This window comes from Weissella tructae, from assembly GCF_000732905.1.
Classification (GTDB): Bacteria; Bacillota; Bacilli; order Lactobacillales; family Lactobacillaceae; genus Weissella; species Weissella tructae.
Genome location: NZ_CP007588.1, coordinates 115,343 through 346,028 on the forward strand (window position 1 = coordinate 115,343; position 230,686 = coordinate 346,028).

Consider the following 230,686-nt stretch of genomic DNA (forward strand, 5'->3'; position numbering starts at 1 on the left):
ACGTCAGGACAAGCGTCCGATGCTTTCTGATATTCGTGAATCTGGATCAATTGAACAAGACGCCGACATTGTGGCATTCTTATATCGTGAAGACTATTATGAAAATGCCAATGATGACGACGATAATCAATCTGACCCGCGTGATGATGAACAAGCGGATGTCGGTGAAATTGAAGTTATTTTAGAAAAGAACCGTTCTGGTGCGCGTGGAACAGCTCGCTTGTTGTTTGTTAAGTCATACAATAAGTTTTCAAATATTGAATACCGCGCAGATGAAATGGGCAATAATTTTGGATAGATGAGTCAGTTAAAAGGAAATCCTTTTAGCTGATTCTTTAGTTAGGAGGTTCTGTATGCAAAAACAAGGAATGAATATTAAGTGGTTATTGATTGCCAGTTTTATTAATAATTTTGCCTTTGGTTTTATTTGGCCAGTTGCCACAGTTTATTTACATAATGAATTGAAACAAAGTTTGGTTATTGTTGGTTGGGTAATGCTAGCCAATGCTGTTGGGCAAGCAATTGGGTCATTAGTTAGTGGTCAATTGTTTGATCGTTTCCATCCGTACCGTTTGATTCAGGGTGGTGTGATTGCGATGATTGCCCTACAAGTGTTTTTCATGTTCCAACATGGTTGGCCATTCTATGCGCTTAATTTGACGCTAGCTGGTTTCTTAGGTGGTTGGAATATGGCGTTGATTAATGCATACGGAACACGTGTGATTAATCATGATGGACGTTTCGTGTTTAACATGTTGTATTTCACTAATAACTTTGGAATGGTGTTTGCCACTGCCTTAGTTGGTGTGATTTTCCCACTAGGGATTACATGGTTGTTCCTGTTAGCCTTGGTGCTATATATTGCCTTGCTGTTTGTCATCAAGACGAAATTCAACTTGCCGTTTGAGAAGCATGAAACACAGCAAGATGAAAAACCAGCAACGTTACCACGGTGGAATCTACGATTGATTTATACGGCGGTCTTTGCCTTGGTTGTACTGTGGATTGCCTATTCACAATGGCTAGGTAATCTATCGGTGTACATGACAAATGATTTGAATTTGCCGTTGTGGCAATATTCATTGTTGTGGACAATTAATGGTGTGTTGATTGTGGTTGTTCAATTATTGATGAACATCTTCAATGTATCAGCTAGTCGTACAGCGATGTGGGTACAAATTTTTGGTGGACTAATTATGTTTGGATTGGCATTCTTGATTTTGCCGTTCGTACAAACATTTAATGGGTTTGCCATTGCAATGATTATTACGACATTAGGTGAAGTAACCGCGTTTCCAATGATTCCAGCGTTGATTAATGAGTTGACGCCGGCGTCACTAAAAGGACGTTATCAAGGATTGGCCGCTGCTGCACCATCAATTGGGCGTGCAATTGGACCTTTGCTAGGTGGATTGGTGATTGAAAAGCAAGGATATTACTTGTTATTCTTTGGTGGATCAGGACTAGTATTCATCGCCTTTTTGATTATCTTAGCGACAATGATTATTGGTTACCCAAAGGTCACTAATTACGGAACCGGAACGGAATAGGAGAATTTCTCATGACAGTAGGGCGTTTTCGCTTTGGTATGCGAACATTAAAGACAGGATTATCAGTGATGGTAATCGTGATTTTCTTTTTAGTGTTTCAACGTGGTAATCCTATGATTGCCTGTTTATCAGCTGTCTTTTCGTTGCGTCAAGATTTTGAATCAACCCTTACTTTTGGAGTGTCTCGTGTTATTGCCAATATTATAGGTGGGGCATGCTCGATTGCTTATCTAGTGATTTGGCAGGCCACTAATCAAGCTGATTGGGCGGAAATTGTTTTCATTCCATTGCTATTGATGATTGTGATTATTATTAATGATGGCATCAACAATAAAACAGGGATTATTGGTGCCTCCGCTGCCTTTTTGATGATTGCGTTTACGTTACCACCAGATGGTGATTTTATGTATGCGGTTGCCCGTGTTGTGGACACTTTTATCGGACTGGCTGCAGCAATTGTGATGAATATCGGGGTACACCCACATAAGTCAGCTGAAACTCACGCGCAGTTAAGTGAAACGGTTCGTGCAGCAGAAGCTGAATTGAAAGCCGATATGGCGTCGTTTAAACAACAAGAAGATGGCGAATAATGGAGTATGTCAAACAGACGGTTTCATGGTGATGATTGGAAATTGAATCAATAAAAAAGCCTTAAGTGAAAACTTAAGGGCTTTTTTATTAGTGATTACGGAACCAGTTGTTCATGAACCAACCACGATAGAAACCTTCCATACTAATGATTTGGGATAGTGAACATCCGATTAGGACAACACGTAGCCAAAGTTTCGGAACTAGGAAGAATGGGATGGCCATAAAGGCGGCAGAAAATATGTAAATCATGATTCGCTTATTTTGTGATAATTCTCGGTGATAAACCCCTTGAACTACATACTCTTGATAGTATTTATTGGCTTTTAACCAAGCTAGTAAACGTGGTGATGAGCGAGTCCAACAAAAGGCTGCTAGGACATAGAATCCGGTTGTGGGGATACCAGGAATCCAAATAGCAGCTGTTCCAATTCCGAATGCAATGCATCCGAATAGGATATAAAGATAGCGCATTGATGAGTCTCCTTACTGAAAATACGTCGTAGCGTCTATCATATCCTACTTAGAATGTGGTTGTAAAGTTTTTCACATTGTGAATGCCGGAGAACTGAACGCAGGCGATAGTTCGTATTGATGGACTAGCTATTTCGCTTCGCTCCGACAATTGCTATAATTAGCGTAAGTAGATATTTAACAAGAAAGGGATAGCGGGATGGAAGTGTTGGAGCGAGCATACGCTAAATTGAATATTAGTTTAGATACACCGTTTATTCATAATGATGGTCAACATGAATGGGATATGTTGATGGTGTCAATTGATTTAGCTGACACCGTTATAATCAAAACAACGGATGAGCATCAACAAATCCGTGTAGAGTCAACGAGTGGTTTGTTGCCTTTGAATGAAAAGAATCTCGCTTATCAAGCTGCGATGTTAATGCGTGAATACGCACAAGAAGCAGCTGGTGTGGAGATTCATATCGATAAGCGTATTCCAGTAGCAGCTGGTATGGGTGGTGGTTCATCAGATGCGGCTGCCGTATTACGTGGTTTGAATAAAATTTGGGAGCTGGGTCTAAGTAATGCTGAGTTAGCAGAAATTGGACTGAAAGTTGATGCGGATGTCCCATACTGTGTTTATAGTCGACCTGCGTTGGTTACAGGGCGTGGAGAAATTGTGACACCGTTAGAAACTAAATTTCCGTCACTTTGGTGTGTTGTATCAAAGCCAAACATCAGTGTGTCGACACCTAAGATTCTGAAGATGATTGATTATGACAATCTAGATCATGGGGACATGACCGCTTTGATGGATAATGTTTTGACGGGTCAATTATCAGGTATTTATGAGACAATGTTCAATGTCTTAGAACCAATTACGACAGCCAAATACCCTGAAATTAAGACGCTTAAGGATAAGATGGTTAAATTTGGGGCACCTGTTGTCCAGATGTCCGGAACAGGGCCAACAGTCTTCGCTTTGACTGACAAAGAATCCAAAGCGAAGCGTATTTATAATGGTGTTCGTGGTTTTGTACAAGAAACGTACGTTACACACATCATTCAATAAGAAAAACGGAGAATTATCATGGCAGAAGAAATGCAAACAATCAACAATGCGCCTCTATTGGCAGCGTTGGAAGCACTACGAGTAAATCAAAATGAACAAACTGACCAAGCCTACACACAAGCATTGTTGGAAGCGCAATTTATTGCACCAGTAAACTATAAGCAAGCACCTAAGCAAAACGATGCGGGTGAATTAGAAATGCCTGAAGGGGCAGAAATTGCATTAGTAACGCTAGTCGCTGGTGAAGGTGAAGAAGTATTCCCTATTTTTACAGATATGGATGCTTTTAATGCCCAACCAGAAACAGATGGGGCACAAAAGATTCACCCATGGGTGATGTCAATTTCTGATTACTTCCCGTTGATTCTAAACGAAGCTAATCCTAAGATTGTGGGAATGGCGTTAAATCCATTTAGCGATGGTATGCCTATTTCTCGTGACAACGTTGAATACTTAGCAGCAATGAGCGAAGCCCTACAAGGTGGTCAAGTTGAAGTGAAGTCAGGTGATGATGTTGCGTCTAACGAATTACGTTATGAATTGATTGGATTTGGGGATGATCATCCTGAAGCAATTAATAAGATGACGCTTTTGCGTTTGGTGACAGAAACAGAAGGGCAATACTTGTTGGTTGTCGGTGGTGAAGATGAAGCCGCTGTTTCAATGTTGTATCCAGAATTGGAAGCCATTTTTGAAGAATATGCAGGCGAAGAAGGGCCAGCATTTAGTTTGATGATGGAACAAAATTTTGATGCTGATTTGTCAGAATTTACAGCATTGTACAACCGTGAAGGTTAATTTTGAAAGGACATTTGCATGCGTGATGTGACAATTGTAGGTGCAGGACCTGTAGGTCTATTTACAGCGTTTTATGCAGGTTTACGTGAACTAGACGTTGTATTGTTAGATAGTTTGGAGATGGTCGGGGGGCAAGTAGCGAGCTTGTATCCACATAAGCAAATCCTAGATATTGCAGGATTTCCAGCAATAACGGGACTTGCCTTAATTGAACAACTCACACAACAAATGACGCAATTACCTGTAGATGTACAGTTGAATACAACCGTGGAAGATATTGTGCCAAATTCTGATGGATTTATGATTAAGACGAATCAAGGCGAATTTGAAACAAAGAAGGTCATTATGGCGACGGGTGGTGGTGCTTTTGAACCAAGAACGTTACCCATTGAGATACCGGATTCAGAGGCAGTGCACTACTATGTCAGTGACCCTGCTCGTTTTACCAATCGCCATGTGCTAGTTGCGGGCGGTGGGGATGCTGCGTTGGATACCGCGTTGGCTTTAACTGAGGTTACGAAGCAGGTTACTTTGACACATCGTCGGGCTAATTTCCGAGCGTTAGAACACACCGTAAGTCAAGTTGCTGCATCAGCAATTGACGTGCAAACGCCGTTCAATATTTTGTCTGTCGAAGAATTGAGCGATGGTAAGTTGTCAGTAATCTTAGAAGAATTCCGTGGTGATGTGAAGCAAGAGTTGATTGTTGATGATTTAATCATTAATTACGGTTTTCAATCCGACCATCGTGAATTAACGGAATGGGCCATTCATCCTGAACAAGACCGTCAGCAATTTATTGTTGATCGTCAGATGATGACGAGTGTCTCTGGTGTGTATGCAGTAGGAGATATTGCAGGATATGCTGGTAAAGCGGCTCTTATGGCCACTGGCTTTGGTGAAGGACCGTTGGCGATTAATGCGATTATGCAACAACTAAAACCGGAAGATGCCGTGCCGATGCACTCATCTAGCGTACGTCTTGAAAATGGTCATGTTGCAAAGTGATGAAATTGGCTAGCTTGTGACTGGTTGAACAGACGGTAATCTGTTATAATTAAAAAGATAAAATTTATATAAAAGAGGTAGCGATAATGGCTAAGTTAGTTATGATCCGTCACGGACAAAGTGAATGGAACGCAAAGAACCTATTTAACGGATGGGTAGACACAAAGTTGAGCCCTGTTGGAATCGAACAAGCAAAGACTGCTGGTAAGATGTTGGCAGAAGCTGGTATTGATTTTGATCAAGCGTACACATCAGTTTTGACACGTGCGATTGAAACATTGGATTTGACATTGTTCGAAGCTGGACAAATGTTTATTCCAGAAGAAAAGTCATGGCGCTTGAACGAACGTAACTACGGTGCGTTGCAAGGATTGAACAAGGCAGATGCTGCTGAAAAGTTCGGTGCTGACCAAGTTTTGCAATGGCGTCGTTCATACGATGTTTTGCCACCACTTCTAGAATCAGCTGAAGAAACAGTTGAAGTTGAAGGGCAAACTTACGCATCATACGACCGTCGTTACGCTGAAGTAGCTGCTGAAGAATTGCCATTGGGTGAAAACTTGAAGGTTACTTTGGAACGTGTTATGCCATTCTGGAACGAAAAGATTTCTGCAGACTTGAAGGCTGGTAAGAACGTTGTGATTGCTGCCCACGGAAACTCACTTCGTGCATTGGCAAAGCATATCGAACAAATTTCAGACGAAGACATTCTAGGTCTTGAAATTGCGAACGCACAACCAATCATCTACGACTTCGATGGTGACTTGAACGTGCTTTCAAAGGATATTTTGACAGCCGAATAATTTTTTAAAAAGCATACCCATTTTGGGTATGCTTTTTTGTTTATATAAGGTTTCAATGGTAGAATAATAAGGATAGTGTTGGCTATGCATAAGCAACAGCCAAACAAATTGACATGAATGGTGGAGTAGGATGTTGGAAAATAAAGTAAAAGTAAATGGTGAATTTCTGACAAAGCGCTATGAAATGGCTCCAACACGCGCTGATAAAGTGAAGGCACTTTTGCTGGGGAAAACATACCCTAATTTTTGGGCTTTACGTGGGATTGATTTCCAAGCGATGGCAGGGGAGAGTGTTGCCGTTATTGGAACGAACGGATCTGGAAAATCTACGCTGATGAACATTATTTCAGGGGCAACCGATGCAACAACGGGTGGTTTCTCTGTTGATGGTGTCGTGTCTTTGATTGCGGTACAGACTGGGCTAAAAGGTGACTTATCTGGTCGTGTAAATATTCGCATGAAAGGTTTGATGATGGGGATGTCTGAGGCAGAGATTGATGCAAAGACAGACGACATTATTGCGTTTTCAGAATTAGGTGTTTTTATTGATCAACCGGTTAAAACGTACTCAAGTGGGATGCGTTCAAAATTGGGATTTTCTATCTCAGTTCATTCTAATCCAGATGTTTTGATTGTGGATGAAGCGTTATCTGTTGGAGATGCAACTTTTACACGAAAGTCATTGGACAAAATGAAAGACTTTCAAAAGCAAGGAAAAACGATTTTCTTTGTTAGTCATTCATTGGGACAAGTACGTGAGATGGCCGACAAAGTACTGTGGATTGAACGTGGTGAAGTAAAGCAATTTGGCCCCACTGCAGATGTGTTACGTGCATATGGCGAATTTGTGGATGCCAATAAAAAAATGTCAAATGTAGAGCGTAAATTATTGCAAACGACAGAACGCTACGAACAAACCAACTTTACTTTGGATAATTTAATGACCAAAGAAATGTTAATGAATGGTGCCAAAACGCGTGCTGAAAAGAAAGAAATTGAACAACGCTCAAAGTTAATCAATGAACCTGATGGAATGTCTTGGCAGGGATGGTTAGGTCTAGGATTAGGAATCGGAATATTAGTTCTGATGGCATTTATGCTTATCTTGCAGTTGTCAATTTCAGATGTATTAACAAATCCAAGTCGGTTGATAACTGATTGGGGAAATATTCGAACATTAAGCGCACGTTAATTGTGCCAGAGAAGTAGGAGATAGATTAGTGCAAAATGTGAAGAAATTTATACAAGAAATCATGGCTAATCGGGTAGTAAGTCACCGTTTAGCCCGATTTAATGTAGATAATAAATGGGCGAATAGTTATTTAGGCGATTTTTGGGACTACCTGGAGCCGATGTTGTTTATCGCGACTTATTTTTTGGTTTTTGGTTTAGGGTTCTATCAAGGAAGTGTTTCAGGGCAACCATATTTATTGTGGTTAATCACCGCTATTATCCCCTGGTTTTACATCCAAGGTGTATTTAATCGTGGATTAACAAGTGTTAAAGATCAGGTCAAAACTTTATCTAAAACACGTTTTCCGTTTAGTATCGCTGTGATTATCCCAATGATTGAAGAATTTCGTCGATATGTTGTCATGACAATTGGATTTGTAGGGATTCTGTTAATCTATGGATACCATCCATCTATTTATTGGTTACAATTTCTTTATGCCGTTTTTGCAATGGTTATGATGTTAATAGCGATGAATTTAATTAATTCAACTTTAACTATCCTGATCCCGGATTATAAAGCGGCCATGAGTGCCTTGTTCCGGTTGATTTTTTACTCATCAGGGGTGATTGTAAATTTGAATTCAGATTCTATGCCGTATATCGTTACAGCTGTTTTGAAATTGTCACCATTTAATTATGTTGTTAATACATTTCGAGATACATTTTTGTATCACCAATGGTTTTGGGAAACACCAGGATATACCCTGTTTTTCTGGGGCCTAGTTGCATTGATGATGTTTGTGGGTGCATTTATGCATATCCGCTTCCGAGGGTCATTTACAGAACTTGTCTAAAGACATGGTGTTTTCATAGAAAGGAACAATGATGAAAGCTGATTTACGTGTTGAAATGGGGACTCACGTACTTACTTTAAAGAGCTCACGCATGCTGGAAAACTTACGTATCAGCATGAAAAAGCGAGAGCTTGATTGGTTATGTGAAACGTCAGGCAACGAATTTATCTATACGTTAAGTTATGACCAAATTGGTGCCTTCTTTGAAGGACAAAAAATGGAAATGGCAACGATTAGTTATCAAGATGATGGTCAATGGACCATGTTATCTGTGAATGATTTCAATATGACATTCGGTGAGACGCTAACGCACGTTTTTGAAAATAATAAAATTTCAATGTACGTCAGTATGTTAGCAACTCTCCGAGTAGGCTGGAATTGGTTTGGTGCTACGGCAGCATTGACTGACCAACGAAAAATCCAACATTACGAAATGACATCAGAAGGTCTTTTGATTGATTTTATGATTGAGACACGCTATTTCAAACCAGTGTGTGTGGATGTCGTGGCGGTGGGAGAGTTACTGGATGCACCCATACGTTATGCTGTTAAGGATATTCAAAGTAGTAAAGTGTCTGCAGAAAAATATGTGAATACGTTGAAAGTACTTGTTCCTGAACGCGATTTAGATATGATGCGCCAAAAAGTATCACAATTTGAATTAGTACAAAAAAAACTTCAGTTCAAATTTAATATTGTCCTTTCCGAGTATCCTCTTAGCAAAGAAACGCAGGCTTGGACCATTGATGAGAATGTAATCTTGGAAAATCCATTAATTGGAACATCTATTGATGACAAGAAGGTACTAAGTTTTGCGAGTTCCTTGTCTAACGATGGCAATCTTGTGTTTATGCCAAGTGTGGTAGCCCATGATGAATTTGAAAAGCAACGTCAGTGGTTGTTGAATAATCATGGAAAAATTGAGACGAATAAAATTGTGTTAGTTGACCAAGGGTCGGAAAACGGCCGCACAGAGATTAGAGAATTATTTAAGTCATTGATTGCGCTGGGACATCAGAATGTTTATTTGATTACGGATGATCAATTTAAGGTAATATGGACGCAATCGGAATTACCATATGTCGTTTACAGTCACACCATGGCACACTTGGAGTTATATCCAGAGATTAAAACCGTCATTTGGTCTGATACCCCCCGTAGTTTAGTACCTTTAGGTGCGCAAAAAATGAAGAAGTTACCAGAAATAAAGCAACATATGTACCTTGTTTTTGATTTGGAATCACAAATCAAAGATGAAGGGTTCAATCCGGTAATGACAGATGGTGTCCATTTTATCGTTGGAAACAAGCAGACTAAGCATTTAGTTAAACAAGTATATCCTAATGCGAAGAAAATTCATCTGACAGGCCTACCATCATATTCAAAACTAGAAAAAAACAATCCAATGATTCAATCTAGCGGGATTGGGCTGTCTGTGACGACTGAAATGGCGGAACTACTTCGAAATGTTAATTCTGAAATAATCTTTAGCACAGTCAAAGAGCGTGATAATTTGAGGCAATATCATGTTATTTTAACGGATAACTATGTAGTGGCTAAAAAAGCTAGTGTTTTGGGTGTTCCAGTAGTTTATATTGATAGTGCCTTAACAGCTGAAACTGTGGATCATTTTTATCGTTTATCAGGTCCTGTTATTCGTGATATTCAAACTGGATGGCCAATTCTACGTGAAGTATTTTCGGAGGCCTTTGATTTTAAGCCGTATATTACACATGCGCAAAATAATTTGAATGAATTCCATGATGATAACGCATCACAACGTATCTCAGAAATTTTGTGAATCAATTGAAAAAATAATTTTTTTCAGGCTCATTTAATACTTGCCCCGTATATTAATTATTCTGTATAGCCCATAAAACGGTTTGACGCTATGAGCGTAGAAATGAGGAATATAATGGAGCAGTTTATTGAGACCGCAATCAGCCAATATGGTTACTTGGCCATTGCCCTTTTGATTACCCTAGAGAATGTGTTTCCACCGATTCCATCTGAATTAATTTTAACTTTTGCTGGATTTGTGACCTATTCAACTGACTTGTCAATTGTAGGGGCGGTGCTAGCAGCAACAGTTGGTGCTGTTTTAGGTGCGACGATTCTGTATTGGATTGGAACGTATCTAGACATGGAACGTTTAGAACAATTGGTTAATAGCCGCTTAGGACGTATTTTACGATTGCGTTTGGCTGATTTCCAAAAAGCAGAAGAACATTTCATGAAGCATGGACGTGCGGCGGTGTTCTTTGGTCGTTTCGTACCGATTGTGCGTAGCATGATTTCTGTTCCAGCAGGAATGACAGGGATGCCATTTGGTCGTTTCTTGATGTACACAACATTAGGAACGTTGATTTGGAATACTGTGTTAGTTTCATTAGGACACTTTGCTGGTCGTGCTTGGACACAAGTGTTGGCGGCGGTTGATAATGTAACGTCAATTATGACGGTTGTTTTGATTATCGTCTTTATTATTGGTGGAATTATCTACCTAGTACGTCGTAATAAAGAAAGTGCCTCATAAAAATAAAATAAAAAAAGCAGTAAACGGGATTTGGTTCCGTTTACTGCTTTTTTTGATTAAAACCGAAAGATAAACAGATTGATAGGTATAAAAAAACGATTCCAATAAATTGAAGTCGTTGTATCACTTATTTCTTAGTGTGGAAAAGTGCGATTAGTAGGTAGTAAATACCTAGTAGGTCTGCGAAAACACCTAAGATAATTGATTGAGTGCTGCTAGATACTTGTGGGAAGATGGTTAGGTACATCCCCATCAAAATACCAAGAACTCCGATTGCGATACTGACAAGCGTTGCCAATTGCTTAGTAATTCAGGTGCCCATGTTTGGGCCAAGATGCTAATGGCGTTAAATAGTACCCAGAAGCCAAAGACAAGCCCTAGGAACTCGCTCGTAACGTCTTGACGGAATAACATAATCAAACCAATGACAAGGCTTAGCAAGGCGCTTACTAGGAAGCTACCACGTAATGCTTGGCTCTTAGTGAATAACATGACGTCGAGCACGGCGATAAAGAGTGCGTAAATCGCAAATAGGGCACTCATTGTTGCTAATCCCTTAGTTGAGAAGGTGAAAGCAAAGATTCCCAAAACAATGGCGATCATTCCCGCTGCAAAGAATAGCTTACGTGTTAAATCATTTAGTGTTAAGTGTTGTGGTTGATTGACATACGTTGTGTTTGTCGTTGGTGTTTGATCCATAGTAATAGTCCATCCCATATCTTGTTATAGTACTTTAAATTTATCAGTCTTGTGAATAAAGGTCAAATGTATAAAAAAAAGACGCCGAAGCGTCTTTAATGGCTTAGAACCAAGCAGAGATTAATTCAGGTAGACCGTATAGATCTAGTCCAATCAAAATCACAACAGATGTCCAAGCGATAAACTTAATAATTGGGCCGTTTGCGTATTCACCCATGTACTTCTTACTTGATGTGAAGTATACAAGTGGCACCATTGAGAATGGTAGGGCAATTGATAGGAAGACTTGTGAGTTAACCATCAATGTATCCAAGGCATGTTCGTTACCACCGTACATAACAGTACAGATCATAACTGGGATAATCGCTACCAAACGTGTTAGCAAACGACGAGCCCAAACAGGCATCTTCAAGTGAATGAACCCTTCCATAACAATTTGTCCAGTCAATGTTCCAGTAATTGTAGAGTTTTGACCAGATGCTAGCAAAGCAACCGCAAACAATGTTGATAGCAATGGTGAGGCAATCGCACCAGCTAATGTTGGGTCTTGCAAGGCATCATATAGCGCACGGAAAGTTTCTAGACCTTCACCGCGACCAAAGAACATCGCAGCCCCGACCAACAATAGCAACATGTTAATGATGAAGGCAATCGTCAATTGAATGTTTGAGTCAATTGCTGAGAACTTCAATGCTTGCTTCACTTCACCATCATCTTGACGGTTAATCTTACGTGTTTGTGACAATGATGAGTGTAGGTACAAGTTGTGTGGCATAACTGTCGCACCAATGATACCAAGTGCCAATGTCATCGCACCCTTGTCCATGAAGATTTCTTGGTGTGGTACCAAGTTTTCAACCATTTGTTCCAAATCAGGGTTAGCCAACCAGACTTCGTATGTGAAGACTCCTAGGATAACGATGATTAGCGTAATAACAATGGCTTCAATCTTACGGAATCCAAGTTTTGTCAGGAACAATAGAAGGAAGACGTCTAAGATTGTTAGCGCAACACCCCAAACTAGTGGAATGTTGAACAACAAGTTTAGGGCGATGGCCGCCCCGATAACTTCGGCGATATCGGTAGCCATGATGGCTAATTCAGCGATAATCCAAAGCATAATCCCAACAGGCTTGTTTGTTAACGAACGTGTCGCTTGCGCCAAGTCTTGTTGAGTTACGATTCCTAGCTTAGCTGACATGTATTGTAGCAACATGGCAATTAAACTTGAAAGTAGGATAACAGAACCTAGTAGGTATCCGTATTGTGCTCCACCGACGATTGATGTAACCCAGTTACCTGGATCCATGTATCCAACGGCAACCAATGCTCCGGGTCCTGAGAAGGCGAACAAAGTACGCCAGAATCCAGCATTTTTGGGAATTGAAACTGAACCATTCACGTCACCAAGGCTGGCATCATCTGATGTTGCAGCAGTGAAAAAACGGCTCGTTTTTGCTTGTGTTTTGGCTTCTTCAGCCGGGTTATTCTCGAGCATTGAGAATCCCTCCTCATATAACTTAATTCATTTTCAAACTTAAGTTACTCTTATGTTTGTCCTAGGTCAATACTTTTTCTTGATTCCACCAATGGTGAAATTTATTCGCTGAAAAATTTTCACGGATACGAATAATTAAATATATGACTAACAAAAAATCGTACAGCGTAACTAATGGTATAGTCGCGTGTACGATTTTTTATAGGGGGTAAACTAATTAAATTAGGGTTGTAACAACTTCTTCCAAATGAATTCCATGAGATCCCTTCAATAAGATGATATCTTGGTCTGTCAAAGTGGCTTTCAAATCGTTAGCTAGTGTGGCTTTGTCCGTCTTTTCGTAACGGTGTAGGTGACCAGCGTATCGGTCAGCTAATGCTGTTTCTAAATTGGCCATTAATTCACCAACTAGATACACATCCGTGATTGTTTGTGGGTCCAATGAAGACGCTAATTGGGCATGTAGATCTGGACCCGCTTCACCTAGCTCCAACATGTCACCCAATACAACAATACGACGTCCGTTTGTAGGTGCTGTGCTGAATAGGTTTAAGACCTCATGTGTGGCCGTTGGGTTAGAGTTGTAGACATCAGATAGGATTTGACCACCAAAGCTTCCAGATAGCCATTGTGTACGATTAGCGGTCATTGTAGCTGTTGCTAAACCTAAGGCCATCTTATCTGCAGGAATATCAAGTAGTGTTCCTACTGTGATAGCGGCTAATGCGTTGGCAACATTATAGTTACCACTCATTGGAATTGTGTAATTGTCACCAGCTGAAGTTGTGAACTTAGCTGATTGAGGTGTTGTTTCAATGTTTTCGGCAGACAAATCATTGCTTGCGTCTAATCCGAATGAACGCGCGTTTAAGTTTGGTAGGGCGTTAACACGCTCTGTTAGAAGCGGTTCATCCCCATTGTATACCAAGGTACCATCTGCTGGGATACCAGCCACGATTTCCATCTTACCGTCCGCGATGCGGTCACGAGTCTTAAAGAATTCGATGTGGGCTTCACCAATCATTGTCAAAACCGCAATATCGGGGTTAACCATTTCTGATAGCTTTGTCAAATCACCAGGGTGATCCATTCCCATTTCAACTATCAACAATTCTGTATCAGCAGGCATGGCTAGGATGGTTGTTGGGACACCAATTTCGTTGTTGAAGTTGTTGGGTGTCTTGGTTGTCTTGTAGATCGTTGCACCGATGGCAGCGATGAAGTCCTTAGTCGTCGTTTTTCCGTTTGAACCAGAAACAGCGACAATCTTTGGTGCGACTTGCTTCAAATAAGCAGCAGCTAGCGCTTGGAAAGCCGCTAGTGTGTCGTCAACTAAGATTGTCGGAATGTTCGTTGGGTAGGGTGTGTGATCACGTTGCCAAAGGGTTGCACTGGTACCATTATCGATGGCGCTTGTTAAATAAGCATGCCCATCGTTATCTGCAATTAAGGGGATGAATAGGCTACCTTGTCCAGCTGTACGTGAATCAAAAGTAGTTGATGTGACAGTGATGTCTGCTGGGTTAATGAATTCAGCATTTAGTAGGTCCGCGATGTTTTGAGCAGAAAGTTTCATGGCTTTAAGTTCCTTTTATTGATTTTACTTTAATTTTACACTGCTAAGGAATACAAGAGCAAATTTATCTCAAATTGTTGTATACTTATAAGGATACATAACTGATAAAACAAACAGTGGGGAAGCCCATTTAAAAACAAGAGGTGGAAACATGGCTAAAGGAATCGGAATCGATTTAGGAACGGCAAACGTTCTGATTTACGTAGAGGGCGAAGGAATTGTTTTGAACGAACCTTCTGTCGTTGCGGTAGATACGAAAACAGATAAGGTATTGGCAGTCGGATCAGACGCTTACCGCATGGTTGGTCGTACACCCGGAAATATCCGTGCTGTGCGTCCATTGCAAGATGGTGTTATCTCAGACTTTGATATGACAGAAGCAATGTTGTCATACTTCATGTCTAAGTTGAATGCACGTGGTTTGCTATCACGTCCAAACATCATGGTGTGTGCACCAACTAACATTACAGAAATTGAACGCAAGGCGATTATCGAAGCTGCTGCTAAGTCAGGTGGCGGAAAGGTATTCTTGGAATACGAACCAAAGGTTGCGGCTGTTGGAGCTGGTTTGAACATCTTCTCACCAATTGCCTCAATGGTTATCGACATGGGTGGTGGAACATCAGACATCGCTGTTTTGTCTTTGGGAGACATTGTTGAAAGTGCCTCAATCCGTATGGCCGGAGACAAGTTGAACGCTGATATCTCTAACTACATCAAGCGTGTTCACAATTTGCAAATTGGGGAACGTACAGCTGAAACAGTTAAGATGACAATTGGAACAGCTTTGCAAAAGGCTGAACCAAAGGTGATGGAAGTCCGTGGACGTGATATGTTCTCAGGAATGCCAAGCACAATTGAAATTAACGAAAACGAAATTGAAATCGCGATTCATGATACATTGGCCCGCGTTGTAGAAGCTGCACACGAAGTGTTGGCACGTTTGCAACCAGAACTAGCCGCTGACATCATTGATCGTGGAATTGTTCTAACTGGTGGTGGTGCTTTGCTATCAGACATGGATCAATTGCTAACAGAACGTTTGAACGTACCTGTTGTAATTGCTGACCAACCATTGAACAACGTTGCACGTGGAGCAGGTCAATTGCTTGACCACATGACAGACAAGTAAGGAGACATTATGGCACGTAATAACAAGCCAGTTGCTGTAGAAATGATTGATGCAGCCGATGGACGTACAGAAGTAAAGATTAACAAGGTATCACTTGGTTTCGTGGATGACACAAACAAGATTACTTTCTCTGATGGTCGTACAAATTCAGCCAGTGATTTTGATGAAGCAGTTGCAATGCTGATTGCTGACTTCAATCTACATCATTAAGCTGTAAGGGGGACAACATGTTAAAAAGATTTTTTAACACCGATGGAGAAATTGATTGGTCTATCATCTTTGTTGTCTTGATGTTAGCGTTGATTGGATTGGCTGCATTGTATGTAGCCGGATCACACGACACGAGTGCGACGATTAATGTGCAACGTATGGTCATGATGCAGGGAGCTTACTATGTCGTAGGTATCGGTGTTGTGGCACTTATCATGCAATTTGACTCGGAACAATTATGGCGCGTGGCCCCATATCTATTTATCATTGGTGTCATTTTGATGATTGGTGTTTTGTTCTTGTATAACAAAACGTATTACGATAATACAGGTGGGAAATGGTACGCGATTGGACCAGTTACCTTCCAGCCTGCCGAAGTGATGAAGCCGGCATTCATTATTATGTTTGCGCGCGTGATTGCGAACCATAATAGTGAATATCCAGAGCATACAATGCGTTCTGACAAAATTTTGTTTAAGCACATTATGATTTGGAGCTCAGGGATGATTTTCTTGATGCTCTTACAAAAAGACTTTGGAACAATGTTGGTGTTCTTGGCCATTATTTTTGGGATGACCATTGTATCAGGGATTACCTGGCGCATATTAGGTCCCATTATTGGTGTCGCTGCTGTATTAGGTGGGACAGCAATTTTGTTTGTTACGCAAACATGGGGTCGTCGTATTCTAGAAAGAATCGGTTTTAAAGCCTATCAATTTGATCGTGTCGATTCATGGTTGAATCCACAAGGTGATACAACCAATGCGGGATTCCAATTGTGGCAATCTATTAAAGCTGTTGGGTCTGGTGGATTGACTGGAACTGGGTTTGGTGTTTCTAATGTCCAAGTGCCCGTTCGTGAATCAGATATGATTTTCTCAGTTATTGGTGAAAATTTTGGTTTTGTAGGTAGTATGTTGGTGTTGATTCTATACTTCTTGTTGATTTATCAAATCTTCCAAGTTGTGTACGATACAGCGAACCAATTCTATGCCTACATTGCTTCAGGGGTGGTGATGATGTTAATCTTCCACATCTTTGAAAATATCGGGATGACAATTGGTTTGGTACCTTTGACAGGTATTCCATTGCCGTTCATCTCACAAGGTGGATCAGCTTTGATTGGTAATATGATTGGAATTGGGCTGGTGATGTCGATGCGTTACCACAACAAATCATTTACGTTATCAAATCAACGTGGATTCCACTAAACGTGATAAAATAGAAACGACCCTGATTATAAAGGGTCGTTTTTATTATGGTTAAAGGTCATAGAAAATTAAAATCGTTATTATAAGGGAGAACAAAGATGCTAACAATTGGATTTATTGGCGCTGGTAACATGGGGCAAGCAATGATGCAGGGTTGGGCTCCAAATCAAGAAATTAAGCAATTGGTGTACAGCACAACGATTGAAAAGTCCGAAGCTGTCGCTAAAAAAATTGGTGGTGAAGCGCGCGGTTCAATTATGGAATTGTGGCTGGAATCAGATATGGTGGTTGTTGCAGTACCACCAGTCGCATTAGATAAGATTGCTGTTGAAATTAAGCAAGCAGCGATGTTGAAGCCAAGTGTTATTTTGACATCCGTTGTGGGTGGGGTTGATCTAGCAAACTTACACCAAACATTTGGGGAACAATTGATGATTGTTCGTGCCCTACCAAATATCAATGTGGCGTTGCGTTATGGTTACACAGCATTGGCTTTTGATGCAACTGTGGACGCTGATACACGTGGTGCGATTGCAATGTTGTTCCTAGACTTTGGTCGTGCAGATGAATACCCTGAAGAACAATTCGGGGCAGTAAGTGCTTTGGCCGGATCTGGGCCAGCCTTTGTCGCAGCATTTACTGAAGCTATGATGAAGTCAGGTGTTGCGGCTGGGATTGATGCGGAAAAGGCAGAAAGTCTAGCTGTTCAAACTGTGGCTGGAACTGGTAAGAACATGATTGATTTGAAAAAGACACCAACTGACTTGGCTAATGAAGTGATGACACCTGGTGGTTCAACAGCAGCGGGATATGATGTCTTGTCAGTTGATTTGGATGCATTAGTGCGTGCAACTATCGATGCAACGATGATTAAAAACGCTGAAGCGAACGAAAATTAAATAAAAAACCAAAAAAATTAAAATAAATACCAAAAAAGGGTTGCACACCCTGTAAATACTTGGTATTATAGATTTTGTTGTTAAGGCAACGAAGTTTATGGCTCATTGGTCAAGTGGTTAAGACTCCGGTTTTTCACACCGGCATCCAGGGTTCAATTCCCTGATGAGCTATCAGATAAAAAGGCATCTACATTCGTGTAGGTGTCTTTTTTTGTTACAATTAAAGGGTATCAACTAAATGACTGAGAACATGAACAAAAGATCGGAGTAAGCGATGTTATTTTTAACAACAGATTTAGATGGGACTTTTTTACATGATGATCATGACTTTGATCGTGCGCGCTTTGAAAAGGTATTAGCAGCTTGGCGTGAACAAGGGAATCGTTTTGTCGTTGCGACTGGGCGTGAATACAAATGGGTTGCGTCTGTGTTTGCGGATTACCTAGCTGACATTGATGTGATTTCAAGTAATGGAACGGTTGTGACGTTGGCTGGTGAAGAACCACATATGGCAGCGATTGCGCCAGAAAGCCTAGCGGCGCTACAAAATATTATTGCGGAGATGCCGGTTAAGCCAAGTGGGTCAGTGCGTGCTTATACACAAAATGTCGTCCATCTATTAAAGACGGATGCATATGGTGAAATGGAAGCGGCGGATGTGGCTTTTATGACGCCGCTATATGATGACATTATTGGTATTGACGATTTGTTGGCGATTAAAGACGCCGTCTCAACTGTAACCGGTGTTTGGGCTGATCGAGATAGTAGTGAAGCGGTCTCTAAGGCAGTGAACGAGGCTAATATTGGTATCCACGCGACAACATCAGGCTATGGGGCGGTGGACTTCTTACCAAGTGGTGTAAATAAAGCGGAAGCGATTAAGCGTCTGTTGGCACATTATAAGGCGACGACCGATGATGTATTAGCCTTTGGTGATGGAATGAATGATCTGGAGATGTTGCAACTGGCTGGTCAAGCGCATGTCATGGCAAACGGGGATGATAAGTTACGTGTGTTTGATTTTGAAGAATTACCACACACGCATATGGAAGATGGTGTCTTGGTAAAGTGGGAATCAGTCATCTAAAAAACATCAGGTTTATGTTTGATTTATTTCAAAAGCGGTATGTTATTACTTAATTTTTATAATTAACGATATCGACAGCATACAGGGAGAGTAGTTATGGCATTTTTAGAATTAAGAGATATTTTTAAGTCATACTATATTGGGAAAGATGAATTTCCAGTTTTAAAAGGGATTGATTTGAATTTTGAATTGGGTGAATTTGTCTCAATTTTAGGTGAATCAGGTGGTGGAAAGTCTACCTTGATGAACATCATTGGTGGTTTGGACCGTAATTTTGATGGGCAAGTAACATTGGCTGGTCAAACATTGGACCACAAACAAGAGAAGCAATTAGATGAATACCGACGTTCAACGATTGGTTATATTTACCAAGCGTATAATTTAATTAATCACCTATCTGTCTTGGATAATGTCTTACTATCATTAGATATGACGACACTGTCACATAGTCAAAAGGTTGAGCGTGCTAAGGCATTGTTGGCGGATGTTGGTTTGTCTGATCAAATCAAAAAATATCCGAATCAATTATCTGGTGGTCAAAAGCAACGTGTCGCCATTGCGCGTGCCTTAGCGAAGGACCCTGATGTGATTATTGCGGACGAACCTACAGGTGCGTTGGACGCAGTTAACACACAGGAAGTCTTAGAAATCTTAAACAATATTGCGAAACAAGGTAAGTTAGTGATTACCGTGACGCACTCACAAGATGTTGCGGATAATGGAACCCGTATTGTTCGTTTGGTCGATGGTAAGATTGCGAGTGATGATATTGTTCGCCCTTATGAAGTACCAGCTGAACCAACGGAAAAAGCCTTTACGTCTAAGCCACTACGTTATATGGATAGCTTGCGTAGTTCATGGAAGCATCTATGGCGTACATTTGGTAAAAACTCATTGATTATTATTGGAACGGCGATTGGGTTGTTCGCGGTAATTCTATTTGGTGGATTGGGTAACGGGGTGAAGTCATATATTAATGATCAAGTGAATTCACTCGTTAATCCACAAGCGATTACAGTTATGAAAGCAGTCGATGATCAAAATATTGATCCGGCCAACTTTGATATGAGCAGTATGGGGATGTCAGACAAGCAAGTTGATGATTTGAAGAAAATCAAAAATGTAAATAGTGTTGAAGCGGGATATGAATTCCAAGGCGCGCAAATGTCTGGCTTGACTGAGAAGGCAGTAAATATGTCTAGCATTCGTAGCTGGACGTCACAATACAATGAAGACATGATTGTGGCGGGAAAGCCGGCACAAGCAAATGAAATGGTCGTTGATAAGAAGACTGTTGCTGAACGTGTTGATAAGAAGGATTGGAAGTCTGTTATCGGTAAGACGGTTAAGGTAACGTTTACGACCGCAGATAAGGATGGACTACCAGTCATTGTTGAGCATGATGTGAAAATCTCAGGGATTACTGAGAATGAACAAGGTGCTGTGAATGCGATGCAAGCAGATACAATGGCAAAGATTTTGAAGGATGCTGGCGCAGCATCTGAACCAGCATTCGTGGGTATGCAAGCCAACTCACGTGATGATGTTGAAACAATCCAAAAGGACATTGAAAACATCAAGGTTGATGGTAAGGCCGTGTACACTGTTATTACAGTGGGAACACTATTATCAACAGTTAACGTCTTTGTTGACCTAGCAACGAATGTTTTGGCGATGATTGCCGGTATTTCACTAATTGTTTCAGCGTTGATGATTATCGTCACGATGTACATGTCAGTGGCGGAACGTACTAAGGAAATTGGTATCTTGCGTGCACTTGGTGAATCAAAGCGCGATATTCGTCGCTTGTTTACAAGTGAATCAATCATGATGGGACTAATGGCCGCGACTTTGGCGACTGGATTAGCCTTTGGATTAGGTTCAGTGATGAATAAGGTGCTATATAATATTGCGCAATTCAATATGATTCAAATTGGTGTGGGAAATGTGGTTTCAACCTTTATTCTGGCACTAATCATTGCGTTCTTGGCAGCGTTGTTGCCAGCACGTCGTGCGGCAAAGTTGAATCCAATCGATGCATTGTCAGCTGATTAATTTAATAAAAGGAAGATCTACTGTTCAAAAGTAGGTCTTTTTTTACGTCTGGGGTCTTTGTACTGGAAAAATTGGACTATACCATATATAATAAAAGTATAAGTTACAGTTACTAACCAATTATGCGGAGGTAGAGGAAATGAGTAAGGTCTTAACACATGTAGCCATCTATACAGGTGATGAAGAAAATCCAGTTATCAAGGATGGGTTTATTCGTTTTGATACAACAATTGAAGCTATGGGAAGTATGAAGGCGTTCGTACCGCTTGCATCTGATGATGTAACACGTGGTGATCGTCAAGTGGTTGTGCCAGGATTCGTTGATGTGCATGCACACGGTGCATACGGTTTCGATACAATGGATGGGAAAGCATCTGACATCGTGAATATGGCACATGGGCAAATTACTGAAGGAATCACGTCAGTATTTCCAACAACAATGACACAAGCTGTTGAAAACATTGATCAAGCAATGTTGGCGATTAATGAAGCAGCGCAAGAAGAACCATCAATCGTTGGGGTTCATTTGGAAGGGCCATTTATCAACCCACACTACAAGGGTGCACAACCAGAACAATACATTATTGCCCCTTCAGTTGAATTGGTTGAAAAGTGGCACCACATGTCTGGGGACCGTGTGCGTTTGATTACGTACGCACCAGAACAAGCGGATGATCTAGCGGCCTTTGAAAGCTACTTGTTGGAAAACAACATTATTGGTTCAGTGGGACATTCAAATGCAACTCGCGAATTCTTGCAAAATGAATCAAAGGCAAGTCACATTACACACTTGTACAATGCGCAACGTCCAATGAGTCACCGTGAACCAGGTGTGGCCGGACATGCGATGTTGGAAAACAGTGTGCGTGCCGAAATGATCGTCGATGGATTCCACATCAAGCCTGACATGGTGAAGCTAGCTTACCAAATGAAGTCTGCTGACCGTATTGATTTGATTACAGATTCAATGCGCGCCAAGGGACTTGGGGATGGTGAATCTGAATTAGGTGGACAAAAGGTTTGGGTTGCTGACAAGCAAGCACGTCTTGAAGACGGAACTTTAGCTGGTTCAGTACTTGAATTTGACGATGCTTTCCGTAACATTATGGCCTTCACAGGGGCTAGTGTGCATGAAGCAGTTAAGATGTCATCAGTTAACCAAGCTGAAGAATTCGGTTTGACACAAAAGGGTGCCTTGCAAGTCGGTAAGGATGCTGACTTTAACGTGTTCAATGCTGATTTCTCTAACTTGGATGCAACTTACAGTCTAGGGCGTCGCTTTACTAAGGCTGATGCACCTAAAGGAGAAATGATTTAATGAAAGCTCCAGTTTATGTTCAAATTCACGATGATATTCGTGAAGCTATTGATGCTGGCCGTTGGCAAGCAGGAGATAAAATTCCGTCAGAACGTGAATTGGCTGATCAATTTGATGTGTCACGTATGACATTACGTCAAGCAGTGATGTTATTAGTAGATGAAGGAGTACTTGAACGCCGTGTGGGTTCAGGAACTTATGTTGCCGAACAAAAAGTGCAAGAAACTTTGAATGGACTAACATCATTTACTGATTTAATGGCAGCTATTGGTAAGGTCGCCACGACAAAGACAATCAGTTATCACATTGGTCAAGCAACTGCGTCAGAACAAAAGCGTTTAAATATGAATGAAGGCGATAATGTCCTTCGTATGGAACGTGTTCGTTATGGTAATGACGAACCCATCGCTTTTGAAGTCGCAGCTATTCCAGCTCGTTTGGTACGCGGACTATCTCGTGAATCACTTTCAAATTCTTTGTATCACACACTAGAAGTTGAACGTGATTTACATGTCAATTATGCCCGTCAAACAGTGACTGCCGCCGCTGTTACTGAACGTGTTGCAGACTTGTTGGATATTAAGCGTAGTGATCCAGTTTTGGTACTACGTCAGACAACATTTGCACAAAATGATGAACCATTTGAATATGTGCGTACCCAATATGTTGGGTCGCGTTTCGAGTTTTATTTGGAGCGTTAATTCTTGCTTGCATGATTTACGCTATTTTGCTATGATAATGAAAGTGTTGAAAACTGCAGCGGATTACCCGCAAGCTCGTCAACAATTTATCGACCTGTTTCAAATTTATGGCAGTGAAAAAGCTAGTACCCGCGCTGCAGCGGTGAAAGTTAGGATAAATTGCACGAATGTGAGGTAATTCTCCTAGAATTCAACAAAAATATAAATTCTGGAGGACATTTACATGTCACGTTATACTGGACCAAAGTACCGTTTGTCACGTCGTCTTGGCGTATCATTGTCAGGTACAGGTAAGGAACTTGCACGTCGCCCATACGCACCTGGAGATCAAGGAAATGGACGCCGTAGCAAGCTATCTGATTACGGAATTCAATTGGCTGAAAAGCAAAAGGTACGTTTCACGTACGGTTTGACTGAACGTCAATTCCACAACTTGTTCAACAAGGCCGGTCGTGTTCGTCAAGGAACACACGGTGAAAACTTCATGATCTTGTTGGAACGTCGTTTGGACAACATGGTTTACCGTTTGGGATTGGCATCTACTCGCCAACAAGCGCGTCAACTTGTTAACCACGGTCACATCTTGGTAGATGGAAAGCGTGTTGACATTGCTTCATACGAAGTTGCTGTAGGTCAAGAAATCTCAGTTCGCGAAAAGTCACGTAACAACGTTCACTTGGTTGCATCATTGGATGCCCAAGCTGGAACTTTGCCATTCGTTGAATTTAACCGCGACACAATGACTGGTTCATTGGTACGTTTGCCAGAACGTTCAGAACTAGACAACGATTACAATGAATCATTGATCGTTGAATACTACAACAAGTTGGGATAATTTTTATTATCACGATGCGTCGTACAAAAAGTCTCAAGTCTCGTACTTGGGGCTTTTTTGTTTGTCCAAAAACATAGAAAAAAGATTAATGAACGGATTTGTCTATCTTTATTGGTATACACATTTATATCAAATATATGTCTATTACTTTTAGTATGTAATATTTCTTGTTTACGGGTCTTTCTGTATGGAAATGTTTAAAAATGTGTGAGAGATGAGACTATTTTAAAAACCAATCCATTAAAAAAAAGTAAAGAAAGACAAGTAAACCTAAAAGAAACGGTAAAAACAAGCATGAAATTGATAGGCGTGATAATCTAGAGTTAATAAAGTCTGGACAAAGGGAGTTAGGTGGTTTTGAGACCATCAGAATGTGACTGAGTATGACACAAATTGGACATATCGTAATCGGCCTAATTGTTGTATCTGCAGCAATTTATTTAATCATTTTTTTGGCGCAATACGTGACGAAGCGTAAAGTTGCGGATTTAATTGTGCGTAAAGAAAAATTGATGACCATTCCCATGCGTGATCGCTTGGTAAAAGGACGTCAGATGAGTTTGACTGGACAATCATTACGCCAATTTGAAATTTTGGAACGTAAATATGTCACGTTAGAGACAGAAGGTTTCGCAGAAATCGATGATTTAGGGAATGCTGTCGTGTATGAATCACGTGGTTTAAATTTTGTGAAGTCAGCGCAAAGTTTGCGTCGTTTGCAAAATACAATCCGTGAAGCAGAAGCAACAATCGATATCGTGAATCAAGGATTGAGTGACTTAGAACAATTAGATATTGCACATAAGAAAGCTGTAGCTGACTTGGAAGGTAAGTATCAAGCTGTTCGTACGCAATTGTTGTCTGAACGTGAACAATATGGACCAGCCTTACCTGAATTGGAAAATGTGTTGGACTCATTGGAAGAAGATTTTAATGAATTTGCGCGTTTAACTGAAGAAGGTGATCATGCTGCTGCGGCACAAGTATACGAAACGCTAGGTATGGAGACGACGCAACTAGAACAACGTATGCAACAATTACCAGCATTAGTCCATACGCTAGAAGAGGTTATGCCTGATCAATTAACTGAATTACATGAAGGGTACCAACACATGTTGGGAACTGGATTTAAGTTCAACATTGACGTTGATACAGAATTGAGTGATATCGAAAAGTCACGCCAAGTTGGTGTAACTGCATTAAGCAATCTCCAACAACGTGCAACTTCAGAAGCGATTGACCAAACAGCTGAAAAGATTGATACGCTATATGCCTTGTTTGAAGCAGAATTTGATGCCTCACAACAAGTCGTATCAGATGATCAACAATTGGGCGAATACGCTCGTCATGATCACAAGTTGAACCATGAATTAGAAATCGAAATTGACCGTCTATCACAAGACTTCATTTTCACTAAGAGTGAAGCTGCACAAGTGCGTGGCTGGAAGTCTGAACTATTGAATGTGGATACAGCATTGCGCGCGATGCGTAAAGCGATCAAGGCAAAAGATGTTGTGTATTCAAGCTTATTAGGACCACAAGCAGCGATGCATGCTGACCTTGAAAAGATTGAAGAAGCGCAAGTCGCTATGCTCCATGAATTTAAGGAACTACCATTACTTTTGAAGCAAGAACGTGATCGCTTGGTACGTTTACAAGAAAAGATGCGCCAAATCCAACGTTCTGTTGAGCGTCAAGCGTTGGCGGGTGTACCTAAGAGTTACATGGATCAATTCTATGTGGTGACTGATGAATTAAGCCGTGTGGAAAAGCAATTGCAACTGAACCGCGTTGATTTAGATGATATTCAACGTCAATTAAGTGTTGTAGCAGCGGATCTAGATACGCTTGATGAAGCAACAAATGATTTGATTGAAGCGGCAACAGTGACTGAACGATTAGTTCGTAAGGCTTCTACATTCCCAGAGAATGAAACGCTAGAACAAGCAACTGGGATGGCAAAGCATTACTACGAAAGTGAATTTGATTATCCTAAGGCGATGCAAGTCTTAGCGGATGCATTGGAACCATTGGTGCCAGGTATTCTAAAACAAACGATTAACACATACCGTCAAGAACAAGCTACCCTAAAGGCTGAATTTGCGGAAAAAGAATCAACACGTTCTTTGAACTAAAAAAATAGACTGTTACACGATGAAGATGGTGTAACAGTCTATTTTTCTTTAGTCATGAATATGCTTCAGATTGTGTTTTAGTGTTTGCCAGCCCTTTAGCAGTAGGTGTAGTAATGCCGTGAGTTTAAGTATGGCAATAGTAAAAGCGGGGATTAATATAGCATACGGATTTTTTGCTTGTAGTAGTATAGCGCCAAATAGCGCGATATATCCAGCTACTTGTATCCGTTTGAAATAGGGGTGAGTAATTATTTTTGCTAAGTGTGTCAAATATATAACTCCTGTAGGAATAGATAATATGTCTTTAGTATAAACATAATCAGATGTAAAGGACATAGAAAAAAGGCTAGTCAGTTGACTAGCCTTTTTTCATTGCTTAGTGATTAATCAAGAAAATAAATGCGAAGAAGATAATCGCTAAGATATACATCAATGGATGAACTTGCTTAGCGCGCTTTGTCGCAATCATCATGATTGGGTAAAGCATGAATCCTAATGCAATTCCATCACAAATTGAGTACGTTAGAGGCATTCCAACGATAATAACAAATGCTGGTGCAGCAATGGCGAAATCATCCCATTCGATATCACGTAAGCTACCAGCCATTAGAATTCCAACCACGATCAATGCCGCAGCAGTTACTTGTGTTGTAATGACGGCTAGCAATGGTGAGAAGAATAGGGCGAACAAGAATAGAATTCCTGTTACAACAGACGTAAATCCTGAACGGCCACCAACAGCGATTCCAGCAGATGATTCAACATATGTTGAAGTTGGTGATGTTCCTAAGACAGCACCAGCAGTCATTCCAAGGGCATCAGAGAACAATGCCTTGCCGGCGCGTGGCATCTTACCATCCTTCATGAAGCCAGCTTGTGTTGCCAACCCAATCATTGTTCCGGCTGTGTCAAAGAATGTTACGATCAAAAATGTCAAAACAACTGTTAGAAGTTGCAAGCTATTAATATCACCCAAATGTTGGATAGCAACTCCAAATGTTGGTGCAAGTGATGGTACACCGGCAACAACTGAATGAGGTACGCTGATCAAACCAGTGAACATTCCTAGGATAGCTGTTGCTAGCATTCCGATGAAGATCGCAGCAGGAACATTACGTGACATCAAAACGAATGTTAGAATCACACCGAAGATAGCCAATAGTGTGGTTGGTTCAGTTAAATTTCCCAAACCAACCAATGTGGCATCATTGTTAACAACAATACCGGCATTAACTAATCCGATGAATGTAATGAACAATCCGATTCCGGCAGCAATCGCTGCTTTTAGATTTTCGGGAATGGCATTGATGATTGTTTCACGAATCTTGAAACACGTTAGAATCAAGAAGATAATCGCTGCGACTAGCACACCTGCTAGGGCAGTTTCCCAAGGGATTCCCATTCCAAGCACAACTGAGTAGGCGAAAAATGCATTTACACCCAATCCAGGAGCAATCGCGATAGGATATTTAGCAACAACTCCCATGAAGATGGTTGCTACAGCCGCAGTAATACCAGTAGCGGTAAACACGGCACCTTGGTCCATACCAGCGGCCCCAAGCACGCTGGGGTTCACGAAAAGTATGTATAACATTGACACGAATGTGGTTAATCCAGCAATAGATTCTCTCGTAAAGTTCGTGTTTAGTTCATCAAAATTAAAAAAAGTACGTATAGCCTGCATGGTTTCCTCCAGGTGAACCTATTCTAAAATGCGGTAACACCCACAGTGTAGGTAAATGGAAACCATAAGTCAACTTTAAAACACGAACATTGAATATTAAGAAAAATACAATTTAGCTATTTATGCGAACTTTAAACGTTTTACTGCTTGAAAAATATTTTCTTTATTGTTAGAATGAAATTAACGATTTAAGAGTTAATGTTCGTGTTTTAGTGATTTATAATCAATTTTGATGAGAAACAGAGGAGAGAATCATGGCAGGTATTGTAGTTGTTGGTAGTCAATGGGGTGACGAAGGTAAGGGTAAGATTACGAACTTTATCGCGAAGGACGCTGATATGGTCGTTCGTTACCAAGGTGGTAACAATGCTGGACACACAATTTATGTGGACGGTAAGAAGTTCGAACTTTCAGCGGTACCATCAGGTATCTTTAACCCAGAACGTCTAGCGGTTATTGGAAACGGATCAGTTGTTAACCCTAAGGCGTTGCTTGAAGAATTGGCAAGCATCCAAGTTGAAGGAATTACAACTGAAAACCTACGTATTTCAGACCGTGCGCATGTTATTTTCCCATACCACATGTTGATTGATCGCCTTGCTGACGCCAAGAAGGGTGACGGTAAGATTGGAACAACTGGTCGTGGAATTGGACCTGCCTACATGGACAAGGCTGCCCGTACAGGAATTCGTGTTGTTGACTTGCTAGATGAAGAAGTTTTGCGTGAACGTTTGACAACTGTATTGGCTGAAAAGAACGAAATTCTAGAAAAGATCTACGGTGAAGCACCACTAGATTTGGAAGAATTGGTAACAGAGTTTGCACAATACGGACAAACATTGAAGCCTTACATTACTGATACAACAGTTATCGTGAACGACTACTTGGACGCTGACAAGCAAGTTTTGCTTGAAGGAGCACAAGGGGCTATGTTGGACATCGATCACGGAACATACCCATATGTCACATCATCATCACCAGTTGGTGGTGGAGCGACAATCGGAGCCGGAATCGGACCTACTAAGATTGATTCAGTTGTTGGTGTGGCCAAGGCCTACACATCACGTGTTGGTGATGGACCATTCCCAACAGAATTGTTTGATGAAACAGGTGAACGTATCCGTGAAATCGGACATGAATATGGTGTTGTGACAAAGCGTCCACGTCGTATCGGTTGGTTGGACACAGTTGTATTGCGCCATGCATCACGTATTGGTGGCTTCACACACTTGTCATTGAACTCATTGGACGTATTGTCTGGATTGCCAACATTGAAGATTGCGGTTGGTTACGAACTTGATGGAAAGCGCATTGACCACTACCCAGCAAGTTTGGCTGAAGTGCGTCGTGCTAAGCCAGTTTACGAAGAACTACCTGGATGGGATGAAGATATCACTGACATCAAGTCACGTGATGCTTTGCCAGAAAACGCACAAAAGTACTTGAAGCGTGTTGAAGAATTGATTGGTGTGCCTTTGTACACATTCGCAGTTGGTCCTTCAAACGAACAAACAATTGTTTTGTTCGACATCTGGAACGAAGGTTAATCAGATGGAAAAGATGACATTAGAACGTGTTGTTCTAACGCCGGAAGAAATTGCGACGATGGTTGACCGTGTTGCAGCTGAAATGAACACGGAATTGGCAGACGTTGAACGTCCTGTCTTTGTCGGAGTGATGAAGGGTGCGTATGTATTCATGGCCGATGTTCTTCGTGCCATGGACCGGGATGTTGATATGGACTACATCGATGTTTCTAGCTATGTCGGTGATTCGTCAACGGGACACATTACCATTCAACGCGATATTAAGACGAACTTAGCTGGGAAAACGGTTGTGATTTTAGATGAAGTTGTGGATACGGGACTAACATTGAAGTATCTAAAAGCCGATTTTGAACGCCGTGGTGCTAAGAAAGTCTATGTTGCGGTTGCGGTAGATAAGCGTGATGATATTAGTGATGGTGGCGTTACCCCCGACTTCGTTGGGGCGAAGGTACCAAATGAATTCTTAGTTGGATATGGAATGGATTACAAGAATCATTTCCGTAACTTGGGTTCAGTTTATGTTTTGTCATTACAACCATAAAATACAAAATCAGAAAAGACTCGTCATCATGGCGAGTCTTTTTTTGTAAGCTGGTATAATGGCGGAAGGGTAATCAATTTATGAAAATGTATTTTTGAGGGATAGCTGTTTTGAGTGAGAGGTAATAATTATGGACTATATAGATCGATTCACCAGATATGATAGTGTTACTTGGAAAGATAGTGACATCATTGGACGTTTGCAAGGGCTTTTGAAAAAAGAGAAAACGTCAGTAGATATACTAGAATTAATTACATTTATCATGGAAACATCTCTTCTAAAGCAGAAAAATAACTCTGAATTAAATGAAATGGTGTCATCCATAAAATCAAGCATCTATATATGGATTAATCAGGTTGATACTGATGTCATGAACGAAACATTTGGATGTGTCTTTGAAGATAATGATAAATCATATCAATATGTAGATGAGCTTGTATATTTGGTTAATCAATTCAGTGATCAGTTAAAAGTTAGTGATGCGGAGATGCTACATCTGTTTGAGAAGTATAAGGTACGTTCTTTATTACCGTGGATAAAATATAAAAACGTTGTGACAAAATATCCGGAAACAATAAAAACGATCATGTTGTCTGATAACGGTAATATTGAATACTTGATTAATAATTTTACAGATTCTAAGAGTGTGAATTATTTTCCAGATAATATTACTAAAGAAGAGTATTCTAGTATGTTAGATCTGTATATAGACTCGGATCATCCCAATGGTAGTTTGTTAGAAGTAGTCCAATATATACCTGAAGGTATTACAGGATATCTTAATTTGACGTCAAAACGAAGATTGAAATTAAAAAAACGAATAGAAAATTTGAATTCTGAATTAATGGCACACGGGCATATCACAAAGATCGGGTTTAATGTGTATACTGATTGGGTTGAATATAGGCAAGCGGACGAAATAAAATTCTTTTTAGATAAAGATGCGATAAGTACAAATCAAAATGATAATCCAACAATCTTGAACGTTTTATACTATCTTGAGGGATTATGGACTCCGAATCGAATTTTGAATTTATCATCATTTCCTAACATCGAAAGTAGTCCACTAATAGAAATACTGACAACTAAATCGAAGAGATATTACAATGACACTGGTGCTTTTAAAATGAAATTGGAACTGGTGTTGCTTCAACTAGAAATTATTCAGTCTACGCTGATAGAGAAAGACAGCTCGCTTGAAAATGTTTTAGAGTATTTTTTTAGTGAATATACAGAAGCCGAAGGGATGAAGTGGCTTCCGTTAGATATTCCGACAGAAGGTACGTATAAAAACAGAAATAAAGCACTATTTCCTATTGAAGAAAATATTAGAAAACAGTGGTGTTTATGGGTTCGAAATAAGGAGATAGACCTGGAAATGTTGGAATTTGAAAATACACCCAATTTTTCAGAAATCTCTAGCGTAGTTGAAGATAAGTATATATATGCAAGTGATAAATTGAAGCCTATATTACGAATGTTATTTTCGGATCAATCTCCTTTACATTATATTAATAAGAAGATTAATGCGCCTTCTTTTGTGGAGTTAATAGATAATCACAATCTCGCAATAGCGGATTTTCATGCACATCAACAAACCGGAATCAGTGACTTATTGGATCTGGATGTAGTAACATTAGACGCGCAGAACAAAATAAGCATGACTGACCGACAGAAATTACAAATATATCTTTTCGAACAACTATGGATGTATGAAGTCATAAATAAACGAGCATTAGAAGAAAAAATAAATTTACCAAATTATTATCAAGATATGTACCATACAATGTGTGATGAAAATCTAATCTTTATGGAAAGTGCTCTGTATTCAAAGCCTGAACAAAACTTTTTGAATTACATGTTAAATAACAAAATGTTTGATAACTCTTTAGCGATTCGTAATGGGTATGGACATGATAAAATAGCCGAGGATGGCGTGTACCATAGGGATTATTTGGTAGCCTTATTAGTAATATTAGTTCATGTTATGAAGATAAATGAAGAGTTACATTACATGAATGAAGATTCTGATAATGACGGATTTTGGTCGAAATTAGATCCGAATATATCTTGGCGAACAATTTTTATTAAATAACTTTTTAATTACTTGGGAATATACTATACGAGTTATAGGAGGAATAATGATGGCGAAAGTGAAGTTTCATATTCAATCACAAAATGAATTGGTGTTAGATCAAGACGCTAAAATTGGGGATGTGATTGATTTAACTGAAGAACAAAATATTGATACATCAGTTATTTCAGCTAATATTCAAACGATGGTCGAAGAACAAAGTAAAAAAGATCAAGATGCTTGGCAAAAGCAACAAGAGATCGTTGCGGAAGAACGTATGAAGGCTGCATTGGCGAAAGCGCAAATTGAATTTGAAGCCGACTTAAATAAACGTGCGCAAGAAGTTGAATCATTGCATATGAAGTTAGATGGACTAACAGAATCTAATGAAGCTGCCTTGAAGACGAAGTTGTTGGAACAAGAAGCTGCGCAACAAAAGGCGATGAATGAACAACAACAAGAAATTACAACGCTGAAGGCACAATTAAAAGAACAAGCGTTAGAAAAAGATGCGGAGAAGCAACAAGCGATTGCGGCGTCTACGCAAGAAGTGACGGAACTAAAAGGTCAATTGCAAATTAAAGACCAAGAAAAAGAATTAGTGAAAAAAGAAGTTGAAGGTAAGTTTGCGCTAGAGTTAGAAAAAGCCAATGAACAAGTAGAGTTCTATCGTGACTTTAAAGCACGCCAATCAACTAAAGATATTGGTGAAAGTCTAGAACAATATGCGATGGATGAATTTAACAAGATTCGTATGACAGCCTTCCCAAATGCTTATTTTGAAAAGGATAATGAAGTTTCTAAAGCATCTGGATCAAAGGGAGACTTCATCTTCCGTGATTCAATTGACGGGACGGAATTTATTAGTATTATGTTCGACATGAAGAATGAAGCGGACGCAACAGTAGCGAAAAAGCCTAACTCAGCGTTCTTTAAAGAGCTAGATAAGGACCGCCGCGAAAAGGGGACGGAATATGCCGTGCTAGTTTCAATGTTGGAAGCAGATAGTGACTACTACAATACTGGAATCGTCCAAGTGTACGAATACGAGAAGATGTACGTCATCCGTCCACAGTTCTTCTTGCAAGTGATTGGTATTCTACGTAATGCAGCCTTAAATAGTGTCGGTTACAAAAAAGACCTAGAAATGATGCAAGAACAAAACATTGATATCTCTAACTTCGAAGCTGAATTGATGGCCTTTAAGGATAACTTTGGTGTAACAGCTAAGAACTTTAATGGGAATCTAGAAAAGCTAGATAAAAACTTAGATGATAGCATCAAGAAGTTGACGACTGCACGTGATGAATTGCGTAAAGCGATGAAGAACCTAGGGGTCGCTGAAACGAAGATTGATAAGGTTGATATTAAGAAGTTAACTAAGAACAATCCAACGATGGCACAAAAATTTGAAGCATTAAAAGCGGAACGTGAAGATTTGTAGTCCATCTGCGTGAACAAAAATAATGCCATAAATAAAAAACGACTGATATTCAATATCAGTCGTTTTTTGATGATGTTAGGCTTATTTCTGTTGTAAGAAAATCGCTAAAATTGTAATGGCTTGTAGCGCAGATAAAATGCCAAACATGTATTCAGTTTTGATGGTTAGATTGATTAAGATTAGCCAAGTAAAGACAATCAAGATAACCGCTAACAATGTCCAAATGTTCCAAGGCAATGTTAGAACAATAATCATCAAAATAACACCGAAGATTAACGATGCAATACGCTTATGGCGGGTATTGGTGATGAAGATACTAGCCGTGTAGTACAAATATGAAAAGAACAAAGGTAGTAAACTGTAGATAAACGGAATCGTCAGAAAAGTGTTTTGTTGATAAAAGATGGCAACTGGAACAGATAAAGTCGCAATTGCGGCATATAAGTTCAAACCAACGATATTTTTTAGGTTGAAATAATGAATATTGATTAGAATTAAGGTAACGGGTAATAAACTTAGTAAGGCGACTTGTTGTCCCGTCATTTGTTGATATAGGAAATATAAAAACGCGACGGGTATTAATACAATGGCAAAAGTGCTGATTTTATAGCGGCTTTGACCAATTGTAAAATAGACCGCAATGGCTAATAAAATCGTATAGATGACGAATAGTGGATTTTGTTGCCATTGACCACCGGCGAGATTACGTGAATAAATTAGTGGGTACACCCACCAAATCGCTAATTGCGAGATGATAGAAATCACCAAAGTAATTGCAGCGGCTTTAGTAAATTTAGTAGCGCGTTTTTTTGTTGGTTTTTGTGGTTGTTTTGGATGTGATGGTGTTGGCTCCGCGGTGATGTCGTTTAGACGATTCAAACGGGAAAGCCGTTCTTCATATTCTTGATCCATGTTAAGTCCCCTGCTTAAAATGTTTAATTAGCACGTGTTTTATAAGTTGCTGTTAATATTGTATCAAATTTCGCGTAAACCGGTTGGTTTTGATATAATTCTAATCAACGAATCGTTTGAATTGGGAATTATTCAACAAATACATAATTTTAAAATTAGGAAAGTAGGGATAGGATAAATGACTATTAAATTAATTGCCACAGATATGGATGGGACATTTTTGCCAGATGACCGTAACTACGATGTTGCACGTTTCGATGCTGTTTTGACAGAAATGGAAGCACGCGGCATGAAGTTTGTTACTGCCAGTGGTAACCAATACGAACAATTGCGTAATTACTTTGCACCAGTTGGTGCTGATCGTATTACGTATGTCAGTGACAATGGGGCATTTGTAATTCATGACAACAAGGTCTTGTACGAAGGCGTTTTGTCACCTGAAAAAATTGCTGATGTCATTGATTGGAACAAGAGTGTATACGGTGTTTCAGGTAACATTATTGTGTTGTCAGGTGTTAAAGGTGCCTATGTATCAAACCATGCAACACCAGAAATGATTGCACATGCGAAGATGTTCTATCCAAATGTCTACCAAGTAGAAAAGTTCAAGGATATTGATGACGATATCTACCGTGTATCATTTAACTGGGATGAAGGGGCTGACGTGTATGAATACATTGTGAAACTTCGTGAAGCCTTTGGGGATACAGCCCACATCACTGGTTCTGGATTTGGATCAGTTGACGTGTTGGCAGGAAATGTTAATAAAGCACAAGGATTGGCTGAATTGGCGAAGGCTTGGGATATCAAGCCTGAAGAGATGGCTGCCTTTGGTGACAATGGTAATGACTTAGAAATGCTAAATTACGTTGGGCTTGGATTTGTGATGCCAAACGCTGAAGAATTTATGTTAAACAAGATTCCTGAAAAGGCTTTGAATGATAACAATAACAACGGTGTTATTGAAACAATGGAAGCTATTTTGGCAGGAAAGTACGATAAATAAACTGCATAGTTGAGTAGAGAGGCGTTGGGTCAAAGGACCTAGCGCCTTTCTAAGTTATATAACCTGTTGAATTCTTAGGGATTTTTAAGAGTGAACTGAGAATATGTAGTATAATTAAAAGATTGAAAACGAATCCAGCGGGTTCAGTGTGAAGGAGCAAATATCGTGCTATTTAAATGGACACAGAAGAAACAAGCCCCGGTAGCGGTTGAGTTAGATATGGAACGTATTCCAAATCACGTCGCGATTATCATGGATGGGAATGGTCGCTGGGCCAAGCAACGTAGTATGCCGCGTATTGCAGGACATCAACGCGGGATGGAAGTTGTAAAAGAAATTACGAAGTCTGCAAGTCAATTAGGCGTTAAAGTTTTGACACTGTACGCTTTTTCAACAGAAAATTGGAAGCGTCCAGAAAAAGAAGTTGGCTTTTTGATGCAATTACCAGGTAAGTTTTTCGACACTTTTGTACCAGAGTTGATTGCGCAAAATGTTCGTGTGCAAGTGATGGGATATATTGATCAATTACCTGAAGACACACAACGTGCTGTTAATGATGCTGTCGCACAAACGGCTAATAACACGGGGATGGTATTGAACTTTGCGTTGAATTACGGTGGTCGCGCAGAAATCACAACTGGTGTACAAGAATTGGCACAACGTGTGGTAACTGGTGAAATGACTGTTGATGAAATTACAGAAGAAACAGTTTCAGCATCAATGATGACTGCACCTTTGGGTGAATATGCTGATCCAGAATTGTTGATTCGTACTAGTGGTGAACAACGTTTGTCTAATTTCTTAATCTGGCAATTGGCCTATGCGGAATTTGTGTTCATGGACCAACATTGGCCAGAATTTACACCAGCGGTGTTTGAAGAGGCGATGATGATTTACCAAGGGCGTGATCGTCGTTTTGGTGGACTAGCTGAAAATAAGAGTGATAAAAAATAATTTGAGGTAGGATTAAACATGAAAACACGTGTTATTACAGCAACAGTGGCGTTAGCAATTTTTGTGCCGCTTGTATTGCTTGGGGGATGGTGGATTCAAGGGTTAGCAGCAGTGTTAGCTTTGGTAGCCACAAGTGAAATTGTACGTATGCGTCGTACGCTTTTGGTAGACTTTGGTGCAATTCTTGCGATGGTGGGAGCTGTCGTTTTGACTTTACCAACAACAGTATGGCAAGACTGGCATTTGCCAGTTGCGCTACAAGGAACAACGTTGATGTATGTCTTTGTTGTCCTAATGCTATTCCATACAGTAATTGCTAAGAATAAGTTCAGCTTTGAAGATGCTGGAGTATTCACACTAGCAATGATGTATGTGGGAATGGGATTCCATGCATTTGCCCAAGCGCGTTTGGCAGGGATTTCAACAATCTTCTTCGTTTTGATGATTGTATGGATTACTGACTCAGGTGCATACATGGTTGGACGTAAGATTGGGAAGAACAAGTTAGCACCAAACATCAGTCCTAATAAGACATGGGAAGGGTCAATTGGAGGAACAGTTGCAGCGGTATTGTTTGCGGCTGTTTATCTAATTTTCTTCCCACAACAATATGGTTGGTTAACAATGGTCGGTATTGCGTTAATTGTATCTGTTGCAGGACAATTCGGTGATTTAATTGAATCAGCTTTGAAGCGTTTCTACAAAGTGAAAGATTCAGGAGATATTTTGCCAGGTCATGGTGGAATTCTAGATCGCTTTGATTCAATGTTGATCGCATTCCCTGTATTCTACTTGTTGGGTGGATTTTAAGCAGGTTTAGACATCGACATTTAGTCGGTGTCTTTTTTTATAATTTGAGATAAACAATGATGGGGGAAAGTATGCAAGCATTTATTGCGTTTATTTTTGTATTTGGACTGATTGTGGTCGTACACGAATTTGGTCACTTTTATGTTGCGAAGAAAGCGGGCGTTCGTGTTCGTGAATTCGCTGTGGGGATGGGACCAAAGCTATTTCAAAAGCAACGAAACGGGACAACATACACCGTTCGCGTTTTACCCTTGGGTGGTTATGTTCGTTTAGCTAGCCAATTGGATGATCAAGACAGTTTACAAGCAGGTATGACAGTCACGTTAGCTTTAGAAGATGGCATTGTTAAGAAAATTAATGCATCTCGCGAAGCAGATTTATTTGTTGGACAACCGTTAGTTGTTAATCGTTTTGATTTAGTTGATGAGATGTATATCGAAGGATATCGTGACATGGAATCAGAAGAATTAACACGCTATACAGTTGACCATGACGCAACAATTATTGAAACAGATGGAACTGCAGTCTTGGTTGCACCACGAGATACATTGGTGGAATCTGCGAAGCTATGGCAACGTGCTTTAATTAACATCGCGGGATCATTCAATAATTTGATGTTAACAATCATTTTGTTCTTAGGATTATCATTTGCGCTTCCGGGTGTCACAACAAGTACCGTTGATACGATTGCGCCTAATACACCGGCGGCAACGGCCGGTTTGAAATCAGGTGATAAATTAACTTCCGTTGATGGTAAGTACATGACGAAGTGGGGCGATATCCAAGGAGCTATTCAAGCGGCGCCGGATAAGGAAATTACCTTAGGATTAGTACGTGATGATAAGGCGGAAACTGTTAAAATCACACCAAAGGGAACTGAAATCCAAGGCATGACAATTGGACAAATTGGTGTAACGCCAGCGATGGATACATCTGTATCTGCACGCGTCAATTATGCCATTAATGCAACAGTCACATCTGTGACACAAATCTGGCATGCGATTTTGAACATGACCAAAGATTTTTCACTAGATAAGTTGGGTGGTCCTGTTGCGATTTATAAGACGACAGAAACTGTTAGTGGATTTGGTTTGTTAGGATTATTGGGATTTGTCGCAATGTTGTCTGTTAACTTAGGGATGATGAACTTGTTGCCAATTCCAGGATTAGATGGTGGTAAGTTGTTATTGAATTTGGTGGAGGCGATTATTCGCCGTCCGGTTCCAGAAAAAATTGAAACAGTGATTACGTTAATCGGTGTCGCTATCTTAGTGCTATTGATGTTAGCTGTGACGGGAAATGATATTCTACGCTATTTTGTACGCTAGGATATGGTAATATATATAACTATATAGCGCTAAATTGTTTGGTGAATTTGGAAAAAGAGGATATGAGGATATGAAGCAATCAAAGGTATTTATTCCTACGCTGCGTGAAGTACCAGCTGATGCAGAAGTAATTTCGCATCAATTACTTGTTCGTGCTGGATACATTCGTCCAGTTTCAGCGGGAGTTTTTGCATACTTGCCATTGGCACAACGTGTCTTGAACAAGATTACAGCCATTATTCGTGAGGAAATGGAAGAAATTGATGCAGTTGAAATGGCTGCGCCAGTTTTGTTGCCGGCTGAAATGTGGCAAGAATCAGGTCGTTACGACACGTACGGTCCTAACTTGTTTAAGTTGAAGAACCGTCACGAACGTGACATGATCTTAGGCCCAACACACGAAGAAACACTAACAACATTGATTCGTGATGACATCAAGTCATACAAGCGTTTGCCTTTGACAATGTACCAAATTCAAACGAAGTTCCGTGATGAAAGTCGTCCACGTTTTGGTTTGTTGCGTGGTCGTGAATTTATTATGAAGGATGCCTACTCATTCTCAGTGGATGAAGAAGGTTTGAACCAAGCGTACAATGAAATGGAATCTGCATACATCAAGATTTTTGATCGTGTAGGATTAGACTACCGTGTTATTGTTGGGGATGCTGGAGCCATGGGTGGATCAGATTCTAAGGAATTCTCTGCCCCAGCTGCTGCTGGTGAAGATATCATTGCTTACTCAGATGCCTCTGACTACGCAGCGAACTTGGAAATGGCCAAGGATCTTTACACACCTAACAAGTCACATGCACCTGCGGTGGCTTTGGAAAAGATTGCTACACCAGAAGTGAAGTCAATTGATGAATTGTCAGAATACCTAAAGACAACGCCTGACCAATTGGTTAAGACATTGGTGATGTATGCTGACGAACAACCTGTTTTGATTTTGATTCGTGGTGACTTTGAAGTTAACGAAGTTAAGGTACAAAACCTATTGAACGCTGACGAACTACGCATGGCAACTGATGAAGAAGTTGTGACTTTGCTAGGAGCGCCAGCTGGTTCCCTTGGTCCTGTTGGTGTTGGTGAAGATGTAAAAATCATCGCTGACGAATGGGTAATGGACATGGTCAACTTGACTGTTGGGGCGAATGACGCTGGGTTCCATTACTTGAACGCTAACTTGAACCGTGATTTCCGTGTTGATGAAGTTGCTGATGTGCGTACAGCACGTGAAGGTGATTTGGCTGTAGACGGTAAGGGTCACTTGAAGTTCACTCGTGGAATTGAAATTGGACACATCTTTAAGTTGGGAACACGTTACTCAGAATCAATGGGTGCACAAGTTCTTGATGCGAATGGACGTCAAGCAGATGTTATCATGGGTTCTTACGGAATCGGTGTTTCACGTCTATTGTCAGCTATTGCGGAACAAAATGCAGATGAATCTGGATTTGCTTGGCCACAAAGTGTTGCACCGTGGGATGTTCACTTGGTACCAATCAAGTACTCTGATGAACTACAAGGTGCTTTGACAAATGATTTGAACACAGCGCTAGAAGCAGCTGGTTACGAAGTTTTGGTCGATGACCGTAACGAACGTCCAGGGGTTAAGTTTGCTGATTCAGACCTAATCGGATTGCCAGTCCGTGTGACAGTTGGTAAGAAGGCCGGTGAAGGTATTGTTGAAGTGAAGTTGCGTAATGCTGAAGAAGGTATCGAAGTTCGTGCCGATGAATTAGTTGATACATTACGTATTTTGCTAGGACAAAACGCCGACTAAGATTATGAAATAGAATAAAACCAGTGCTGTTAGAAGCGCTGGTTTTTCTTTTTCTTAAATTACGCCAACGAACACGGTAATTTAGGTGTGAGGTTGGTATAATAATGGGATAGAAATTTTTAGTAGGAGATAAATTTATGGCTTTGAATGCGCAAGAACAATTTCAAGTTTTACTACAACAATTGAATATTGAGTCAGTGCCTGCATGTTTTGAAAATGCAGCATTGGATAAAGTTGTTGTCCATAAGAAGTCAAACACGTGGCAATTCTTTATGTCATGGATGAATTTGCCTGACGTAACAGAAACAGCTGAATTTGTGAATCGTATGCAGACGTCGTTTACAGCGATTGCAGGTACTGATTTTCAAGTGACGATTGCCAACCAACCCGACAATGCGACAATTATTAATTACTGGCGTTGGGTATTACAACAAAATCAAGCTGAACCAGGTGCCTTTCGACAAGCCTTTGGGCAAATTATGCCACAAGAAATTGATGGCAAGTTAACGCTAGTCTTTAGTAATGCGGTTTGGGCGAAGTATGCGGCATCAACGGGATTGCCTATTATTTTGAAGACCTACGCAAAGTTAGGGGTTAATTTAACGAACGCGTTTGATATTCGCGTAGATGAAGCTTTAGAAGCTGAAAACTTAGCGGAGCACAAACAAAAAGTGGCCGAACAAGATCAACAATTAGCTGAAACCGCAAAAGTGCAAATTGAACAAGAACATAAGCAACGTAAGAAGGCGCCTAGCAAGAGTGCTGGTGGTAACGCGAATGCTGTGGGACGTAAGATTGGTGCTGACGCTGAACGTATGGCAATGGCGGATGTTGATTCAGAAGAACGCTCAGTTATTTTTGAAGGATATGTGTTTGATGCCGAAGTTCGAGAACTAAAATCAGAACGTAAGCTACTGAACTTGAAGATGACTGACTATACGAGTTCATTTATTGTGAAGAAGTTTTCTCGTGATGAATCTGATGAAGCGTTCTTTGATAACATTAAGCCTGGTGTTTGGCTACGTGTACGTGGACCGATTCAACAAGACGATTTTGCCCGTGATTTGACGATGACTGCTTTTGACATGGAAATTGTTAAGCACCCAAGTCGTCAAGAAGAATACGCTGGTGAAGAAAAGCGTGTTGAATTGGGGACACATACATTGATGTCAACGATGGATGCAACCAACAGTATTAGTGATTATGTGAAGCAAGCTGCTAAGTGGGGCATGGATGCAATCGCGATTACAGATACAGCTGGTGCGCAAGGTTTCCCTGAAGCGGCGTCTGCGGCAAAAAAGAATGGCATCAAGATGATTTACGGAATTGAAGTCAATTTAGTTGAAGATGGAGAACCAATTGTCTTTAATCCAAATAATACGAACCTAGAAGATGCTGAATATGTTGTTTTTGACATTGAAACAACTGGACTATCAGCGGCTTACGATAAGATTATTGAATTGTCAGCGGTTCGCATGCAAAAAGGAAATGTCATTGCTGAATTTTCAGAATTCATTGATCCAGGTTTCCCGTTAAGTGAAACAACGGTTAATTTGACATCGATTACGGATGCTGATGTCCAAGGGTCAAAGTCAGAAGAGCAAGTACTTCGTGAATTCCATGAATTCTATGGGGATGCTATTTTGGTTGGGCACAATGTGACGTTTGACATGGGCTTTGTAAATGAAGGGTTTATGCGTCATGGGATGCCATTGATTGAAAATCCGGTTATTGACACTTTGACGTTAGCGCGTTTCTTATATCCAACAATGCGTTCATACCGATTGAACACGCTGGCAAAACATTTTGGTGTTCTTTTGGAGCAACATCACCGTGCCATCTTTGACGCGGAAACAACTGGACATTTGAATCGTATCTTCTTAGCTGAAGCTAAGGAGAAATATGGGATTACTTCAGCTGATCAATTAAACGATCATATGACTGAAAATGACGCATGGCGTCATGGTCGTCCAAATAAAGCAACGGTTTTGGTACAAAACCAAACAGGTGTAAAAAATCTGTATAAGTTGTTATCAGAATCAAATACACAATATTTCTTCCGTGTACCTCGAGTACCGCGTTCATTATTGAATAAGTATCGCGAAGGATTGTTAATTGGAACGGGTGATACGTCCGGTGAATTCTGGGAAGCGTTAGTTCAAAAAGGACCGGCGCAAGCACTAGAAAAAGCCAAGTATTATGACTACTTAGAAATTCATCCGTCACCTAACTATGTACCAGCAATTGAAGCGGAGTTGATTCAAGATGAAGCGCGTTTACGTCAATTGATGACACAAGCGGTTGAGATTGGTGACCAATTGGATAAGCCTGTTGTTGTAACAGGGGATGTCCATTATCTAAATCCAGAAGACTATATTTATCGTAAGGTATTAATTAGCTCACAAGGTGGGGCGAATCCGTTGAATCGTTATTCATTACCAGAATTGCATATGCGTACAACGCAAGAAGTCTTGGATGACTTCGCGTGGATGGGTGAAGACTTAGCAAAGCAAGTTGTTATCGACAATACTCGTAAAGTTGCGGACATGATTGAGGATGTAGAGGCGATTAAAGGTGGGAACTATCCGCCAAATATGCCAACTGCTGAAGAAGAAATTAAGCAATTAACGTATGACACTGCACGTGAAATGTACGGAAATCCTTTGCCTGAAATTATCGAAGCGCGTATTGAACAAGAATTACAATCAATTATTAATAATGGTTTCTCTGTTATTTATCTTGTGGCACAACGTTTGGTGGCGAAGTCAAATAAAGACGGGTACCTGGTTGGATCTCGTGGATCCGTTGGATCTTCATTAGTTGCCTTGTTGATTGGGGTGACGGAAGTGAATGCCTTGCCGCCACATTATCGTAGTTTAGGTGGAGATTATGTGGAGTTTGTTGACCCACGTATTTACGACTCTGGATATGATTTGCCGGATAAGTACAGTCCAATTGATGGTAGTTTGTTGATTGGGGATGGGCACAACATTCCGTTTGAAACTTTCCTTGGATTCTTAGGAAACAAGGTTCCCGATATTGATTTGAACTTCTCGGGAGACTACCAACCATATGCGCACAACTATATGAAGTCATTGTTTGGTGAAAACAATGTATTCCGTGCTGGAACAATTGCGACAGTTGCGGATAAAACAGCATATGGGTATGCAAAGGCATATGAACGTGAAAATGAATTACAATTACGTGGCGCTGAAATCGACCGATTAGCATCTGGTGCCACTGGGGTAAAGCGTACAACTGGGCAACACCCGGCGGGGATTTTGATTGTGCCGGATGATATGGAAATCTTTGATTTCACACCAATTCAATTCCCGGCGGATGATGTTAATGCTACTTGGAAGACGACTCACTTTGATTTCCATTCAATTCACGATAATATCTTGAAAATGGATATTCTGGGGCATGATGACCCAACTATGATTCGTGCGCTACAAGACATGTCTGGTATTGATCCACAAACAATTCCAATGGATGATCCAGGTGTCATGAGTCTGTTTACAACAACTGAAGGATTAGGTGTTACAGAAAATCAGATTTTCTCAAAAACGGGAACACTAGGAGTGCCTGAATTTGGAACGGCCTTTGTTCGTGGTATGTTGGAAGAAACACAACCTAAGAACTATGGAGAACTATTACAGATTTCTGGTTTATCACACGGTACTGACGTGTGGCGTGGTAATGCGGATGAACTGATTCAAAAGGGGACTGCTGACATTCGTACCGTTATCGGAACCCGTGACAAAATCATGACCGACTTGATTAACTACGGAATGCAACCTGAATCCGCCTTTCAAATTATGGAAAAGGTGCGTAAAGGAAAAGGGATTTCGGATGAATACCAAGTTGAAATGCGTGCTGCCAAGGTGCCGGAATGGTATATTGAATCTTGTTTGAAGATTAAGTATATGTTCCCGCGTGCCCACGCGGCTGCCTATGTTTTGATGGCCCTTCGTATTGCTTACTTTAAGGTGTACTTCCCAACGTTGTATTACGCCGCTTATTTCTCAGTGCGTGCAACGAACTTTGATATTGTGTCAATGTCCCGTGGAATGAATTCTACGAAGGCGAAGATTCAAGAGATTAAGAGCATGGGTAATGAAGCTTCAGCGAAAGATAAAGATTTGCTGACTGTTTTAGAGTTAGCTAACGAAGCATTAGAACGTGGTATTACATTTAATATGGTTGATTTGTACAAGTCTGACGCGGAACAATGGGTTCTAGATGGTAAAACATTAATTGCGCCATTTAACGCGGTACCTGGGTTAGGTGATAACGTTGCCAAGCGTATTATGGCTGCACGTGCTGAAGGTGAATTCCTATCTAAGGAAGATTTAGCGCAACGTGGAGGTGTATCGAAGACTTTGATGGACTTCTTTGACCAAAATGGTGTCTTGGAAGGTATGTCAGACCAAAATCAATTAGATTTGTTTTAATTTCTACTATAGGTAAGAAGTTCTTTACATCGCATAATAAATAAAAAGCACTGATGTCTCATACATCAGTGCTTTTTATTTGAAAAAATAGGAGACCCTGCCTATAATGAGATATTGATTATTTAAGAGATGAGGAAGAGACATGAGTGATATTGATATTAACAATGCAATTGATTACCGTAATTTAGGGGATGACTTTAAAGGGCTTAGTAATGAAGATATTATGCAAGCACTTGACCAACGTCGCGGTGAGATGATTACTGTTTTACAAAATATTAGCCATGACTTCAATAAAGCGACGGCCGTACGTAACCATAATGCTTTTTCAGGTAAGGAAATTGTCTTCTTGAATCCAGATAATCCCATGGATACTGAAAATGAAGAAGGTGCCAAGCGTTGGAATAAAAAAGGGGCCGTTGGTGCCCAACATTATGAACACATTAAGCATGCCCGTATTAAAGATTACGAAAAGTTGTTTTCTGATTGGCGCGCTGATGGCTACACGATTTATGCAGTAGACAATACACCTGGATACGAATTAACAAGTATCTTTGATGTTCAACTGCCTGCGAAAAGTGTCTTCTTGTTTGGAGAAGAACAAATCGGTTTAGCTGATGCCTTGATTGAAGCTGCGGATGGTATGATCTATATTCCGCAAACAGGATCTGTTCGTTCGGTGAATGTTTCTGTTGCGCACGGCATTATTAGTGCCTTATATTCTGCCCAACATCCAATTCAACTGTAAAACGAATGGCATAACGTTCTATATAGATAATAGATAAAAAAGGAGCCCTAACAGAAATGTCTGTTAGGGCTCCTTTTCATATTGACGCTTAAACTAATAATTCAAATTCCAAATTATTGTAGTTATCACGTTCGCGAATTTGGCGGTAACCGAATACTTGTTCTTCACGAGTTAGTAGATCCGTGTGCCAATTAATTGTTTGTTCGTCGCGAGCAAACATATCTTCTTTCAACTTATTGATAAGTGATAGGACCTTTGTGGCGTTGTCAGCAGTCACTGACATGTACGCACGTTCGTCGTTTCCATACTTTTTTGAGATACGCTTTAGCGTTACAATCATAACTTGGCGTGTGTAAGCAGGGTTACGGTTTAATCGAACGCTAACGTTAATATGGTTGAAATTGTTATCACGACTATATTGTAATAATGTCGCTAGGAATAATTCTGGATTGATTTTATCTTCTTTTTTTGACATGATGACCTTCCTCGTTTTTTGCTAGTATAGCATGATTTGGCGCGTTAAATATTGATTATAAAAAAACTTTCGAAAAAGTGTTGACATTACATAGGGTGGTCTGTAATATTATACGAGTTGTTAAGGGCAAGCCGCTAAGGCAAGCACGAGACAGCAAATCGTTTAAAAAACTTTCTTAAAAAAGTTGTTGACATTCAGTTAACTACTTGATAAGATAATTAAGTTGTCTCAGGGAGACGTTAGTCAAACGAAACAACGAAGTAGATCATTGAAAACTGAATATCGTTTCGATGTAACAAATGTGTAGGTCGACCAACTATTAGTTGGTCCAAACATTTGCGAAGTCAATTCGCTAGTAAATTCGTTTAACATCTGTTAAACAACAAAAAAAATTGAGTTATACTCAAACTTCAAATTGAGAGTTTGATCCTGGCTCAGGATGAACGCTGGCGGCGTGCCTAATACATGCAAGTCGAACGCACTGTGGTTCAACTGATTTGAAGAGCTTGCTCTGATATGACGATGAACATTGCAGTGAGTGGCGAACGGGTGAGTAACACGTGGGAACCTACCTCTTAGCGGGGATAACATCTGGAAACAGATGCTAATACCGCATAACACTAGCAACCGCATGGTTGCTACTTGAAAGATGGTTCTGCTATCACTAAGAGATGGTCCCGCGGCGCATTAGTTAGTTGGTGAGTAATGGCTCACCAAGACGATGATGCGTAGCCGAGTTGAGAGACTGATCGGCCACAATGGGACTGAGACACGGCCCATACTCCTACGGGAGGCAGCAGTAGGGAATCTTCCACAATGGACGAAAGTCTGATGGAGCAACGCCGCGTGTGTGATGAAGGGTTTCGGCTCGTAAAACACTGTTGTAAGAGAAGAATAGCATCAAGAGTAACTGCTTGGTGTGTGACGGTATCTTACCAGAAAGGAACGGCTAAATACGTGCCAGCAGCCGCGGTAATACGTATGTTCCAAGCGTTATCCGGATTTATTGGGCGTAAAGCGAGCGCAGACGGTTTTTTAAGTCCGAAGTGAAAGCCACAGCTTAACTGTGGAAGTGCTTTGGAAACTGGATGACTTGAGTGCAGTAGAGGAGAGTGGAATTCCATGTGTAGCGGTGAAATGCGTAGATATATGGAGGAACACCAGTGGCGAAGGCGGCTCTCTGGACTGTAACTGACGTTGAGGCTCGAAAGTGTGGGTAGCAAACAGGATTAGATACCCTGGTAGTCCACACCGTAAACGATGAGTGCTAGATGTTTGGGGGTTTCCGCCCTAAGTGTCGCAGCTAACGCATTAAGCACTCCGCCTGGGGAGTACGACCGCAAGGTTGAAACTCAAAGGAATTGACGGGGACCCGCACAAGCGGTGGAGCATGTGGTTTAATTCGAAGCAACGCGAAGAACCTTACCAGGTCTTGACATCCTTTGACCACGCCAGAAATGGCGCTTTCCTTCGGGGACAAAGTGACAGGTGGTGCATGGTTGTCGTCAGCTCGTGTCGTGAGATGTTGGGTTAAGTCCCGCAACGAGCGCAACCCTTATTACTAGTTGCCAGCATTCAGTTGGGCACTCTAGTGAGACTGCCGGTGACAAACCGGAGGAAGGTGGGGATGACGTCAAATCATCATGCCCCTTATGACCTGGGCTACACACGTGCTACAATGGCAAGTACAACGAGTCGCTAACCCGCGAGTACGCAAATCTCTTAAAGCTTGTCTCAGTTCGGATTGTAGGCTGCAACTCGCTACATGAAGTCGGAATCGCTAGTAATCGCGGATCAGCACGCCGCGGTGAATACGTTCCCGGGTCTTGTACACACCGCCCGTCACACCATGAGAGTTTGTAACACCCAAAGCCGGTGAGGTAACCTTTTAGGAGCCAGCCGTCTAAGGTGGGATAGATGATTAGGGTGAAGTCGTAACAAGGTAGCCGTAGGAGAACCTGCGGCTGGATCACCTCCTTTCTAAGGAAAATCGGAAACCTACACATTCGCATTGAAACGATATTTAGTTTTGAGTGGTTTACACTCAATGTAATAGACGAGAGAGAACCTCGGGACTGTAGCTCAGCTGGTTAGAGCGCACCCCTGATAAGGGTGAGGTCGGAGGTTCGAGTCCTCTCAGTCCCATTCTACGGGGAATTAGCTCAGCTGGGAGAGCACCTGCTTTGCAAGCAGGGGGTCATCGGTTCGATCCCGATATTCTCCATTGCCACTCACGTGGCAGTGACTTAGATCTTTGAAAACTGAATAATATTGTAAATTTTAAATTCATTTCAAATTAATTATTTAATTAAATTGAGCCGAAAAAAAATACACCGCGTAATTTTTTTGAGTTTTTTTAAATTTAGTTTAAATCGCATGTGGCCTTGAGCCACATACTCAAACTTGAATCATCAACGTAAGTTGATAGGTTAAGTTATTAAGGGCGCATGGTGGATGCTTGGCACTAGGAGCCGATGAAGGACGGGACTAACACCGATATTCCCCGGGGAGCTGTAAGTGAGCTTTGATCCGGGGGTTTCCGAATGGGGGAACCCAGCTTGTGTATGCAAGTTATCACCTGATGAATACATAGTCAGGTTGAAGGTAGACGTTGTGAACTGAAACATCTCATTAGCAACAGGAAGAGAAAGAAATATCGATTCCGTCAGTAGCGGCGAGCGAAAAACGGAAGAGCCCAAACCAATGTGCTTGCACATTGGGGTTGTAGGACTGTCGTTGTGGAGTTACAAAGTTGTTTGTTAGCAGAATCAGCTGGGAAGCTGAGCAGGATAGGGTGATAGCCCCGTATGCGAAAACAAATAACCTCCCGTACAGGATCCTGAGTACGGCCGGACACGTGAAATCCGGTCGGAATCCGCGAGGACCATCTCGCAAGGCTAAATACTCCCTAGTGACCGATAGTGAACCAGTACCGTGAGGGAAAGGTGAAAAGCACCCCGGAAGGGGAGTGAAAAAGTTCCTGAAACCATGTGCCTACAAGAAGTCAGAGCCCGTTAATGGGTGATGGCGTGCCTTTTGTAGAATGAACCGGCGAGTTACGATAACGTGCAAGGTTAAGGTGGAAAGACCGGAGCCGTAGCGAAAGCGAGTCTGAAATGGGCGCTTGAGTACGTTGTTGTAGACCCGAAACCAGGTGACCTACCCATGTCCAGGGTGAAGGTGCGGTAAAACGCACTGGAGGCCCGAACCGTGCATGTTGAAAAAATGCTGGGATGAGGTGTGGGTAGCGGTGAAATTCCAATCGAACTTGGAGATAGCTGGTTCTCTCCGAAATAGCTTTAGGGCTAGCCTCGGAATGAAGCGTGTTGGAGGTAGAGCACTGTTTTGGTGCGGGGCCCATCTCGGGTTACCAAATTAAGATAAACTCCGAATGCCAATCACGTATGTCCGGGAGTCAGACAGTGAGTGATAAGATCCATTGTCGAAAGGGGAACAGCCCAGATCGTCAGTTAAGGTCCCTAAGTGTGTGTTAAGTGGAAAAGGATGTGGAGTTGCATAGACAACTAGGATGTTGGCTTAGAAGCAGCCACCATTTAAAGAGTGCGTAATAGCTCACTAGTCGAGTGATTCTGCGCCGAAAATGTACCGGGGCTAAACACACCACCGAAACTACGGGTGCCACGTAAGTGGCGCGATAGGAGAGCGTTCTATGGGCGATGAAGTCAGACCGTGAGGACTGGTGGAGCGCATAGAAGTGAGAATGCCGGTATGAGTAGCGAAAGACAGGTGAGAATCCTGTCCACCGTATGACTAAGGTTTCCTGGGGAAGGCTCGTCCTCCCAGGGTTAGTCGGGACCTAAGGCGAGGCCAAGAGGCGTAGTCGATGGACAACAGGTTGAGATTCCTGTACCAGGTGAACATGTTTGAACGATGGAGGGACGCAGAAGGCTAACAGATCCCAGCTGATGGATATGCTGGGTTAAATCATAAGTCTTAGAGTGAGTTAAATGCTTGCTCTTCCAAGGACAAGTGATGATGAGGACCGAAATAAAGTAGGGAAGTCTGTGATGTCACGCTGCCAAGAAAAGCTTCTAGTTAGTGTTTACCTGCCCGTACCGCAAACCGACACAGGTAGTCGAGGAGAGCATCCTAAGGTGAGCGAGTGAACTCTCGTTAAGGAACTCGGCAAAATGACCCCGTAACTTCGGGAGAAGGGGTGCTCAGCGAAAGCTGAGCCGCAGTGAATAGGCCCAGGCGACTGTTTATCAAAAACACAGGTTTCTGCAAAATCGTAAGATGACGTATAGGGGCTGACGCCTGCCCGGTGCTGGAAGGTTAAAAGGAGTGCTTAGCGCAAGCGAAGGTACGAATTGAAGCCCCAGTAAACGGCGGCCGTAACTATAACGGTCCTAAGGTAGCGAAATTCCTTGTCGGGTAAGTTCCGACCCGCACGAAAGGCGTAACGATCTGGGCACTGTCTCAACGAGAGACTCGGTGAAATTTAAAGACCCGTGAAGATGCGGGTTACCCGCGACAGGACGGAAAGACCCCATGGAGCTTTACTGTAGCTTGATATTGAGTGTTTGTGCAGCTTGTACAGAATAGGTAGGAGCCGTTGAAATCGGAACGCTAGTTCGATGGAGGCATCAGTGGGATACTACCCTCGTTGTATGACCACTCTAACTCACATCGCTTATCGCGATGGAAGACAGTGTCTGGCAGGCAGTTTGACTGGGGCGGTCGCCTCCTAAAAAGGTAACGGAGGCGCTCAAAGGTTCTCTCAGAATGGTTGGAAATCATTCGTAGAGTGTAAAGGCACAAGAGAGCTTGACTGTGAGACTTACAAGTCGAGCAGGTACGAAAGTAGGACTTAGTGATCCGGTGGTTCCGCATGGAAGGGCCATCGCTCAACGGACAAAAGCTACCCTGGGGATAACAGGCTTATCTCCCCCAAGAGTCCACATCGACGGGAGGTTTGGCACCTCGATGTCGGCTCATCGCATCCTGGGGCTGTAGTCGGTCCCAAGGGTTGGGCTGTTCGCCCATTAAAGCGGTACGCGAGCTGGGTTCAGAACGTCGTGAGACAGTTCGGTCCCTATCCGTCGCGGGCGTAGGAAATTTGAGAGGAGCTGCCCTTAGTACGAGAGGACCGGGGTGGACGTACCTCTGGTGTATCAGTTGTTCCGCCAGGAGCATCGCTGAGTAGCTATGTACGGATGAGATAAACGCTGAAAGCATCTAAGTGTGAAACTCGCCTCGAGATGAGATTTCCCATTCTTTATGAAGTAAGACCCCTCAAAGATGATGAGGTAGATAGGCTAGAAGTGGAAGTGCGGTGACGCATGGAGCGGACTAGTACTAATGGTTCGAGGACTTAACCAAGTTGAACAAAACGTGGTGTTAAGGCTCAATTAAAGAGTGAAGTAAAATTTACATATTATTCAGTTTTGAGAGACGTAAGTCTTGAAAATATCGTGTTGTGATGATGGCATTGAGGCCACACCTGTTCCCATACCGAACACAGAAGTTAAGCTCAATAGCGCCAAAAGTAGTTGGGGGATCGCCCCCTGCGAGGATAGGACGTCGCAATGCAAACGAGAAACACCATCAGAAATGATGGTGTTTTTTTTGCGTTCTTTTATTTTTAAGACGCTCTATTCATATGAAAAGAGAAAACAATGATGTAGGGCGTGAATATGTTGTAGCATTTAATGGTATGAGTGCAATAAGTAAGCAAAGATGTAATCGATGTCAGGCAAAGGTATTAAGGTGGATGGTCGGTCCACAAGGGAAATACTGTTGGACTTGTTCATCTATGGGAACGGTCACTGATCATAAGTCGTTAGAAGTTATAGCAACAAATAAAAGAATTGATGTACCCAAATCTTTGATGCGTTGGGAGGGAACATTAACCAGTCAGCAAGCCAAGCTTGCGGAGTACTTATGTAGAGAGACAAAAGAAAATCAACTGGTACACGCAGTTACTGGGGCGGGCAAGACAGAAATGTTGTATCCTGTGTTAGAAAAATACCTGAGTGCCTATGCGAGGGTAGCCTTTGTGGCACCACGAGTTGATGTGGTCCATGAAATTGCAGCACGTTTAAAACCAATCTTTAATGTGACACAAACAACGATGACCGGGGAACAAAAAGATACGCATCAGTATGGTCAGCTAGTATTTGCGACTATTCATCAGTTATTTAAATTTAAAGACGCATTCGACTTAGTCATTGTGGATGAATGTGATGCATTTCCTGTCTATAGGAATAGCTGGTTACAAGGTGCGATTACAAAGGCATTAAAACGAAATGGTCGCTTAATCTGTTTAACGGCAACATTGCCAAATGATTTACATCAACAATATGGAATTACAAAGGAGCATACGTTACAGTTATATTGTAGGTTTCATGGGTATCCATTACCGAATCTGATAATTAGATATTGTCGAAATTGGCGGCGGAAATTTCCAAAAGATGCTTTACAGGTTCTGAAAAATCAAAAGAGCCCAATCTTAATTTTTGTGCCAGAAATTAAAGACTGTGTATACGTCAAAAATATCCTTGAATCAGTGTTAGGCCAATCGGTAGGCATAGTGTATGCGGGTATTGAAAATCGATCAGAGACAATCAAACATTTTAAGCGTGGGCAGACACACTATCTGGTTACCACGATTTTGCTAGAACGTGGGGTCACATTTCCGGGAATTGATGTCATGATTATTGGCGCAGAATCAGCGATTTTTAGTACAGCATCGTTAATTCAAATCGCGGGACGTTGTGGTCGATCTATCGATAGGCCGACGGGATATGTCTATGTGTACAGTGAATGGAAAATGCGTAAAATAACGCGAGCATATTCAGAAATTAAGAGGATGAACAAATGAATTGTTGTTTATGTGAGAAAGTAATAACGAGTAATCTGAGTTATTTACTTAGAAATGTGTACCTTTAAACAGACAATTGTCAGGGTATGCGTTCTTTGTCGGCAAGCATTTCAACCAGTGAAAGCAAATCGCTGTTATTGGTGTGGAAATGCAGTTAATAAAGATAAGTGTAGGCAATGTAAGGCACGAGGTAAAACAGAGCGACATGTTGCGTTGTACGCTTATAATGATGCTATGCGAGCTTATATCGATCTGTTTAAATTTTCGGGGGGATATCATTTAAGAGAAGTATTTTCTAAAGAGCTGCAAAGGGAGATTCGAAAGCTGGGGCATCGTATAATTGTGCCAATTCCAAGCAGTCGTGAGACGCTTGACCAGCGGGGATTTAATCAAGTTGAAGCATTATTAGATGGATTAGTCATTCATAGCATGTTGAAGTGTATTGCATATGAGAAAACATCGCAACGAACATTAAGTCGCATTGATCGATTACAAAGTACACAACCATTTATGATGAATTTTGATATGAAGTTACCGGATAAAAGTGAGAAAATTTGTCTAGTAGATGATATTTATACCACTGGGCAAACAATTTCTCATGCGACGTCCTGCTTACGTAGGTATGGGTTTGTTGACATTGTGAGTGTGTCGTTAGCACGTTAAAAGGTTGATAACGCTTTCAAACTTAATTGAACTACGTTATAATATTAATACTAAGAGATTAGTAAAAAAAACATCATGAAAATGATGGGATGTAGATAGGAGAATTATTATGTTAAACTATCAAGTTCGTGGAATTAATTTTGAAGTAACTGAGGCTATCCAAGAATACGTTGAAAAGCGTGTTTCAAAGTTGGAGCGTTATTTTAAGGATGACGCCGACTATACAGCCCATGTAAAGTTGACAGCAAATAAGAACAAGCAATTTACAGTAGAAGTCTTGATTCAAACACCATACGTACTAGTACGTGCGGAAGATACACAAGAAGATTTGTATCAAGCAATCGATTTCGTTGTCGAAAAGTTGGAACGTCAAGTACGTAAGTACAAGACAAAGGTTAACCGTAAGTCACGTGAAAAGGGCTATAAGGGACTAGAGTTCGATGTTGAAGACATTGATATTGAAGAACCAGAAGACAGCTTGAACATTGTGCGTAAGAAGAGTGTTGAACTAAAGCCAATGGATCCAGAAGAAGCAGTGCTACAAATGGAATTGTTGCAACACGACTTCTACATTTTCATTAACGCTGAAACGGACCAACCAGGGGTTGTCTATAAGCGTAAGGATAACAAGTATGCTTTGTTGGACGGTGAACAATAAAGTGCTAAAATTAAAATAGACTTTCTAAGATGACTTAGAAATAAAAATCAAATCCACGTCTGATGACTATCAGCGTGGGTTTTCTTTTAGGGAGGATATATGGGTATGGGAATGTCTAATAAGAATCTTTATCAAGCAACACCAGATGAGGTTGCTCATGAATTAGACTCAGATTTACAAAAAGGATTAAGTCAAACAGAGGCAAAAGCCCGTCTGACAACCTATGGGGAAAACGCCTTAGAAGGGGCTAAAAAAACAACGCTGCTTGAGAAGTTTTTGAATCAGTTTAAGGACTTGATGATTGGTGTACTGTTGGCTGCGGCACTGATTTCAGTATTTGTGGGTGAAGGGGCAGACGCATTAATTATCTTAGCCGTGGTATTCTTGAATGCGATTTTTGGTGTCTTTCAAGAGTCTAAGGCAGAAGATGCAATTAACGCATTGCAAAAAATGTCTGCGCCAAATGCGAATGTATTACGTGATGGACAAGTTGTTACAGTTCCTGCAGCTAACTTAGTACCAGGTGATATTGTTATGCTTGAAGCTGGTGACGTTGTGCCAGCTGACTTGCGCTTAATTGAAACAGCCAATTTGCAAATTGAAGAATCCGCGTTAACTGGAGAATCAGTTCCTGTAAATAAGGATGCGCAAACATTAGATGATGTAGATCTACCATTAGGTGATCGCATTAATTTGGCATTTATGAGTTCTAATGTGACCCACGGTCGTGGAACTGGAATTGTTACGGCAACTGGAATGCAAACAGAAGTCGGAAAGATTGCGGGTATGTTAGACAAGACGCAAGCAACCAAGACACCATTGCAAGAAAGTCTAACGCAATTAGGTAAGGTATTGACGGTTATGATTTTAGTCATTGCCGTTGTTGTATTCATTGTTGGGATTCTACGTGCCCCAGGTGGCGCAACAAGTCAAACCGTGATGGAGATGTTACTAACAGCCATTGCTTTAGCCGTTGCGGCCATTCCAGAAGGATTGCCGGCCATTGTGACGATTACATTGGCGCTTGGAACAACACGTTTAGCAAAGCGTCATGCATTGATGCGTAAGCTACCCGCCGTTGAAACATTAGGGGCAACACAAATCATTGGTTCCGACAAAACGGGAACATTGACGCAAAATAAGATGACCGTGGAAAAGTACTATGTTGATGGTGTCTTATTTAATGCAGATACACCGTTGGCTAGTGATGGACAAATGTTAGCGGACATCATGGCTTTGAACAATGATACGAAAATTAATTCAGATGGTGAGAAGTTGGGTGACCCAACGGAAACGGCTTTGATTACATTTAATGAAGTCCAAGGGCGTCATGTACCTGATTTGTTGGCGGAATATCCACGTGTTAATGAATTATCTTTTGATTCAGAACGTAAACTAATGTCTACGTTCCATGAAATGAATGGGAAGATTATTATTACTGTTAAGGGAGCACCTGATGAATTATTAAAGCGTGCTAAGCGACAGTTGGTTGATGGTAAGGTTCACACATTGACAGATGATGAAAAGACAACGTTGCTTAATGTGAACGATGATATGGCACGACAAGCATTGCGTGTTTTGGCTTTTGCATACCGTGAAGTGGAAACATTGCCCACAGACGTTACAAGTGAAACAATTGAAGATGATTTAGTCTTTGTTGGATTTGTTGGGATGATTGATCCTGAACGTCCAGGTGTTCAAGAAGCCGTGTTAGAAGCAAAATCTGCGGGTATCCGTACGTTGATGATTACCGGAGACCATAAAGTAACGGCTGCGGCCATTGCACGTCGTTTGGGTATCTTAGAAGAGACACAGGGTGATGAGGCCATCATTACTGGAGCTGAATTGGATCAATTGTCAGACACTGAATTTGATAAGCAAGTTGTGAACTATTCAGTTTATGCACGTGTGGCGCCTGAACATAAAGTGCGAATTGTTAAGGCCTGGCAAAAGCAAAATAAAGTGGTTGCGATGACTGGAGATGGTGTCAATGATGCCCCAGCGTTGAAGACTGCGGATATTGGAATTGCGATGGGAATTACAGGAACAGAAGTTTCAAAGGGAGCTTCTGATATGATTCTTGCAGATGATAATTTCGCTACGATTGTCCATGCGGTTGATGAAGGGCGTAAGGTGTTCTCTAACATTCAAAAGGCCATTCAATATCTATTGTCAGCAAACTTGGGTGAAGTGTTGACTTTGTTTGTGATGACAATGATGGGATGGAGTATTTTGGCGCCAGTTCATATTTTGTGGATTAATTTGGTAACAGATACTTTGCCAGCGATTGCGTTGGGAGTTGAACCTGGTGAGCCAGGAATCATGAAACAAAAACCACGAGGACGAACGACAAACTTTATGTCTGGTGGACTAGGTAGTGCGATTATTTATCAAGGTATCCTAGAAGGAGCCATTACACTGTTTGTCTACTGGTTTGCATTAACATATCCAGTACATGCAACGGATACGGCAATTCACGCTGATGCGTTGACAATGGCCTTCATTACTCTGGGATTAATTCAATTGTTCCATGCCTTTAATGCTAAGAGTATTTATCAATCATTATTTACGATTAAGCCATTTAGTAATAAGGCATTCAATTGGAGTATTGCGATTGCAGCGACATTGATGGCGGTAACTGTATTAGTTCCTGGATTAAATGGGATTTTCCATGTGACAGAATTAGATTGGCATCAATGGTTATTGGTTCTAGGTAGTTCATTTGCAATTATTCCGATTGTTGAATTGGTAAAACTATTCCAACGTCGTGTCTTGCATAAAGGATAAATATGGCTTGAATCAAGTTATATGAATTAAAATAAGGTATAAAAAGACGAATTCAAAATGTTGAATTTGTCTTTTTTTATGGTCGTTGATCTATACTGTTAGAACCAGTCAGCTACAAGGTCTGTGGTATAATAGATACCAAAATCTAATATAGAAATGAGTAATAATCATGGTTAAGAACAAGTTTGGAAACCCACAACAATACGCAATGCAATTGAGTGAAATTGTACAAAAGACAGAAGAAATCGGAACAAATGTTGCACCTTTCTTTGCTAAGCTAGAAGAAGCAATGCAAGCTGACAAGTTGGCCGAAATGCCTAAAAATGAATTCCAAGAAATCGCGGCTGAATTTGATGAAACAGTTGAAGCATACGAAGAAACAATTACACGTATGAAGCAATTGAAGGCACCTGTTCGTGTTATGGGTACACACCAAAGCATGATGACAACATACCGTGAATATGTTGACGCCACACGTCAAATGGCAGAATCATTGGATGTAACAAAGCAAGAAATTGCACAACCTGCTTTTGGTGAATCAGAAGTGGCACAAGAAGATTTGATGGATAAGTTTACGGCACAAATTAACCGTATTTTGACATCAGTTTTGTAATTTAAAGAGGTTAAAAATATGAGTGGGGATGCATTAATTAAGCAAACTGCTGCAGAGTTAGATTTGCCGGTACATAAAGTATCTGCAGTCAGTGCTCTGTTAGCAGAAGGAAATACAGTCCCTTTTATTGCGCGTTATCGTAAAGAGGCGACTGGTGACTTGGACGAAGTCCAAATTCGTGATGTTCAATCTGTTACTAAGCGTTTAGAAGACTTAGCAGCACGTAAGCAAACCGTGCAAAAGGCGATTACTGAGCAAGGTGCTTGGAATGATGCTTTGGCTAAGACGCTACAAAATGCTGAAACGATGCAGATGGTTGAAGATATCTACTTACCGTACAAGCAAAAGCGTCGTACGAAAGCAACAATTGCTAAAGAAGCTGGCTTGATGCCTTTTGCGCAAGAAGTACAAAAGTTCTCAGCGGTTAATTTAGATGATGTTGCTGCAAAGTATGTGAATCCTGATGCAGATATCGTCACAATTGATGACGTTTACGCAGGGGTTAACGAAATTTTTGCTGAAGTCATTGGAGAAAATGCGGGATTACGTGATTGGGTACGTCAATATACACGTAAGAATGCGCAGCTTGTGGTCAAGCAAAAACGTGGTAGTCAAGAAAAGGATCCGCAAGAGATTTATAAGTTATATTATGAATTTGCTATGCCGATGCAAAAATTAGCTAATCACCAAGTCTTAGCAATTAATCGTGGTGAGAAGGCTGGTGTCTTGTCTGCTGGTTTGGATGTTGATGTCGAAAGTATCTTACGTTATTTGAATTTCCGTCTAATTGGTTCTAAGACTGGTCCGTCAGTTGATGTGTTACAAAATGCAGCACAAGAAGCTTATAAGCGATTCATTGGGCCGGCGATTGAACGTGAGTTACGTAAGGAATTATTCGAACAAGCATCTCAAGATGCGATTGATGTATTTGGTAAAAACTTATATCACTTATTGATGGCGTCACCATTGCGTGGACAAATCGTTCTTGGTTTTGACCCTGGAATTCGTACAGGATCTAAGCTAGCGGTGGTTGATGAAAATGGTAAATATTTGGATAAGGCTGTCATTTACCCACATAAGGCTGCGAAGTACGATCCTGCTGGAGCGAAGAAAATCATTGTTAACTTAGTTAAGAAGTATGGCGTACAATTAATCGCAATTGGAAATGGGACAGCTAGTCGTGAATCACAAACCTTTATTGCTGATTTAATTCGTGATGAATTACCTGGTGTTCAATATGCTGTGGTAAATGAAGCTGGAGCATCTGTCTATTCGGCCAGTGATATGGCACGTTCAGAATTCCCGGATCTACAAGTAGAACAACGTTCTGCCATTTCAATTGCTCGTCGATTACAAGATCCGATGGCGGAGTTGATTAAGATCGATCCAAAAGCGGTAGGGGTTGGACAATACCAACACGACTTACCAACGAAAGAATTGGATCAAGCTGTGGATGCAGTTCTAGAAACAGCAGTTAACCAAGTTGGAGTTAATTTGAATACAGCATCAGCGCCATTGTTGATGCATATTGCAGGGTTAACAAAAACAACCGCATCGAACATCGTGACATATCGTGATGAGAATGGTCCTTTTGGTTCTCGTGCTGCGCTAAAAAAGGTGCCCAAATTGGGTCCTAAGGCGTTTGAACAAGCCGCTGGATTCCTTCGTATTCCTGATGGTACAAATGTCTTAGATAATACAGATATTCATCCAGAATCATATAAAGCTGCGAAAGCACTATTACAAAAGGTCGCAACTAAGCCTGGTAATGATGCTAAAATGGCATTCCAAAAGCTTAACAAGCAAGCACTTGCTGATGAGCTTGAAATTGGACTACCAACATTAGAAGACATTATGACTTCACTAGGTGAACCGGGACGTGATTTGCGTGATAGTGCCAGCGGTGCTATCTTACGCTCTGATGTTTTATCTTTGAAAGATTTGAAGCCGGGGATGCAACTTCAAGGGACGGTACGTAATGTGGTCGACTTTGGTGCGTTCGTTGATCTAGGTGTTCATGAAGATGGATTAGTCCATATTTCACGTATGTCTAAGCGTCGTGTTAATAATCCACATGAAGTTGTGGCGGTTGGAGACATTGTTAAAGTTTGGGTGATTGATGTCGATATGAAGCGACAACGAATTGGCCTAACGATGTTACCACCAAAAGAAGAAAACGCGTAATAAGTTCAAGCAGGCTATCTTGTGATTACGGAGATAGTTTGATAGGATATGGTGTACACAAAAATGTACACGTCGCGGTCGTGGCGGAATTGGTAGACGCGCAGGATTAAGGATCCTGTGGTAGAAATACTGTGCGGGTTCGATTCCCGCCGACCGCATATAATAAAGACATCTCTATGTATTTAGAGGTGTCTTTTTTTAATGTTGAAATATGTGTTAACATATTAATAGTAAGAGAAATGGAAGGAGGATGCGTATGAGTAACTGTGAAACCTGTTGTTGTCAGGTAACTGACATTGAGTTAATAAATGTACCACAACCTGTGATGCATATGGTCAGTGGGCTGGATGTTGATATTGCATCCTCTGAAGAAGATGGACCACTTCCGGTCGAAGATGAACCTCCGTGACGACGCTGTTATTTATTGCTTATTGCGTTAAAAAACGGGGAGGAACATCATGAACAACGAACACAACGAACACAACGAACACAACGAACACAACGAACACAACGAACACAACGAACACAACGAACACAACGAACACAACGAACACAACGAACACAACGAACACAACGAACACAACGAACACAACGAACACAACGAACACAACGAACACTGTGAGAACCATACGATGCATCATGACATGATGAACATGGATGACCACATGCATATGAGCCATCATGAGGGAATGGACATGTCAGCAGGACATATGCATCATATGATGGATATGGCAGATATGAATCGTCGATTCTGGGTGTCATTAGCATTAACAGCGGTCGTCATTGTATTATCTCCGATGATGGGAATGAATTTACCGTTTACGATAACTGGATTACCAGGCCAAAATTGGCTGGTCTTAGCATTGGGTTCAATTTTGTTTTTTTATGGCGGAAAACCGTTCTTTGATGGTGCAAAGCAAGAGTTGAAAAGTAAAAAGCCAGCAATGATGATGTTGATTACGATGGGGATTAGTGTGGCGTACTTTTACAGTGTGTATGCGACAGTTGTTAACGCATTATCTGCAAATGCTCACGTGATGGACTTCTTTTGGGAGTTGGCGAGTTTAATCGTTATTATGCTGTTAGGGCATATCATTGAAATGAAAACAGTGATGCAAGCCGGTGATTCTGTGGACGCACTGGCCCAATTAGTGCCTAAACAGGCGCATGTTATCTTGCCGAATGGTCAAACGCAGGATATGCCAATTGATCATGTCACAACAGATGCGACACTCGTTGTTAAAGAGAATGAACGTGTACCGATGGATGGAACGATTATTTCTGGAATGCCTACTTTAGATGAATCTCTTTTGACTGGTGAGTCTCAGGGGGTTATGAAGCATGTTGGGGATAGCGTGGTCGGTGGTGCGCAAAATATGAATAGCGCATTTACCATGCAGGTGACACAAACAAGTACCAGTGGATTCTTGGCGCAAGTGCAACAATTAGTGAACCAAGCACAGCAACAAAAATCCAATGCTGAAAATATCGCAGACCGTGTGGCGGGCTGGTTGTTTTATGCAGCAATTACAGTGGCGTTGATTGCATTAATTGTATGGACAAGTATTGCAGGATTTAGTGCCGCATTACCATTTGTTGTGACGGTTCTAATTGTGGCTTGTCCACACGCCTTGGGATTAGCGATTCCCTTAGTTGCAGCGCGTACAACAGGGCTTGCAGCGCAAAGTGGCTTGTTAATTCAAAATCGTAATGCGTTAGAACAAATTAACGAAGTTGGCTATCTGTTAATGGATAAAACAGGGACACTAACAGAAGGTAAATTTACCGTCCATGCTGTGCAATCTTTTGACGACAATATGACTAAGGACGATGTATTACGTTTAGCGGCTGCGTTGGAACAAAATAGTACACACCCTCTTGCACAAGGAATTGTCGCTAAGGCAGATGCTCAAGATGTACCAATGGTGACAAACTTCATGAACATGCCTGGGGCAGGTGTTATGGGACAGATTGATGGTCGTGAAGTCTTAGTCGTTAATGCCACGTATCTAGATCAACATCACATTGCATACGATCAAGCTAGTTATGAAGATAATATGAAGCAAGGGTATACCGTGAGTTTTGTCGTGGTTGATAATATTGTCTGTGGATTAATTGCCGCGGGGGATGAAATTAAATCAGACGCTGCTCACCTTGTGACTGAAATGCGAAAGATGGGCATTGAACCTGTAATGGTGACAGGTGATAATCAAGCTGCCGCTGAAAAGGTCGCACATGTCTTGGGCATTAAATTAATGCATGCACAATTAATGCCAGAAGATAAGGTTGCGTTGGTAAAACAATATCAAGAAAAAGCGGGTGTTATTATGGTCGGGGATGGTGTTAATGATGCGCCTGCACTTGCACAAGCAACGATTGGTGTTGCAATTGGCGCAGGAACTGCGGTGGCTATTAATTCTGCTGACGTCATTCTGGTGGATTCTAAACCAGCGGATATTCTTAGTTTGGTCACATTAGCAAAGAATATGCGCCGTAAGATGATTGAAAATCTGTGGTGGGGTGCTGGTTATAACGTCATTGCCTTACCATTGGCGGCTGGACTTTTGGTGCCTGTAGGTATTGTACTCGGCCCATTGGCTGGTGCGGTATTAATGTCATGTTCAACCATTATTGTGGCGCTAAATGCACTTAGTTTGAAAGTTAAATAATATTGTGGACAGCTTGCAGAGCATTTCTGTGAGCTGTTTTTTCTTTATTAGCGCGATTGTGTAGACATATACCGTAATTAATGGAGAAATATTAGAAAAAAGGTTGACGTTAAGCGGTATTCGATGTAATATATACTATTGTTATGGAGGATTACCCAAGTCTGGCTGAAGGGAACGGTCTTGAAAACCGTCAGGTCGTGAAAGCGGCGCGTGGGTTCGAATCCCACATCCTCCTTTTCTTTTATTATCGCGGGATGGAGCAGTCTGGTAGCTCGTCGGGCCCATAACCCGAAGGTCGTAGGTTCAAATCCTGCTCCCGCAATTTATGGAGAATTACCCAAGTCTGGCTGAAGGGAACGGTCTTGAAAACCGTCAGGTCGTGAAAGCGGCGCGTGGGTTCGAATCCCACATTCTCCTTATTTAAAAACATATCCCAAATGCTTGGGGTATGTTTTTTTTTAACCAAAATGGGAGGCTGAGTATGGAAAAGTTAAAGTTACATTTTCTAAGTTATGCAGGAATCGCATTGTTGATGACGATTGTCACGGGAGTGTTATTACCTGTATTTGGGGATATTCCAGCAATTTATCATTTAACCGATGAACGTGTTACCTATGGATTGATGGCTGTTAGCGCATTATTTATTCTATGGACAAGCGTCCAAATGTTGCGTCAAACAGTACGCGAATTAAAAGCAAATGGGACGGGATCTGTGATCTTAGTCGCTTTTGGACAAGTGATGTTACTATCTGTAATTATTTGGCGATACATGGAACACAGTACAATGCATGATTTGTTTATGGGTGTTACATTGCCTATTTACTTTTTGAGTGTTTGTATTGTGTATTTGACTTTAAATTGGAGCCAAAATCAAGAAGAACAAGGACGCTTTCCTGCTAATATGCAACGTAAAACACGTGCATTGACAGCTGTTATTGCACTGATGGGCTTCTGTAGCTTGGCTATTTTTGCTTACCGTGGTGACATACAAGTAGCGCTTTTGGTAAGTGGTTCTTTGTTTATGGTTGCAGATCCACGTTGGCCAATGATTCGCGTCAGTCAATTACGCAAGAAAGAAATTCAACGACTATCTAATCATGGTATTGACGTTTTGCGTGATGCCAGTTTAGACCAATTACCAGGTCTTAAAAATGTGATTGTTGAAAAACAAGGTATCTTAACTGACCAAGGATTCAAAGTATACTCAGTCAATTCACTAACAAACGAGTTGAGTGAATATGACGTTTTGACGATTGTGGCTAGTTTAGAAGCTGATCTATCTGATGAATTTAGTCGTACCGTTGTTGAATTTGCAAAAGAGCATGGTGTTTATCCAGTGCCTGTTGCAGAACAAACCGTCTTACCAAGTGTTGGTGTCCAAGGGGAAGTGTTTGAGACTGAATATGCATTAGTGATGGCATCATATGCACACCAACAACAATACAAAGTGAACGCTAACAGACTGGAAGCTATTTTAGCATTGGGAAATTCAGTCCGTTTATTAGTTCATGACGATACCGTTATTGGGGCGGTAAATTACGGTGAGAGTTTCCGACGTGATTTAGGTGATCTTGATCAATACTTTAAGACATATGGTATGGATGTACGTCTGGCGACAACTGACACAATGGGTTCTGTACGACCAGTTCGTGAAATCATGAAGAGTGTTGTTACCGTGCAAGCAGATTTGACTGCGGCACAACAATACGCGCAACAAGCATCATGGGCAGAAGAAGTCCCAACGTTATTCTTAACGACTGGTGCAGTGCCAGCGAAGGTTGACCCTGCCGTTGTCATCAAATCAGGTGATAATGAACGTAGTGCGGATATTATGTTGGCTGAAATGGAACAAATGTCTGTCGTACATCAAACGGCATTGAAAATGCGCCGTATTAATCGTTGGACAGCAGTACGCTGGACGCTTTGGACAATTTTATTGGTCGCTGCATTATTTACAACTGAATTAGGTGTTAACGAATGGCTAATTGTGCCAAACTTGGCTATTTTAATTCGTGCAATTATGACACTTATTTTGAACTTGTTAGACCCAGAATTGAAATAATTATGAAATAGAGACTTAGGTCTCTATTTTTTTGTAATCCAGCAGTCATTAAATTGACATTAACACGTATAAACCTTAAAATTAAACTTGTGTGAATAGCACCCAAATCGTGTTAGTAGTTACTAACATAGAGACAGGAGAAATATAATGGAGAACTTACTCATGTTTATCCTTGTTTCGTTTGCCGCAATCGTAATCGGTGGTTTTCTGGGTTATTTTTTTGCGAATAAAGCAATTAATAAGCGACTTTCAGATGCCCATAGAAATGCAACAGATATCACGAATCAAGCAACTGTCGAAGCGACACAATTAAAAAAGTCTGCTTTGGTGGAAGCTCGAGATGAAAGCCAACGTTACCAAGACCGTATTGAATCTGAACTACAAGAACGTCGTTCAGAAGTAAAAGTACAAGAAGAACGACTTGTTAGTCGTGAATCTGTATTAGATCGTAAAGATGCTTCGTTGCAAAAGCGCGAAGAAGGAGTTGTTGATAAGGAAAAGATTCTGGATCAACAACGTCAAAGTGTCTCAGATAAGTTGAAGCATGCAGATGCTTTGGTTGATGCACGAGAAACAAAGTTAAGTGAAATTGCCAATCTTGATCAAGAAGAAGCACGTGAACGCGTGTTAGCTGAAACGAAGGATGCTTTAGCAGCCGAACGTGCAGTCATGATTAAGGAAAGCAATGCCCAAGCCAATGCTGAATCAGAAAAGCGTGCCAAGGAATTAATCGTTGGTGCCATTCAACGTTCTGCAGCGGACATGGTAGCTGAAACAACTGTTTCAGTTGTTAATTTGCCTAATGATGATATGAAGGGACGAATTATTGGTCGTGAAGGACGTAATATTCGTGCCTTGGAGACAGTAACTGGAATTGACGTTATTATCGACGATACACCAGAAGCGGTTGTATTGAGTGGTTATGACCCAATTCGTCGTGAAATCGCCAAGAATACATTGGACAAGTTGATTTCCGATGGACGTATTCACCCAGCTCGTATTGAAGAAACTGTTGAAAAGTCTCGTAAAGAGATGGACGAACATATTCGTGAAGTTGGGGAACAAGCTGTCTTTGATCTAGGGATTCATAACATGCATCCTGATTTGATTAAGACAATTGGACGTTTGAACTACCGTACAAGTTATGGTCAAAATGTCCTAGTTCATTCAATCGAAGTTGCGAAGCTATCAGGTTTGTTAGCTGCGGAACTTGGAGAAGATGTTACACAAGCCAAGCGTGCTGGTTTGTTACATGACATTGGTAAGGCGATTGACCATGATGTTGATGGATCACACGTTGAATTGGGTGTTGAATTGGCAACCAAGTACAGCGAACGTCCAGAAATCATTAACGCAATTGCGTCTCACCATAATGATGTAGAACCAGAATTCGTTGTATCAGAATTAGTAGCAGCCGCAGATTCAATCTCAGCTGCTCGTCCAGGGGCTCGTTCAGAATCTTTGGAAAACTATGTACAACGCTTGAAGCAATTGGAAACAATTGCCAACGGATTTAGTGGTGTTGATAAGTCATTTGCTATCCAAGCTGGTCGTGAAGTACGTGTTGTTGTTGAACCAGCAGCCGTGTCTGATCTAGAGGCTACTGTTTTGGCACATGATATTAAAACACAAATTGAAACAGAGTTAGATTACCCAGGTCACATTAAGGTGACGGTTATTCGTGAATCTCGTTCAATTGAATACGCGAAATAAAGAAAAGAGCGATAACTTCGGTTGTCGCTCTTTTTTTGCGTCTTAATAGGGATATGTCTCGTTAGTGTAGAAGTGAGCCTAAGAGGTTCTATATTAAGGAGGTAGGGTATGTTGTGGGATAACAAGAGGAGGCCTTTATTTTGTTGATCGATTACAGACAATCAATGTGAAATGAGAGGCGAAGACATGAGTGAACCAATCCAACCAACTGTAAAAGTGCCAATTTCAAAAGCAAAATTCTATGGCTATATGACGAAAGATGAAGCCAAAAAAGCAACAAGTGGGACTAGCAAAGGAGCAGCCCCACAATTATTGCGTACATTATTTGTAGTATCTAATGTTCGTGATTCCGAATTGATGTCTATGGCACAATTTTTTATGGATATGGGAGAAGAGGAAGTTATTTCTCACATTTTGTTGACGAAAAATACGCTAACAACGATTGGAAACTAAGGAGGCGGATATGGCTAAGTTAAATGTGACTTTTATTATGGATGCAAGTGACCGTGCAAAAGACGTTATTTGGACAATTGACCGGATTGATAAGAGCGTAACACTCGAACAAGCAGAAAAAACTTTAAAAGTTTTAAAGCGAATCGAATTTTTGTTAAAAGCTAACGGAGAGCACTTATACGGGGATGTACAGGAGATTCAAGCCGAAATTTTAGAGGAAAAACCAGTGCTTTCGGTGTCGAAAGTCTAATGAAAATGAAAGAAAACTGTTTATTTTACAAGTGAATAGGGTATAATAATCGTATTCAGAATGTTGCGGAGTTACGCCACATAACACGTGTTATGAGACAACTCTAGCCTGACTCAGAAGAACCCCAACGCGCAGGGGTTCTTTTTTTATTCAATCGTGAGTAGGCGGAATTTAGAGCGGATTTGTGTATATTTAATATAAATCATCGTGAAATACATTGTAAGACGTATATAGAGTAGTTAAAACGATTTAAACGAAACGTATGCTAGACATAAAGAAAACCACGCCGGATTCACTGGCGTGGTTTTTAATTTATGCAATTGTTTAGAAATGGTCACCACTACGAATTGTATTCGGAACAATGACAAAATCAACATCCTTTAATGCATTCAAATCAGAACCACCGGCATATGAAATCGCAGATTGTAGATCTTCGTGCATTTCGCGTAATGTTGAATGAATGCTACCACGGTATGGCACCATTAGCTTTTTTCCTTCGACGTTTTTGTATTCACCTTTTTGGAATTGTGAAGCTGAACCAAAGTAAGCTTTGAATGTTTCACCATTTAGCGTCATCAACTCACCAGGATTTTCATCATGACCAGCTAACATAGAACCGACCATCACCATTGTGGCACCAAAACGAATTGACTTAGCGATATCTCCATTTGTACGTAGGCCTCCGTCAGCAATAATGGGCTTAGTTGCGACTTCAGCACATTGTTGGATGGCGGCTAATTGCCAACCACCTGTACCAAATCCAGTCTTTAGCTTTGTGATACAAGCCATACCTGGACCAACACCAACTTTGGTAGCGTCTGCACCAGCGTCTTCTAACGCAGTAACAGCGTCAGGTGTTGCAACGTTACCGGCGATAACAAATGATTCAGGCAGTTTTTCCTTGATGTAACGGATCATATCAATGACAGAATCTGAGTAACCATGGGCAATATCAATCGTGATATATTCGGGTACTAGGTGTTCAGTGACTAATTCGTCAATGAAGGCATATTCTTCAGGTTTAACACCAACAGAAATCGAAGCAAATGTACCTTTTGCATGTGCTTCTTTGATGAAAGCGATACGTGTTGTTGGATCGAAACGATGCATCACGTAGAAGTAACCATCCAAAGCTAGTTGTAATGACAGTTCCTCGTCCAATACGGTTTGCATGTTGGCAGGCATAACAGGTAGCTTGAATTGTAAGTTACCTAGTGTCACGCTAGTATCCGCTTGGCTACGGCTAGTTAAGATACAACGGCGTGGAATAAGTTGCACATCTTCGTAATCAAATACTTTTGTTTCAATCATTGTTATCCTCTTTCATCAATTAAAGTTCGTGTTTTGGTCTGTTATTTATTTAATAGACCGCTTGAATTAGATTATACACGAAATATAATTAAAAAAACACAATATAATTCGGTTAATGGTATATGTTTAGATTTTATACCGCTAATCGTTCGTTTTTTGGTATAATATACGGAGTAACAAAACGGGGTCGTTTTGGAATCGACTAGTATTGTTCGAGCTAGTATTGCGTTTAGGGGTTGTGGCCCTATAATCCACTCAGACGAATTAACTGCAAACAATTCAAACAACTACGCTGTCGCTGCTTAAAAAACAGCACACGTGATCATTCTTAGTTGTGATTACCGGCTACTGAATGGTTTTATAAACTTAGTAATCTGCGCGTAGCGGCCTCTGATTGGGGTTTCTACGAAGAGGATAATCAATCTAGTCATCTGATCGCCGTGTTACATGGCGTGCAGCTGATGAACTTTAAATGATGTAACTATGAACGTAGAAGTATTAGTGCCGTGATGCTAGGACAGGGGTTCAAATCCCCTCGGCTCCATTTTATGGGTGTAAATAAGTGCTTGAAACACAGTCTTATCAATGGTTTTGGGGTAAATGAGTGTAGACAGGTTAAACCTAATTCAGACACTTGAATTAAATAGCGCCCGTCAATAAGTTGCCGTTGTCTTGTTATGAGATGACGGTTTTTATTTGGAGGAAAATAGTATCTGCGTTATAATTCTATAAAAGTAGAATTTTAAATCATTAAAGGAGAATCCGAGAAGTTGGCAATATCATATAATAAATTGTGGAAAATATTAATTGATAATAATTTAAATAAGACGCAGTTAATGTCTAAATGTGGAATTACGTCAGCTAGCTTAGCTCGACTGAGTAAGAATCAAGGAGTTTCATTAAAAGTGCTAGAGAGAATTTGTGTCTCATTGAAGTGTGAAATTGGTGACATAATGGAATTTACAGAAAATCAAGGTGATGAAGTATGACAGAAAAATTGAAATTTATTGATTTATTTGCAGGAATTGGTGGGATTCGACAAGGTTTTGAAGATGAAAATACTGTGGGCGTGTTTAGTTCTGAATGGGATAAATTTGCGCAAAAAACATATGAAGCAAACTATGGAGAGGTACCTCAGGGAGATATTACTCAAATTGATGCCAATGATATTCCTGATCATGACGTGTTGTTAGCTGGATTCCCTTGTCAGCCTTTTAGTTCAATTGGGAAACGAGAAGGCTTTATGCATGCCACTCAGGGGACGTTATTTTTTGATGTCTTACGAATTATCAATCACCACCAACCAAAAATGTTTCTGTTAGAAAATGTTCAAGGATTACTGACTCATGACAAAGGTAATACTATGAAAGTCATTTTGGCTTCTTTAGATGAAGCTGGATATGATGTATCGTATAAAGTGTTAGATGCACAAAACTTTGGATTACCACAAGTTCGTAAACGAGTTATGATTGTTGGTTTTCATAAAGATTTAAATATCACTAATTTTGATATTCCAGAGGGAGACAATAAAAAGGTTCCGGTAGGTAGTATTTTAGAATCAAATCCAGACGGTTATTCCATTTCAAATCGATTACAGGAATCATATTTATTTAAAAAAGATGATGGTCGTCCGCAAATAATTGACAAAGAATCAGATATACAAGTTAAAACATTGGTTGCTAGTTATCACAAAATCCAACGATTAACAGGAACTTTTGTAAAAGGAGGCGAAACGGGAATTCGTTTATTGTCACAGTTAGAAGTTAAACGTATTATGGGATTTCCGGATGATTTTGTTGTTCCAGTGTCACGTACACAAATGTATCGACAATTTGGTAATTCTGTAGCAGTTCCTATGATTAAAGCAGTCGCTGATGCTATGAAGAACCAAATGTCGAAGAACTAAATATTGGGATACAAGGAGTAGAGATATGGCAAATAAGATAAATAAGGGTGAATGGTCTGAGTTATATGTGTTTTTATCGGTCTTAGCAACGGGAAAACTATTTGCAGCAGACGAAGACTTGAATAAAATGGAAGATGTATATTACACAGTCTTAAAAGCTATTAACCAAGTTGAAAAAACTGATAGTGAGTATTTGAGAGATACGAATCGAAATGTAATTGTAATTTATAATAATGGGACACATAAATTAAGTATACCGATTTCAGAATTTGTAAAACATGCGCCGCTTGTTTTAGAAGGAATTAGGAATGGTAAGGGGAGATCCTTTGAAATCCCTGAGATTGAAAGTTTTTTGGAGACAATTTTATTAGATAAAATTAAAGCACCTAGTGATAGTAAGAAAGATTTAGTATTCCAAGTGCATGATGAGTATACAGGATTAACACCTAATGTAGGATTTAGTGTGAAATCATATATTGGGGGTGAACCAACATTGGTTAACTCCTCTGGAGCGACTGTATTTACTTATCAAACCAGTAAGTCGTTTCCGACCTCGTTTGAAGCAGAGGTGAACGCTATAAATACGCCCTCTAAAATCAAAGATCGAATTCAAAAAATATATGAGAAACAAATTCACTTGAATTATAGTCAAGTAAGCAGTCAAATCTTTCACCGTAATTTACAAATGATAGACTTTCGCTTGCCTGAAATTTTGTCATATTTAGTATTATCATCTTATTTTGTAAAAGGTAAGAGAATGCCTGAAGTTGTAAAATATTATTCTGAAAAGTACGAAGAAGATAGAGAATTAATCGAGCATAAAATTAAAGACTTCCTTGTGGCTACTGCGCTGGGAATGGAGCCAAATACCATTTGGAATGGGTTAGAAGATGCGAATGGTGGATATATTGTTGTGAAGAATGATGGAGAAATCTTATGCTATCATATCTATGATCGTAATAAGTTACGAAGTTATTTATACAATCATACGAAGTTCGATACTCCATCTACTGGAAGAACAGGATCAGGTATGCTAGAAAGCATTGAAGATGGTGGAATGTTTAAATTATCTGTACAGATTAGGTTTGAAAAATAACGTTTATGAGAACATCCGAAATGCATCGGATGTTTTTTTTGTTAAATCTCAGTAGAGAAATAAATGCTGATTGTGATGTGTAAGAGTAATTCAGGAAGGAAATGTCATCATTTACCTTAGTAATTCTTATCATTGCAGGTTAGTAAAAGTTATCATTTCATCCTAGTAATTCTTATCATTGCAGGTTAGTAAAAGTTATCATTTCATCCTAGTAATTCGTAGTATTTTCCAGTGTGTTAGGTTAGTAAAAATTAGTATTTTAATCCTAGATTTTATTAGGTCCAATGCAGTAAAAAGTAGTATTCCGTGTCTAGGTTTTTCTAGGATTTATGTAGGGTTTTGTGAGGTAGCAACAACATGTTTTAACAGGGTCAGACTTCAACTTTTTTCAACTATCAATGTAAGGTTCTAAGGGGGGCAGTTTAAGTTGTTCATCCATCCCAAAACCGCTAGTGCAAGATGTAAATAAAATAACTGCATGTAGTAGTTTAATGACTTGCTTAGGTCTAGATGTGTCTATCTAATGAGATAGAGCACTCATGATCATGTTGTATGTTCGTTCTAGAGTAGTTACTACCAATGTGATAACCCCTAACATAGTTACAAACATCATGAAGAATTGCATAAGTAGAATGACAGTAGTCATCTTGTTACTCCTTTAAGCGTTGACGAGCGCTGTTTAATTAAATCAATTTGTAAAGCCAATCGTTCAGCTTTTCAATGGTTTGTGGCTTAACGTTAGTTCGTTCCCCACTAAGAATCTTGTCCAAAGTCCAACGGCTTACGCCTGTCTTTCGTGAAAGGTCTATAACGCTCAAGTTATGTTCTCCACGTTTACGTTTTACTGCTGTAACAAGGTCGTTGTTGATTTGGGCCATATCTACCTCCTTTAACCCCATTTCGGGGAGCGTCAACAAACAAAATACTAAACACCCCAAAATGAAAAGTCGACAATTTTGCTAAAAAAGTTTTCAAATTGGGGTGTTCATGTTAATATTTGTTGTATACAAGAGGGGTTTTTCTTATGAATAGACTTAAAGAAGTACGACAATCAAATAACTTAACTCAAAAAGATGTATCTGAGGGGACAGACATCCCCGTAAATACATATTCCAATTACGAGAGAGGTGATCGTGAACCAAAATTAGAAGTATGGGGGAAACTAGCTAGTTTTTTTGGACTGGATGTACCGTATTTACAAGGTTTAACGGATGAGCCAGCATTTACACAAGAGACATTGCAAAATGCTTTGTACAAGTTAGATTCATCTAAAGACGAACAAGAATATAAGCAATCTTGGGAAGAATTTGATGAATTATCAAATAAAGAAGAAGCTCAAAAAGATTTATTCAGAGGGTTGTCTATACACAATAATGTATTTGACCACACTATCGGAAAATTGTCTTGGCGCGGCGAATTAACTCCTGAAAGAGTGGAAAAATTAACTAGTTTGGGACGGTCAGCAGACTACATGTCTCGTTTTTTTGAAAAAGATAATAGTGATTTTTTCAAGGAGTTTGAAGAATTAACGAAGATTATTTTCAATGATCATGACCCTATCATGGATGAGTATGCTAAAAACGTGTTACATGAAGCGAGTTTAAAGATACAGGTACACGGGGAACAGATAAAAGAAGAAAGAGTTAAAGCACATAAAGAAGAAAAAAATAAGCAATTATTGCCAAAGAAACAGTTTGATAGCTTATATGCAAGGTTACATGACTAACAAAATAACAGGGGATGGGAACACACAGACACATATCAGCACTGAAATTATTAATGGGAGGATGTAATGTCACCACAAGAAGTAGATTTCTTGATTAATGGATTCAATGATATGTATAAAGTGTTTTCAGAAGCAGTTTCGGAGCTAAAAGGCGAGTCTGAGCACCTCGTTTATAGAACCGAATCGGAGGCATATACAAAGACTAGTCTTAATCGAACGTACTGGGACAGAGTGAGATATAGAATCCCATATTTGGAGATTCCGCCTGAGCAAGCGGGAGGCGAACCAAAACGGGTCTACCCAGTAGCAGCCGTGAAAGAATGGATAGAGAAAAACACTATTTATCCCGAGGGTAAATAAATTAATTGAGTGCGTACAGAAACTAGGAGAGTGTTTTTTAATATCTAAGGTCAATGTTTGTTGTTGAGTGCTTATTGATGCGCAACGGTGTAATGCATCCCTTGATGCCATCATTAAGGTGGCGTACATACGTCCGTAAGGGAATGACGTTAAAAGCTATATGGGGATTTAGGGAGAGCATAATGAGTAAAAATCTGTTTAAGAAGCTAATGATTTTGGTACTGCCACTAATGGCTGTCGCAACTATGACAACAACTATTATTACTGCTGTGTCTGTACAAGCAAATAGTGTACTGGTTGTAGGTGCGTCAAGTAGTGATGATGACGGTTTTTTTGGATGGCTAAAAAGCTTGTTTAATTTTGGTGGTAAATCGAATGAAGAAAAAGCCAAAGAAAAGTCCGAAAAAGTAGAATCAAAAAAGGCTAAGTCAGAGTCAAAAGCTAAGGCAAAATCTGAAAAAGAAGCTTCTAAAAAAGCTAAATCAGAATCTAAGGCTAAAGAAAAGTCAGAAAATGACAGCAAGACTTATGAAATGGACGCACTAGTTGCTAATACAGAACTTGGTAACCAAGCTATTTCTTTTGAAGATTTTGAGAACATGGCTATTAATGGCTTCTCATTAGAGGGAGCGTTAGCTAAATATGGTAAGCCTACTAATGTACGTGGTGGATCTAAGGGCGATATTCAAATGGATGTCTACTATACGACTACTGAAAAGGGCTACAGCGCTGAATTAACTTTTAAGCACACTAACCGCTCTGGTTTCGGTAAGTGGACATTAGAAGAAAAGAACTCTGTAACAACAGATTCAATCACAGCACCAGAATACAAGTAATAGATTTAAAGACCATAGCTAGGTAGCGTAATACGGGTTCGAGTCCCGTTATGTTTTATAGGGGATGAATCCTCGTAATAAAAAAACAAACCAGTTTCAGGTTAAGTCTGATGTGAGTAGTAATATACGTCCAGATAGGACTGACGTAAAAAGGTGGAGGAGGAGAGTTTAGTTTTTATGGAATCATCAACAATAATGGGGATATTATTTTTGTTATTGGCATTAATTTTAGTGTTGTTGTTTATTTTCGCAGTAGTAATCCCAATAATTCGATTATTGTGGAATAAGATTAAAGATATTTTTAGATCAAAGACGAAAGGATACGTTTCATCTTTTCCGGCAGTAGGAACACAAGAGTGGGAAAAATTAATCACTGTAGGGATTTGGGATAAAAATTTATTAAATCAAATCAATCGTACTCTTTATGTAGGAAACACTATGACAATGGGAGGGAAAACTCCAGCCATTGTCGTAATTTTTTCAGAAAACGCAAAGACGTGGACTCAAAAAATCTTTCATTGGGATTCTAAAACATACAGAGTAGTTATTGAAGCAATAAATCAAAGTAAGTATTACTAAACAAAAAAGCCCACTCGAAAGAGTAGGCATAGGAATCATTAGCTTAATTGGTTAGAGCAGATAGGTCATTACTTATCGGGTGTCGGTTCAAGTCCGACATGATTTATTGTCTGTGTATGGACAATTATATATGTGGACAAAAATTCTATAATATTATTATAACTTTGAAAGGAACTCACATGACACTTACAACTAGCGACATCAAATCTGCAGCGTTATTAATGAATTCTATTGATACGGAATCTTTTTTTGATTCAATTACTGAAATTTCATCATCAAATGATTATTGGTTAGTGCGTACGGAAGGAGGAGCATTATATACAGATTTTAAAACCAACGGATATGTAGGGATTGGTTGGAATGAGTTGAATGTTGATACAATACAGAATAGCGATGTTCCTACGTTAAAAGAAAGACTGAAGCAAATTGATAAAGAAAAATTAAAACTTGCTGAAGCCAATGAGCTAGAAGAGTTACTATCTCCTGAAGAAATTGATGAAGGAGCTTTGCTGAATTCAGAACGTTCGTATACTGCAGCGGCAAACCAACTACATACATTCGTAAATAAAATTGCTATTGGAGATTTTGTATTAATTCCAAATACAGGATCTAAGAAATTTTCTCTTGGAAAAGTTATTAGTGGAGCAATAGAAGATTCCGAATCGGTTGCGCATAAAGATGATAATCCAAGTTTTGTTCATTCTGATTTTATAAAACGACATAAAGTTCAATGGCTTGGAGAATTTAATCGAGATGATGCAGATTCTTCGTTCTATAAGATGATATATACGCATAGAACAATTTCAAATATTACAGAGTATCAGAGTGTTATTAATAGAGCTGTGTTCGACATTTATATATTAGATGACAGTGTTCATTTGACATTTCATGTCACAGAACCTGGCGCTGTTAATATGAAGTCGATGGGAGCTTTTGCGTATAATATCCCAGGAATGGTTGAATTAGTCTGTCCAGAAGATATCGTATCAATGAAATCTAATGTGCAATCTCCTGGACCAATCGAAACGATTATCCCATCTAAAAAGGCTGCGGCAACGGTGCTTATTGCCCTAACTTTTGCTGGAGGTGTTTCTGCATTAACATACGGTGGAGAGCTAGAGGTTGGAAACATGTCTTTTAAAGTTCCAGGGGTCTTAACTCAGCAAACAGCGAATGATAAAGTTTCTGCAGAAACGAAAGCTGCGGAACTACAAAATACAGAAACAGAAAATAAACAAACATTGGACGTACTTAATAATTCTGAGCAAATTATTGAGAAGGCTATTGCACTAGGAGCGGATATTGAAGACCTTGGACTGAAGTATCCTAAAGAAACATTGCGATTGTTACAAAAACAACTAGATCAGAAAAAAGACGTAGAAGAAGCAAAAGCCTCAACTACGTCGGATAAGTAATTCAAATTTGATTATTACTAATAAACTGAATTGATAAATTTAAAACAATGAAAGTGGCTGATAATGCGCTAAATATTATAATAATCCATTCATTTTTGATGAATTTCAATTCGAAAAGTGTGTACAGAATTAGATAAAATAATATTATGATTAGGATTAGATTGATTGCTAGAGTACTTATGACACTAAAAATCATCTACATCCCCTCCTTTTTTAACTATGATATATACACTATTATGATAGCAAATGTAAGTGCCAAAAGAAATCTTTTTGTATCCATGATTTAATATTCAAAAAAATAAAAAAGTGTACGTATGCAAGTTAGTCTAGTATCAAAAATGAGTACGTCCAAATTACTGATGACGTTAAAAGCTGAATCTATTTACTCCTAATACAGCTTTGACGAGCGCTCTATTAGTATGGAGTGAGTAAATGAGTATTACAGAGAAGCCAAACGGTAAGTATAAGGTGCGTGTATTCATTGGTACTGATCCAATTACACAGAAGCAATCTTATAAAACCGCTACGGCAGGCAGTATGAAAGAAGCAAGATTAGTAGAAGCCCAACTAGCTTTACAAGTAGATAATGGCGAACTAGTCCCTAAGTGGGAACGTCAGAAGCCAAAAGAACATTACACCTTTGATATGGCGTATGAAGAATGGTTTGAGATATATAAGCAACAAGGTTACACCAAGGCTACGGTTGATAAGACTGAAAAAGCCTTTGCGTTACATTTTCTAAAACCCGAGTTATTTGGTGGTATGTACTTCGAGAGAATGACTAACAAGGATGTACAAGAGCGGGTTAATAAGTTCTTGGTATCTATGTCTAGTAGTAGAAAATTATTATCTTATGCTAGTAAGGTGTTTAAGTACGCAGTGAATAGCGAGCATATTAACTGTGACCGTAACCCACTAGATACAATCCAAATGGTTAAGCCTAAAAAGGCAACAAAGCGAGAGGTTAGATTCTACGATGAGCAACAAGCCCAGCGCTTTGAACAGGGATGACAAGAGAACATTAGAGCTAGATGTACGCACATTAGAAGTTTTAAAGAGATGGAGAAAAACACAGGTAGAACAGTCGATGTTGAAAGGCTTACCTGTGACAGGAGATACTTTTGTAGTGAATATGAAGCGTACAAGCCTAGCTAATGTGCTATATAAGTTTAGAGAGTGGTATAGCAATACTCACGAAGTTGAATTACCACATCTTAATTTACACGGCTTACGTCATACGCATGCTAGTTTGTTGATCAGTAACGGAGTGAGATGAAACAAGTTTCTGATAGATTAGGACATGCTGATATGATGACGACAGCAAAGATTTACGCAGAAGTAACGCCAAAAGCCAAGCAAGAAGTGGCAGATAAATTCAGTAGAATTATGGGGAGCTAAAACCTGTCCCAGACACTTTTTTATATTGAAGTAGTGGGAATGCCTATATAAAGGCGTTTGTGGGCACAAGGGTTCACCCCCTCTCGGCTCCATTGTACGGGTGTAAATAGATAAAAACAAGTGAAAGAAAACGAGTCGTAGCAACGGTTTGAGTGAAAGCAATTTCAGACTCAATCCAGACTCGTTTACGAAACTAAAACTAAATACGTCTGCCCATTCTTTGCCGTTGTCTTTGATAGATGACGGTTTTTTTATTTCAAATTACTTAACAATGGTTGCAAGTTTGCTATACTTCTTGTTGGCATTATTTGCGTATTTATTTTAACGTGCTATTATGTGTATATAAAACAAGTACGCAAATAGGGCCGGAGGTAATTATGACGAACGTTGAAGAAATAACACATACGGGTTACATAGAGATTGGGGACATAGAATTATATTCTCTTGTGACGAAAAGTGGGAAGAGACTTATCTCTGCTAGTGATGTATTCAAGGCTGTTGGTAAGTCTCGACGTGGGGATGTACGTGTAGAAGGATACCCAGCGTTTATCGGGGCGCGAAATATCGTGCCATATATTGATGATGAGTTGAGAACTAAAATGATTCCAGTGGCTTACAAAGCCAAGAATGGTCGTATAGCCGAAGCCTATGACGCTACTATTATCCCTGGAGTTGCGGATTTGTACATTGAAGCGAAGAATAGGGGAGCGCTGACGAAACCCCAAGAGCAAGTTTACGAGAGAGCGTTAATTATCGTGCGCGCCTTGGCTAAATTAGGTATCACGGCTCTGATTGACGAAGCAACTGGATTCCAAAATGATCGAGAAAGCCAAGCTCTGCAAACTCTTTTGCAAGGATATATTTCAGATGATTTGATGAAATGGCAAGCAAGATTCCCTAAAGAATACTATGAACAAATCTACAGACTATACGGAATTTCTGACCAATTTGATCCTGCTAACGTGAAACGTCCACAATGGATTGGCGAATTTACGAATAAATATGTTTATGGAGTATTCCCAGAAGTGGTGATGGAAGAAATAAAAAAGAAAAATCCAACCAAAGAGAGCGCGCGTGGTGTTATGTATCGTGGGCATAAGCATTTTCAACATTTGACGGAAAAAGTCGGACTGCCACAATTAGACACCCATTTATCTCAGCTTATTATCGTAATGCGAATGTCTGCGGACAAGGAAGAGTTTAAAGTTAACTTCCAACGAATGTTTGCTAAGGAATTGGAAAGAAAAGAGATTCAAGACGACATTAAAAATGGAGCATCACTGCTGTTCGAAGAATTGAACTAATAAAAGAACTGCAACAACGACCATCTAGTAACAAGGGTAGCTATTAAGTTGATTACTCTTTTTGTAGAATTTTACTTAATTGGAGGTGGATAATAAAGGGTAGTTAGTAGGCTATCTAATGTCACAAGAGCCGTATATTTCTTGAAATAAAGCATGTCACTTTTCAAAATAACTAGTGCATTAGTCTTGTACTCGTCTTGAAACCGTTGTGAGTGTTCCATTACTTACAAGCTCCTGAGCTACGTCTTTGGCTATTTGGCTAATAAAATTGTTATAGTCGGGGATGTCAGCAATTAAATAACTGTTACCGCTATGCGAGTTCCGTGGTCTAATTAGAGGGACAAGTTCCTCTAAATCAAATATCTTGCTTCCGTTGATAATTGTTGAATGTAATAAAACTTGTTGTCCCCATGAGCGAATAGTAGGTACTGTTTTACCTGCTAGTTTGGCTACCATGGCAGGGTGTAAATTAATAATCTTTGTAGGCATGTTTCTGTTCTCCATGTCGTGAGCACTCTACCAATAACGGCAGGGTGCTTTTTTTGTCGGATAGTTTAGCGTGTATTGGCTTGAAACGATAAATATACCCAACATATTCCAAAGCGCTTAAACATCCAAATATTCCGTGAGATATGCAAGTTGTAAATTTGTTCTTGTACCAATGCAACATAATCATCTAGAGTAGCAGGGCGCTTGATTGAGTCAAAACGAACTACACCAAGCTTGTTAGGATTATCAATAGCAGTTTCTAGCATAATCAGACGGTCGTTAAGCTCTGTTAGTTCGTCACGGTAATCATCCCCATACGCTTGAATAAATTCATTTACCTTCACTCCAAACGTGTCGCTTGCGGTTGTTAGCTCTTCACGAGTGTAGGTGTCAGCATTCCCAAACAATGCTTTCAAGTCGGCGTCCAGTTGTTCAATAAATTTGGTACGATTGTCATCATCACTAGATGACGTGTTAAAGTCATTGTTAAGGGCGTACCAGTGACAGCAGATACATTCATAGTAGATATGAAACGCACTAGCCTAGCGAATGCACTGTATAAGTTTAGGGACTGGTACAACGATAACCATGAGACACCACTACCGCACCTAAATATCCATGGCTTACGTCATACGCATGCTAGTTTGTTGATCAGTAACGGGGTTTAAATGAAACAAGTTACTGATAGGCTAGGGCATGCCGATATAATGACAACAGCCAATATTTATGCAGAAGTGACACCAAAAGCACGGCAAAAAGTTGCAAATAAATTTAGTGAGATTATGGGTAGTTGAGAAAACTCCCAGACTCGTTTAATAATCAAGGTAGTAGAACCCCCATATAAAGGCATTTTTGTGGTCTAGGGTTCACTCCCTCCTTCGGCTCCATTTGAATGCAAAAGAGTTATTTACCTTTAGGTTGATGACTCTTTTTTTATATTTATTTGTGCTTGGTATATATAGGGGGCATTATTTTAATTGCTTCCCAAGTGTACAGTGACAGATATGATACAATTTTCTGAGATTAGTTTTAAAGATATATGAAGTGAAAAAGTTGTAACTGAAAGTAATCGTATTATGAATGGAGTGAAGTAATGTTTAAAAAGGTGATGTCTATTATAATTTGGCCAATTCTGGCTTATAGTTTGTTTGTGTTATTAGAATTCGTAACGGCGTTAACGTTAGATGATGATATTTTGACCGTTGCGAAACAAGATACGGCAGCTTTTATTCTGTTGTTCTTTTCACTATTCGTGTTCTTTATTACGATAAGTGTTGTGGCGTTGTTTTTTAATCATCGATATTTTGAAATTAAGGGCACATATGATGGTGCGTCTGCGGTTTTGAACTTAATTACAACTTTCACCAGTGTCACGACGTTAGTTGTCCAATTTGCAGGTGGAGAAGTACCAAAAGGATTTTTGACATTGACGCTAGCAACTATTCTTTTAGCCATGGCATTGTCGATTACATCACACTTGTTAAAGTGGCAACGTGCACGCGATATTCGCAAACGTGTACAGAAAAAATCGTCAAATGCAAGTTAAACGCTTTAAAAATTGTATGTTTCTTCAAAAAAACTAAATTTTATGCGTAAATAGCGTATGTTTAGCCAAAAAATTTGGTAATATAGATATTATTGACATACTAATTACAGGGTAGGGGAAACATATGGCGGGTGCCGTTGAAGAATTTATAATTTACTGTATATTCATGCTGTTTGTAATGAGTACAGTGTTTACACTAGTTTTTGTTACTACCTTAGATGATGAAATTGTATCAGAACGATTCCGAAGTCGTTTGATGCTTCCTCTTTACATAGGGTATACATATTTGATTGCCTCATTGACAGGTAACGCATTCGGATTAGTTATGATGGCGTATATTCCAGCATTGATTGCGACAATCTTTTCTGATTGGCGGACCGCTAGTTTGGTAGCTTTCATGAAGCCGTTGGAAAATGTTTTATATTTGAAAACAGCCTATGGTTGGGAAGAGATTCCAAATATTTGGATGTCTGTACTGATTAGTTGGATTGCCTTGATTCTGTTAATTGTTTTATTTCAGAAATTTGGTAAATCAAGAATATTTTACATTGCAATTGCCATTGGTTTTGGTGCGCTAGAAAACTTGCAGTCCGCATTTTATCCACGAGATGTATCGGCAATGTATTCCGAGCAGATAGTTAACGTTTTGAGTTATGTGGCGATTGTCTGGTTTGCATTGATGTTAAAAGATCGCTTAGTACGTTATGAGAACAAAATGACGGATGAATTATTACGCGATCCATTAACGAACGTATACAATCTAAAAGCGTTCAATGAAGATAAGGTTGATGAAGAAAAGTTTAGTGGCTATGCATTAGGTGTCATGGACATTGATAAGTTTAAGCGATTAAATGATACTTTGGGGCATACTGCTGGAAACGAAATTATTCAATTAACGGCGGATACATTATTAGCGACGCTAAAAACGCAGTATCAAACAGGTGAGTATAAGGTATATCGTTTTGGTGGAGAAGAATTTATCGTAGTGGTGTTATTAGAAGATAATATCTCTGCAGGAATGCTAAAGTTCCAAGACGTATTAACAACAGCCAATGGTGTCCTGACAGAAAAAACAACTGAGCAATTTGATACGCCAGTCGCGTTTTCTGGAGGAATTACCAGTCGATTGATTACAGAACCACGTTATTCTGCATTCCGTCGTGCGGATGTCTTGTTGTATGAAATGAAAAATAATACACCGGGAATAATTGCTATAGACGGTGAAGTAGACGCATAAGTGCGTCTATTTTTTTTGTTTTAAAATGAATATTGTTAATGTGAAAAATTTAAAAAATTGAACAGATTTAAAATGCTAAAAAGTTCAAGATTCATATTTATTTTTAGAAAAACAGACATGAAATCAGTTTTTTGATATGCTACTATGGAAATCAATCGTAATTCATACATATACGAATATCTATCCGAGTAGGTGGATATAGTATCTTGGTTATTAAATAACACCAAGACATAACGAAGTATTATTTTCATAAATAGGGGATGAGTTTAAGCATGCAGATTAAAATTTATTACGTTTCCGTGATGGGAACGAATCGGGTATTAGCGGAAGAAATGGCGGAGTACTTACGTACAGACAATACTGTGACGTTAGATGAAATGAACAATGTCGATATTTTCTCAGTGAATAAAGAAAATACGGATTTGTTGATCTTGGTACCATATACATTTAATTATGGTGAAATTCCATTGGAAGCATTGGATTTTTATGATGATCTGGAAGATGTAACGCTAGAAGGTGTGAAGACTTGGGTTGTGGGGACTGGGGACAGCACATATGGTGGAAGTAGTTTTGCTAAATCAGTGGATATCTTTACAGAACGCTGTGCTGGTAAGGGTGAAATGGCCGCACCAAGTTTGAAACTAGATATGTATCCATGGGCTGACACACGTGCGACAGTACAATCTGCTTTAGATGGCATGACAAAGTAACATATATATTTTAGATAAATAACATATAGGGGTATGTTATACTGATTCTAAAATCAGGAATAGAATTAGAGCTTTGGGGGGCGTGCGGTGTTAGATTTAATAGACGAGATTTTTAGTTTTGGACTAGTGATCTTTTTGATTCTGAGTACTATTTTTTCACTAGTCTTTACAACTAAATTGAGTCAAAAGATTCCAGAGAAAACACGACTGTGGTTAATGTATCCACTATATTTTGGTTTTACATATGTGATTGTGTCTTTGACACACGCAACATTAGGTATTGTGATGCTGACATATGTGCCTGCATTAGTGGCAATCATCTTTGATGATTTTATCGTTGCGGTCGTGGTTTCATTGGTAAAACCAGTGATTACATTGGCGTTTTTGTATTTAGTCTATCCAAATGAGATTCATAATTTGATGATGTCATTTGAAATTAGCTGGTTAACATTGGCTGCGGTGATGATGCTGTTTAGACAATGGGGAAATCATGCTTGGACATATTATGTTGCAGCGATTGTATTAGCCTTGCTGGAAGATGAATTAGGCTTAATTGGGCCTACATTTTCGTTAGGGATTGCAGTGCTCACAATAGCAAGTTACATTGCCGTTGTGTCGTTTATGTTGTACTTAAACAAGCATTTGATTTCGGATGAAGAGGCGTATCTAGCTGAATTGAACATTGATCCATTAACCGGATTATTTAATTTACGAGCATTCAAGGACGATTTGGATACCGTGAATACAACTGTTGATCATGATGAATATCTCTTGTTGATTATGGATTTGGATAAATTTAAAGAATTAAACGATACATTAGGGCATGATGTGGGGAATCATGTTCTGAAGGCTGTTGGGGATAAAACCAATGAACTGTTGGGGATGAATTTTCCGGAAAGTGATTTTAAAGTCTATCGTTTTGGTGGAGAAGAATTAATCTGTGTGATTAAAAATCGTGGTAATATTTGCCGTTTAGCTGCGCAAATTGCACATTTGTTTAATGAATTGAATGAAGAATTAAGCCAATACACACGAGACACGCACGAAATGGGCGTTAGCTTCTCGGCGGGTGTATCTAGTAATGTATGGAATGAATTTGATCATGATGAAACATTTAAGCATGCAGATAATCTGTTATATCAAGCGAAGCGTGCTGGTGGACAACAGATTATTCTAGATGATAAGGCTATTTCATGTGCTGATTGTGATCGTTACAAAACGGGTATTATAACAATAAAATAGAAATTGGGAGAATGAACAATGACAAATACTGCAGAAATGTTTAATAAGTTTGAGACAGGGATTAAGCAAGTAGAAAAGCGCTACAAATTTTACGTGCATCTGAATTCTTGGATTTCAATGTTGAGTATTGTTTTGTCATCAAGTATTCCGATTTTAATTAGTATGGCTGAAAGCCAAGTACATCTGTTGCTGGTTGTTTCCATCTTTTCAGCGCTGATTACATTACTACAAACGTTTAAATCAACATTCAGCCTATCTGATAAGATTCAACGTTTGGGTGTTGTGGTGGCCGAATTAAAGAAAGAACAATTATTGCTAATGACACGTACTGCACCGTATACAGGTACGGATGAAGAGAATATGCACCACTTTGTGACTAAGATTTCTGATAATGCAGAAGAATTTATTCAACACTTAGAAGCAGATAATAATTAACAACAGAACAGATATTAATATATATTCTCTTATGTATATATATTAATATCTGTTTTTAATTTTTGCATATATGGACAGAATTGAAAAATGACACCGTGTCATTTTTTGTGATTGATTGAACTATGTGATATAGTGAATGCGTTTCATATGAAAAAAAAGGGGGATGAAGATATGGCAATGTTTCTACATATTTTTATTGGATTAGTGGCATTTATCGGGGCAGGTGTTATGAGCATTAGCTTCAAAGGTAACATGCAATCACTTAACGCAGTGCAAAAGTGGTCATTGATCGCAACAGTTAGCGCTATTGGCGTTACTGCAGTGTTTGGTTTCTACATGGCAGCTGGGCCAATGGGCGCAGTTTTGTCAGCAGCACTTCTAGCAGTGTTTGAATACGAATGTTTCTTTAAAGTTCGTCAAGCTGCGTAATAGTATATAAAAAAAGCGTAACCGTTATGGTTACGCTTTTTTATTTTAAATATAGAATTGATATCCCGATTAATGACGTGAGGTGGTCATTAATGCGTGAATTACTTGTTCTTTTGAACAAAGGCATCAAAGTCTGCAGCAACACCGGCAAGGAATGATGCAGTTCCTTCGTTTGTGATTTCACCGTTTTCGTTAGCTAGTTCAGGTGTGTTTCCGATGTATAGTTCAGGTTGTTGCATGATGTTCATGTCCAAGAAACCAAGTGTTTGCTTCAATGAGTGGTTTGCAAGTGCACCACCAAGACCGGCGATTGATTGTGAAGCAGGCAATACTGGCTTACCAGCCCAAACATTTTCTCCCCAAGGACGTGAAGCAATGTCCAAAGCATTCTTCAATGCAGCAGGAACATTACGGTTGTGTTCAGGTGTTGCGATGATGAATGCATCTTGTGCAGCAACTGTTTCACGGAATTCAACATAGCTCTTAGGTGAGTCCATGTCGTAGTCTTGGTCGTAAAGTGGTAGATCACGGATAGGTAGGAAAGTAACTTCAGCATCAGCAGGCAATCCTGCAACCAAAGCACGTGCTACACCTTCTGAAAATGAACCCTTACGTAGTGAACCTACAAGTACGCCATATTTAGTCATAATAATATCCTCTTATCTCTATTTGTTTTTTTGTTTTAATTACTAAAAGTAAGTATATTGGAACGGACGATAGAATTCAACCCCTGAAAACAAAAAAATAAAAAACTTTTTATAGCTGTAAGTGCTGTTAAATTAAAAAAAGTGAAAAAATATAAAAAGGAAAGCGTTTGCAATTTAAAAAATTAGTGATAGACTATGTCTTGTAAGTTAGTTAAACGTTTAACCATTTTGTAGTATATTCACAGTAAGGACAAATGAGGAGTCTAATAATGGCAAAGACAGTTTCAGTTTTTGGATCAACGAACATTGATAAGGTAGTTCCAGTTGTACGCTTTGGGAATAGCGGTGAAACATTACACACGCCAAATCCTATGGTTGAAGCAATGGGTGGTAAGGGATTGAATCAAGGTGTTGCAGCTGCACGTTCTGGTGCAAAGACACACATGATTACAAAAGTTGGCCAAGAATTCGACGTTTCAAAGAACATGAATGTTGAAAACTTGGAAACAGAACATGTAATGCGTTCAGAAACAGCAGAAACTGGACAAGCATATATTACTGTATCTTCAGAAACTGGAGATAACATTATCTACATTTACGGTGGCGCTAACGCTGACATTAAGCCAGACGAATTGCATGATCATGCTGATGCTATTGCAGAATCAGATTTCTTGATTGCACAATTAGAAACACCAATGGAAACAGTTATTGAAGCCTTCAAGATCGCACGTGAAAAAGGGGTTAAGACAATTTTGAACCCTGCACCAATGCCAGAAGTAGGTGGACTGCCTGCTGAATTGTTGAACTTAACAGATATCATCGTGCCAAATGAACATGAAACATTCTTGTTGACTGGTATTGAAGTGACTGATGAACACTCAATGATTCACAACGCTGCTTATTACTTCGAACGTGGTATTGATACTGTGATCATTACAATCGGATCAGCGGGATCATTCTACATGCGTGATAACGGAGCGCAAGGAATCGTGCCAGCCTTTAAGGTTGCTGCAGTAGATACAACTGCTGCAGGAGACACATTCATTGGGGCGGTGGCATCACGTTTGGATACAGATCTAGGCAACTTGGCTGAAGCAATGCGCTTTGGATCAGCTGCGTCATCAATCACTGTGTCACGTCCAGGTGCACAACCAAGTATTCCAACTGAAGCTGAAGTACTTGAAAAGCTAGCAAACAACTAAGGAGAACAACATGCGTAAGACAAATCTATTAAACACAGAATTATCAAATGCTATTTCAGAAATTGGGCACACACAATGGCTAACAATTGGTGACGCCGGATTGCCTATTTTGAATGATGGTCGCAAGATTGACCTATCTGTTATTCGTGGATTGCCAAGCTTCATTGATGTTTTGGCAGCAACACTATCTGAAATGAAGGTCCAAAAGGTTTACCTTGCGGAAGAAATTAAGACTGAAAACCCAGAACAATTAGCAGCGATTGAAGCCTTGTTGGATGACGATGTTGTCATCGCTTGGGTTAACCATGACGATTTGAAGGCAATGAGCCGTGATGAAAACAATATTGCGACTGTACGTACAGGTGAAGTAACACCGTACTCAAACATTGTGTTGGAATCAAACGTTGACTTCCTTGGAGAAGCCGTTAAATAAATATTGGAGATAGATAATGAACATAGTGGGATTACTATTTGCGGGATTAGCGATTATCGGTTGGGGGGCTTACCCCACGTTAGTTTCTAAGATTGGTGGATCACCAATTCAAGCAATCTTTGGGGCTACTTGGGGAACATTGTTGGTTGCGATTGTCTTGGCATTAAGCTGTGGACTAGCAATGCCAACTGGAGCTAACTTTTGGCTAGCGCTTGTGTCTGGGGCGGCATGGGCATTCGGTAATGTGTTGACGATTCAAGCATTCCGTTTACGTGATGATGAAGGGAATGAACTAGGTTCAGCGAAAGCGATGCCGATTTCAACGGCCTTTCAAATTACAGCCAATGTGCTTTGGGGTGTGATTATGCTAGGTAACTGGCCATCAACAACATCACGTGCAATCGGTGCAGTTGCGGTTATCGCGGTGCTTATTGGGGCTTATCTAACCACATACCAACAACATAAGACGCAAGGGAACAAGGGATTGCTATTGAAGGCAATGGGTGTTCTATTGATTGCGCAAGTTGGATACTCATTGTACGGAATTTTGCCACAATATACACAAAATACCGATGGGCTACACTTGTTCTTGCCACAAGCAATTGGTATGGCGTTGTTTGGACTAGCATTAGGATTGTTTGAGACAATGAAGAACAACGACAATATCTTTGCAAAGAAGCAAACATACTTGCAACTAATCTCAGGATTGTTCTTCGCTATGGCAGCTTTGGGATACCTAGTGTCTGCACAACCAGCTATGCTTGGATTAGCAACTGGATTCGTGTTGTCACAAGTATCAATTGTATTCGCGACTGTTTCAGGAATTTTGGTAATGGGCGTTTACAAGACAAAGAAGGAATGGCTAGTTATTGGTGCTGGATTGCTTATGATTGTGGTAGGTGCCTCAATTACAGCGTTCCTATAAATTTCAAATAATACTATTTATTATAGTAAGAAAAAAGGACATGCACATGTGCATGTCCTTTTTCTATTGATTAATGCCCACTGGTCATTTTAATACCAAGGATACTAATTAGTAGTAATCCAATGAAAAGCCAAGTCATTGGGGCAATGTTATCACCGAAGTAAATATATCCAACGATAACAGCTCCAACAGCGCCGATTCCTGTCCAAATTGGATAAGCGGTACTTAAAGGGAGTGTTTTTGTTGCTTGAGATAGCAACCAAAAACTCAATCCCATCCCAACGATTGTCAAAGCGGTATAGTTCAATTTTGAAAAGCCATCACTTAGTTTTAATGTGGTAGCCCAAACAACTTCAAATACCCCTGCGAATGTTAAATAAATCCATGCCATGTTAATTGCCTCCCATAGCTTAAATATCTTACGGCAATGGCGTAAGTATGACCAATTTAAGCACACTAAGGAACAGAGGGCAAGTGCGTTGTTGCTTGAATAAGGTATAATAGTAAGAATAATAAATTTGGAAGGTCAAATGCATGCAAAATGTGGTAATGAATTGGATTGAAGAGAACATGATGTTTGTGAGTGGTATTGAAGCCATTAGCATCATTATTGGTGGGTGGTTTTTAGGGAAGTATGTTGTTCGTTGGGTGTATCGCGCAGTTTTGAACCGTCTAGATGAGAAGCGCATGGTGGCTAAACTTCTGACGGCTTTAATTGTACCGACATCATGGTTGATCTATTTGACGAGTTTTTGGATAGCAGCCTATACATTGCAATTGCCAAAGGGCGTTATGGTGATTATTGGTAAGCTTGCTATTACGATTCTAGCGATTTTGATTGGTGTGACATTTTATCGTGTGGTGCCAGCGCTATTTGGTGCAGTCAACAAGGTGGGAAACCATTTAGATGTTGATATTGATGAATTGGTATCACCTTTTATGACGCATATTCTACAAGCCACAGTTGTGATTATTGATTTCTTCGTTGTTTTTGCGATTTGGGGTATTAATGTTGGGGCGTTATTTACAGGAGTTGGTCTAGCTGGTCTAGCTGTATCGATGGCCGCACAAGATCAAATTCGTAACTTGTTAGGTGGGGTTGTTATTATCACTGAAAAGCCGTTTACCATTGGCGATAAAATTCAATCACCATCTGTTCTAGGTGTTGTTGAAGATATTACATTCCGATCAACGCGTTTGCGAACACCAAACGGTGATTTACAAGTTGTGCCGAATGCAACATTGTCTAATGAGCCGATTGAAAACTTGTCGCGTGTTGACGTGCCGCATGTTACATTACATTTCTTATTGAAAAACGACACAACTAAGCCTCAAATTGATAAATTGTTCACGTCAATTTTATCTTTCTTGCGTGAAGATGACCGCTTTATGGCTAAGCATATGGAATATGATGTGAGTGTTTCTGAGATTACATCAGAGGGAATTAAGATTTCAGTTAATGGGCCTTTGTCAGAAATAGGTGCTAATAACGTTGGTAAGACAAAAAATGATTTAAATATTGCAATTTTGAACCTTGTTGAGACGCAAGGATTGCACTTTGCTTAAATTGTTTTTGCAATCGTTTTCTTTTTGCTTGTGTAAACGTTTTCGCTATGTTATGATTTTTAGCATTGAAACAAACGAGTAGATGCCTAGTCTGCTTAAAGGAAAGAGGAGAATACACATATGTCAATTTTGATTGCGCTGATTCCGGCTTTGGCTTGGGGATCAATTGGAATTGTTACAACTAAGATGGGTGGAACTGCCGCCCAAGGAACATTGGGGATGACTTTTGGAGCATTGCTATTTGCTCTTGCAACATTCTTCGGATTTGTTCTACCAACATACGGTCTTGAATTTGCGATGAACCCTCGCATCTGGACTGTTGGATTTATTTCTGGAATGGCCTGGGCTGTGGGTACAGCTGGTCAATTCGTTGCCTTTAAGAAGTTGGGTGTGTCTGTTGGTAACCCACTTTCAACAGCTGGTCAAATCGTGATGAACGCTTTGCTTGCTGCTTCATTGTTGGGTGAATGGACTTCACCTAAGATGTGGTTGTTTGGATTGATCGCGATTGTTGCGATTGCTGGTGGAGCCGTATTGACTGCCTTGCCAGACCCAGACACAAAGTCAGATGATGCGCAAGAAACACAATGGGCAAGTGGTGGAATTGCTTTGATTCTATCAACAATCGGTTACATGATGTACTTCATCGTGCCAAACCTATTGCGTAGTGTTGGCTTCATTACTGAAGACATCGCAGGTTCAGGATTGGCTTACATGACTGGTATCGTTGGACCACAAGCTATTGGACAAGTATTGGGTGCCTTCATCGTTGTTATTTTCTTCATGAAGGAAGGAAAGACAATGTTCGAAATTGGAACATGGCGTAACATGGTTACTGGACTTGTTTGGGGAATCGGAAACTTGTTCATGTTCATCTCAGCTGTTAACCCTGAAGTTGGGCAAGCAACTGCCGCAACATTCTCACAACTTGGTGTGATTGTTGGAACATTCGGTGGAATTTACATTCTTGGTGAAAAGAAGACAAAGCGTCAAATGGGAATGATTGTTATCGGAACAATCTTGATCGTTGTGGGTGCTATTGTGATTTCTAACTTGGGAATGTTCAAGTAAAACTGCATTAAATCAGCATTTAGAGAGACTCCTGCCAAATTGGCGGGAGTTTTTTTATACAAAAATAACGAAAACGTTTTCCACTGAAAAATATTCGTGCTATAATCGGTATATACCAATTTTAAGAACTCAAGGAGAATTATCATCATGGCAACACTTAAATTTGATGCAACAAAGTTAGCACCCTTCGTTCGTGAAGAAGAGTTGGACTTGATTCAACCTTTGGTCACTGTGGCTGACCAATCATTGCGTAATGGAACTGGCGCAGGTTCAGACTACCTAGGGTGGATTGACTTGCCTGTAAACTACGACAAGGATGAATTTGCTCGTATTAAGCAAGCAGCACAAAAAATCAAGGAAGATTCTGAAGTTCTGGTTGTTATCGGAATTGGTGGATCATACCTTGGTGCCCGTGCCGTGAATGACTTTTTGAGCGATTACTTTGAAAACTCTTACGACAATGCTGACCGTACAGTGCCGCAAGTTGTTTTCGCTGGAAACTCAATCTCACCACAATACTTGAACTCATTGGTTCGTATGATTGGTGACCGTAGCTTCTCAATTAACGTTATTTCTAAGTCAGGAACTACAACAGAACCTGCTATTGCATTCCGTGTATTCAAGGAATTGCTTGAAAAGAAGTATGGTGAAGAAGAAGCACGTAAGCGTATCTACGCAACAACTGACGCCCAAAAGGGTGCGTTGAAGACAATGGCCGATGAAGAAGGATACGAAGAATTCGTTGTTCCGGACAGCATCGGTGGTCGTTTCTCAGTATTGACTGCTGTTGGACTATTGCCAATCGCAGCAGCTGGTCACGATATTGACGCTTTGATGGCTGGTGCCGCTCAAGCGCGTGAAGACTTCCAAAACCCAGATGTTAAGCAAAACGATGCTTACGCATACGCTGCTTACCGTAACATCTTGTACCGTAAGGGATACACAACAGAATTGTTGATCAATTACGAACCAACATTGCAACAATTTGCAGAATGGTGGAAGCAATTGCAAGGTGAATCAGAAGGTAAGGATGGTAAGGGAATCTTCCCAGCATCAGGAAACTTCTCAACTGACTTGCACTCATTTGGACAATACATCCAAGATGGACGTCGTAACTTGTTCGAAACTTTGATCCGTGTTTCTGAAGTTAAGGAAGATGTTGTTATCCCTGCTTCAGACGCAGATGATGGATTGTCATACCTAGAAGGTAAGACAATGGGATTCGTTAACCGTATGGCATCAGAAGGAACATTGTTGGCCCACGTTGATGGTGGTGTGCCTAACATGGTTGTTGAACTTGACGAACAAAACGAATTCGCCTTGGGATACATGATTTACTTCTTCGAAATTGCGGTTGGAATTTCAGGTTACTTGAACGGGGTTAACCCATTTGACCAACCTGGTGTTGAAGCCTACAAGAAGAACATGTTTGCATTGCTAGGAAAGCCTGGTTTCGAAGAAATCACAGCTGAATTGCGTGCACGTTTGTAATCTTAAATGAAATGTTTCTACTATATGTATGGTAGAAACATTTTTTATTTGTCAAAAAAATAATGACTAATTGGGTAGTTTTTACTGCCGAAAACTGGTAACATAATGCAGAAAGAATAAACAAATTTAGGAGATCTCAATCATGGCAACTATTGGTATGAATGATTTGAAGACTGGCTTGACAATTTTGTATAACAACTCAATTTGGCGTGTTTTGGAATTCCAACACGTTAAGCCAGGTAAGGGAGCTGCCTTTGTGCGCTCAAAGTTGAAGAACTTGCGTTCTGGAGCCGTTAACGAAGTGACTTTCCGTCCAGGAGATAAGTTCGAAACTGCTGCAATTATCAGTGAAGACATGCAATACTTGTACGCCGAAGGTGACGCACACGTATTCATGAACACTGAAACTTACGACCAATTCTCAATCCCAGAAGACCAAATTAAGGATGCTTTGAAGTTCATGTTGGAAAACATGGTCGTTAAGGTTACTTCTTACGAAGGTGAAATCTTGGATGTTGAAGTTCCAAAGACAGTTGAATTGACTGTTGCTGAAACACAACCAGGAATTAAGGGTGCGACTGCCAACGGTGGTGGAAAGCCAGCAACAATGGAAACTGGTGTTACAGTTACTGTTCCTGACTTCATCAACATTGGTGACAAGTTGATCATTAACACTGATGATGGTGGATCATACTCATCACGTGCCTAATTAGAATTTTGTCTGATTTTATGGCATAATAGAATCAAACAACTGTTCAATAAGGATGTCATAAAGTGCCGACCGGTTGCCGGCCGGCGCTTTTGTGTTAAAGAAGGAGAGTTCTATGGCTGAAGAAACCATTGTATTACACCAAGTAGATGAAACGAATGGCTCAACACAAGTGAATGTGCGTGTGATTGACATTATTGCTAGCTTAGCGGCGCAAGAAGTTGACGGAGTCGCTAGTTTGCGTGGTTCAATGTCTGAACGAGCTCAAGAAGCTTTAGGGCGACGTGTTCAAGGGAAGGGTGTTGAGTTAACACAAACTGAAGATGGTTTGGTTATCGACGTCTACGTTCTATTGCAATACGGCGTTAACGTTCCTAAGGTTGGGCAAGCTGTCCAAGAACGTGTACAAACACAAATTTCTGCGATGACTGAAGTGGAAGTTGCGACTGTTAATGTTTATGTTGAGGGGATGATTTCTCCTAAGACAGATTCATTGATTGATCCTAACAACCTTTTCGGAGAAGTCGTTGAAGAGGAGACCAAAGATTAATGCATGAATTGAATCGACACCAACAACGTCAAATTGCGTTTCAAACGCTATTTGGACTTATGATGAATCCAGAAGCAGAAGCAGAAGTAATTGTTCAACAAGTGTTGGATGGTGACCCTGAAACTGTTTGGGAAAACGACTTGCCTGTTGATGTGTTGGCTTTGGTTAACGGTGTTCGTGAAAACGATGCTAGCCTAAGTTTGCAAATCGCAGATAACTTGGCAAGTGGCTGGACTATTGACCGTTTGAACAAGACGGACTTAGTTTTGATGCAACTAGCTTTGTATGAAGCGCAAGAAACAGATACACCTAATAACGTAGCTATTAATGAAGCCTTGCAACTAGCGCATGAATTTACAGATGAAAAGTCTCGTAAGTACATCAACGCAGTTTTGAATAAGGTGTTGACAGAGAATTAATAATTCTCTATAATAATCTATTGTTAAGGAATAAAGTAATGGCGCCCGCTATTCACCTTGTTGAGAATGCTCAACGGGTTAATCACTTGATACATTATCTAATGATGTTGACTAGCGGGTTGTCGTGTAATGCGGCAAGCCGCTTTTATTATATTTCAAGTTTTTCTGGAGGTAAGGATCATAGCAAACGCACGCCAACCGCAACAACCACAAGACCTAATCAATGACCGCATTCGCGCACGTGAAGTTCGTTTGATTACCGATGATGGTGATCAAGGAGTCATGTCTAAGAATGATGCCCAACGCATTGCTGACGAAGCTGAGTTGGACTTGGTATTGGTGCAAGCAACCGCTAAGCCACCAGTAGCAAAGATTATGGACTATGGGAAGTTCAAGTTTGATTCACAAAAGAAGCAACGCGAACAACGCAAAAACCAAAAAGTCGTTAGTGTGAAGGAAATCCGCTTGAGCCCAACGATTGATGACAATGACTTTAACACTAAGAAGAAAGCTGCTATTAAGTTTTTGGAAAAGGGTAACAAGGTCAAGGTTTCAATTCGTTTCCGTGGACGTGCTATCACGCACAAGGAAATCGGGCGTGAAGTCATGGATAAGCTTGCTAACGAACTAGCTGAAGTCGCTAAGGTTGAAGCTAGAGCCAAGATGGAAGGGCGCAGCATGTTTATGGTGCTTGCACCCAAAGAAGCGAAGTAATTTAATTTTCAGTACGAAGGGGAAGAATTATGCCAAAGTTTAAGACACACCGTGCCTCAGCCAAGCGTTTCAAGAAGACTGCCAAGGGTGGTTTGAAGTCAGCGAACGCGTTTACGTCACACCGTTTCCACGGTAAGACTAAGAAGCAACGTCGTCAATTGCGTGGAACTTCAATGATGAACCACACTACGTTGAAGAACTACATCAGCATGTTGGGTCGTTAATTTTAACGATTACTAATTAAAGCAATTACACACAAAGAATTACTGGAGGAAATTATCCATGCGAGTTAAAGGTGGAACTGTGACGCGTGCACGTCGCAAGAAGATGATCAAGTTGGCCAAGGGTTACCGTGGTCAACGTAGCATTAACTACAAGGTTGCTAAGCAACAAGTTTGGAAGGGTTGGTCATACGCCTTCCGTGACCGTAAGAACACAAAGCGTAACTTCCGTAAGCTATGGATTGCACGTATTAACGCTGCAGCCCGTATGAACGGTTTGTCATACTCACGCTTTATGAACGGTTTGTCATTGATGGGTTCAACTTTGAACCGTAAGATGTTGGCTGACTTGGCTATCTCAGACCCTAAGGCATTTGCTGGTCTTGCAGAACAAGCTAAGAAGGCTTTGGCTGATAACGGACAACATGTTCCTTCAATCACGCCTGCAACTATCGAAACTGAAATCCAAATCGCAACAGAAGCTGCTGCTCCTGCTGCTAAGGAAGCTGCTGCTCCTGCTGGAAAGCCAACTGCAAAGAACACTGTTGCAGAAATCAAGGACTACTTGAAGGCTAACAACATCGAATTCGCAGCATCAGCTAAGAAGGCTGACTTGCTAGAATTGGTTTAATTTAGTTTATAAGAAACGATCTAACAGAAATGTTGGGTCGTTTTTTTGTATGTAATCACTACTTCTTAAAAATTGCTCGTAATAATCATTTCGTTAGAGGTGATTACTTGATGGTGGCAAGAATAAGCAGCCAACTGCAAGCTAAAGCAGGGACGAAAGGGAGCGTCTGTGGATGTTTGGGTGTTGTGAATTGTAAACATAATTGTAAAACACACGCAATTAGGAGCCAAAATAGCCACTTTTCGGGTGTTAACAAGGTATAACCAAGCCATAAAATATCTATGTCACCATGGCCAATGAATTTTTCTTTGAATATGTGGTTGATATATAAACACATAACGTATATCAGGATCATAATCGTATTTTGGGGATGAAATAAGCAAATTAATGTAAAAATGCTGCTTAAATGAATGAAATTAAACGTTTTTGTGTACCAATCTTCAATTGCGGTGCGGCATAAAAGTAGTAAAAACAGAAAATTTAGCATGAATTTCTCCGATCTTGAATACCTATAAAGCGTTGTTCTCATGCTATTTTGACAAATGACACGCCCGGAATTGTGGGCAAACTAAATGGCTTTAAATAGGCTTTTTTATCAAAAAAGTGTTGCAAGTATTCCGCAGAAATGATATATTATTATTTGTGCTTTGAGTGAGCGGGTATTCGTAGTGATACGATGTGCTGAACTCTTTAGCGAAAAGTACCAATTCTTCTACATTATTAAGCGACACGCCTGGTAATGTGGACTAAACACTATAGAAAAAATCTGAAAGGGGACTCTTAGACATGCCTACAATTAACCAATTGGTTCGTAAGCCTCGTAAGTCAAAGAGCACGAAGTCAAACTCTCCAGCTTTGAACTTCGGTTACAACTCACAAAAGAAGAAGATGACGCGTGTTGACTCACCACAAAAGCGTGGTGTTGCTACTCGTGTCGGAACTATGACACCAAAGAAGCCTAACTCAGCTTTGCGTAAGTACGCCCGTGTGCGTCTTTCAAACTTGATTGAAGTTACGGCTTACATTCCTGGTATCGGTCACAACCTTCAAGAACACTCAGTTGTCTTGATCCGTGGTGGTCGTGTTAAGGACTTGCCTGGTGTGCGTTATCACATCATCCGTGGTGCTTTGGATACTGCCGGTGTAGATGGTCGTATGACATCTCGCTCAAAGTATGGAACTAAGCGCCCAAAGAAGTAAAAATAGGGGGACATAAATAATGCCACGTAAAGGTTACACTAAGCAGGCTGAAGTCTTGCCTGATCCAATTTACAACTCAAAGCTAGTTTCACGTTTGATCAACCGTTTGATGCTTGATGGAAAGCGCGGAACTGCTTCAACAATCTTGTACGATGCCTTTGACATCATCAAGGAACAAACTGGTCAAGAACCATTGGCTGTGTTTGAAGAAGCTATGAACAACATCATGCCTGTCTTGGAAGTTAAGGCTCGCCGTATCGGTGGATCTAACTACCAAGTGCCAGTTGAAGTTCGCCCAGAACGTCGTGTGACGTTGGGACTTCGTTGGTTGGTACAATACGCTCGTTCACGTGGAGAACACACGATGGACCAACGTTTGGCCAAGGAAATCATGGATGCTGCTAACGATACTGGTGCATCTGTTAAGAAGCGTGAAGACACGCACAAGATGGCTGAAGCCAACCGTGCCTTCGCACACTACCGTTGGTAAGATAAAGAAATTTTGGCTACAGTCATTTTGGCAGTAGCCATTTTTCTGTATTATGCGGTATAATAATATATATAAATTGGGCTGAGATGCCCAAATATTGAAGGAGATTATTACTCATGGCTAATAAGCGTGAATACCCACTTAACCGTACGCGTAATATCGGTATCATGGCCCACATCGATGCTGGTAAGACAACTACAACAGAACGTATCTTGTACTACACTGGTAAGATCCACAAGCTAGGTGAAACTCATGATGGAGCTTCACAAATGGACTTCATGGACCAAGAAAAGGAACGTGGAATCACGATCCAATCTGCCGCAACTACTGCCGTTTGGCGTGGATTCCACGAACAATACGACAAGGATGCATTCCGTGTTAACATCATTGACACACCTGGTCACGTGGACTTCACTATCGAAGTTGAACGTTCATTGCGTGTTCTTGACGGAGCCGTAGCCGTATTGGACGGAGCCGCTGGTGTTGAACCACAAACTGAAACTGTTTGGCGTCAAGCTGAAACATACGATGTTCCTCGTGTCGTGTTCGTTAACAAGATGGACAAGATGGGTGCGGACTTCGGTATGTCAGTTGACTCATTGAAGAGCCGTTTGGATGCAAACGCTAAGGCTATTCAATGGCCAATCGGTGCAGAAGATGACTTCGAAGGAATCATTGACTTGATTACTAAGGAAGCATGGTTCCCTTCATCAGAACACGGTGAAGTTTGGGAAGCACGCGAAATCCCTGCAGATTACGCTGAATTAGTTGAAGAAAAGTACGACGAATTGGTTGAAGCCGTTGCTGATGTTGACGAAGAAATCATGGAATTGTACCTTGGTGGAGAAGAAATCTCTGAAGAAGTTTTGAAGGCCGGAATCCGTCGTGCTACTTTGGCATTGGCATTCTACCCAGTTCTTGCTGGATCAGCCTACAAGGACAAGGGTGTTCAAATGATGTTGGACGCCGTTGTTGACTACTTGCCATCACCATTGGACGTTAAGCCATACATCGCCGAAGACCCTAAGTCTGGTGAATCTGTTGACTTGGTTGCCAACGATGAAGACCCATTCGCAGCTTTGGCCTTTAAGGTTATGACTGACCCATTCGTTGGACGTTTGACATTTATCCGTGTTTACACTGGTACTTTGCAATCAGGTTCATACGTAATGAACACATCACGTGACAAGCGTGAACGTGTTGGTCGTTTGCTACAAATGCACGCAACTAACCGTACTGAAATCGAAGAAGTCTTCTCTGGAGACATCGCCGCTGCTATCGGTTTGAAGGATACTACTACTGGTGACTCATTGACAGCCGTAGAACGTCCTTTGATCTTGGAATCAATGGAATTCCCTGATCCCGTTATCCAATTGGCTATCGAACCAGCTACTAAGGCTGACCAAGACAAGATGTCAACTGCTTTGCAAAAGTTGGCTGAAGAAGACCCATCATTCCGTGCCGAAACTAACCAAGAAACTGGTGACACTTTGATCTCTGGAATGGGTGAATTGCACTTGGACATCATCGTTGACCGTTTGAAGCGTGAATTCGGTGTTGACGCTAACGTTGGTGCACCTCAAGTTGCTTACCGTGAAGCCTTTACTCAAACAGTTGAAGCGCGTGGATTCTTCAAGCGTCAATCTGGTGGTAAGGGACAATTCGGTGACGTTTGGATTGAATTCTCACCAAACGAAGAAGGTGAAGGATTCGCCTTTGAAGACGCCATCGTTGGTGGAGTTGTGCCACGTGAATACATCCCTTCAGTTGAAGCTGGATTGCGTGACTCAATGAACAACGGTCCTTTGGCTGGATTCCCATTGGTTGACTTGAAGGCTAAGTTGTTCGATGGATCATACCACGATGTCGACTCATCTGAAGCTGCCTTTAAGATTGCTGCTTCATTGGCATTGCGTGAAGCTGCCAAGACTGCTGGTGCCGTTATCCTTGAACCAATCATGAAGGTTGACATTGTTGTTCCTGAAGATAACTTGGGAGATGCCATGGGACACGTTTCTGCGCGTCGTGGTATGCTTGAAGGTCAAGAACAACGTGGTAACTCAATGATGGTTCACGCTAAGGTTCCATTGTCAGAAATGTTTGGATATGCAACTACTTTGCGTTCTGCAACGCAAGGTCGTGGTACATTCCAAATGGCATTTGACCACTACGAAGCTGTACCTAAGAATGTCCAAGAAGACATTGTTAAGAAGTACGGTAAGAACGAAGAAGCCTAAGCAATTAGTCTAATTTAGTTCTAAAAGAACACTCCTCATTTGAGGGGTGTTTTTTTGTATTGGTATAGAACTTATAAAAGAATAGTAAAGGCAATTGACACTGCTTTATAGAACAGCGTATATTGTAAGCATATCTATTATGTGAAATTAGATTCACGAGTTGGAGGGAAAATATGTTAAATATTGGGTATGTTGGATTCGGAAAGAGTACGAATCGATATCACTTGCCGTATGTTGAACAACGTTTGGACCGCATTAATGTAAAGCGTATTTATGCGCGTACAGTTGGAAAGCGACCAGAAGATGAAGCAGCATGGCGTGAACGTGGTACTATCTTTTCAAATGACATGGCTGACATTATCAATGACACTGAACTTGATTTGGTTGTCGTGGTTACACCAGCACCTAGCCATTTTGAAACAGTGAAGACATTGTTACTTGCGGGTAAGAATGTTTTGGTTGATAAGCCAATGGCACGTACAAAGGCTGAAGTTGAAGAATTGACAGCTATTGCGAAGGAAAAGGGATTGTTTTTGATGCCTTTCCAAAATCGTCGTTTTGATAGTGATTTCTTAACGCTTAAGCATGTATTGAATACAGGATATGTGGGTGAACCAGTTGAGCTAGAAGTGCACATGGATCATTACCGTCCTAATGATGGTGCGGATGCTGGTGACTATATTAATGGTGATTGGTATGGGCACGGGGTTCACTTGGTGGACCAAATGGTTTCTCTATTTGGACAACCTGAAGCAGCCAGCTATGATGTAAAATCAGTGCGTGTTCCAGGGAGTCCGTTAGACGATAACTTTGAAGCACACCTTTTCTATGAGGGTGGCTTGAAGGCTACTGTGCAAGCGACGGAATTGGCCGCCGTTCATTACCCAAAGTGGGTATTACATGGTACTAAGGGAAGTTACATCAAGCATAATATCGATCAACAAGAATATGACTTGAAGGCAGGGATCATGCCTGGCGATGTTAACTTTGGTTTGGATGCACCACAAGATTATGGACAATTGACATATTACAATCAAAACGGTGATCGTATTGAAAAGACGATTACGAGTTTGCCAGGTGATTATGGTCGTGTCTATGACCATGTCTACGAAACATTAGTGAACGGTGCAGAATCATTAATTTCGTTTGATGCCATGACAACGGTTATCGATGTGTTAGAACAAGGTGCAGCAGATGCGCGACCACATACAACATACTTTAACGAAAAGTAATTTGACGTTGTCATTAAAGACGGAATATTTTCTGTTCTAAAATATAAAAAAACACCTCAGTTTTCAGGAGGTGTTTTTTTGTGGAATTTAGACCTTAAAAAGTGAGTCTTATCCATGTCATGTAGTATAATCGAAAGTAATGAAAACGTTGTGTGGAGGTGCGTAATGCCGGATATTATTGAATTTAAAGAAGTCGCCATGCGCTACGGTGAAACTGAGGTTTTGAAATCCGTAGACTTAAATATTGAAGCGGGTAAATTCTATACCTTGCTGGGTCCTTCAGGATCCGGAAAAACAACCATCTTACGATTGATTGCGGGGTTCTTAACACCGACAGCAGGAGATATTTTGTTTGAAGGTACACGTATTAACAATACACCGCCCGAAAAACGTAAAGTAAATACGGTTTTCCAAAATTACGCCCTATTCCCAAATATGAATGTCTACGATAACGTGGCATTTGGGATGACGCTTAAAGGTAAAAGTGAACAACAAATCAGTGAAAAAGTGACTGAAATGTTGAAGCTAGTTAAATTGAATGGTTATGAAGATCGTGAGATTTCAGAATTATCTGGTGGGCAACAACAACGTGTAGCAATTGCACGTGCGTTGGCGAATGAACCTGAAATTTTATTGTTGGATGAACCGTTATCTGCGTTGGATTACAAGTTGCGTAAGAGTATGCAATATGACCTACGAGAAATTCAACAACGATTAGGGATTACATTTATCTTTGTGACCCATGACCAAGAAGAAGCGCTTGCGATGTCAGATTGGATTTTTGTCATGAATGATGGCAAGATTTTGCAAAATGGCACACCGGTAGATATCTACGATGAACCGATTAACCACTTCGTTGCGGAATTTATTGGAGAATCAAATATTGTCCCTGGTGTGATGAAGGCGGATTACTTGGTATCATTTGCTGGAAAAGAATTTGAAAATGTCGACGGGGGAATGCGTGTTAACGAACCCGTTGAAGTGGTATTGCGTCCAGAAGATTTAGATTTGGTTTCTGAAGCAGAAGGTAAGTTAGTTGTGACAATTGATGATCAGTCTTTCCGTGGTGATTACTATGAAATCACAGCGCATGATGATGATCAAAACACATGGCAAATTCAATCAACTAACGGTGCTGAAATCGGTTCACGACAAGGATTGTATTTTGATCCGGAAGATATTCATATTATGCGTTTGAATGAATCTGAAGAAGACTTCGATGCACGTTTGGAACAATATGAACCAGAAGAGGAGGACAGCCTATGACTCCGAAGCGTCCCATGAACTATATGGTGCCGTACTTAGCCTGGATTTTCTTATTTGTTTTAGCGCCATTGGTATTATTGGTCTTTCAATCATTTCATGATGTGAACGGTCAATTCACGTTGGGAAATTACCAAAATTATTTTTCAGGAACATACTTGAAAATGACGTTTAATTCCGTATTTTTTGCTTTCTTGGTAACAAGTATTACGTTGTTGATCAGTTATCCAACAGCGTACATTATGAGTAAATTGAAGAATGCGCAATTTTGGTTGATGTTGGTTATTTTACCAACATGGGTTAATTTGTTGTTGAAGGCATACGCCTTTATTGGTTTGCTAGGTCAATCAGGGAGTGTGAATGAATTTTTGACATTTATTGGGATTGGACCACAACAAATGATGTTCACGAATGGGGCGTTTTTGTTTGTGGCGGCCTATATTGAAATTCCATTTATGATTTTACCTATCTATAATTCATTGATTGAAATGGATCGTAGTTTGATTAATGCCGCGCGCGATTTAGGAGCTAATGCTCGCCAAACACTGTGGCGTGTTATTATTCCATTGTCTATGTCAGGTGTTAAGACGGGAATTCAAGCTGTCTTCATTCCGACCTTATCATTATTTATGATTACACGTCTAATTGGTGGTAACCGTGTGATTACACTTGGAACTGCGATTGAAGAACATTTCTTGGTTACGCAAAACTGGGGAATGGGAGCGACGATTGGTGTTGTATTAATCGTTGCGATGGCAATTACCATGTATGTCACACGTGATGACAAAAAGAAGCGAGGTCGTTAACATGCGAGAAATGAATTCAAAATGGTCGTATGGTTATCTGGCTATCGTCTTCTTGTTAATGTATCTACCGATTATTTATTTGATTGTCTTTTCATTTAATGCCGGTGATTACATGACAGAGTTCTCAGGCTTCTCATTACGTCATTATGCGGACATGTTTAATGATTTGCGCTTGATGCAAATCTTGTTAAATACGTTTATTGTTGCGTTTCTATCTGCATTGTTGGCAACACTAATTGGGACTTTTGGTGCGCTTGGTATTTACTATACGAAGAACAAAGGTGTACGCCAAACTATCTTGTCATTGAACAATGTTTTGATGGTATCACCAGACGTGATTATTGGTGCAAGTTTCTTGATTTTGTTTACCATATTGGGGATGCGCCTAGGATTTGTATCAGTGATGATGGCTCACGTGGCGTTCTCAATTCCGATTGTCGTGTTGATGGTATTGCCAAGATTAAATGAAATGAACCCAGCATTGTTAGATGCGGCACGTGATTTAGGGGCTAACAACGGGCAAGTATTGAGTCGCGTTGTGTTGCCATTTGCATGGCCGGGTATTCTAGCTGGATTCTTTATGGCCATTACGTACTCCCTTGATGACTTTGCGGTAACCTTTTTTGTAACCGGTAATGGATTCTCAACATTATCTGTTGAAATTTACGCGCGTGCGCGTCAAGGAATTGACTTATCTATTAATGCTTTGTCTGCATTAATGTTCTTGATGTCATTAGGATTAGTTGTGATCTACTACTTTATTTCACGACGTGCGCAAAAAGGTAAGAAGCGCCGTGGCGCTAGTGGAATGGTGGTGCGCTAATGAAAAAATTGATGTGGTTAACAGGTATTATTTTAGGGGTTGTGAGTCTATTGTGGGCTGGTACAATCTATCTTGAAAAAGAACAACACAGAGATTTAAATCAAAGCCGCTCAAAAGCTGATAATGTCTTAACGATTTTTAATTGGGGTGACTATATTGATCCTGAATTAATCAAAGCATTTCAAAAAGAATCTGGTTATCAAGTGAACTACGAAACATTTGATTCAAATGAAGCGATGTTTACTAAGATTAAGCAGGGTGGAACTTCATATGATATCGCAGTACCGTCAGAGTATATGGTATCGAAGATGACCAATGCAGATATGTTAGAACCGTTGGACTACAGTCGCTTGAAGGGGCTTGATAATTTAGACGAGAACTTTTTGAAGCAAGATTTTGATCCAAAAAACACCTATTCATTACCTTACTTTTGGGGAACATTAGGGATTGTTTATAATGATCAAATGGTTGATGGTAATAAGATTAAGACGTGGAATGATTTGTGGCGTCCTGAATTTAAAAAGAAAATTATGCTTGTTGATTCAGCACGTGATATTTTGGGGATGACACTAGTATCAAATGGGGCTTCAGTGAATACTAAGAACTTACCAGAGTTGGCAGCAGCCGATGGTAAGTTGGCAACATTGATGCCAAATGTTAAAGCCATTGTTGCTGATGAGATTAAAATGTATATGGCTCAAAATGAAGCAGCGATTGCCGTTGATTATTCAGGTAATGCAGCAGAGATGATGAGCCGTAATGAACATTTGCAGTATGTTGTACCAAAAGAAGGTGGAAATCTTTGGTTAGATAATTTTGTGATTCCTAAGACTGTTCGTAATCGAGATGCAGCCTATGCGTTTATCAATTTTATGAATCGACCAGAAAATGCGGCGCAGAATGCTGAATACGTTGGATACGCAACGCCTAATAAGGTAGCGAAGACGTATTTGCCTGCGGAAGTTCGTGATAATCCAGCATGGTATCCTGAGCGAGACGTGTTAGAGAAGTTAGAAGTTTATCAAGACTTGGGTCTTGAGTGGACTGAAACGTATAATGATTATTTCTTAGAATTTAAGATGCATAAGCAATAAAGGGGAAAGTTGTGAAAAAAATTAAGTTAGAGTATGTTATTGGAATTGTTGTGGCATTAATTTTGGTGGGGTCATTTGCCTTTATTTACCAAAAGCAAGCGAATGTCTACAAGAATGCTGTAAACGAAGAAAACAAGGTTGTATCTGATAAGCGTGCAAATAAGGAAAAGTTAGATAAGCTTGATTTTCCACAATTATCTGATGAAGTTAAAAAAGATGAGTCTGTTGTAACACTTCAAACTTCTGAAGGTGACATTAAGATTAAAATCTTTGATAAGTACACACCTTTAGCTGCGGAAAACTTTGTCACACATGCAAAGGACGGCTACTACAACGGCACAATTTTCCACCGTGTCATGCAAGACTTTATGATTCAAGGTGGAGATCCTGAAGGAACTGGTCGTGGTGGTGAATCTATCTGGAATGGTAAGGACAAAAAGAAGGATAGTGGTAACGGATTTAAGAACGAGGCGAATATGGCTTTGTACAATATCCGTGGTGCTGTTTCAATGGCTAATGCGGGACCAGATACAAACGGTTCACAATTCTTTATCAATCAAAACAAAGACGATCAAGGGATTAAGTTGGATAAGAATGAATACCCAACTAAGATTTTAGAAGCCTACAAAAAGGGTGGAAACCCTATGCTTGATGGTAGCTACACTGTCTTTGGTCAAGTGATTGAAGGAATGGACGTCGTTGACAAGATTGCAGCAAGTAAGGTTGAAGACGGCGAAAGTGGTGAGAAGTCTAAGCCAGTTAAGCCTGTAAAGATTACAGGTGCTGTTGTTGAACAAGAAGCGCAAGTTGAAAAGTAAATCGTTGCATTATTTAGTTAATGTGTGATACAATATTCTTATGCGATGAGTCGAGAAGATCATGATTAGATCTTTACAAACGACCTACGTGAAGGGCCGTATGCCTGTAGGTTGTAAGGTTGGTTGTGGAATCGCCTTACTTGCACATGACTAACAGTTATTTATAACTGGTGTACGTTGACTGATGAGAAATCATCACCTGAGCTAGAACAGGTCTTTTCTAGCAATGCCAAGCGAAAACGTCGATCATTATGATCGGCGTTTTTTGCTATCAGAAAGCATTTAATTTGGTATAATGTTAACAAACATAGAAAACAACAGGAGTACTGTATGCGTGTATATTCATTTCAACAATTAGGTTTTTCCCAGCGTGTTTTGGTTAATACACTAACGCTATTGGCGTTAGCTGGCCTATTTCCACAAGGATTATATATGGCATCAATCTGGACGGCCTTATGGGCTGCAGTAGTACTTGGTGTGTTGAATGCACTTCTACGACCAATTCTACAACTGCTAGCATTACCGCTAACAATCTTGACCTTTGGTGTGTTTGGATTTGTCGTGAATGCAGCAGTCTTGTGGCTAGCCTCATCAATTGTTGGTACAGGCTTTCAATTTATGAGTTTTAGTTGGGCATTACTTATTTCAATGATTATGGCCGCAGTGAATTTTATTATTACAAACTATCTAAGTTCCGGTAAATAGACATAACAGCTAAGAAAGAGGATGGGATGATGGGAAAGCGTATTACAGTAAAAAACCTTTTAGCAAATACACATTTAAACGTTCTAACGGGTGAAGACCATTTGGATCGTGTAATTTCTACAGCGGATATTTCACGTCCAGGACTTGAAATGACCGGATATTTCAATTATTACGCACCAGAACGTGTGCAATTGATGGGAATCACAGAAACAGCCTTTGCACAACGTATGGGTCATGATGAATTAACAATGGTAGCCCGTAAATTGATGCAACCACAAACACCAGCAGTTGTGGTGTCAACTGGCCGTAAGTTGCCAGACGAGTTTATGCGTGTGGCCGAAGAAATGGATATTCCAGTGCTATCTACGGAATTAACATCTTCACGTATTCTGTCAAACATGTCGTACTACTTGGATGGAGAATTGGCTGAACGCCAATCTGTCCATGGTGTGTTGATTGACATTTTTGGATTAGGTGTGTTGATTACTGGAGATTCTGGTGTTGGTAAGTCGGAAACAGCCTTGGAATTAATCCAACGTGGACATCGTTTAATTGCCGATGATCGTGTGGATGTTTATGCGCAAGATGAAGAACGTCTTGTGGGTGAACCACCAGCTATTTTGCGTAATTTGATGGAATTACGTGGGGTTGGAATTGTGGACGTGATGAACTTATATGGTTCAGGAGCGGTGCGTTCACACGCAACAATTTCAATGAATCTTCACTTGGCTAAATGGCAAGATGATCAAAAGGTTGACCGTCTTGGAAATGGTGAAGAAAAACTAACGATTCAAGGTGTTGATGTCCCACGTTTTGTATTGCCTGTTCAAACTGGACGTAACTTGGCTGTTTTGATTGAAGCTGCAACGAAGAATTTCCGTGCCAAGAAAATGGGCTTTGACGCAACTGAAACATTTAATAATAATTTGAATCGCTTGATTGAACAGAATTCAGCTGAGAATAACGACTAGAAGTTTATCGGAAAATGAAGATAGATTGTATTTTTTTGAAAACGCTTTATTGTGTGATATAATGCAATTATGGTCATATTTTTCAAGCTAAAGGAGAAACATTTTGACTAAACATAAAATCGCCGTGTTAGGTGCTGGTTCTTGGGGAACTGCCCTAGCCAACGTGGCAGCGGAAAATGGTCATGAAGTAAATTTGTGGACATATAAGGCTGCGCAAGTACCTGAATTAAATGAACAACATCGAAATAGCCAATATTTGGGTGATAATCCAATTAACGAAGGTGTTTTTGCAACAGCGGATATGCTCGCAGCTGTGGATGGCGCTGAACTCGTATTGAGTGTCGTACCAACCAAAGCAACAAGACAAGTTGCTTCACAACTTGCAGCAGTCTTAGAAGAATTAGATCAAGCGGTCGTTATTATGGCGGCAACTAAGGGATTAGAAGCTGACACATACCTACGTGTTTCTGAAGTGATTGCGCAAGAAGTACCAGAACGTTACCGCAAGGGACTGGGTGTTATTGCCGGGCCATCACATGCTGAAGGGGTTATCAAACATGACCCTACGTTGGTAACAGCAGTCAGTGAAAACCTTGTAACTGCTGAAATGGTACAAGCATTGATGAACAATGAACATTTCCGTATGTATACAGGAACTGATGTCATTGGTTCTGAAATTGGTGGTGCGCTAAAGAATGTCATTGCCATTGGAGCCGGTGCATTAGAAAGCTTAGGGTATGACGCCAATGCAAAGGCGGCGTTGTTTACTCGCGGATTGGCTGAAATTAGTCGTCTGGGACAAGCGTATGGTGCAAACCCTATTACCTTTATGGGCTTGTCTGGTGTTGGTGACTTGTTTGTAACAGCCACTTCTGTCCATTCACGTAACTACCGTGCTGGAAAGCAACTAGGTGCTGGAAAGTCACTAGATGAAATTGTGACTGAGATGGGCATGATTATTGAAGGAATTTCAACGACTAAGGTCGCTTACGAAATTGCGCAAAAGAAGCATGTGGCGATGCCAATTACTGACATGATTTATGATGTATTATATAATGATAAGGATATTACGTTGAGTGTTCGTGAATTAATGGGGCGCCCAACGAATCAAGAGGGGAACTAAAACTATGAAACCAGTACGTAAAGCAATTATTCCAGCAGCAGGATTGGGAACACGTTTCTTGCCAGCGACTAAGGCGCTTGCTAAAGAAATGTTGCCTATTGTTGATAAGCCAACGATTCAATTTATTATTGAAGAAGCTTTGGAATCAGGAATTGAAGAAATTGTAATTGTTGATGGAAAGTCAAAGCGCTCAATCGAAGATCACTTTGATTCAAATCCAGAACTAGAAAACAACTTGCGTGATAAGGGTAAGATGGAAATGTTGAAGATGGTTGAAGAAACAACAGACATCAACCTTTACTTCATTCGCCAATCACACCCACGTGGTTTGGGAGATGCCGTTTTGACAGCCAAGGCCTTTATTGGTGACGAACCTTTCGTTGTGCTGTTGGGTGATGACATCATGCAAGACGAAGTACCTTTGACAAAGCAATTGATTGAACGTTACGAACAAACGGGAGAATCAACACTTGCTGTTATGGAAGTGCCACATGAACAAGTTTCAGAATATGGTGTTATTAACCCAGAAGAAGAAGTTGAAAGTGGATTGCACCGTGTATCAAACTTTGTTGAAAAGCCAAAGCCAGAAGATGCGCCATCAGACTTGGCAATTATCGGACGTTACTTGTTGACGCCTGAAATCTTTGAAGAACTTGAACGTACAGAACCTGGTAAGGGTAATGAAATCCAATTGACAGATGCGATTGATTCATTGAACAAGCGTCAACACGTGTACGCTCACCAATTTAAGGGAAAGCGTTACGATGTTGGATCAAAGATTGGTTTCTTGACAACAAATATTGAATTTGGTTTGAACCACTCACAAACAGGTGATGACCTAAAGGCATACATCAAGGATCTAGCAAAGACTCTTGACTAGTCGAATTTTTATGAAAAGGCAGCGATATATATCGTTGCTTTTTCATTTTCGCTTATTTTTTGTAAGTGTTGACGTTAGTGTGTCATCAGCGTAAAATAGTCATATCAAATCAAGAACAGAAAGAGGCGAAACATGACACAAAAATATGATGTTGTGATTATTGGGGCCGGACCTGGTGGAATGACCGCGGCTACCTATGCATCACGTGCGAACTTGTCAGTATTAATGCTAGATCGCGGTATTTATGGCGGTCAGATGAATAATACGGCCGAAGTTGAAAATTATCCAGGATACGATAGTATCATGGGAGCAGACTTGTCTGAAAAAATGTATGCCTCATCAATGCAATTTGGTGCCGAATATGCATTTGGGACAGTCGCTAACTTAGAACGACAAGCAGATCAAACATGGTTAGTAACGACAGATATGGATACTTATGAAGCCAATTCTGTGATTGTTGCAACAGGATCTGAATATAAGAAGTTACATGTGCATGGGGAACAAGACTATGCAGGACGTGGAGTATCATACTGTGCGGTCTGTGATGGGGCTTTCTTCCGTGGGCAACATGTTTACGTTGTTGGTGGTGGAGATTCAGCAGTTGAAGAAGCTGTTTATCTTGCTGGAATTGCATCTCAAGTTACAGTGGTACACCGTCGCGATACATTGAAGGCACAACCTATTCTACAAAAGCGTGCCTTTGACACTGAAAATATTGACTTTGTTTGGAATACAGAAGTGACAGAAATTGTTGGAGATGATATGAAGGTGACAAACCTGAAGCTACGCAACAATGTGACTGATGTTGAAGAAATTGTGGATGCATCTGGTATCTTCATTTATGTTGGGCTTTTGCCGGTATCTAATGCCGTTGACGGATTAGATGTAACTGATGAAGAAGGTTGGATTATCACAAATGAACGTATGGAAACAACGCAACCTGGTTTGTTTGCGTTGGGAGACGTTCGTCAAAAAGAACTTCGCCAAATCACGACAGCTGTTGGGGATGCCGCGATTGCAGGTCAAAATGCTTATGCTTACAATGAATCATTACGTGATTCACAACGAGGATAAAGTATGACAGATTATAATGCGATGTTGGAAGCATTACGTACGGGAGAACAAGAATCTTTTGAATTAACAGCCGAAGATTTTGCGACGTTCTACGATGTATGGCGTGAATATCCATATCAAAATGCGATTGTGGGCAAGGCTGCTCGAGGTGGTCAGGTCACATATCGTAAAAAATAGTAGTTAATTATGAAACCCCATTTACTTTTGTAAGTGGGGTTTTGTGTTTTCTAAACGCTATTTAGAATCATGAAAATATCTGTGAAAGCGCTTGCCGTTCCTTTTCAAATCTGCTAAAATTTAAAGAGTAGACCGGTGGAGCATAACGTTTTCATCAATTTACAGATTTACTAAATAAACAATCAAATGTCTATTAGACAATTAAAAGGAGAATTAATCATGGACTCACGCGAATTTCACATTGTAGCAGAAACAGGTATCCACGCTCGCCCAGCAACTTTGTTGGTACAAGCAGCTTCAAAGTTTTCATCAAACATTAACTTGGCTTTCCAAGGTAAGGAAGTTAACTTGAAGTCAATCATGGGTGTAATGTCACTTGGTGTTGGCCAAGGTGCAGACGTAACTATTTCAGCTGAAGGTGCTGATGAAGCCGCTGCTATGGACGCTATCTCAGAAACAATGAAGTCTGAAGGATTGATCGACTAATTTTTTCTGAAGCATTAAAAATTGAACAATGAGGGAAGAGTGTATGACTAAAGAGATTAAGGGTATCGCAGCTTCAAATGGTGTTGCGATTGCCAAAGCATATAAGTTGGTCGATCCTGATTTGTCTTTTGAAACGCGTACAATTGACGACGTTCAAGCTGAAGCCGACCGTTTAACGGCGGCTTTTTTAGCATCAAAGACAGATTTGGAACAAATTCGCGATAAAGCAGCTGAATCAATGGGAAAAGAAGAAGCTGAAGTCTTTACTGCACATATCATGGTTTTGGAAGATCCAGAATTCACTGGTGGTGTGACAGGTAAGATTGAAGGCGAACGCGTTAATGCTGAAGCAGCATTGAAGGATATTGCAGATATGTATATCCAAATGTTCGAAAGCATGGGAGATGATAATCCATATATGGCTGAACGTGCAGCTGACATTCGTGACGTTACAAAGCGTATCATGAGTCATTTGTTGCAACGTACATTGCCAAATCCTGCGTTGATTAACGAAGAAGTGATTATCATCGCCAACGATATGACGCCATCAGATACAGCACAATTGGACCGTCGTTTTGTTAAGGGATTCATTACTAACGTTGGTGGACGAACAGCGCACGCCGCTATCATGGCACGTACGCTAGAAATTCCAGCGATTGTTGGTTCGGAAGTAGCAACTCGCGAAATCGCTGAAGGTGATATGGTTATTTTGGACGGACTTGATGGCGTTGCTATCGACCAACCAACTGATGACCAAATCGAAGCCTACCGCGCTAAGGGAGCTGCATACGAAGACAAGAAGGCAACTTGGGCCCGTTTGAAGAACGAAAAGTCAGTTTCAAAGGATGGAAAGGAATTCGTGATTGGAGCGAATATCGGAACACCTAAGGACTTGGCTGGGGTTTTGGAAAACGGTGCTGAAGGTGTTGGTTTGTACCGTACAGAATTCTTGTACATGGATTCAAAGGAATTGCCAACTGAAGATGAGCAATTCGAAGCCTACAAGACTGTTTTGGCCGGTATGGATGGTAAGCCTGTTACAGTTCGTACAATGGACATTGGTGGAGACAAGTACTTGCCATACCTACCATTAGACGAAGAAGAAAACCCATTCTTGGGATACCGTGCGATCCGTATTTCATTGGATCGTACTGATATCTTCCGTACACAACTACGTGCGTTATTGCGTGCATCTGTTTATGGTGAACTATGGATTATGTTCCCAATGGTTGCGACTTTGCCTGAATTCCGTGCGGCTCGCGATATCTTCAATGAAGAGAAGGTGAACCTACAAGCTGAAGGTGTTGAAGTAGCTGACAACATTAAGTTGGGTATCATGATTGAAGTGCCAGCGGCAGCTATTTTGGCTGACCAATTTGCACAAGAAGTGGACTTTTTCTCAATTGGGACAAATGATTTGATTGGTTACTCAATGGCAGCGGATCGTGGAAACGATAAGATTGCTTACTTGTACCAACCATACAATCCATCAATCTTACGTTTGGTGAAGTATGTTATCGAATCAGCACACAAGCACGGTAAGTTTGCCGCAATGTGTGGAGAAATGGCAGGAGACCCAATTGCATTACCTATCTTGATGGGAATGGGATTGGACGAATTCTCAATGTCAGCAACATCAGTGCTACAAGCACGTGATTTGATGAGTAAGTTGGATACAGCAAAGATGGCTGAATTGGCTGAAAAGGCTGTTAACCTACAAACAAATGAAGATGTCATTGCCTTGGTGCATGCCGAAGTGCCTGAATCAAACGATTAATGACTGAAAAAACGTGGGCATCTATATAGGTGCCCACGTTTTTTATTGGTATAGGCGTGTTAAAATACTTTCAAGAGAGTGATTCATATGTTTAATAGTCAGAAAGGCGAAAAATATGCGACGCAAAATTGTCATGGCAAATTGGAAAATGAATAAATTGCCGAGTGAAGCTGCTAGCTATATTGCAGATGTAGGAGAACGTGTAGAGCGTTACCCAGATGTAGATAAAGCGTTGGCGGGACAAGATGTCTTATTGGAAAAAATGGTGCAAGCGGCACAGGATACATCAATTGTCATTGGTGCAGAAAATGTATATTGGAAAGAACGTGGTGCTTACACAGGTGAAACAAGTCCAGAAGCATTAGCTGATCTAGGAATTGTCTACGTGATTATTGGGCATTCAGAACGCCGTAACTATTTCCGTGAAACAGATGAAATGGTTAATTTAAAGGTCTTGGCTGCTTTGCGTAATGGATTAAAGCCCATTGTAGCGATTGATGAAGCCTTGCAAATCAAGTCACATAATGACCACATGCATTGGGTGGCAAATGAAGTCATTGAAGCGTTAAAAGGTGTAAAGCCCGAGCAATTAAAAGACGTGATGTTTGCATATGAACCAACGCAAGCAATTGGAAGTGGACAAGCAATGGATGCTGCTTCAGCGCAAAAACACGTCGCATTGATTCGAGAAGCCGTAGCGGACATCTTTAATGATGAAATTGCCCAAGATATTCGTATTATGTACGGAGGGTCAGTAAAGCCGGCAAATGCTTATGATATTTTAAAACAAGCGGATATTGATGGTGTATTAGTTGGTGACTCTGCGCTCGATCCAAATAACTTTGTTGAATTGGTTCAGTTGGCGCATCAAGCAAGTTTGTGGCAAGCATAAACAATTTGTATAAAAATATCGTTAACCCATAGTTAATTCAGCCCACCCGAGTGTGAAATATGTTACAATAATTGGCGTAAGGGTTAACCTATAAACTTTCTATATCGTAAGGAGAAGAAGAATGTCTGCAATTACTGATATTTACGCACGCGAAGTCCTTGACTCACGTGGAAACCCAACTGTTGAAGTTGAAGTGTACACTGAAGAAGGTGGATTCGGTCGTGGAATCGTACCATCAGGTGCGTCAACTGGGGAACACGAAGCTGTTGAACTACGTGACGGTGACAAGAGCCGTTACAACGGTAAGGGTGTATCAAAGGCCGTTGAAAACGTAAACACAACTATCGCTAAGAAGTTGATTGGTATGGATGTTACTGATCAAGTTTTGTTGGACCAAACAATGATCGCATTGGATGGAACACCAACTAAGTCAAAGTTGGGAGCCAACGCAATCTTGGGTGTATCAATCGCCGCTGCACGTGCTGCTGCTGATGAATTGGGAACACCATTGTACAACTACTTGGGTGGTTTCAACGCTAAGGTTATGCCAACACCAATGATGAACGTTATCAACGGTGGTGCACACGCATCTAACTCTGTTGACTTCCAAGAATTCATGATTATGCCAGTTGGTGCAAAGTCAATCACTGAAGCCGTTCGTATGGGTTCAGAAACTTTCCACGCCTTGCAATCATTGTTGAAGGAAGCTGGACACTCAACTGCTGTTGGTGACGAAGGTGGATTCGCTCCTGACTTCGGTTCAAACGCAGAACCATTTGACTTCTTGTTGAAGGCTATCGAAAAGGCTGGTTACACTCCTGGTAAGGATATCGCCATTGCCTTTGACGTTGCTTCATCAGAATTCTTTGATGCAGAACGTGAAGTTTACGTCTTGGAAGGTGAACCTTCAAAGAAGGACTACACTACTGACGAATTCATCGATTACCTAGAAGCATTGGTTGACAAGTACCCAATCGTTTCAATCGAAGATCCTTTGGACGAAAACCAATGGGATGCTTGGGTTAAGTTGACTGATCGTTTGGGAAAGCGCGTTCAATTGGTTGGTGACGACTTCTTCGTTACTAACACTGAATACCTAAAGAAGGGTATCGAAATGGGAGCCGCTAACTCAATCTTGATCAAGGTTAACCAAATCGGAACGTTGACTGAAACTTTGGAAGCCATCGAAATGGCTAAGGAAGCTGGTTACACAGCTATCGTTTCACACCGTTCAGGTGAAACTGAAGATACAACTATCTCAGACTTGGTTGTTGCTACTAACTCAGGACAAATCAAGACTGGATCATTGTCACGTACTGACCGTATCGCTAAGTACAACCAATTGATGCGTATCGAAGACTTGTTGGGTGACAAGGTTGCACAATACCGTGGTATTGACAGCTTTTACAACATCGACAAGGATGCTCGCGCAGCTGTAACAGGTTGGGAAGCTTAATTTACGTCAATTAAGAACAATTCACTTAGGTGAGTTGTTCTTTTTTTATATACAAATTTATGACACTCTGATTTGAGTTATAAGTCCCATTATGCTATGATAATCAAGTATAAATTCAATTGAAAAAATGGGAGGCACCTGAAATGTATGATACGTTATTAACGGCAATGTTAGTTGTCGGGTTTTTAATTATTGTTGCGGTGCTAATGCAACCATCTAAGCAACAAGACGCGCTATCTGCATTGTCTGGTGGCGGTGGGGATCTGTTTGCGACACAAAAGGCACGAGGATTCCAAGCGGTTATGCAACGCATCACTGCTATCCTAGGCGCTGTGTGGTTTATCTTAGGTCTAGCATTAGTATACCTATCTTCACATTAAGAAATGAAGGGCCCCTCGTGTTGTTTGGCGAGGGGTCCTTTCAGTATCTAAGTGCGTATAATTGAATTTTAAGTAACCATGTAACCAAAAAGAAAAGAGATAAGCAATGACAGAAGAAAATCTACAAAACCAACTCTATGGTTTTTTAAAGGCAAATTCTAGTCAAGCTTTCCCAGCCCAAACATTAGTTGATGGGCTACGTTTAGAAGAGACCAATGCTTTTACAAAAGTTGTGCAAGCATTAGCGGCCTTAGAACGTGTTGAAAAGATCAAAGTCAATGAAGACGGAAACTTTCAATATAATGAACAAAAGGAAGGCGTGATTTGTAATTTCCGTGCCAACGACCGTGGATTCGGTTTTGCGCACTATGATGACAATGAACCAGATGTATTTATTAATCCTGACAATACTTTATTCGCTTTGCAAGGCGATGAAGTTCGTGTCAAGATTCTATCAAAGGGTGATGGAGACCGTGGTCCTGAAGGACAAGTGGTTGAAATCGTTAACCATGGCCGCACACAAGTTGTGGGGACATTTAAGTCAGGTAGTGAATACCGCGACTTTATCGGATCAATTAACATTACGGATAAGAAGACTGCTTCATACCAATTCTTGGTTAAAGAAGGTGGTGTTGCGGCTAACGATGGTGAAGTCGTTGTTGCAACTATTGATGATTATCCAAGTCAAGATACGCCTAAGCGTATGACTGGAACAATTTTGAAGTCTATTGGACATCAAGATGACCCAGGTGTTGATATCTTGGAAGTGGTTTATAACCATGACCTACCACACATCTTCCCAGAAGCGACAATGAAGGAAGCTGAAGCAACACCACAAGAAGTGTTGGACAGCGAACGTGAAGGTCGTGAAGATGTGACTGACCAAACTTTGGTGACAATTGACTCAATTGAATCAAAGGACTTGGATGACGCCGTTGTGGTTGAACGTTTGGATAACGGAAACTACCATCTAGGTGTTCACATTGCTGACGTGTCACACTACATTCAAGAGAAGACAGCATTGGATGCTGAAGCGTATAACCGTGGAACATCTGTTTATTTGACTGACCGTGTTATTCCAATGTTGCCACGCAGCATCTCAAATGGGATTGCCTCATTGAACCCAGGCGTTGAACGTTTGGCTATGTCATGTGAAATGGAATTCACACCAACTGGAGAATTGGTGAACCACCGTATTCATCAATCAGTGATGCGTTCACATGCACGTATGACTTACAAGGCGGTTAATGCCATCCTTGAAGGTGATGAAGAAACACGTGAAGAATACGCTGACTTAGTACCAATGTTTGAAGCAATGAACATGTTGCACAATGCATTGGCTGCAAAGCGTAAAGAACGTGGCGCGATTGAATTTGATGCACCTGAAGCAAAGATTATTGTGGATGAAACTGGAAAGCCAACAGACATCGAATTGCGTGAACGTGGGACATCAGAACGTATGATCGAATCATTCATGCTAGCGGCTAATGAAACGGTTGCGATGCATTATGACTTGGCTAACGTACCATTCATGTACCGTATTCACGAACAACCAGATAAGGAACGTGTTGCTAAGTTCTTCGAATTTGCACAAGCCTTAGGTTGCCCAGTAAAGGCTAACCCAGATAAGGTTAAGCCAAGTGACTTCCAACAAATCCACAAGTACTTCTTGGGTCGCCCAGAAGAACAAATGGTTTCTATGATGATGTTGCGTGCTATGCAACAAGCCAAGTACTCAGACAATCCAGTTGGGCACTTTGGAATTGGTGCTGATTACTACACACACTTTACATCCCCAATCCGTCGTTACCCTGACTTGATGGTTCACCGTCTAATTAAGTGGTACGAAAAGAATGGTATGGGTGATGCTGCACAAGCTGAATACCGTGATAAGTTAGCTGAAATTGCATCTGAAGCGTCTGTTAAGGAACGTCGTTCCGTTGATACAGAACGTGATGTAGATGCTATGAAGAAGACTGAATTTATGGAAGATAAGGTGAACCAAGAATTCGACGCCGTTGTTAACGGTGTGATGAAGTTTGGAATGTTCGTCTCATTGCCAAATACAGTTGAAGGATTGATTCATACATCTAACTTAACGGACGATTACTATCACTTCGATGAATCTCATCAAGCATTGATTGGTCGCCGTTTCCACCACATTTACCAAGTCGGACAACCGGTTAAGGTGAAGTTGGTTCGTGTTGATAAGGAACAAAGTGCACTTGATTTCGTTTTGGTAGATCCTAAGGATGCACCATTAACAGATATCAAGGTACCGGAACCTCGTAAGCCATTTAACAAAAATGGTAAGAAGCCTTTCAATGGATCAAAGGGTGGCTTTAACAAGAAGCCACAAGGTAAGCCTATGGATCACAAGGAATCTGCAAAGAAGCGTACAAACACTAAGCATAAGTAAAGTGGAGGTGTGGTATGGCTAAGAAGCAAAAAGCCACGCAAGATGCTCTGGCAACGAACAAGAAAGCCCGTCATGATTATGCAATCGGTGAAACATTTGAAGCTGGTATGGCTTTAACAGGAACTGAAATCAAATCTGTACGTGCTGGGCGCGTAACAATTGCGGACGGATTTGTGCAAATTCGCCATGGTGAAGCATGGTTAGATAATGTGCATATTAGTCCATTTGAACAGGGAAATCAGTTCAATCATGAACCGGTCCATCCCCGTCGCCTTTTGTTACACAAGAAAGAAATTCAAACATTAGCGGCCGCGACTGACCAACAAGGGAAGACGATTGTACCGTTAAAGATTTATCTAAAACGTGGTTTTGCAAAAGTGCTCATTGGTGTTGCAACTGGTAAGCACAATTACGACAAGCGTCATGATTTGAAGAAGCGTGATCAAGAACGTGATATTCAACGTGCACTACGTGACCGATAAAAGATAAAAAGGACATCCTTAACGGGGTGTCCTTTTTAATTTTATTTTAATGTTTTGTTAACTTTTCTCACATAATAAACCCACTGGAAATCGCATCCGTGCTAATATCGTATAAACTTAACAACAATGGAGGGGTATATACATGAGAAAGTGGTTAGTTAGCTTGGGTCTGTCCGTGATGGCAGTAGTTGGTATGATGGGGGCGATGCCAACAGGTAATGCGGATAGTAAGCCGCACTATACAGTTGCTACGGATACCACATATCCCCCATTTGAATTCCAAGGGGATGATGGCAAGTATCGTGGGATTGACATTGATATGCTGGAAGCAATTTCTAAGTCAGAAGGATTTACATATGAATTAAAGCCAATGAGTTTTAATGCAGGAGTACAAGCCGTTCAAGCGAAGCAAATTGACGGTTTGTTAGCCGGAACAGCCATTACAGATGAGCGTAAGAAAATTTTTGATTTCGGGACACCTTACTATCGAACTGGTGTTGTTGCTGCCATCAGTGAAAAGAATGATGACATTAAGACACTAGATGATTTGAAGGGGAAGAATGTTGCGGCTAAGACAGGAACAGCAGCGACTGTCTATGCAGAAGAAATGGCCAAGAAATATGGCTTTACGCTAACATACTTTAACGATTCTAATACCATGTTTAACGATGTGATGGTTGGTAATTCAGTCGCAACGTTTGAAGATCAACCTGTGATGGCGTATGCCATTAAGCAAGGGTTAGCGATGAAGATTATCACTGAACCCGCGAAAGCTGGTTGGTATGGATTTAGTGTTAAAAAAGGAGACAACCCAGAATTCTTAGCATCATTTAATGCTGGATACCAAAAGTTGGTGGATAGTGGTGAATTTGACAAGATTGTTGAATACTACTTAGGTGACACTGGTTACTCATACCAAGAAGCATCTGCACCAAAGGAAACAACAATTTTCACATTGCTTGCGGACAACAAAAAGGCATTGTGGAATGGATTATTGAAGACACTACAACTAACGTTTATTGGATTTATCTTAGCGGCGCTATGGGGAATTCTATTAGGTGTTATGGGTGTCTCAAAGAATAAGTTTATTAGTGGTTTGTCTTCAACGATTGTGTACATCTTCCGTGGATTACCAATGCTAGTGCTAGCATTCTTTATTTACATTGGGGTACCAAGTTTAACTGGAACTAAGATTCCAGCCTTTACAGCGGGAATTATTACGTTGCTACTGAATGAAGGAGCCTACATTGCATCCTTCGTGAAGGGAAGTTTCTTAGCGGTGGATAAGGGACAATTAGAGGCTGCGCGTTCATTGGGATTGCCATACCGTAAGGCAATGATGAAGGTTGTGATGCCGCAAGGACTTCGTATGATGATGCCGAGTTTTGTGAACCAATTTATCATTACGTTGAAGGACACATCATTGTTGTCTGCCATCGGAATCATTGAATTAACACAAACAGGAACATTGATTATCGCACGTAATCTACAAGGATTCCGTGTCTGGGTAATTATCGCAATCATGTACCTACTAGTTATTACAATCTTAACTTGGATCTCACTTTGGGTAGAAAAGAGGACTAAATAATGGCAATTATCGACGTTAAAAATGTACACAAGCGCTATGGGAACAACGAAGTCCTAAAAGGGATTAGTTTAGACGTGAATGAAGGTGAAGTTGTCGTGATGATTGGTCCTTCAGGATCGGGAAAGTCAACTTTCTTACGCATGTTGAATCGCTTGGAAGAAATTGATGAAGGTGTTATTCGCATTGATGGGGATGATATTTACGCCAAGTCAAATAACATGGACGAAACGCGTGAAAAGATTGGGATGGTATTCCAACATTTCAATCTTTTCCCACATCTAACGGTTCTAGAAAACATCACGTTGGCACCAACTGAATTAGGGCGTATGGATAAGCAAGCGGCTGAAGAAGAAGGAAAGCGTTTATTGGCACAAGTTGGATTAGCTGATAAGGCGAATGCGAAGCCAGCAACATTATCTGGTGGGCAAAAGCAACGTGTTGCAATTGCGCGTGCATTGGCAATGCATCCAGAAATCCTATTGTTTGACGAACCAACGTCAGCTTTGGACCCCGAAATGGTCGGTGATGTCTTACAAGTTATGAAGCAATTAGCTGAAGACGGTATGACGATGATTGTGGTGACACATGAAATGGGATTTGCTAAGCAAGTTGCCGACAAGGTTGTCTTCTTTGCAGATGGTGTTATTCGTGAAGAAGGGACACCAGAAGAAATCTTCAATAACCCACAAGATGATCGTACGAAGGAATTCTTGAATAAGGTATTGAATGTTTAGAAAAGCCCCATACTCTAGGTATGGGGCTTTTTGTTTGGTACAATGTCCAAGACAAGAAACAAGAGGTGGAATATGCAAACAGAAAATATGCAAGCCTGGACGCAGGCATTGGCCGAGAAATTACCGGCTGATTATTGGCAACGCGTTACGATATTCATGGACGAAGTGTACTCAGAAGAGACAATCTATCCAGCCCGTGAAAATGTTTTTGCAGCATTAGACACAACGGCATTAGCTGATACACGAGTCGTTATTTTAGGGCAAGACCCGTATATTAATCCTGGACAAGCACAGGGGTTAAGTTTCTCAGTACCGAGTGACACAACCTTGCCACCGTCATTGCGTAATATCTTTAAAGAAATTGCAAGTGACTTGGATGTGGTTGAACCAACCGATGGTGACCTACATCATTGGGCTAATCAAGGTGTCTTGCTATTGAATGCTGTACTAACAGTGCCGGCAGGTAAGTCAAATGCCCATGCCAAGTTAATTTGGGAAACACTTACAGATGCCATCATTAGTGTAGTTGCTGAACAAGAACAACCGGTTGTGTTCATTCTGTGGGGTGCCTATGCACAGAAGAAGGCAAAATTAATTACAGGTGATCAAAACCTGATTTTGAAGGCGCCACACCCAAGTCCTTTATCATCATATCGTGGATTTTTTGGTTCAAAGCCATTCAGTCAAACGAATGCGTATTTAGCTGAACATGGGCAAGAGATGATTGATTGGGTGTAAGGCTAGCTTAAAACTTAAAATCATGTGATAATAAACACATAGTCTAAAACGATGTGTACATTTTGGGAGGAATACCATGGATTTATTTGCACAATTATCAAACGAAGTTAAAGGACAAGGTGTACGCCTTGTCTTCCCTGAAGGGGATGATGCACGTATTCAAGAAGCTGCGGTACGTTTAGCAGAAGAAGCGTTGGTTGAACCTGTTTTGTTGGGAAATCCTGCGGTTATCAAAGAAACAGCCGAACAAACAGGTCGTGATTTACAACTCGTTACAATTATTGATCCAGCGAATTATGATCCAGCGTTGAGCCAAGAAATGGTTGCGGCTTTAGTTGAACGACGTAAGGGAAAAGTTGATGAAGCGCAAGCGACACAACTTTTGTTGGATGTGAACTACTTTGGAACAATGTTGGTTTACATGGGACACGTTGATGGTATGGTCTCAGGGGCCGCTCATTCAACTGGAGAAACTGTTCGCCCAGCTTTGCAAATCATTAAGACAGCGCCTGGTTCAAGCCGTATTTCAGGTGCTTTCGTGATGCAAAAGGGTGACGAACGTTATGTATTCGCTGACTGTGCGATTAACATCGATCCAGATGCGCAAACATTGTCAGAAATTGCGCTACAATCAGCGCAAACGGCGCAAATCTTTGGTATTGATCCTAAGGTTGCGATGTTGAGCTATTCAACAAAGGGATCTGCTGCAGGAGAAGGTGCTAACAAGGTGATTGAAGCAACAAAGTTGGCACAAGAAGCAGCACCTGCTGGTGTGGAAATTGACGGAGAACTACAATTTGATGCAGCCTTTGTACCAGAAGTTGCAGCATCAAAGGCGCCAGAATCAGCAGTTGCTGGTCAAGCCAAGGTCTTTGTCTTCCCAAGTTTGGAAGCTGGAAACATTTCATACAAGACGGTTCAACGTCTTGGTGGATTCGAAGCAGTTGGTCCAATCCTACAAGGGTTGGCTAAGCCTGTTTCAGACTTGTCTCGTGGTGCAAATGTAGAAGATGTCTACAAGGTATCAATCATTACCGCAGCGCAAGTATTGCAAGCAAATAAGTAAGCATAATTTAAATACCGACTAACTCAGGTTAGTCGGTATTTTTTTATTTTTAATGGTATCTGGAGTGGTCATGGTAAAAGCTAATGACACGCTATTGCGATGTTCTAGACCGATGCAGAGAAGGTGGCTTGGATTTGTATGATTTATATGCTTGGAAAACTGCGAGTAACACTGAAAAATGGTATAATAGGCAGATGAGAATGAAAATGAATTCAGTAGAAGAAACACAAACAGTAGCAGCAGCATTAGCGTCAATTATTCAACCGGGAGATACACTATTATTGAATGGTGACTTAGGCGCAGGGAAAACAACATTTACACAGGGATTCGCACGTGCGTTAGGGATGAAACGTCCGTTAAAGAGTCCGACTTTTACGCTTGTTCGTGAATACCAAACACCGCATTTCCAATTGAACCATTTGGATGTGTACCGATTAGGTGAAGAAGGTGGTGCGGATGAACTTGGATTGAATGAATATTTTAATCCAACGAGCGTCACCATCGTGGAATGGTCAGAATTTATTACGAATGACTTGCCACAAGATTATTTACAAATTGATCTAACGCGTTTGGAACATGATATTGCGGATACCCAACGCGCGATTGAAATTACGGCCCAGGGTGTTGTCAGTCAACAACGATTGCAAGAATTAGAGGAGGCCCTTGATGGAACTATTCATTAGACCTGTTGAGCCAGAAGACTCACAAAATTTGTTGGTATTATTGGCACAATTGACTAAAGAATCAACAACTTTTTTGCTGATGCAAGATTTATCAGTTGTATCGGTCATGAGCCAAGCTGATAATATTGCTTATCTACAATCAACAACCAACAATGTCATGTTAGTCGTATCAGACGAACATGATAACTTGTATGGCTTAGCAACCGCCGTTGCAGGGATAGATGGAACGCAAGCCGAAATTGGTGTTGCCGTCTTAGCGCAATATCAAGGAAATGGGCTAGCCCAAGCGTTGATTGAAGAGTTGTTAGCATGGGCAGTTGATTATAGTTCTGTTAATGCTTTAACGTTAACCGTACAACTACATAATGCACCAGCAATTCATATTTACGAAAAGTATGATTTTAGCTGGGTAGAAGGAAGCGAAAATACAATTGAAAACGCGAATGGAGAATCTGTTCCTGCAAAGGATATGATTCGCCAACTATAGGGGATAAGATGAATTTTATTGCAATGGATTTTGAGACGGCTAGTGCGCAACGACATAGTGCCGTTTCGTTAGGTATTGCGGTTGTTCGTGATGATAAAGTCGTTGATCAGTTTTATACGTTATTAAAGCCAGATACAGCATTTGATGCACGCAACACACAAATTCATGGTATTACGGAGCGAGATGTGATGAACGCGCCAACTTTTCCACAAATTTGGCCCATGATTGCACCCTTCTTTACGCCAAATCAATTAGTGATTGCGCATAACGCGCCATTTGATAATAGTGTTTTACGTGCGTCGTTAGAATACTATCGATTACCAACGGCACATTATCTATCAATCGATACAGTACGAACATCACGTAAACTGTATCCGAACCTACCAAATCATAAATTGAATACAATGGCCGAAGTGCTGGCCATTGATTTACATCAACATCACAACGCGCTAGATGATACAGTTGCGGCGGCTAAGATTTTAGTCAAGCAAGCACAAGTATTCGGCGTTGATGCTGTTAAGCCATTTGTTAAAAACATTTAATTAGGAGCAGCATATGCAAATTGAAACTTTAAAGACAGCGTTTCCGGCATTGACCATTGAAACGCATGTTGACTTATCAGCATATACAAATACACGTGTCGGTGGTGTGGCTGATGGTATTTTTTGGCCAAATACATTGGCGGAATTAACCGATGTTGTGACTTATGCAAACGACAACAATGTACCCGTATTGGTTTTGGGAAATGCATCAAACCTAATTATTACGGATGAAGGTGTTCGTGGGCTAGTCATCTTTTTGACAAAATTGACTGACATTATCGTGTCAGAAAATACTATTACCGCTGCTGCGGGAGCCGCAATCATTGACGTCAGTGAAACAGCGCAACAAGCAGGGCTAACTGGGGTCGAATGGGCTGCTGGAATTCCGGGATCTGTCGGTGGCGCAGTGTATATGAACGCCGGTGCTTACGGTGGACAAGTAGATGGATGCCTATTAACAGCAGATGTTTTACACCCGAATGGTGAAATTGAAACATTGACATGCGAAGACTTGGATTTCAGTTACCGTCATAGCTCAGTTCAGGGGACTGGCGATGTCATTATCTCAGCAACCTTTGAATTGGAAAACGGGGATGCAAAAGAAATTCGCGCCATGATGGAAGACTTTAATGAACGTCGTGCTAGTAAGCAACCGCTTGAATACCCATCATGTGGGTCAGTCTTTAAGCGTCCTGAAGGCCATTTTGCAGGTAAGTTGATTATGGATGCCGGCCTACAAGGCTTTACGATTGGTGGAGCGCAAGTTTCACGTAAGCACGCTGGCTTCATTGTTAATTTTGCCGATGCTAGTAGTGCAGATTATGTGGGAGTTATTCGTCACGTTCAAGCCGTTGTGTTGGAACAAACGGGTATTACATTGGAAACTGAAGTACGTATTTTAGGGGAATAAGTATTACAAAACACGTGTAAAGGAGTAGGGAATGCAAGAATTCTTAAATTTTGTCAGCAATATTAGTATTGTCCAGATAATCGATGTGTTGATTGTGTGGTGGTTGTTATTCCGACTGTTCATGTTGATTCGCGGAACAAAAGCCGTGATGTTACTCCGTGGTGTTGGGATTGTTGTGATTGTTAAATTGGTGAGTTGGTATGTCGGCCTAAGTACAATTTCTTGGTTAACTGACCAAGTGATTAATTGGGGTGTGATTGCCTTGGTGGTGGTTTTCCAACCAGAAATCCGTCGTGGATTGGAACACTTGGGTCGCCGACCATTCATTAAGCAAAAGCAAGAAGGTATCGAAGCACAACATTTGATTAACTCATTGGATGATGCCATTCAATATATGTCGAAGCGACATATCGGGGCATTGATTTCAATTCAAATGGAGACTGGCTTGGAAGAATACGTTGAAACGGGTATCGCCATTGATGGTGAAATTTCGAGTCAATTATTGATTCAAACGTTTATTCCCAATACGCCGTTGCATGACGGGGCTGTGATTATTCGCGACATGCGTTTAGCAGCAGCTGCAGCATATCTGCCGCTATCAGATAATGCCATGATTCCAAAGGAATTGGGGACACGTCATCGTGCATCTGTAGGAATTTCTGAAGTAACGGACGCGTTAACGATTGTTATTTCTGAAGAAACAGGAAGTGTTTCGATTACACGTAATGCAGAATTGATGATGAATCTGCAACGCGATGAATACTTGAAGTATCTAGAACGCCAACTATTGCCGAAGTCTGATCATGATGAAAAGCCTTGGCAAGTTGTGTTGAATGCTATGAATTTCCGTAAGGAGGGCAAGTAAATGCGTCCGAATTTAGAAAAGACATTATATTCATTACTTTGTTTATTGTTAGCGATTCTACTCGCAGTGTATGTGGGTGAGCAACGTGGCACGAACATTACACGTGGTGGTCAAGTTGACGGTAAAATTGGTGATTTTAAAGGACTAGTATCTACTAAAAAAGCAACAATTAATGCACCGTTACAATTGAACGGATTAGATACTGACAAGTATTATGTTGCTGGTGCACCCGAAACCGTGAAGATTGAAGTTGAAGGGGCCGCTGCACTCGTGACAACGGCACAAAACACGAAGAATTTCCAAGTGTACGCTGATTTAACAGATTTGGATGTTGGTGAACATCAGGTTAAGCTAAAAGAATCAGGATTGAACGATGGTCTGACATTTAAAATTATTCCGGAACGATTGGATATTACGATTGCAAAACGAGCAACCGCTAGCCATGATGTTGAAGTGACCTTTAATAAGTCAGCGATTGCTGAAGGTTATCACACAGGTAAGATAAGTAGTTCTGTGGATAAGGTTGAAATTTCAGGCCGAGCTGATGCTGTCTGGGCGGTAGATCGCGTAATTGCCAATGTTCAAATGAATAGAGATACAACAGAATCTGTGAATCAATCAGTGGTACTACAGGCTGTTGATGCGAATGGGACACCTATTAATGTGACCATTTCGCCACAAATTGCCAAGGTAGAAATACCAATTGAAGCTGGTGAAGGTAATCGGGATATTCCGATTAAATTTGTCGGTGAAAATGGTAACCTTGATAAGTTTGAAATATCAGGTAGCATGAATGAAGTACGGGCATCTGGATCTGTTGCAGACTTGGATGTGATTAAGTCATTAGAAGTCTCTATTGATTTAAGTGATATAAAAGAAGAAACAACAAAAGAAATTGAATTAAAAGCGCCAAAAGGCACGAAGTTAGCGGAAAAGAAGATACAAGTTACGATTAAGCCGAAGGCATAGACATTAAGAGGAGTTTAGATATGGTTGAATTACATTACTTTGGGACTGATGGAGTCCGTGGGATTGCGAATAAAGAATTAACACCAGAACTAGCGTTCCGTTTGGGACGTATGGGTGGTGCTGTGTTGACACGTCATGCAGAAGGACGTCAAGCAAAGGTCCTAGTTGGTCGTGACACGCGTATTTCAGGTGAAATGCTAGAATCAGCTTTGGTTGCTGGTTTGTTGTCAGTTGGAATTGAAATTTTGAAGCTAGGTGTGATTTCAACACCAGGTGTGTCATACCTAGTACCAACACAATCAGCTGATGCGGGTGTACAAATTACAGCCTCACACAATCCTGCTGAAGATAACGGAATCAAGTTCTTTGGTGCCGATGGATTTAAGTTGTCTGACGAATTGGAAGCTGAAATCGAAGCTTTGTTGGATGCGCCAGTTGATGAATTACCACGTCCAGCTGCTGAAGGATTGGGAACAGTCTCATTCTTCCCAGAAGGAGCGGCTAAGTACTTGTCATACCTTCAAACAACAACACCAGACGATTTGTCAGGTATGAAGATTGCAATTGATGCCGCAAACGGTGCGACTTCAAGCTCTGTTTCAAAGTTGTTTGCAGACTTGGACGCTGACTTTGTTACAATGGCGACAAATCCAAACGGATTGAACATCAACGATGGTGTAGGATCAACACATCCTGAAGCTATCTCAGCCTTTACTGTTGAAAACAATGCGCAAGTTGGTTTGGCGTTTGACGGAGACGGGGATCGTTTGATTGCGGTTGATGAAAACGGAGCTGTGATTAATGGTGATAAGATTATGTTCATTATTGGTAAGTACCTATCTGAACATGGTCGTCTACGCCAAGACACAATTGTGACAACAGTTATGTCAAACATTGGTATGTACAAGGCAATGGATGAACACAACATTGCATCTGTTAAGACTGCTGTTGGTGACCGTTACGTTGTTGAAGAGATGGTTAAGAACGGCTACAACGTTGGTGGAGAACAATCAGGACACGTTGTATTCTTGGATTGGGCCTCAACAGGAGATGGAATGCTAACCGGTTTGCAATTGCTACAAGTTGTGAAGGATACTGGTAAGCCACTATCAGAACTGGCTGCTGAAATGACAGAATACCCACAAGTCTTGATCAATGTGCAAGTAACAGATAAGAAGGCTGCCTTGGATAATGAAGCAATTCAAGCCATTATTGCGGATGTTGAAGAACGTATGGCCGGTGATGGTCGTGTATTGGTACGCCCTTCAGGAACACAAGATTTGCTACGTGTCATGGTAGAAGCGTCTACAGATGCATTAGCTAACGAATATGTAAATGCCATTGTTGATGTCGTTAATGCTGAAGTTGGAGTTAATTAAGCAAAGGACGTTTTGAAAATGGATACAGAAAATTATCAAACGTTAGATATTATTGAAGAGATTACACGTAATGATGGATCAACTTATAAAGAAATTGGTAATCTATTGCACAATGGGCAAGCGGAGTATGCAGCAGAACAAGGGATGATTCAATCTGTGCGTATTTTGAAGATTAACATTCCGCATTCAACTAACGTTGAAAAATATGAGCAATATATCAATGGGAAATTTGATATTCCATCAGAGGTCGCGATTTCTGAATATCAAGAATGGACGAAAACAGATGAGATGTCAGATTTGGTGACGCAAATCATTTCTGATAATAATGTTAGTTAACAATAAGTAAAACGCTAGTAAAACTTTACTAGCGTTTTTATTTTTGTAAAAAACGTTTACTAGGTAAAACAGACGTGCTATAATATTTTTAACAACGAAATACCTTTTAAGATTGAATCCAGAGAGATTCGCAAGGGTAGCATGACTAGTTAGATAAAGGGGGAGACTGGAGTCTCTCTGTTTTCTTGAAGAAATTTAGTCAAAGCCCTGCGAATCAATCGATTCGCAGGGCTTTTTCTATATCAGGAGGCAGGCATGCAAAACTTTGTAAACTTAAACGACTTATCAACTGAACAAATTCGCGCCATGATCGATTTGACGCTAGCGTATAAAGCGGGAAAGCAACCTAAGCAAGAACGACGTTTGGTCGCTAATTTATTCTTTGAAAATTCAACACGAACACAAACAAGTTTCCAAGTTGCGCAATTGAATTTGGGATGGGAACAAGTACATATTAATCCATCAACAAGCTCAACTAAAAAGGGTGAGAGTTTGATGGATACGTTGAAAACATTAGGCGCGGTTGGCGTCGACACAGTGGTTATTCGCCACAGTATGAATGATTGGTATCAACCACTGATTGAAGAAAATTCAGAGTTGATGCCTCACTTAGTTAACGCAGGAGATGGTAATGGCCAACATCCTTCACAAAGTTTGTTGGACTTGGTCACAATCTATGAAGAGTTTGGACACTTTGAAGGACTAAAGATTCGTATCGTTGGAGACTTAGCACATTCACGAGTGGCACGTTCAAATGCGGAAATTCTAACTCGCTTAGGGGCGCACGTCACATTTAGTGGACCAGAAGAATGGTATCCAGCCGACTTTGCAGAATTTGGCGCTTACGCACCAATCGATGAAGGGCTAGCAGAACAAGATGTTGTGATGTTCCTACGTGTACAACATGAACGACTAGCAGACATGGAAAATGTTGACTTCTCTGCGGTGAACTACCACCGCAATCATGGGTTAACACCAGCGCGTTACGAAGAACTAAAAGATGAAGCAATCATTATGCATCCAGCGCCCGTTAACCGAGATGTTGAAATTGCGGATGAATTAGTTGAAGCTGAAAAGTCTCGTATCTTTAAGCAAATGACAAACGGTGTTTACGCTCGTATGGCAATCTTAACTTCACTGGGGGAAGCATAATGACAAGTTTACTAATTAAAAACGCACAAATTATTGTAGAAAACAGTGATTTAACACAAACAGATGTGTTGGTTCGAGACGGACGGATCGCTGAAATTGCACCAAAGCTAACAATTAAAGCGGATAAGGTAATCGATGCCAAAGGTGCGTTACTAACACCAGGATTAATCGACATTCACGTTCATTTCCGTGAACCAGGATTTGAATACAAAGAAACAATTGCGACAGGATCATACGCAGCAGCACGCGGTGGCTTCACAACGGTTGCGGCAATGCCAAATCTAGACCCAGTACCAAGTACAGTTGATGCATTCAAGCAAGTACAAGGTTTGAATGAAAAGAATGGTGTCATCAATGTTGCCCAATATGCAGCTATCTCTGCTGGCTTAACAGCGGATGAAGTTGGCGACATCTCAGGACTAGCAGACGCGGGGGCGGTTGCCTTTACGAACGACGGAAAAGGGGTGCAAACAGCAGCGACAATGCGTGATGCAATGAAACTTGCAGCTGGCGTTAATCGCCCACTGGTTGCCCACGTTGAAGACGAATCACTTGTAAACGGTGGGGTTATGAACCTAGGTGCTCGCTCAGAAGAATTGGGCTTGCCAGGTATTGACCCACTAGCAGAATCATCACAACTAGCACGTGACTTGGTTATTGCAAAAGCAACAGGTGTTCATTACCACGTCGCACACATTTCAACTGCTGAATCAGTCGAATTAGTGCGTATTGCTAAGCAACAAGGTGTAAAGGTATCAGCTGAAGTATCACCACATCACTTATTGTTAGATGAAACGCACATTGATGGTGATAATGCATTGTTCAAGATGAACCCACCACTACGTAGTATGCGAGATCGTTCAGTTGTCATTGCAGGATTACTAGATGGAACCATTGATATGGTTGCCACTGACCATGCACCACATGCGGTTGACGAAAAAGAACGTAGCTTTATCGGCGCAGCATTTGGAATCACTGGAATTGAAACGAGCTTCCAATTGATTTACACACATTTTGTTCGCTCTGGTATCGCAACATTAGCAGACGTGATGGATTGGATGGTCGCTGCACCAGCAAAGCAATTTAACTTGGATGCACCAACGAAAATTGCTGTCGGGGAACGTGCAGACTTGGCGCTATTCGACTTAGAACAAGCACATACAATTACAGCAGATGAATTTGTATCAATGGGTGTGAACACACCATTTATCGGGGAAGAAATTTACGGCCAAACAACAACTACAATTGTAAATGGTGAAGTTGTTTATCAAGCAAACTAAGGGGAAAAACATGAAACGCTATCTCGTATTAGAAAATGGATCAGTATATGCAGGAGAAGGATTTGGGGCGAAGAAATCCGTTGTTGGGGAATTAGTCTTTAATACGGGAATGTCTGGATATCAAGAATCAATTACTGACTTGTCATACCAAGGTCAAATTTTGACTTTCACATATCCACTAATTGGTAACTACGGTATCAACCGTGATGATTTTGAATCATTCACACCCGCAGCGACTGCGATTGTGACACACGAAATTGCACGCCGTCCATCGAACTGGCGTTCAGAAATGTCAATCAGCGAATGGGCAGAACGCCATGATCTACCAGGAATTACAGGGATTGATACACGTGCGCTAACAAAAGAATTGCGTGATTCAGGGGTTATGAAGGCAACAATCGTTGATGAAATTACACCTGAATTAGTAACTGAATTAGGACAAGCGGTTTTGTCTAAGCAACAAGTTGCGGAAGTTTCAACTAAGAAGCCATATGTGAACCCAAACTTAGGACCAACAATTGCATTGATTGACTTTGGTTTGAAGAACTCAATTCTACGTGCCTTGGCTAAGCGTCAAGTGAACGTTATCGTCTTCCCTTCAACATCAACGGCTGCGGACGTATTGGCAGTGAACCCAGATGGAATTCTACTATCAAATGGACCTGGTGATCCAGAAGACGTTGCGCACATCTTGCCAGTGATTCGTGAACTGCAAGCAGTGAAACCTTTGATGGGAATCTGTTTGGGACACCAATTGTTCGCACTTGCGAATGGTGCTAAGACATACAAGATGAAGTTTGGACATCGTGGATTTAATCACGCCGTTAAGGCAATCGGGCGTTCACGTGCCGACTTTACATCACAAAACCACGGATATGCAGTTGATGCAGATTCATTGGTTGGAACGGACTTAGAAGTAACACAAGTAGAAATTAATGATGGATCAGTTGAAGGAATTCGTCTGACAAATCGTCCAGCGTTCTCAGTGCAATATCACCCAGATGCTGCACCAGGACCACATGACGCAGAATACCTATTCGATGATTTTCTAACAATGATTGCGGTTGACAAGGGGGAAGCAAACAATGCCTAAGCGTACAGATATTAACAAGATTTTGGTGATTGGTTCAGGGCCAATTGTTATCGGACAAGCTGCTGAATTTGACTATTCAGGAACACAAGCGGTTATGTCTTTGAAAGAAGAAGGTTATGAAGTTGTTTTGGTTAACTCAAACCCAGCAACAATTATGACTGACACAGAAATGGCTGACCAAGTCTACATCGAACCATTAACACTAGAATTTCTAGAACGTATCTTGCGTAAGGAACGTCCAGACGCTATTGTGCCAACTCTAGGGGGACAAACAGGGTTGAACATGGCCAAGGATTTGGCAGAAGCGGGTATCTTAGCGGAGCTAGATATCGAACTTTTAGGGACTAAGCTTTCAGCGATTGAGGAAGCTGAAGACCGTGAAGAATTTAAGGCATTGATGGAACGTTTGGATGAACCAGTGCCAGAATCAACAATTGCCACAACGATTGAAGAAGCTGTTAACTTCGCAGAAGAAAATGGTTACCCAGTGATTGTTCGACCAGCCTACACACTTGGTGGAACTGGTGGTGGAATCGCCGCAACACGTGAAGAATTGTTGGAAATTTCAGAAACTGGTTTGGAATTGTCACCAGTAACACAAGTATTGATCGAACGTTCAATCGCCGGATTTAAGGAAATTGAATTTGAAGTGATGCGTGACCGTGCCGACAACGCCTTGATTGTTGCATCAATGGAAAACTTTGACCCAGTTGGTGTGCACACAGGAGACTCAATCGTTGTAGCGCCAGTGCAAACTTTGTCAGACGTTGAATTGCAAATGATGCGTGATGCTGCTTTGAAGATTATTCGCGCCTTGAAGATTGAAGGTGGAGTTAACATCCAAATGGCTTTGGATCCTGAATCAATGAAGTACTACATCATTGAAGTTAACCCACGTGTGTCGCGTTCATCAGCCCTAGCATCAAAGGCAACTGGTTACCCAATTGCGAAGATGGCTGCGAAGATTGCGGTTGGTTTGACACTAGATGAAATCATGAACCCTGTTACAGGGACAACAAAGGCTGAACTTGAACCAGCATTGGACTACGTGATTGTTAAGATTCCACGTTGGCCATTCGACAAGTTCCAATCAGCTGATCGTCATCTAGGAACACAAATGAAGGCAACTGGAGAAGTTATGGCCATCGGTCGTAACATCGAAGAAGCCATGAACAAGGCTGTACGTTCACTAGAAATCGACGTTACAGGTTTGAACGACATGCGTTTTGAAGAAGTTGGCACAGAAGCATTGCTAGACTTGCTAATGCCAGCACGTGATGATCGTCTATTCATGATTGCAGAATTACTACGTCGTCATGTAACACCAGAAGCGATTCACGAACGTACAAAGATTGATTTCTTCTTCTTGGACAAGTTGGTTCGCATCGTTGAAATCGAACAAGCATTGGCAGAAAATGTCGCTGATGTGGACACATTGGAATTGGCTAAGAAGAACGGATTTGCGGACACAACAATCGGTGAATTCTGGAAGATGTCAGGGGATGATGTGAAAGCATTGCGTGCCGAACACGGAATCATGCCAGTTTATAAGATGGTAGACACTGTTGCCGCTGAATTCGAATCACAAACACCGTACTACTACTCAACATACGAAAAGGAAACAGAATCAGTGCGTACAGAACGCGAAAGCGTGCTAGTACTTGGTTCAGGACCAATCCGTATCGGACAAGGTGTGGAATTTGACTATGCAACAGTTCACGCGGTTAAGGCCATTCAAGAAATGGGCTATGAAGCGATTATCATGAACTCAAACCCTGAAACAGTGTCAACTGACTTCTCTGTTTCAGACAAGTTGTACTTTGAACCATTAACAATTGAAGATGTTATGAACGTCATCGATTTGGAACAACCTAAGGGAGTTGTGGTGCAATTCGGTGGACAAACAGCCATCAACTTGGCCGCACCTTTGGCAGAACGTGGTGTGCAAATCTTGGGAACAACAGTGACTGATTTGGACAAGGCTGAAGACCGTGAAGAGTTTGACCAAGTAATCAAGCGTCTTACATTGACACAACCAGTTGGTAAGACAGCCACAACAATTCCAGGTGCCTTGGCAGCTGCGGAAGAAATTGGTTACCCAGTCTTGGTTCGCCCATCATACGTTTTGGGTGGTCGTGCCATGGAAATTGTTGGTAATGCCAACGAACTAGAAGACTATATGCACCGTGCAGTACAAGTTTCAAATGACCATCCTGTCTTGATTGACTCATACTTGGTAGGGGATGAAGCTGAAGTTGACGTCCTATCTGACGGTGAAACAGTTGTTATTCCTGGAATTATGGAACACATTGAACGTTCAGGAGTGCATTCAGGTGACTCAATGTCAGTCTACCCAACACAATCATTGTCACAAAAGGTTAAGGACGAAATGGTTGCGGCCTCAATCGCCTTGGCTAAGGAATTGAAGACTGTCGGATTGATGAACGTACAATTTGTTATCCATGATGACACTGCGTATGTGATTGAAGTTAACCCACGTGCCTCACGTACAGTACCATTTATCTCTAAGGTAACTGGATTGCCACTAGCACAATTAGCAACAAAGGTGATGCTAGGACAAAAGCTTTCAGACCTAGGACTAGAAACTGGTGTGGTACCAGAAAGCAAGGATGTCCACGTTAAGGCGCCGATCTTCTCATTCACGAAGTTGCCAATGGTGGACTCATTGCTTGGACCGGAAATGAAGTCAACTGGTGAAGTTATGGGATCAGACCGCACATACGCTAAGGCATTGTACAAGGCGTTTGAAGCAGCGAATACAAAGATTCCAACTTTCGGAAACGTATTGTTCACGATTGCAGATGATGGTAAGGAAGAAGCACTTAGCTTGGCTAAGCGATTTGACCGTCTAGGATTCCAAATGCTAGCAACAGCAGGAACAGCGCAATTCCTATCAGAAAACAACTTGCGTGTCTCAGTTTTGGACAAGATTGGGGAATCTGATAACAACGCAGTTACAGCGATGCGTGATGGTCGCCTACAATTAGCGATTAACACAACAAAGCCTGATGAATCAGCTGAAAACGACGGACGTTTGATCCGTAGCGCAGCGATTGAAAATGCTGTACCACTATTTACAAACTTTGACACAGTTGACGCGCTGTTGCATGTACTTGAAGCGCGCGCATTTGATGTCAATCCAATGGCATAAATTGAAGTTATTATAAGAATTAACGGGAGGGAAAGACATGACAGTACCCATTTTTATTGCGTTAGATTTTCCAACAGCTGATGAGATGTGGGATTTCTTGTCTGCATTTCCAAGTGATGAGTTACCAGCTGTAAAAGTTGGGATGGAATTATTTTACGCAGAAGGACCTAGTTTAGTCCGTGATTTAAAAGCGGCTGGATTTACAGTGTTCTTGGACTTAAAGTTATATGACATCCCCAATACAGTTGGGCAAGCAGTTAAGAACTTAGCGAAATTGGACATTGATTACTTAACTGTCCATGCAGCTGGGGGACAACGTATGATGGAAGCGGCCGTTGCTGGTGCAAAAGAAGGAGCGGCAACAGTTGGTGTGAAAGCGCCTAAGCTACTAGCCATTACGCAACTAACATCATTTAGTGAGTCTGAAATGCAAGCCACACAACTTGTATCGGTTCCATTAGAAGAATCAGTTGTACACTTAGCGCAACTTGCACAAAAGTCAGGAATTGATGGCACAATTTCTTCAGCCTTTGAATCAAATATGATTCATGAAGCGGTGGGGAATGAGTTCCTATCAATTACACCGGGAATCCGTTTATCTGGTGATGATCAAGGTGATCAAAGTCGAGTTATGACACCAGCACGGGCAGCAGAAATGACAGCCGACGGATTGGTTGTGGGACGATCAATTACGCAAGCGAGTGATCCCGTTAATGCTTATCAATTAGTAGTCGAAGGATTTGAAGAGGTAAAAAATGGTTAATTATCAACAAGCAGTTGCGAGTGCGTTACTTGAAATTGGTGCGGTTAAGTTCCAACCAAACACACCTTTTACATGGGCATCAGGTTTGAAGAGCCCTATCTATACTGACAACCGTCAAACAATTAGTTATCCAGAAGTACGTGATACCATTGCGAATGGACTAGCTGCATTAATTCGTGAAAAGTACCCAGACGCCAATGTTATTGGTGGGGTTGCAACGGCGGGAATTCCGCACGCAGCATGGGTTGCACAAGTGATGAACTTGCCAATGGTGTATGTTCGTTCAAAGCCAAAGGATCACGGCGCAGGTAACCAAATTGAAGGTCGCGTTGATGGCGACAGTCATGTTGTTTTGATTGATGATTTGATTTCAACTGGTGGATCAGTATTAGGTGCTGTTGATGCAGTACGTAAGGCTGGGGCACAAGTAGATGGTGTTGTATCAATTTTCTCTTACGAATTGCCAGCCGCAGATGAAAACTTTGCTGCAGCAAACACAGCATTTGCACCGCTAACAACGTATTCAGAATTGGTAGCAGCAGCGGGAGAACAAGGGCAATTAACGGCAGAAGAAATGCAAACTCTAACAGAATGGCGTAAAAACCCAAGTGCATGGAGTGATGCGCATCAAGGTTAATTGACAAGCTTAAATCACAAGAAGACGCTGAAAAGCGTCTTTTTTTGATGGTTAAATTTACAATGCCTCCCAATTATTGGTAAAATAAGGGAATATCATTTTTTATGAAAGGTGCCCAAAATGAAAATTGGATTGTTTACAGATACCTACTTTCCACAAGTCTCAGGAGTAGCGACGTCCATTAAGACATTAAAAGAACAGCTTGAAGCACAAGGACATGAAGTGTATATCTTCACGTCAACAGATCCGAAGGTGAAGAAGCCAACAATTGAACCGCATATTTACCGTTTTTCAAGTATGCCTTTTATTGGTTTTAAAGACCGTCGTATTACTTACCGAGGTGGCTTCCAAGCGTTGCAAATTGCAAAGAAACTGGAATTGGATTTGGTACACACGCAAACTGAATTTTCTTTGGGATTAATCGGGAAGTTCGTTGCGCGTCAAATGAAAATCCCGGTCGTGCATACATTCCACACGAATTATGAAGATTATCTACATTATGTTGCGAATGGTCGTTTAATTCGACCTGCTGATGTGGCCTTAATTGCGCGCTACTTTTTGAATAGCATGACAGCCATTGTGTCACCATCACAACAAACATTCGATACATTGATGAAGTATAAGGTACAAACACCCGTTGAAATTATTCCAACAGGTGTCAAAGTAGCGCATGATCAATCTACTGACAACAGTGTTGAATTACGCGCGAGTCTAGGACTGGCACAAGATACACCTGTTTTGATGTCAATTGGTCGTGTGGCCTTTGAAAAGAATATTGATCAAGCGTTGTCAGTCTTTAGCGAAGTCTTGAAAGATATCCCTAATGCGATGTTCGTTATCGTTGGTAATGGACCAGCTATGTCGTCATTGAAGGATCACGCTGAAGCAATTGGTATTGCAGCATCTGTGATTTTTGTGGGTGAAGTCAATCATGATCAAATCTATGGTTACTACCGTGTTGGAGATGTCTTTGTTTCTGCGTCAACGTCTGAAACACAAGGACTGACATTTATTGAAGCTATTACAGCGGATACACCAGTTGTGGCTATGCACAGTGATTATATGGATACCATTGTCATTGATGAAAACATTGGGACATTGGTCGACAATGGTGAAGAAATGGTTGAACCGATTGTACGTTACTTACAAGCTAAGCAAGTAGGGGACGTTATTGGTGACCCAACAAGTCGTGCCGCCATTCTGCATGAAATTGATGAACGTACTTTTGGTACGCGCATTAATGATTTTTACGAATTTGCATTTACGCTATACCATGCGGATGCACAGACAGATGAAGATGATGATAATGACGCGGAATACGCGCGTTCATTCTTGCATCCATTTAGGAGAGATTCACATGATTAAAATTACAATGTTCTCAGCTGCTGAAACAGTACCTGGGCAAGGGGTTGGTTCAGCTTATCGTGAACTAGTAAATCTATTGCAAAAGAAGTTCCCAAAGGAATTGGACTTGCAATTCAACACGTTGAAAAAGACAGACATCAGCCATTACCACACGATTAACTTTAAATATTTCTTGAGCACATTCTTGCCCAAGCGTGGTCGTAAGCTTGGTTATGTCCACTTCATTCCAGAAACACTAGAAGATTCAATCAAGTTACCACGTCCAATTAAGAACATGTTCTACTGGTATGTGATGACCTTTTATAAGCGTATGGATCACTTGGTTGTTGTGAACCCAACATTTATTGATAAGTTGGTTGATTTAGGTGTGAAGCGTGAACGCGTGACCTATATTCCTAACTTCGTTGCAAAAGAAACATTCTATCCAATGACTGCGGAAGAAAAGCTAGACGTGCGAAACAAATTAGAGATTCCACAAGATGCTTTTGTTATTTTAGGGGTTGGACAAGTACAAGAACGTAAAGGTATTTGGGATTTCATTGCTCTAGCAGAAGCAAATCCTAACTGGCACTTCATTTGGGCCGGTGGATTTTCATTTGGTGCGATGACTGCGGGATATGAAGAATTGAAGAAAGTGGTGGATAACCCACCTGCTAATTTGCATTTCCCAGGGATTGTTGATCGTAGCTTAATGAATGACTACTACAATGCAGCAGATGTATTCTTGTTGCCAAGTTTTACAGAACTATTCCCGATGTCAGCGTTGGAAGCGTTCAGTACAGGAACACCGACTGTGTTGCGTGATATTGAATTATATCGTGCGATTTTAGATGGTTACTATGTTCCTGCCGATGGCCGTCCGGGGATGCAAGAAGCTTTGCAACAACTTTCAGAAGATGAAGCATTTTCAGCAAAGCTATCTCAAGAAGCGTTGGCAGCATCTGATCGTTATTCAGAAGCGAATGTCGCTGAAATTTGGCTGGACTTCTATGCGCAACAAAAACAAGAGGGGTAATCCATGTCACGTCGTAATTTGATTATTTTTATCACGATGTTACTATTTGGATGTTTGATCTTCGCTTGGTCATTTAGAGACGTTAGTTTGCAACAATTTATGATGGATATGCAATCAGCTAATCTTTGGTGGTTAGCCGTTGCGGTCTTGTGCATGGCAATGTACTTATTGTTGGAAGCGGCTGTTGTGAAATTATTTATTGATGAAACACATCAAAAGTTATCATGGCGTGATGCGATTCGTGTTCCGTTGGTAGAACAATTAGGTAATGGGATTACGCCATTTGCTAGTGGTGGACAACCTATGCAATTAGTTGCGTTAATGCAAGCGGGGGTTGAAGCCGGAAAAGCGGGTTCAATCTTAACGATGAAGTTCATTATTTACCAAGGTATGATTGTTGTGAATTTCATTTTGGCTTTGATTGTTGGGTATCAATATATTCATGATAAGCTACAAGAATGGTCAACTATTGTATGGTTAGGATTTGGTATGCACGTTATTGTCGTGATGACGTTGCTTGCCTTGATGTTTTTGCCACGTATTACAAATAGTTTGGTCAACATCACATTCCGTATCATTGGACGTTTTTCAGCTAAAAAAGCAGCAGAATGGCGTCCGGCAGTTGATGAACAAATTGAAGGATTTCATCAAGAGAGTTTAGTGATGAAGGCGAATATGCGTTATGTAATTGGCGCAGCGGTCATTACATTTGTTCAATTGATGTTCTACTATATGATTCCGTACTTTATTTTGTTGTCATTAGGTGCGAAAAATGTCGATGTTGTGCTAATTCTAGCGCTCCACATTTTGATTGTGATGGTGATTTCACTATTTCCGATTCCAGGTGGATCGGGTGGTGCTGAAGTTGGATTTGCGGTCCTATTTCAACAATTCCTGCCCACACATGCTAAATTGATGTTAGCAATGTTGTTGTGGCGTTTGATTACGTATTATTTGGGGATGGTGGCAGGTGTTATTGCCTTCGGTATTCCAACAACAAAACAAAAAATGCGTCAAACAAATTAATTTAGGTTCAATTAATGCCCTGCTGTTACCATATACTATTGGTGCACGGGCTTTTTCAATTCAAAAAAATTTAGATGGGGTATATCATCATGAAGAATGTTGTGACAGCGCTAAAGCGTGGGTTATTAACAACAACGATGGGATTCTTTATCCTGAACGTCTTCTTGATTTGGCTAAAAACATATTGGTCATATCACGAAAACTTTTCATTAGGGGTAGCAGGATCTACGCAGCAATTTTTGCTTTTCTTTAATCCAATTCCAACAGCGATTATTTTAATTGGTATTGGACTTTACTTTAGAGGGAAGATTGCTTATTGGATTATGCTGTTAATGAACTTAATCCAATCTGTATGGCTATTCTCAAATATGCTTTACTATCGTGAGTTTTCAGATTTCTTATCAATGAACATCATGACTTCAGGTGGTTCAGCTGGAGAAAACTTATCAAAAGCGTTGGGTGGCTTAATTAAGCCGACTGACTTCTTAGTTTTCGTTGATATCATTATCATCGTGGCTTTGTTGGCCTTTAGCGTGATGAAAGTGGATCATAAGCGTCTACGTACACGTGTGGCTTTGAGTTTGACAACATTGGGATTTGTTTTGATGTTTGCAGGCTATGGCTTAGCGGAAAACGACCGTTCAGGACTGTTAACACGTACATTTGATAATAACTATATTGTTAAATACTTAGGGCTAAATGAATATGCGGCTTATAACATCTATAAGACGCAACAAACAGCTAAGGTCCGTAACAAAGCGGTCGAGGCAGACCTTAAACCCGTTCAAAAGTTCGTGACGGATAATCAAACAACACAAAATCCTGAATACTTTGGTCAAGCTAAGGGTAAGAACGTTATTATGTTCCATTTGGAATCTTTCCAACAATTCTTGATTGATTACAAGGTTGACGGAGAAGAAGTAACACCGAACTTGAATAAGTTCTATCATGACCAATCAACATTGGCATTTGATAATGTTTACAACCAAGTTGGACAAGGTAAGACTGCTGACGCAGAAATGATGTTAGAGACTGGCTTGTTTGGAACTGCATCAGGATCAGCCATGGTTAACTATGGAACAACCAATACCTTCCAAGCAGTGCCGGGAATTCTTGGGCAACAAGGATATACTTCAGCGTCCTTCCACGGAGCAGGGGCAAGTTTCTGGAATCGCGATAATACGTATAAGTCATGGGGATATGATTTCTTCTTCAGTAAGCCTTTCTATAAGTATGCTGATGATGAGAAGAACAATTATGGTTACGGATTAAAGGACAAGTTGTTCCTAAAAGAGACGGCTGGTTACTTAGATCAAATGCCACAACCGTTCTATTCAAAAATCATTACGGTGTCAAATCATTATCCTTATGATTTTGATGACCAAAATATCTCAATTAAAAAGACAAATACAGGATCAAAGACGGTTGATGGGTATGTGCAAACTGCCCGCTACTTAGATCAAGCATTCGGTGAATTCCTACAATACTTGAAGGACTCTGGTCTGTATGATGATACATTGCTAGTGTTGTATGGTGATCATTATGGTATCTCAGAAAACCATCCGAAAGCCATTGCTACACTATTAGGAAAAGATGAAATCAATGATGTTGATTTGATGAACTGGCAAAAAGTACCATTTATGATGCATGCGCCAGGTATCAAGGGATATGAAGATCACACATATGGTGGTGAAATTGATATCATGCCAACGGTTTTGAACCTGTTGGGTGTCTCAACTAAGGACAAAATTATCTTTGGGCAAGATATGCTGGCTAAGGATAACAAGCAAATCGTTTCTTTCCGTAATGGAAATTGGGTAACAGACAAGTATATGCGTAGTGGAAGCAAGTACTACGATATGCAATCTGGTAAAGAGGTTTACCCTGAATCTGATGAAGCGGTGAAGAAGTACGTCAAGAAAACACAAGATCATGTTAATGCAACCTTGATGAATTCTGATGCTGTACAAACGAGTGACCTACTTCGTTTCCATGATTTAGAGAACTTTACGCCTATTAAGCCACGTGATTATTCATATAAGGTGAATGATACGATGGATAAATTGAAGACTCTTGAGAAAACTCATGACACTGTCATGAAGAAGAACAAGGGAAAAGAAACAAGCTATACGACTGATGCACCGGAAATTGGTGGTAAGCCACAGACAATTAAGGGTGAATAACCGCATCTTGTTTTTGACCCTTTTATAGTAGGAAAAGTAAACCAATCTACATTTTGTAGATTGGTTTATTTTTTTTTACAAATAGTGTTGACAGTAGAGCATCTAGTCTGTAATATAGTAAAAGTTGTCAGGGGCAAGCAAGACAAGCCAACCCTTAGGGGCGCAAGTCATTTGCTCAATCGCTTCTCAAAAAAGTTTCAAAAAACTTTTGAGAAAAGCGTTGACATTATCATCCTCTCGATGGTATGATAATTAAGTTGTTTCAGGGAGATGCAAATCAAACAAAAGCAACGAAGTAGATCATTGAAAACTGAATATCGTTTCGATGTAACAAATGTGTAGGTCGACCAACTATTAGTTGGTCCAAACATTTGCGAAGTCAATTCGCTAGTAAATTCGTTTAACATCTGTTAAACAACAAAAAAATTGAGTTATACTCAAACTTCAAATTGAGAGTTTGATCCTGGCTCAGGATGAACGCTGGCGGCGTGCCTAATACATGCAAGTCGAACGCACTGTGGTTCAACTGATTTGAAGAGCTTGCTCTGATATGACGATGAACATTGCAGTGAGTGGCGAACGGGTGAGTAACACGTGGGAAACCTACCTCTTAGCGGGGGATAACATCTGGAAACAGATGCTAATACCGCATAACACTAGCAACCGCATGGTTGCTACTTGAAAGATGGTTCTGCTATCACTAAGAGATGGTCCCGCGGCGCATTAGTTAGTTGGTGAGGTAATGGCTCACCAAGACGATGATGCGTAGCCGAGTTGAGAGACTGATCGGCCACAATGGGACTGAGACACGGCCATACTCCTACGGGAGGCAGCAGTAGGGAATCTTCCACAATGGACGAAAGTCTGATGGAGCAACGCCGCGTGTGTGATGAAGGGTTTCGGCTCGTAAAACACTGTTGTAAGAGAAGAATAGCATCAAGAGTAACTGCTTGGTGTGTGACGGTATCTTACCAGAAAGGAACGGCTAAATACGTGCCAGCAGCCGCGGTAATACGTATGTTCCAAGCGTTATCCGGATTTATTGGGCGTAAAGCGAGCGCAGACGGTTTTTTAAGTCCGAAGTGAAAGCCCACAGCTTAACTGTGGAAGTGCTTTGGAAACTGGATGACTTGAGTGCAGTAGAGGAGAGTGGAATTCCATGTGTAGCGGTGAAATGCGTAGATATATGGAGGAACACCAGTGGCGAAGGCGGCTCTCTGGACTGTAACTGACGTTGAGGCTCGAAAGTGTGGGTAGCAAACAGGATTAGATACCCTGGTAGTCCACACCGTAAACGATGAGTGCTAGATGTTTGGGGGTTTCCGCCCCTAAGTGTCGCAGCTAACGCATTAAGCACTCCGCCTGGGGAGTACGACCGCAAGGTTGAAACTCAAAGGAATTGACGGGGACCCGCACAAGCGGTGGAGCATGTGGTTTAATTCGAAGCAACGCGAAGAACCTTACCAGGTCTTGACATCCTTTGACCACGCCAGAAATGGCGCTTTCTTCGGGGACAAAGTGACAGGTGGTGCATGGTTGTCGTCAGCTCGTGTCGTGAGATGTTGGGTTAAGTCCCGCAACGAGCGCAACCCTTATTACTAGTTGCCAGCATTCAGTTGGGCACTCTAGTGAGACTGCCGGTGACAAACCGGAGGAAGGTGGGGATGACGTCAAATCATCATGCCCCTTATGACCTGGGCTACACACGTGCTACAATGGCAAGTACAACGAGTCGCTAACCCGCGAGTACGCAAATCTCTTAAAGCTTGTCTCAGTTCGGATTGTAGGCTGCAACTCGCTACATGAAGTCGGAATCGCTAGTAATCGCGGATCAGCACGCCGCGGTGAATACGTTCCCGGGTCTTGTACACACCGCCCGTCACACCATGAGAGTTTGTAACACCCAAAGCCGGTGAGGTAACCTTTTAGGAGCCAGCCGTCTAAGGTGGGATAGATGATTAGGGTGAAGTCGTAACAAGGTAGCCGTAGGAGAACCTGCGGCTGGATCACCTCCTTTCTAAGGAAAATCGGAAACCTACACATTCGCATTGAAACGATATTTAGTTTTGAGTGGTTTACACTCAAATAGCAACGTAAGTTGTGAGACTTAGTTCTTTGAAAACTGAATAATATTGTAAATTTTAAATTCATTTCAAATTAATTATTTAATTAAATTGAGCCGAAAAAAATACACCGCGTAATTTTTTGAGTTTTTTAAATTAGTTTAAATCGCATGTGGCCTTGAGCCACATACTCAAACTTGAATCATCAACGTAAGTTGATAGGTTAAGTTATTAAGGGCGCATGGTGGATGCCTTGGCACTAGGAGCCGATGAAGGACGGGACTAACACCGATATTCCCCGGGGAGCTGTAAGTGAGCTTTGATCCGGGGGTTTCCGAATGGGGGAACCCAGCTTGTGTATGCAAGTTATCACCTGATGAATACATAGTCAGGTTGAAGGTAGACGTTGTGAACTGAAACATCTCATTAGCAACAGGAAGAGAAAGAAATATCGATTCCGTCAGTAGCGGCGAGCGAAAACGGAAGAGCCCAAACCAATGTGCTTGCACATTGGGGTTGTAGGACTGTCGTTGTGGAGTTACAAAGTTGTTTGTTAGCAGAATCAGCTGGGAAGCTGAGCAGGATAGGGTGATAGCCCCGTATGCGAAAACAAATAACCTCCCGTACAGGATCCTGAGTACGGCCGGACACGTGAAATCCGGTCGGAATCCGCGAGGACCATCTCGCAAGGCTAAATACTCCCTAGTGACCGATAGTGAACCAGTACCGTGAGGGAAAGGTGAAAAGCACCCCGGAAGGGGAGTGAAAAAGTTCCTGAAACCATGTGCCTACAAGAAGTCAGAGCCCGTTAATGGGTGATGGCGTGCCTTTTGTAGAATGAACCGGCGAGTTACGATAACGTGCAAGGTTAAGGTGGAAAGACCGGAGCCGTAGCGAAAGCGAGTCTGAAATGGGCGCTTGAGTACGTTGTTGTAGACCCGAAACCAGGTGACCTACCCATGTCCAGGGTGAAGGTGCGGTAAAACGCACTGGAGGCCCGAACCCGTGCATGTTGAAAAATGCTGGGATGAGGTGTGGGTAGCGGTGAAATTCCAATCGAACTTGGAGATAGCTGGTTCTCTCCGAAATAGCTTTAGGGCTAGCCTCGGAATGAAGCGTGTTGGAGGTAGAGCACTGTTTTGGTGCGGGGCCCATCTCGGGTTACCAAATTAAGATAAACTCCGAATGCCAATCACGTATGTCCGGGAGTCAGACAGTGAGTGATAAGATCCATTGTCGAAAGGGGAACAGCCCAGATCGTCAGTTAAGGTCCCTAAGTGTGTGTTAAGTGGAAAAGGATGTGGAGTTGCATAGACAACTAGGATGTTGCTTAGAAGCAGCCACCATTTAAAGAGTGCGTAATAGCTCACTAGTCGAGTGATTCTGCGCCGAAAATGTACCGGGGCTAAACACACCACCGAAACTACGGGTGCCACGTAAGTGCGCGATAGGAGAGCGTTCTATGGGCGATGAAGTCAGACCGTGAGGACTGGTGGAGCGCATAGAAGTGAGAATGCCGGTATGAGTAGCGAAAGACAGGTGAGAATCCTGTCCACCGTATGACTAAGGTTTCCTGGGGAAGGCTCGTCCTCCCAGGGTTAGTCGGGACCTAAGGCGAGGCCAAGAGGCGTAGTCGATGGACAACAGGTTGAGATCCTGTACCAGGTGAACATGTTTGAACGATGGAGGGACGCAGAAGGCTAACAGATCCCAGCTGATGGATATGCTGGGTTAAATCATAAGTCTTAGAGTGAGTTAAATGCTTGCTCTTCCAAGGACAAGTGATGATGAGGACCGAAATAAAGTAGGGAAGTCTGTGATGTCACGCTGCCAAGAAAAGCTTCTAGTTAGTGTTTACCTGCCCGTACCGCAAACCGACACAGGTAGTCGAGGAGAGCATCCTAAGGTGAGCGAGTGAACTCTCGTTAAGGAACTCGGCAAAATGACCCCGTAACTTCGGGAGAAGGGGTGCTCAGCGAAAGCTGAGCCGCAGTGAATAGGCCCAGGCGACTGTTTATCAAAAACACAGGTTTCTGCAAAATCGTAAGATGACGTATAGGGCTGACGCCTGCCCGGTGCTGGAAGGTTAAAAGGAGTGCTTAGCGCAAGCGAAGGTACGAATTGAAGCCCCAGTAAACGGCGGCCGTAACTATAACGGTCCTAAGGTAGCGAAATTCCTTGTCGGGTAAGTTCCGACCCGCACGAAAGGCGTAACGATCTGGCACTGTCTCAACGAGAGACTCGGTGAAATTTAAAGACCCGTGAAGATGCGGGTTACCCGCGACAGGACGGAAAGACCCCATGGAGCTTTACTGTAGCTTGATATTGAGTGTTTGTGCAGCTTGTACAGAATAGGTAGGAGCCGTTGAAATCGGAACGCTAGTTTCGATGGAGGCATCAGTGGGATACTACCCTCGTTGTATGACCACTCTAACTCACATCGCTTATCGCGATGGAAGACAGTGTCTGGCAGGCAGTTTGACTGGGGCGGTCGCCTCCTAAAAGGTAACGGAGGCGCTCAAAGGTTCTCTCAGAATGGTTGGAAATCATTCGTAGAGTGTAAAGGCACAAGAGAGCTTGACTGTGAGACTTACAAGTCGAGCAGGTACGAAAGTAGGACTTAGTGATCCGGTGGTTCCGCATGGAAGGGCCATCGCTCAACGGACAAAAGCTACCCTGGGATAACAGGCTTATCTCCCCAAGAGTCCACATCGACGGGGAGGTTTGGCACCTCGATGTCGGCTCATCGCATCCTGGGGCTGTAGTCGGTCCCAAGGGTTGGCTGTTCGCCCATTAAAGCGGTACGCGAGCTGGGTTCAGAACGTCGTGAGACAGTTCGGTCCCTATCCGTCGCGGGCGTAGGAAATTTGAGAGGAGCTGCCTTAGTACGAGAGGACCGGGGTGGACGTACCTCTGGTGTATCAGTTGTTCCGCCAGGAGCATCGCTGAGTAGCTATGTACGGATGAGATAAACGCTGAAAGCATCTAAGTGTGAAACTCGCCTCGAGATGAGATTTCCCATTCTTTATGAAGTAAGACCCTCAAAGATGATGAGGTAGATAGGCTAGAAGTGGAAGTGCGGTGACGCATGGAGCGGACTAGTACTAATGGTTCGAGGACTTAACCAAGTTGAACAAAACGTGGTGTTAAGGCTCAATTAAAGAGTGAAGTAAAATTTACATATTATTCAGTTTTGAGAGACGTAAGTCTTGAAAATATCGTGTTGTGATGATGGCATTGAGGCCACACCTGTTCCCATACCGAACACAGAAGTTAAGCTCAATAGCGCCAAAAGTAGTTGGGGGATCGCCCCCTGCGAGGATAGGACGTCGCAATGCAAACGAGAAATACCATCAGAAATGATGGTATTTTTTTTGTTATATAAGAAATTATAGTCTCGAATTTTGCTATAATAGAAGTAACCGCCAATTCTTGGCAAAAATAAGCACCTTACTCATTCGTATGGTCGTCGGAGGTAATAACATGACTGAAAATAAAACATTCTATATCACTACTCCTATTTACTACCCATCAGGGAAGTTACATATTGGGAATACATACACAACGGTGTTGGCTGATGCGGAAGCGCGTTACCACCGCTTGTTAGGTGAAGACGTGTACTTCCTAACAGGAACAGATGAACACGGATTGAAGATTGAACAAAAAGCTGAAAAGCTAAACATGACGCCTAAGGCATACGTTGATGGTATGGCTGCGGACATTCAAAAGTTGTGGGATTACTTGGACATCACAAATGATGGCTTCATCCGTACAACAGATGAACAACACGAAAAGGCAATCCAACGTATTTTCAAGCAATTCGTTGATCAAGGTGACATCTACAAGGGTGAATATGAAGGTTGGTATTCAGTTGATGATGAAGAATACTTCACAGAATCACAACTAGAAGAAGTATACCGCGATGATGCTGGTAAGGTTATCGGTGGTAAGGCACCTTCTGGTCACGAAGTTGAATTGGTGAAGGAAGAATCTTACTTCTTCAAGATGAGTAAGTACGCTGACTGGTTGACAGAATACTACGAAACACACCCTGATTTCGTGCAACCACATTCACGTATGAACGAAATGATGAATAACTTCATCAAGCCAGGACTAGAAGACTTGGCTGTTACACGTACTGCCTTTAAGTGGGGAGTACCTGTCGCAGATGATCCAAAGCACGTTGTTTATGTTTGGATTGATGCATTGTCAAACTACATTACTGCACTAGGATATGGATCAGATGACGATGCGTTATTTGAAAAGTTCTGGCCAGCTAATGTCCAACTAGTTGGTAAGGAAATTGTACGTTTCCACGCGATTTACTGGCCAATTATGTTGCATGCATTGGGATTGCCATTGCCAGAAAAGTTGATGGCGCACGGTTGGTTGACAATGCGTGACGGTAAGATGTCTAAGTCTAAGGGGAACGTTGTTTACCCAGATACTTTGGCTGACCGTTACGGTGTTGACGCTGTACGTTACTACTTGTTGCGTGCAATGCCATTTGGTAACGACGGAATCTTCACACCGGAAGACTTTGTGTCAAAGTTGAACTATGACTTGGCCAACGATTTGGGAAACTTGTTGAACCGTACAGTTGCGATGATTAACAAGTACGAAGATGGTGTTATTCCAGCATTGAACACTGGTAAGACAGAATTTGATGCAGACCTAGTACGTGTTGCAAATGAATCAATTGCAGCATACAACGAACACATGGAAGGCGTGCGTACATCAGACGCATTGGCTGAAGTATGGAAGTTGATTTCACGTGCTAACAAGTACATCGACGAAACAACACCATGGGCACTTGCCAAGGATGAAGAACAAGCAGAAACATTGAGCTCAGTAATGGCTCACTTGGCTGCCTCACTTCGTGTCGTTGCGATTATGTTGCAACCAGTTTTGACTAAGGCTCCAGCCAAGATTTTTGAACAATTAGGATTGGCAGAAACGAACTTGCAAATCACTGGTTTGAAGTTTGAAGACTTAGTTTCTGGTGGACGCGTTGTTGCTAAGGGAGAACCAATCTTCCCACGTGTAGACGTTGAAGCTGAAGTGAAGTACATTCGTGAAGAAATGACTGGTACAAAGCCAGCCGTAGAAACAACAGAAGAAGTAGCAGAAGTAGAAGGTAAAGCAATGATTGAATTTGATGATTTTGACAAGGTTGAAATGCGTGTTGGAAAGATTGTAGACGTCTCAGAAGTTGAGAAGTCAAGCAAGCTTTTGCGTATCAAGCTAGACGATGGTACTGAAAATGGACGTACTATTTTGTCAGGAATTAAGAAGTTCTATCCAGAATATGCAGAACTTGTGGGGAAGAACATCGCATTCGTTGCGAACTTGAAGCCTCGTAAGATGATGGGCGAACTGTCTGAAGGTATGATCCTATCAGCAGAAAAGGACGGCAACGTAACGTTGACATTCTTGCCAGAATCTATTGAAGCTGGATCTGAATTAGGATAATCAATCAGGCCGCCATTTCGATGGGGGCCTGATTTCATTATTGGGAGAAAAAATATGACTTTATTTGGGGCAATTGCCTTGGTGTTGATGGCGATTATTGGTGCCAACTTACTAGCACAAATGTATCCAACCATTCCACAAGCATTTTGGCAAATTATCATGGGGATTTTAATTGCGTTTATCCCAGGTGTGGGTGCGCAATTAATTATTAATCCTGAATGGTTTATGTTACTGATTATTGCACCATTATTGTTTTATGAAGGACAACAAACGCCATTGAGTGTGTTGTCTAAAAATTTTGGCGCAATTATTAAATTAGCGGTGATTTTGGCCATTGTAACGGTTATCATTGTGGCTATTTCCGCTGAACAAATTCTCTTGTGGCCAATTCCGTTGGCAGTAGCATTAGCCGCTATTGTGACGCCAACAGACGCGACTGCATTGGATTCCGTAACTGCAGGAGTGGAAATGCCGTCAGGTCTGCAAAAGGCGATGACTTTAGAATCTCTTTTCAATGACGCTGTTGGTTTGGTTGTATTGGAATTAGCGTTGCTATGGTTAGCAACAGGACGCTTCTCATTTTGGGAAGCATCTACGGTCTTTATGATTGCTGCGATTGGTGGATTAATCGTAGGGGTCTTGTTAGGGATTGCATTGGTGTACATTCGTCAACATTTGATGCGTTATCAATTGAATGATATGACGGCGCAACTGTTGTTGCAGATTTTGAGCCCAATGTTTATCTACATGATTGCTGATAGCCTACATGTTTCAGCGATTATCGCAGTGGTTATTGCTGGAGTTGTGCATAACGAAGAACGCGAAAAACTACAATTTATGTCTACTCGCTTCAGTAATCTCTCTAACCAAGTGTGGAATGTGATTGCACAAGTGTTAAATGGTGTGGTCTTTGTTTTGCTTGGATCAGGATTGGTTCGTATCTTAGTAGATAATGAAAATACACCATGGCAAACACTTGTTTGGCTAACATGGGTCAGTGTGATTATTTATGTTGTGATGTTGGTTGTTCGTTATATTGCGCGTAGTCGTAGTAATCGTAAGCACATTGCAGAAGCATTTGAGACAGAAGAAAAGTATCACCAACGAGATGCGTTGATTTTCTCTGTTGGTGGAGTTCACGGAGCCATGACCATGGCCATGGCCTTATCCGTGCCATTCGTTTTGGACAATGGTAATGTTGTGCCATTCCGTGATGAAATCTTGTATATCGCTATTATTGTTATTATTTTGAGTCTAGTTGTGCCACTGATTGTCTTGCCTCGTATTTTGCCGAAGGTAACGCCAGAGTATTCTTCTGAAGAATTCCAAGAAGCACACTTACGAATGATTCAAGCGGGAATGAACTATGTTGAAAGCCAAGATGTACCGCAATCAACACAAGCGGTTATTTATGATCATTTGAAGCGTCAAGTTGGGTATGAACAACCATTTGAAAAAGATGTTTGGGCACAAGCAAACCAAATTTTGGCAGATGCTAATATTGCGACAATTCAAGAAGCCATGGCAGACAATCAAATTTCATCAGATGCCTTGTTGTTGTACCAACGTATGATGGCGCAAGAACAACGCAAGTTGGGAATGTCACGTTTCCATATTATTGGACACAAAATTATGGCACGTCTTGATCGCTTAGCGACTTACTTACTAAGTGAAGAAAAGCGTGAAGAAAAACAAAAAGCACGTGTTGAACATTTCTTGCAATATGAAGAAGACCGTATTGCTTTGTTGCCTCCTGAGAAGCAACCTGAACTGAAAGCTTTGTTGGATCACCAACGAGAATTTATGAAGGATGCATCTGCTAACGACTGGAAGCAACATCTAACAACATTCAAGGATTACGAGCATGAGCGTTGGAATCATGCAGCGCTTGAATTAGATACTTTGTTGTCTCCACCTGTGGATGTTGAAATTGCGGAATTGGAACAAAATCCAGAAAACACGCAATTAATTTTGGCTATGCGTAAAATTATGCAACGTCGTCAACACAATGTGGAAGCAGCGGTGCAATCTGATACAGAAGTACATGGTGTTTTGTTTGCAGCATTGCAAGCTGAATTAACACAGGTACAAGACAGCTTAGCAAATCATGAAATTTCACATAGTTTGGCCACAACACTATGTAGTGAAATTACGGCTGCACAAGCCTTAATCATGGAAACAGAATCTACTTCATATTAGGTAGGCTATTGTATCGTTGTAAATTTTGCTATTATATAAATAAGCAAAACATGTACAAAGAAAATCGAGGTAAATAATGGCAACTTATGACCCAACGAACCGTCCCGCAGATGCCTACGATACGCACACACATTTGAATGAAGATGTCTTCTGGGATGATGTAGCGACGTATTGGGATCGTGCACGAGAATTCCGTGTTGTAGAAATGAATAACATTGGGTATGACCGTGAAGGAAACGAACGTGCAATTGAAATGGCACATAAATTCGAAGGTATGCATGCTATTATTGGTTGGCAACCAGGCGATGTAGCTGGATTTACTGACGAAGAATTTGACATTCTAAAAGTTCAAGCACAAGATGAGGTTGTCGTTGGTCTTGGTGAAATGGGACTAGATTACTACTGGGAATCTAACCCATCACCAGAAGTCCAAAAAGCGGCGTTCTCACGTCAATTAGCCTTAGCCAAGGAATTGAACTTACCTGTCACAATCCACGCTCGTGATGCCTCTGATGGCGTATATGAGCTATTGAAGTCACACAATGTCAGTGACTTTGGTGGTGTGATGCATTCCTTTACCGGAGATGCTGAAGAAGCTAAGCGTTTCTTAGATTTGGGTATGTATATTTCATTCTCTGGAATGGTGACATTTAAAAATGCCAAGGAGATTAAAGAAGCGCTACAAGTCGTTCCTTTAGATCGTCTATTGGTTGAAACGGATGCTCCGTTCTTAGCGCCAACACCAATGCGTGGAAAGCAAAATGAACCTATGTTTGTTCGTCATACAATTGAGAGTGTGGCAGAACAACTTGGCATGACTTATAACGAGTTAGCTGAGATTACAAAAAATAATGCGCATCGTTTATGGTTGGATAAGTAATGATTAAAGAAGTTATCGTTGTTGAAGGAAAGGCAGATACACAAGCGATTCGTCGTGTTGTAGATGCTGAAACGATTGAAACAAATGGTTCGGCGTTGTCAGAAGAAACACAACGTTTAATCAAACAGGCGGCCCAAACACGAGGCATTATTGTGTTTACAGATCCTGATTTCAATGGAGAAAGATTACGTAAAATCATTACCAATATCGTGCCAGATGCGAAGCATGCTTTTCTAACCAAAGATGAAGCTGGTCGTCAGATTAAGCATCATAGTTTAGGGATTGAATATGCTACTGATGATACATTGATACACGCGTTGTCTGAGCTATCAACGGTGGCTGCAGAAACGTATCAATCTGACATTACTAAAGCTGATTTGATGCGATTAGGATTGTTAGCTGGTCCTGCGGCAGCGCAGAATAGACAAGCAATCGCGGAAGCTTTAAATCTAGGCTATGTAAATGGTAAGCAATTACTAAAACGATTAGAAATGTTTGGCATTACCTATGCCGAACTAGAACAAACACTCACAGAAATAAGAAAGGAATCTTAATTAATGAACGAACGACCTGATATTGCAACACCAGTCCGCACGCAAGCGATTATGAATGAATTTGGTATCAACACTAAAAAGTCACTTGGACAAAACTTTTTGACTGATATCAACATTTTGACAAATATTGTTGCTGCTGGTGATGTAACAGAGAACGACAATGTTATTGAAATTGGACCTGGAATTGGAGCCTTGACTGAACAATTGGCTCGTAATGCAAAGCAAGTATTGGCTTTTGAAATCGATGACCGCTTGATTCCGGTATTGGCACACACATTGGCACCATACGATAATGTCACTGTTGTCCACGAAGATATTTTGCAAGTTAACTTGGCAAAAGAAATTCAAGAACGTTTCGATGACCCAAGTGCGCCATTGAAGTTGGTAGCGAACTTGCCATACTACATCACGACACCAATCTTAATGCAAGTTCTACAATCTGGTGTTCAATTCGATAGCATTGTTGTTATGATGCAAAAAGAAGTTGCTGACCGTATTTCAGCGGCACCAGGAACAAAGGATTACGGTGCGCTAACACTAGCTATTGAATACCGTATGAATGCTAAGTTGGCATTTACAGTGTCACGTAAAGCATTTGTGCCAAATCCGAATGTGGATTCAGCGATTATTGCGTTGACACCACGCGAACCATTGGCTGTTTTGCCCAAGGATGAGACAAAAATGTTCTCACTATTTAAGATTGGATTTGCAATGCGTCGTAAGACATTGTGGAACAATTTGATTACGGCCTTCGGTAAGGATGATGAAACAAAAGCAAAGTTAACAAATGCGCTTGCTAAGGCGGATTTGGATCCTAAGGTGCGTGCTGAAAAGCTGACACTTGAAGATTTTATTAATTTGCACAATGCTTTATTTGACGAAGGCGTTTATAGCGCTTAATATAGAAACATAACAATAAAAATATAATTTTTGAAAGAAGGTATCTCATGGATTCTGGTCCGTCTATAATCTTAAACTTAGTCGTTATTACTGTCATTTTGCTGTTGGCAATTCTGTTTACTCTAACAGAATATGCTCTTGTTAAGGTTCGTCCTAGTGCTTTGCGCGTTATGCAAGAGGAGTCAGACAAGCCTCTGCCTAAGGTCGAAAAAGCCATCTACATGGTGGACCATTTAACAGAATATCTTTCAACAGCTCAAGTCGGAATTACACTAACTTCTTTGATTTTAGGTTGGTTGGGGGAAAGTTTTATTGCTGGATTGATTTTATCAGCTGACATTTTGCCACCACACATTGCAAAGTCAGTTTCATCAATTGCCGCTATTTTGCTTTTCACATTTATTCACGCCGTCTTTACTGACTTGGTGCCTAAGAACATTGCGATTGACAAGCCAGTTCCTGTCTTGTTGGCGATTGTGCGCCCTGTGATTTTCTTCCATATCTTGCTTTACCCAATGATTTGGTTGTTTGATCGTACAGCTGCGGTTGTAACACGTATGCTAGGGTACAGTCCTCATCCTGATGAAGACATCTACTCAGAAACAGAAATTTTGTCACTTTCTTCAGACTCTGTGAAGGCTGGAGAAATTGATCAAGAAGATCTACAATTCATGAAGCGTGCCTTTGAAATGAACGATAAGGTCGCTGAAGATATCATGATTGACCGTACACAATTGATTGTTGTCGATGTGACGGATTCAATTAAGGATGGATTGAACACATACCTTGAAGAAAAGTTTTCACGTATGCCAGTTGTGGCAAACAACGATAAAGACAAGATTCTAGGTTATGTTTACTCATACGATATCGTGCGCCAAGGTCGTATCAATGATAACGCCTCAATTCGTACAATCTTACGTAACTTGCCAAACGTCTCAGAAAATCAACCGATTACTGACGTGTTGCATGAAATGATTGAACACCGTGTCCCAATGGTTGTTGTTAAGGACGAATATGGTGGAACATCAGGAATCGTAACCGATAAGGACATTTACGAAGAATTGTTTGGAACAGTTCGTGATGAAATTGATGATGTTGCCGATGATTTGATTGAAAAGATTGCATCTGATGATGCAGGTCAAATGCATTATAAGGTTTCAGGAAAGATGACGTTGTATGACTTTGAACGTTTCTTCCAAGAAACAATTCGATCATTTGAAGAATCAGAAATGGTAACGTTGACAGGATACATTCTAGAAATGGATCCTGAACCAGTTGTGGGTAAGGCTATTCGCGTAGCGAACTTTGACATTACACCACTAGACTTTAAGGATGCGTACATTAATGAATTTGAAGTGGTACAATTACCACTAGATACTATTAATAGTGACGAAGTGCTTGATGTCGAATAATCAAAAAGACCTACTAAATATTTAGTAGGTCTTTTTTGTTTGTCATTATTGCTAAAATTAGGGTAAATAAAAACACCGCTAGCGAACTAGCGATGCTTTTATCTAATCATTCTTATAGAAATGTGATTTCAATGTTTTCAGTTAGCACATCAGCATAGCTGAATGATGCACGATCAAATTCATTTCCAGGTTGCTTTAAATCAAGAACGAATACTGCTGGGAAAGTTTCACGTACAATAGCATCGTGTTCGATGGTACGGTGGCGGCTTTCATGAGTAACTAATCGGACATCACCCCCAATATGATCATCCAATTGTTGCTTGATTTCGTTTAAAACTAAAGGCATACACATACTTCCTTTCGCGAGACACTCTCGCATTTCAGTTCCGAAGAGCTGACATATGAACATCGTTAAAAAACAATAAGCACTTGATTAAGTATACCAGAAAATCACTACAAATACAATTTGTACAGCTATACCAACGATTGTGAAGGCATGAAAAACGCTGTGAAAGCTTTTGCAGAGCGTTTGATTGGCATGCAATATCGTGTATAGGCAAGAGGACAGCTCGGCTAATTTACACAGCGAAAAACTTAAAAATCCAGTATAATTTAAGCAGCACTGGGCGTTAAAAATGCTATCATTAGAATAATAAATTTTAAAGAGGTAAATAGGATGAGTGAACGAATTGATTGGCCAACATATTTCATGCTACAAGCAGTTATGACGGCTTCCCGCGGAACTTGTCCCCGCTTACGAGTTGGTGCCGTTATTGTAAAAGACGGACGTGTCATTGGTAGTGGATTCAACGGTTCAGTTGTTGGGACACCACACTGTGATGAAGTTGGTGATTTGATGCGCGACGGACATTGTATTCGTGCCGTACACGCAGAACAAAATGCCTTAATGCAATTAGCTAAGATGGGAATTGCCGCTGAAGGTTCAGAAATTTACGTGACAGATTTTCCATGTGTCTATTGCACAAAGTTGTTACTACAAGCTGGAATTACAAAGATTAATTACTTGCGTAGTTACCGCCCAGATGAATTTGTCATGGAGTTAATTGCACAAAAGAATGTTGATTTACAACAAGTTCTGGTGCACGAAAAAGATATTGAAAAGTTAGATCTAGCAAGCTATGTGATTAGCAATGAAGGAGAATAGCATGAGTCAAAGTGAACAAATGTATCTGGATACCATTCAAGATATTCTAGAAAATGGAAATGTTAAAGGAGATCGTACAGGAACAGGAACACGTTCTGTTTTTGGACGTCAAATGCGCTTTGATTTAGCTGACGGTTTTCCATTGCTAACGACTAAGCGTGTCCCATTTAAGTTGGTGACAAGTGAATTACTATGGTTCTTGGCAGGAGATACTAACATTAAGTTCTTGCTTGAAAACAATAACCATATCTGGGACGAATGGGCTTTTAAAAACTGGATTGAATCAGATGAATATACTGGACCGGATATGACTGATTTTGGTCGTCGTGCATTGGTAGATGAAGAATTTGCTGCTGCATATGATGAACAACGTCAATTATTTATTGAGCGTGTTTTGACAGACCAAGCATTTGCTGACAAATATGGTGAATTAGGTGAAGTTTACGGGGCACAATGGCGTCATTGGCGTAAAGTGCAAGGTGGATTCATTGACCAAATTGCTGAAGTAATTGATATGATTAAGACGAATCCTGATTCACGTCGTTTGATTGTGTCTGCATGGAATCCTGAAGCGGTCCCAACACAAGCATTGCCACCATGTCACTCATTATTCCAATTCTATGTTGCTGATGGAAAAGTTAGTCTACAATTGTACCAACGTTCAGCAGACATGTTCTTAGGTGTTCCATTTAATATTGCGTCATACTCATTGTTGTTGCACATGGTAGCAGCACAAACGGGTTATGAAGTGGGTGAATTTGTGCATACATTGGGAGATGCTCACGTCTACAGTAACCACTTTGAGCAAGTTAAAGAACAACTAACACGTCCAATGATGGATTTGCCAAGTTTGTGGCTAAATCCAGAAGTGTCATCAATTTTTGATTACACAATGGACGATATTAAGATTGAAAATTACCATCCAGGGAAAGCCATTAAGGCACCGGTAGCCGTTTAATCGATTGGGGAAAGATCATGCAAAATCATCCAGAACAGGATAATCAACGTGTATCCAGAGTTGAACAACGTGGGCCACGAAATCATGTGAATGCATATAAAGGACGCCATATTTTATTTGGTATCGTTATTATCGCGGTCGTATTGATGTTCCTATTTGGTATCCGTGCGTATTTTAATGCGCAATCAGCAGTTAACAGGGCCTACGAGGCAACAGAAATGAAGAAAGATAGAGATGTATCTTCTTTACTAAAGAAGGGCGAACCTTTTTCTGTGCTGTTACTGGGGACTGACACAGGTGAATTAGGGCGTAAATATAAAGGACGTACTGATTCTTTGATGATTGCAACGGTTAACCCTAAAAAAGAGACAACGACAATTGTTTCTATCCCACGTGATACGATTATCGCGCCGGTCGGATACGAAGAATATTTTCCATTGAAAATGAATGCAGCGTATGAAGTTGGATCTGCTAAGACATCCATGGAAACGGTGCAATCATGGCTAAATGTACCTGTTGATGCGTATATTTTAGTGAATATGGGTGGATTAGAAAAAATTGTTGATGAATTAGGTGGTATTAAAGTCGCTTCTCCATTAACGTTTAAATATAATCCAGATACTGCTAAAGAAGACAAAGGTAATTTGTACTCGTTTACAAAGGGCGAAACGACTTTTCAACATGCGGGTAAAGACGATGTGATGAAGACGTACCATGAAATGGACGGAGCTGCTGCACTAGCCTTTTCACGGATGCGTTATCAAGATCCAACGGGTGACTATGGACGTCAACAACGTCAACGAATGGTGCTAGAGGAGATTGCTAAAACAGCGGTGACAAATCCAATCGCATTGACGAGTAAGTCAACGTTAGCTGTCATTGGTGACTCAACGAAGACGGACTTATCATTTGGGGATATTCAGCGTATTGCTGGAAATTATGTAGGCGCAGCGAAAAACATTAAGACTGACAATTTCACTGGGCAAGAATACAATAATCTGCCTTCAGGGTCATCTGAATTTATTGGACCGATTGAAAAGCAACGTATTACTAATGTTCTTCGAGCACAACTAGAACTACCAGTTGAAGATAGTGGTCCGCTATATGGTGGAAACGTGACAGCTGATCAAATTAATGCTTACCAATTGCCATTACCTTAAATGCAAGGCATATATGGTTAATACATGTATATACAAAAAGATGACCGTACTGATTCCAGTACGGTCATCTTTTTTAATTCGTGTATAGGATATACCGATTAATCTTCGCGGTATTCACCTTCACGAATGTTATCATCTTCGGATTGGTAATATGATGGGCGTGTAGGTAAAATGATTGCCGCGATGATATAGAAGATCGTCAAAGGGACAAACCAAGATAATAGCAATAGAGCCACGAAAATTAATCGTGTAATATTGGGGTCGATCTTGAAGTAATCAGCGATACCTCCAAGGACACCGGCCAATACGCGGTCGTTTGATTTATATAATTTCTTGTTCATGAAGATACTCCTTATTATTTACTAGTGTATAAAGAAGTATACTATACGAAAAATAATAATGCAAGTCATATAGCTGTTTTTTAAAAAGGACTAAAGCTGGCAAGTTTTTACGGCAATTACGTGCGATTTCTGATAAGGTAAATAAAGAAGTTATAAATAGAGGAGTTAACTATGTTATTCGAATTATTGAAATCAATGATTATTGGGATCGTTGAAGGAATCACAGAATTTTTGCCGATTTCATCAACAGGTCACATTATTATTACACAAACGTTTTTGAAGATTCCTGGTGGAGATTTGTGGACAAGTTCATTCGCCCACATGTATGAATATGTTATCCAATTAGGTGCTATTATGGCGGTTATTCAACTGTACTTCCATAAGTTGAATCCATTTTCACCAACTAAGTCAACCGTAGAACGTAAGCAAACTTGGACACTCTGGTTCAAAGTTGCCGTAGGTGTGCTACCTGCGGTTGTAATTGGTTTCTTATTAAACGATTACATGCAAGATAACATCTGGATTGTTGCAGCAATGTTGATTCTTTACGGTATTTTGTTCATCGTTATTGAAAATTACTTGAAGAATAAGCAACCAGTTGTGACAGACATTAATCAACTAACTTACCAACTAGCATTGTGGATTGGATTCTTCCAAGTTCTTGCGATTATTCCTGGAACATCACGTTCAGGAGCAACTATCTTGGGTGCTTTGTTGTTGGGAGCGTCACGTCTAGTAGCGGCTGAATTCTCATTCTTTATGAGTATTCCTGTGATGTTTGGGGTAACAATCCTAAAGGTTGGAAGCTACTTGAAGGATGGTGGAACATTTACATCATCACAAGCTTGGGTATTAGCCGTTGGATTTATTGTTTCATGGATCGTGGCTTACGTTGCGATTAAGTTCTTGCTAGACTACATTAAGAACAATGACTTCAAGATTTTCGGTTACTACCGTATTGCGTTAGGACTATTTGTTATCTTGTTAGGGGCTATCGGTATTCTACATTAGTCTCAGTTAAATAAATGTCGATAAAAAAGACCTCAAATATTATTTGAGGTCTTTTTTTATTTGGTAATGTGCATTTTTTGTGATAATTGAACAATTTTTTGTCGGCTATTTTTATCTCGGGCAGGCCAAAGATGATTCAAAATGGCGGTGATAATCGTACCTAATAAACCAACGAATGCTATGAAATTCATCCAAACCATCGTGATGATAACAGAATTAATCGCTTGATAAAATGAGTATGCTTGCGCAATAAATCCCACGTAGAGACTGAAAAAGTGCGCGGACACCATCATGAATAGCACTTCAATAATTGTTCCAGTCACAGCCCAGGGTAACCACGGCTTTTTAGTGGGTAATAACCAATTGAATAATGTTAGGGTAATAAATAATCCCACGAAAACAATTAATGGTTTTGCTGATTTCAACGTACGGACAGTATCAGCGTTAATTGGTAATAAGTCTAAAACGTTAGAGCCAACTGCTGCAAATAATAGTAATGCAGAGGCGATACTTAAAATCAAAACTAGCCAAAACAAGGAAACAAAACGATCGATAATGGCAATGTTTTTCGCAGGCACGCCATAAATTTGGTTTTGTGATAGCCGAATTGAAGCGACTAATCGCGTAACGGACCATAAAGTCACGATAAGAGAAATAGATAAGACTCCGATACCATTTTGGAACAAAATAGATTTCACAATGGGTTGTAGGATACTGATGATTGATTCAGGTAAAAATGTTGCTAGAAACCGCAGAACTGAATCTAACTCTAAACCGACAATTGAAAGGAGATTACCAATGACAATTAGTAGTGGGAATATTGACAGTAATGAAAAATAAGCAATTGAGGCACTGGCATAGCCTAAATCAAGCCGACTAAAATAATCAATGATGACTTGAACATATTTATTTTGCCAAATCTTAGACAAAGTCTGCGGCATGATAATCTCCTTTCATTAATACTACAGCATATAAAAAACACCAATATAAATTGATGTTTACGGTTAGAGATGCTCTAAAGATTCTAGATGGAATCCCCGACGGGATAGTTGACGAATAATTTTTGATAAACGAGCTTCGTCGACGGCATTTGGTAATGTCACAACGACACGTGTTGTTCGAATGTTTTCATCTGGATCAAAAGTGACAAGGGATAAAATATTTGTATAGCGTGCAATAATCTTGGTGATTTTTTCAAGACTACCGCGATCCCCATCAGTTAACAATGTCATAACATAGCGACCTACGTCAGGCGTCCATGAATTCTCAAACACCTCACTTAACCGATTACTAGTGATGATACCTAAAAAGTGGTGTTGATCGTCCAAGACCGAAATAAAAGGTAAGTCGCGTAAGGCAAAAATAAGATCAAAAAATGACGCATCCACGTTAATGAATTTAGTCATATTACGCATCAAACTTGTGACTGAATCAGTCATGTCACCTTTATTTGCTAAATGTTTGTAGAGATGCATCTTATAGATGACACCACGAAACATTTGGCCATCTGCGTCTAAGATCGCTAGAGCACGCAGATTTTCAGTTTCTAAGATATCTAATGCTTCTTGTAAAGTCGTGTTACTGGTAATGGTAATAATATCGTCACGACTTTTAACTAATGATTCAAGCATTTGATTAAATCTCCTTTTGTTTTCTAATCTAATTATCATAACATGTTCTGAGTCTTTGCGACATGTGAGTATTTTTAGATTCCCGGAGTTTCTACGAATGAATGCTATTAAAACGGTCTGGGCGATTTTTGTAGCACCGTATTTAAATGAGGGGTTGATGAGAATTAAGGCGGATAATGCCCATAACAGGTATAAATCAGGTACAATAAGTGATTAGGTGCTATTTAGTTAGTAGGATACAATGAGCAATGAAAAATTTGAGGAACTAAGTAATGATGAATAAAATAACAAGTAAACAAGGTAAAACAATGATTGGTACATTGTTGGTCATGGGAATATTGGCCTTCATATCAACCTATGTCGTATTTGTTGGAAAGCAATTCCAGATTAATCCGGATGGTATTTTTCATTTGATGCGTTTTGAATCTATTTATCAAGCACTGGCAGCAGGGCAATGGCCAAGCCGAATTAATTTTATTGGTTATGAGCATCAAGGTGCAGCAGTGACGGGGATGTATCCATGGCTATCAGCGTGGATGTTTATCCTGCCGCGCTTCTTTGCATCACCAATGTGGTCATTTACAATTGGATTTTTAATTTTAAACTTTATGACAATTGGATTTACCTGGTTGCTAATGGGGCGTTTTACCGATAAAACGTTAATCAAATGGCTAGGAGTAATTTTATACCAATTTAATGGGTATCATTTTATTTTGATGTATAGTCGTGTCGCTTTGGGAGAAGCGATTGGTTATATGGCATTACCATTAGTTATTCTTGGTCTGATTGATATTTGGCAAAATCGTAAATACGGTTGGGCCGTATTAGGTTTTGGAATGGCAATTATTGCCAATGGACATATGCTATCGCTACTGATGTGTACGGTGATGGTTGTCGTATTTGAAGCCGGTCGTCTGATTATGAAGAAGATGAGTGTTGCTGAATTTTGGGCAATTATTAAAGCCGCGCTATTAGCTGGTGTTTTGTCAGCGTATACTTTGTTTACAATGTTACAAATTATGATGCAAAACACACTAATGCCGCCTAATATCCGTTGGGATGCCTTGACGGGACATCATTATATTTTGGCAACGTTGACTAATGACTTTAAAGAATATCGTGATACAACAATGGGGCTTGTGATTGGGATCGTGATTTTGGTGTTCTTAATCATAGCAATTAAAAACTTTAAAAAGTCATGGGCGCGTTGGATTTTTGCGGCAAATATCGTCTTTTTGTGTACGTTTGATTTTATCTTAGGACCAGAATTAGTGAATACACCATTTGCCAATATTCAATTTAGCATGCGTTTCTTAATGTTTGTGGCAATGTTTTTGGCGATTGGTATTGTGATGTATTTTGATGAACGTCCATTGAATGTACCAACAAAAGTATGGGCATGGATTATCATCGTCACAGTAATGATTGGATCTTTGGCCGGTATGCGCGAATACTTTATTAAAGCAGACCAAGGTGACTATACGCATCCACTAACAGCAAAAACGTATAACAAGCGTATCTCTAAGCACGGTGTTAAAGATTATGTTTTGAGAGACCCTTCAGTTGATTTCAAGGACATTGATTTTACAAAACCAGATGCTAAAGAAAAGTTCTTCGCTGCCATGTTATACGATCCAGATGTAAAAAAGAACTTTAAGCACAAAAAGAGTACGTTTGATTCAGTCACATGGACACAAGATACCAAAACAGCAGGTGACACGAAATTGCCAGTTGTTGGATATAACGGTATTGATTACACGGTACGTGTAAATGGTGCGACTGTACCTTATGAACGAAAAGAAGGACATTTATTTGTAACTCTACCGGCAGGACATAACGAGATTACAATCTCAGGTCGATAGGCTACAGACAAAAAATAACATAACGAACCGAGTTACTGAAGGTAACTCGGTTTTGTTTTTTAGATGACAATATATTGTATTAGGGGCCATCTGTTTTCGTATAGAATGAGTGGACGAAATGGCACTTTTTTAAGGTTAGCGGTATAATATGTAAGGATAAAATTAACATTGAAATGAAGGTGGGGAGAATCACTTGATTCTCCCCCTTTCGTGTAGACAAAGTGCTTAACAGATAACGTTCAAAGATGATATAGAGGCAAAAATTATGAAATTAATTGTAGGATTAGGAAACATTGGTCGTGAATACGACAACACACGCCATAATATTGGGTTTATGGCCTTGGATGCTTTGGCAGAGCGCGAAAATCTAACATTTAAGATGGATAGTGCCCACCATGCAATGATTGCAGATTGGCGTTACAAGGGTGAAAAAATCTTGTTGGTGAAGCCAACAACTTATATGAATGAATCAGGTCGTGCTGTCGGACCTTTGATGAAGTACTACAACCTAGAAAACGAAGATGTTTTGGTAATTCACGATGATATGGACATGGATCTAGGCCGTTTGCGTTTGCGTGCAACTGGTTCTGCTGGTGGACATAATGGGATTAAGAGCCTAATTCAAGCATTGGGAACGAAAGAATTCACGCGTTTAAAGTTTGGGATTTCACATCCAAAATATGAAAGCCAAGCCGTTATTGATTTTGTCTTGGGGAAGTTTACTAAGGATGAGATGCCTGATGTGATGTTGGGAATTGATCGCACAATTGAAATTATTGAAGGCTTTGGTACTGGTGAAAAAGTACAAATGTTGATGAATCGTTTCAACTAAAAACGATTCGACTGTGTTGGGAGGTAGCGTGAGATGCAATTGCTCGAATTGATCGCACAAAATGAAGATTTACAAACGTTAGAAAACGTGTTGCCTGAAGGTGGGCGACACGTTATTTCTGGCTTAACAGGAACTGCTCGAACAACATATTTGGCCGCGCTTCACACGAAGACAGACGGACCAACAGTGTTGATTGCAGATAATGATTATCATGCCGACCAAATCTTTGAAGATTTGGTGGGGCTTTTAGGTGAGAACTCTGTCTATCTATTCCCAACCGAAGATACTTTAGCGACTGAAGTGGCTTTGACATCACCAGATGCGTTGATTGCGCGCGTGAGTGCATTGCATGCACTACGACAGAATGAACACGCTATTGTGATCACATCAGTTAGCGGTGCTCAACGTTATCTACCGCCAGTGGATAGCTTTGATGCTGCCGCAATCACTATTGATTTCAGTCATGAATTTGAATTAGGGGATTTACAAAAGCAATTTCATGCCATGGGATACCAAAAAACAGCAGCGGTCGAACAACCTGGTGAATTTGCTGTTCGTGGATCAATTGTCGATATCTTTCCTATGGATGCCGCGTATCCTGTCCGAATGGACTTCTTTGATACGGAATTAGATTCATTACGTACGTTTGATGTTGCGACACAACGTAGTCTTGATCGTTTAGATGACGTGCAGATTTTACCTGCGACGGATTTAATCGCGGATGAACATCGTCGTACAACATTTACGACTAGCTTGGAATTGATGTTAACGGACCAACGTGATGCATTAGAAGGGGCCGCTAAACGTCATCTGACTGAAGGTGTACAGCCACTATTAGACATGTTGGCAGATTACCAAATGCCAGGAATGGTCCGTGCGTATTTAGATGTCTTATACCCAGAGCGTGTAAGTATCTTGGACTATGTACCAGAAAACGGGGTTGTTATCTTTGATGATTACCCACGTGCCTTAGAAAATGCGGCCCAATTTGAAGTTGAAAACAACGAATGGGTGTCAGAGCAGATGGCATCTGGATTGATGTTGCAACCTAACGATACTGGTTTTAAATTGGCCGAATTAGCGCGTGATGTGAAACAGGCTAGTATTTTAACAACGACACTGCAACGTGGAATTGGTAATTTACGCCAAACAACGCTTACTAATGTGACAGTTCGTCCAGCTCAACAATTCTTTGGACAAATGCCACTGTTAAAAAATGATGTTAGTCGTTGGCAAAAGCAAGGTTATACCATTTTGTTCTTGGCAAACACAGCAGAACGCGTAGAAAAAACAGAGAATACCTTAAATGATTTTGGTGTCCCAACAAACGCAGTGCGTCCAGATGGTTTAGTAACGGAACGCACACAAGTAACAGAACTTGCATTGAGTGCGGGATTTGAATGGCCAGCGCAAAAATTGATGATTGTTACGGAACGCGAATTATTCCAACAAGTGAAGAAGAAAGCGCCACGTCGCCAAACAGTCTCAAATGCGGAACGCATTAAGAGTTATAACGAATTGAATGTTGGCGACTATGTTGTTCATACGAACCATGGAATTGGAATCTATGAGGGGATGGAGACAATTGAACGTAATGGTGTTAAGCAAGACTACATTACGATTGGTTTCCAAAAAGATGCGAAAATCTTTATTCCAGTTACGCAATTAGATCTTGTACAAAAGTATGTTGGAGCGGCTGAAAAAGCGCCTAAGATTAATAAATTGGGTGGTGCCGAATGGCAAAAGACAAAGGCTAAGGTTGCGAAGAAGGTTGAAGATATTGCGGATGACCTTCTAGCGTTATACGCTGAACGTGAATTGCGTCAAGGGTATGCGTTTAGTCCCGACGGGGATGCCCAACAACGCTTTGAAGCGGCCTTTCCTTATGCAGAAACACCTGACCAAAGTCGTTCAACTGAAGAAATTAAACGTGACATGGAAAAGAAGCGTCCGATGGATCGTTTGTTGATTGGGGATGTCGGTTTTGGAAAAACCGAAGTTGCGATGCGGGCTAGCTTTAAGGCGGTTAATGATCATAAGCAAGTGGCCATTTTAGTGCCAACGACTATTCTGGCTCAGCAACATTACGAATCATTTGTGAGCCGTTTTGAAGGCACTGATGCGAAAATTGGGGTGTTATCACGATTCCAAAGCACGAAGCAACGACGTGAAACCCTTGAAGCGTTAGCCTTGGGAGAATTAGATGTTGTGATTGGAACACATCGTCTGCTTTCAAAAGACGTGACATTTGATAATCTAGGGTTGTTGATTGTCGATGAAGAGCAACGTTTTGGTGTGAAGCATAAAGAGCGTCTAAAAGAGCTAGAAGCAAATGTTGACGTCTTAACGTTGACGGCAACACCTATTCCACGAACATTGAATATGTCGATGGTTGGGGTACGTGACTTGTCAGTGATTGAAACACCACCAGCCAATCGTTACCCCATTCAAACATATGTCATTGAACAAAATGGTCAGACAATTGCGAGTGGAATTGAACGTGAATTAGCACGTGGCGGGCAAGTCTTTTACCTCCACAATCGCGTGGATGACATCGAAAAAACAGTCGATTATATTCAAACATTAGCCCCAGATGCACGTGTAACTTATGTGCATGGTCAAATGACTGAAACCCAATTAGAAGGTGTCTTAGTCGATTTCATCAATGGTGAGTACGATGTATTGGTCACGACCACGATTATTGAAACGGGTGTTGATATTCCAAATGCGAATACATTGTTTGTTGAAAATGCAGACCATATGGGATTGTCACAACTGTATCAATTACGTGGACGTGTTGGTCGATCAAACAATTTAGCTTATGCCTACTTTATGTATCCAGGGACACGTTCTTTGAGTGAGGAGAGTGAAAAGCGTTTAGAAGCCATTCGTGATTTTACAGAACTGGGTTCTGGTTTCAAGATCGCCATGCGTGATCTTTCGATTCGTGGGGCCGGTGATCTCCTAGGACAGAGCCAACACGGATTTATTAATACCGTGGGATATGACCTATACATGCAGATGTTGAACGAAGCAGTTGAGGCTAAACGTGGTAAGAAGCAAGTGCAAAAGTCTGACGCGGAACTTGATTTGCAATGCCAAGCTTACTTGCCACAAGAGTACGTTAGTGATGGTCCGCAAAAGATTGAAATTTACCAACGTATTCGTAAGGCAACACAAGCGGCTGAATTTGCGGAAATCACAGATGATTTGTTTGATCGCTTTGGTGAATTGCCTGAAACGGTAGAAGCATTAATCGCCGTAGGTCAATTAAAAGCAAATGCTGATTATGCGATGATTACGCAAATCAAGCGTCCACGCCAACACATGCAACAAATTGTGGTGACCTTTGATGAAAAGGTTATCGACATGAATATGGTGCAAATGGCGTTGAAATCAGCACATATGCCAGGACAAGTGAAGCAAATTAGTCAATTGGAATTGATTATTCCAATTCAGCCTAAGCAAACAGAATTAGAATGGTTGAAGATGTTAAATAGCTTTGCGGAAGCGTTACGTGAAGCGCGAACAAAGGAAAAGTAATGTTATGGGAAAACAAAAAATGTTGGCTGGAGCGGGTGTTCTAGCAGCCGCAGGTATTATAGCCAAAATTTTGAGTGCCCTATACCGGGTTCCGTTTCAAAATCTGGTTGGTGATACTGGGTTCTATGTCTATCAACAAGTGTATCCAATCTATGGAATAGGGATGGTCATGGCGTTAAGCGGTTGGCCACTCTTTATTTCAAAGGTGATTGCGGAACAACCTAACCAAGCCCATCGTAAACGGGTAGCAAAACAATTGTTTTGGTTGTTATCAATTATTAGTGTGATGATTTTTAGCGTATTATTCTTTGGTGCTCCTTGGATTGCTGAGGGGATGGGGAATGATATGCAATTGATTCCGGAAATCCAAGCGGTATCTTGGCTTTTCTTGGTAATGCCCTTTTTGGCTGTTGGCCGTGGGTACACACAAGGCACGATGGACATGGCACCTACCGCAATTTCGCAAGTACTTGAGCAATTAGCGCGAGTTGTTTTGATTATTGGAATTGCGTGGTTTGGCGTCACGAATGGTTGGTCGGTTTATAAGATTGGAACATGGGCAATGTTTGCAGCAACGGTCGCAGGATTAATTGCTGCTTTATATTTAGCTTGGTATGTTCGTCGTGTACCAGCAGAAGACGTGCAAACGACAGCAGAAAATATGCCATGGCGGACATTATGGCGTCGTTTGTGGTGTGAAGGTGGTATTTTAGCCGTTGTTGCAGCATTATTAGTCCTTTTGCAACTGATTGATTCATTTACTATCACCAGTTTATTGCAAGAGTTTGGTCAACCGATGCAGCAAGCAGCAGCTGAAAAAGGAATTTATGATCGTGGCCAACCTTTGTTACAATTAGGGATGGTTATCGCAACTGGATTGGGAACCACATTGATTCCCGTGATGCGTGAAAAATGGTTGAAGCAGGATGAAGCAGGATTGCGTCATGACTTCCAATTAACAATGCGTTTGGCATTGGTAAGTAGCTCACTGGTAACGATTGGGTTGATGGCTATTATGCCAAGTTTGAACCAAATGTTATTCGAAACGTCAGCGGGTAGCACAACCTTGCAGTGGTACATTCTAACGATTATTCCGGCAACATTGATTGTGGTAATGATTAGTATTTTGCAGAGTATTGATCAAGGACACGGTATTGCTAAATGGCTTGTGCTAACATTGTTATTGAAGTATGTGGGTAACCAATTGTTTATCCCAAGTTCAGGAACGAGTGGTGCAGCGATTAGTACCGCCTTTTGTCTAGTGCCATTGGCGATTGTTGTCTTGAAGCGTGTGCCGAAGGCTTGGTGGCAAGGGATGGATTGGCGTCGCTGGACGCGACATCTCGTGATGCTAGCAATTATTGTAGGGTTGAGCGCAACCGTTATGCGTGGCTTGATGCAAATTTTGGGCGCGGATACACGTGGTATGAGTGTTGTTGTGACAATCCTAAGTATTGCCGTGGGCTTGATTGCAGCGTTTATAGGTATGCGTCGTTGGCCTGTGTTTGCACCAACTGATTGGAAGCATATTCCTAAAGGGGAATATATCCAAAAACAATTAAAGAAATAATTTATTGTCGGACGTGTTCTGACACGTCGTATTTAGAAAAATAGGAGATTATTATGCGTTTAGATAAGTTTTTGAAGGTATCTCGTTTAATTAAGCGTCGTACGGTCGCAAAGGAAATTGCAGATCAAGGACGTATTGATATTAATGGTAAGGTTGCAAAGTCATCAAGTGACGTCAAGACTGGGGATGTACTAACGATTCGTTTTGGAAACAAGACAAGTGAAATCCAAATTGACCGTATTATGGATATCACAAAGAAGGATGAAGCAGAACGTATGTACACGATTCAAAGTGAATCATTTACAACAGAATAAATAAGTCGGATTGCGCGTGTTGTATGCATATTAAGACTTTATTAAGTAATATATAAAAGTCTTTTAGAAGTTAGGTGTTATTCGGTATAGTTACACTATATTATTGGGAAAGCTGTATGAGTGGCACTATTTGGGAGAATGAAGATGGCATACATGAACGGACAAGCAAATATTCAAGCATTGAATGATGCGGGTCGCAGTGAATTAGCATTTAGACAACAAGAATTGTCTTATCAACGTGCTATTCACCGTCGTCGTCGCATCGTTTGTGGGTTAACGATGTTGATTTTTACAATTGTAGCGATGGTGCAATACCACGGGCAATATGTGAAGTACACGTCAGCGCAACAAAGTGACGTCCAAATGCAAAAAAACTTAGCTAAAGCGCAAGCTGAAAATAAGCAATATACGCAAACAGCAAAAGATTTGCAAAAGGATGATTACTTGCAAAAGGTTGTGCGTGAACGTCATTTGTACACGAAGGATGGCGAAACGGTATTCAACTTACCAACTAACTAAATGTTGTGTGAAATGGTCGAGAATTTCTCGGCCATTTTTCTATAAGGAGTGATATCATGCAAGCGAGAGTTTTAAATGCTAATTTAATTCAAGCGCTACGCCAAAAAAAGCTGTTTGGCAAAGAAGACCATGTATTAGTCGCCGTTTCTGGTGGTGAAGATTCACTAAATCTCTTACGGTGGTTAACGGATGGGCGCTTGCCTGATGACCTGCAACCAACGGTAAGTGCAGCATACGTGAATCATCAACTGCGGTCAGATGCCGCGGAAGAAGAAGCGTTTGTCGAACGGGTTTTTCAAGAGACACCGCAACTAGCGAGTGGGCATATGCGTCGTCTGACTTGGGATAGTCAGCCGACACATAGTATTGAAGAATTGGCGCGCGAAGGGCGTTATACGTTATTAGCTGAAATTGCGCGTGAAATTGGTGCAACCGTCATCGTGACAGCTCATCATCAAGATGATCAAGCGGAGACTGTGTTATACAAATTAATTCGTGGTAGTCGCTTATCACAATTAAGTGGTATGTCAGAAAATACAGCATTTACTGAGAATATCCGGCTAGTTCGCCCGTTTTTAGGGCTGACTAAAGAAAATATGCGTACACTTAATAACCATAATGTTCAGGAATGGGTCGTGGATTCCTCTAATGAAGATGTGACGTTTGCGCGGAATCGTTTACGTCATGAGATTTTACCGGGGATGAAGGAAGTGAACACACAAGTGAACGAACACTTGGTTCGTTTGGGTGATCAACTAGCAGGGCAACGCGCCTTGTTGGCGCCATTCTTGGCAAATTATGTCGTGGAGATTGAAGAAGGAACATTTAATTGGCAATTACCGGTTGAAAGTTGTATCTTGGTCTTGCAACATTGGTTAACTGAGATAGCAGTTTTTGATATTAGTGATAAACAATTGGGGCAAGTTGTTCAATTAATGCGTAACCAAAACACGAATCGTGGTGAAGTTATGTTACGAAATGGGCGACGTTTTGTGCGAAAAGGACCTTACTTGCGAATCGAATCGGATAAGCATAACGTATAGGTAAATTTCCATTACAAATGGCTAAACAATAAGTTAAAATCATGGTATCTTAGTACTGTGTATCAATTTAAAAAGATGAACTTGAGGAGAAACCAAGATGACGCAATGGGACATGAATAACGATATTGAACGTGTACTTTATAGTGAGGCTGATATCGCTGCCGCTGCAAAGCGAGTAGGTGAAGAATTAGCTGCTGACTATGAAGGACGAACACCTATGATCCTTTCAGTATTGAAGGGGGCTGTATTGTGGACTGTTGACGTGATGCGTCACATGCAATACTCAGATGTCGAATTCATCGACGTATCTAGTTATCATGGTGGAATTGCTTCTTCAGGTGAAGTAGAGCTAAACATTGACTTGCAAACAGATATTAAGGGTCGTGACATCATTATCATGGAAGACATCGTGGACACAGGACGTTCATTGAAGTTCATGATTGAATTGTTGGAATCACGTGGCGCTGCATCTGTTAAGGTTGCAAGTTTGTTGGACAAGAAAGAAGGGCGTGTTGTTGAAGCGAACGTAGATTACGTTGGTTTTGATGTACCAAAGGCCTTCGTGGTTGGATATGGGCTTGATTACAAGCAACTATACCGTAACCTACCATACGTTGGGATTTTGAAGCGTGAAGTATACGATACTGCCCACGCTGATTTAGTGGATACAGCAGACATTACGTCTGAACACTAAACAATTAATAATAAAAAGAGAGTGAACAAAAGTAATACGACTTTTGTTGAGGGGGCTAAGCATGAAGAATCCACAAGGTAGTGGCAATTTTGTGCGTAATAGTGTGTTTTATGTGGTAGTTGTCTTGGGTCTATTGGGACTTGTGTACTGGGTTGCTGGACCTAATCAAGCAACACAAACACAGACGATTAACACGTCAACATTTATGACGCAACTACAAGACAAAAAGATTAAGAGCATTAATGTACAACCTGGTGCTGGAATCTATGAAGTTTCTGGTGAATACCACAAGGAACAAGAACCAGAGAAGAAAGAAAAAGACCAACAACAAAACAATGCATTTGCTAGCTTGTTAGGCGAAAAGCAAAACGCTAAGGTTAAGAAGTTTAAGACGCAAGTTGTTGGTAGTGACCAAGTCATCTCAAATGTACAAACTGAAGCTGATAAAGCCAAGACACAAGTAACAGCATTGCCAGAACCATCTAACTTCCTAGGAACGTTGATGATGTCAATGTTGCCAATCTTGATTATGGTTGGTTTGTTCTACATGATGTTTGGACAAATGGCACAAGGTGGTGGTGGTCAAGGTGGCCGCGGAAACATCATGGGTGTTGGTAAGTCTAAGGCTAAGCCTGCAGATCCAGCGGACAACAAGGTTCGTTTTTCTGATGTGGCTGGAGCCGAAGAAGAAAAGCAAGAATTGGTTGAAGTGGTTGAATTCTTGCGCGACACAAAGAAGTACACAAAGTTAGGTGCTCGTGTGCCTGCTGGTGTATTGCTTGAGGGACCTCCCGGAACAGGTAAGACATTGTTGGCGAAGGCTGTGGCTGGGGAAGCCCAAGTGCCATTCTTCTCAATTTCAGGATCTGATTTCGTTGAAATGTTCGTCGGTGTCGGAGCGAGTCGTGTACGTGACTTGTTTGAAAATGCTAAGAAGGTCGCACCAGCAATCATCTTTATTGATGAAATTGACGCCGTTGGGCGTAAGCGTGGTGCTGGAACCGGTGGTGGAAACGATGAACGTGAACAAACATTGAACCAAATGTTGGTCGAAATGGACGGGTTCTCTGGTAACGAAGGTGTTATCGTGATGGCCGCTACTAATCGTGCCGATGTTTTGGACCCAGCTTTGCTTCGTCCAGGTCGTTTTGACCGTAAGATTTTGGTTGGTCGTCCTGACGTTAAGGGACGTGAAGCGATTTTGAAGGTACACGCTAAGAACAAGCCTTTGGCTGATGACGTGGACTTGAAGATGATTGCTAAGCAAACACCTGGTTTCGTTGGAGCTGACTTGGAAAACTTGTTGAATGAAGCAGCGCTTTTGGCTGCACGTCAAAATAATGACGTGATTAACGCTAGCGATGTGGATGAAGCAGAAGACCGTGTTATTGCTGGTCCAGCCAAGAAGGATCGTGTTGTTTCTGCTAAGGAACGTGAAGTGGTGGCTTACCACGAAGCGGGACACGCCATTGTTGGTTTGGTATTGAATGATGCTCGTGTCGTACACAAGGTAACAATCGTTCCTCGTGGACGTGCCGGCGGATATGCAATTATGTTGCCACGTGAAGACCAAATGTTATTGTCTGCATCAGATGCTAACGATCAAATCGCTGGTTTGATGGGTGGACGTGCTGCTGAAATGTTTAAGTGGGAGCAACAATCATCAGGGGCTTCTAATGACTTTGAGCAAGCAACACAATTAGCTCGTGCGATGGTTACTGAGTATGGAATGTCTGATAAGTTGGGAATGGTTCAACTTGAAGGACCAAACACACCAATGATGGGTGTTAACTACTCACAAGACACAGCAGCGTTGATTGATTCAGAAGTGCGTGATTTGACTGCGAAGGGTTACAACAACGCTATCTCAATTGTTGCGCAATACGAAGATAAGTTTGATGCAATTGCACAAGCATTGCTTGAACATGAAACTTTGGATGAAAAGGAAATCTTGAGCTTGTTTGAAACAGGTAAGATGCCAGAATCTAAAGAAGTAAAGTCTGACGATGAAGTTGTTCCAATGAGCTATGATGAAGCTAAGGCTGCTGCGAACGAAAAGTTGGTAGAAGACGAAAAGGCACATCATGCTGGTGAAACAATCGAACCAGAAGATACAGATGTGATGCCGGATGCGGATAATAACCGTGATGAAATCTAATCATTAATGAAAAGCTAGCCAATTTGGCTAGCTTTTTTGCTTGTCTAGATAATGGTGCGTATAATAGATAGACGAATGATAGCGTAACTTGAATATAGACAAAATATGATGATCTTAAAAAGTGAGGAAATACAATGACAGATAAGTTAGTACGTGCAGTAACACATGATGGCGCATTTCGTGCCATTGCATTAGACGCAACTGAAATGGTACAAGTAACAAGCAAGTACCATGCCGCATCAACACTAGGATTGGTTGTGTTGGGACGTGCATTAATTGGTGGTTTATTACTATCTAATGCATTACTAAAGGGTGATGAACGTTTAGTAATGACAATTAATGGTGGTGGGCCTATTGGGAAGGTTGTTGTAGAAACGTCAGCCGAAGGACATGTTCGTGGATATGTTGAAAACCCAACACTAGAACTACCATTAAAGGCAGATGGTCAAGTAGACGTCGCTGGAGCAGTTGGAACAAACGGATTTTTGACTGTAACAAAGGATATGGGCGAAGGTATGGCACCATTTAATGGCCAAGTAGAATTGGCCACTGGTGAAATCGGAGATGACATTGCTTACTACCTAGCAAAGTCAGAACAAATCCCATCTGCAGTTGCGTTAACAGTGGACGTTTCAGATGCTGGTGTTGAAGTTGCTGGTGGATTTATGGTCTCTGCCTTACCTGATGCAACCGAAGCAGATATCATGGGGCTAGAAACAAAGCTACAAAACTTACCAGCGATGAATGACGTACTTGGTGCTAACCATGAACCGTTTGATGCATTAACAGCGTTGTTTGGGGATGATGCGGTTAAGTTGTTGGAAGAAATGCCAGTTGTTCCATATCCTGAAAACACAAAGATGGACTACACAAAGATGTTGGCAACATTGCCTGTCGAACAATTAACAGATATGTTGGAAAATGACCACGGTTTGGAAGTGGTGGACCGATTCACGGGTAATCGTATTCAATTTAGCGAAGCCGAATTAGCCGCAATTATTGCACAAGTGAACGCTGCGCAATAAAGAACGGCATCTCACCCTAATTAATGCTTGCAAAAGTCGTAGATGATTGGCAAACTAGGTAATGAGATGATTAATTAAGAATAGATTATGAAGGAAAAGAGGGGCATGACATGGCAAACCAACCAGAGTCACTAAACGACCAAATGATTGCTCGTCGTGAGAAAGCAGAAGAAATGCGCCAAGCAGGGATTGATCCCTTTGGACAACGTTTCGAACGCACACACACGGCTGACGAATTACACACACTATACGATGATGCGGATGCTGAAACATTAGAAGAAGCACAAAACCGTGTAAAGATTTCTGGACGTATGATGACTAAGCGTCGTTCAGGAAAGATTAGCTTTGCGGATATCAAGGATCGCTCAGGGCGTATTCAAGTATTCGTTCAAAAGCCAGTTGTTGGTGAAGAAGCCTACGAATGGTTCAAGAAGTCTGACTTGGGAGACATTATTGGGTTTGAAGGAACGGTTATGAAGACCCGTGCTGGAGAATTGTCAATTAACGTTGAAGTGATTACTCACCTATCAAAGGCATTGCGTCCTTTGCCTGACAAGTACCATGGACTAACTGACGTTGAAACAAAGTACCGTCAACGTTACTTGGACTTGATCGCTAACGATGATTCATACGATCGCTTCATTAAGCGTTCACAAATCATCGCGGCTATTCGTGCCTACATGAACCAAGATGGTTTCATCGAAGTAGAAACACCAATGTTGCAAAATGAAGCTGGTGGAGCTGCTGCCCGTCCATTTACAACACACCACAATGCGTTGGATATTGATATGTACCTACGTATTGCTTTGGAACTACATTTGAAGCGTTTGGTTGTTGGTGGTATGGAACGTGTCTACGAAATTGGACGTGTCTTCCGTAACGAAGGGATGGACCCAAAGCACAACCCAGAATTTACTGTTATGGAATCATATGCAGCATACTGGGACTTCGACGATGTGATGACACAAACTGAAGAAATCTTCCGCGCTGCGGCAAAGGTTGTTTCTGAAGATGGTAAGGTTATCTACAATGAAGTTGAAATCGATCTTGGAAAGCCATTTGCACGTAAGCATATGGTTGACTTGATTAAGGAAGCAACTGGTATTGACTTCTGGCAACCAATGACGCTTGAAGAAGCACAAGCATTGGCTGACGAAAAGCATGTTAAGTACGAAAAGTACTGGGGAATTGGACACATCATCAATGAATTCTTTGAAGAGTTCGTTGAAGAAACATTGATTCAACCTACATTCGTATACGGACACCCGGTTGAAGTTTCACCATTGGCCAAGAAGAACCCAGAAGACGGTCGCTTTACTGATCGTTTCGAACTGTTCATTATGGCTGGTGAATACGCCAACGCCTTTACTGAATTGAATGACCCGATTGACCAACGTGAACGTTTCGAAGCGCAAGCTGCAGAACGTGATGCTGGTAACGACGAAGCCGAAGGTGTCGACGATGACTTTATCGAAGCCCTTGAATACGGTTTGGCGCCTACTGGTGGATTGGGAATTGGGATTGACCGTCTAGTTATGCTATTAACAGACGCCGATTCAATTCGTGACGTTTTGTTGTTCCCAACAATGCGTTAATTTAAAGCCTAAATATGATGGAAAAACACGCAATTTAATATTGCGTGTTTTTTTTATAAAAAAGATTGAAAAAACCGTTGACATTCTTTGGGGTAGTCTGTAATATAGTAAAAGTTGTCAGGGGCAAGCAAGACAAGCCAACCCTTAGGGGCGCAAGTCATTTGCTCAATCGCTTCTCAAAAAAGTTTCAAAAAACTTTTGAGAAAAGTGTTGACATTACCATCCTCTCGATGGTATGATAATTAAGTTGTTTCAGGGAGATGCAAATCAAACGGAGCGACGAAGTAGATCATTGAAAACTGAATATCGTTTCGATGTAACAAATGTGTAGGTCGACCAACTATTAGTTGGTCCAAACATTTGCGAAGTCAATTCGCTAGTAAATTCGTTTAACATCTGTTAAACAACAAAAAAATTGAGTTATACTCAAACTTCAAATTGAGAGTTTGATCCTGGCTCAGGATGAACGCTGGCGGCGTGCCTAATACATGCAAGTCGAACGCACTGTGGTTCAACTGATTTGAAGAGCTTGCTCTGATATGACGATGAACATTGCAGTGAGTGCGAACGGGTGAGTAACACGTGGGAAACCTACCTCTTAGCGGGGGATAACATCTGGAAACAGATGCTAATACCGCATAACACTAGCAACCGCATGGTTGCTACTTGAAAGATGGTTCTGCTATCACTAAGAGATGGTCCCGCGGCGCATTAGTTAGTTGGTGAGGTAATGGCTCACCAAGACGATGATGCGTAGCCGAGTTGAGAGACTGATCGGCCACAATGGGACTGAGACACGGCCCATACTCCTACGGGAGGCAGCAGTAGGGAATCTTCCACAATGGACGAAAGTCTGATGGAGCAACGCCGCGTGTGTGATGAAGGGTTTCGGCTCGTAAAACACTGTTGTAAGAGAAGAATAGCATCAAGAGTAACTGCTTGGTGTGTGACGGTATCTTACCAGAAAGGAACGGCTAAATACGTGCCAGCAGCCGCGGTAATACGTATGTTCCAAGCGTTATCCGGATTTATTGGGCGTAAAGCGAGCGCAGACGGTTTTTTAAGTCCGAAGTGAAAGCCACAGCTTAACTGTGGAAGTGCTTTGGAAACTGGATGACTTGAGTGCAGTAGAGGAGAGTGGAATTCCATGTGTAGCGGTGAAATGCGTAGATATATGGAGGAACACCAGTGGCGAAGGCGGCTCTCTGGACTGTAACTGACGTTGAGGCTCGAAAGTGTGGGTAGCAAACAGGATTAGATACCCTGGTAGTCCACACCGTAAACGATGAGTGCTAGATGTTTGGGGGTTTCCGCCCCTAAGTGTCGCAGCTAACGCATTAAGCACTCCGCCTGGGGAGTACGACCGCAAGGTTGAAACTCAAAGGAATTGACGGGGACCCGCACAAGCGGTGGAGCATGTGGTTTAATTCGAAGCAACGCGAAGAACCTTACCAGGTCTTGACATCCTTTGACCACGCCAGAAATGGCGCTTTCCCTTCGGGGACAAAGTGACAGGTGGTGCATGGTTGTCGTCAGCTCGTGTCGTGAGATGTTGGGTTAAGTCCCGCAACGAGCGCAACCCTTATTACTAGTTGCCAGCATTCAGTTGGGCACTCTAGTGAGACTGCCGGTGACAAACCGGAGGAAGGTGGGGATGACGTCAAATCATCATGCCCCTTATGACCTGGGCTACACACGTGCTACAATGGCAAGTACAACGAGTCGCTAACCCGCGAGTACGCAAATCTCTTAAAGCTTGTCTCAGTTCGGATTGTAGGCTGCAACTCGCTACATGAAGTCGGAATCGCTAGTAATCGCGGATCAGCACGCCGCGGTGAATACGTTCCCGGGTCTTGTACACACCGCCCGTCACACCATGAGAGTTTGTAACACCCAAAGCCGGTGAGGTAACCTTTTAGGAGCCAGCCGTCTAAGGTGGGATAGATGATTAGGGTGAAGTCGTAACAAGGTAGCCGTAGGAGAACCTGCGGCTGGATCACCTCCTTTCTAAGGAAAATCGGAAACCTACACATTCGCATTGAAACGATATTTAGTTTTGAGTGGTTTACACTCAATGTAATAGACGAGAGAAGAACCTCGGGACTGTAGCTCAGCTGGTTAGAGCGCACCCCTGATAAGGGTGAGGTCGGAGGTTCGAGTCCTCTCAGTCCCATTCTACGGGGAATTAGCTCAGCTGGGAGAGCACCTGCTTTGCAAGCAGGGGGTCATCGGTTCGATCCCGATATTCTCCATTGCCACTCACGTGGCAGTGACTTAGATCTTTGAAAACTGAATAATATTGTAAATTTTAAATTCATTTCAAATTAATTATTTAATTAAATTGAGCCGAAAAAAAATACACCGCGTAATTTTTTTGAGTTTTTTTAAATTTAGTTTAAATCGCATGTGGCCTTGAGCCACATACTCAAACTTGAATCATCAACGTAAGTTGATAGGTTAAGTTATTAAGGGCGCATGGTGGATGCCTTGGCACTAGGAGCCGATGAAGGACGGGACTAACACCGATATTCCCCGGGGAGCTGTAAGTGAGCTTTGATCCGGGGGTTTCCGAATGGGGGAACCCAGCTTGTGTATGCAAGTTATCACCTGATGAATACATAGTCAGGTTGAAGGTAGACGTTGTGAACTGAAACATCTCATTAGCAACAGGAAGAGAAAGAAATATCGATTCCGTCAGTAGCGGCGAGCGAAAACGGAAGAGCCCAAACCAATGTGCTTGCACATTGGGGTTGTAGGACTGTCGTTGTGGAGTTATAAAGTTGTTTGTTAGCAGAATCAGCTGGGAAGCTGAGCAGGATAGGGTGATAGCCCCGTATGCGAAAACAAATAACCTCCCGTACAGGATCCTGAGTACGGCCGGACACGTGAAATCCGGTCGGAATCCGCGAGGACCATCTCGCAAGGCTAAATACTCCCTAGTGACCGATAGTGAACCAGTACCGTGAGGGAAAGGTGAAAAGCACCCCGGAAGGGGAGTGAAAAAGTTCCTGAAACCATGTGCCTACAAGAAGTCAGAGCCCGTTAATGGGTGATGGCGTGCCTTTTGTAGAATGAACCGGCGAGTTACGATAACGTGCAAGGTTAAGGTGGAAAGACCGGAGCCGTAGCGAAAGCGAGTCTGAAATGGGCGCTTGAGTACGTTGTTGTAGACCCGAAACCAGGTGACCTACCCATGTCCAGGGTGAAGGTGCGGTAAAACGCACTGGAGGCCCGAACCCGTGCATGTTGAAAAATGCTGGGATGAGGTGTGGGTAGCGGTGAAATTCCAATCGAACTTGGAGATAGCTGGTTCTCTCCGAAATAGCTTTAGGGCTAGCCTCGGAATGAAGCGTGTTGGAGGTAGAGCACTGTTTTGGTGCGGGGCCCATCTCGGGTTACCAAATTAAGATAAACTCCGAATGCCAATCACGTATGTCCGGGAGTCAGACAGTGAGTGATAAGATCCATTGTCGAAAGGGGAACAGCCCAGATCGTCAGTTAAGGTCCCTAAGTGTGTGTTAAGTGGAAAAGGATGTGGAGTTGCATAGACAACTAGGATGTTGGCTTAGAAGCAGCCACCATTTAAAGAGTGCGTAATAGCTCACTAGTCGAGTGATTCTGCGCCGAAAATGTACCGGGGCTAAACACACCACCGAAACTACGGGTGCCACGTAAGTGGCGCGATAGGAGAGCGTTCTATGGGCGATGAAGTCAGACCGTGAGGACTGGTGGAGCGCATAGAAGTGAGAATGCCGGTATGAGTAGCGAAAGACAGGTGAGAATCCTGTCCACCGTATGACTAAGGTTTCCTGGGGAAGGCTCGTCCTCCCAGGGTTAGTCGGGACCTAAGGCGAGGCCAAGAGGCGTAGTCGATGGACAACAGGTTGAGATTCCTGTACCAGGTGAACATGTTTGAACGATGGAGGGACGCAGAAGGCTAACAGATCCCAGCTGATGGATATGCTGGGTTAAATCATAAGTCTTAGAGTGAGTTAAATGCTTGCTCTTCCAAGGACAAGTGATGATGAGGACCGAAATAAAGTAGGGAAGTCTGTGATGTCACGCTGCCAAGAAAAGCTTCTAGTTAGTGTTTACCTGCCCGTACCGCAAACCGACACAGGTAGTCGAGGAGAGCATCCTAAGGTGAGCGAGTGAACTCTCGTTAAGGAACTCGGCAAAATGACCCCGTAACTTCGGGAGAAGGGGTGCTCAGCGAAAGCTGAGCCGCAGTGAATAGGCCCAGGCGACTGTTTATCAAAAACACAGGTTTCTGCAAAATCGTAAGATGACGTATAGGGGCTGACGCCTGCCCGGTGCTGGAAGGTTAAAAGGAGTGCTTAGCGCAAGCGAAGGTACGAATTGAAGCCCCAGTAAACGGCGGCCGTAACTATAACGGTCCTAAGGTAGCGAAATTCCTTGTCGGGTAAGTTCCGACCCGCACGAAAGGCGTAACGATCTGGGCACTGTCTCAACGAGAGACTCGGTGAAATTTAAAGACCCGTGAAGATGCGGGTTACCCGCGACAGGACGGAAAGACCCCATGGAGCTTTACTGTAGCTTGATATTGAGTGTTTGTGCAGCTTGTACAGAATAGGTAGGAGCCGTTGAAATCGGAACGCTAGTTTCGATGGAGGCATCAGTGGGATACTACCCTCGTTGTATGACCACTCTAACTCACATCGCTTATCGCGATGGAAGACAGTGTCTGGCAGGCAGTTTGACTGGGGCGGTCGCCTCCTAAAAAGGTAACGGAGGCGCTCAAAGGTTCTCTCAGAATGGTTGGAAATCATTCGTAGAGTGTAAAGGCACAAGAGAGCTTGACTGTGAGACTTACAAGTCGAGCAGGTACGAAAGTAGGACTTAGTGATCCGGTGGTTCCGCATGGAAGGGCCATCGCTCAACGGACAAAAGCTACCCTGGGGATAACAGGCTTATCTCCCCCCAAGAGTCCACATCGACGGAGGTTTGGCACCTCGATGTCGGCTCATCGCATCCTGGGGCTGTAGTCGGTCCCAAGGGTTGGGCTGTTCGCCCATTAAAGCGGTACGCGAGCTGGGTTCAGAACGTCGTGAGACAGTTCGGTCCCTATCCGTCGCGGGCGTAGGAAATTTGAGAGGAGCTGCCCTTAGTACGAGAGGACCGGGGTGGACGTACCTCTGGTGTATCAGTTGTTCCGCCAGGAGCATCGCTGAGTAGCTATGTACGGATGAGATAAACGCTGAAAGCATCTAAGTGTGAAACTCGCCTCGAGATGAGATTTCCCATTCTTTATGAAGTAAGACCCCTCAAAGATGATGAGGTAGATAGGCTAGAAGTGGAAGTGCGGTGACGCATGGAGCGGACTAGTACTAATGGTTCGAGGACTTAACCAAGTTGAACAAAACGTGGTGTTAAGGCTCAAAAATAAATGATTTAAAACTTGACAATGTTATTCAGTTTTGAGATAATTAAATCTCGTACTGCTAATTAAATAGCACGTGTTGTGATGATGGCATTGAGGCCACACCTGTTCCCATACCGAACACAGAAGTTAAGCTCAATAGCGCCAAAAGTAGTTGGGGGATCGCCCCCTGCGAGGATAGGACATCGCAATGCATCTGGACGTTTAGCTCAGCTGGGAGAGCACCTGCCTTACAAGCAGGGGGTCACAGGTTCGATCCCTGTAACGTCCATTGGGCCGTTAGCTCAGCTGGCAGAGCAGCGGACTTTTAATCCGTGGGTCCTGGGTTCGATCCCCAGACGGCCCATTTGTCAGTAACATATTCCGCCAGGCTGATATATTTTATATCGCCGACTTAGCTCAGTTGGTAGAGCATCGCTCTTGTAAAGCGAGGGTCGAAGGTTCGAGTCCTTTAGTCGGCATACTACGATAACTAATGGTTAGTGGTTCTTTCTTAATTTGAAAGAACCGATAGGTTCGATTCCTATTTTTCGTTTTGCCGGCTTGGCGGAATAGGTAGACGCACAGGACTTAAAATCCTGCGATGGAAACATCGTACCGGTTCGATCCCGGTAGCCGGCATATATAACGCACCTATAGCGCAATTGGATAGAGTGTCTGACTACGAATCAGAAGGTTGCAGGTTCGACTCCTGCTAGGTGCATTGTGATAGTTAATATCACAGATAGAATTAAATTGTTCGGGACGTAGCTCAGCTTGGTAGAGCACCTGGTTTGGGACCAGGGGGTCGCAGGTTCGAATCCTGTCGTCCCGATTGTAACAATTAATATGTTATAAGTTCGCGGTGTAGCTCAGATGGCTAGAGCGTTCGGTTCATACCCGAAAGGTCGAGGGTTCGATTCCCCCCGCCGCGATTGATATTTTCTTAAATATCTACTGGAGAATTACCCAAGTCTGGCTGAAGGGAACGGTCTTGAAAACCGTCAGGTCGTGAAAGCGGCGCGTGGGTTCGAATCCCACATTCTCCTTTAAACACGAAAGTGTTTATCCATAATAATATTATCGCGGGATGGAGCAGTCTGGTAGCTCGTCGGGCCCATAACCCGAAGGTCGTAGGTTCAAATCCTGCTCCCGCAATTTGGTCGCATGGTCTAGGTGGTTAGGACGCCTGCCTGTCACGCAGGAGATCACGGGTTCGAGTCCCGTTGTGACCGTTTATTATGGCGCGATAGCTCAGTTGGTAGAGCATACGATTGAAGCTCGTAGTGTCGACGGTTCGATTCCGCCTCGCGCCATTTTTTATAAAATTAAATAAAAGCATTTATATTTTATAATGCGGATGTAGTACAATGGCTAGTGCTCCAGCCTTCCAAGCTGGGAATGCGGGTTCGATTCCCGTCATCCGCTTTTTATTGAATAATGATGCGGATGTAGTACAATGGCTAGTGCTCCAGCCTTCCAAGCTGGGAATGCGGGTTCGATTCCCGTCATCCGCTTTTTATTGAATAATGATGCGGATGTAGTACAATGGCTAGTGCTCCAGCCTTCCAAGCTGGGAATGCGGGTTCGATTCCCGTCATCCGCTTCGTAAAAATAATAATGCGGATGTAGTACAATGGCTAGTGCTCCAGCCTTCCAAGCTGGGAATGCGGGTTCGATTCCCGTCATCCGCTTTATGGGACTGTAGCTCAGCTGGTTAGAGCGCACCCCTGATAAGGGTGAGGTCGGAGGTTCGAGTCCTCTCAGTCCCATTATTAACATGATAGTGTGTTAATAATGGGTTTTATTATAATGGGGACATACTCAAGAGGCTGAAGAGGCGCCCCTGCTAAGGGTGTAGGTCGGGCAACCGGCGCGAGGGTTCGAATCCCTCTGTCTCCGTATGAAGTTAAAAACCGGTATCTCATTTGAGATATCGGTTTTTTGTTAGATATATTCAGAAAGGAGCTTTCATGAGCAATGAACAACTTAAGACACATACGATCTTTATGTGTATGGTAACAACAATGGTTTGTGTGAGTTTCTTTACGACGATGGAAATTTCTTGGCACACAATGCAACGTATATCACTAATGCTGCTTATCATGTGGCCTGTCGCGTTTAGTATTAAACAATGGGTAACGATGCCCATTGTCCGTCGTATTCACGAGCACGTACTACCAGCCGCAGTGGAAAACAAGAAGCGTCATACATTCCCTTTATTTGTGATCTTAATTAATTCAGGATTAATTACGTTTTTATTATTGGCAGTGGCGCAAATTTATCCCAGTGATTTTTTGGCAACATTTTTAGATACATGGGAAAAGAAATTGATGGTACTGATTCCATTGTTCTTCTTTGTCTTACGACCTAGTATTGAATGGTTGATTAGTGAAGGCCGTCATGACCTAGTAGAGCGTATTGAGTCTAAATCTAATACAATTAACTCAAACAAATAATACCTTTAGACAGTTTGTCTAAAGGTTCTTTTTTTATACATTTAACAAAGTGTTGACTTATAAATAAAACTCTTTTATACTTACTTACAATAAGTAAGTGAAATAAGGAGATATTAAAATGAAAGCAACAGAAATTGAATTAGGTTTGGACACATTTGGAGATTTGGCAAAGGATGATGCTGGGGAAGTGATGAGTTATGGAGCAGCCTTGCGTCAAGTTGTAAAGGAAGCAGTGATTGCGGATAAGTCAGGTGTTGATGTCATTACATTGGGAGAGCACCATCGTGATGAATACGCAATTTCAAGCCCAGAAACAGTGCTTGCGGCGATTGCCACACAAACAGAACGTATTCGCCTAGGTTCAGGAGTAACCGTGTTGAGCTCTGATGATCCTGTTCGTGTATTTGAACGCTTCGCAACTGTGGATGGACTTTCAAATGGACGTGCAGAAGTGATTTTGGGACGTGGATCATTTACGGAATCATTCCCATTGTTTGGATTTGATTTAGAAGATTACGACGATTTGTTTGAAGAAAAGATTGCGATGTTTGCTAAAATCTTAGAAGAAAAGCCGATGGATTGGGAAGGTGAATACACACAAAAGCTGACAAACACAGAAATTTTCCCAAAGACTGAGAGCGGACATCTTAAGACAATGGTTGGTGTAGGTGGCTCACCAGAATCTATCATTCGTGCTGCACGTTATGATTTTCCTGTTGTCCTTGCGATTATCGGTGGTGATCCAGCTCGATTCCAACCGTACGTTGAATTATACAAGCGTGCCGCAGAACGACTAGGTAATCCAGTGCATCCAATTGCGATGCATTCACACGGATTCATTGCAGATACACAAGAAGAAGCGGAAGAAATGGCTTGGGAAAACATTAAACTATCATTTGACAAGATTGGTAAGACACGTGGATGGGCACCGATGACCCGTGAACATTTCAATCGTGAAATGGCAACAGGCTCAATGTATGTTGGGACACCAGAAGTAGTAGCACAACGTATGGCAAAGGCAATTCAAACATTGAATGTTGGACGATTTGATTTGGTATACGGTGCAGGTGAACAACCAGCGGCTGCACGTGAACGTATGATTGAATTATATGGAACACAAGTTATTCCACGTGTTCGTGAGTTACTAGTGGAGGCAGGTTATGCAGAATAAGACCATTGGAATTTTAGGTGCAGGTAAAGTAGGAATTGTATTAGCACAGCTTGCTGTACGTGCCGGTTATAATGTCATCATTGCAGGTTCTGGGAGTGTTGAAAAGATTAGCTTAACGATTGAAGTATTAGCTCCTGGTGCGACAGCAATGACAGCCAAGGACGTTACCGAAAAAGCAGATATTATTATCCTTGCATTGCCTTTAAGCAAATATTTGACCATTGAAAAAGAGGGACTAAAGGATAAGTTAGTTATTGATGCAATGAATTATTGGTGGGAAGTTGACGGATTCCGAACAGACTTAACGAATCCATTACAATCATCGAGTGAACTGATTCAAGAATTTTTACCAGAAAGTCATGTCGTAAAAGCGTTTAATCATATGGGATATCATGATTTGCTTGATGAAGCAGTTTCTAAAGGTACGGCTGGTCGCAAAGCAATTGCTGTTGCTGGAAACGAGACACCTATGGTTCGCATTGTAGAAGAAATTGTTGATACTTTAGGCTTTGATCCTTTATATATTGGTGATTTAACGCAGGGACAAAGATTAGAACCAGGTAGTGATGCTTTTGGGGCTAATGAAGAGATACAACAATTGAAGAGTATGATTGATGCGTTTGATGAAACTGAACGTGGTCAATTAATTAAACAAGCCCGTTCAGAAACCACTCAATAGAGTGGTTTTTTTATTGATACAAGATATATGATAAAAACATTTTTATGTGACAATCCGTCATAAAAAAAACAAATGTTCCTAATGACGAAATTGAAAAAAATACGAGCAATGTGCATATGACATTATATAGGACGTGATTGGTATGAATAGATGGGAATGATTGGATGAGGCTACTATAAAACGGTTGATAATGATAATTAATTCGGCTGTTAATTGTTAATAGAGTGAGCTTGTTGTTTTTCAAACGTTCAAATACACTAAATTCATAAAAAGATAGCGGGGACATTGAATGATAGTAAATGGGGACGTACTAAAACAACGACGTGAGCAATTAGGGATATCACAGGGACAATTAGCGCAGGGAATTTGTCATCAATCGCTAATTTCTCGTTTGGAAAAGGATCATCACATAACTAGTATGACTATTTTGCAGAATCTATGTGCACGACTACAGATTAACGTATCGTCATTGGTGACTTTTGCAGATCAAGAACATATGCCTTTAAATGTTATTCGAGAATTAGTAGAGGCGCATCAATATACACGAGCAAAAGTATATTTACAAGCCAAACGGTTAAAGAAATGTTTACCAGAATTTGCACTACCTGAGTATCATTTGTTACGGGGACGTGTATTTTTAGGATTAGATGAAATACCACAGGCGATGCAAAGTTTGCAGTTAGCAATGGGTGATGTTGGTCGGCATCAGCCTCAATTGATGGTTGAAATTTTTACCGAAATGGGTGCAGCATGGTTAGCTCAGAATGAGATTATTAATGCAACTGAATGTTTAGAGCGAGCTTGTACGATCATTCATGGTTTGAGTGAGTCACAAACAGCCAGCATTAACATGATTATTGTTTATACATATCGTCGACAAGCCGAACTATACATAAAAGTAGGCGATGCAGAAAAAGCCATGAAACGCGTAAAGGAAGCAATGGCATTATTACCATCCGAAAATGTATATCATGAGATGGTTGCCTTACAGGAACTTCGTATTCAATGTGCTGATATTTTGGAATTAACAGATGATAAAAAAGATGCCATGGTATTAGCCTATGCGGCAGCAAAATTCTCTCGTGATACACGTTTAGAAGACACTGTGAAATCTTATCAAGACCTCTTGTGATGAATAAAACAAAAGTTGTGTGACGCCGTGTCATTTATTTAAGTGATAGACTAGCTAAAACACTTGATAATGTTTATAATATATTGTATAAGCGTAGAGCTTGGGTATATTAAAACTGAGTAGGAGGCAAGTTTCATGAACTTGATGACAGGTCTTTCCATGTTAGACTTAGCGCGTATCCAATTCGCGATGACAACAGTGTTTCACTTTTTCTTTGTGCCACTGTCAATCGGATTGGGAATTATCGTCGCAATCATGGAAACTATGTATGTGATTAAGAAAGATGACACATACAAGCGTATGGCAAAATTCTGGGGACGTATTTTCCTTTTGAGTTTCGCAGTAGGTGTTGTGACTGGTATTATCCAAGAATTCCAATTTGGAATGAACTGGTCACGATACTCACGTTACGTTGGGGATATTTTTGGACCGGCGTTGGCTGTTGAAGCCTTAGTAGCGTTCTTTTTGGAATCAACATTCCTTGGATTGTGGATGTTCGGTTGGGATAAGTTCAAGAAAGGGTTGCATTTGACCTTTATCTGGATCACAGCCGTAGGGTCTGCATTCTCAGCATTGTGGATTTTGGCAGCTAACTCATTCATGCACAATCCTGTTGGTTTTGAAATCGACAAGGTGTTGGATCGTGCAGTCTTAGTTGACTTCCCAGCATTATTGACAAACCATCAACTATGGTTGGTATTCCCTCACGTATTCTTCGCAACATTCCTTGCGGGATCATTCGTGGTTATCGGAGTATCAGCATTCTCATTGCTACGTAAGACTAAGGAATTAGATTTCTTTAAGAAGTCAATTCACGTTGCTTCTGCAGTAGCAATTGTTGGAACATTTGGTATTTTGGTTACGGGTGACTTGCATGCCTACAACCTACAAAATGACCAACCAATGAAGTTCGCGGCCATGGAAGGTATTTCAGAAGACGTCGGTGGTGAAGGCATTTCACAACCATGGGCTGTCTTGGCATATACTAACCCTAAGACGCATGAAACTGAATGGGCACTTGAAGTGCCATATCTATTGTCAATCCTTGGAAACCACTCATTGACTGGATTTAATAAGGGAACACATACAATTAACCAAGAATTGCATGAAAAGTATGATGCAGAATTTGGTGAAGATATGAGTTACTGGTTACCAGCAAATACCTTGTTCTATGCATTCCGTATCATGTCAGCCTCAGCAATGGCATTCTTACTACTAGCATTGTATGCCTTCTGGTTTACACGTGAAAAAGCAAACTTTGCAATCTTCTACAAGTATCGTTGGATTTTGTGGATCTTTGGATTAGCAACGTTCTTGCCATTCATTGCGATTACATCTGGATGGCTAGTAACTGAATTGGGACGTTACCCATGGGTTGTCTATGGTGTATTAACTATCGCTGATGCGGTGTCACCAAACGTGTCATGGGCTTCACTATTTATTTCTAACATCGTTTACTTTGTAACATTTAGTATTATTGGTGGAATTATGGTCTTCTTATCACGTCGTATTATGATTGAAGGACCTGAATCAGTTGATGCAGAAGCAATCGAAGATGCTAAGGCACCAACTGACCCATATGCAGCTGATTCATTTGAAGGAGGATCAAAGTAATGACATTTCTACAAATTCTTTGGTTCGTCCTTGTTGGGATTCTATTTGCTGGATTCTTCTTCCTAGAAGGATTTGACTTTGGAATCGGTATGTCAGTGAAAACTGTCGCACAAAATGAAGAAGAAGAAGATGCACTAATCGAAACAATCGGCCCTCACTGGGACGGTAACGAAGTTTGGTTGATTACTGCCGGGGGAGCAATGTTCGCGGCTATCCCATTCTGGTATGCATCACTATTCTCAGGTTTCTACTTAATTCTATTGATTATCTTATTGGGATTGATTTTCCGTGGAGTATCATTTGAATTCCGTGAAGCTATGCAAACAACTAAGTACCGTAACCTATGGACGACTGTTTTGGCAGTATCATCATTCGTTGTACCATTCTTCTTTGGTGTAATGTTCGTTGACGTCGTACAAGGTATGCCAATTGATGCTAATGGTGACTTGATGGCTGGATTCTCTGATTACATTAACGTGTTCTCAATTATCGGCGGAGTTGCATTATCATTGATTTCATACATGCACGGATTAAACTACATGCGTTTGAAGATGGTGCCTGGTGTATTGACACAACGTGCTGCTAAGCAATTGAGTGTTTTGTACCCGGTATTGTTAGCTGGTGAAGTAGCATTTGCTATTGGCGTGTACTTTAAGACAGACTTCTTTGTTGAAAAGCCAATCATCACACTTATGTTGTTGGCATTGATTGTTGCGTTGACTCTTGTTGGATGGTGGAGTGAAAGCAAGTCTAAGGAACTATTAGCATTCCTTGCACTTGGATTTACTATCATCACATTGGTTGCATTATTGTTCACAGGATTGTTCCCACGCGTTATGATTGGAAATGACCCTGCAACATCAATCTTGCTACAAAACGCAACTTCAACACAATACACACTAGTATGGATGTCATGGATTGCTTTGATTATGGTTCCTATCGTGGTAGGATACCAAACTTGGAGCTTCTGGGTATTCCGTAAGCGTATTAGTGTTAAGCATGAAGATTAAGAACAACTTATTTGCATAAAATATGTTGTTAACCGCTACTGATAAATTCAGTAGCGGTTTTTTTAATGCAGTGAAATAGACATAGATATACACATCTGTGTTGAGGGGGTTAAAACAGTGATTTAAGGGTAACTCTCGTTAATGAATATATAATATCGAAATGGTGATATTAATTCGACAGGGGACTTATCAGGACGCTTATTTACTTAAATGAGATATATCATTTGGGGCTTGTATTGGTGGATAATAGGACGTGTAGTGTCTTTTGACGGGATGGAAATAGACGATTATAATAGTATTAGTTCAAAAAAAGGATCGGGCAAGTGACCGGTCCTTTTTTACACATATTGACCTAGGGAGACGTGTATGATTGATAGACGTATATTTAAATTTGCCAATGCTCGAAAAGTATTGATGCTATTGGCCGCACTAACAGCTGTGCAAGCAATTGTTATTGTTTTGCAAGGACGATTTTTAAGTGGCGCATTGACTGGATTATGGAATATGTTGCCACTACAGAGTGTGGTACTACCATTGATTATTTTTGGAAGTGCCTTTTTGTTGCGTCAATTACTATCCGTGGCAAAAAATTATGTATTAGCACCCTTTGCTGATCAAGCAACGAGTGAGTTACAAGAAGCCTTAATCAAGAAGTACACAAAATTAGGCCCCTCAGTTATCGCCCAACAAGGAACAGGTAAATCAGTTGTGTTGGCGGTTGAAGGAATTGATCAAGTGCATGATTACTTTTCATTAGTTTTAATCAAACTATTTGATATGAGTATTATTCCTTGGATTATTTTGGCATACTTAGCAACGTTACAATGGAAAGAAGCATTGTTCTTATTCTTCATTTATCCTGTTATTGTGTTGTTTATGATTTTGCTTGGGTTCACTGCACAAGCAAAAGCCGATAAGGAATATGATCGATTCAACCGTCTATCAAATCATTTTATTGATACATTACGTGGGTTAACAACACTAAAGCAATTAGGCCTTTCTAAAAAATACGCGAACAATATCTATGAAGTATCTGAAGATTACCGTAAAGCAACAATTAGCACATTAAAGATTGCTATTCTTTCCAGCTTTGCGTTGGATTTCTTTACGACATTGTCTATTGCAATTGTGGCTCTATTCTTAGGAATGAGCTTGATGAATGGGACGTTGATGCTCCTACCGGCATTAACGATGCTTGTATTGGCGCCAGACTACTTTTTACCTATCCGTAATTTTGCGAACGATTATCATGCGACATTGAATGGTAAAAATGCATTAGCAGATATTTTCACGATTCTAGATATGCCTGAACCAACTGACCAATTAACATTTCAACCAAAGACACGTCAATGGCAAGCAAATAGTGAATTGAAACTAAAACATGTAGATTTCCGTTATGATGATGCGAATGAAAATACGCTAACTGATATTAATATGAATATTAGTGGTTATCAACGTGTTGGTTTAGTTGGAACCTCTGGTTCTGGAAAATCAACATTATTGAATTTACTAGGTGGCTTCTTAACAGGTTCTGGAGAAATTTCACTAGACGGACAACAAGTTCCACATTTGGCACAAACCAACTGGCAACAAATGCTTCAAGTTATGCCACAAGATCCTTATATTTTCCATGAAAGTGTCCGTGAAAATCTAGCTTTCTATGCAACAAACGCGACAGACGCAGAAATTATGGTGGCTATCGAACGCGTTGGTTTGCAAGATTGGTTTGAATCATTACCTGATGGATTGGATACAGTTATTGGGGATGGCGCATTACAAACCTCTGGTGGGCAAGCGCAACGTATTGGACTTGCACGCATCATTTTGGATGAGGAACGCCATGTTATTTTGTTAGACGAACCAACAGCTCATCTAGATATTGAAACAGAACATCATCTAAAAGAAACGATGTTGCCAGTATTTGATAATAAATTAGTTGTGTTTGCGACACACCGATTACATTGGTTAGCGCAAATGGATCATATTATTGTCATGCGTGATGGGAAAATTGCAGAGCAAGGAACCTTATCAGAATTAATGGCAGCAAATGGTTACTTTGTAGAGTTACAAGCTGCAATGCGAGGAGTGACACATGACTAATTATCGACAATTAATCAAAAAAGATCATTGGGTCTTTCCTTATTTGAAGAAATATTCTGGCCTATTATCATTAGTGATTTTCCTAGGATTTTTAACTGTATTCTGTGGTGGCGCATTGATGTTTACATCAGGGTATTTGATATCTCGTTCTGCCCAACGTCCTGAAAATATTTTGATGATTTACGCACCAATCGTGTTAACACGTGCCTTTGGGATTGGACGACCAAGTTTCCGTTACTTAGAACGCTTAGTATCTCATAATTGGGTGTTGCGTATCGTTTCTAATTTCCGTAAGCGTCTGTATCAAATTGTGGAACGAGGAACTAAAAGTATTCATGCGAAGGTTCAAACAGGACAAGTGTTTAATGTCTTGGCCAATGACTTATTCAAAATTGAAAACTTTTATTTGCAAATGCTGTTTCCAACAATCATTGGTTGGCTAATTTACTTAGCTGGATCAATTGCAGTAGGCCTATTTAGCCCAATCACAGCTATTTTATTGCTTATCGTCTTAGGATTGAACACAATTTTGCTACCGTTGATCACAATTGCCATTAAAGGTGCTAGTGATTTTAAGCAAAAACAATTAGAAGAACAAATCTATACTGAATTAACTGATGCAGTACTAGGTCTACAGGATTGGGTGTTATCTGGTCGAACGGATGAATTGTTAGAAAAGCAAAACAAAGACTTTGCCCGTCTAAATGCATTACAAGAAAAAGATAATCATTTTGATTGGTGGCGTGGATGTGTAGCTGAAGTTATCATTGCGATTACTGCCATTATCTTGATTGTATTTGCGAATACAATGTTTGGTGGGAATGAAGATACTGTTAGCTGGATTGCTGCCTTTGGATTAGTGATGTTTCCTCTAGCTGATTCACTTGTAAGTATCAGTGCTGGATTTGGAGAATGGCCACGATACGCTGATTCTATTCAACGTTTGAATGAATTAGAAGAACAAAGTAGTCAAGAAGCACATTATGAACAAGCCCCATTACCAATAGATACAACGATTAACTTTCAAAATACGTCATTTAGTTATGATGATAAGCATACTGTACTAGAGAATATTAATGTCACGATTAAGCCAGGGGAACACCTTGCAATCTTAGGACCTTCTGGTGCGGGAAAATCAACATTGTTGAAATTGATTATGGGAGACGAAGCGCCTACATCAGGTGAGGTCTTAATTGGTGGCAATGCGACAACCAGCTATCAAGAGAATCGTTCGAACTTAATCGCAGTGCTAGATCAACAACCTTATTTGTTTGCTACGAGTGTTGCCAATAATCTACGTCTAGGTAATTTACATGCAACGGAGGAACAACTATGGGCTGTCTTGGCACAAGTTAAATTGGATAAGCTCGTTGCTAGTTTGCCGGCTAAATTAGAAACCCCCATGAACGAAGCTGGAAAGCGTTTTTCTGGTGGTGAACGTCAACGATTCGCATTGGCACGTATTCTATTACAAGATACGCCAATTGTTATTTTAGATGAGCCAACTGTTGGATTGGATCCGATTACAGAATTAGCTGTATTAGAAATGATTTTTGAAACATTAGCTGACAAAACTATTGTATGGGTAACACATCATTTAACGGGAATTGAAATGACTGATGAGGTGATTTTTATTGATGATCATCAAATTAGTTTGCAAGGTACGCCATCAGAATTGATTAAAACAGAACCACGCTTTGCACAATTACTAGCATTAGATCATGGTGAATTGATTTAGTGTCATACTTAATTTTATTTAAAGTCCAATGCATTAAAATAGTGGCATTAAATAGAACGAGGGACAGATGATGTCATATAACAAAAGACGGAAAAAACAAACGAGTGCCCTAAGGGCTCTGTTATTTTTCGTAATCCTTATGATAGGACTCATGATTGCTGGCGGTGTTTGGGGCATACAATCCCTTTCTAAGGTGAGTACGCAAAAATCCCCACAGGAAGAGCAACGTTATGAATTCTTATCAGCGATTGGACCAGGGGCTAAGCGTATTCAAGCGGTGTACGACGTGCCCGCATCAATTATTATGGCGCAAGCAGCATTAGAATCTGATTTTGGTAATTCAGAATTGGGTGCTAAACATCATAATTTATTCGGTGTTAAGGCTAGCCCAGGTATGGAACAAGTCACATTAACAACCAAGGAATTTGTAGATGGGGAATGGATCACAATACACGCCAACTTTAGAGAATATCCCGATTGGACCGCATCCATGATTGATCACGCACAGTTGATACGACGTGGTACAACTGATCAGCCAGACCGATACGCGCAGGTAAATACATCCGGCACATACAAAGATGCAGCAAATGGATTGGTATCAGGTGGGTATGCAACAGACCCTAAATATGCAGATAAATTGATTGCAGTTATTGAAACATATGACTTAGAGACGTATGATAAATAAAAGAAACAAATTCAGAAAGGAGGAGAGCAGACAATGTCATTTCATTTATTACCAGGCCACACTATTGGAATCATTAGTAATGATTTAATGGGACAAAACATGGCCCAAAAAGCACATGCCATGGGATTTAATGTTGTTGGATTCAGTGAATATCCAGATACACCGGTAACGTTTGAAGCTGATGAATCATTTATTGGATATGAACAATTAGCTCTCTTCAAAGAAAAAGCAGATATTATAACGTATACGGCACCATGCTGGCACCTGAATTAACAGACGAGCTAGAAGGCACTGTCTTGCCACAAGGATTAGATCTTGTATCAATTACAGGGGATCATGCAGTTAGTCGTGCGTTTAATGAAGCGTGTGGCTTGAATATCCTACCGTATCGTATTGCGACATCTCTCGATGAGGTGAGTGAAGCAGCACGTATGTTAGGTTATCCGGTTGTTGTAAAACCAATCTTCAAACATAAGCATCATGATGAAACAGTTATTCTACATGGTGTTTGGGATTTGGGGATGGTCGCACCACTTGTTGATGGTGGTACAATGCTCGTTGAAAATTGGTTAGAGCCTGTTCGAGAATTCTCAGTGACAGCGATTCGTAGTGAGACTGGGGATGTTAAAGCATTTCCCATTCGAGAAACACAAAAGCAAGCGCAACATTTGCGTAAAGCATGGACTGTTGATAACCTTGATCATGATTTAATTGAAGCGTTGCAAGAAGTTGTCATACGAATTAGTACGGCATTGGATTATGTGGGAGCTTTCTCAGTTAACTTCTTCTTTAGTAGTGAAGAGAATTTATACGTCCGTGATATTTTGCCAGGGATTGAAGCAACTGATGCTGTATATGAAGGGATCACATCAATCTCTGTTGTAGAACAGCATCTACGAGCCATTACCGGGCAACCACTACAAGCAGTTAAACAGTATGGCGCTGCAATGTATTTGCCAATTACAGCACGTGAACGGACGAGTGTGTTATGGAATTGGGGTATCCAGGACAGTTGGGCCATATCCTTTTATCGTCATGATGACGGTATTAAATTAGGCCATGTTAATGTTTTAGCGACGAATACGGTAGAACTATTACAAAATATTGATGCGACACAAATCTGGACTAACAATCCAGATACAAAAGTTGAGTCGTAATAAAAATAACTGACGTAAATAAAAAGGTCCGCAGAATATCTGCGGACCTTTTTATTTAACTTAGAAGGCGATTGAAAGAATAGCTAGAAGTGAGCTAACAATCATAATTGCCAACATGAATACGACGAAAACCTTGATAATCTTTTGCATTGTTGATTTGCGCTTTTTTGTTGCCATGTTAATTATATCTCCAATTGTTTTATGGTTATTTAATAGTATAGCAAATATTTTCATTAGATTGGGAAGATAGAACACGTATAATTAAATTTAACGATATTTAGTAAAAAAACACTTATTAATTCGAGGTGAATATATGTATAAGTCAGTAGAGATATTAAAAGCATGTCTTGATATGTCTTTTGATAATGTTGAAATCATCGAAGAAAAACAAAATGCTGCTTATGAAGGGTTTTATATCCCGAAATTAAATGTTCGAAGTCGTTTAGCCAAACAAACGCCTAAGAAGGCAGGTTTCTTTGTTACGCATTATGTGGCAGACGGGGATGGTAATCGACCATATACTGTGAAAGAAACATTAAACATGTTAGCCATCTGTATTCCTGATGAGGGTGCATTTCTATTTCCAAAAGAAATTTTAATGGAAAAGAAAATCATTACAACAAGTGTTATAGGTAAAATGGGATTCAGAGTCTACTTGCCAACAGAGATGGCATTAAATGCTTCGGCTCAGAAAACGCAAGCGTGGCAGGCTAAATATTACTATAGTGTCCGTTAGAAAACTGATATATTCAGGACGGCAAATAATCGACAAAATTTTAATCGTTATTTTTCATGATTTTTAAAAAGTACCTTAAAAACTCTAAGATTAGCGATGCAACATGGCTCAGTCTTAAGGCTTGATATGGTATAATGACGCATAATACTTACAAAAGGAAGTGGCAGTATGGCAACAATCGTCGCATGGCCAATAACCATTGTTATAACACTTGTTCTATGGGGTGTTTTATGGGGATCAAAGCGATTCTTTCTACAAAGTTCTTGGCCTAAATGGGTAGAACCTGTGGACATAGCAACTGTTGTGGCATGGTGGAGTATTCAAAGCATCTCATATCAAAATTGGGGCCATTCATTTTTGTTACCACTATTATTGATGTTGGTATTATGGGGAATTGCCATAGCACTATATCAAACATTTTTGGGTCAAAATTTCACGTTGCAACGTTTTGGACGTCAATGGTTCCGAATCATGAATATCACAACAATGAGTTTAGTAGTTATCTTGGCCTTGCTGAGTTGGTTACTTTAATTAATAAGGAGACATCACATGGAAAAAGTTTTAGGAACAGTTAAGAGCTGGGATAAAGGGTTTGGTTTTATTGAAATTAAAGGTGAACCAGATGTCTTTGTACATTACACACAAATCGAAACGCAAAATGTTCGTCGTTTGACTGAAGGGCAACAAGTTGCGCTAATGGTTGTACAAGGACTACGTGGACCACAAGCAACTGGTGTGGAAGTGATTAACGAAGCATAGGAGATACATCATGGATGAACAATATCGAGAAGAAGTCATTGCAGAGGCTGTTAAATTTGACGGTAAGATTATCAAAGTAACCCAACAAACGGTGCGTTTACCAAATGGGGCAGAAGCAACGCGCGATATTGTTTATCACAGTGGTGCAGTAGCCGTGATGGCATTAACATCAGATGACAAAATGATTTTAACGCGTCAATGGCGTGCGCCTATTAAAGCAATGTCTTTGGAAATTCCTGCTGGGAAGCTTGATGATCGAGATAAAAAAGACACCTTACATGCGGCAATTCGTGAATTAAATGAAGAAGTACGCATGCAAGCTGGAAATTGGCAAGAAGTGGCTAATTTTTACACGTCAATTGGTTTTGCCGATGAACATATGACATTGTATCTAGCAACAGACTTATCACCAGTGGATGATGAACTTCCGCAAGACGATGATGAGAATCTAGATTTGTTAATGGTCACATTTGATGAAATGACTGAATTATTTAATGCCGGAAAACTTCAAGATGCGAAGACGTTAATGGCTTATTTCCATTGGCAAGTGTTGCGCAACAAGTGAGGTTAGCATGAATACACTAAAGATATGGTGGCAAAAGATTCGTCCAATGAAGAAACGGGCGCAAGCTGAGATGCCAGAAATTAATGGACGACCGATCACACGCGCTGAATATCGGTTGAGTGGTAAAGGTCGTTATGAATTAGATCAACAAACAGGTAAGCTAACTGTTGAAGGGAAAACAAATCGATTGAAGCATCGTTTGAACCTTGCGATGGTGTGGTTAGTTGTTTTAATTATTATTGTTTATATTTTGTTATTTACGTTATAGGAGAAAATAAGAATGCGTTACGGTGTTATTAATGCGATGCAAGAAGAAAAGTTAGCATTGTTAGAAGCAATGACTGACATGGTTAAAGTAGAAAAAGGGTTGAAGGAATTTTACACAGGTAAAATTGGATCAACTGAAGTTGTTGTTGTAGAATCTGGAATTGGTAAGGTCGAAGCTGCGATTACAACAACATTGTTGATTAATGAATTTGATGTTGATGCTGTGATTAACTCAGGATCAGCAGGTGCCTTGGGTGCAGATTTGCGTATTGGAGACATCGTCATTGCTGATAACTTAGCTTATGGGGATGCTGATGCACGTGCATTCGGTTATGCCTATGGTCAAGTACCACAACAACCAGCGACATTTGTACCAGATGAAGCATTGGCTTCTGCAATGGCTGATGAATTTGCTAAGAAGGCAACAGGAAAGCTATATCGTGGATTGATTTTGACGTCTGATTCATTTATTGCTGGTCCAGAACAAAAGGATGTTTTGTTGGGACACTTCCCTGAAGCAATGTCTGCAGAAATGGAAGGGGCAGCGATTGCGCAAGTAGCAACAACTTACAACAAGCCATTTGCTGTTGTTCGTGCTATTTCAGACAATGCTAACGGTGAAGCAGGACCAACATTTGATGAATTCATTGTAGATGCGGGACGTCAATCTGCAGAAGTATTGATTCATTTTTTTAACAAGTAATTAGATAGGGAAATATAAGCGGGATTTAGGAGGAGTAGAGTTATGGCTTTTGAAACAACAGTTACTATTGCAGGGGACAATCAAACATATGTTTTTAATCCAAAGATGCGTAAGTATGCATTAACTGATTTGGGGTTTGTAACAAACAATGCTGGCACATATGTCATGGAACGTGCGTTGCAACCAATGAAGGGACTACAAGCATCTATCAAGTTAAAGGTTATGGTGGATAAGAACCTAACTGGTATTAAGATTAAGACGCTAAATCCAGCGGGAACAGATCGTGTAGATATTTTTAAAATCTCAGACAATGAAGAAATGGTTGAATTGTACCATTACTATTTGAACGAATTAGTTGCACGTGAAGTAATGACGATTGCAGATTAATCTAATAAAAGGAGCGTAAATACAGATGTATTTACGCTCCTTTTATTTTAAATGTCGTCTTTGCTTACTTTTTCTCTTAATTTTTTACTGAAATGATTTAGAATAAATTAAGAAAGATAAGAAAAGGTCTAGACCGTGTAAGTTAAGCTAGGCTAAATGCTAGGATTATACTGGTATGAATTTTTAAAATGCTATAAATGTCGATGAACAGAACGTTAGCTCAATATCTTATAGGTAGGCGAAGGAGAAAAGTTCAAATGAATAAAAAGTTGATGTCCACAGTAACGATTGCAGGATTAGCAACACTTGGGGGTGTTGTGGATGCCTCAGCAGATACTAAGTATACTATTGAAAAGGGAGATACATTGTCACATATTGCTTTAGAATATGCGACCACTGTACGCCAACTAGCAACTGAAAATAAAATTGAAAATCCAGATTTGATCTTTGCAGGAGATACATTGTGGATTAATGGGGTACCTACAAACGTACGCCCAGCAGCACCACAAGCTAATGTAGCACCTACAAACAATGTTGTGGCACCAAGTACACCTGACGTGCAAAACGTCGTTGTAGAACAAACAACACCACAAACAGAAGAAAAGGTAACTACAACACCGGAAGTAGAAGAGAAAGCTCCTGAAGCCAACGTAGAAGTCGCTGAACCAGAAACAACACCTGTTGTGGAAGAAGAAGCGACAGAAGAACCTACTAAGGACGTGGAATCAGAAGTAGTTGTTGAAGAAGAACCTGCTGTTGAAGAAGTACAAACGCCAGTTCAACCAGAAACACCAAAAGCTGTCGAAGTGCCTAAGGCTGTTGAAGCGCCAAAGCCGGTAGCACCTAAAGCTGTAGAAGTACCTAAGGCTGTTGAAACACCAAAGCCAATTGAAATTGTACAACCACAAGTACAAGAAAAGAAGCAACCGGTAACGCCAGTAGCACCAAAGCCACAAACACCGGCACAACCACAAGTAAACCAAAACTTGTCTGTTTACGATCGTTTCTTGAACGCAGGTGGAACTGCAGCTATGTGGACACACATTGTGATGCCTGAATCAGGTGGAAACCCAAATGCATTGTCACCAAATGGTTACCGTGGACTTGGACAAACCAAAGAAGCTTGGGGAGTTGGATCAGTTGAAGAACAAACTGCGGGGATGCTAAACTATGCATCACAACGTTATGGTTCTATTGCTGGCGCAATCTCATTCCGCTTGGCTAATGGTTGGTGGTAATCCGAGTATAGACTTGGGTGATATCGTCAATGTTTAACATATTGTTTGATTAAAAAAGAGTCGTTCAAAATTTATTGAACGACTCTTTTTACATATATTTTATGATTAAACCTTTTGCTTTAGTTTGTTTAAAGTAAATTTTTATCTGTTAGATGTTGAAGTAAGATGTCGTAAATGCGGGTAACATCTTGAGGCATCCCTCGTAGTTCGAAATCAGCCAACATTGGGACATTATATTTATCGGCATATCGATTAGCGGTCAAGGTATATTGGATATTGAAGTTTTTATTACCTGATCCAATGACACCAAGAATGTGTCGACCGTTATTACCATAGTCTAGATATTCGCCTAAGGCATTTGTTAGCGTTTCTTTAACACCATTGTCAATGCCGTTTCCACCATCAAGATATGTGGGAACAAATGCATAATAAGGTGTGGTCTCAAAGTCATCAGGTGTTGCGTCAGAGATTTCAACTGGGGTGAAAGTTACCTGTCCCTGTTCTGCAGCAAAAGTAGTTAGCCGTTGTACAAATGCTCTAGTGTTTCCTGATTGTGAGATGTAAAGTAGACGAATTTCCATGGTGAACTCCCTTAAATATGATACTGTCTACGTTAGAACAAATTCTAAAAAATAACAATCAAATTTTATGCTTTTTTTTGATAAAAAAAGCTTGCTAATTGAAAGGAATCGTGGTTTGTAAAAACACCGATTATAACAATGCGTTATCTTTAAAGAGATTGTAATATAAGCTCTAAACGTTGATTTAAAGCGGTTTCTTTCTAAATTGGTTAAAAAACATCTCGGAATGACCTTGCAATGAGTTAGTTAATTAACTATACTCGATTTACGGCAAAAAACTGAAAAATAATATAAGTAAATCTAAGGAGAAAATAGAATGAATGAAGTAACAATTTACACAAAAAATCAATGTGTCCAATGTATGATGACAAAGAAGACCTTGGCACAATATGGTGTTGATTTTGTTGAAAAAAATATTGAAGAAGATCCAGAAGCACTAGCATTTTTGCGTGCAGAAGGTTTCCAAGCAGTACCTGTTTTGTTTGCAGAAGGAATGGAACCTGTTCAAGGTTTCCGACCTGACGTATTAACAGCCTTGGCAAAGGCACAAGCAGCTATCTAATCAAGATAGACTGTCTCAAATATTTTAAAATTTAGTATTCATTTAGAAACACGAGGAGAGATCATGTCATTGTTGGACCTAGATCAAGACAAAGTAACGTACTTTGACTTAAACAACGAATTAAATATCCCAAAGGATAATTCTATTCAAATGGGAAAGGATAAGGAAGCGTTAGCAGCATTCCTTACAGAAAATGTTGAACCCAACACTTTAAAATTTGCGACTCTCCGTGAACGATTCGATTACCTATTGGAAAATGATTTCATCGATCCTGCACTATTAGCGCAATACGACTTTTCAGTAATTGAAAAGCTATACGACTTCTTATTTGAACAAAAGTTCCAATTCAAGTCATTTATGGCGGCTTACAAGTTCTACGCACAATATGCTATCAAGACAAATGATGGTGCTTATTATGTTGAACGTTATGAAGACCGTGTTGTGATGAACGCATTGTTCTACGCGGCAGGAAACGAAGAATTAGCCATGCGTTTGGCAAATGAAATGGTTCACCAACGTTATCAACCAGCCACACCATCATTCTTGAACGCAGGTCGTTCACGTCGTGGTGAACTTGTCTCATGTTTCATCTTGCAAACAAGTGATGACATGAATGCAATTGGACGAACAATTAATTCTGCTTTGCAACTATCTAAAATTGGTGGTGGAGTTGGAATTACTTTGTCTAACCTACGTGAAGCTGGAGCCCCAATCAAGGGAATTCAAAATGCCGCATCAGGTGTGGTACCAGTGATGAAGTTGTTGGAAGACTCTTTCTCTTACTCAAACCAAATGGGACAACGTAATGGGGCTGGGGTTGTGTACTTGTCAGTATTCCATCCAGACATTATGGCCTTTTTGGCAACGAAGAAAGAAAATGCCGATGAAAAGGTTCGTATCAAGACGCTTTCAATGGGTGTAACAGTTCCAGACAAGTTTTATGACTTGGTGAAGAACAATGACAAGATGTACCTATTTTCACCATACGATGTTGAACGTGAATATGGTACACCATTCAACTATGTAGACATTACAGCTGAATATGACAACATGGTGGCTAATGACAACATTAAGAAGACTGTGATTAATGCACGTGATCTTGAAAATGAATTGTCAAAGATGCAACAAGAATCAGGTTACCCATATGTAATCAACATTGACACAGTTAATCGTGCTAACCCGATTGCTGGTAAAGTTGTGTCATCTAACTTGTGTTCAGAGATTCTACAAATCCAAAAGCCTTCTATTGTGAATAACAAGCAAGAACATGAGGTTTTGGGAACAGATGTTTCATGTAACTTGGGTTCTACGAACATCGTTAACATGATGGAAACAGATAACTTTGAACAATCAGTAGATACAATGGTTCGTGCATTGACATTCGTGTCAGATAACACGTCATTGGACATCGTACCTACTGTTCAAAATGGTAACCGTCAAGTCCATGCTATCGGTCTAGGAGCAATGGGACTACATGCAATGTTTGCTAAGAACCACATGCATTACGGAGACGAAGAAGCATTGGACTTTACAAATGCTTACTTCTTGATGTTGAATTACTACACATTAAAGGCATCTAACGAAATCGCTAAGGAACGTAATGAAGCGTTCTACGAATTTGAATTGTCAGACTATGCTAGTGGTCAATACTTCGATAAGTATGTGCAAAATGACTGGACTCCAAAGACGCAAAAAGTACGTGATTTGTTTGCTAACCATAACTTCCCAACTCAAGCTGATTGGGAAGAATTGAAGGCATCTGTTATGAAGTATGGTGTGTACAATGCATACCGTATGGCTATTGCACCAACAGGATCAATTTCATACGTTAATGACTCAACTGCTTCATTGCACCCAATCATTAACAAGATTGAAGAACGTCAAGAAAAGAAGATTGGGAAGATTTACTACCCAGCACCATATCTTGATGCATCAACGATTCCATATTACGAATCAGCCTACAACATGGATATGCGTAAGGTGATTGATGTGTATGCAATTGCACAACAACATATCGATCAAGGAATGTCTTTGACATTGTTTATGCGTTCAACTATCACAGAAGGTTTGTACGAATGGAAGAACGGTCGAACAAACAAGATGACAACTCGTGATCTAAATATTCTTCGTAATTATGCCTACCATAAGGGTGTAAAGTCATTGTATTATGTACGTACGTACACAGATGACATGGAAGAATTTGGTGTTAATGAGTGTGAAAGTTGTTCAATCTAACTTTAATAGCAATAAACGTACAGTCATCGATGTCATCGGTGACTGTTTCGTCGATTAGTCGAGGGGAAAATCATGGCCGAAAATTATAAGGCAATTAATTGGAATCAAGTTGAAGATGCAATTGATAAGGCAACGTGGGAAAAACTAACTGAACAATTTTGGTTGGACACACGTATTCCATTATCAAACGATTTGGATGATTGGCGTCAAATGACATCAGTGGAACACAACTTGGTAGGTAAGGTATTTGGTGGATTAACACTTTTGGATACTTTGCAATCACAAGATGGAATGACTTCATTGAAGGAAAACAGCACGACGCAACACGAAGAAGCTGTGTTGAACAACATTGAATTTATGGAATCTGTCCATGCTAAGTCATACTCATCAATTTTCGAAACGTTGAATACTGAACGCGAAATTGATGAAATCTTTGAATGGGTTGATGAAAATGAATACCTACAATACAAGGCACAAAAGATTAATGATATTTATCATAATGGAACTGCCTTGCAACGTAAGGTTGCGTCTGTATTCTTGGAAACATTTTTGTTCTATTCAGGATTCTACACACCGTTGTACTACCTAGGACACAACAAGTTGAACAACGTTGCTGAAATCATTAAGCTAATTTTGCGTGACGAATCTGTTCACGGAACGTATATTGGATATAAGTTCCAAATCGGATTTAATAAGCTTTCTGAAGAAGAACAAACAGAATTAAAGACTTGGATGTATGATCTATTGTTTGACTTGTACTCAAACGAAGAAAAGTACACACATGAATTATATGATGGTGTCGGATGGTCAGATTCTGTTTTGACATTCCTACGTTACAATGCCAACAAAGCATTGATGAACTTGGGACAAGATCCTTTGTTCCCAGACACAGTAGCTGATGTAAATCCAATTGTTATGAATGGTATCTCAACAACGACTTCAAACCATGATTTCTTCTCACAAGTGGGAAACGGTTACCGTTTGGGTGAAGTTGAAGTGATGTCAGATGATGACTATAACTACGGACTAACAAAATAACGCCTTGACCATAAACGGTCAGAGTGCTATATTAAATTTATTATTATTAGATTGAGTGGAAACAGACATGATGCATTTAACAACACAATTAAATGGTTGGTGGCGCAGCTAGCGCATCTGAACTGTATTTTGTACAGATTCGATGCGCGTTTTCGATGAACGTAAGTATCGATTCTGTGCTGACATGTTTCCGTAAAAACGAAAGGTCCGCATGGGAAGCCAGCGGACCTTTTCTTTTGCCGTAAGAAAAGCCCCAGGCTTGTCTTACGGTTTTTCTTTTGGAGCGGCGTACTAAGCTGAAGAGGGATGAATAATGAATAATAAAATTAAAGCAACAATCACAGGATTAGCGGTTATCTTGTTGGTAGGATTATATACAGAAACAAAGGCAGAAGAAACTGCGACACGTGATGTGGCACATGTCGGTATACTACAGTTCACTGCACATCCAGCGTTAGACGCAATTAATAAAGGGATTTTATCTGAACTATCTGATGCAGGATACATTCTCGGTAAAAATCTAGAAGTGACGCAATTGAATGCGCAAGGTGATCAATCTAATCTCCAAACAATGGCAACTAAGTTAGCGACCCAAAAAAATGACGTAAATGTTGGGATTGCAACACCGGCGGCTGTGCCTTTGGCTAATAGTATTACTGATAAGCCGGTTGTATTTGCTGCTTCAACGAATCCTGTAGGGGCTAAGTTAGTTAAGTCGATGGAAAAGCCAGGTGCAAATGTGACTGGGGTATCTGATCAAGCACCTCTACCAGCGCAGTTAAAAATGATTCATGCTTTTGTTCCAGAGTTAAAGACTCTAGGGATTATCTATACATCATCTGATGATGCAGCTTCAACAGAAGCCAAGCGAATGGATGCCCTAGCTCAGAAAGCCGGCATTGCGACTAAAATGTATACAATTAGCTCTTCAAATGATCTAAATCAAACAGCACAACAATTAGTGTCTAATGGGCAGGTAGAAGCAATCTTTGTTCCAACGGATAATACCATCGCGGGAGCATTTTCAACGTTAGTGAAACAAGCAAATGAGGCACACGTTCCGATCTTTCCAACCGTTGATACGATGGTGGAAAGCGGAGGTGTAGCTGCCGTATCAATCAATCAAACAGAGATTGGTCGTATGACAGGGCGTCAAATTGTTAAAATATTAAAGGGGCAAGAACCCAAAGATATGCCCGTCGATTTCATTAAGGACGGACAATTTGTTGTTAATGAAAAACAAATGAAACAATTAAACATGAAGATACCTGCAGCGTATTCTGATGCAAAAGCAGTGAAAAGTGAGGCAAACTAATGGCAATGTTAATATCAGCAATTGGACAAGGGTTAATCTGGGCAGCCGTAGGAATCGGATTGTTTTTAACATTTCGAATTCTTAACTTTCCAGATATGACAGTTGAAGGGACATTCCCACTAGGAGCCGCGACAGCGGTTGTGTTGATTTCTGGAGGTATGAACCCATATCTAGCAACATTATGCGCGATGGGCGCTGGGGCGTTGGCAGGAATGGTGACAGGGTTACTCTATACGAAAGGCCAAGTCCCTATTTTATTGGCAGGTATTCTAACGATGACCGCTGCATATTCAATCAATCTACGTATTTTAGGTCAAGCAAACCGTTCGTTGTTACAAATGCCGACGGTATTCTCTAATGACTTACTACAAAAGTTACCTAATAATTATCCCGTCGTTATCGTCGGGTTAATCGTTGTGATTATCGTTATCACATTAGTTAGTTTGTTTTTAAAAACACAATTAGGGCAAGCGTTTGTGGCAACTGGTGATAATGCAACAATGGCTCGTTCAATGGGAATTAGTACTGACACAATGACTATTTTAGGCTTGATGATTGCGAATGGATTTATTGGTCTTGGTGGTGCATTAGTCGCGCAAAATAATGGTTTTGCCGATGTAAATATGGGAATGGGAATTATTGTTGTGGGACTTGCCTCAATTATTATCGGAGAAGTGTTGTTTTCTGGTAACTTAACATTGATGGAACGTTTGATTACTGTAGCAATTGGATCAATTCTATATCGATTTGTCTTAGTACTTGTCTTATACATTGGATTTAACGCAGACGACCTTAAATTAGTGAGTGCTATCATTTTGGGATTGGCATTAATGATTCCAAAATTAGGTAAGCGTCTAAATATTAAGTGGCGAAAGGAGGCTTAACATGGCCGAAATGAGTTTAGAATTAATCGATGCAACGGTAACAGTTAATCAAGGAACGCCTGAAGAGCGGAACATTTTAAATCATGTGAATCTACAAATTCGTCAAGGTGAATTTGTTACCGTGTTAGGCTCAAATGGAGCTGGAAAATCAACTTTATTGAATGTTATTGCAGGAAATTTAAAGCTAACAAGTGGAGAAATCTGGTTGGGTGGTCAAAATGTGACACACTTAAATGATTTACAACGAACGAAGACACTAGCCCGTGTGTTTCAAGATCCTAAATTAGGGACTGCCCCTCGAATGACTGTCGCTGAGAATTTACTGTTATCTCAAAAGCGTGGTCAACGTCGCTCATTGCGTAACCGTGGACTAACAGCGCAAAAGAAAATGGAACTTGCTGAAATTGCACAAACTATGGGGAATGGATTAAGTGAACGACTTGATGTACCAACAGGTAATTTATCAGGTGGTCAACGTCAAGCATTGTCATTCTTAATGGCGACACAAGTGCGACCAGATGTGCTACTTTTAGATGAACATACGGCAGCGTTAGATCCGAAGACAAGTCAACAACTGATGACATTAACAAACGATAAAATTCGTGAAGCTGATTTAACGGCCATGATGATTACTCACGACTTAAATGATGCATTAGTTTATGGTGATCGTTTATTGGTCATTGAGAATGGTGGTATTGGGAAAGACTTTGATAGCAATGCTAAATCTGATTTATCAGTATCAGACTTATTGACGTATTTTAATAAATATTAAGCTGTACTGTGTGATACAGGGAAGGTGTGAACATGAAACGACAGATTTTAGTACAAATTTTAGCGGTATTTGTCGGGGGACTAATCGGGGGTGCAGTTCGAGAAACCTTAATGTTAACGATTAAAATGGGACAATTTCCATTAAATACAGTCGTTGTTAATTTAACAGGTGTCTTTTTAGCTGTATTAGTGACAACCAAATTGTGCCAATCATGGCATAAAATTGCCTATGTTCACGAATTTTTAGATGTCGGAATCTTAGGGGCGTACACAACATATGGTACGGTGATTTTAGACTTAGCAACTAAAACGAGTTTTGTGATGGGAATGATTTATTTGACGACTACGATAGTCGGGAGTGTATTCATGATTTATCTAGCGCGTTATGTCGGTAGGAGGTGGTCATAATGGCTATGATTATGATGGCAAGCTTTGGCGCAGCGATTGGATCAATTGTACGATTTATTGTCCAAACGCGTTTCAAATTAAATGCAGAAATAACCGTCTTAGGTATTAATTGGGTTGCTGCGTTCCTGGCGGGGATGATTTATGCATCTGAATTAGCACCGATGCTACACACGTTAGTAATGGCAGGATTTGTGGGTGGATTTTCAACCTTTTCGGCACCGATTATCACGTTAGTTGATGGGCTAGAAAAGCATGTATTACGCTGGAAAGCAGTGATTAACATTATGGTGTTGTTTATAGGCGGCCTAGTGATTTTCTGGTTCGGCTATAACATTGTGCAATTACTTGGTATGTAGACAAAAAGAGCAGCTAGTTAATCTAGCTGCTCTTTTATTTATATATTAAGGATGAATGGATACTATTATTTATTGGCGATAACCTTAATCTTGTTACCTTCAAAATCAACAAGATGAAAGATGACATGACGTCCGTCTGCATCAACTGTCATAGGTTCTGCTTGCTTCACATAATAGTTCAGTAAATGGTTTTCAACGGTTTCTTGATGGTCACGAACAATAACTTCAACAGTTGTTGTTTCTTCACCATTTTCATCAAAGAAAATATCTTCCTCGTGAAATGATAGTTGGCGGCTTTCATTTGCACCGAAAGTTGTAGGTAAATCAAAGACTTCACGATAGAAACGAGTTGCACGTTCGACGTTTTGAACTGGAATTGTTAGGGGTGAAAATTTACGGACACGCATAGGGAAAACTCCTTGTAAATATACTTATATTGTAATCCTAAGTATACACGTCTGATAAAGGACTGGAAAGAAATTTACCAAACGACGCTTTTATACGATAGGGTGCTACAAAGAGGGAGAAAACATGAAAATCACGTCAATTGATCAATTGGGGAAGCAACTATATCCCGAATACGGCCATCACCCTCAAGAACATTGCTGGGTGCTAAGTGTAAACACACAAATGGAAATATTAGAAATGGTTTCAGTTGCCTTAGGCACGATTAATCAGGTAAGTGTTCATCCACGAGATGTGTTTCGGCGACTTGTTTCAGTGAACGCTTATGGTTATATATTGATCCATAATCATCCAAGTGGTGTTTTAGAACCATCGGATGCAGATCGGCGGGTGTTACAACAATTTGTGGCTTGTAGTGGATTAATGCAGATACATTTATTAGATTTTATGATTGTGAGTAAGGGTGGGTTTTATAGCATTCGAACCCATGAAATGTGGCCCGAAATCTCACTGAATTCGTTGCTTGATTTATGGACGTAAACCGTGTATTTATGATAAGATAATGAAAGGTATTTTGTTCGTAGGAATTACTGTGGACAAAATTGGACTAATTTGACTATAAAATAAGTAAAGAAAAGGGAAATAGTGCCATGTTTTCATTTGGAACGCATAATATCGGAATTGACTTAGGGACAGCTAACACATTGGTTTACATCGAAGGAAAGGGTGTAGTACTTCGCGAACCATCAGTTGTTGCACGTAACATGAAGACAAATGAAATTGTCGCTGTTGGTGAAGCTGCTAAGGAAATGTTGGGACGTACACCAGAATCAATTAAGACTATTCGCCCAATGCGCGATGGTGTTATTGCTGATTACGAAACAACTGTTGCAATGCTTAAGTACTACCTTGAAAAGGCTATGGGTGGTCGTATCACTGGAAAGCCATACATCACGATTGGTGTTCCTTCTGGTGTTACTGCTGTTGAACGTCGTGCCGTTAAGGACGCAGCCAAGGTTGCTGGTGCACGTGATGCATTCGTTATCGAAGAACCATTTGCAGCCGCAATTGGTGCCGGTCTACCAGTTATGGAACCAACAGGTTCAATGGTTGCTGACCTTGGTGGTGGAACGTCTGACATCGCAACAATTTCATTGGGTGGAATTGTGTCATCACGTTCAATTCGTATGGCTGGAGATAAGTTGGATGAAGCCATCATGACTTACATCCGTCAACACTTCTCAATTTTGATTGGGGAACAAACAGCAGAACACTTGAAGACAGAAATCGGATCAGCAGATATTGAAGCCGCTAAGAACATGGCTGGAAGTATCGCACGTGGTCGTGATTTGGTAACAGGATTGCCAAAGACTGTTGAAGTGCCAGCCGTTGATATCGCAATGGCAATTAACGATGTTGTTTCTGAAATCATTGTTGCCATTAAGGAAACTTTGGAAGAAACATCACCTGAAATTGCAGCCGACGTTATCGATCACGGTATCGTATTGACTGGTGGTGGTGCTTTGTTGAAGAACATCGACGAAGTTATTTCACGCGAAACACAAGTGCCAGTATTCATTGCTGCGGAACCTTTGGATGCCGTTGTAGTTGGAACTGGAGAAGCGTTGAAGTCAATTGATGTGTTGAAAGACACTGAATAATCAACCATAAGACGCCCACACGATTACGTGGGGCGTTTTTACTATCAAGATACGCAATGAAGCGAGAGGGTTATGTCGTATGAAAAAACTTTTCACATCTCGACGATTAGTAGTGGGGGTCATCCTGATTATTGTCACAATCGGTATGATTACATTGAGTTCACGAGCACGTGTTAAACAAGAGAATCCAGCCCTACCAGTACGAATTGTTACTGATATATCAAGTTGGATGTCTGAAGTCGTTAATACGCCATTAAAGGTGGTAGGAAACGCGGCAAATGCTACAACTGATCTATTTAAGACGTATCAAGAAAACGAACGCCTGAACCAACGTGTTGATGATTTGGCTGCTACTAAGGTCGAATTACAAACCGTGCGCAAAGAAAATGAAGCATTAAAAAACCAGCTTGAATTAGGAAAGACTTTGACTGATTATCAAGTTGTGAACGCGACTGTTGTGTCTCGTTCACCTAATAATTGGCAATCAGAATTGATTATTAATCAAGGTGCCAAAGCTGGAATCAAAAAAGACATGGCTGTTATGGGTGGTGGAAGCCTAATTGGTCGTGTATCAGAAGTTGATACAACTAATGCGAAAGTTGAATTGTTGTCTGATAATAGTCAAACAAACAATCGTTTCGCGATTCGTATCACAAATAAAGATAATGAAACAGTAGATGGAATCATTACGAAATTCAATCAAACTAAAAATGTGATTGAAATGAAAAATGTTACGTCAAATACTAAAATCAAAAAGGGTGATAAAGTTGCAACAAGCGGACTTGGAGGGGTAACACCGTCTGGTCTATATATCGGAGAAGTTGATTCTATTGAAGATGATGATTATGGATTAACGAAGACGGTATATATCAAGCCGGCAGCTGATTTCAACAATGTACCAGTCGTTAGCGTTGCTATTCCTGGCGCATAAAAATAAAAGCGGACATCAGAGATGATGTCCGCTTTTTAATTGGTTACTGAAGATACTATCTACCTTGCACTATTTATCTTCGTAATATTGAACGACACGTGTGTGCAAAGGTTGAATGGCGCGGTTATTTCCTACATAAAAATGTTTGAAACGATCCAATTGAGCCGCTGAAATTGCCAGAGGCTCATCTAAAATGTACCATTCCACGTTTTCAGTTAATGGTGGTGTTGTTAGCGATCCTAAATATTCATAGTAATTTCGTGTTTTTGGTAATAATGCCATGATATTTGTTCTAAAAGGTGTATCAGTGGGCATATGTGCCAAGATATCTGTTAGGGGAGATTCTAGTTGTGAGGTGATTTGTAGTAGCACGGCGACTACTGCTAATCGTCCATCAGGTGCTTGGTGAACAAAATGCAGTTCACCATCAAATTGACGGCCACGTAAGGTATGCTCACTTGGAAAATGCAAATGCCCTTGTTGTGGTGAAAATGGACGATGGTTTAGCCAAACCTGTGGTCCGGTAAGACCGAATTCGATACCTCGACCAGTATCATGTACGTAAGGAACAGTTTGCCAATACTGTAACTTTAAGGGAGCATCATAGGTGATTGGATGTGTTTTTTCTGGCTCGATATTAATCGGAGATTGCATATCACCAGCCACAAATGACCATTCTTCTTGGTGCGTGTAGTTTAAGTAGGGCATCATCGTTACCTCTTTAGCTAAATTTTAAATATATTAGCAAATCCTGTAAGCCTTGTCAAAGGAATGTCAGGTAACCTATCGTGAGTAATGTTTGACGAGGTACGCTGGACACGATAAAATAAGTAAGATATAGTCACGAAAGATTAATGGGGAGAAACGCATGCTTAAATACATTCATACAACATGGCTGCATGTCATATTAGCCATTCTAGCTTTGTTTTTGGATGGCGGCATTGCCTTTCAATTTGCTGGAATTTTATTCCAATTACCAATATCTGCAAGTCCTTATTTATGCTTACTAGTGTTACTAATGCCAGTATTGTCTGGAACTAGTAAAAATCAAGTGCGTATGCGTTGGTCATACGGTGTGGCAATGCTAGTAGGACTGATTTACGATATTACCTATATCGGTATTATTGGTATTTCTTTCATTGGATTCCCATTAACAGTTTGGGTAACAGCTAACATCAAGAAATTTTTTGCGAATACAATGAGCTGGGCATTAGCGACATGGTTCTTGTCATTAACATTTTTCTTGATTTATGATTACTTGGCATTTGGGATTATTAATATGGCAAACGTCTCAGTACCTAGTTTTATTATTTTCCATCTATTCCCAACATTGTTGGTGAACTTGATTTTATTCTTTATGTTTTATGGTATGTTGGATTATTTGTATCGTTCAACACGTCAGCTAGACGTTACATCATATAGTATGGAAGGTCATGAATTAGATGTGACGATGCCATTGCGTCGACGTACACGAAAATATTAATTGACTTTGAGGGAATATTCCCTTAAAATTTCAAATTAAAGATATGAACGAACGAGTACCTTACATTTTGTTGCAAAGAGAGTCACGCTGAAGTTGAGAAGTGATCAACAGATTAAGGGAACCACATTCGTGATAATTGACATATTAAACGTATGTTCGGGTCGCTCCGTTACAAGCTTTACCTTGGATACAAGGTAAATGAGTGTTAGGCAGTAATGTCTAACAAAATTGAGGTGGAATCACGAATTTTATCGTCCTCAAGTCATCCCATGGGGTGGCTTGGGGACTTTTTTTATTATCTGGAAATAGGAGATAAATATTATGACATATATGCTTGAAATATTACCAAGTTTATTGAGTGGGTTGAAAATGACATTAGGGGTGTTTGTACTAACCCTATTAGGTTCTTTGCCACTAGGTGTCCTTGTTGCATTAGCTCAAAAGTCATCATTGTTTATTGTACGTTGGGTGACGAATGCTTATGTGACAATTATGCGTGGAACACCATTGCTGTTACAAATTGTGTTTGTCTATTATGGGCTTAGCTTAGCAAATATTGTGACGCTACCTCGCTTTGAAGCAGCCGTATTAACATTTATTTTGAATTATGCGGCCTACTTTGCTGAAATTTTCCGCGGTGGTATGCAAGCAGTAGATGCTGGTCAATATGATGGTGCGAAGGTATTAGGATTTAGTCGTTGGCAAACAATGCGCTACATTGTATTACCGCAAGTATTTAAGACGGTTATGCCTTCTGTTGGAAACGAAGTGATTAGTCTCGTTAAGGATTCATCATTAGTCTATGTGATTGGATTGGGTGACTTGATGCGCGCAGGTAATATCGCCGTTGCACGTGACATTACGTTAGTGCCATATTTGATGGTTGGGGCGTTATATCTATTACTAACAGTGTTCTTAACTAGCATTTTGCGCACGATTGAAAATCGATTGAATTATTACCAATAAGAAGGAGAGATATGATGTTAGAAATTACAGATTTAAACAAGAAATATGATGATCGCGTTATTTTTAAAGATTTGAATCTCCGTGTCCAACCTGGAGAAATCATGACCATCGTAGGACCCTCTGGAATTGGAAAAACAACATTTTTACGTATCCTAGCCGGCTTATTGCCAGCTGATTCAGGGCGTATGACATTATCAGGGGATGATGTTGATGTCACTGGAAATCGTATGGGAGCACAAGTGGGGGTTATTTTTCAGGACTTCAACTTGTTTCCACAATATTCTGTAAAAGAAAATATTGGATTGGCCCTTAAATTAGTTGCCAAGTTACCGCAAAATGAAGTGGACGAACAAGTTAAGGCCTTAATGGAACAATTAGATTTGACGGCTTATCAAAATCAATACCCACATGCATTATCAGGTGGTCAGAAACAACGTGTGGCAATCGCACGCGCCTTAGCAATGCAACCAGGGGTATTGGCTTATGATGAACCAACATCGGGGTTAGATGAAGCGTCAACGGCTCGTGTGGTTGAAGTGATTAAAGGACTGCAATTGCAAGGTGTGACACAATTAATCGTGACACATGATTTAGCTTTTGCTGATCAATTAGATGCAACTGTCTTTGACTTCAGTACCGATGTCCAACGATAGGAGTAAGGTATGTCACCAGAAAAAAAGGCTCAGAAGCGAAAAAAAGTCATTGGAAATAGTATCGTATGTTTTGTGCTAATCCTCATTGTTGGTGGTCTGTGGATTAAAAGTATGCAACGTTCTGATACTTGGAATGATGTTAGTCAACGTCAAAAGATTGTTATTGGATTGGATGATACCTATGTGCCGATGGGATTTAGAGATGCACAGGGAAACCTAACTGGTTATGATGTTGAATTAGCACAAGCAGCATTTAAAAAACTCGGTCTAACACCAGAATTTCAAGTGATCGATTGGTCAATGAAAGAAACCGAGTTAGTCACGCAACACATTGATGTTATTTGGAATGGGTATACAAAGAATGCAGAGCGTGAAAGCAAAGTTGCCTTTACAGATACTTATCATCAAACACAACAAGTTCTCTTAGTTCGTAATGGTGACATTAAGTCAGTGGCTGAAATGACTGACAAACAATTAGGTGTACAATCTGGTTCAGCAGGTTTGACAATTTTTAATGAAGAACCGGACGTATTAAAAAACCAATTAAAAGCAGCGCCTATTCAATATGATACTTTTGATAAGGCAATCAACGATTTACAGGTTGGTCGTTTAGATGCCGTGTTGATTGATGCAGACTATGCTAAGTATTATTTAGCAACAGAAAAGTTTCAGATTGCGTTAACCACAATTCCGACGGCATATTCTAAAGATGCATATGGAGTTGGCGTGCGTAAGGAAGATAAAATATTACGTGAGAAATTAAATGACGTTCTAGCTGAATTGAAATCAGATGGAACAGAGGCCCGCTTAACGAAAAAGTACTTTGGTTAAAGGCGAATAAGTTGATTAGAGCGACCTTTGGTCGCTTTTTTTTATGGAATGGGCTACACTGATAGTACATTATGCCGTTCCATTGTAAGGGGGAAGAATATGAAGAGTGATATCCAGATTTCTAAAGAAGCTACATTGTGGCCAATTGATCAAATTGCAGAAGCTGCCGGTCTATCTGAATCAGAATGGGAGCCGTATGGGCGTCATAAAGCCAAAGTATGGTTGGACGAATCTCATGAGAAAAATGCTGACATGGGTAAGTTGATTCTAGTCACGTCTATTAACCCAACACCGGCTGGTGAAGGAAAATCAACAGTGACAGTGGGATTAGCCGACGCATTGGCTCAAAATCACCGTACAATGATTGCGCTACGTGAACCATCATTAGGGCCTGTTATGGGATTGAAGGGTGGTGCCACGGGTGGTGGATACTCACAGGTTATTCCAATGGATGAAATTAACTTGCACTTTACAGGAGATTTTCACGCGTTGACGAGTGCCCATAATACTCTAGCAGCGTTGATTGATAACCATTTGTATCAAGGCAATAACTTACAATTAGATCCGCGTCGTATTTTATGGAAGCGTGCGCTAGATGTTAATGATCGTGCGTTGCGAAATGTGACCATTGGACTTGGTGGTCCAACAAGTGGGGTACCGCGTGAAGATGGATTTGATATTACGGTTGCCTCAGAATTAATGGCTATCTTAACACTATCTAAAACCATTGAAGAACTACAAGAACGTATTAATAAAATTGTTATTGGATATACTTACGCGAAGGTACCCGTTACGGTTCAAGAATTAGGTGTAGGTGGTGCGATTACTGCGCTATTAAAAGATGCATTGAAGCCGAATTTGGTTCAAACTATTGCACACACACCGACCTTGATTCATGGTGGGCCGTTTGCCAACATTGCGCAAGGAACAAATTCAATTTTGGCAACACGTACAGCGTTGAAATTAGCTGATTATGTTGTTACTGAAGCTGGATTCGGTGCTGATTTAGGTGCCGAAAAGTTTTTGGATATTAAAGTTCCTTTGTTAGAAAAGCATCCAGACACAATTGTTGTTGTAGCAACAATCCGTGCTTTGAAAATGCACGGTGGCGTTGCGAAAACAGACTTAACAACACCCAATGTAGCTGCCCTTGAGATTGGCTTGAGTAACTTAGGTCAACATATTAAGAGTATGCAACGATACGGTGTGCCTGTTGTTGTTGCCATTAATCAATTCACCGCTGATACGGCTGAAGAAATGGAAATTGTGCAAAAGTATGTTGCACAATTCGGGGTACAAGCCTATGTCGCCGACGTTTGGGTACAAGGTGGAGATGGGGCGCTGACATTGGCTGATGCCGTTGTGAAGGCGACTCAAGCAGCTAGTGCGTACACACCGTTGTATACACCAGACATGAGTGCTAAAGAAAAGCTACAAGCAATCGTACAAACAATTTATGGTGGTGCAGATGTTGAACTATCTGGTAAAGCACAACGTCAATTAATTGAATTTGCGAAATATGGATGGGACAAGTTACCAATTGTGGTTGCTAAGACACAATATTCTTTGTCAGACGATGCTAAGAAGTTAGGTGCACCAAAAGACTTTGCAATCCATGTACGTGAATTTGTGCCTAAACTAGGGGCTGGATTCTTAGTCGCCTTGACAGGTAGCATCTTAACGATGCCCGGATTGCCAGCAGACCCAGCGGCTAATCATATTACAGTCGATAATATGGGCGAAATTGACGGGATTTTCTAACCCAAAACAACTAGATAAAATGAGAAAACACCCTTTAGATAAAGTGATTAATTTCACATTGGTCTAAAGGGTGTTTTTCATTATGTGTGTATAGGCATAATATTACTTACTTTAAGTTGTGTCGAATTGGTATATGTAGTATTATAGGCTCTTGTCTTAGAAATTATAAAAAAGGGGGATGCAATTTATGCATTATAAAAATCTTTTAAAGAGTCATATGCTAATTATGAGTGCGCTAGCAAGTACGATGGTTCTAGCCACAACCGCTAAAGCAGATGACCAAACAACATTAGCTCGTCCACATGATAATCATCATATTCATGGTGATCACCATAAGCCGAAGGGGAAGTTCACGAAGGAACAAGTTTCTCGTGTTGCAACGAACTACAATGCCATTATTTTAGGTAATCACACTGTTCATACAGCCGATATTGAAGGTGCTGCAGCTGTTAAAGGGGATGTAATCGTCAAGGGAGGATTCACATTTGGAGCCGCAGCTAGTGGATTTGATAATGTTGTAGTTGGAGATCCTAAGTTACCAACATTTACACCTAGTTTGGTGCTAGGTGGTAACATGAATATCCAAACAACAAGCATGCCTGTTATGGAAGGAAATGGATTTGTCACACGTGAAAGTGTCGATTTAAAGAATCGCGTTAGTGACCGCGACAATACTGCATTGACTTTCAATAATGATGAAATGGATAATTTCTTTGCAACATTGGAATCACAAATGTATCAACGACAAGCAGCTTTTTCAAAAATGGGGGCTGATGTTAAAGCAAAGCCTGGCTTTGAATTAGAAGTATCAAAAGAAGACAAGGATGTCGTGGTTGTAAACATTTCTGGAGATGATGTCCAATTGAAAGACATTTGGCTACCGGAAAAAGTAGCAGGTCGTGCGTTGACAGATTACAATCGTATTATTGTAAAGACAACGGCTAAAAACGTTACTTTTGGACCAGGAGGTTCAATTGTTTACAATAATGGTGTTGTTAATACAGGGGCACCAAATAAAGATGCGGGAAACGCAACAATGCGTATGCTGGCGGGAAAGATTGTTTGGTTGTTCCCAGAAGTAGAAACTATACAAGCCAATGGTTATGGAATTATTGGAGACATGTATGCTCCAAAGGCAACTATGACCACAAAGGGTGGATCACTTAATGGTCAACTATTTATTAATAATTTGACACAAGATGGTGGATTCGAAGTACATAATTTGTTACAAGGGGCACAAAACCCACCGTTGTTAAAGCCGGATCATGAAACTGAAAATGAAGAACATAATCCTGATGAAACAACAACACCTTTACCTAAGGAACCAGACTATGAAACTGGAAATCCAAGTGAAGAAGAAAATCATTTACATAAGCCAGAAGTAACCGAACCACCGACAGTTGAAGTTAAGCCTAACGAAGAAAACGTGGAAAAACTTCCAGATGAAGAAGAAGTTGAAGAATTCCCTAAGGAAGAAGAACCAAAGGAAGATAACGCAACTGAAACGGAAGAACCTAAGTTAGAAGAAAAGCCAGAAGTGACAGAACCACCAACGGTTGAAGTAAAGCCTAACGAAGAAAACGTAGAAGAAATTCCGGGTGAAGAAGAAGTTGAAGAGATGCCAGAGGTTGAAGAACCAAAGGAAGATAACGCAACTGAAACAGAAGAACCTAAGTTAGAAGAAAAGCCAGAAATCACAGAACCACCAGTGATTGAAGTAAACCCTAACGAAGAAACCGTGGAAGAAATTCCGGGTGAAGAAGAAGTTGAAGAGATTCCTGAAGAAAAGGATCCAGATGCTGAAGTTGCAACAGAGACAGAAGAACCAGGATTAGAAGACCCGAAATCATCAAAGCCAACGCCTTTCATTGGCCAAGGAAATGATGAAAAGGGTAAAACAACATCAGGTGAAAAGAATCATCCGTCTGTAAAGACTGGAAAAGAAACACCATCAGTAGCACAAGAATTGCCAGAAACTGGTACTGGTAAGACAAATGTTGGTATTATTGCAGTTGGATTTGCAACACTATTAACAACATTAGGCACATATTTCCGTCGTCGTTAAGCGCAATTAATGTGAAAAATTAGCGACGGTGCGATTAAAAATAAATAGGCGACTAATCATCAGAATGATTCTGATGCTAGTCGCCTATTTTTTATGATTTGAAATAAGTTTGTGGTTAGTACCAAGAATTATGAAAAATGGGCATCTTACTAGCAATGTGAGCATAGCGGACGTAGAGTATTTCGCAAGCTTCTAGCCATATTATAGCTAAAAACCAACCAGCTAAAATACTACTAAAAGCTAGGCCAGGTTGGAAAAGACTGTACAGCATAGTTGAGCCCCAGATGATAAGACAAAGTGTTGCGATAGACCAATGCCATCGACGACGTAATGTTGTTAATTCTGGCTGTACAAAAATCACCCAAAATGAATAAATAAGCGTTACCCAAAATGCTGCATGTGCTGGGAACGTTTGGTGAGTAACGCCATTTAGCATTAAGTTAAAAATTAGAAGGATAATTGCACCACCGATACTAGTAAATCCGACCCATGCAGCTGGAATTTTAAATTTAAATCCCCAAAAGAAGAAGATGAATAGAAACAAGACGGCGAATACTAAAAAACCTGTGTTAAAGCTATAGAAAAGATTAAACGGAATACGCAGATAGTTAGGTAGCATTTTGGGTGCTAATTGGATGGTTACAGTGTCCAATAAACTTAACCATGTGTTATGGAAGAGTTTCATCAACAATAGGCTTAGGAACCCAAAGGAACTAATACCAAGTAACCATTTTTGTGTTTTTAAGTTCTGGATTAACATACACAACTCCTATAAAAATAAGTGATTATGTTTAGTGTAAACCATATAAGAGGCGTATAATCAAAAATACAGAGTTTCTTAAATACTTTTGGGGGATTATGAACAATGGATCAACTTATAATTATGCTAATAACAGGGATTGCGGCCGGGATTTTTGGTGCGTTATTAGGATTAGGTGGTGGAATGATTGTGACGCCAATATTAACGGTGTTTTTAGGCGTTGATATTAAATATGCAATTGGTGCAAGTATTATTGCGGTGATTGCAACAAGTTCTGGATCAGCAATTGCTTTTTTGAAGGACGATATTGTTAATTTAAGAGTCGCGATGTTTTTAGAAATTTTTACAACAGTAGGTGCTTTAATTGGTGCGATATTATCAGGATATATGAAAGCTAACTGGTTGTTCTTCTTATTTGGTGGCTTGTTACTGTTCCAAGTATGGAACATGGTGAATAAAGTACGTAATCCCAAAGCAGATGTAGCGGCAGAAGAAGCAGATCCATTAGCAACGAAGTTACAGCTAAATGGATCATATTACGATAAGCAACAACAAAAGCAAATATCATATACACTGGAAAATGTTCCTGGAGGATCAAGTGTGATGTTTGGTGCTGGAATTGCATCTGGATTATTGGGAATTGGGTCAGGTGCGTTCAAAGTGATGGCTATGGATGGTGTTATGAAAATGCCGCTTAAGCCATCATCAGCAACGTCTAACGTTATGATGGGGGTTACGGCTTCCGCATCAGCGTTGGTCTATTTCTTCAACGGGATGTTGCAACCACTTATTGCGGTACCGATTGCAGTAGGTGTGGTAGCTGGAGCAGCATTAGGCGCACGTATTATGCAATATTTGCCAGCTAAGTTACTACGATATATCTTTATTCCAGTTGTTTTAATTATGGCCATACAGCTAATTATGAAAGGAATAACAGGTGCTTAATATGGAACAGACAGAAAATTCACTTCAAATCATGGAACAACGCATCGCGATTATTATGCGTATTGGTGTGGGAATTTCAATGACTATTATGATTATAGGATTAGCGCTGTTCTTTATGACACCAGCTACTGCGGTACCAACTAATTTAGTTGATATATATCAAGCCATGTTATCGTTGAACGGAACAGCATGGATGATGATGGGATTGTTCTGCTTGATTTTGACACCAGTTTTACGAGTGGTAAGTTCAATTATCTATTTCTTGCATGCCAAAGATACAACATATGTTCTTATTACAGGACTTGTTTTGGCAATTTTAGTGGTAGGTATGATTTATGGTGCAATTGGTTAAGGTTGACTTGAGTTAGATATACATGCTATATTCGGTTATGTAAATAAAATGAATAGAGGTTGCAGTCAACAAGAGTAATCAATCAAACCGGCAGGTAAAGCGATTGATGAAAGGGAAGATTGCCGAAATAACAACATGGCAATGTTGGTTGTTGGTCCAGACATTAACAGTGGTTGGATTGTCGCAAGGAATTGCGGAGCGCTATCAATGATATTCTATAGGACTAAACCCCTTAGTTTATGCGCTTTTGTATAAACTAAGGGTTTTTTATTAGCTTATTGTGACGGGGCCTCATGTTATGGAGGAAAAAAGATGGAAAATGAAGCAAATACCGGTGAGCTGAAGCGTACATTGAAGACGCGTCACTTATCAATGATTGCATTGGGTGGAACAATTGGAACAGGATTGTTCGTGGCATCTGGCGCAACAATCTCGCAAGCCGGACCACTGGGTGCGCTTGCAGCATACGCTATCACTGGATTGATGGTGTACTTCTTGATGACAAGTCTTGGAGAAATGGCCACATACATGCCTGTTTCTGGATCATTCTCAACTTATGCGGATCGATTTGTTGATCCTGCATTTGGATTTGCGATGGGATGGAATTTTTGGTTGAATTGGACCGTTACAGTGGCTGTTGAAGCAGCGACGGTCGGAGTGGTTATGCGTTATTGGTTCCCAGATGTACCAACAATTATTTGGTCTGTGGCAGTTATGGTATTAATTATTTCAATTAATCTACTATCTACCAAAGCATTTGGTGAAGCTGAATTCTTAATGGCTATGATTAAAGTTATCGCGGTTTTGGTATTCTTAGCAGTGGGATTTGCAATGATTCTAGGAATCATGACATACAAGCCTGACGTTGCTCACAATTTGAGCGCTGGAAATGGTGGTTTTGTAAATGGCTGGAATGGAATCCTGGCCGTGTTGATGGTCGCTGGTTTTTCATTCCAAGGAACAGAATTCGTTGGAATTACAGCGGGTGAATCAGAAACACCAGAAACATCAGTACCCAAAGCAATTAAGCAAGTATTTTGGCGTATTTTACTATTCTACATTCTATCAATCTTTGTGATTGGCGCAGTTATCTACTATAAAGACCCATCATTGCTTAATGCGAGTGAAAGTAATATTGCCGTGTCACCATTTACCTTAGTATTTGAACGTGCAGGACTTGCGAGTGCTGCTTCAGTAATGAATGCTGTTATCTTGACATCAGTGTTGTCTGCTGCGAACTCAGGTTTGTATACATCATCACGTATGTTGTATTCAATGTCACGTGAAGGAACAGCACCAAAGTTCTTCGGGAAATTGAGTGGTAAAGGGCGTATTCCAGTGAATGCGTTAATTGTCACAATCTTGGTTAGTTTCTTGGTATTTCTGACGAGTGTTGTGGGTGAAAATGTTTACCTATACTTAGTTGCAGCGTCTGGATTAACCGGATTTATTACATGGATTGGGATTGCAATTGCCGATTATCGTTTCCGTCGTGCCTTTAAAGCACAAGGACATGACATCTCAGAATTACACTATCATGCTAAGTGGTTCCCAGTAGGACCTATTTTAGCGCTTGTTATGTCAGTTATTATTGTCTTGGGACAAGATGTTGCGTCTTTCCAGGGATCAATTACGGAATGGAATTGGCAAGCCATTATTACAACATATGCGGCTATTCCGATTTTCTTAGCGTTATATTTTGGATATAAAGTGAAGCACCGCACAAAGATTCGTCCTTTGATGGAAGTTGATTTGATGACAGATGCGCGTCCATTTCAAATAAACGACGAAAAATAAAAAAATAAGACATCTTTTCTTAGGAAAAGATGTTTTTATTTTTGTATTTTAGATGAAAAAAACATGTAAGGGGTTACATTGGAAAAAACCTGTATTTCCTTGTATTAAAACGTTTCGAACTGGTGTACAATAAGTCTTAGTTAATGCTAGAAATTGAACCAAAAAGGAGATTTTTCAAAGATGAAAAAGACGAAAATTGTTGCAACCCTTGGTCCTGCCAGTTCAGATGTCGAAACGATTGCTAAGCTTGTTCAAGCTGGTGCAAACGTTGCGCGTATGAACTTTTCACACGGTGATCACGAAGAACACCTAGGACGTATGAACGCGGTCCACGAAGCTGAAAACATGACTGGTAAGACTGTTGGTATCTTGTTGGATACTAAGGGTGCCGAAATTCGTACAACTGTTCAAGAAACAGGGAAGATTGAATTCAACATTGGTGATATCGTACGTATTTCAATGGATTCTTCACTTGAAGGAACTAAGGAAAAGGTTGCCGTAACTTACGCAGGTTTGTTCGATGACGTTCAAATCGGTGGACACGTATTGTTTGACGACGGTAAGTTGGACATGGTCATCACTGAAAAGGATGACGCAACTCGCGAATTGATTACTGAAGTTCAAAACCACGGTTGGCTTGGTTCACGTAAGGGTGTTAACGCACCTGGTGTGTCAATCAACTTGCCTGGTATTACTGAAAAGGATGCAGAAGACATTCGTTTCGGTTTGGACAATGGTATTCAATACATTGCCGCTTCATTTGTACGTAAGGCTGCGGACGTTTTGGACATCCGTGCTTTGTTGAAGGAAGCTGGTAAGGAAGAAGTAATGATCTTCCCTAAGATTGAATCACAAGAAGGTATCGATAACTTCGCTGAAATCTTGGAAGTCTCTGATGGTTTGATGATTGCTCGTGGAGACATGGGTGTTGAAATTCCAGCAGAAAATGTGCCATTGGTACAAAAGAAGTTGATCCGCATGATGAACAAGGCTGGAAAGCCAGTTATCACTGCAACAGACATGTTGGACTCAATGCAAGAAAACCCACGTCCTACACGTGCCGAAGCTTCTGACGTTGCCAACGCCGTATTTGACGGAACTGACGCAACTATGCTTTCTGGTGAATCAGCTAACGGTGCATACCCAGTTGAAGCCGTAGCAACTATGGCTCGTATTAACGAAAAGGCTGAATCAGCTTTGGTAGTTAATGGACGTCACTCAGATGATTTCGATATCGTTAACATCACAGAATCAGTTGCAGCTTCAGTTGCAAACGCAGCTAACTCATTGGACATCAAGGCAATTGTTGCGGCTACTAACTCAGGTTACACTGCAAAGTTGATCTCAAAGTACCGTCCAAACGCTGACATCTTGGCTATGACATTTAGCGAAGAAGTACAACGTTCATTGACAATTTACTGGGGTGTTCAACCGGTTGTTACACAACCAGTTGCAACTACTGACGAAATGATCGAATCAGCAAAGAAGACTGTTGTTGAAGCTGGATTGGCAGAAAAGGGAGACACTATCATCGTGACTGCCGGTATCCCTGTCACAACTTCAGGAACAACTAACTTGATGACAATCGTAACTATCTAATTAGCCGATTAATATCTAGTTAATAAAGAAACCACCTAACTTTGGTTAGGTGGTTTTTTTATATCGTAGATTCATGCTAAGATAGTAATAATTAAACGAATTGAAAAAGAGGATGACAAGTATGAATTGGCAAGAAGTCACAGTGACAACGCAATCAGAATCAGTTGAAGCGATTAGTAATATTTTGATGGAAGCTGGCGCTGAAGGGATTCAAATTGAAGATGCAGCAGATAAGGACAATTACGTTCCTGCTGATGATACTGTTTGGGTCGAATGGGATAAGCTAGACCGTATCGAAAGTGGTGCGATTGTATCTGGATTTTTCCCTGGTAATATTCAAGTGCGTGAAATGCTAGATGAATTACGTGTGAAAGTATTGGGGCTAAAAGACTTTGGTTTAGATCCATTACCAGGAACTGTTCAAATGGCCGATGTCAAAGATGAAGACTGGGCGACAGAATGGCAAAAGTACTACCATCCCGTACGTATTACCCGTGATTTAACTGTTGTGCCTAAGTGGGAAAAATACGAAGTTACAAACCAAGACGAAAAGTTGATTATGCTTGATCCAGGTCTAGCGTTTGGAACAGGAACTCACCCAACAACGCGCTTGATGCTACAAGCTTTGACGTTTGTTATGCGTGGTGGAGAACGTGTCTTGGACGTTGGAACAGGGTCAGGGGTTTTGGCAATTGCCGCTAAACACTTAGGAGCAGACTATGTGCTGGGAACAGACATTGATGAAGTTGCTGTGCGTTCTGCACAAGGAAATCTTGATTTGAACCCAGTTGCATCTGATATTGATGTGCAAGTAAGTGACCTTTTGAAAGACGTTGACGCAGGTGACTTTAATCTAGTTATCGCTAACATGTTGTCAGAAGTACTATTCCCGTTGATTCCAACATTACCAGATGTATTAGTTCCGGGCGGAACGCTGTTATTGTCAGGAATTTATGAAGACAAGATTGAAGCAATTAAAGCATTGTTGATTGAACAAGACTACACGATTGATGAAGTTATGCAAGCAGGACCATGGTTTGGTGTCGTAGCACGTCGTGTGGTGGAGGACTAATATGCAACGTTACTTTTTGACAGAAGAACCAGATGCGAAAACATTTGTCTTACCAGCTGATATTGCGCATCATTTTATGACGGTATTGCGTGGTGAATTAGAATCTCAAGCCGAGTTTGTGTTACCAGATCGCCAACGTGTTGTTGTGGCACAAGTGATTGAAATTGACGGTGATGAAACGACGATGGAGATTCTGTCAGAACGTCAAAGCGATGTAGAATTGCCGATTGCAACGACGCTAGTATTAGGACTAACAAAAGGTGACAAACCTGAATTGGTTGTACAAAAAGCGACAGAGTTGGGTGTGACAAATATCATTTTCGTAGAGACAGCATGGTCAGTCGTTCGTTGGGGAATGAAAGTTGATAAAAAGCTGGCTCGTTTAAATAAAATTGCGCAAGCTGCCGCTGAGCAAAGCCATCGTTTGCACATTCCGGAAGTGACGTACGCACCAAGTATTAAAGCATTGGATTTACCTGCGGGTGAGCGTATTGTGGCGTGGGAAGAAAGTGCGAAACAAGGCGAAAAAGGACAATTGGTACAAACGCTGCAAGCAATGCAACCAGGTATGCATCTGACAGCAATGGTTGGTCCGGAAGGTGGTTTATCACCAGAAGAATTAGTTCAATTGCAAACGTTAGATTTTAAGCCTGCAGGATTAGGACCACGTATTTTACGTGCAGAAACAGCACCACTGTACATTCTAAGTGCAGTTAGTTATGTGTTGGAATTAGAAAAATAAAATAATTCGAAGACGCTATCGAAAGATGGCGTCTTTTTTTAGTGTGCGCGCAATATATAACGTAATAATTTAATAAAATATATGATTTCTATTCATGCTAGCTTATGGATAGAGGCGGTAAAACGATTAATAATCCGTATGGCATAGGCGTTTTAACCAAAATTACCAAAAAATTAAACTCTAAAGAAAATCTTAATAATTGTTAAGGAATATTGAGAAATGCCTATATGACGGGCTTTCTTATCCACTCTCTTTAATAAGGTAAGTGGAGAGTGGTGGGGGAGGGTGGTAGAAAGTGGTAGAAAGTGGAGGAATGTGGTAAATTATTACTATTGAAACATGAGAAAGAGTAGCATTGGGATCTAACTATCGAAGGAATTTAGAAGGGAGGTAATGAGCGATGTTTATGGGAACGTATCAACATACAATAGACACGAAAAATCGTCTCATTATTCCAGCTAAATTCCGTAACCAACTTGGTGATTCTTTTGTTGTGACACGCTGGATGGATCATTCATTACGTGCTTACACACAAGAAGGCTGGATTGAATTTTCAGCAAAGCTTCGTAAGTTGCCAGAAACAAATGCACAAGCGCGTCAGTTTAAGCGTTTCGTGTTGGGTGGGGCACAAGAAGTGGAATTTGATAAGCAAGGGCGTATTAACTTAGCGCAAACATTGCGTCAATATGCTGAGATTGAAAAAGAAGCGACAATCTTTGGATTGGGTGAAGATTCTTTTGAAATTTGGAGTTCACAGCGTTGGCAAGATTATGAAGATATGACAGCAGATAATTTTGACGCTGTTGCGGATAGTCTTGATGGATTAGAGTTTTAACTCACTTTCAATATAAAAGGTAAAAAGGTAAACAAATGGCAGAATTTGACCACACAACAGTCTTATTGCATGAGGCGATTGATAATTTAGATGTACAACCTGATGGGACGTATGTAGATGCGACATTAGGTGGTGGTGGACACTCAGGATTGTTGGCAAGTAAGCTAACAACTGGAAAGCTTTGGAGCTTTGATCAAGACATTACCGCAATTCGTTATAACGAAGAAAATTTGGCAACTGAATTAGCGGAAGGAAAGATTGCGTTTATTCAAGATAATTTCCGTAATTTAGCTGTAGATTTAGCTGAACAAGGCGTAACGGGTATTGATGGAATTGTTTATGACTTAGGTGTTTCATCTCCACAATTTGACGATGGACAACGTGGTTTTTCATATAACTATGATGCGCCATTGGATATGCGTATGAACCAAAGCCAAGAACTAAATGCTCGTACTGTTGTGAACGAATGGTCATTCCATGAACTATTACGTATTCTGAGCCGATATGGTGAAGAAAAATTTGCGAAGCAAATTGCACGTGCTATTGAACGTCAACGTGAAATTGCACCGATTGAAACAACATTTGAATTGGTTGAAGTTGTGAAGTCAGCAATTCCAGCGCCTGCCCGTCGTACGGGTGGACATCCTGCTAAAAAGAGTTTCCAAGCAATTCGTATTGCGGTTAACGATGAATTGGGTGTTGTTGAAGATTCTCTACAACAAGCGTTGGATATTCTGAACGTTGGTGGTCGCATTGCTGTGATTACTTTCCATTCTTTGGAAGATCGTTTGGTCAAGACGATGTTTAAAGAAAAGACAACAATTCCAGAATTGCCAGCAGGACTGCCAATTATTCCGGATGAACTACAACCGGATTTCAAACTAGTATCACGTAAGCCGATTTTGCCTGGTGAAGTTGAAATGGAACAAAATCATCGTGCGCACTCAGCGAAGTTGCGTGTCATTGAACGCTTGCGTTAAAAATAAAAACTGTTGAACACAAAGAAAGGAACAGACTATGGCTGCGATCCCACAATATAAAACGAATCCAACCACAAAGTCCCGCCCAGTGCAGAAGCGACAAGTGCACCGTAAGTACGCTGTGCCAAAGTGGAATTTGATTGACAAGGTAATGGTAGGCGCAGTTGGTCTAACCATTCTTTGTATGATGTTATTAGTTATTTCTATGGCAGACAGAGCCGCAGCGGCTAACAATGCATTGTCAGTGACGACTGCACAATACACTAAAGTTGAAAACGAAAATAACGATTTGAAACAAGAAATTAATGATTTATCTAGTCCAGGTCGACTAGACAAAATTGCCAAGAAGTATGGCCTATCAATGCAGAACAATAATGTTAGGAATGTAAAGTAAATGGCAGATAAAAAACGGACACTCAAAAGCCAATTAGATCGAAACAGTCGTAACGCGGGGAGAATTCTCGTGTTAGCTATGTTGCTGGTGCTAATTGTTTTGGGTGCCCGTTTTTCTTATGTTTCGATTACAAAAGACGTGCGTGGGCATAAATTAGATACCGCAACACAGCAACTGTATCAAAATCAGAACATCGATCGTGCACGACGTGGAACGATTTATGATGCTGATGGGAATGTTATTGCTGAAAATTCGACGGCCTACACAGTCATTGGTGTGATTGACGAGCGACAAGTTGCTTTGGATGGTACAAAGCGATACATTGCACCAGAGAATGATAAGGATGTGGCGAAGAAACTAGCTAAGACATTAGGTGGTAAGGCGAAAGATTACGAAGACATCCTTCGGGATGGTCGTAAGAATGAGCTGAGTCAGGTTCAATTTGGTGTTCGTGGTCAAAACTTGAATGCATCCAAATATAAAGAATTGAAAAAACAAGAAATACCTGGAATTGATTTCTTGAATAATTTGGTTCGTTTCTACCCGAATGGATACTTTGCGTCTGATTTGATTGGTATTGCGCAACGTCAAGAAGACGAAAAAACAGGTGTTAATCAATTACGTGGAACGATGGGAATCGAAGCCAGTTGGGATAATGCTTTGTCTGGTATTGATGGTATCAAGACAACCAACATGCCAAAAAATGAAGAAGTTGCCTTGCGTAATACATCTGCTGAGAGTGGACACGATATCTACACAACTTTAAATAGTAATCTACAAAAGTTATTAGAAGGTCAGATGGATACCCTAGCCAAGGAGACAAAACCTTATTCAGCGACAGCAATCGTGATGGATACACAAACTGGAAAGATTGTGGCACAAGCCCAACGTCCAAGTTACAACCCAGAAACGGGTAAAGGTGTTGGAGACTTATGGTCAAACGAATTTGTGGAATCACCATATGAACCTGGATCTGTTATGAAGGGTGTGATGGTTGCTTCAGCAATTGAAAATGGTACTTGGAAGCCGAATGATGTCTTTGCCTCAGGTCGTTTGCGTATCGGTGACAAAGTGGTGAATGATTGGAATGAAGGTAAAGGTTGGGGGAAAATTTCATACAGTGAAGGATTAGCACGATCATCCAACGTTGCGATGGCTAAGTCTGTTGAGAACATGGGACCTGATGTATGGCGTTCATACATTGATAAATTCCATTTCCTTGCCTCTACAAAATCAGGATTAAAGACCGAACAAGTTGGAAATATTCAATATAAATACCCAATTGAACAAGCAAGTACAGCATTTGGACAAGCTATCTCAGTGACGCAAATCCAAATGATGCAAGCTTATTCTGCGATTGCGGGTAATGGAGAAATGATCAAGCCACAATTTATTGATAAAATTGTG

The 230,686-nt window shown here is 40.8% G+C and carries 206 protein-coding genes, 27 tRNA genes, 9 rRNA genes, 1 other RNA gene, 1 pseudogene, 1 riboswitch and 1 other annotated feature (2 of these 246 cut by a window edge); of the genes and pseudogenes, 220 read left to right on the top strand and 24 right to left on the bottom strand.

Annotation, left to right across the window (positions count from 1 at the left end; translation table 11 throughout):
• The 3 genes in view from dnaB to WS08_RS00545 are tightly spaced (at most 55 nt apart) and all read left to right on the top strand, a layout consistent with a single transcriptional unit that may run on beyond the window.
• Nucleotides 1–298: the 3' portion of a replicative DNA helicase gene (gene dnaB / locus WS08_RS00535; RefSeq protein ID WP_009495653.1), read on the top strand. It extends 1,121 nt beyond the left edge of the window; only the last 298 of its 1,419 coding nucleotides appear in the window; its start codon lies off the left edge, out of view; it ends in the stop codon at nt 296–298.
• A gap of 55 nt (nt 299–353) precedes the next feature.
• The gene (locus WS08_RS00540) at nt 354–1,550 is read left to right on the top strand and encodes an MDR family MFS transporter (RefSeq protein WP_009495651.1); all 1,197 of its coding nucleotides are present in this window, start codon (nt 354–356) and stop codon (nt 1,548–1,550) included.
• A gap of 11 nt (nt 1,551–1,561) precedes the next feature.
• Nucleotides 1,562–2,140, top strand: coding sequence for an FUSC family protein (locus tag WS08_RS00545; protein ID WP_009495649.1), 579 nt, complete (start codon nt 1,562–1,564; stop codon nt 2,138–2,140).
• An 88-nt stretch (nt 2,141–2,228) separates the two neighbouring features.
• On the opposite strand, the gene WS08_RS00550 is transcribed toward WS08_RS00545, so the two are convergent.
• A complete protein-coding gene (locus tag WS08_RS00550; protein ID WP_009495647.1) occupies nt 2,229–2,612 on the bottom strand; it encodes a YbaN family protein in 384 nt (127 codons plus the stop codon).
• 199 nt (nt 2,613–2,811) lie between these two features.
• Here WS08_RS00550 and ispE point away from each other — a divergent pair, with 199 nt between their 5' ends.
• The 8 genes from ispE (at nt 2,812) to WS08_RS00590 (ending at nt 10,841) form a co-directional block, all read left to right on the top strand.
• On the top strand, nt 2,812–3,669 hold the full coding sequence (ispE, locus tag WS08_RS00555) for a 4-(cytidine 5'-diphospho)-2-C-methyl-D-erythritol kinase (RefSeq protein ID WP_009495646.1): 858 nt from the start codon (nt 2,812–2,814) through the stop codon (nt 3,667–3,669).
• Between the two features lie 18 nt (nt 3,670–3,687).
• Nucleotides 3,688–4,467 carry an SseB family protein gene (locus tag WS08_RS00560; protein WP_009495644.1) on the top strand — a complete coding sequence of 260 codons (780 nt, stop codon included), beginning with the start codon at nt 3,688–3,690 and terminating at the stop codon, nt 4,465–4,467.
• Between the two features lie 18 nt (nt 4,468–4,485).
• On the top strand, nt 4,486–5,475 hold the full coding sequence (locus tag WS08_RS00565) for an NAD(P)/FAD-dependent oxidoreductase (RefSeq protein WP_009495642.1): 990 nt from the start codon (nt 4,486–4,488) through the stop codon (nt 5,473–5,475).
• Between the two features lie 86 nt (nt 5,476–5,561).
• Nucleotides 5,562–6,278 (top strand): 2,3-diphosphoglycerate-dependent phosphoglycerate mutase, encoded by a 717-nt coding sequence (gene gpmA, locus WS08_RS00570; RefSeq protein ID WP_009495641.1) that lies wholly within the window; start codon nt 5,562–5,564, stop codon nt 6,276–6,278.
• Between the two features lie 130 nt (nt 6,279–6,408).
• Nucleotides 6,409–7,470, top strand: coding sequence for an ABC transporter ATP-binding protein (locus tag WS08_RS00575; RefSeq protein WP_009495640.1), 1,062 nt, complete (start codon nt 6,409–6,411; stop codon nt 7,468–7,470).
• A gap of 28 nt (nt 7,471–7,498) precedes the next feature.
• Entirely contained in the window at nt 7,499–8,305 is an 807-nt protein-coding gene (locus WS08_RS00580) for an ABC transporter permease (RefSeq protein WP_038566601.1), read from the top strand.
• A gap of 28 nt (nt 8,306–8,333) precedes the next feature.
• On the top strand, nt 8,334–10,106 hold the full coding sequence (locus WS08_RS00585; RefSeq protein WP_144242005.1) for a hypothetical protein: 1,773 nt from the start codon (nt 8,334–8,336) through the stop codon (nt 10,104–10,106).
• A gap of 114 nt (nt 10,107–10,220) precedes the next feature.
• Nucleotides 10,221–10,841, top strand: coding sequence for a DedA family protein (locus tag WS08_RS00590; protein ID WP_009495635.1), 621 nt, complete (start codon nt 10,221–10,223; stop codon nt 10,839–10,841).
• Between the two features lie 127 nt (nt 10,842–10,968).
• Here the strand turns inward: WS08_RS00590 and WS08_RS07020 are convergent, their stop codons facing one another.
• The 4 genes from WS08_RS07020 to WS08_RS00605 all read right to left on the bottom strand — a co-directional run bounded on the left by WS08_RS07020 (nt 10,969) and on the right by WS08_RS00605 (nt 14,614).
• Nucleotides 10,969–11,094, bottom strand: coding sequence for a hypothetical protein (locus WS08_RS07020; protein ID WP_471628484.1), 126 nt, complete (start codon nt 11,092–11,094; stop codon nt 10,969–10,971).
• A complete protein-coding gene (locus WS08_RS00595) occupies nt 11,094–11,540 on the bottom strand; it encodes a DUF308 domain-containing protein (RefSeq protein ID WP_051747824.1) in 447 nt (148 codons plus the stop codon). The genes WS08_RS07020 and WS08_RS00595 overlap by 1 nt, the downstream gene beginning before the upstream one ends.
• 103 nt (nt 11,541–11,643) lie before the next feature.
• On the bottom strand, nt 11,644–13,038 hold the full coding sequence (locus WS08_RS00600; RefSeq protein WP_009495628.1) for an Nramp family divalent metal transporter: 1,395 nt from the start codon (nt 13,036–13,038) through the stop codon (nt 11,644–11,646).
• A 217-nt stretch (nt 13,039–13,255) separates the two neighbouring features.
• Nucleotides 13,256–14,614: a UDP-N-acetylmuramoyl-tripeptide--D-alanyl-D-alanine ligase gene (locus tag WS08_RS00605; protein WP_009495627.1), complete on the bottom strand. Its 1,359-nt coding sequence runs from the start codon at nt 14,612–14,614 to the stop codon at nt 13,256–13,258.
• Nucleotides 14,615–14,765: 151 nt separating this feature from the next.
• Between WS08_RS00605 and mreB the strand changes: the two genes are divergently transcribed.
• The 11 genes from mreB to WS08_RS00660 all read left to right on the top strand — a co-directional run bounded on the left by mreB (nt 14,766) and on the right by WS08_RS00660 (nt 26,197).
• Nucleotides 14,766–15,746 (top strand): rod shape-determining protein, encoded by a 981-nt coding sequence (mreB, locus tag WS08_RS00610; protein ID WP_009495626.1) that lies wholly within the window; start codon nt 14,766–14,768, stop codon nt 15,744–15,746.
• 9 nt (nt 15,747–15,755) lie between these two features.
• The gene (locus WS08_RS00615) at nt 15,756–15,956 is read left to right on the top strand and encodes a DUF2969 family protein (RefSeq protein WP_009495624.1); all 201 of its coding nucleotides are present in this window, start codon (nt 15,756–15,758) and stop codon (nt 15,954–15,956) included.
• 17 nt (nt 15,957–15,973) lie between these two features.
• On the top strand, nt 15,974–17,167 hold the full coding sequence (locus WS08_RS00620; protein WP_009495623.1) for an FtsW/RodA/SpoVE family cell cycle protein: 1,194 nt from the start codon (nt 15,974–15,976) through the stop codon (nt 17,165–17,167).
• A gap of 98 nt (nt 17,168–17,265) precedes the next feature.
• On the top strand, nt 17,266–18,066 hold the full coding sequence (locus tag WS08_RS00625; protein WP_009495621.1) for a pyrroline-5-carboxylate reductase family protein: 801 nt from the start codon (nt 17,266–17,268) through the stop codon (nt 18,064–18,066).
• A 99-nt stretch (nt 18,067–18,165) separates the two neighbouring features.
• Nucleotides 18,166–18,237 (top strand) — tRNA-Glu (locus tag WS08_RS00630).
• A gap of 103 nt (nt 18,238–18,340) precedes the next feature.
• Nucleotides 18,341–19,153, top strand: coding sequence for an HAD-IIB family hydrolase (locus WS08_RS00635; RefSeq protein WP_009495615.1), 813 nt, complete (start codon nt 18,341–18,343; stop codon nt 19,151–19,153).
• Nucleotides 19,154–19,249: 96 nt separating this feature from the next.
• A complete protein-coding gene (locus tag WS08_RS00640; RefSeq protein WP_009495613.1) occupies nt 19,250–21,208 on the top strand; it encodes an ABC transporter ATP-binding protein/permease in 1,959 nt (652 codons plus the stop codon).
• A 139-nt stretch (nt 21,209–21,347) separates the two neighbouring features.
• Nucleotides 21,348–22,526, top strand: a complete 1,179-nt coding sequence (gene nagA / locus WS08_RS00645) for an N-acetylglucosamine-6-phosphate deacetylase (RefSeq protein WP_009495612.1) — start codon at nt 21,348–21,350, stop codon at nt 22,524–22,526.
• A complete protein-coding gene (locus WS08_RS00650; RefSeq protein ID WP_009495606.1) occupies nt 22,526–23,227 on the top strand; it encodes a GntR family transcriptional regulator in 702 nt (233 codons plus the stop codon). The genes nagA and WS08_RS00650 overlap by 1 nt, the downstream gene beginning before the upstream one ends.
• 223 nt (nt 23,228–23,450) lie before the next feature.
• Nucleotides 23,451–24,062: a 30S ribosomal protein S4 gene (gene rpsD / locus WS08_RS00655; protein ID WP_009495605.1), complete on the top strand. Its 612-nt coding sequence runs from the start codon at nt 23,451–23,453 to the stop codon at nt 24,060–24,062.
• A 383-nt stretch (nt 24,063–24,445) separates the two neighbouring features.
• Nucleotides 24,446–26,197 carry a septation ring formation regulator EzrA gene (locus WS08_RS00660; RefSeq protein WP_009495604.1) on the top strand — a complete coding sequence of 584 codons (1,752 nt, stop codon included), beginning with the start codon at nt 24,446–24,448 and terminating at the stop codon, nt 26,195–26,197.
• 376 nt (nt 26,198–26,573) lie between these two features.
• Here WS08_RS00660 and WS08_RS00670 read toward each other — a convergent pair whose 3' ends face one another.
• On the bottom strand, nt 26,574–27,881 hold the full coding sequence (locus WS08_RS00670; RefSeq protein ID WP_009495602.1) for an NCS2 family permease: 1,308 nt from the start codon (nt 27,879–27,881) through the stop codon (nt 26,574–26,576).
• Between the two features lie 254 nt (nt 27,882–28,135).
• On the opposite strand from WS08_RS00670, the gene WS08_RS00675 reads away from it, so the two are divergent.
• The 4 genes from WS08_RS00675 to WS08_RS00690 all read left to right on the top strand — a co-directional run bounded on the left by WS08_RS00675 (nt 28,136) and on the right by WS08_RS00690 (nt 33,487).
• The gene (locus WS08_RS00675) at nt 28,136–29,428 is read left to right on the top strand and encodes an adenylosuccinate synthase (protein WP_009495601.1); all 1,293 of its coding nucleotides are present in this window, start codon (nt 28,136–28,138) and stop codon (nt 29,426–29,428) included.
• Nucleotides 29,429–29,432: 4 nt separating this feature from the next.
• A complete protein-coding gene (locus WS08_RS00680) occupies nt 29,433–29,969 on the top strand; it encodes a phosphoribosyltransferase (protein ID WP_009495600.1) in 537 nt (178 codons plus the stop codon).
• 130 nt (nt 29,970–30,099) lie between these two features.
• A complete protein-coding gene (locus WS08_RS00685) occupies nt 30,100–32,064 on the top strand; it encodes a hypothetical protein (protein WP_009495596.1) in 1,965 nt (654 codons plus the stop codon).
• Nucleotides 32,065–32,113: 49 nt separating this feature from the next.
• A complete protein-coding gene (locus tag WS08_RS00690; protein ID WP_009495590.1) occupies nt 32,114–33,487 on the top strand; it encodes a DUF2130 domain-containing protein in 1,374 nt (457 codons plus the stop codon).
• 81 nt (nt 33,488–33,568) lie between these two features.
• Here WS08_RS00690 and WS08_RS00695 read toward each other — a convergent pair whose 3' ends face one another.
• The gene (locus WS08_RS00695; protein ID WP_009495588.1) at nt 33,569–34,399 is read right to left on the bottom strand and encodes a hypothetical protein; all 831 of its coding nucleotides are present in this window, start codon (nt 34,397–34,399) and stop codon (nt 33,569–33,571) included.
• Between the two features lie 178 nt (nt 34,400–34,577).
• Here WS08_RS00695 and WS08_RS00700 point away from each other — a divergent pair, with 178 nt between their 5' ends.
• The 7 genes from WS08_RS00700 to WS08_RS00730 all read left to right on the top strand — a co-directional run bounded on the left by WS08_RS00700 (nt 34,578) and on the right by WS08_RS00730 (nt 45,479).
• The gene (locus WS08_RS00700) at nt 34,578–35,405 is read left to right on the top strand and encodes a Cof-type HAD-IIB family hydrolase (protein ID WP_009495586.1); all 828 of its coding nucleotides are present in this window, start codon (nt 34,578–34,580) and stop codon (nt 35,403–35,405) included.
• A gap of 165 nt (nt 35,406–35,570) precedes the next feature.
• A complete protein-coding gene (locus WS08_RS00705; RefSeq protein ID WP_009495584.1) occupies nt 35,571–36,359 on the top strand; it encodes an isoprenyl transferase in 789 nt (262 codons plus the stop codon).
• A gap of 18 nt (nt 36,360–36,377) precedes the next feature.
• On the top strand, nt 36,378–37,169 hold the full coding sequence (locus WS08_RS00710) for a phosphatidate cytidylyltransferase (RefSeq protein WP_009495583.1): 792 nt from the start codon (nt 36,378–36,380) through the stop codon (nt 37,167–37,169).
• 56 nt (nt 37,170–37,225) lie between these two features.
• On the top strand, nt 37,226–38,497 hold the full coding sequence (gene rseP / locus WS08_RS00715; protein ID WP_241761914.1) for an RIP metalloprotease RseP: 1,272 nt from the start codon (nt 37,226–37,228) through the stop codon (nt 38,495–38,497).
• Nucleotides 38,498–38,567: 70 nt separating this feature from the next.
• Nucleotides 38,568–40,280 carry a proline--tRNA ligase gene (locus tag WS08_RS00720; protein WP_009495579.1) on the top strand — a complete coding sequence of 571 codons (1,713 nt, stop codon included), beginning with the start codon at nt 38,568–38,570 and terminating at the stop codon, nt 40,278–40,280.
• Between the two features lie 137 nt (nt 40,281–40,417).
• Entirely contained in the window at nt 40,418–44,734 is a 4,317-nt protein-coding gene (locus WS08_RS00725; protein ID WP_009495578.1) for a PolC-type DNA polymerase III, read from the top strand.
• A 142-nt stretch (nt 44,735–44,876) separates the two neighbouring features.
• Entirely contained in the window at nt 44,877–45,479 is a 603-nt protein-coding gene (locus WS08_RS00730; RefSeq protein ID WP_009495577.1) for a TrmH family RNA methyltransferase, read from the top strand.
• Between the two features lie 88 nt (nt 45,480–45,567).
• On the opposite strand, the gene WS08_RS00735 is transcribed toward WS08_RS00730, so the two are convergent.
• Nucleotides 45,568–45,954 carry a hypothetical protein gene (locus WS08_RS00735; protein ID WP_009495576.1) on the bottom strand — a complete coding sequence of 129 codons (387 nt, stop codon included), beginning with the start codon at nt 45,952–45,954 and terminating at the stop codon, nt 45,568–45,570.
• Nucleotides 45,955–46,365: 411 nt separating this feature from the next.
• Between WS08_RS00735 and WS08_RS00740 the strand changes: the two genes are divergently transcribed.
• The 20 genes from WS08_RS00740 to WS08_RS00840 all read left to right on the top strand — a co-directional run bounded on the left by WS08_RS00740 (nt 46,366) and on the right by WS08_RS00840 (nt 66,850).
• Nucleotides 46,366–47,934: ribosomal RNA gene (locus tag WS08_RS00740) — 16S ribosomal RNA — on the top strand.
• Nucleotides 47,935–48,025: 91 nt separating this feature from the next.
• Nucleotides 48,026–48,099, top strand: a tRNA-Ile gene (locus WS08_RS00745).
• 6 nt (nt 48,100–48,105) lie between these two features.
• Nucleotides 48,106–48,178: transfer RNA gene (locus WS08_RS00750), tRNA-Ala, on the top strand.
• Nucleotides 48,179–48,381: 203 nt separating this feature from the next.
• Nucleotides 48,382–51,297 (top strand): 23S ribosomal RNA (locus WS08_RS00755).
• Nucleotides 51,298–51,390: 93 nt separating this feature from the next.
• Nucleotides 51,391–51,507: ribosomal RNA gene (gene rrf, locus WS08_RS00760) — 5S ribosomal RNA — on the top strand.
• Together the 16S, 23S and 5S rRNA genes with 2 tRNA genes alongside form the textbook arrangement of a ribosomal RNA operon.
• A gap of 70 nt (nt 51,508–51,577) precedes the next feature.
• Nucleotides 51,578–52,798, top strand: coding sequence for a DEAD/DEAH box helicase family protein (locus WS08_RS00765; RefSeq protein ID WP_009495564.1), 1,221 nt, complete (start codon nt 51,578–51,580; stop codon nt 52,796–52,798).
• 342 nt (nt 52,799–53,140) lie between these two features.
• The gene (locus WS08_RS06870; protein WP_144242007.1) at nt 53,141–53,461 is read left to right on the top strand and encodes a ComF family protein; all 321 of its coding nucleotides are present in this window, start codon (nt 53,141–53,143) and stop codon (nt 53,459–53,461) included.
• A 109-nt stretch (nt 53,462–53,570) separates the two neighbouring features.
• Complete coding sequence (hpf, locus tag WS08_RS00775; RefSeq protein ID WP_009495562.1) at nt 53,571–54,119, top strand: ribosome hibernation-promoting factor, HPF/YfiA family; 549 nt, start codon at nt 53,571–53,573, stop codon at nt 54,117–54,119.
• Nucleotides 54,120–54,230: 111 nt separating this feature from the next.
• Nucleotides 54,231–56,906, top strand: coding sequence for a calcium-translocating P-type ATPase, PMCA-type (locus tag WS08_RS00780; RefSeq protein WP_009495560.1), 2,676 nt, complete (start codon nt 54,231–54,233; stop codon nt 56,904–56,906).
• Between the two features lie 169 nt (nt 56,907–57,075).
• Entirely contained in the window at nt 57,076–57,519 is a 444-nt protein-coding gene (locus WS08_RS00785; RefSeq protein WP_009495558.1) for a hypothetical protein, read from the top strand.
• 18 nt (nt 57,520–57,537) lie between these two features.
• Nucleotides 57,538–59,703 carry a Tex family protein gene (locus WS08_RS00790; RefSeq protein ID WP_009495556.1) on the top strand — a complete coding sequence of 722 codons (2,166 nt, stop codon included), beginning with the start codon at nt 57,538–57,540 and terminating at the stop codon, nt 59,701–59,703.
• Nucleotides 59,704–59,777: 74 nt separating this feature from the next.
• Nucleotides 59,778–59,861, top strand: a tRNA-Leu gene (locus WS08_RS00795).
• Between the two features lie 300 nt (nt 59,862–60,161).
• Nucleotides 60,162–62,372, top strand: a complete 2,211-nt coding sequence (locus tag WS08_RS00805; RefSeq protein WP_009495555.1) for a copper-translocating P-type ATPase — start codon at nt 60,162–60,164, stop codon at nt 62,370–62,372.
• A 145-nt stretch (nt 62,373–62,517) separates the two neighbouring features.
• Nucleotides 62,518–62,607 (top strand) — tRNA-Ser (locus tag WS08_RS00810).
• Nucleotides 62,608–62,620: 13 nt separating this feature from the next.
• Nucleotides 62,621–62,694, top strand: a tRNA-Met gene (locus tag WS08_RS00815).
• 5 nt (nt 62,695–62,699) lie between these two features.
• Nucleotides 62,700–62,789, top strand: a tRNA-Ser gene (locus WS08_RS00820).
• 64 nt (nt 62,790–62,853) lie between these two features.
• A complete protein-coding gene (locus tag WS08_RS00825; RefSeq protein ID WP_009495554.1) occupies nt 62,854–64,434 on the top strand; it encodes an HAD family hydrolase in 1,581 nt (526 codons plus the stop codon).
• Between the two features lie 147 nt (nt 64,435–64,581).
• A complete protein-coding gene (gene rny / locus WS08_RS00830; RefSeq protein ID WP_009495553.1) occupies nt 64,582–66,147 on the top strand; it encodes a ribonuclease Y in 1,566 nt (521 codons plus the stop codon).
• A gap of 186 nt (nt 66,148–66,333) precedes the next feature.
• Entirely contained in the window at nt 66,334–66,600 is a 267-nt protein-coding gene (locus tag WS08_RS00835) for a hypothetical protein (protein WP_009495552.1), read from the top strand.
• Nucleotides 66,601–66,610: 10 nt separating this feature from the next.
• A complete protein-coding gene (locus WS08_RS00840; protein WP_009495551.1) occupies nt 66,611–66,850 on the top strand; it encodes a hypothetical protein in 240 nt (79 codons plus the stop codon).
• Between the two features lie 324 nt (nt 66,851–67,174).
• On the opposite strand, the gene WS08_RS00845 is transcribed toward WS08_RS00840, so the two are convergent.
• Complete coding sequence (locus WS08_RS00845; RefSeq protein WP_009495550.1) at nt 67,175–68,161, bottom strand: GMP reductase; 987 nt, start codon at nt 68,159–68,161, stop codon at nt 67,175–67,177.
• A gap of 183 nt (nt 68,162–68,344) precedes the next feature.
• Here WS08_RS00845 and ssrA point away from each other — a divergent pair.
• The 4 genes from ssrA (at nt 68,345) to WS08_RS00860 (ending at nt 71,163) form a co-directional block, all read left to right on the top strand.
• Nucleotides 68,345–68,708, top strand: a transfer-messenger RNA (tmRNA) gene (gene ssrA, locus WS08_RS06805).
• Between the two features lie 244 nt (nt 68,709–68,952).
• On the top strand, nt 68,953–69,150 hold the full coding sequence (locus tag WS08_RS00850; RefSeq protein ID WP_267134624.1) for a helix-turn-helix domain-containing protein: 198 nt from the start codon (nt 68,953–68,955) through the stop codon (nt 69,148–69,150).
• The gene (locus tag WS08_RS00855) at nt 69,147–70,067 is read left to right on the top strand and encodes a DNA cytosine methyltransferase (RefSeq protein WP_009495548.1); all 921 of its coding nucleotides are present in this window, start codon (nt 69,147–69,149) and stop codon (nt 70,065–70,067) included. Before WS08_RS00850 ends, WS08_RS00855 begins: the two co-directional genes overlap by 4 nt.
• Before the next feature lie 25 nt (nt 70,068–70,092).
• Nucleotides 70,093–71,163: an HpaII family restriction endonuclease gene (locus tag WS08_RS00860; RefSeq protein ID WP_009495547.1), complete on the top strand. Its 1,071-nt coding sequence runs from the start codon at nt 70,093–70,095 to the stop codon at nt 71,161–71,163.
• 520 nt (nt 71,164–71,683) lie between these two features.
• Here the strand turns inward: WS08_RS00860 and WS08_RS06985 are convergent.
• Both WS08_RS06985 and WS08_RS00865 read right to left on the bottom strand, forming a co-directional pair.
• On the bottom strand, nt 71,684–71,809 hold the full coding sequence (locus tag WS08_RS06985; protein ID WP_267134622.1) for a hypothetical protein: 126 nt from the start codon (nt 71,807–71,809) through the stop codon (nt 71,684–71,686).
• Between the two features lie 37 nt (nt 71,810–71,846).
• Nucleotides 71,847–72,041, bottom strand: a complete 195-nt coding sequence (locus tag WS08_RS00865) for a helix-turn-helix domain-containing protein (RefSeq protein WP_009495546.1) — start codon at nt 72,039–72,041, stop codon at nt 71,847–71,849.
• A 146-nt stretch (nt 72,042–72,187) separates the two neighbouring features.
• Between WS08_RS00865 and WS08_RS06810 the strand changes: the two genes are divergently transcribed.
• The 8 genes from WS08_RS06810 to WS08_RS00910 all read left to right on the top strand — a co-directional run bounded on the left by WS08_RS06810 (nt 72,188) and on the right by WS08_RS00910 (nt 78,781).
• The gene (locus tag WS08_RS06810) at nt 72,188–72,889 is read left to right on the top strand and encodes a helix-turn-helix domain-containing protein (protein ID WP_009495544.1); all 702 of its coding nucleotides are present in this window, start codon (nt 72,188–72,190) and stop codon (nt 72,887–72,889) included.
• Between the two features lie 66 nt (nt 72,890–72,955).
• Nucleotides 72,956–73,249 (top strand): hypothetical protein, encoded by a 294-nt coding sequence (locus WS08_RS00875; protein ID WP_009495542.1) that lies wholly within the window; start codon nt 72,956–72,958, stop codon nt 73,247–73,249.
• 182 nt (nt 73,250–73,431) lie between these two features.
• The gene (locus tag WS08_RS00880; protein WP_009495540.1) at nt 73,432–74,085 is read left to right on the top strand and encodes an immunoglobulin domain-containing family protein; all 654 of its coding nucleotides are present in this window, start codon (nt 73,432–73,434) and stop codon (nt 74,083–74,085) included.
• Between the two features lie 177 nt (nt 74,086–74,262).
• Entirely contained in the window at nt 74,263–74,664 is a 402-nt protein-coding gene (locus tag WS08_RS00885; RefSeq protein WP_009495538.1) for a hypothetical protein, read from the top strand.
• A gap of 32 nt (nt 74,665–74,696) precedes the next feature.
• A tRNA-OTHER gene (locus tag WS08_RS00890) sits at nt 74,697–74,770 on the top strand.
• A 73-nt stretch (nt 74,771–74,843) separates the two neighbouring features.
• The gene (locus WS08_RS00895) at nt 74,844–76,079 is read left to right on the top strand and encodes a hypothetical protein (RefSeq protein WP_009495536.1); all 1,236 of its coding nucleotides are present in this window, start codon (nt 74,844–74,846) and stop codon (nt 76,077–76,079) included.
• A gap of 432 nt (nt 76,080–76,511) precedes the next feature.
• On the top strand, nt 76,512–77,090 hold the full coding sequence (locus WS08_RS00905; protein ID WP_009495532.1) for an integrase: 579 nt from the start codon (nt 76,512–76,514) through the stop codon (nt 77,088–77,090).
• 764 nt (nt 77,091–77,854) lie between these two features.
• Nucleotides 77,855–78,781, top strand: a complete 927-nt coding sequence (locus WS08_RS00910) for a P63C domain-containing protein (RefSeq protein ID WP_009495529.1) — start codon at nt 77,855–77,857, stop codon at nt 78,779–78,781.
• Between the two features lie 180 nt (nt 78,782–78,961).
• Here WS08_RS00910 and WS08_RS00915 read toward each other — a convergent pair whose 3' ends face one another.
• On the bottom strand, nt 78,962–79,270 hold the full coding sequence (locus tag WS08_RS00915) for a hypothetical protein (RefSeq protein WP_009495528.1): 309 nt from the start codon (nt 79,268–79,270) through the stop codon (nt 78,962–78,964).
• Nucleotides 79,271–79,335: 65 nt separating this feature from the next.
• Complete coding sequence (locus WS08_RS00920; RefSeq protein WP_009495526.1) at nt 79,336–79,686, bottom strand: hypothetical protein; 351 nt, start codon at nt 79,684–79,686, stop codon at nt 79,336–79,338.
• A gap of 677 nt (nt 79,687–80,363) precedes the next feature.
• Here WS08_RS00920 and WS08_RS00925 point away from each other — a divergent pair.
• The 6 genes from WS08_RS00925 (at nt 80,364) to WS08_RS00950 (ending at nt 84,869) form a co-directional block, all read left to right on the top strand.
• Entirely contained in the window at nt 80,364–80,816 is a 453-nt protein-coding gene (locus tag WS08_RS00925; protein ID WP_009495522.1) for a hypothetical protein, read from the top strand.
• A 124-nt stretch (nt 80,817–80,940) separates the two neighbouring features.
• The gene (locus WS08_RS00930; protein ID WP_009495519.1) at nt 80,941–82,053 is read left to right on the top strand and encodes a GGDEF domain-containing protein; all 1,113 of its coding nucleotides are present in this window, start codon (nt 80,941–80,943) and stop codon (nt 82,051–82,053) included.
• A gap of 272 nt (nt 82,054–82,325) precedes the next feature.
• The gene (locus WS08_RS00935; RefSeq protein WP_009495517.1) at nt 82,326–82,763 is read left to right on the top strand and encodes a flavodoxin domain-containing protein; all 438 of its coding nucleotides are present in this window, start codon (nt 82,326–82,328) and stop codon (nt 82,761–82,763) included.
• Nucleotides 82,764–82,850: 87 nt separating this feature from the next.
• The gene (locus WS08_RS00940) at nt 82,851–84,005 is read left to right on the top strand and encodes a GGDEF domain-containing protein (protein ID WP_009495516.1); all 1,155 of its coding nucleotides are present in this window, start codon (nt 82,851–82,853) and stop codon (nt 84,003–84,005) included.
• A gap of 18 nt (nt 84,006–84,023) precedes the next feature.
• Nucleotides 84,024–84,440: a DUF4231 domain-containing protein gene (locus WS08_RS00945; RefSeq protein WP_009495514.1), complete on the top strand. Its 417-nt coding sequence runs from the start codon at nt 84,024–84,026 to the stop codon at nt 84,438–84,440.
• 171 nt (nt 84,441–84,611) lie between these two features.
• Nucleotides 84,612–84,869, top strand: a complete 258-nt coding sequence (locus WS08_RS00950; protein WP_009495512.1) for a hypothetical protein — start codon at nt 84,612–84,614, stop codon at nt 84,867–84,869.
• 101 nt (nt 84,870–84,970) lie between these two features.
• On the opposite strand, the gene WS08_RS00955 is transcribed toward WS08_RS00950, so the two are convergent.
• Nucleotides 84,971–85,516, bottom strand: a complete 546-nt coding sequence (locus WS08_RS00955; RefSeq protein ID WP_009495511.1) for an NADPH-dependent FMN reductase — start codon at nt 85,514–85,516, stop codon at nt 84,971–84,973.
• A 269-nt stretch (nt 85,517–85,785) separates the two neighbouring features.
• On the opposite strand from WS08_RS00955, the gene rbsK reads away from it, so the two are divergent.
• Genes rbsK through WS08_RS00970 form a run of 3 tightly spaced genes read left to right on the top strand, consistent with a single transcriptional unit; the run spans nt 85,786 to nt 88,076 of the window.
• Nucleotides 85,786–86,718 (top strand): ribokinase, encoded by a 933-nt coding sequence (gene rbsK, locus WS08_RS00960; RefSeq protein WP_009495509.1) that lies wholly within the window; start codon nt 85,786–85,788, stop codon nt 86,716–86,718.
• Between the two features lie 10 nt (nt 86,719–86,728).
• Entirely contained in the window at nt 86,729–87,151 is a 423-nt protein-coding gene (gene rbsD / locus WS08_RS00965; protein WP_009495506.1) for a D-ribose pyranase, read from the top strand.
• Between the two features lie 16 nt (nt 87,152–87,167).
• On the top strand, nt 87,168–88,076 hold the full coding sequence (locus WS08_RS00970) for a GRP family sugar transporter (RefSeq protein ID WP_009495504.1): 909 nt from the start codon (nt 87,168–87,170) through the stop codon (nt 88,074–88,076).
• Nucleotides 88,077–88,146: 70 nt separating this feature from the next.
• On the opposite strand, the gene WS08_RS00975 is transcribed toward WS08_RS00970, so the two are convergent.
• Nucleotides 88,147–88,467, bottom strand: coding sequence for a DMT family transporter (locus WS08_RS00975; protein WP_009495502.1), 321 nt, complete (start codon nt 88,465–88,467; stop codon nt 88,147–88,149).
• A 143-nt stretch (nt 88,468–88,610) separates the two neighbouring features.
• On the opposite strand from WS08_RS00975, the gene WS08_RS00980 reads away from it, so the two are divergent.
• From WS08_RS00980 to WS08_RS01285, 63 genes and pseudogenes are all read left to right on the top strand, one after another.
• Nucleotides 88,611–89,642, top strand: a complete 1,032-nt coding sequence (locus WS08_RS00980) for a mechanosensitive ion channel family protein (protein ID WP_009495499.1) — start codon at nt 88,611–88,613, stop codon at nt 89,640–89,642.
• Between the two features lie 120 nt (nt 89,643–89,762).
• Nucleotides 89,763–90,713 (top strand): GRP family sugar transporter, encoded by a 951-nt coding sequence (locus WS08_RS00985; protein ID WP_009495497.1) that lies wholly within the window; start codon nt 89,763–89,765, stop codon nt 90,711–90,713.
• A 147-nt stretch (nt 90,714–90,860) separates the two neighbouring features.
• Nucleotides 90,861–92,204, top strand: a complete 1,344-nt coding sequence (locus WS08_RS00990; RefSeq protein WP_009495495.1) for a glucose-6-phosphate isomerase — start codon at nt 90,861–90,863, stop codon at nt 92,202–92,204.
• A 142-nt stretch (nt 92,205–92,346) separates the two neighbouring features.
• Nucleotides 92,347–92,913 (top strand): elongation factor P, encoded by a 567-nt coding sequence (gene efp, locus WS08_RS00995; RefSeq protein ID WP_009495493.1) that lies wholly within the window; start codon nt 92,347–92,349, stop codon nt 92,911–92,913.
• A 115-nt stretch (nt 92,914–93,028) separates the two neighbouring features.
• Entirely contained in the window at nt 93,029–93,463 is a 435-nt protein-coding gene (locus WS08_RS01000; protein ID WP_009495491.1) for an Asp23/Gls24 family envelope stress response protein, read from the top strand.
• The gene (nusB, locus tag WS08_RS01005; protein WP_009495490.1) at nt 93,463–93,882 is read left to right on the top strand and encodes a transcription antitermination factor NusB; all 420 of its coding nucleotides are present in this window, start codon (nt 93,463–93,465) and stop codon (nt 93,880–93,882) included. Before WS08_RS01000 ends, nusB begins: the two co-directional genes overlap by 1 nt.
• A 129-nt stretch (nt 93,883–94,011) precedes the next feature.
• On the top strand, nt 94,012–94,596 hold the full coding sequence (gene infC, locus WS08_RS01010; protein ID WP_081580079.1) for a translation initiation factor IF-3: 585 nt from the start codon (nt 94,012–94,014) through the stop codon (nt 94,594–94,596).
• 29 nt (nt 94,597–94,625) lie between these two features.
• A complete protein-coding gene (gene rpmI, locus WS08_RS01015) occupies nt 94,626–94,820 on the top strand; it encodes a 50S ribosomal protein L35 (RefSeq protein ID WP_009495487.1) in 195 nt (64 codons plus the stop codon).
• A 58-nt stretch (nt 94,821–94,878) separates the two neighbouring features.
• A pseudogene (rplT, locus tag WS08_RS01020) lies at nt 94,879–95,289 on the top strand (50S ribosomal protein L20); the annotation flags it as partial.
• An 81-nt stretch (nt 95,290–95,370) separates the two neighbouring features.
• The gene (locus tag WS08_RS06960; protein WP_265583745.1) at nt 95,371–95,448 is read left to right on the top strand and encodes a HeH/LEM domain-containing protein; all 78 of its coding nucleotides are present in this window, start codon (nt 95,371–95,373) and stop codon (nt 95,446–95,448) included.
• Nucleotides 95,449–96,234: 786 nt separating this feature from the next.
• Nucleotides 96,235–96,648: a 30S ribosomal protein S12 gene (gene rpsL, locus WS08_RS01030; RefSeq protein WP_009495482.1), complete on the top strand. Its 414-nt coding sequence runs from the start codon at nt 96,235–96,237 to the stop codon at nt 96,646–96,648.
• A gap of 19 nt (nt 96,649–96,667) precedes the next feature.
• On the top strand, nt 96,668–97,138 hold the full coding sequence (gene rpsG / locus WS08_RS01035; protein WP_009495480.1) for a 30S ribosomal protein S7: 471 nt from the start codon (nt 96,668–96,670) through the stop codon (nt 97,136–97,138).
• 116 nt (nt 97,139–97,254) lie between these two features.
• Nucleotides 97,255–99,375, top strand: a complete 2,121-nt coding sequence (fusA, locus tag WS08_RS01040) for an elongation factor G (RefSeq protein ID WP_009495478.1) — start codon at nt 97,255–97,257, stop codon at nt 99,373–99,375.
• A 173-nt stretch (nt 99,376–99,548) separates the two neighbouring features.
• Nucleotides 99,549–100,607 (top strand): oxidoreductase, encoded by a 1,059-nt coding sequence (locus WS08_RS01045; protein WP_009495476.1) that lies wholly within the window; start codon nt 99,549–99,551, stop codon nt 100,605–100,607.
• Nucleotides 100,608–100,772: 165 nt separating this feature from the next.
• Entirely contained in the window at nt 100,773–101,873 is a 1,101-nt protein-coding gene (locus WS08_RS01050; RefSeq protein ID WP_009495474.1) for an ABC transporter ATP-binding protein, read from the top strand.
• A complete protein-coding gene (locus tag WS08_RS01055) occupies nt 101,870–102,676 on the top strand; it encodes an ABC transporter permease (RefSeq protein ID WP_009495472.1) in 807 nt (268 codons plus the stop codon). The genes WS08_RS01050 and WS08_RS01055 overlap by 4 nt, the downstream gene beginning before the upstream one ends.
• A 1-nt stretch (nt 102,677) precedes the next feature.
• Complete coding sequence (locus tag WS08_RS01060) at nt 102,678–103,499, top strand: ABC transporter permease (RefSeq protein WP_009495470.1); 822 nt, start codon at nt 102,678–102,680, stop codon at nt 103,497–103,499.
• Complete coding sequence (locus tag WS08_RS01065) at nt 103,499–104,593, top strand: ABC transporter substrate-binding protein (RefSeq protein WP_009495468.1); 1,095 nt, start codon at nt 103,499–103,501, stop codon at nt 104,591–104,593. Before WS08_RS01060 ends, WS08_RS01065 begins: the two co-directional genes overlap by 1 nt.
• Nucleotides 104,594–104,604: 11 nt before the next feature.
• A complete protein-coding gene (locus WS08_RS01070; protein WP_009495467.1) occupies nt 104,605–105,411 on the top strand; it encodes a peptidylprolyl isomerase in 807 nt (268 codons plus the stop codon).
• Between the two features lie 330 nt (nt 105,412–105,741).
• Complete coding sequence (locus WS08_RS01075) at nt 105,742–106,116, top strand: phage holin family protein (protein WP_009495465.1); 375 nt, start codon at nt 105,742–105,744, stop codon at nt 106,114–106,116.
• Between the two features lie 29 nt (nt 106,117–106,145).
• A complete protein-coding gene (hprK, locus tag WS08_RS01080) occupies nt 106,146–107,087 on the top strand; it encodes an HPr(Ser) kinase/phosphatase (RefSeq protein ID WP_009495464.1) in 942 nt (313 codons plus the stop codon).
• 103 nt (nt 107,088–107,190) lie between these two features.
• The gene (locus tag WS08_RS01085; RefSeq protein WP_009495462.1) at nt 107,191–108,210 is read left to right on the top strand and encodes an NAD(P)H-dependent glycerol-3-phosphate dehydrogenase; all 1,020 of its coding nucleotides are present in this window, start codon (nt 107,191–107,193) and stop codon (nt 108,208–108,210) included.
• A 4-nt stretch (nt 108,211–108,214) separates the two neighbouring features.
• On the top strand, nt 108,215–109,090 hold the full coding sequence (gene galU, locus WS08_RS01090) for a UTP--glucose-1-phosphate uridylyltransferase GalU (RefSeq protein ID WP_009495460.1): 876 nt from the start codon (nt 108,215–108,217) through the stop codon (nt 109,088–109,090).
• 132 nt (nt 109,091–109,222) lie between these two features.
• The gene (gene trxB, locus WS08_RS01095; protein ID WP_009495458.1) at nt 109,223–110,164 is read left to right on the top strand and encodes a thioredoxin-disulfide reductase; all 942 of its coding nucleotides are present in this window, start codon (nt 109,223–109,225) and stop codon (nt 110,162–110,164) included.
• Nucleotides 110,165–110,167: 3 nt separating this feature from the next.
• The gene (locus WS08_RS06945) at nt 110,168–110,341 is read left to right on the top strand and encodes a hypothetical protein (RefSeq protein ID WP_009495456.1); all 174 of its coding nucleotides are present in this window, start codon (nt 110,168–110,170) and stop codon (nt 110,339–110,341) included.
• A 219-nt stretch (nt 110,342–110,560) separates the two neighbouring features.
• On the top strand, nt 110,561–110,827 hold the full coding sequence (locus WS08_RS01100) for a phosphocarrier protein HPr (protein WP_009495455.1): 267 nt from the start codon (nt 110,561–110,563) through the stop codon (nt 110,825–110,827).
• A 43-nt stretch (nt 110,828–110,870) separates the two neighbouring features.
• Nucleotides 110,871–112,604, top strand: coding sequence for a phosphoenolpyruvate--protein phosphotransferase (gene ptsP / locus WS08_RS01105; protein WP_038566612.1), 1,734 nt, complete (start codon nt 110,871–110,873; stop codon nt 112,602–112,604).
• A gap of 115 nt (nt 112,605–112,719) precedes the next feature.
• Nucleotides 112,720–113,496 carry a triose-phosphate isomerase gene (gene tpiA, locus WS08_RS01110; protein WP_009495451.1) on the top strand — a complete coding sequence of 259 codons (777 nt, stop codon included), beginning with the start codon at nt 112,720–112,722 and terminating at the stop codon, nt 113,494–113,496.
• Nucleotides 113,497–113,617: 121 nt separating this feature from the next.
• The gene (gene eno / locus WS08_RS01115) at nt 113,618–114,952 is read left to right on the top strand and encodes a phosphopyruvate hydratase (protein ID WP_009495449.1); all 1,335 of its coding nucleotides are present in this window, start codon (nt 113,618–113,620) and stop codon (nt 114,950–114,952) included.
• 143 nt (nt 114,953–115,095) lie between these two features.
• Nucleotides 115,096–115,332 (top strand): preprotein translocase subunit SecG, encoded by a 237-nt coding sequence (secG, locus tag WS08_RS01120; RefSeq protein WP_009495447.1) that lies wholly within the window; start codon nt 115,096–115,098, stop codon nt 115,330–115,332.
• Nucleotides 115,333–115,438: 106 nt separating this feature from the next.
• On the top strand, nt 115,439–117,751 hold the full coding sequence (gene rnr / locus WS08_RS01125; RefSeq protein WP_009495445.1) for a ribonuclease R: 2,313 nt from the start codon (nt 115,439–115,441) through the stop codon (nt 117,749–117,751).
• A gap of 14 nt (nt 117,752–117,765) precedes the next feature.
• A complete protein-coding gene (gene smpB / locus WS08_RS01130) occupies nt 117,766–118,233 on the top strand; it encodes an SsrA-binding protein SmpB (RefSeq protein ID WP_009495444.1) in 468 nt (155 codons plus the stop codon).
• A 142-nt stretch (nt 118,234–118,375) separates the two neighbouring features.
• Nucleotides 118,376–119,821, top strand: a complete 1,446-nt coding sequence (locus WS08_RS01135) for an amino acid ABC transporter substrate-binding protein/permease (protein WP_009495441.1) — start codon at nt 118,376–118,378, stop codon at nt 119,819–119,821.
• Complete coding sequence (locus WS08_RS01140; protein WP_009495439.1) at nt 119,821–120,555, top strand: amino acid ABC transporter ATP-binding protein; 735 nt, start codon at nt 119,821–119,823, stop codon at nt 120,553–120,555. The genes WS08_RS01135 and WS08_RS01140 overlap by 1 nt, the downstream gene beginning before the upstream one ends.
• A 72-nt stretch (nt 120,556–120,627) precedes the next feature.
• Nucleotides 120,628–121,293 carry a uracil-DNA glycosylase gene (locus WS08_RS01145; protein WP_009495437.1) on the top strand — a complete coding sequence of 222 codons (666 nt, stop codon included), beginning with the start codon at nt 120,628–120,630 and terminating at the stop codon, nt 121,291–121,293.
• Nucleotides 121,294–121,369: 76 nt separating this feature from the next.
• A complete protein-coding gene (gene pta / locus WS08_RS01150; protein ID WP_009495435.1) occupies nt 121,370–122,359 on the top strand; it encodes a phosphate acetyltransferase in 990 nt (329 codons plus the stop codon).
• Nucleotides 122,360–122,565: 206 nt separating this feature from the next.
• Nucleotides 122,566–123,042 carry a tRNA (adenosine(37)-N6)-threonylcarbamoyltransferase complex ATPase subunit type 1 TsaE gene (tsaE, locus tag WS08_RS01155; protein ID WP_009495432.1) on the top strand — a complete coding sequence of 159 codons (477 nt, stop codon included), beginning with the start codon at nt 122,566–122,568 and terminating at the stop codon, nt 123,040–123,042.
• Nucleotides 123,026–123,529, top strand: coding sequence for a GNAT family N-acetyltransferase (locus tag WS08_RS01160; protein WP_009495430.1), 504 nt, complete (start codon nt 123,026–123,028; stop codon nt 123,527–123,529). The genes tsaE and WS08_RS01160 overlap by 17 nt, the downstream gene beginning before the upstream one ends.
• 8 nt (nt 123,530–123,537) lie before the next feature.
• Entirely contained in the window at nt 123,538–124,071 is a 534-nt protein-coding gene (locus WS08_RS01165) for a 3'-5' exonuclease (RefSeq protein ID WP_009495428.1), read from the top strand.
• Nucleotides 124,072–124,084: 13 nt separating this feature from the next.
• Entirely contained in the window at nt 124,085–124,981 is an 897-nt protein-coding gene (gene murB, locus WS08_RS01170) for a UDP-N-acetylmuramate dehydrogenase (RefSeq protein WP_009495426.1), read from the top strand.
• A 31-nt stretch (nt 124,982–125,012) separates the two neighbouring features.
• Complete coding sequence (gene cdaA, locus WS08_RS01175; protein WP_009495424.1) at nt 125,013–125,846, top strand: diadenylate cyclase CdaA; 834 nt, start codon at nt 125,013–125,015, stop codon at nt 125,844–125,846.
• Nucleotides 125,847–126,815, top strand: coding sequence for a CdaR family protein (locus WS08_RS01180; protein ID WP_009495422.1), 969 nt, complete (start codon nt 125,847–125,849; stop codon nt 126,813–126,815).
• Nucleotides 126,816–126,835: 20 nt separating this feature from the next.
• Nucleotides 126,836–128,194 carry a phosphoglucosamine mutase gene (gene glmM / locus WS08_RS01185; RefSeq protein ID WP_009495421.1) on the top strand — a complete coding sequence of 453 codons (1,359 nt, stop codon included), beginning with the start codon at nt 126,836–126,838 and terminating at the stop codon, nt 128,192–128,194.
• An 18-nt stretch (nt 128,195–128,212) separates the two neighbouring features.
• A complete protein-coding gene (locus WS08_RS01190) occupies nt 128,213–128,530 on the top strand; it encodes a hypothetical protein (RefSeq protein WP_009495420.1) in 318 nt (105 codons plus the stop codon).
• A 255-nt stretch (nt 128,531–128,785) separates the two neighbouring features.
• Entirely contained in the window at nt 128,786–129,682 is an 897-nt protein-coding gene (locus WS08_RS01195; protein WP_009495417.1) for an aspartate carbamoyltransferase catalytic subunit, read from the top strand.
• The gene (locus WS08_RS01200) at nt 129,682–130,962 is read left to right on the top strand and encodes a dihydroorotase (protein ID WP_009495415.1); all 1,281 of its coding nucleotides are present in this window, start codon (nt 129,682–129,684) and stop codon (nt 130,960–130,962) included. Before WS08_RS01195 ends, WS08_RS01200 begins: the two co-directional genes overlap by 1 nt.
• Before the next feature lie 10 nt (nt 130,963–130,972).
• A complete protein-coding gene (locus tag WS08_RS01205; RefSeq protein WP_009495413.1) occupies nt 130,973–132,055 on the top strand; it encodes a carbamoyl phosphate synthase small subunit in 1,083 nt (360 codons plus the stop codon).
• Nucleotides 132,048–135,227 carry a carbamoyl-phosphate synthase large subunit gene (gene carB / locus WS08_RS01210; RefSeq protein WP_009495411.1) on the top strand — a complete coding sequence of 1,060 codons (3,180 nt, stop codon included), beginning with the start codon at nt 132,048–132,050 and terminating at the stop codon, nt 135,225–135,227. Before WS08_RS01205 ends, carB begins: the two co-directional genes overlap by 8 nt.
• Nucleotides 135,228–135,264: 37 nt before the next feature.
• Entirely contained in the window at nt 135,265–135,990 is a 726-nt protein-coding gene (pyrF, locus tag WS08_RS01215; protein ID WP_009495409.1) for an orotidine-5'-phosphate decarboxylase, read from the top strand.
• Nucleotides 135,983–136,627, top strand: a complete 645-nt coding sequence (pyrE, locus tag WS08_RS01220; protein ID WP_009495407.1) for an orotate phosphoribosyltransferase — start codon at nt 135,983–135,985, stop codon at nt 136,625–136,627. The genes pyrF and pyrE overlap by 8 nt, the downstream gene beginning before the upstream one ends.
• 120 nt (nt 136,628–136,747) lie before the next feature.
• Nucleotides 136,748–137,992, top strand: a complete 1,245-nt coding sequence (locus WS08_RS01225; protein WP_009495406.1) for a glycosyltransferase family 4 protein — start codon at nt 136,748–136,750, stop codon at nt 137,990–137,992.
• Complete coding sequence (locus tag WS08_RS01230) at nt 137,985–139,007, top strand: glycosyltransferase family 4 protein (RefSeq protein ID WP_009495404.1); 1,023 nt, start codon at nt 137,985–137,987, stop codon at nt 139,005–139,007. Before WS08_RS01225 ends, WS08_RS01230 begins: the two co-directional genes overlap by 8 nt.
• Nucleotides 139,008–139,010: 3 nt before the next feature.
• Nucleotides 139,011–140,033 (top strand): lysylphosphatidylglycerol synthase transmembrane domain-containing protein, encoded by a 1,023-nt coding sequence (locus tag WS08_RS01235; RefSeq protein ID WP_009495402.1) that lies wholly within the window; start codon nt 139,011–139,013, stop codon nt 140,031–140,033.
• Nucleotides 140,034–140,122: 89 nt separating this feature from the next.
• Nucleotides 140,123–142,216, top strand: coding sequence for an LTA synthase family protein (locus WS08_RS01240; protein ID WP_009495399.1), 2,094 nt, complete (start codon nt 140,123–140,125; stop codon nt 142,214–142,216).
• Nucleotides 142,217–142,661: 445 nt separating this feature from the next.
• Nucleotides 142,662–144,233: ribosomal RNA gene (locus WS08_RS01245) — 16S ribosomal RNA — on the top strand.
• A gap of 267 nt (nt 144,234–144,500) precedes the next feature.
• Nucleotides 144,501–147,407, top strand: a 23S ribosomal RNA gene (locus tag WS08_RS01250).
• Nucleotides 147,408–147,500: 93 nt separating this feature from the next.
• Nucleotides 147,501–147,617: ribosomal RNA gene (gene rrf, locus WS08_RS01255) — 5S ribosomal RNA — on the top strand.
• A 145-nt stretch (nt 147,618–147,762) separates the two neighbouring features.
• Nucleotides 147,763–149,751, top strand: coding sequence for a methionine--tRNA ligase (gene metG / locus WS08_RS01260; protein ID WP_009495356.1), 1,989 nt, complete (start codon nt 147,763–147,765; stop codon nt 149,749–149,751).
• A gap of 54 nt (nt 149,752–149,805) precedes the next feature.
• The gene (locus WS08_RS01265; protein WP_009495357.1) at nt 149,806–151,950 is read left to right on the top strand and encodes a cation:proton antiporter; all 2,145 of its coding nucleotides are present in this window, start codon (nt 149,806–149,808) and stop codon (nt 151,948–151,950) included.
• Nucleotides 151,951–152,026: 76 nt separating this feature from the next.
• Nucleotides 152,027–152,830 carry a TatD family hydrolase gene (locus tag WS08_RS01270; RefSeq protein WP_038566617.1) on the top strand — a complete coding sequence of 268 codons (804 nt, stop codon included), beginning with the start codon at nt 152,027–152,029 and terminating at the stop codon, nt 152,828–152,830.
• A complete protein-coding gene (gene rnmV / locus WS08_RS01275; protein WP_009495359.1) occupies nt 152,830–153,384 on the top strand; it encodes a ribonuclease M5 in 555 nt (184 codons plus the stop codon). The genes WS08_RS01270 and rnmV overlap by 1 nt, the downstream gene beginning before the upstream one ends.
• Nucleotides 153,385–153,387: 3 nt before the next feature.
• Entirely contained in the window at nt 153,388–154,284 is an 897-nt protein-coding gene (gene rsmA / locus WS08_RS01280; protein ID WP_009495360.1) for a 16S rRNA (adenine(1518)-N(6)/adenine(1519)-N(6))-dimethyltransferase RsmA, read from the top strand.
• Nucleotides 154,285–154,331: 47 nt separating this feature from the next.
• The gene (locus tag WS08_RS01285; protein ID WP_009495361.1) at nt 154,332–155,696 is read left to right on the top strand and encodes a hemolysin family protein; all 1,365 of its coding nucleotides are present in this window, start codon (nt 154,332–154,334) and stop codon (nt 155,694–155,696) included.
• 112 nt (nt 155,697–155,808) lie between these two features.
• Here the strand turns inward: WS08_RS01285 and WS08_RS01290 are convergent, their stop codons facing one another.
• The gene (locus WS08_RS01290; RefSeq protein WP_009495362.1) at nt 155,809–156,042 is read right to left on the bottom strand and encodes a Veg family protein; all 234 of its coding nucleotides are present in this window, start codon (nt 156,040–156,042) and stop codon (nt 155,809–155,811) included.
• Between the two features lie 330 nt (nt 156,043–156,372).
• On the opposite strand from WS08_RS01290, the gene WS08_RS01295 reads away from it, so the two are divergent.
• The 3 genes from WS08_RS01295 to WS08_RS01305 are packed head-to-tail and all read left to right on the top strand — an operon-like array spanning nt 156,373 to nt 158,979.
• A complete protein-coding gene (locus WS08_RS01295; RefSeq protein ID WP_009495363.1) occupies nt 156,373–156,861 on the top strand; it encodes a deoxycytidylate deaminase in 489 nt (162 codons plus the stop codon).
• A 1-nt stretch (nt 156,862) separates the two neighbouring features.
• Nucleotides 156,863–157,819: a thymidylate synthase gene (locus WS08_RS01300; RefSeq protein WP_009495364.1), complete on the top strand. Its 957-nt coding sequence runs from the start codon at nt 156,863–156,865 to the stop codon at nt 157,817–157,819.
• 17 nt (nt 157,820–157,836) lie between these two features.
• Entirely contained in the window at nt 157,837–158,979 is a 1,143-nt protein-coding gene (locus tag WS08_RS01305; protein WP_009495365.1) for an LCP family glycopolymer transferase, read from the top strand.
• A 98-nt stretch (nt 158,980–159,077) separates the two neighbouring features.
• Here WS08_RS01305 and WS08_RS01310 read toward each other — a convergent pair whose 3' ends face one another.
• Nucleotides 159,078–159,320, bottom strand: coding sequence for a PspC domain-containing protein (locus WS08_RS01310; RefSeq protein WP_009495366.1), 243 nt, complete (start codon nt 159,318–159,320; stop codon nt 159,078–159,080).
• Between the two features lie 171 nt (nt 159,321–159,491).
• On the opposite strand from WS08_RS01310, the gene WS08_RS01315 reads away from it, so the two are divergent.
• Entirely contained in the window at nt 159,492–160,331 is an 840-nt protein-coding gene (locus WS08_RS01315; RefSeq protein ID WP_009495367.1) for an undecaprenyl-diphosphate phosphatase, read from the top strand.
• A gap of 56 nt (nt 160,332–160,387) precedes the next feature.
• On the opposite strand, the gene WS08_RS01320 is transcribed toward WS08_RS01315, so the two are convergent.
• Nucleotides 160,388–161,272, bottom strand: a complete 885-nt coding sequence (locus WS08_RS01320; RefSeq protein WP_009495368.1) for a YihY/virulence factor BrkB family protein — start codon at nt 161,270–161,272, stop codon at nt 160,388–160,390.
• Nucleotides 161,273–161,335: 63 nt separating this feature from the next.
• Complete coding sequence (gene cbpA / locus WS08_RS01325; RefSeq protein ID WP_009495369.1) at nt 161,336–161,962, bottom strand: cyclic di-AMP binding protein CbpA; 627 nt, start codon at nt 161,960–161,962, stop codon at nt 161,336–161,338.
• Between the two features lie 272 nt (nt 161,963–162,234).
• On the opposite strand from cbpA, the gene WS08_RS01330 reads away from it, so the two are divergent.
• From WS08_RS01330 to WS08_RS01545, 44 genes are all read left to right on the top strand, one after another.
• Nucleotides 162,235–163,824 (top strand): glycosyltransferase family protein, encoded by a 1,590-nt coding sequence (locus WS08_RS01330; RefSeq protein WP_038528071.1) that lies wholly within the window; start codon nt 162,235–162,237, stop codon nt 163,822–163,824.
• A 265-nt stretch (nt 163,825–164,089) separates the two neighbouring features.
• Nucleotides 164,090–164,656 carry an aminoacyl-tRNA hydrolase gene (gene pth, locus WS08_RS01335; protein WP_009495371.1) on the top strand — a complete coding sequence of 189 codons (567 nt, stop codon included), beginning with the start codon at nt 164,090–164,092 and terminating at the stop codon, nt 164,654–164,656.
• Nucleotides 164,657–164,689: 33 nt separating this feature from the next.
• Complete coding sequence (gene mfd, locus WS08_RS01340) at nt 164,690–168,199, top strand: transcription-repair coupling factor (RefSeq protein ID WP_009495372.1); 3,510 nt, start codon at nt 164,690–164,692, stop codon at nt 168,197–168,199.
• Between the two features lie 4 nt (nt 168,200–168,203).
• Nucleotides 168,204–169,769, top strand: a complete 1,566-nt coding sequence (locus WS08_RS01345) for a putative polysaccharide biosynthesis protein (protein WP_009495373.1) — start codon at nt 168,204–168,206, stop codon at nt 169,767–169,769.
• A gap of 53 nt (nt 169,770–169,822) precedes the next feature.
• Complete coding sequence (locus tag WS08_RS01350; RefSeq protein ID WP_009495374.1) at nt 169,823–170,083, top strand: RNA-binding S4 domain-containing protein; 261 nt, start codon at nt 169,823–169,825, stop codon at nt 170,081–170,083.
• Nucleotides 170,084–170,227: 144 nt separating this feature from the next.
• Complete coding sequence (locus WS08_RS01355; protein WP_009495375.1) at nt 170,228–170,602, top strand: FtsB family cell division protein; 375 nt, start codon at nt 170,228–170,230, stop codon at nt 170,600–170,602.
• A 56-nt stretch (nt 170,603–170,658) separates the two neighbouring features.
• Nucleotides 170,659–171,645, top strand: a complete 987-nt coding sequence (gene tilS / locus WS08_RS01360) for a tRNA lysidine(34) synthetase TilS (protein ID WP_009495376.1) — start codon at nt 170,659–170,661, stop codon at nt 171,643–171,645.
• Between the two features lie 97 nt (nt 171,646–171,742).
• Nucleotides 171,743–172,339, top strand: coding sequence for a hypoxanthine phosphoribosyltransferase (hpt, locus tag WS08_RS01365; RefSeq protein WP_009495377.1), 597 nt, complete (start codon nt 171,743–171,745; stop codon nt 172,337–172,339).
• 61 nt (nt 172,340–172,400) lie between these two features.
• The gene (ftsH, locus tag WS08_RS01370; RefSeq protein ID WP_009495378.1) at nt 172,401–174,497 is read left to right on the top strand and encodes an ATP-dependent zinc metalloprotease FtsH; all 2,097 of its coding nucleotides are present in this window, start codon (nt 172,401–172,403) and stop codon (nt 174,495–174,497) included.
• Nucleotides 174,498–174,631: 134 nt separating this feature from the next.
• Nucleotides 174,632–175,522, top strand: coding sequence for an Hsp33 family molecular chaperone HslO (gene hslO, locus WS08_RS01375; RefSeq protein ID WP_009495379.1), 891 nt, complete (start codon nt 174,632–174,634; stop codon nt 175,520–175,522).
• A gap of 110 nt (nt 175,523–175,632) precedes the next feature.
• Nucleotides 175,633–177,117 (top strand): lysine--tRNA ligase, encoded by a 1,485-nt coding sequence (gene lysS / locus WS08_RS01380; RefSeq protein WP_009495380.1) that lies wholly within the window; start codon nt 175,633–175,635, stop codon nt 177,115–177,117.
• A gap of 434 nt (nt 177,118–177,551) precedes the next feature.
• Nucleotides 177,552–179,124: ribosomal RNA gene (locus tag WS08_RS01385) — 16S ribosomal RNA — on the top strand.
• A gap of 92 nt (nt 179,125–179,216) precedes the next feature.
• Nucleotides 179,217–179,290: transfer RNA gene (locus WS08_RS01390), tRNA-Ile, on the top strand.
• A gap of 6 nt (nt 179,291–179,296) precedes the next feature.
• Nucleotides 179,297–179,369: transfer RNA gene (locus WS08_RS01395), tRNA-Ala, on the top strand.
• 203 nt (nt 179,370–179,572) lie between these two features.
• Nucleotides 179,573–182,489, top strand: a 23S ribosomal RNA gene (locus WS08_RS01400).
• A 106-nt stretch (nt 182,490–182,595) separates the two neighbouring features.
• Nucleotides 182,596–182,712 (top strand): 5S ribosomal RNA (rrf, locus tag WS08_RS01405).
• A 4-nt stretch (nt 182,713–182,716) separates the two neighbouring features.
• Nucleotides 182,717–182,789 (top strand) — tRNA-Val (locus WS08_RS01410).
• Nucleotides 182,790–182,791: 2 nt separating this feature from the next.
• Nucleotides 182,792–182,864 (top strand) — tRNA-Lys (locus WS08_RS01415).
• A 42-nt stretch (nt 182,865–182,906) separates the two neighbouring features.
• A tRNA-Thr gene (locus WS08_RS01420) sits at nt 182,907–182,979 on the top strand.
• 76 nt (nt 182,980–183,055) lie between these two features.
• Nucleotides 183,056–183,139 (top strand) — tRNA-Leu (locus WS08_RS01425).
• An 8-nt stretch (nt 183,140–183,147) separates the two neighbouring features.
• A tRNA-Arg gene (locus tag WS08_RS01430) sits at nt 183,148–183,221 on the top strand.
• Between the two features lie 37 nt (nt 183,222–183,258).
• A tRNA-Pro gene (locus WS08_RS01435) sits at nt 183,259–183,332 on the top strand.
• Nucleotides 183,333–183,358: 26 nt separating this feature from the next.
• A tRNA-Met gene (locus WS08_RS01440) sits at nt 183,359–183,432 on the top strand.
• 24 nt (nt 183,433–183,456) lie between these two features.
• Nucleotides 183,457–183,546: transfer RNA gene (locus WS08_RS01445), tRNA-Ser, on the top strand.
• Nucleotides 183,547–183,581: 35 nt separating this feature from the next.
• A tRNA-Met gene (locus WS08_RS01450) sits at nt 183,582–183,655 on the top strand.
• Between the two features lie 3 nt (nt 183,656–183,658).
• A tRNA-Asp gene (locus WS08_RS01455) sits at nt 183,659–183,732 on the top strand.
• 8 nt (nt 183,733–183,740) lie between these two features.
• Nucleotides 183,741–183,813, top strand: a tRNA-Phe gene (locus WS08_RS01460).
• Between the two features lie 40 nt (nt 183,814–183,853).
• A tRNA-Gly gene (locus WS08_RS01465) sits at nt 183,854–183,925 on the top strand.
• A 17-nt stretch (nt 183,926–183,942) separates the two neighbouring features.
• A tRNA-Gly gene (locus tag WS08_RS01470) sits at nt 183,943–184,014 on the top strand.
• A gap of 17 nt (nt 184,015–184,031) precedes the next feature.
• A tRNA-Gly gene (locus WS08_RS01475) sits at nt 184,032–184,103 on the top strand.
• Between the two features lie 16 nt (nt 184,104–184,119).
• A tRNA-Gly gene (locus tag WS08_RS01480) sits at nt 184,120–184,191 on the top strand.
• Nucleotides 184,192–184,195: 4 nt separating this feature from the next.
• A tRNA-Ile gene (locus WS08_RS01485) sits at nt 184,196–184,269 on the top strand.
• Nucleotides 184,270–184,311: 42 nt separating this feature from the next.
• Nucleotides 184,312–184,399 (top strand) — tRNA-Ser (locus WS08_RS01490).
• Nucleotides 184,400–184,470: 71 nt separating this feature from the next.
• Entirely contained in the window at nt 184,471–184,956 is a 486-nt protein-coding gene (locus WS08_RS01495) for a hypothetical protein (protein WP_038566620.1), read from the top strand.
• Nucleotides 184,957–185,074: 118 nt separating this feature from the next.
• Nucleotides 185,075–186,127 (top strand): LLM class flavin-dependent oxidoreductase, encoded by a 1,053-nt coding sequence (locus WS08_RS01500; protein WP_038528076.1) that lies wholly within the window; start codon nt 185,075–185,077, stop codon nt 186,125–186,127.
• Nucleotides 186,117–186,806: an NADPH-dependent F420 reductase gene (locus tag WS08_RS01505; protein WP_009495736.1), complete on the top strand. Its 690-nt coding sequence runs from the start codon at nt 186,117–186,119 to the stop codon at nt 186,804–186,806. The genes WS08_RS01500 and WS08_RS01505 overlap by 11 nt, the downstream gene beginning before the upstream one ends.
• Nucleotides 186,807–187,095: 289 nt before the next feature.
• Entirely contained in the window at nt 187,096–187,938 is an 843-nt protein-coding gene (locus WS08_RS01510; protein ID WP_009495737.1) for a helix-turn-helix domain-containing protein, read from the top strand.
• Nucleotides 187,939–188,073: 135 nt separating this feature from the next.
• Nucleotides 188,074–189,552: a cytochrome ubiquinol oxidase subunit I gene (locus WS08_RS01515; RefSeq protein WP_009495738.1), complete on the top strand. Its 1,479-nt coding sequence runs from the start codon at nt 188,074–188,076 to the stop codon at nt 189,550–189,552.
• On the top strand, nt 189,552–190,562 hold the full coding sequence (gene cydB, locus WS08_RS01520; RefSeq protein ID WP_009495739.1) for a cytochrome d ubiquinol oxidase subunit II: 1,011 nt from the start codon (nt 189,552–189,554) through the stop codon (nt 190,560–190,562). Before WS08_RS01515 ends, cydB begins: the two co-directional genes overlap by 1 nt.
• A gap of 366 nt (nt 190,563–190,928) precedes the next feature.
• Complete coding sequence (gene cydD, locus WS08_RS01525; protein ID WP_009495740.1) at nt 190,929–192,662, top strand: thiol reductant ABC exporter subunit CydD; 1,734 nt, start codon at nt 190,929–190,931, stop codon at nt 192,660–192,662.
• Nucleotides 192,655–194,400, top strand: a complete 1,746-nt coding sequence (gene cydC, locus WS08_RS01530) for a thiol reductant ABC exporter subunit CydC (protein WP_009495741.1) — start codon at nt 192,655–192,657, stop codon at nt 194,398–194,400. The genes cydD and cydC overlap by 8 nt, the downstream gene beginning before the upstream one ends.
• A 151-nt stretch (nt 194,401–194,551) precedes the next feature.
• A complete protein-coding gene (locus WS08_RS01535; protein ID WP_051950112.1) occupies nt 194,552–195,085 on the top strand; it encodes a glycoside hydrolase family 73 protein in 534 nt (177 codons plus the stop codon).
• 33 nt (nt 195,086–195,118) lie between these two features.
• Nucleotides 195,119–195,358 (top strand): NAD(P)-dependent oxidoreductase, encoded by a 240-nt coding sequence (locus WS08_RS01540; RefSeq protein WP_038528083.1) that lies wholly within the window; start codon nt 195,119–195,121, stop codon nt 195,356–195,358.
• Nucleotides 195,340–196,242 carry an ATP-grasp domain-containing protein gene (locus WS08_RS01545; RefSeq protein WP_038528086.1) on the top strand — a complete coding sequence of 301 codons (903 nt, stop codon included), beginning with the start codon at nt 195,340–195,342 and terminating at the stop codon, nt 196,240–196,242. The genes WS08_RS01540 and WS08_RS01545 overlap by 19 nt, the downstream gene beginning before the upstream one ends.
• Before the next feature lie 60 nt (nt 196,243–196,302).
• Here the strand turns inward: WS08_RS01545 and WS08_RS06815 are convergent, their stop codons facing one another.
• Nucleotides 196,303–196,419, bottom strand: a complete 117-nt coding sequence (locus WS08_RS06815; RefSeq protein WP_100223539.1) for a DUF4044 domain-containing protein — start codon at nt 196,417–196,419, stop codon at nt 196,303–196,305.
• Between the two features lie 136 nt (nt 196,420–196,555).
• Here WS08_RS06815 and WS08_RS01550 point away from each other — a divergent pair, with 136 nt between their 5' ends.
• The 8 genes from WS08_RS01550 to WS08_RS06820 all read left to right on the top strand — a co-directional run bounded on the left by WS08_RS01550 (nt 196,556) and on the right by WS08_RS06820 (nt 200,897).
• On the top strand, nt 196,556–196,978 hold the full coding sequence (locus tag WS08_RS01550) for a MepB family protein (protein WP_009495745.1): 423 nt from the start codon (nt 196,556–196,558) through the stop codon (nt 196,976–196,978).
• A 168-nt stretch (nt 196,979–197,146) separates the two neighbouring features.
• The gene (locus WS08_RS01555; protein WP_009495747.1) at nt 197,147–197,509 is read left to right on the top strand and encodes a DUF3397 family protein; all 363 of its coding nucleotides are present in this window, start codon (nt 197,147–197,149) and stop codon (nt 197,507–197,509) included.
• Between the two features lie 18 nt (nt 197,510–197,527).
• Nucleotides 197,528–197,737: a cold-shock protein gene (locus tag WS08_RS01560; protein ID WP_009495748.1), complete on the top strand. Its 210-nt coding sequence runs from the start codon at nt 197,528–197,530 to the stop codon at nt 197,735–197,737.
• Between the two features lie 10 nt (nt 197,738–197,747).
• The gene (locus tag WS08_RS01565) at nt 197,748–198,302 is read left to right on the top strand and encodes an NUDIX hydrolase (RefSeq protein WP_009495750.1); all 555 of its coding nucleotides are present in this window, start codon (nt 197,748–197,750) and stop codon (nt 198,300–198,302) included.
• Between the two features lie 7 nt (nt 198,303–198,309).
• Entirely contained in the window at nt 198,310–198,570 is a 261-nt protein-coding gene (locus WS08_RS01570) for a hypothetical protein (RefSeq protein WP_009495751.1), read from the top strand.
• 12 nt (nt 198,571–198,582) lie between these two features.
• Nucleotides 198,583–199,272, top strand: a complete 690-nt coding sequence (locus tag WS08_RS01575; RefSeq protein ID WP_009495753.1) for a 5'-methylthioadenosine/adenosylhomocysteine nucleosidase — start codon at nt 198,583–198,585, stop codon at nt 199,270–199,272.
• A 42-nt stretch (nt 199,273–199,314) separates the two neighbouring features.
• Nucleotides 199,315–199,659, top strand: a complete 345-nt coding sequence (locus WS08_RS01580; protein ID WP_009495755.1) for a hypothetical protein — start codon at nt 199,315–199,317, stop codon at nt 199,657–199,659.
• 257 nt (nt 199,660–199,916) lie between these two features.
• The gene (locus tag WS08_RS06820; RefSeq protein ID WP_009495757.1) at nt 199,917–200,897 is read left to right on the top strand and encodes a LysM peptidoglycan-binding domain-containing protein; all 981 of its coding nucleotides are present in this window, start codon (nt 199,917–199,919) and stop codon (nt 200,895–200,897) included.
• Between the two features lie 128 nt (nt 200,898–201,025).
• On the opposite strand, the gene nrdI is transcribed toward WS08_RS06820, so the two are convergent.
• Nucleotides 201,026–201,478 carry a class Ib ribonucleoside-diphosphate reductase assembly flavoprotein NrdI gene (gene nrdI / locus WS08_RS01595; RefSeq protein ID WP_009495759.1) on the bottom strand — a complete coding sequence of 151 codons (453 nt, stop codon included), beginning with the start codon at nt 201,476–201,478 and terminating at the stop codon, nt 201,026–201,028.
• Between the two features lie 316 nt (nt 201,479–201,794).
• On the opposite strand from nrdI, the gene nrdH reads away from it, so the two are divergent.
• The 8 genes from nrdH (at nt 201,795) to WS08_RS06735 (ending at nt 209,047) form a co-directional block, all read left to right on the top strand.
• Nucleotides 201,795–202,040 carry a glutaredoxin-like protein NrdH gene (gene nrdH / locus WS08_RS01600; protein ID WP_009495761.1) on the top strand — a complete coding sequence of 82 codons (246 nt, stop codon included), beginning with the start codon at nt 201,795–201,797 and terminating at the stop codon, nt 202,038–202,040.
• Nucleotides 202,041–202,103: 63 nt separating this feature from the next.
• A complete protein-coding gene (gene nrdE / locus WS08_RS01605) occupies nt 202,104–204,275 on the top strand; it encodes a class 1b ribonucleoside-diphosphate reductase subunit alpha (protein ID WP_009495763.1) in 2,172 nt (723 codons plus the stop codon).
• A 72-nt stretch (nt 204,276–204,347) separates the two neighbouring features.
• Nucleotides 204,348–205,313 carry a class 1b ribonucleoside-diphosphate reductase subunit beta gene (gene nrdF, locus WS08_RS01610; RefSeq protein ID WP_009495765.1) on the top strand — a complete coding sequence of 322 codons (966 nt, stop codon included), beginning with the start codon at nt 204,348–204,350 and terminating at the stop codon, nt 205,311–205,313.
• Nucleotides 205,314–205,626: 313 nt separating this feature from the next.
• Nucleotides 205,627–206,628: a tryptophan ABC transporter substrate-binding protein gene (gene trpX, locus WS08_RS01615; protein ID WP_009495767.1), complete on the top strand. Its 1,002-nt coding sequence runs from the start codon at nt 205,627–205,629 to the stop codon at nt 206,626–206,628.
• Nucleotides 206,628–207,512: an ABC transporter permease gene (locus WS08_RS01620; protein WP_009495769.1), complete on the top strand. Its 885-nt coding sequence runs from the start codon at nt 206,628–206,630 to the stop codon at nt 207,510–207,512. Before trpX ends, WS08_RS01620 begins: the two co-directional genes overlap by 1 nt.
• 1 nt (nt 207,513) lies before the next feature.
• Nucleotides 207,514–208,284, top strand: a complete 771-nt coding sequence (locus tag WS08_RS01625) for an ABC transporter ATP-binding protein (protein ID WP_009495771.1) — start codon at nt 207,514–207,516, stop codon at nt 208,282–208,284.
• 32 nt (nt 208,285–208,316) lie between these two features.
• On the top strand, nt 208,317–208,691 hold the full coding sequence (locus tag WS08_RS01630; RefSeq protein WP_009495773.1) for a fluoride efflux transporter FluC: 375 nt from the start codon (nt 208,317–208,319) through the stop codon (nt 208,689–208,691).
• Nucleotides 208,691–209,047 carry a fluoride efflux transporter FluC gene (locus WS08_RS06735; RefSeq protein WP_009495775.1) on the top strand — a complete coding sequence of 119 codons (357 nt, stop codon included), beginning with the start codon at nt 208,691–208,693 and terminating at the stop codon, nt 209,045–209,047. Before WS08_RS01630 ends, WS08_RS06735 begins: the two co-directional genes overlap by 1 nt.
• A 65-nt stretch (nt 209,048–209,112) precedes the next feature.
• Here the strand turns inward: WS08_RS06735 and WS08_RS01640 are convergent, their stop codons facing one another.
• Nucleotides 209,113–209,454 carry a VOC family protein gene (locus tag WS08_RS01640; protein ID WP_009495777.1) on the bottom strand — a complete coding sequence of 114 codons (342 nt, stop codon included), beginning with the start codon at nt 209,452–209,454 and terminating at the stop codon, nt 209,113–209,115.
• A gap of 124 nt (nt 209,455–209,578) precedes the next feature.
• On the opposite strand from WS08_RS01640, the gene WS08_RS01645 reads away from it, so the two are divergent.
• The 3 genes from WS08_RS01645 (at nt 209,579) to mreC (ending at nt 212,044) form a co-directional block, all read left to right on the top strand.
• Entirely contained in the window at nt 209,579–209,992 is a 414-nt protein-coding gene (locus WS08_RS01645) for a JAB domain-containing protein (protein ID WP_009495779.1), read from the top strand.
• A 110-nt stretch (nt 209,993–210,102) separates the two neighbouring features.
• Nucleotides 210,103–211,113, top strand: a complete 1,011-nt coding sequence (locus WS08_RS01650) for a rod shape-determining protein (RefSeq protein ID WP_009495781.1) — start codon at nt 210,103–210,105, stop codon at nt 211,111–211,113.
• Between the two features lie 79 nt (nt 211,114–211,192).
• Nucleotides 211,193–212,044, top strand: a complete 852-nt coding sequence (gene mreC, locus WS08_RS01655; RefSeq protein ID WP_009495783.1) for a rod shape-determining protein MreC — start codon at nt 211,193–211,195, stop codon at nt 212,042–212,044.
• 69 nt (nt 212,045–212,113) lie between these two features.
• Here mreC and WS08_RS01660 read toward each other — a convergent pair whose 3' ends face one another.
• The gene (locus WS08_RS01660; protein WP_241761915.1) at nt 212,114–212,755 is read right to left on the bottom strand and encodes a carbonic anhydrase family protein; all 642 of its coding nucleotides are present in this window, start codon (nt 212,753–212,755) and stop codon (nt 212,114–212,116) included.
• Between the two features lie 157 nt (nt 212,756–212,912).
• On the opposite strand from WS08_RS01660, the gene mreD reads away from it, so the two are divergent.
• The 6 genes from mreD to WS08_RS06740 all read left to right on the top strand — a co-directional run bounded on the left by mreD (nt 212,913) and on the right by WS08_RS06740 (nt 219,803).
• A complete protein-coding gene (mreD, locus tag WS08_RS01665) occupies nt 212,913–213,527 on the top strand; it encodes a rod shape-determining protein MreD (protein ID WP_009495787.1) in 615 nt (204 codons plus the stop codon).
• A 34-nt stretch (nt 213,528–213,561) separates the two neighbouring features.
• Nucleotides 213,562–213,789: a binding site (T-box leader), on the top strand.
• Nucleotides 213,790–213,848: 59 nt separating this feature from the next.
• Entirely contained in the window at nt 213,849–214,493 is a 645-nt protein-coding gene (locus WS08_RS01670) for an amino acid ABC transporter permease (RefSeq protein WP_009495790.1), read from the top strand.
• Nucleotides 214,494–214,507: 14 nt separating this feature from the next.
• On the top strand, nt 214,508–215,146 hold the full coding sequence (locus tag WS08_RS01675) for an amino acid ABC transporter ATP-binding protein (protein WP_009495792.1): 639 nt from the start codon (nt 214,508–214,510) through the stop codon (nt 215,144–215,146).
• Between the two features lie 111 nt (nt 215,147–215,257).
• The gene (locus WS08_RS01680) at nt 215,258–215,977 is read left to right on the top strand and encodes an amino acid ABC transporter substrate-binding protein (RefSeq protein ID WP_241761916.1); all 720 of its coding nucleotides are present in this window, start codon (nt 215,258–215,260) and stop codon (nt 215,975–215,977) included.
• 99 nt (nt 215,978–216,076) lie between these two features.
• Nucleotides 216,077–217,738 (top strand): formate--tetrahydrofolate ligase, encoded by a 1,662-nt coding sequence (locus tag WS08_RS01685; protein ID WP_009495796.1) that lies wholly within the window; start codon nt 216,077–216,079, stop codon nt 217,736–217,738.
• A gap of 187 nt (nt 217,739–217,925) precedes the next feature.
• Complete coding sequence (locus WS08_RS06740) at nt 217,926–219,803, top strand: collagen-binding domain-containing protein (RefSeq protein WP_051747829.1); 1,878 nt, start codon at nt 217,926–217,928, stop codon at nt 219,801–219,803.
• Between the two features lie 115 nt (nt 219,804–219,918).
• Here the strand turns inward: WS08_RS06740 and WS08_RS01695 are convergent, their stop codons facing one another.
• Nucleotides 219,919–220,563 (bottom strand): hypothetical protein, encoded by a 645-nt coding sequence (locus WS08_RS01695; RefSeq protein ID WP_009495800.1) that lies wholly within the window; start codon nt 220,561–220,563, stop codon nt 219,919–219,921.
• A gap of 105 nt (nt 220,564–220,668) precedes the next feature.
• On the opposite strand from WS08_RS01695, the gene WS08_RS01700 reads away from it, so the two are divergent.
• From WS08_RS01700 to WS08_RS01745, 10 genes are all read left to right on the top strand, one after another.
• The gene (locus WS08_RS01700) at nt 220,669–221,508 is read left to right on the top strand and encodes a sulfite exporter TauE/SafE family protein (protein ID WP_009495802.1); all 840 of its coding nucleotides are present in this window, start codon (nt 220,669–220,671) and stop codon (nt 221,506–221,508) included.
• Between the two features lies 1 nt (nt 221,509).
• A complete protein-coding gene (locus WS08_RS01705; RefSeq protein ID WP_009495804.1) occupies nt 221,510–221,860 on the top strand; it encodes a DUF1634 domain-containing protein in 351 nt (116 codons plus the stop codon).
• A 45-nt stretch (nt 221,861–221,905) separates the two neighbouring features.
• Nucleotides 221,906–222,072: riboswitch (Lysine riboswitch) on the top strand.
• Nucleotides 222,073–222,172: 100 nt separating this feature from the next.
• Nucleotides 222,173–223,657, top strand: coding sequence for an amino acid permease (locus WS08_RS01710; protein ID WP_009495806.1), 1,485 nt, complete (start codon nt 222,173–222,175; stop codon nt 223,655–223,657).
• A 180-nt stretch (nt 223,658–223,837) separates the two neighbouring features.
• Nucleotides 223,838–225,256 carry a pyruvate kinase gene (pyk, locus tag WS08_RS01715; RefSeq protein WP_009495808.1) on the top strand — a complete coding sequence of 473 codons (1,419 nt, stop codon included), beginning with the start codon at nt 223,838–223,840 and terminating at the stop codon, nt 225,254–225,256.
• A 121-nt stretch (nt 225,257–225,377) separates the two neighbouring features.
• Nucleotides 225,378–226,328 (top strand): 50S ribosomal protein L11 methyltransferase, encoded by a 951-nt coding sequence (prmA, locus tag WS08_RS01720; RefSeq protein ID WP_009495810.1) that lies wholly within the window; start codon nt 225,378–225,380, stop codon nt 226,326–226,328.
• 1 nt (nt 226,329) lies between these two features.
• Entirely contained in the window at nt 226,330–227,070 is a 741-nt protein-coding gene (locus WS08_RS01725) for an RsmE family RNA methyltransferase (RefSeq protein ID WP_009495812.1), read from the top strand.
• A 400-nt stretch (nt 227,071–227,470) separates the two neighbouring features.
• Nucleotides 227,471–227,905 carry a division/cell wall cluster transcriptional repressor MraZ gene (gene mraZ / locus WS08_RS01730; RefSeq protein ID WP_009495814.1) on the top strand — a complete coding sequence of 145 codons (435 nt, stop codon included), beginning with the start codon at nt 227,471–227,473 and terminating at the stop codon, nt 227,903–227,905.
• Between the two features lie 35 nt (nt 227,906–227,940).
• Nucleotides 227,941–228,885, top strand: a complete 945-nt coding sequence (gene rsmH / locus WS08_RS01735) for a 16S rRNA (cytosine(1402)-N(4))-methyltransferase RsmH (RefSeq protein ID WP_009495816.1) — start codon at nt 227,941–227,943, stop codon at nt 228,883–228,885.
• A 37-nt stretch (nt 228,886–228,922) separates the two neighbouring features.
• Entirely contained in the window at nt 228,923–229,279 is a 357-nt protein-coding gene (ftsL, locus tag WS08_RS01740; RefSeq protein WP_009495818.1) for a cell division protein FtsL, read from the top strand.
• A gap of 78 nt (nt 229,280–229,357) precedes the next feature.
• On the top strand, nt 229,358–230,686 hold the 5' portion of the coding sequence (locus tag WS08_RS01745) for a penicillin-binding protein (protein WP_241761917.1). The gene runs 774 nt beyond the window's last position; only the first 1,329 of its 2,103 coding nucleotides appear in the window; its start codon is at nt 229,358–229,360; its stop codon lies beyond the right edge, outside the window.

Bases quoted from the DNA above. Each gene is read 5' to 3' on its own strand.
- WS08_RS00540 (WP_009495651.1), top strand. From the start codon at position 354: ATGCAAAAACAAGGAATGAATATTAAGTGGTTATTGATTGCCAGTTTT.
- WS08_RS00545 (WP_009495649.1), top strand. From the start codon at position 1,562: ATGACAGTAGGGCGTTTTCGCTTTGGTATGCGAACATTAAAGACAGGA.
- WS08_RS00550 (WP_009495647.1), bottom strand. From the start codon at position 2,612: ATGCGCTATCTTTATATCCTATTCGGATGCATTGCATTCGGAATTGGA.
- ispE (WP_009495646.1), top strand. From the start codon at position 2,812: ATGGAAGTGTTGGAGCGAGCATACGCTAAATTGAATATTAGTTTAGAT.
- WS08_RS00560 (WP_009495644.1), top strand. From the start codon at position 3,688: ATGGCAGAAGAAATGCAAACAATCAACAATGCGCCTCTATTGGCAGCG.
- WS08_RS00565 (WP_009495642.1), top strand. From the start codon at position 4,486: ATGCGTGATGTGACAATTGTAGGTGCAGGACCTGTAGGTCTATTTACA.
- gpmA (WP_009495641.1), top strand. From the start codon at position 5,562: ATGGCTAAGTTAGTTATGATCCGTCACGGACAAAGTGAATGGAACGCA.
- WS08_RS00575 (WP_009495640.1), top strand. From the start codon at position 6,409: ATGTTGGAAAATAAAGTAAAAGTAAATGGTGAATTTCTGACAAAGCGC.
- WS08_RS00585 (WP_144242005.1), top strand. From the start codon at position 8,334: ATGATGAAAGCTGATTTACGTGTTGAAATGGGGACTCACGTACTTACT.
- WS08_RS00590 (WP_009495635.1), top strand. From the start codon at position 10,221: ATGGAGCAGTTTATTGAGACCGCAATCAGCCAATATGGTTACTTGGCC.
- WS08_RS07020 (WP_471628484.1), bottom strand. From the start codon at position 11,094: ATGGGGATGTACCTAACCATCTTCCCACAAGTATCTAGCAGCACTCAA.
- WS08_RS00595 (WP_051747824.1), bottom strand. From the start codon at position 11,540: ATGGATCAAACACCAACGACAAACACAACGTATGTCAATCAACCACAA.
- WS08_RS00600 (WP_009495628.1), bottom strand. From the start codon at position 13,038: ATGCTCGAGAATAACCCGGCTGAAGAAGCCAAAACACAAGCAAAAACG.
- WS08_RS00605 (WP_009495627.1), bottom strand. From the start codon at position 14,614: ATGAAACTTTCTGCTCAAAACATCGCGGACCTACTAAATGCTGAATTC.
- mreB (WP_009495626.1), top strand. From the start codon at position 14,766: ATGGCTAAAGGAATCGGAATCGATTTAGGAACGGCAAACGTTCTGATT.
- WS08_RS00615 (WP_009495624.1), top strand. From the start codon at position 15,756: ATGGCACGTAATAACAAGCCAGTTGCTGTAGAAATGATTGATGCAGCC.
- WS08_RS00620 (WP_009495623.1), top strand. From the start codon at position 15,974: ATGTTAAAAAGATTTTTTAACACCGATGGAGAAATTGATTGGTCTATC.
- WS08_RS00625 (WP_009495621.1), top strand. From the start codon at position 17,266: ATGCTAACAATTGGATTTATTGGCGCTGGTAACATGGGGCAAGCAATG.
- WS08_RS00635 (WP_009495615.1), top strand. From the start codon at position 18,341: ATGTTATTTTTAACAACAGATTTAGATGGGACTTTTTTACATGATGAT.
- WS08_RS00640 (WP_009495613.1), top strand. From the start codon at position 19,250: ATGGCATTTTTAGAATTAAGAGATATTTTTAAGTCATACTATATTGGG.
- nagA (WP_009495612.1), top strand. From the start codon at position 21,348: ATGAGTAAGGTCTTAACACATGTAGCCATCTATACAGGTGATGAAGAA.
- WS08_RS00650 (WP_009495606.1), top strand. From the start codon at position 22,526: ATGAAAGCTCCAGTTTATGTTCAAATTCACGATGATATTCGTGAAGCT.
- rpsD (WP_009495605.1), top strand. From the start codon at position 23,451: ATGTCACGTTATACTGGACCAAAGTACCGTTTGTCACGTCGTCTTGGC.
- WS08_RS00660 (WP_009495604.1), top strand. From the start codon at position 24,446: ATGACACAAATTGGACATATCGTAATCGGCCTAATTGTTGTATCTGCA.
- WS08_RS00670 (WP_009495602.1), bottom strand. From the start codon at position 27,881: ATGCAGGCTATACGTACTTTTTTTAATTTTGATGAACTAAACACGAAC.
- WS08_RS00675 (WP_009495601.1), top strand. From the start codon at position 28,136: ATGGCAGGTATTGTAGTTGTTGGTAGTCAATGGGGTGACGAAGGTAAG.
- WS08_RS00680 (WP_009495600.1), top strand. From the start codon at position 29,433: ATGGAAAAGATGACATTAGAACGTGTTGTTCTAACGCCGGAAGAAATT.
- WS08_RS00685 (WP_009495596.1), top strand. From the start codon at position 30,100: ATGGACTATATAGATCGATTCACCAGATATGATAGTGTTACTTGGAAA.
- WS08_RS00690 (WP_009495590.1), top strand. From the start codon at position 32,114: ATGGCGAAAGTGAAGTTTCATATTCAATCACAAAATGAATTGGTGTTA.
- WS08_RS00695 (WP_009495588.1), bottom strand. From the start codon at position 34,399: ATGGATCAAGAATATGAAGAACGGCTTTCCCGTTTGAATCGTCTAAAC.
- WS08_RS00700 (WP_009495586.1), top strand. From the start codon at position 34,578: ATGACTATTAAATTAATTGCCACAGATATGGATGGGACATTTTTGCCA.
- WS08_RS00710 (WP_009495583.1), top strand. From the start codon at position 36,378: ATGAAAACACGTGTTATTACAGCAACAGTGGCGTTAGCAATTTTTGTG.
- rseP (WP_241761914.1), top strand. From the start codon at position 37,226: ATGATGGGGGAAAGTATGCAAGCATTTATTGCGTTTATTTTTGTATTT.
- WS08_RS00720 (WP_009495579.1), top strand. From the start codon at position 38,568: ATGAAGCAATCAAAGGTATTTATTCCTACGCTGCGTGAAGTACCAGCT.
- WS08_RS00725 (WP_009495578.1), top strand. From the start codon at position 40,418: ATGGCTTTGAATGCGCAAGAACAATTTCAAGTTTTACTACAACAATTG.
- WS08_RS00730 (WP_009495577.1), top strand. From the start codon at position 44,877: ATGAGTGATATTGATATTAACAATGCAATTGATTACCGTAATTTAGGG.
- WS08_RS00735 (WP_009495576.1), bottom strand. From the start codon at position 45,954: ATGTCAAAAAAAGAAGATAAAATCAATCCAGAATTATTCCTAGCGACA.
- WS08_RS00765 (WP_009495564.1), top strand. From the start codon at position 51,578: ATGAAAAGAGAAAACAATGATGTAGGGCGTGAATATGTTGTAGCATTT.
- hpf (WP_009495562.1), top strand. From the start codon at position 53,571: ATGTTAAACTATCAAGTTCGTGGAATTAATTTTGAAGTAACTGAGGCT.
- WS08_RS00780 (WP_009495560.1), top strand. From the start codon at position 54,231: ATGTCTAATAAGAATCTTTATCAAGCAACACCAGATGAGGTTGCTCAT.
- WS08_RS00785 (WP_009495558.1), top strand. From the start codon at position 57,076: ATGGTTAAGAACAAGTTTGGAAACCCACAACAATACGCAATGCAATTG.
- WS08_RS00790 (WP_009495556.1), top strand. From the start codon at position 57,538: ATGAGTGGGGATGCATTAATTAAGCAAACTGCTGCAGAGTTAGATTTG.
- WS08_RS00805 (WP_009495555.1), top strand. From the start codon at position 60,162: ATGAACAACGAACACAACGAACACAACGAACACAACGAACACAACGAA.
- WS08_RS00825 (WP_009495554.1), top strand. From the start codon at position 62,854: ATGGAAAAGTTAAAGTTACATTTTCTAAGTTATGCAGGAATCGCATTG.
- rny (WP_009495553.1), top strand. From the start codon at position 64,582: ATGGAGAACTTACTCATGTTTATCCTTGTTTCGTTTGCCGCAATCGTA.
- WS08_RS00835 (WP_009495552.1), top strand. From the start codon at position 66,334: ATGAGTGAACCAATCCAACCAACTGTAAAAGTGCCAATTTCAAAAGCA.
- WS08_RS00840 (WP_009495551.1), top strand. From the start codon at position 66,611: ATGGCTAAGTTAAATGTGACTTTTATTATGGATGCAAGTGACCGTGCA.
- WS08_RS00845 (WP_009495550.1), bottom strand. From the start codon at position 68,161: ATGATTGAAACAAAAGTATTTGATTACGAAGATGTGCAACTTATTCCA.
- WS08_RS00855 (WP_009495548.1), top strand. From the start codon at position 69,147: ATGACAGAAAAATTGAAATTTATTGATTTATTTGCAGGAATTGGTGGG.
- WS08_RS00860 (WP_009495547.1), top strand. From the start codon at position 70,093: ATGGCAAATAAGATAAATAAGGGTGAATGGTCTGAGTTATATGTGTTT.
- WS08_RS06985 (WP_267134622.1), bottom strand. From the start codon at position 71,809: ATGACTACTGTCATTCTACTTATGCAATTCTTCATGATGTTTGTAACT.
- WS08_RS00865 (WP_009495546.1), bottom strand. From the start codon at position 72,041: ATGGCCCAAATCAACAACGACCTTGTTACAGCAGTAAAACGTAAACGT.
- WS08_RS06810 (WP_009495544.1), top strand. From the start codon at position 72,188: ATGAATAGACTTAAAGAAGTACGACAATCAAATAACTTAACTCAAAAA.
- WS08_RS00875 (WP_009495542.1), top strand. From the start codon at position 72,956: ATGTCACCACAAGAAGTAGATTTCTTGATTAATGGATTCAATGATATG.
- WS08_RS00880 (WP_009495540.1), top strand. From the start codon at position 73,432: ATGAGTAAAAATCTGTTTAAGAAGCTAATGATTTTGGTACTGCCACTA.
- WS08_RS00885 (WP_009495538.1), top strand. From the start codon at position 74,263: ATGGAATCATCAACAATAATGGGGATATTATTTTTGTTATTGGCATTA.
- WS08_RS00895 (WP_009495536.1), top strand. From the start codon at position 74,844: ATGACACTTACAACTAGCGACATCAAATCTGCAGCGTTATTAATGAAT.
- WS08_RS00905 (WP_009495532.1), top strand. From the start codon at position 76,512: ATGAGTATTACAGAGAAGCCAAACGGTAAGTATAAGGTGCGTGTATTC.
- WS08_RS00910 (WP_009495529.1), top strand. From the start codon at position 77,855: ATGACGAACGTTGAAGAAATAACACATACGGGTTACATAGAGATTGGG.
- WS08_RS00915 (WP_009495528.1), bottom strand. From the start codon at position 79,270: ATGCCTACAAAGATTATTAATTTACACCCTGCCATGGTAGCCAAACTA.
- WS08_RS00925 (WP_009495522.1), top strand. From the start codon at position 80,364: ATGTTTAAAAAGGTGATGTCTATTATAATTTGGCCAATTCTGGCTTAT.
- WS08_RS00930 (WP_009495519.1), top strand. From the start codon at position 80,941: ATGGCGGGTGCCGTTGAAGAATTTATAATTTACTGTATATTCATGCTG.
- WS08_RS00935 (WP_009495517.1), top strand. From the start codon at position 82,326: ATGCAGATTAAAATTTATTACGTTTCCGTGATGGGAACGAATCGGGTA.
- WS08_RS00945 (WP_009495514.1), top strand. From the start codon at position 84,024: ATGACAAATACTGCAGAAATGTTTAATAAGTTTGAGACAGGGATTAAG.
- WS08_RS00950 (WP_009495512.1), top strand. From the start codon at position 84,612: ATGGCAATGTTTCTACATATTTTTATTGGATTAGTGGCATTTATCGGG.
- WS08_RS00955 (WP_009495511.1), bottom strand. From the start codon at position 85,516: ATGACTAAATATGGCGTACTTGTAGGTTCACTACGTAAGGGTTCATTT.
- rbsK (WP_009495509.1), top strand. From the start codon at position 85,786: ATGGCAAAGACAGTTTCAGTTTTTGGATCAACGAACATTGATAAGGTA.
- rbsD (WP_009495506.1), top strand. From the start codon at position 86,729: ATGCGTAAGACAAATCTATTAAACACAGAATTATCAAATGCTATTTCA.
- WS08_RS00970 (WP_009495504.1), top strand. From the start codon at position 87,168: ATGAACATAGTGGGATTACTATTTGCGGGATTAGCGATTATCGGTTGG.
- WS08_RS00975 (WP_009495502.1), bottom strand. From the start codon at position 88,467: ATGGCATGGATTTATTTAACATTCGCAGGGGTATTTGAAGTTGTTTGG.
- WS08_RS00980 (WP_009495499.1), top strand. From the start codon at position 88,611: ATGCAAAATGTGGTAATGAATTGGATTGAAGAGAACATGATGTTTGTG.
- WS08_RS00985 (WP_009495497.1), top strand. From the start codon at position 89,763: ATGTCAATTTTGATTGCGCTGATTCCGGCTTTGGCTTGGGGATCAATT.
- WS08_RS00990 (WP_009495495.1), top strand. From the start codon at position 90,861: ATGGCAACACTTAAATTTGATGCAACAAAGTTAGCACCCTTCGTTCGT.
- efp (WP_009495493.1), top strand. From the start codon at position 92,347: ATGGCAACTATTGGTATGAATGATTTGAAGACTGGCTTGACAATTTTG.
- WS08_RS01000 (WP_009495491.1), top strand. From the start codon at position 93,029: ATGGCTGAAGAAACCATTGTATTACACCAAGTAGATGAAACGAATGGC.
- nusB (WP_009495490.1), top strand. From the start codon at position 93,463: ATGCATGAATTGAATCGACACCAACAACGTCAAATTGCGTTTCAAACG.
- infC (WP_081580079.1), top strand. From the start codon at position 94,012: ATGCGGCAAGCCGCTTTTATTATATTTCAAGTTTTTCTGGAGGTAAGG.
- rpmI (WP_009495487.1), top strand. From the start codon at position 94,626: ATGCCAAAGTTTAAGACACACCGTGCCTCAGCCAAGCGTTTCAAGAAG.
- rpsL (WP_009495482.1), top strand. From the start codon at position 96,235: ATGCCTACAATTAACCAATTGGTTCGTAAGCCTCGTAAGTCAAAGAGC.
- rpsG (WP_009495480.1), top strand. From the start codon at position 96,668: ATGCCACGTAAAGGTTACACTAAGCAGGCTGAAGTCTTGCCTGATCCA.
- fusA (WP_009495478.1), top strand. From the start codon at position 97,255: ATGGCTAATAAGCGTGAATACCCACTTAACCGTACGCGTAATATCGGT.
- WS08_RS01045 (WP_009495476.1), top strand. From the start codon at position 99,549: ATGTTAAATATTGGGTATGTTGGATTCGGAAAGAGTACGAATCGATAT.
- WS08_RS01050 (WP_009495474.1), top strand. From the start codon at position 100,773: ATGCCGGATATTATTGAATTTAAAGAAGTCGCCATGCGCTACGGTGAA.
- WS08_RS01055 (WP_009495472.1), top strand. From the start codon at position 101,870: ATGACTCCGAAGCGTCCCATGAACTATATGGTGCCGTACTTAGCCTGG.
- WS08_RS01060 (WP_009495470.1), top strand. From the start codon at position 102,678: ATGCGAGAAATGAATTCAAAATGGTCGTATGGTTATCTGGCTATCGTC.
- WS08_RS01065 (WP_009495468.1), top strand. From the start codon at position 103,499: ATGAAAAAATTGATGTGGTTAACAGGTATTATTTTAGGGGTTGTGAGT.
- WS08_RS01075 (WP_009495465.1), top strand. From the start codon at position 105,742: ATGCGTGTATATTCATTTCAACAATTAGGTTTTTCCCAGCGTGTTTTG.
- hprK (WP_009495464.1), top strand. From the start codon at position 106,146: ATGGGAAAGCGTATTACAGTAAAAAACCTTTTAGCAAATACACATTTA.
- galU (WP_009495460.1), top strand. From the start codon at position 108,215: ATGAAACCAGTACGTAAAGCAATTATTCCAGCAGCAGGATTGGGAACA.
- trxB (WP_009495458.1), top strand. From the start codon at position 109,223: ATGACACAAAAATATGATGTTGTGATTATTGGGGCCGGACCTGGTGGA.
- WS08_RS06945 (WP_009495456.1), top strand. From the start codon at position 110,168: ATGACAGATTATAATGCGATGTTGGAAGCATTACGTACGGGAGAACAA.
- WS08_RS01100 (WP_009495455.1), top strand. From the start codon at position 110,561: ATGGACTCACGCGAATTTCACATTGTAGCAGAAACAGGTATCCACGCT.
- ptsP (WP_038566612.1), top strand. From the start codon at position 110,871: ATGACTAAAGAGATTAAGGGTATCGCAGCTTCAAATGGTGTTGCGATT.
- tpiA (WP_009495451.1), top strand. From the start codon at position 112,720: ATGCGACGCAAAATTGTCATGGCAAATTGGAAAATGAATAAATTGCCG.
- eno (WP_009495449.1), top strand. From the start codon at position 113,618: ATGTCTGCAATTACTGATATTTACGCACGCGAAGTCCTTGACTCACGT.
- secG (WP_009495447.1), top strand. From the start codon at position 115,096: ATGTATGATACGTTATTAACGGCAATGTTAGTTGTCGGGTTTTTAATT.
- rnr (WP_009495445.1), top strand. From the start codon at position 115,439: ATGACAGAAGAAAATCTACAAAACCAACTCTATGGTTTTTTAAAGGCA.
- smpB (WP_009495444.1), top strand. From the start codon at position 117,766: ATGGCTAAGAAGCAAAAAGCCACGCAAGATGCTCTGGCAACGAACAAG.
- WS08_RS01135 (WP_009495441.1), top strand. From the start codon at position 118,376: ATGAGAAAGTGGTTAGTTAGCTTGGGTCTGTCCGTGATGGCAGTAGTT.
- WS08_RS01140 (WP_009495439.1), top strand. From the start codon at position 119,821: ATGGCAATTATCGACGTTAAAAATGTACACAAGCGCTATGGGAACAAC.
- WS08_RS01145 (WP_009495437.1), top strand. From the start codon at position 120,628: ATGCAAACAGAAAATATGCAAGCCTGGACGCAGGCATTGGCCGAGAAA.
- pta (WP_009495435.1), top strand. From the start codon at position 121,370: ATGGATTTATTTGCACAATTATCAAACGAAGTTAAAGGACAAGGTGTA.
- tsaE (WP_009495432.1), top strand. From the start codon at position 122,566: ATGAATTCAGTAGAAGAAACACAAACAGTAGCAGCAGCATTAGCGTCA.
- WS08_RS01160 (WP_009495430.1), top strand. From the start codon at position 123,026: ATGGAACTATTCATTAGACCTGTTGAGCCAGAAGACTCACAAAATTTG.
- WS08_RS01165 (WP_009495428.1), top strand. From the start codon at position 123,538: ATGAATTTTATTGCAATGGATTTTGAGACGGCTAGTGCGCAACGACAT.
- murB (WP_009495426.1), top strand. From the start codon at position 124,085: ATGCAAATTGAAACTTTAAAGACAGCGTTTCCGGCATTGACCATTGAA.
- cdaA (WP_009495424.1), top strand. From the start codon at position 125,013: ATGCAAGAATTCTTAAATTTTGTCAGCAATATTAGTATTGTCCAGATA.
- WS08_RS01180 (WP_009495422.1), top strand. From the start codon at position 125,847: ATGCGTCCGAATTTAGAAAAGACATTATATTCATTACTTTGTTTATTG.
- glmM (WP_009495421.1), top strand. From the start codon at position 126,836: ATGGTTGAATTACATTACTTTGGGACTGATGGAGTCCGTGGGATTGCG.
- WS08_RS01190 (WP_009495420.1), top strand. From the start codon at position 128,213: ATGGATACAGAAAATTATCAAACGTTAGATATTATTGAAGAGATTACA.
- WS08_RS01195 (WP_009495417.1), top strand. From the start codon at position 128,786: ATGCAAAACTTTGTAAACTTAAACGACTTATCAACTGAACAAATTCGC.
- WS08_RS01200 (WP_009495415.1), top strand. From the start codon at position 129,682: ATGACAAGTTTACTAATTAAAAACGCACAAATTATTGTAGAAAACAGT.
- WS08_RS01205 (WP_009495413.1), top strand. From the start codon at position 130,973: ATGAAACGCTATCTCGTATTAGAAAATGGATCAGTATATGCAGGAGAA.
- carB (WP_009495411.1), top strand. From the start codon at position 132,048: ATGCCTAAGCGTACAGATATTAACAAGATTTTGGTGATTGGTTCAGGG.
- pyrF (WP_009495409.1), top strand. From the start codon at position 135,265: ATGACAGTACCCATTTTTATTGCGTTAGATTTTCCAACAGCTGATGAG.
- pyrE (WP_009495407.1), top strand. From the start codon at position 135,983: ATGGTTAATTATCAACAAGCAGTTGCGAGTGCGTTACTTGAAATTGGT.
- WS08_RS01225 (WP_009495406.1), top strand. From the start codon at position 136,748: ATGAAAATTGGATTGTTTACAGATACCTACTTTCCACAAGTCTCAGGA.
- WS08_RS01230 (WP_009495404.1), top strand. From the start codon at position 137,985: ATGATTAAAATTACAATGTTCTCAGCTGCTGAAACAGTACCTGGGCAA.
- WS08_RS01235 (WP_009495402.1), top strand. From the start codon at position 139,011: ATGTCACGTCGTAATTTGATTATTTTTATCACGATGTTACTATTTGGA.
- WS08_RS01240 (WP_009495399.1), top strand. From the start codon at position 140,123: ATGAAGAATGTTGTGACAGCGCTAAAGCGTGGGTTATTAACAACAACG.
- metG (WP_009495356.1), top strand. From the start codon at position 147,763: ATGACTGAAAATAAAACATTCTATATCACTACTCCTATTTACTACCCA.
- WS08_RS01265 (WP_009495357.1), top strand. From the start codon at position 149,806: ATGACTTTATTTGGGGCAATTGCCTTGGTGTTGATGGCGATTATTGGT.
- WS08_RS01270 (WP_038566617.1), top strand. From the start codon at position 152,027: ATGGCAACTTATGACCCAACGAACCGTCCCGCAGATGCCTACGATACG.
- rnmV (WP_009495359.1), top strand. From the start codon at position 152,830: ATGATTAAAGAAGTTATCGTTGTTGAAGGAAAGGCAGATACACAAGCG.
- rsmA (WP_009495360.1), top strand. From the start codon at position 153,388: ATGAACGAACGACCTGATATTGCAACACCAGTCCGCACGCAAGCGATT.
- WS08_RS01285 (WP_009495361.1), top strand. From the start codon at position 154,332: ATGGATTCTGGTCCGTCTATAATCTTAAACTTAGTCGTTATTACTGTC.
- WS08_RS01290 (WP_009495362.1), bottom strand. From the start codon at position 156,042: ATGCCTTTAGTTTTAAACGAAATCAAGCAACAATTGGATGATCATATT.
- WS08_RS01295 (WP_009495363.1), top strand. From the start codon at position 156,373: ATGAGTGAACGAATTGATTGGCCAACATATTTCATGCTACAAGCAGTT.
- WS08_RS01300 (WP_009495364.1), top strand. From the start codon at position 156,863: ATGAGTCAAAGTGAACAAATGTATCTGGATACCATTCAAGATATTCTA.
- WS08_RS01305 (WP_009495365.1), top strand. From the start codon at position 157,837: ATGCAAAATCATCCAGAACAGGATAATCAACGTGTATCCAGAGTTGAA.
- WS08_RS01310 (WP_009495366.1), bottom strand. From the start codon at position 159,320: ATGAACAAGAAATTATATAAATCAAACGACCGCGTATTGGCCGGTGTC.
- WS08_RS01315 (WP_009495367.1), top strand. From the start codon at position 159,492: ATGTTATTCGAATTATTGAAATCAATGATTATTGGGATCGTTGAAGGA.
- WS08_RS01320 (WP_009495368.1), bottom strand. From the start codon at position 161,272: ATGCCGCAGACTTTGTCTAAGATTTGGCAAAATAAATATGTTCAAGTC.
- cbpA (WP_009495369.1), bottom strand. From the start codon at position 161,962: ATGCTTGAATCATTAGTTAAAAGTCGTGACGATATTATTACCATTACC.
- WS08_RS01330 (WP_038528071.1), top strand. From the start codon at position 162,235: ATGATGAATAAAATAACAAGTAAACAAGGTAAAACAATGATTGGTACA.
- pth (WP_009495371.1), top strand. From the start codon at position 164,090: ATGAAATTAATTGTAGGATTAGGAAACATTGGTCGTGAATACGACAAC.
- mfd (WP_009495372.1), top strand. From the start codon at position 164,690: ATGCAATTGCTCGAATTGATCGCACAAAATGAAGATTTACAAACGTTA.
- WS08_RS01345 (WP_009495373.1), top strand. From the start codon at position 168,204: ATGGGAAAACAAAAAATGTTGGCTGGAGCGGGTGTTCTAGCAGCCGCA.
- WS08_RS01350 (WP_009495374.1), top strand. From the start codon at position 169,823: ATGCGTTTAGATAAGTTTTTGAAGGTATCTCGTTTAATTAAGCGTCGT.
- WS08_RS01355 (WP_009495375.1), top strand. From the start codon at position 170,228: ATGGCATACATGAACGGACAAGCAAATATTCAAGCATTGAATGATGCG.
- tilS (WP_009495376.1), top strand. From the start codon at position 170,659: ATGCAAGCGAGAGTTTTAAATGCTAATTTAATTCAAGCGCTACGCCAA.
- hpt (WP_009495377.1), top strand. From the start codon at position 171,743: ATGACGCAATGGGACATGAATAACGATATTGAACGTGTACTTTATAGT.
- ftsH (WP_009495378.1), top strand. From the start codon at position 172,401: ATGAAGAATCCACAAGGTAGTGGCAATTTTGTGCGTAATAGTGTGTTT.
- hslO (WP_009495379.1), top strand. From the start codon at position 174,632: ATGACAGATAAGTTAGTACGTGCAGTAACACATGATGGCGCATTTCGT.
- lysS (WP_009495380.1), top strand. From the start codon at position 175,633: ATGGCAAACCAACCAGAGTCACTAAACGACCAAATGATTGCTCGTCGT.
- WS08_RS01495 (WP_038566620.1), top strand. From the start codon at position 184,471: ATGAGCAATGAACAACTTAAGACACATACGATCTTTATGTGTATGGTA.
- WS08_RS01500 (WP_038528076.1), top strand. From the start codon at position 185,075: ATGAAAGCAACAGAAATTGAATTAGGTTTGGACACATTTGGAGATTTG.
- WS08_RS01505 (WP_009495736.1), top strand. From the start codon at position 186,117: ATGCAGAATAAGACCATTGGAATTTTAGGTGCAGGTAAAGTAGGAATT.
- WS08_RS01510 (WP_009495737.1), top strand. From the start codon at position 187,096: ATGATAGTAAATGGGGACGTACTAAAACAACGACGTGAGCAATTAGGG.
- WS08_RS01515 (WP_009495738.1), top strand. From the start codon at position 188,074: ATGAACTTGATGACAGGTCTTTCCATGTTAGACTTAGCGCGTATCCAA.
- cydB (WP_009495739.1), top strand. From the start codon at position 189,552: ATGACATTTCTACAAATTCTTTGGTTCGTCCTTGTTGGGATTCTATTT.
- cydD (WP_009495740.1), top strand. From the start codon at position 190,929: ATGATTGATAGACGTATATTTAAATTTGCCAATGCTCGAAAAGTATTG.
- cydC (WP_009495741.1), top strand. From the start codon at position 192,655: ATGACTAATTATCGACAATTAATCAAAAAAGATCATTGGGTCTTTCCT.
- WS08_RS01535 (WP_051950112.1), top strand. From the start codon at position 194,552: ATGATTGCTGGCGGTGTTTGGGGCATACAATCCCTTTCTAAGGTGAGT.
- WS08_RS01540 (WP_038528083.1), top strand. From the start codon at position 195,119: ATGTCATTTCATTTATTACCAGGCCACACTATTGGAATCATTAGTAAT.
- WS08_RS01545 (WP_038528086.1), top strand. From the start codon at position 195,340: ATGCTGGCACCTGAATTAACAGACGAGCTAGAAGGCACTGTCTTGCCA.
- WS08_RS06815 (WP_100223539.1), bottom strand. From the start codon at position 196,419: ATGGCAACAAAAAAGCGCAAATCAACAATGCAAAAGATTATCAAGGTT.
- WS08_RS01550 (WP_009495745.1), top strand. From the start codon at position 196,556: ATGTATAAGTCAGTAGAGATATTAAAAGCATGTCTTGATATGTCTTTT.
- WS08_RS01555 (WP_009495747.1), top strand. From the start codon at position 197,147: ATGGCAACAATCGTCGCATGGCCAATAACCATTGTTATAACACTTGTT.
- WS08_RS01560 (WP_009495748.1), top strand. From the start codon at position 197,528: ATGGAAAAAGTTTTAGGAACAGTTAAGAGCTGGGATAAAGGGTTTGGT.
- WS08_RS01565 (WP_009495750.1), top strand. From the start codon at position 197,748: ATGGATGAACAATATCGAGAAGAAGTCATTGCAGAGGCTGTTAAATTT.
- WS08_RS01570 (WP_009495751.1), top strand. From the start codon at position 198,310: ATGAATACACTAAAGATATGGTGGCAAAAGATTCGTCCAATGAAGAAA.
- WS08_RS01575 (WP_009495753.1), top strand. From the start codon at position 198,583: ATGCGTTACGGTGTTATTAATGCGATGCAAGAAGAAAAGTTAGCATTG.
- WS08_RS01580 (WP_009495755.1), top strand. From the start codon at position 199,315: ATGGCTTTTGAAACAACAGTTACTATTGCAGGGGACAATCAAACATAT.
- WS08_RS06820 (WP_009495757.1), top strand. From the start codon at position 199,917: ATGAATAAAAAGTTGATGTCCACAGTAACGATTGCAGGATTAGCAACA.
- nrdI (WP_009495759.1), bottom strand. From the start codon at position 201,478: ATGGAAATTCGTCTACTTTACATCTCACAATCAGGAAACACTAGAGCA.
- nrdH (WP_009495761.1), top strand. From the start codon at position 201,795: ATGAATGAAGTAACAATTTACACAAAAAATCAATGTGTCCAATGTATG.
- nrdE (WP_009495763.1), top strand. From the start codon at position 202,104: ATGTCATTGTTGGACCTAGATCAAGACAAAGTAACGTACTTTGACTTA.
- nrdF (WP_009495765.1), top strand. From the start codon at position 204,348: ATGGCCGAAAATTATAAGGCAATTAATTGGAATCAAGTTGAAGATGCA.
- trpX (WP_009495767.1), top strand. From the start codon at position 205,627: ATGAATAATAAAATTAAAGCAACAATCACAGGATTAGCGGTTATCTTG.
- WS08_RS01620 (WP_009495769.1), top strand. From the start codon at position 206,628: ATGGCAATGTTAATATCAGCAATTGGACAAGGGTTAATCTGGGCAGCC.
- WS08_RS01625 (WP_009495771.1), top strand. From the start codon at position 207,514: ATGGCCGAAATGAGTTTAGAATTAATCGATGCAACGGTAACAGTTAAT.
- WS08_RS01630 (WP_009495773.1), top strand. From the start codon at position 208,317: ATGAAACGACAGATTTTAGTACAAATTTTAGCGGTATTTGTCGGGGGA.
- WS08_RS06735 (WP_009495775.1), top strand. From the start codon at position 208,691: ATGGCTATGATTATGATGGCAAGCTTTGGCGCAGCGATTGGATCAATT.
- WS08_RS01640 (WP_009495777.1), bottom strand. From the start codon at position 209,454: ATGCGTGTCCGTAAATTTTCACCCCTAACAATTCCAGTTCAAAACGTC.
- WS08_RS01645 (WP_009495779.1), top strand. From the start codon at position 209,579: ATGAAAATCACGTCAATTGATCAATTGGGGAAGCAACTATATCCCGAA.
- WS08_RS01650 (WP_009495781.1), top strand. From the start codon at position 210,103: ATGTTTTCATTTGGAACGCATAATATCGGAATTGACTTAGGGACAGCT.
- mreC (WP_009495783.1), top strand. From the start codon at position 211,193: ATGAAAAAACTTTTCACATCTCGACGATTAGTAGTGGGGGTCATCCTG.
- WS08_RS01660 (WP_241761915.1), bottom strand. From the start codon at position 212,755: ATGATGCCCTACTTAAACTACACGCACCAAGAAGAATGGTCATTTGTG.
- mreD (WP_009495787.1), top strand. From the start codon at position 212,913: ATGCTTAAATACATTCATACAACATGGCTGCATGTCATATTAGCCATT.
- WS08_RS01670 (WP_009495790.1), top strand. From the start codon at position 213,849: ATGACATATATGCTTGAAATATTACCAAGTTTATTGAGTGGGTTGAAA.
- WS08_RS01675 (WP_009495792.1), top strand. From the start codon at position 214,508: ATGTTAGAAATTACAGATTTAAACAAGAAATATGATGATCGCGTTATT.
- WS08_RS01680 (WP_241761916.1), top strand. From the start codon at position 215,258: ATGCAACGTTCTGATACTTGGAATGATGTTAGTCAACGTCAAAAGATT.
- WS08_RS01685 (WP_009495796.1), top strand. From the start codon at position 216,077: ATGAAGAGTGATATCCAGATTTCTAAAGAAGCTACATTGTGGCCAATT.
- WS08_RS06740 (WP_051747829.1), top strand. From the start codon at position 217,926: ATGCATTATAAAAATCTTTTAAAGAGTCATATGCTAATTATGAGTGCG.
- WS08_RS01695 (WP_009495800.1), bottom strand. From the start codon at position 220,563: ATGTTAATCCAGAACTTAAAAACACAAAAATGGTTACTTGGTATTAGT.
- WS08_RS01700 (WP_009495802.1), top strand. From the start codon at position 220,669: ATGGATCAACTTATAATTATGCTAATAACAGGGATTGCGGCCGGGATT.
- WS08_RS01705 (WP_009495804.1), top strand. From the start codon at position 221,510: ATGGAACAGACAGAAAATTCACTTCAAATCATGGAACAACGCATCGCG.
- WS08_RS01710 (WP_009495806.1), top strand. From the start codon at position 222,173: ATGGAAAATGAAGCAAATACCGGTGAGCTGAAGCGTACATTGAAGACG.
- pyk (WP_009495808.1), top strand. From the start codon at position 223,838: ATGAAAAAGACGAAAATTGTTGCAACCCTTGGTCCTGCCAGTTCAGAT.
- prmA (WP_009495810.1), top strand. From the start codon at position 225,378: ATGAATTGGCAAGAAGTCACAGTGACAACGCAATCAGAATCAGTTGAA.
- WS08_RS01725 (WP_009495812.1), top strand. From the start codon at position 226,330: ATGCAACGTTACTTTTTGACAGAAGAACCAGATGCGAAAACATTTGTC.
- mraZ (WP_009495814.1), top strand. From the start codon at position 227,471: ATGTTTATGGGAACGTATCAACATACAATAGACACGAAAAATCGTCTC.
- rsmH (WP_009495816.1), top strand. From the start codon at position 227,941: ATGGCAGAATTTGACCACACAACAGTCTTATTGCATGAGGCGATTGAT.
- ftsL (WP_009495818.1), top strand. From the start codon at position 228,923: ATGGCTGCGATCCCACAATATAAAACGAATCCAACCACAAAGTCCCGC.